The 230686-nt window shown below is 34.2% G+C and carries 213 protein-coding genes, 1 tRNA gene, 2 pseudogenes, 3 riboswitches and 1 other annotated feature (2 of these 220 only partly in view); of the genes and pseudogenes, 49 read left to right on the top strand and 167 right to left on the bottom strand.

All coding sequences use genetic code 11. From position 1 onward, the window contains the following. From NBE98_RS16160 to NBE98_RS16140, 5 genes are all read left to right on the top strand, one after another. Window positions 1-740: the 3' portion of a DUF819 family protein gene (locus tag NBE98_RS16160; protein ID WP_250816048.1), read on the top strand. 421 nt of this gene lie to the left of the window's left edge; 740 of the gene's 1161 nt are visible here — the last part of the coding sequence; its start codon lies off the left edge, out of view; it ends in the stop codon at window positions 738-740. Window positions 741-846: 106 nt separating this feature from the next. Further along, window positions 847-1173, top strand: coding sequence for a DUF3870 domain-containing protein (locus NBE98_RS16155; protein WP_250816047.1), 327 nt, complete (start codon window positions 847-849; stop codon window positions 1171-1173). Between the two features lie 145 nt (window positions 1174-1318). After that, entirely contained in the window at window positions 1319-2407 is a 1089-nt protein-coding gene (locus NBE98_RS16150; RefSeq protein WP_250816046.1) for a dipeptide epimerase, read from the top strand. Window positions 2408-2542: 135 nt separating this feature from the next. Beyond that, window positions 2543-3580, top strand: coding sequence for a DNA polymerase beta superfamily protein (locus tag NBE98_RS16145; RefSeq protein WP_250816045.1), 1038 nt, complete (start codon window positions 2543-2545; stop codon window positions 3578-3580). Window positions 3581-3694: 114 nt separating this feature from the next. Continuing rightward, complete coding sequence (locus NBE98_RS16140; protein WP_250816044.1) at window positions 3695-4015, top strand: nucleoside triphosphate pyrophosphohydrolase family protein; 321 nt, start codon at window positions 3695-3697, stop codon at window positions 4013-4015. A gap of 113 nt (window positions 4016-4128) precedes the next feature. Here NBE98_RS16140 and argH read toward each other — a convergent pair whose 3' ends face one another. Together argH and NBE98_RS16130 are read right to left on the bottom strand one after the other, a co-directional pair. Beyond that, window positions 4129-5448 carry an argininosuccinate lyase gene (gene argH, locus NBE98_RS16135; RefSeq protein ID WP_250816043.1) on the bottom strand — a complete coding sequence of 440 codons (1320 nt, stop codon included), beginning with the start codon at window positions 5446-5448 and terminating at the stop codon, window positions 4129-4131. A 15-nt stretch (window positions 5449-5463) separates the two neighbouring features. Next, window positions 5464-6666, bottom strand: coding sequence for an argininosuccinate synthase (locus NBE98_RS16130; RefSeq protein WP_250816042.1), 1203 nt, complete (start codon window positions 6664-6666; stop codon window positions 5464-5466). Window positions 6667-7074: 408 nt separating this feature from the next. Here NBE98_RS16130 and NBE98_RS16125 point away from each other — a divergent pair, with 408 nt between their 5' ends. The 3 genes from NBE98_RS16125 (at window position 7075) to NBE98_RS16115 (ending at window position 9390) form a co-directional block, all read left to right on the top strand. Then, window positions 7075-7929 carry a transporter substrate-binding domain-containing protein gene (locus NBE98_RS16125; RefSeq protein WP_250816041.1) on the top strand — a complete coding sequence of 285 codons (855 nt, stop codon included), beginning with the start codon at window positions 7075-7077 and terminating at the stop codon, window positions 7927-7929. A gap of 64 nt (window positions 7930-7993) precedes the next feature. After that, window positions 7994-8644, top strand: a complete 651-nt coding sequence (locus tag NBE98_RS16120) for an amino acid ABC transporter permease (RefSeq protein ID WP_250816040.1) — start codon at window positions 7994-7996, stop codon at window positions 8642-8644. Between the two features lie 14 nt (window positions 8645-8658). Further along, window positions 8659-9390 (top strand): amino acid ABC transporter ATP-binding protein, encoded by a 732-nt coding sequence (locus NBE98_RS16115; RefSeq protein ID WP_284703651.1) that lies wholly within the window; start codon window positions 8659-8661, stop codon window positions 9388-9390. Between the two features lie 156 nt (window positions 9391-9546). Here the strand turns inward: NBE98_RS16115 and NBE98_RS16110 are convergent, their stop codons facing one another. Continuing rightward, a complete protein-coding gene (locus NBE98_RS16110) occupies window positions 9547-11508 on the bottom strand; it encodes a GTP-binding protein (RefSeq protein WP_250816039.1) in 1962 nt (653 codons plus the stop codon). A gap of 403 nt (window positions 11509-11911) precedes the next feature. Between NBE98_RS16110 and helD the strand changes: the two genes are divergently transcribed. Next, on the top strand, window positions 11912-14182 hold the full coding sequence (gene helD, locus NBE98_RS16105; protein WP_250816038.1) for an RNA polymerase recycling motor HelD: 2271 nt from the start codon (window positions 11912-11914) through the stop codon (window positions 14180-14182). A 45-nt stretch (window positions 14183-14227) separates the two neighbouring features. Here helD and NBE98_RS16100 read toward each other — a convergent pair whose 3' ends face one another. After that, window positions 14228-15322, bottom strand: a complete 1095-nt coding sequence (locus tag NBE98_RS16100; RefSeq protein ID WP_250816037.1) for a DUF5667 domain-containing protein — start codon at window positions 15320-15322, stop codon at window positions 14228-14230. Between the two features lie 264 nt (window positions 15323-15586). On the opposite strand from NBE98_RS16100, the gene sigI reads away from it, so the two are divergent. The 3 genes from sigI (at window position 15587) to NBE98_RS16085 (ending at window position 17771) form a co-directional block, all read left to right on the top strand. Next, the gene (sigI, locus tag NBE98_RS16095; RefSeq protein ID WP_250816036.1) at window positions 15587-16273 is read left to right on the top strand and encodes an RNA polymerase sigma-I factor; all 687 of its coding nucleotides are present in this window, start codon (window positions 15587-15589) and stop codon (window positions 16271-16273) included. Then, window positions 16263-17210, top strand: coding sequence for an anti-sigma factor domain-containing protein (locus NBE98_RS16090; protein WP_250816035.1), 948 nt, complete (start codon window positions 16263-16265; stop codon window positions 17208-17210). The genes sigI and NBE98_RS16090 overlap by 11 nt, the downstream gene beginning before the upstream one ends. A 93-nt stretch (window positions 17211-17303) precedes the next feature. After that, window positions 17304-17771 carry a hypothetical protein gene (locus tag NBE98_RS16085; protein WP_250816034.1) on the top strand — a complete coding sequence of 156 codons (468 nt, stop codon included), beginning with the start codon at window positions 17304-17306 and terminating at the stop codon, window positions 17769-17771. A gap of 37 nt (window positions 17772-17808) precedes the next feature. Here the strand turns inward: NBE98_RS16085 and NBE98_RS16080 are convergent, their stop codons facing one another. After that, window positions 17809-18075 carry a hypothetical protein gene (locus tag NBE98_RS16080; protein ID WP_250816033.1) on the bottom strand — a complete coding sequence of 89 codons (267 nt, stop codon included), beginning with the start codon at window positions 18073-18075 and terminating at the stop codon, window positions 17809-17811. A gap of 273 nt (window positions 18076-18348) precedes the next feature. On the opposite strand from NBE98_RS16080, the gene NBE98_RS16075 reads away from it, so the two are divergent. Both NBE98_RS16075 and NBE98_RS16070 read left to right on the top strand, forming a co-directional pair. After that, a complete protein-coding gene (locus tag NBE98_RS16075; protein WP_250816032.1) occupies window positions 18349-18564 on the top strand; it encodes a hypothetical protein in 216 nt (71 codons plus the stop codon). A gap of 18 nt (window positions 18565-18582) precedes the next feature. Continuing rightward, entirely contained in the window at window positions 18583-18855 is a 273-nt protein-coding gene (locus NBE98_RS16070; protein ID WP_250816031.1) for a spore coat protein, read from the top strand. A 50-nt stretch (window positions 18856-18905) separates the two neighbouring features. On the opposite strand, the gene NBE98_RS16065 is transcribed toward NBE98_RS16070, so the two are convergent. From NBE98_RS16065 to NBE98_RS16055, 3 genes are all read right to left on the bottom strand, one after another. After that, a complete protein-coding gene (locus tag NBE98_RS16065) occupies window positions 18906-19259 on the bottom strand; it encodes a hypothetical protein (protein WP_250816030.1) in 354 nt (117 codons plus the stop codon). A 106-nt stretch (window positions 19260-19365) separates the two neighbouring features. Then, entirely contained in the window at window positions 19366-20724 is a 1359-nt protein-coding gene (locus NBE98_RS16060) for an APC family permease (RefSeq protein ID WP_250816029.1), read from the bottom strand. 129 nt (window positions 20725-20853) lie between these two features. After that, window positions 20854-21027: riboswitch (Lysine riboswitch) on the bottom strand. Window positions 21028-21206: 179 nt separating this feature from the next. Next, a complete protein-coding gene (locus NBE98_RS16055) occupies window positions 21207-21707 on the bottom strand; it encodes a TspO/MBR family protein (RefSeq protein WP_250816028.1) in 501 nt (166 codons plus the stop codon). 163 nt (window positions 21708-21870) lie between these two features. On the opposite strand from NBE98_RS16055, the gene NBE98_RS16050 reads away from it, so the two are divergent. Next, a complete protein-coding gene (locus NBE98_RS16050) occupies window positions 21871-23565 on the top strand; it encodes a M3 family oligoendopeptidase (protein WP_250816027.1) in 1695 nt (564 codons plus the stop codon). A gap of 21 nt (window positions 23566-23586) precedes the next feature. Here NBE98_RS16050 and NBE98_RS16045 read toward each other — a convergent pair whose 3' ends face one another. Continuing rightward, window positions 23587-24249: a DUF3298 domain-containing protein gene (locus NBE98_RS16045; protein ID WP_250816026.1), complete on the bottom strand. Its 663-nt coding sequence runs from the start codon at window positions 24247-24249 to the stop codon at window positions 23587-23589. A 192-nt stretch (window positions 24250-24441) separates the two neighbouring features. On the opposite strand from NBE98_RS16045, the gene NBE98_RS16040 reads away from it, so the two are divergent. From NBE98_RS16040 to NBE98_RS16030, 3 genes are all read left to right on the top strand, one after another. Next, window positions 24442-25974: a serine/threonine-protein kinase gene (locus NBE98_RS16040; RefSeq protein WP_250816025.1), complete on the top strand. Its 1533-nt coding sequence runs from the start codon at window positions 24442-24444 to the stop codon at window positions 25972-25974. A 140-nt stretch (window positions 25975-26114) separates the two neighbouring features. Continuing rightward, window positions 26115-26618, top strand: a complete 504-nt coding sequence (locus tag NBE98_RS16035) for a hypothetical protein (protein ID WP_250816024.1) — start codon at window positions 26115-26117, stop codon at window positions 26616-26618. Between the two features lie 12 nt (window positions 26619-26630). After that, the gene (locus NBE98_RS16030) at window positions 26631-27917 is read left to right on the top strand and encodes a LiaI-LiaF-like domain-containing protein (protein ID WP_250816023.1); all 1287 of its coding nucleotides are present in this window, start codon (window positions 26631-26633) and stop codon (window positions 27915-27917) included. A 48-nt stretch (window positions 27918-27965) separates the two neighbouring features. On the opposite strand, the gene NBE98_RS16025 is transcribed toward NBE98_RS16030, so the two are convergent. The 22 genes from NBE98_RS16025 to NBE98_RS15920 form a co-directional block, all read right to left on the bottom strand. After that, window positions 27966-28826, bottom strand: coding sequence for a MurR/RpiR family transcriptional regulator (locus NBE98_RS16025; RefSeq protein ID WP_250816022.1), 861 nt, complete (start codon window positions 28824-28826; stop codon window positions 27966-27968). A 3-nt stretch (window positions 28827-28829) separates the two neighbouring features. Then, entirely contained in the window at window positions 28830-29714 is an 885-nt protein-coding gene (locus tag NBE98_RS16020; protein WP_250816021.1) for an ROK family protein, read from the bottom strand. Between the two features lie 18 nt (window positions 29715-29732). Then, window positions 29733-32246, bottom strand: coding sequence for a glycoside hydrolase family 38 N-terminal domain-containing protein (locus NBE98_RS16015; RefSeq protein WP_250816020.1), 2514 nt, complete (start codon window positions 32244-32246; stop codon window positions 29733-29735). Continuing rightward, window positions 32231-33754, bottom strand: a complete 1524-nt coding sequence (locus tag NBE98_RS16010) for a DUF4127 family protein (protein WP_250816019.1) — start codon at window positions 33752-33754, stop codon at window positions 32231-32233. Before NBE98_RS16010 ends, NBE98_RS16015 begins: the two co-directional genes overlap by 16 nt. Window positions 33755-33784: 30 nt before the next feature. Further along, a complete protein-coding gene (locus NBE98_RS16005; RefSeq protein WP_250816018.1) occupies window positions 33785-35353 on the bottom strand; it encodes an FAD-dependent oxidoreductase in 1569 nt (522 codons plus the stop codon). A 65-nt stretch (window positions 35354-35418) separates the two neighbouring features. Next, on the bottom strand, window positions 35419-36093 hold the full coding sequence (locus NBE98_RS16000) for an N-acetylmannosamine-6-phosphate 2-epimerase (protein WP_250817601.1): 675 nt from the start codon (window positions 36091-36093) through the stop codon (window positions 35419-35421). A gap of 31 nt (window positions 36094-36124) precedes the next feature. Further along, window positions 36125-37156: a Gfo/Idh/MocA family protein gene (locus NBE98_RS15995; protein ID WP_250816017.1), complete on the bottom strand. Its 1032-nt coding sequence runs from the start codon at window positions 37154-37156 to the stop codon at window positions 36125-36127. A gap of 31 nt (window positions 37157-37187) precedes the next feature. Then, a complete protein-coding gene (locus NBE98_RS15990; RefSeq protein ID WP_250816016.1) occupies window positions 37188-37658 on the bottom strand; it encodes a GNAT family N-acetyltransferase in 471 nt (156 codons plus the stop codon). A 25-nt stretch (window positions 37659-37683) separates the two neighbouring features. Continuing rightward, a complete protein-coding gene (locus NBE98_RS15985; RefSeq protein WP_250816015.1) occupies window positions 37684-39066 on the bottom strand; it encodes an FAD-dependent oxidoreductase in 1383 nt (460 codons plus the stop codon). 72 nt (window positions 39067-39138) lie between these two features. Next, the gene (locus tag NBE98_RS15980) at window positions 39139-40611 is read right to left on the bottom strand and encodes an extracellular solute-binding protein (RefSeq protein WP_250816014.1); all 1473 of its coding nucleotides are present in this window, start codon (window positions 40609-40611) and stop codon (window positions 39139-39141) included. Between the two features lie 58 nt (window positions 40612-40669). Next, window positions 40670-41572 (bottom strand): carbohydrate ABC transporter permease, encoded by a 903-nt coding sequence (locus NBE98_RS15975; protein WP_250816013.1) that lies wholly within the window; start codon window positions 41570-41572, stop codon window positions 40670-40672. A 12-nt stretch (window positions 41573-41584) separates the two neighbouring features. Beyond that, window positions 41585-42541, bottom strand: a complete 957-nt coding sequence (locus NBE98_RS15970) for an ABC transporter permease (protein WP_250816012.1) — start codon at window positions 42539-42541, stop codon at window positions 41585-41587. Window positions 42542-42726: 185 nt separating this feature from the next. After that, window positions 42727-43584, bottom strand: a complete 858-nt coding sequence (locus NBE98_RS15965; protein WP_250816011.1) for a sugar phosphate isomerase/epimerase family protein — start codon at window positions 43582-43584, stop codon at window positions 42727-42729. Window positions 43585-43598: 14 nt separating this feature from the next. Next, window positions 43599-44423, bottom strand: a complete 825-nt coding sequence (locus NBE98_RS15960; protein ID WP_250816010.1) for a sugar phosphate isomerase/epimerase family protein — start codon at window positions 44421-44423, stop codon at window positions 43599-43601. 21 nt (window positions 44424-44444) lie between these two features. After that, window positions 44445-45503: a Gfo/Idh/MocA family protein gene (locus NBE98_RS15955; protein ID WP_250816009.1), complete on the bottom strand. Its 1059-nt coding sequence runs from the start codon at window positions 45501-45503 to the stop codon at window positions 44445-44447. A 76-nt stretch (window positions 45504-45579) separates the two neighbouring features. Further along, entirely contained in the window at window positions 45580-47139 is a 1560-nt protein-coding gene (locus tag NBE98_RS15950; protein WP_250816008.1) for a family 10 glycosylhydrolase, read from the bottom strand. A gap of 172 nt (window positions 47140-47311) precedes the next feature. Next, window positions 47312-50614, bottom strand: coding sequence for a family 10 glycosylhydrolase (locus tag NBE98_RS15945; RefSeq protein ID WP_250816007.1), 3303 nt, complete (start codon window positions 50612-50614; stop codon window positions 47312-47314). A 168-nt stretch (window positions 50615-50782) separates the two neighbouring features. Continuing rightward, entirely contained in the window at window positions 50783-51664 is an 882-nt protein-coding gene (locus NBE98_RS15940; protein ID WP_250816006.1) for an AraC family transcriptional regulator, read from the bottom strand. An 18-nt stretch (window positions 51665-51682) separates the two neighbouring features. Further along, on the bottom strand, window positions 51683-52777 hold the full coding sequence (locus NBE98_RS15935) for an SGNH/GDSL hydrolase family protein (RefSeq protein ID WP_250816005.1): 1095 nt from the start codon (window positions 52775-52777) through the stop codon (window positions 51683-51685). Between the two features lie 22 nt (window positions 52778-52799). Then, complete coding sequence (gene ymfI, locus NBE98_RS15930; protein ID WP_250816004.1) at window positions 52800-53546, bottom strand: elongation factor P 5-aminopentanone reductase; 747 nt, start codon at window positions 53544-53546, stop codon at window positions 52800-52802. A gap of 130 nt (window positions 53547-53676) precedes the next feature. Next, window positions 53677-54912, bottom strand: a complete 1236-nt coding sequence (locus NBE98_RS15925; RefSeq protein WP_250816003.1) for a DUF438 domain-containing protein — start codon at window positions 54910-54912, stop codon at window positions 53677-53679. Window positions 54913-55085: 173 nt separating this feature from the next. Then, window positions 55086-55898, bottom strand: a complete 813-nt coding sequence (locus NBE98_RS15920) for a hypothetical protein (RefSeq protein ID WP_250816002.1) — start codon at window positions 55896-55898, stop codon at window positions 55086-55088. A 246-nt stretch (window positions 55899-56144) separates the two neighbouring features. Here NBE98_RS15920 and NBE98_RS15915 point away from each other — a divergent pair, with 246 nt between their 5' ends. Then, the gene (locus tag NBE98_RS15915; protein ID WP_250816001.1) at window positions 56145-57029 is read left to right on the top strand and encodes a DUF2156 domain-containing protein; all 885 of its coding nucleotides are present in this window, start codon (window positions 56145-56147) and stop codon (window positions 57027-57029) included. A gap of 38 nt (window positions 57030-57067) precedes the next feature. Here NBE98_RS15915 and trmB read toward each other — a convergent pair whose 3' ends face one another. The 5 genes from trmB to NBE98_RS15890 form a co-directional block, all read right to left on the bottom strand. Continuing rightward, complete coding sequence (trmB, locus tag NBE98_RS15910) at window positions 57068-57703, bottom strand: tRNA (guanosine(46)-N7)-methyltransferase TrmB (RefSeq protein ID WP_250816000.1); 636 nt, start codon at window positions 57701-57703, stop codon at window positions 57068-57070. 38 nt (window positions 57704-57741) lie between these two features. Continuing rightward, window positions 57742-58380: a site-2 protease family protein gene (locus NBE98_RS15905; protein ID WP_250815999.1), complete on the bottom strand. Its 639-nt coding sequence runs from the start codon at window positions 58378-58380 to the stop codon at window positions 57742-57744. 98 nt (window positions 58381-58478) lie between these two features. Next, window positions 58479-59537, bottom strand: a complete 1059-nt coding sequence (locus NBE98_RS15900; protein WP_250815998.1) for a hypothetical protein — start codon at window positions 59535-59537, stop codon at window positions 58479-58481. A gap of 12 nt (window positions 59538-59549) precedes the next feature. Then, a complete protein-coding gene (locus NBE98_RS15895; RefSeq protein WP_250815997.1) occupies window positions 59550-60584 on the bottom strand; it encodes a phosphodiester glycosidase family protein in 1035 nt (344 codons plus the stop codon). A 184-nt stretch (window positions 60585-60768) separates the two neighbouring features. Further along, the gene (locus tag NBE98_RS15890) at window positions 60769-62145 is read right to left on the bottom strand and encodes a PhoH family protein (protein ID WP_250815996.1); all 1377 of its coding nucleotides are present in this window, start codon (window positions 62143-62145) and stop codon (window positions 60769-60771) included. Window positions 62146-62346: 201 nt separating this feature from the next. Between NBE98_RS15890 and perR the strand changes: the two genes are divergently transcribed. After that, on the top strand, window positions 62347-62781 hold the full coding sequence (perR, locus tag NBE98_RS15885; protein WP_250815995.1) for a transcriptional regulator PerR: 435 nt from the start codon (window positions 62347-62349) through the stop codon (window positions 62779-62781). 59 nt (window positions 62782-62840) lie between these two features. Here perR and NBE98_RS15880 read toward each other — a convergent pair whose 3' ends face one another. Both NBE98_RS15880 and NBE98_RS15875 read right to left on the bottom strand, forming a co-directional pair. Continuing rightward, the gene (locus tag NBE98_RS15880) at window positions 62841-64079 is read right to left on the bottom strand and encodes an ABC transporter substrate-binding protein (protein WP_250815994.1); all 1239 of its coding nucleotides are present in this window, start codon (window positions 64077-64079) and stop codon (window positions 62841-62843) included. 47 nt (window positions 64080-64126) lie between these two features. After that, a complete protein-coding gene (locus NBE98_RS15875; RefSeq protein WP_250815993.1) occupies window positions 64127-64555 on the bottom strand; it encodes a ferritin-like domain-containing protein in 429 nt (142 codons plus the stop codon). Window positions 64556-64661: 106 nt separating this feature from the next. On the opposite strand from NBE98_RS15875, the gene NBE98_RS15870 reads away from it, so the two are divergent. Both NBE98_RS15870 and NBE98_RS15865 read left to right on the top strand, forming a co-directional pair. Further along, window positions 64662-65609, top strand: coding sequence for an FG-GAP repeat domain-containing protein (locus NBE98_RS15870; RefSeq protein ID WP_250815992.1), 948 nt, complete (start codon window positions 64662-64664; stop codon window positions 65607-65609). 377 nt (window positions 65610-65986) lie between these two features. Continuing rightward, window positions 65987-66358 carry a bactofilin family protein gene (locus NBE98_RS15865; protein WP_250815991.1) on the top strand — a complete coding sequence of 124 codons (372 nt, stop codon included), beginning with the start codon at window positions 65987-65989 and terminating at the stop codon, window positions 66356-66358. A 47-nt stretch (window positions 66359-66405) separates the two neighbouring features. Here NBE98_RS15865 and NBE98_RS15860 read toward each other — a convergent pair whose 3' ends face one another. The 13 genes from NBE98_RS15860 to NBE98_RS15800 form a co-directional block, all read right to left on the bottom strand. After that, window positions 66406-66648, bottom strand: coding sequence for a hypothetical protein (locus NBE98_RS15860; RefSeq protein WP_250815990.1), 243 nt, complete (start codon window positions 66646-66648; stop codon window positions 66406-66408). A gap of 290 nt (window positions 66649-66938) precedes the next feature. After that, window positions 66939-67289 (bottom strand): hypothetical protein, encoded by a 351-nt coding sequence (locus NBE98_RS15855; protein ID WP_250815989.1) that lies wholly within the window; start codon window positions 67287-67289, stop codon window positions 66939-66941. A 90-nt stretch (window positions 67290-67379) separates the two neighbouring features. After that, window positions 67380-67676 (bottom strand): hypothetical protein, encoded by a 297-nt coding sequence (locus NBE98_RS15850; RefSeq protein ID WP_250815988.1) that lies wholly within the window; start codon window positions 67674-67676, stop codon window positions 67380-67382. A 70-nt stretch (window positions 67677-67746) separates the two neighbouring features. Beyond that, entirely contained in the window at window positions 67747-68091 is a 345-nt protein-coding gene (locus tag NBE98_RS15845) for a hypothetical protein (protein WP_250815987.1), read from the bottom strand. A 112-nt stretch (window positions 68092-68203) separates the two neighbouring features. Next, window positions 68204-68845, bottom strand: coding sequence for a CPBP family intramembrane glutamic endopeptidase (locus NBE98_RS15840; protein WP_250815986.1), 642 nt, complete (start codon window positions 68843-68845; stop codon window positions 68204-68206). 173 nt (window positions 68846-69018) lie between these two features. Then, on the bottom strand, window positions 69019-69609 hold the full coding sequence (gene yihA / locus NBE98_RS15835; RefSeq protein WP_250815985.1) for a ribosome biogenesis GTP-binding protein YihA/YsxC: 591 nt from the start codon (window positions 69607-69609) through the stop codon (window positions 69019-69021). Next, on the bottom strand, window positions 69599-71932 hold the full coding sequence (lon, locus tag NBE98_RS15830; RefSeq protein WP_250815984.1) for an endopeptidase La: 2334 nt from the start codon (window positions 71930-71932) through the stop codon (window positions 69599-69601). Before lon ends, yihA begins: the two co-directional genes overlap by 11 nt. A 146-nt stretch (window positions 71933-72078) precedes the next feature. Next, window positions 72079-73755: an ATP-dependent protease LonB gene (gene lonB, locus NBE98_RS15825; RefSeq protein WP_250815983.1), complete on the bottom strand. Its 1677-nt coding sequence runs from the start codon at window positions 73753-73755 to the stop codon at window positions 72079-72081. Window positions 73756-73920: 165 nt separating this feature from the next. Continuing rightward, window positions 73921-75213 carry an ATP-dependent Clp protease ATP-binding subunit ClpX gene (gene clpX, locus NBE98_RS15820; protein WP_250815982.1) on the bottom strand — a complete coding sequence of 431 codons (1293 nt, stop codon included), beginning with the start codon at window positions 75211-75213 and terminating at the stop codon, window positions 73921-73923. A 17-nt stretch (window positions 75214-75230) separates the two neighbouring features. After that, window positions 75231-75815 (bottom strand): ATP-dependent Clp endopeptidase proteolytic subunit ClpP, encoded by a 585-nt coding sequence (gene clpP / locus NBE98_RS15815; RefSeq protein WP_250815981.1) that lies wholly within the window; start codon window positions 75813-75815, stop codon window positions 75231-75233. A 77-nt stretch (window positions 75816-75892) separates the two neighbouring features. Next, window positions 75893-77185, bottom strand: a complete 1293-nt coding sequence (gene tig / locus NBE98_RS15810; protein ID WP_250815980.1) for a trigger factor — start codon at window positions 77183-77185, stop codon at window positions 75893-75895. A 139-nt stretch (window positions 77186-77324) separates the two neighbouring features. Further along, complete coding sequence (locus tag NBE98_RS15805) at window positions 77325-78107, bottom strand: sugar phosphate isomerase/epimerase family protein (RefSeq protein WP_250815979.1); 783 nt, start codon at window positions 78105-78107, stop codon at window positions 77325-77327. A gap of 33 nt (window positions 78108-78140) precedes the next feature. Then, window positions 78141-78989: a hypothetical protein gene (locus tag NBE98_RS15800; protein WP_250815978.1), complete on the bottom strand. Its 849-nt coding sequence runs from the start codon at window positions 78987-78989 to the stop codon at window positions 78141-78143. A gap of 287 nt (window positions 78990-79276) precedes the next feature. Here NBE98_RS15800 and NBE98_RS15795 point away from each other — a divergent pair, with 287 nt between their 5' ends. Next, complete coding sequence (locus NBE98_RS15795; protein ID WP_250815977.1) at window positions 79277-79939, top strand: hypothetical protein; 663 nt, start codon at window positions 79277-79279, stop codon at window positions 79937-79939. Window positions 79940-79952: 13 nt separating this feature from the next. Here NBE98_RS15795 and NBE98_RS15790 read toward each other — a convergent pair whose 3' ends face one another. The 3 genes from NBE98_RS15790 to NBE98_RS15780 all read right to left on the bottom strand — a co-directional run bounded on the left by NBE98_RS15790 (window position 79953) and on the right by NBE98_RS15780 (window position 83071). Next, window positions 79953-81188 carry a DUF5050 domain-containing protein gene (locus NBE98_RS15790; protein WP_250815976.1) on the bottom strand — a complete coding sequence of 412 codons (1236 nt, stop codon included), beginning with the start codon at window positions 81186-81188 and terminating at the stop codon, window positions 79953-79955. A 13-nt stretch (window positions 81189-81201) separates the two neighbouring features. After that, window positions 81202-81993 (bottom strand): zinc ribbon domain-containing protein, encoded by a 792-nt coding sequence (locus NBE98_RS15785; RefSeq protein WP_250815975.1) that lies wholly within the window; start codon window positions 81991-81993, stop codon window positions 81202-81204. A gap of 118 nt (window positions 81994-82111) precedes the next feature. Continuing rightward, window positions 82112-83071, bottom strand: coding sequence for a phosphodiester glycosidase family protein (locus tag NBE98_RS15780; protein WP_250815974.1), 960 nt, complete (start codon window positions 83069-83071; stop codon window positions 82112-82114). Between the two features lie 212 nt (window positions 83072-83283). On the opposite strand from NBE98_RS15780, the gene lepB reads away from it, so the two are divergent. After that, window positions 83284-83820: a signal peptidase I gene (lepB, locus tag NBE98_RS15775; protein ID WP_250815973.1), complete on the top strand. Its 537-nt coding sequence runs from the start codon at window positions 83284-83286 to the stop codon at window positions 83818-83820. A 28-nt stretch (window positions 83821-83848) separates the two neighbouring features. On the opposite strand, the gene NBE98_RS15770 is transcribed toward lepB, so the two are convergent. Then, on the bottom strand, window positions 83849-85606 hold the full coding sequence (locus NBE98_RS15770) for a MutS-related protein (RefSeq protein WP_250815972.1): 1758 nt from the start codon (window positions 85604-85606) through the stop codon (window positions 83849-83851). Between the two features lie 117 nt (window positions 85607-85723). After that, entirely contained in the window at window positions 85724-87565 is a 1842-nt protein-coding gene (asnB, locus tag NBE98_RS15765) for an asparagine synthase (glutamine-hydrolyzing) (protein ID WP_250815971.1), read from the bottom strand. 199 nt (window positions 87566-87764) lie between these two features. Between asnB and NBE98_RS15760 the strand changes: the two genes are divergently transcribed. Further along, window positions 87765-88895: an HD-GYP domain-containing protein gene (locus NBE98_RS15760; protein ID WP_250815970.1), complete on the top strand. Its 1131-nt coding sequence runs from the start codon at window positions 87765-87767 to the stop codon at window positions 88893-88895. A gap of 61 nt (window positions 88896-88956) precedes the next feature. Here the strand turns inward: NBE98_RS15760 and NBE98_RS15755 are convergent, their stop codons facing one another. From NBE98_RS15755 to tsaD, 4 genes are all read right to left on the bottom strand, one after another. Then, window positions 88957-89556 (bottom strand): manganese catalase family protein, encoded by a 600-nt coding sequence (locus NBE98_RS15755; protein ID WP_250815969.1) that lies wholly within the window; start codon window positions 89554-89556, stop codon window positions 88957-88959. Window positions 89557-89574: 18 nt separating this feature from the next. Further along, window positions 89575-89847 (bottom strand): spore coat protein CotJB, encoded by a 273-nt coding sequence (locus NBE98_RS15750; protein ID WP_250815968.1) that lies wholly within the window; start codon window positions 89845-89847, stop codon window positions 89575-89577. Between the two features lie 16 nt (window positions 89848-89863). Further along, a complete protein-coding gene (locus NBE98_RS15745; RefSeq protein ID WP_250815967.1) occupies window positions 89864-90151 on the bottom strand; it encodes a spore coat associated protein CotJA in 288 nt (95 codons plus the stop codon). Between the two features lie 189 nt (window positions 90152-90340). Further along, the gene (gene tsaD, locus NBE98_RS15740) at window positions 90341-91360 is read right to left on the bottom strand and encodes a tRNA (adenosine(37)-N6)-threonylcarbamoyltransferase complex transferase subunit TsaD (RefSeq protein WP_250815966.1); all 1020 of its coding nucleotides are present in this window, start codon (window positions 91358-91360) and stop codon (window positions 90341-90343) included. 237 nt (window positions 91361-91597) lie between these two features. Here tsaD and NBE98_RS15735 point away from each other — a divergent pair, with 237 nt between their 5' ends. Next, window positions 91598-92221 (top strand): RusA family crossover junction endodeoxyribonuclease, encoded by a 624-nt coding sequence (locus tag NBE98_RS15735; protein WP_250815965.1) that lies wholly within the window; start codon window positions 91598-91600, stop codon window positions 92219-92221. A gap of 14 nt (window positions 92222-92235) precedes the next feature. Here NBE98_RS15735 and NBE98_RS15730 read toward each other — a convergent pair whose 3' ends face one another. The 3 genes from NBE98_RS15730 to NBE98_RS15720 form a co-directional block, all read right to left on the bottom strand. Next, window positions 92236-93222 (bottom strand): NAD(P)/FAD-dependent oxidoreductase, encoded by a 987-nt coding sequence (locus NBE98_RS15730; protein ID WP_250815964.1) that lies wholly within the window; start codon window positions 93220-93222, stop codon window positions 92236-92238. Between the two features lie 111 nt (window positions 93223-93333). After that, complete coding sequence (locus tag NBE98_RS15725) at window positions 93334-93660, bottom strand: DUF4870 domain-containing protein (RefSeq protein WP_250815963.1); 327 nt, start codon at window positions 93658-93660, stop codon at window positions 93334-93336. An 89-nt stretch (window positions 93661-93749) separates the two neighbouring features. Then, on the bottom strand, window positions 93750-94082 hold the full coding sequence (locus NBE98_RS15720; protein ID WP_250815962.1) for a hypothetical protein: 333 nt from the start codon (window positions 94080-94082) through the stop codon (window positions 93750-93752). Between the two features lie 152 nt (window positions 94083-94234). On the opposite strand from NBE98_RS15720, the gene NBE98_RS15715 reads away from it, so the two are divergent. Next, window positions 94235-94309: transfer RNA gene (locus NBE98_RS15715), tRNA-Trp, on the top strand. Window positions 94310-94564: 255 nt separating this feature from the next. Here NBE98_RS15715 and NBE98_RS15710 read toward each other — a convergent pair. From NBE98_RS15710 to NBE98_RS15700, 3 genes are all read right to left on the bottom strand, one after another. Further along, window positions 94565-95161, bottom strand: a complete 597-nt coding sequence (locus NBE98_RS15710) for a hypothetical protein (RefSeq protein ID WP_250815961.1) — start codon at window positions 95159-95161, stop codon at window positions 94565-94567. A gap of 226 nt (window positions 95162-95387) precedes the next feature. Beyond that, a complete protein-coding gene (locus NBE98_RS15705) occupies window positions 95388-95978 on the bottom strand; it encodes a hypothetical protein (RefSeq protein WP_250815960.1) in 591 nt (196 codons plus the stop codon). 35 nt (window positions 95979-96013) lie between these two features. Then, on the bottom strand, window positions 96014-96181 hold the full coding sequence (locus tag NBE98_RS15700) for a hypothetical protein (RefSeq protein ID WP_250815959.1): 168 nt from the start codon (window positions 96179-96181) through the stop codon (window positions 96014-96016). Between the two features lie 219 nt (window positions 96182-96400). On the opposite strand from NBE98_RS15700, the gene NBE98_RS15695 reads away from it, so the two are divergent. After that, window positions 96401-96547, top strand: a complete 147-nt coding sequence (locus tag NBE98_RS15695; RefSeq protein WP_250815958.1) for a hypothetical protein — start codon at window positions 96401-96403, stop codon at window positions 96545-96547. A 52-nt stretch (window positions 96548-96599) separates the two neighbouring features. Here NBE98_RS15695 and NBE98_RS15690 read toward each other — a convergent pair whose 3' ends face one another. The 3 genes from NBE98_RS15690 to NBE98_RS15680 form a co-directional block, all read right to left on the bottom strand. Then, window positions 96600-98906 carry an immune inhibitor A domain-containing protein gene (locus NBE98_RS15690; RefSeq protein ID WP_250815957.1) on the bottom strand — a complete coding sequence of 769 codons (2307 nt, stop codon included), beginning with the start codon at window positions 98904-98906 and terminating at the stop codon, window positions 96600-96602. A 231-nt stretch (window positions 98907-99137) separates the two neighbouring features. Then, a complete protein-coding gene (locus tag NBE98_RS15685) occupies window positions 99138-99758 on the bottom strand; it encodes a CBS domain-containing protein (protein ID WP_250815956.1) in 621 nt (206 codons plus the stop codon). Window positions 99759-99893: 135 nt separating this feature from the next. Beyond that, on the bottom strand, window positions 99894-100829 hold the full coding sequence (locus tag NBE98_RS15680) for a metal ABC transporter substrate-binding protein (protein WP_250815955.1): 936 nt from the start codon (window positions 100827-100829) through the stop codon (window positions 99894-99896). Between the two features lie 183 nt (window positions 100830-101012). On the opposite strand from NBE98_RS15680, the gene tsaE reads away from it, so the two are divergent. The 3 genes from tsaE to rimI are packed head-to-tail and all read left to right on the top strand — an operon-like array spanning window position 101013 to window position 102620. Next, the gene (gene tsaE, locus NBE98_RS15675) at window positions 101013-101471 is read left to right on the top strand and encodes a tRNA (adenosine(37)-N6)-threonylcarbamoyltransferase complex ATPase subunit type 1 TsaE (RefSeq protein WP_250815954.1); all 459 of its coding nucleotides are present in this window, start codon (window positions 101013-101015) and stop codon (window positions 101469-101471) included. After that, complete coding sequence (gene tsaB / locus NBE98_RS15670) at window positions 101468-102181, top strand: tRNA (adenosine(37)-N6)-threonylcarbamoyltransferase complex dimerization subunit type 1 TsaB (protein WP_250815953.1); 714 nt, start codon at window positions 101468-101470, stop codon at window positions 102179-102181. The genes tsaE and tsaB overlap by 4 nt, the downstream gene beginning before the upstream one ends. Then, complete coding sequence (rimI, locus tag NBE98_RS15665; protein WP_250815952.1) at window positions 102174-102620, top strand: ribosomal protein S18-alanine N-acetyltransferase; 447 nt, start codon at window positions 102174-102176, stop codon at window positions 102618-102620. Before tsaB ends, rimI begins: the two co-directional genes overlap by 8 nt. 77 nt (window positions 102621-102697) lie before the next feature. Here the strand turns inward: rimI and NBE98_RS15660 are convergent, their stop codons facing one another. Both NBE98_RS15660 and NBE98_RS15655 read right to left on the bottom strand, forming a co-directional pair. Then, on the bottom strand, window positions 102698-103330 hold the full coding sequence (locus NBE98_RS15660) for an ECF transporter S component (protein ID WP_250815951.1): 633 nt from the start codon (window positions 103328-103330) through the stop codon (window positions 102698-102700). Window positions 103331-103488: 158 nt separating this feature from the next. Beyond that, window positions 103489-103617: riboswitch (FMN riboswitch) on the bottom strand. A 68-nt stretch (window positions 103618-103685) separates the two neighbouring features. Further along, entirely contained in the window at window positions 103686-105857 is a 2172-nt protein-coding gene (locus tag NBE98_RS15655; protein ID WP_250815950.1) for a Tex family protein, read from the bottom strand. A gap of 161 nt (window positions 105858-106018) precedes the next feature. On the opposite strand from NBE98_RS15655, the gene NBE98_RS15650 reads away from it, so the two are divergent. Then, window positions 106019-107365 carry a M28 family metallopeptidase gene (locus NBE98_RS15650; protein ID WP_250815949.1) on the top strand — a complete coding sequence of 449 codons (1347 nt, stop codon included), beginning with the start codon at window positions 106019-106021 and terminating at the stop codon, window positions 107363-107365. Window positions 107366-107471: 106 nt separating this feature from the next. Here the strand turns inward: NBE98_RS15650 and prfB are convergent. The 6 genes from prfB to recD2 form a co-directional block, all read right to left on the bottom strand. Further along, window positions 107472-108594, bottom strand: a protein-coding gene (gene prfB / locus NBE98_RS15645) for a peptide chain release factor 2 (RefSeq protein WP_250815948.1) whose coding sequence is annotated in 2 segments (ribosomal slippage) — window positions 107472-108515 and window positions 108517-108594 — 1122 coding nt in all. Because the reading frame shifts where the segments join, the coding sequence is not laid out codon by codon here. Window positions 108595-108646: 52 nt separating this feature from the next. Further along, the gene (secA, locus tag NBE98_RS15640; RefSeq protein ID WP_250815947.1) at window positions 108647-111151 is read right to left on the bottom strand and encodes a preprotein translocase subunit SecA; all 2505 of its coding nucleotides are present in this window, start codon (window positions 111149-111151) and stop codon (window positions 108647-108649) included. Between the two features lie 222 nt (window positions 111152-111373). Further along, window positions 111374-111910 carry a ribosome hibernation-promoting factor, HPF/YfiA family gene (gene hpf / locus NBE98_RS15635; protein WP_250815946.1) on the bottom strand — a complete coding sequence of 179 codons (537 nt, stop codon included), beginning with the start codon at window positions 111908-111910 and terminating at the stop codon, window positions 111374-111376. Between the two features lie 569 nt (window positions 111911-112479). Continuing rightward, window positions 112480-113127, bottom strand: coding sequence for a ComF family protein (locus NBE98_RS15630; RefSeq protein WP_250815945.1), 648 nt, complete (start codon window positions 113125-113127; stop codon window positions 112480-112482). Beyond that, window positions 113124-114149 carry a hypothetical protein gene (locus NBE98_RS15625; RefSeq protein ID WP_250815944.1) on the bottom strand — a complete coding sequence of 342 codons (1026 nt, stop codon included), beginning with the start codon at window positions 114147-114149 and terminating at the stop codon, window positions 113124-113126. The genes NBE98_RS15630 and NBE98_RS15625 overlap by 4 nt, the downstream gene beginning before the upstream one ends. Before the next feature lie 19 nt (window positions 114150-114168). Continuing rightward, window positions 114169-116427 (bottom strand): SF1B family DNA helicase RecD2, encoded by a 2259-nt coding sequence (gene recD2, locus NBE98_RS15620; RefSeq protein ID WP_250815943.1) that lies wholly within the window; start codon window positions 116425-116427, stop codon window positions 114169-114171. A 192-nt stretch (window positions 116428-116619) separates the two neighbouring features. Between recD2 and nagA the strand changes: the two genes are divergently transcribed. Continuing rightward, window positions 116620-117753 carry an N-acetylglucosamine-6-phosphate deacetylase gene (gene nagA / locus NBE98_RS15615; protein WP_250815942.1) on the top strand — a complete coding sequence of 378 codons (1134 nt, stop codon included), beginning with the start codon at window positions 116620-116622 and terminating at the stop codon, window positions 117751-117753. A gap of 57 nt (window positions 117754-117810) precedes the next feature. Here nagA and NBE98_RS15610 read toward each other — a convergent pair whose 3' ends face one another. From NBE98_RS15610 to NBE98_RS15600, 3 genes are all read right to left on the bottom strand, one after another. Further along, window positions 117811-118077: a hypothetical protein gene (locus tag NBE98_RS15610; protein WP_250815941.1), complete on the bottom strand. Its 267-nt coding sequence runs from the start codon at window positions 118075-118077 to the stop codon at window positions 117811-117813. 170 nt (window positions 118078-118247) lie between these two features. Then, window positions 118248-119423, bottom strand: coding sequence for a methionine adenosyltransferase (gene metK / locus NBE98_RS15605; protein ID WP_250815940.1), 1176 nt, complete (start codon window positions 119421-119423; stop codon window positions 118248-118250). A 117-nt stretch (window positions 119424-119540) separates the two neighbouring features. Beyond that, a riboswitch (SAM riboswitch) is annotated at window positions 119541-119641 on the bottom strand. Between the two features lie 123 nt (window positions 119642-119764). Continuing rightward, window positions 119765-120451, bottom strand: a complete 687-nt coding sequence (locus NBE98_RS15600) for a hypothetical protein (RefSeq protein WP_250815939.1) — start codon at window positions 120449-120451, stop codon at window positions 119765-119767. 183 nt (window positions 120452-120634) lie between these two features. Here NBE98_RS15600 and yyaC point away from each other — a divergent pair, with 183 nt between their 5' ends. Then, window positions 120635-121177 (top strand): spore protease YyaC, encoded by a 543-nt coding sequence (yyaC, locus tag NBE98_RS15595; RefSeq protein ID WP_250815938.1) that lies wholly within the window; start codon window positions 120635-120637, stop codon window positions 121175-121177. Between the two features lie 51 nt (window positions 121178-121228). Here yyaC and NBE98_RS15590 read toward each other — a convergent pair whose 3' ends face one another. The 25 genes from NBE98_RS15590 to NBE98_RS15470 all read right to left on the bottom strand — a co-directional run bounded on the left by NBE98_RS15590 (window position 121229) and on the right by NBE98_RS15470 (window position 144018). Next, window positions 121229-122263, bottom strand: a complete 1035-nt coding sequence (locus NBE98_RS15590; RefSeq protein WP_250815937.1) for a rod shape-determining protein — start codon at window positions 122261-122263, stop codon at window positions 121229-121231. Window positions 122264-122369: 106 nt separating this feature from the next. Then, window positions 122370-122624: a sporulation transcriptional regulator SpoIIID gene (spoIIID, locus tag NBE98_RS15585; protein WP_250815936.1), complete on the bottom strand. Its 255-nt coding sequence runs from the start codon at window positions 122622-122624 to the stop codon at window positions 122370-122372. A gap of 177 nt (window positions 122625-122801) precedes the next feature. Then, entirely contained in the window at window positions 122802-123566 is a 765-nt protein-coding gene (locus NBE98_RS15580; RefSeq protein WP_250815935.1) for a M23 family metallopeptidase, read from the bottom strand. A 153-nt stretch (window positions 123567-123719) separates the two neighbouring features. Beyond that, complete coding sequence (gene spoIID, locus NBE98_RS15575; RefSeq protein ID WP_250815934.1) at window positions 123720-124787, bottom strand: stage II sporulation protein D; 1068 nt, start codon at window positions 124785-124787, stop codon at window positions 123720-123722. Between the two features lie 165 nt (window positions 124788-124952). After that, window positions 124953-126212, bottom strand: coding sequence for a UDP-N-acetylglucosamine 1-carboxyvinyltransferase (gene murA, locus NBE98_RS15570; RefSeq protein WP_250815933.1), 1260 nt, complete (start codon window positions 126210-126212; stop codon window positions 124953-124955). Window positions 126213-126235: 23 nt separating this feature from the next. Next, a complete protein-coding gene (locus NBE98_RS15565) occupies window positions 126236-126925 on the bottom strand; it encodes a YwmB family TATA-box binding protein (RefSeq protein WP_250815932.1) in 690 nt (229 codons plus the stop codon). Between the two features lie 152 nt (window positions 126926-127077). Next, entirely contained in the window at window positions 127078-128238 is a 1161-nt protein-coding gene (wecB, locus tag NBE98_RS15560; RefSeq protein WP_250815931.1) for a non-hydrolyzing UDP-N-acetylglucosamine 2-epimerase, read from the bottom strand. Window positions 128239-128262: 24 nt separating this feature from the next. Further along, window positions 128263-129285 (bottom strand): glycosyltransferase family 4 protein, encoded by a 1023-nt coding sequence (locus NBE98_RS15555; protein WP_250815930.1) that lies wholly within the window; start codon window positions 129283-129285, stop codon window positions 128263-128265. Between the two features lie 35 nt (window positions 129286-129320). Next, on the bottom strand, window positions 129321-129809 hold the full coding sequence (locus tag NBE98_RS15550; RefSeq protein ID WP_250815929.1) for a deoxycytidylate deaminase: 489 nt from the start codon (window positions 129807-129809) through the stop codon (window positions 129321-129323). Window positions 129810-130074: 265 nt separating this feature from the next. After that, entirely contained in the window at window positions 130075-131178 is a 1104-nt protein-coding gene (locus NBE98_RS15545; protein ID WP_250815928.1) for a phosphomevalonate kinase, read from the bottom strand. 56 nt (window positions 131179-131234) lie between these two features. Further along, window positions 131235-132593, bottom strand: coding sequence for a tripartite tricarboxylate transporter permease (locus NBE98_RS15540; protein WP_250815927.1), 1359 nt, complete (start codon window positions 132591-132593; stop codon window positions 131235-131237). Between the two features lies 1 nt (window position 132594). Beyond that, on the bottom strand, window positions 132595-132867 hold the full coding sequence (locus tag NBE98_RS15535) for a hypothetical protein (protein ID WP_250815926.1): 273 nt from the start codon (window positions 132865-132867) through the stop codon (window positions 132595-132597). Between the two features lie 28 nt (window positions 132868-132895). Beyond that, window positions 132896-133873 carry a diphosphomevalonate decarboxylase gene (gene mvaD / locus NBE98_RS15530; RefSeq protein WP_250815925.1) on the bottom strand — a complete coding sequence of 326 codons (978 nt, stop codon included), beginning with the start codon at window positions 133871-133873 and terminating at the stop codon, window positions 132896-132898. After that, window positions 133870-134841 carry a mevalonate kinase gene (gene mvk / locus NBE98_RS15525; RefSeq protein WP_250815924.1) on the bottom strand — a complete coding sequence of 324 codons (972 nt, stop codon included), beginning with the start codon at window positions 134839-134841 and terminating at the stop codon, window positions 133870-133872. Before mvk ends, mvaD begins: the two co-directional genes overlap by 4 nt. 21 nt (window positions 134842-134862) lie before the next feature. Continuing rightward, entirely contained in the window at window positions 134863-135903 is a 1041-nt protein-coding gene (gene fni, locus NBE98_RS15520; protein WP_250815923.1) for a type 2 isopentenyl-diphosphate Delta-isomerase, read from the bottom strand. Window positions 135904-136138: 235 nt separating this feature from the next. After that, window positions 136139-136768 carry a uracil phosphoribosyltransferase gene (gene upp, locus NBE98_RS15515; protein WP_250815922.1) on the bottom strand — a complete coding sequence of 210 codons (630 nt, stop codon included), beginning with the start codon at window positions 136766-136768 and terminating at the stop codon, window positions 136139-136141. 12 nt (window positions 136769-136780) lie between these two features. After that, window positions 136781-137230 (bottom strand): ribose 5-phosphate isomerase B, encoded by a 450-nt coding sequence (rpiB, locus tag NBE98_RS15510; RefSeq protein ID WP_250815921.1) that lies wholly within the window; start codon window positions 137228-137230, stop codon window positions 136781-136783. A gap of 119 nt (window positions 137231-137349) precedes the next feature. After that, window positions 137350-137805: a low molecular weight protein arginine phosphatase gene (locus tag NBE98_RS15505; RefSeq protein ID WP_250815920.1), complete on the bottom strand. Its 456-nt coding sequence runs from the start codon at window positions 137803-137805 to the stop codon at window positions 137350-137352. A 19-nt stretch (window positions 137806-137824) separates the two neighbouring features. Beyond that, window positions 137825-138874 carry an L-threonylcarbamoyladenylate synthase gene (locus tag NBE98_RS15500; RefSeq protein WP_250815919.1) on the bottom strand — a complete coding sequence of 350 codons (1050 nt, stop codon included), beginning with the start codon at window positions 138872-138874 and terminating at the stop codon, window positions 137825-137827. A gap of 72 nt (window positions 138875-138946) precedes the next feature. Beyond that, window positions 138947-139663, bottom strand: coding sequence for a ZIP family metal transporter (locus NBE98_RS15495; RefSeq protein ID WP_250817599.1), 717 nt, complete (start codon window positions 139661-139663; stop codon window positions 138947-138949). 85 nt (window positions 139664-139748) lie between these two features. Beyond that, entirely contained in the window at window positions 139749-140327 is a 579-nt protein-coding gene (locus NBE98_RS15490) for a hypothetical protein (RefSeq protein WP_250815918.1), read from the bottom strand. Window positions 140328-140351: 24 nt separating this feature from the next. After that, window positions 140352-141434 carry a peptide chain release factor 1 gene (gene prfA / locus NBE98_RS15485; protein ID WP_250817597.1) on the bottom strand — a complete coding sequence of 361 codons (1083 nt, stop codon included), beginning with the start codon at window positions 141432-141434 and terminating at the stop codon, window positions 140352-140354. A 72-nt stretch (window positions 141435-141506) separates the two neighbouring features. Then, complete coding sequence (prmC, locus tag NBE98_RS15480) at window positions 141507-142373, bottom strand: peptide chain release factor N(5)-glutamine methyltransferase (protein WP_250815917.1); 867 nt, start codon at window positions 142371-142373, stop codon at window positions 141507-141509. Further along, a complete protein-coding gene (locus NBE98_RS15475) occupies window positions 142348-143313 on the bottom strand; it encodes a DUF1385 domain-containing protein (protein WP_250815916.1) in 966 nt (321 codons plus the stop codon). The genes prmC and NBE98_RS15475 overlap by 26 nt, the downstream gene beginning before the upstream one ends. Before the next feature lie 96 nt (window positions 143314-143409). Then, a complete protein-coding gene (locus NBE98_RS15470) occupies window positions 143410-144018 on the bottom strand; it encodes a thymidine kinase (RefSeq protein ID WP_250815915.1) in 609 nt (202 codons plus the stop codon). Between the two features lie 253 nt (window positions 144019-144271). Between NBE98_RS15470 and rpmE the strand changes: the two genes are divergently transcribed. Then, window positions 144272-144481, top strand: a complete 210-nt coding sequence (rpmE, locus tag NBE98_RS15465) for a 50S ribosomal protein L31 (RefSeq protein ID WP_250815914.1) — start codon at window positions 144272-144274, stop codon at window positions 144479-144481. A 20-nt stretch (window positions 144482-144501) separates the two neighbouring features. Here rpmE and rho read toward each other — a convergent pair whose 3' ends face one another. The 20 genes from rho to NBE98_RS15365 all read right to left on the bottom strand — a co-directional run bounded on the left by rho (window position 144502) and on the right by NBE98_RS15365 (window position 167797). Further along, window positions 144502-145956 carry a transcription termination factor Rho gene (gene rho, locus NBE98_RS15460; RefSeq protein ID WP_250815913.1) on the bottom strand — a complete coding sequence of 485 codons (1455 nt, stop codon included), beginning with the start codon at window positions 145954-145956 and terminating at the stop codon, window positions 144502-144504. A gap of 186 nt (window positions 145957-146142) precedes the next feature. Beyond that, window positions 146143-146487 (bottom strand): hypothetical protein, encoded by a 345-nt coding sequence (locus NBE98_RS15455; protein ID WP_250815912.1) that lies wholly within the window; start codon window positions 146485-146487, stop codon window positions 146143-146145. Window positions 146488-146709: 222 nt separating this feature from the next. Further along, window positions 146710-148320 (bottom strand): CTP synthase, encoded by a 1611-nt coding sequence (pyrG, locus tag NBE98_RS15450; protein ID WP_250815911.1) that lies wholly within the window; start codon window positions 148318-148320, stop codon window positions 146710-146712. Between the two features lie 161 nt (window positions 148321-148481). Further along, window positions 148482-148790, bottom strand: a complete 309-nt coding sequence (locus tag NBE98_RS15445) for a ribose-5-phosphate isomerase (protein WP_250815910.1) — start codon at window positions 148788-148790, stop codon at window positions 148482-148484. Between the two features lie 92 nt (window positions 148791-148882). Further along, window positions 148883-149830: a sigma-54 interaction domain-containing protein gene (locus NBE98_RS15440; RefSeq protein ID WP_250815909.1), complete on the bottom strand. Its 948-nt coding sequence runs from the start codon at window positions 149828-149830 to the stop codon at window positions 148883-148885. 34 nt (window positions 149831-149864) lie between these two features. After that, a complete protein-coding gene (locus tag NBE98_RS15435) occupies window positions 149865-150278 on the bottom strand; it encodes a YwiB family protein (RefSeq protein ID WP_250815908.1) in 414 nt (137 codons plus the stop codon). Window positions 150279-150305: 27 nt separating this feature from the next. Beyond that, window positions 150306-151337: a D-alanine--D-alanine ligase family protein gene (locus NBE98_RS15430; RefSeq protein WP_250815907.1), complete on the bottom strand. Its 1032-nt coding sequence runs from the start codon at window positions 151335-151337 to the stop codon at window positions 150306-150308. Window positions 151338-151443: 106 nt separating this feature from the next. Next, window positions 151444-152814 carry a germination protein YpeB gene (gene ypeB / locus NBE98_RS15425; protein WP_250815906.1) on the bottom strand — a complete coding sequence of 457 codons (1371 nt, stop codon included), beginning with the start codon at window positions 152812-152814 and terminating at the stop codon, window positions 151444-151446. A gap of 134 nt (window positions 152815-152948) precedes the next feature. Further along, window positions 152949-153599 (bottom strand): stage II sporulation protein R, encoded by a 651-nt coding sequence (gene spoIIR, locus NBE98_RS15420; protein ID WP_250815905.1) that lies wholly within the window; start codon window positions 153597-153599, stop codon window positions 152949-152951. A 76-nt stretch (window positions 153600-153675) separates the two neighbouring features. After that, window positions 153676-154860 (bottom strand): Ger(x)C family spore germination protein, encoded by a 1185-nt coding sequence (locus tag NBE98_RS15415; RefSeq protein ID WP_250815904.1) that lies wholly within the window; start codon window positions 154858-154860, stop codon window positions 153676-153678. Further along, window positions 154850-155953, bottom strand: a complete 1104-nt coding sequence (locus NBE98_RS15410) for a GerAB/ArcD/ProY family transporter (RefSeq protein WP_250815903.1) — start codon at window positions 155951-155953, stop codon at window positions 154850-154852. Before NBE98_RS15410 ends, NBE98_RS15415 begins: the two co-directional genes overlap by 11 nt. 15 nt (window positions 155954-155968) lie before the next feature. Continuing rightward, window positions 155969-157429, bottom strand: coding sequence for a spore germination protein (locus NBE98_RS15405; protein ID WP_250815902.1), 1461 nt, complete (start codon window positions 157427-157429; stop codon window positions 155969-155971). Between the two features lie 35 nt (window positions 157430-157464). Next, window positions 157465-157683, bottom strand: a complete 219-nt coding sequence (locus tag NBE98_RS15400) for a CLC_0170 family protein (protein ID WP_349305989.1) — start codon at window positions 157681-157683, stop codon at window positions 157465-157467. Between the two features lie 119 nt (window positions 157684-157802). Continuing rightward, window positions 157803-158645, bottom strand: coding sequence for a 4-(cytidine 5'-diphospho)-2-C-methyl-D-erythritol kinase (ispE, locus tag NBE98_RS15395; RefSeq protein ID WP_250815900.1), 843 nt, complete (start codon window positions 158643-158645; stop codon window positions 157803-157805). A gap of 131 nt (window positions 158646-158776) precedes the next feature. Next, window positions 158777-161392 (bottom strand): cyanophycin synthetase, encoded by a 2616-nt coding sequence (gene cphA, locus NBE98_RS15390; RefSeq protein ID WP_250815899.1) that lies wholly within the window; start codon window positions 161390-161392, stop codon window positions 158777-158779. Window position 161393: 1 nt separating this feature from the next. Continuing rightward, window positions 161394-162203: a cyanophycinase gene (locus NBE98_RS15385; protein ID WP_432432689.1), complete on the bottom strand. Its 810-nt coding sequence runs from the start codon at window positions 162201-162203 to the stop codon at window positions 161394-161396. 177 nt (window positions 162204-162380) lie between these two features. After that, window positions 162381-163556, bottom strand: a complete 1176-nt coding sequence (locus NBE98_RS15380) for an alanyl-tRNA editing protein (RefSeq protein ID WP_250815897.1) — start codon at window positions 163554-163556, stop codon at window positions 162381-162383. Between the two features lie 134 nt (window positions 163557-163690). Next, window positions 163691-164980 (bottom strand): aspartate--tRNA(Asn) ligase, encoded by a 1290-nt coding sequence (aspS, locus tag NBE98_RS15375; RefSeq protein WP_250815896.1) that lies wholly within the window; start codon window positions 164978-164980, stop codon window positions 163691-163693. A 95-nt stretch (window positions 164981-165075) separates the two neighbouring features. Beyond that, window positions 165076-165378 (bottom strand) — a binding site (T-box leader). A 153-nt stretch (window positions 165379-165531) separates the two neighbouring features. Next, the gene (locus tag NBE98_RS15370) at window positions 165532-166020 is read right to left on the bottom strand and encodes a thioredoxin family protein (protein WP_250815895.1); all 489 of its coding nucleotides are present in this window, start codon (window positions 166018-166020) and stop codon (window positions 165532-165534) included. A gap of 10 nt (window positions 166021-166030) precedes the next feature. Continuing rightward, entirely contained in the window at window positions 166031-167797 is a 1767-nt protein-coding gene (locus tag NBE98_RS15365; RefSeq protein ID WP_250815894.1) for a M3 family oligoendopeptidase, read from the bottom strand. A 179-nt stretch (window positions 167798-167976) separates the two neighbouring features. Here NBE98_RS15365 and NBE98_RS15360 point away from each other — a divergent pair, with 179 nt between their 5' ends. After that, window positions 167977-168915, top strand: a complete 939-nt coding sequence (locus NBE98_RS15360; RefSeq protein ID WP_250815893.1) for an AEC family transporter — start codon at window positions 167977-167979, stop codon at window positions 168913-168915. Between the two features lie 96 nt (window positions 168916-169011). Beyond that, entirely contained in the window at window positions 169012-171063 is a 2052-nt protein-coding gene (locus NBE98_RS15355; RefSeq protein ID WP_250815892.1) for a methyl-accepting chemotaxis protein, read from the top strand. Window positions 171064-171108: 45 nt separating this feature from the next. Here NBE98_RS15355 and NBE98_RS15350 read toward each other — a convergent pair whose 3' ends face one another. The 5 genes from NBE98_RS15350 to NBE98_RS15330 form a co-directional block, all read right to left on the bottom strand. Continuing rightward, on the bottom strand, window positions 171109-174246 hold the full coding sequence (locus tag NBE98_RS15350) for an AAA family ATPase (RefSeq protein ID WP_250815891.1): 3138 nt from the start codon (window positions 174244-174246) through the stop codon (window positions 171109-171111). Between the two features lie 15 nt (window positions 174247-174261). Then, complete coding sequence (locus NBE98_RS15345; RefSeq protein WP_250815890.1) at window positions 174262-175458, bottom strand: exonuclease SbcCD subunit D; 1197 nt, start codon at window positions 175456-175458, stop codon at window positions 174262-174264. Between the two features lie 148 nt (window positions 175459-175606). Continuing rightward, a complete protein-coding gene (locus NBE98_RS15340) occupies window positions 175607-176668 on the bottom strand; it encodes an aldose epimerase family protein (protein ID WP_250815889.1) in 1062 nt (353 codons plus the stop codon). A 142-nt stretch (window positions 176669-176810) separates the two neighbouring features. Beyond that, complete coding sequence (locus NBE98_RS15335; protein WP_250815888.1) at window positions 176811-177014, bottom strand: heavy-metal-associated domain-containing protein; 204 nt, start codon at window positions 177012-177014, stop codon at window positions 176811-176813. A 60-nt stretch (window positions 177015-177074) separates the two neighbouring features. Beyond that, entirely contained in the window at window positions 177075-177743 is a 669-nt protein-coding gene (locus NBE98_RS15330) for a hypothetical protein (protein ID WP_250815887.1), read from the bottom strand. Between the two features lie 111 nt (window positions 177744-177854). On the opposite strand from NBE98_RS15330, the gene NBE98_RS15325 reads away from it, so the two are divergent. Then, on the top strand, window positions 177855-178724 hold the full coding sequence (locus tag NBE98_RS15325; RefSeq protein ID WP_250815886.1) for a radical SAM/SPASM domain-containing protein: 870 nt from the start codon (window positions 177855-177857) through the stop codon (window positions 178722-178724). A 21-nt stretch (window positions 178725-178745) separates the two neighbouring features. On the opposite strand, the gene NBE98_RS15320 is transcribed toward NBE98_RS15325, so the two are convergent. The 9 genes from NBE98_RS15320 to yhfZ form a co-directional block, all read right to left on the bottom strand. Then, window positions 178746-179957, bottom strand: coding sequence for a phosphopentomutase (locus NBE98_RS15320; RefSeq protein WP_250815885.1), 1212 nt, complete (start codon window positions 179955-179957; stop codon window positions 178746-178748). 14 nt (window positions 179958-179971) lie between these two features. After that, window positions 179972-181132, bottom strand: coding sequence for a YhfX family PLP-dependent enzyme (locus tag NBE98_RS15315; protein ID WP_250815884.1), 1161 nt, complete (start codon window positions 181130-181132; stop codon window positions 179972-179974). Between the two features lie 14 nt (window positions 181133-181146). Next, on the bottom strand, window positions 181147-182241 hold the full coding sequence (locus tag NBE98_RS15310) for an aminotransferase class V-fold PLP-dependent enzyme (RefSeq protein ID WP_250815883.1): 1095 nt from the start codon (window positions 182239-182241) through the stop codon (window positions 181147-181149). A 47-nt stretch (window positions 182242-182288) separates the two neighbouring features. Beyond that, the gene (locus NBE98_RS15305) at window positions 182289-183164 is read right to left on the bottom strand and encodes a phosphotriesterase family protein (RefSeq protein WP_250815882.1); all 876 of its coding nucleotides are present in this window, start codon (window positions 183162-183164) and stop codon (window positions 182289-182291) included. Window positions 183165-183166: 2 nt separating this feature from the next. Further along, a complete protein-coding gene (locus tag NBE98_RS15300) occupies window positions 183167-184279 on the bottom strand; it encodes an amidase family protein (protein WP_250815881.1) in 1113 nt (370 codons plus the stop codon). Window positions 184280-184342: 63 nt separating this feature from the next. Beyond that, on the bottom strand, window positions 184343-185635 hold the full coding sequence (locus NBE98_RS15295; protein WP_250815880.1) for a YhfT family protein: 1293 nt from the start codon (window positions 185633-185635) through the stop codon (window positions 184343-184345). 11 nt (window positions 185636-185646) lie between these two features. Then, window positions 185647-186009, bottom strand: coding sequence for a DUF2620 domain-containing protein (locus NBE98_RS15290; protein ID WP_250815879.1), 363 nt, complete (start codon window positions 186007-186009; stop codon window positions 185647-185649). A gap of 20 nt (window positions 186010-186029) precedes the next feature. Next, window positions 186030-186389, bottom strand: a complete 360-nt coding sequence (locus tag NBE98_RS15285) for a PRD domain-containing protein (RefSeq protein ID WP_250815878.1) — start codon at window positions 186387-186389, stop codon at window positions 186030-186032. 79 nt (window positions 186390-186468) lie between these two features. Continuing rightward, a complete protein-coding gene (yhfZ, locus tag NBE98_RS15280) occupies window positions 186469-187395 on the bottom strand; it encodes a GntR family transcriptional regulator YhfZ (protein ID WP_250815877.1) in 927 nt (308 codons plus the stop codon). Window positions 187396-187588: 193 nt separating this feature from the next. Here yhfZ and uvsE point away from each other — a divergent pair, with 193 nt between their 5' ends. Both uvsE and NBE98_RS15270 read left to right on the top strand, forming a co-directional pair. Further along, window positions 187589-188548: a UV DNA damage repair endonuclease UvsE gene (uvsE, locus tag NBE98_RS15275; RefSeq protein WP_250815876.1), complete on the top strand. Its 960-nt coding sequence runs from the start codon at window positions 187589-187591 to the stop codon at window positions 188546-188548. 151 nt (window positions 188549-188699) lie between these two features. Continuing rightward, window positions 188700-189101 (top strand): hypothetical protein, encoded by a 402-nt coding sequence (locus NBE98_RS15270; protein WP_250815875.1) that lies wholly within the window; start codon window positions 188700-188702, stop codon window positions 189099-189101. Between the two features lie 31 nt (window positions 189102-189132). On the opposite strand, the gene NBE98_RS15265 is transcribed toward NBE98_RS15270, so the two are convergent. Beyond that, a complete protein-coding gene (locus NBE98_RS15265; protein WP_250815874.1) occupies window positions 189133-189861 on the bottom strand; it encodes a polysaccharide deacetylase family protein in 729 nt (242 codons plus the stop codon). 276 nt (window positions 189862-190137) lie between these two features. On the opposite strand from NBE98_RS15265, the gene NBE98_RS15260 reads away from it, so the two are divergent. The 3 genes from NBE98_RS15260 to NBE98_RS15250 all read left to right on the top strand — a co-directional run bounded on the left by NBE98_RS15260 (window position 190138) and on the right by NBE98_RS15250 (window position 191878). Then, the gene (locus NBE98_RS15260; RefSeq protein WP_250815873.1) at window positions 190138-190785 is read left to right on the top strand and encodes an adenylate kinase; all 648 of its coding nucleotides are present in this window, start codon (window positions 190138-190140) and stop codon (window positions 190783-190785) included. A 115-nt stretch (window positions 190786-190900) separates the two neighbouring features. Further along, window positions 190901-191494 (top strand): rubrerythrin, encoded by a 594-nt coding sequence (rbr, locus tag NBE98_RS15255; RefSeq protein ID WP_250815872.1) that lies wholly within the window; start codon window positions 190901-190903, stop codon window positions 191492-191494. A gap of 90 nt (window positions 191495-191584) precedes the next feature. Next, window positions 191585-191878, top strand: a complete 294-nt coding sequence (locus NBE98_RS15250; protein ID WP_250815871.1) for a DUF7489 domain-containing protein — start codon at window positions 191585-191587, stop codon at window positions 191876-191878. A gap of 37 nt (window positions 191879-191915) precedes the next feature. Here NBE98_RS15250 and pepT read toward each other — a convergent pair whose 3' ends face one another. The 13 genes and pseudogenes from pepT to NBE98_RS15185 form a co-directional block, all read right to left on the bottom strand. After that, window positions 191916-193133, bottom strand: a complete 1218-nt coding sequence (pepT, locus tag NBE98_RS15245) for a peptidase T (RefSeq protein ID WP_250817595.1) — start codon at window positions 193131-193133, stop codon at window positions 191916-191918. Window positions 193134-193150: 17 nt separating this feature from the next. Beyond that, on the bottom strand, window positions 193151-194107 hold the full coding sequence (locus NBE98_RS15240) for a 3'-5' exoribonuclease YhaM family protein (protein WP_250815870.1): 957 nt from the start codon (window positions 194105-194107) through the stop codon (window positions 193151-193153). A 108-nt stretch (window positions 194108-194215) separates the two neighbouring features. Further along, the gene (gene addA, locus NBE98_RS15235) at window positions 194216-198028 is read right to left on the bottom strand and encodes a helicase-exonuclease AddAB subunit AddA (protein ID WP_250815869.1); all 3813 of its coding nucleotides are present in this window, start codon (window positions 198026-198028) and stop codon (window positions 194216-194218) included. Further along, window positions 198006-201470, bottom strand: coding sequence for a helicase-exonuclease AddAB subunit AddB (gene addB / locus NBE98_RS15230; RefSeq protein WP_250815868.1), 3465 nt, complete (start codon window positions 201468-201470; stop codon window positions 198006-198008). Before addB ends, addA begins: the two co-directional genes overlap by 23 nt. Window positions 201471-202089: 619 nt before the next feature. Continuing rightward, entirely contained in the window at window positions 202090-202272 is a 183-nt protein-coding gene (locus tag NBE98_RS15225) for a hypothetical protein (RefSeq protein ID WP_250815867.1), read from the bottom strand. Continuing rightward, window positions 202239-202427, bottom strand: coding sequence for a hypothetical protein (locus tag NBE98_RS15220; RefSeq protein WP_250815866.1), 189 nt, complete (start codon window positions 202425-202427; stop codon window positions 202239-202241). Before NBE98_RS15220 ends, NBE98_RS15225 begins: the two co-directional genes overlap by 34 nt. Before the next feature lie 42 nt (window positions 202428-202469). Further along, the gene (locus NBE98_RS15215; protein ID WP_250815865.1) at window positions 202470-202778 is read right to left on the bottom strand and encodes a hypothetical protein; all 309 of its coding nucleotides are present in this window, start codon (window positions 202776-202778) and stop codon (window positions 202470-202472) included. Window positions 202779-202795: 17 nt separating this feature from the next. Further along, on the bottom strand, window positions 202796-203341 hold the full coding sequence (locus NBE98_RS15210; protein WP_250817594.1) for a polymorphic toxin-type HINT domain-containing protein: 546 nt from the start codon (window positions 203339-203341) through the stop codon (window positions 202796-202798). Next, entirely contained in the window at window positions 203338-203889 is a 552-nt protein-coding gene (locus tag NBE98_RS15205; protein WP_250815864.1) for an RHS repeat-associated core domain-containing protein, read from the bottom strand. The genes NBE98_RS15210 and NBE98_RS15205 overlap by 4 nt, the downstream gene beginning before the upstream one ends. Before the next feature lie 743 nt (window positions 203890-204632). Then, window positions 204633-205247, bottom strand: a complete 615-nt coding sequence (locus NBE98_RS15200) for a hypothetical protein (protein WP_250815863.1) — start codon at window positions 205245-205247, stop codon at window positions 204633-204635. Window positions 205248-205771: 524 nt separating this feature from the next. Continuing rightward, window positions 205772-205945: pseudogene (locus NBE98_RS22610) on the bottom strand (RHS repeat-associated core domain-containing protein); the annotation flags it as partial. Between the two features lie 505 nt (window positions 205946-206450). Then, window positions 206451-207185, bottom strand: coding sequence for a hypothetical protein (locus NBE98_RS15190; RefSeq protein ID WP_250815861.1), 735 nt, complete (start codon window positions 207183-207185; stop codon window positions 206451-206453). Between the two features lie 29 nt (window positions 207186-207214). Further along, window positions 207215-207349: pseudogene (locus NBE98_RS15185) on the bottom strand (tyrosine-type recombinase/integrase); the annotation flags it as partial. Window positions 207350-207568: 219 nt separating this feature from the next. On the opposite strand from NBE98_RS15185, the gene NBE98_RS15180 reads away from it, so the two are divergent. Genes NBE98_RS15180 through NBE98_RS15170 form a run of 3 tightly spaced genes read left to right on the top strand, consistent with a single transcriptional unit; the run spans window position 207569 to window position 210745 of the window. Next, window positions 207569-208756 (top strand): site-specific integrase, encoded by a 1188-nt coding sequence (locus NBE98_RS15180; protein ID WP_250811129.1) that lies wholly within the window; start codon window positions 207569-207571, stop codon window positions 208754-208756. Continuing rightward, entirely contained in the window at window positions 208756-209730 is a 975-nt protein-coding gene (locus NBE98_RS15175) for a tyrosine-type recombinase/integrase (protein WP_250811127.1), read from the top strand. Before NBE98_RS15180 ends, NBE98_RS15175 begins: the two co-directional genes overlap by 1 nt. Beyond that, entirely contained in the window at window positions 209723-210745 is a 1023-nt protein-coding gene (locus NBE98_RS15170) for a site-specific integrase (protein ID WP_250811126.1), read from the top strand. The genes NBE98_RS15175 and NBE98_RS15170 overlap by 8 nt, the downstream gene beginning before the upstream one ends. Before the next feature lie 63 nt (window positions 210746-210808). Here the strand turns inward: NBE98_RS15170 and NBE98_RS15165 are convergent, their stop codons facing one another. The 8 genes from NBE98_RS15165 to NBE98_RS15130 all read right to left on the bottom strand — a co-directional run bounded on the left by NBE98_RS15165 (window position 210809) and on the right by NBE98_RS15130 (window position 220747). Further along, the gene (locus tag NBE98_RS15165; RefSeq protein WP_250815860.1) at window positions 210809-211579 is read right to left on the bottom strand and encodes a tyrosine-type recombinase/integrase; all 771 of its coding nucleotides are present in this window, start codon (window positions 211577-211579) and stop codon (window positions 210809-210811) included. A 431-nt stretch (window positions 211580-212010) separates the two neighbouring features. Next, window positions 212011-212427, bottom strand: a complete 417-nt coding sequence (locus NBE98_RS15160; protein ID WP_250815859.1) for a hypothetical protein — start codon at window positions 212425-212427, stop codon at window positions 212011-212013. Between the two features lie 23 nt (window positions 212428-212450). After that, window positions 212451-215738: an RHS repeat domain-containing protein gene (locus tag NBE98_RS15155; RefSeq protein ID WP_250815858.1), complete on the bottom strand. Its 3288-nt coding sequence runs from the start codon at window positions 215736-215738 to the stop codon at window positions 212451-212453. 245 nt (window positions 215739-215983) lie between these two features. Then, on the bottom strand, window positions 215984-216217 hold the full coding sequence (locus tag NBE98_RS15150) for a hypothetical protein (protein ID WP_250815857.1): 234 nt from the start codon (window positions 216215-216217) through the stop codon (window positions 215984-215986). A 47-nt stretch (window positions 216218-216264) separates the two neighbouring features. Further along, window positions 216265-217830, bottom strand: coding sequence for a DUF3794 and LysM peptidoglycan-binding domain-containing protein (locus NBE98_RS15145; protein WP_250815856.1), 1566 nt, complete (start codon window positions 217828-217830; stop codon window positions 216265-216267). Between the two features lie 458 nt (window positions 217831-218288). Then, entirely contained in the window at window positions 218289-218525 is a 237-nt protein-coding gene (locus NBE98_RS15140; RefSeq protein WP_250815855.1) for a Veg family protein, read from the bottom strand. A gap of 235 nt (window positions 218526-218760) precedes the next feature. Then, window positions 218761-219621, bottom strand: a complete 861-nt coding sequence (gene yabG / locus NBE98_RS15135; RefSeq protein ID WP_250815854.1) for a sporulation peptidase YabG — start codon at window positions 219619-219621, stop codon at window positions 218761-218763. Window positions 219622-219742: 121 nt separating this feature from the next. After that, window positions 219743-220747 (bottom strand): CotS family spore coat protein, encoded by a 1005-nt coding sequence (locus NBE98_RS15130; RefSeq protein ID WP_250815853.1) that lies wholly within the window; start codon window positions 220745-220747, stop codon window positions 219743-219745. 147 nt (window positions 220748-220894) lie between these two features. On the opposite strand from NBE98_RS15130, the gene NBE98_RS15125 reads away from it, so the two are divergent. Next, window positions 220895-222019 carry a glycosyltransferase family 4 protein gene (locus NBE98_RS15125; protein ID WP_250815852.1) on the top strand — a complete coding sequence of 375 codons (1125 nt, stop codon included), beginning with the start codon at window positions 220895-220897 and terminating at the stop codon, window positions 222017-222019. A 55-nt stretch (window positions 222020-222074) separates the two neighbouring features. Here the strand turns inward: NBE98_RS15125 and NBE98_RS15120 are convergent, their stop codons facing one another. The 6 genes from NBE98_RS15120 to NBE98_RS15095 all read right to left on the bottom strand — a co-directional run bounded on the left by NBE98_RS15120 (window position 222075) and on the right by NBE98_RS15095 (window position 228873). Beyond that, window positions 222075-223463: an MATE family efflux transporter gene (locus NBE98_RS15120; protein ID WP_250815851.1), complete on the bottom strand. Its 1389-nt coding sequence runs from the start codon at window positions 223461-223463 to the stop codon at window positions 222075-222077. 131 nt (window positions 223464-223594) lie between these two features. Beyond that, window positions 223595-225382 carry a hypothetical protein gene (locus NBE98_RS15115; RefSeq protein WP_250815850.1) on the bottom strand — a complete coding sequence of 596 codons (1788 nt, stop codon included), beginning with the start codon at window positions 225380-225382 and terminating at the stop codon, window positions 223595-223597. Then, the gene (locus tag NBE98_RS15110; protein WP_250815849.1) at window positions 225375-226805 is read right to left on the bottom strand and encodes a sensor histidine kinase; all 1431 of its coding nucleotides are present in this window, start codon (window positions 226803-226805) and stop codon (window positions 225375-225377) included. The genes NBE98_RS15115 and NBE98_RS15110 overlap by 8 nt, the downstream gene beginning before the upstream one ends. A 2-nt stretch (window positions 226806-226807) precedes the next feature. Continuing rightward, window positions 226808-227458, bottom strand: a complete 651-nt coding sequence (locus tag NBE98_RS15105; RefSeq protein WP_250815848.1) for a response regulator transcription factor — start codon at window positions 227456-227458, stop codon at window positions 226808-226810. Then, window positions 227458-228075 carry a CHAP domain-containing protein gene (locus NBE98_RS15100; protein ID WP_250815847.1) on the bottom strand — a complete coding sequence of 206 codons (618 nt, stop codon included), beginning with the start codon at window positions 228073-228075 and terminating at the stop codon, window positions 227458-227460. Before NBE98_RS15100 ends, NBE98_RS15105 begins: the two co-directional genes overlap by 1 nt. A gap of 18 nt (window positions 228076-228093) precedes the next feature. Then, complete coding sequence (locus NBE98_RS15095; protein WP_250815846.1) at window positions 228094-228873, bottom strand: YdcF family protein; 780 nt, start codon at window positions 228871-228873, stop codon at window positions 228094-228096. A gap of 163 nt (window positions 228874-229036) precedes the next feature. On the opposite strand from NBE98_RS15095, the gene NBE98_RS15090 reads away from it, so the two are divergent. Both NBE98_RS15090 and NBE98_RS15085 read left to right on the top strand, forming a co-directional pair. Beyond that, window positions 229037-230347 carry a putative DNA modification/repair radical SAM protein gene (locus tag NBE98_RS15090; RefSeq protein ID WP_250815845.1) on the top strand — a complete coding sequence of 437 codons (1311 nt, stop codon included), beginning with the start codon at window positions 229037-229039 and terminating at the stop codon, window positions 230345-230347. 2 nt (window positions 230348-230349) lie between these two features. Continuing rightward, a protein-coding gene (locus NBE98_RS15085; protein ID WP_250815844.1) for a TIGR03915 family putative DNA repair protein crosses the window boundary here: on the top strand, window positions 230350-230686 show its 5' portion. It continues 404 nt past the right edge of the window; the window shows 337 of its 741 coding nt (coding positions 1-337); it begins with the start codon at window positions 230350-230352; its stop codon lies beyond the right edge, outside the window.

The following is a 230686-nucleotide window of genomic DNA, read 5'->3' as shown; positions in this document are numbered from 1 at the left end:
ATATGGTAGCTGTTCAAGGAGCACTAAATATACCAGATGCTAAGCTTGGATATACACTTCTTATGGATTCAATAAATTATTCAATATGGGTTATGTTCCTACTTTGGGCAGTTTCCTTCTCTCCTAAGTTCAATAAATGGACAAAGTCCAATACAAAATTAATAGATGAACTCGGTGCACAGCTTTCAAAAGAAGAAGGGAAAACAAGAAAAGAAATTGAATTTGTAGATATAATAGTTTTACTCGGCTTAAGCCTTCTTGTTTCTGCTGTTTCAATGTATTTAGCACCGTTTTTACCTCAATCAACCTTCTTCCAAGGACAAACTTGGTCAATACTTATAGTTACAGCGCTAGGGATTATATTTGCAATGACTCCAGTCGCTAAAATACCTGGATCAACCGCACTATCAAACGTAATGCTTTATACTATAGTAGCTCTTATTGCTTCAAGAGCTAACTTTACAGAACTTACCAAGGCACCAATTTACATAATTGCAGGTTTTGTAATTTTAGGCATACATGCTCTATTATCAGTTCTTGCAGCTAAAATATTTAAACTTGATTTATTCACTTGTGGTGTTGCAAGTCTTGCAAACATTGGTGGTATAGCATCAGCTCCAATACTTGCTGCTGCTTACAGTGAAGCTTTAGTACCAATTGGGGTCTTAATGGCTCTAATGGGCTATATAGTTGGTACTGGCGGAGGACTATTAGTAGGTAAAATATTATCTATTCTCTAGCAGGGCCAATAAGTTAACATTTATCCTGTAGGAAAAATATTGTATAATATTAATAAATATTAGAAAAGTAAAGCAAGTTTATTGTGCAGTATTATAGGAGGTTTTTATGTACAGCAAAGAAACTGTTTATATCGTAGGTAACTCAAAAACCACCACTGAAAATGCTATAACTCACAGATTTCACTCCTTCTATATTGGCTTCGTTGCTGAAGGAACTACAGGAAAAATCATTGATACAAGCTGTTCCTCTACTATTAGAACCACAGAGGAATTTATAAAATGCTTATTTATAGACAAAAGCCTGGCTGAATATGATGATAATTTGGAAAGAGAAATTAAAAGAAGGTATCATGGCTCTTCTCAAAAAGCAATCATAGTTGCTTATAAGGATGCTGTAAAAAAATATATTGAAGTTAAGGAAAAGTATTTTTAACTGCTTTATTCAAAAAGTGCTAACTACCTTGGCAACTAGTCTGAATAAAATCCAGTAAAAACTAAATACATAGGTTTTTACTGGATTTTTTGTATTACTTTAATGTAAAATTATGTATATAAATAATTAAAATGGAGATGGGAAAATGAAAATCACAGACATTAAATTAGGACGTATCTCTGTGCCTCTTAAAAAACCTTTTAAAACAGCATTAAGAACTGTAACCAGTGTCGAAGATGTAATAGTTAAAATTACCACCGACTGTGGTGCTGTAGGTTATGGCGAAGCTCCACCTACAGGGGTTATTACAGGCGATACTACTGGAGCGATAATAGGTGCTATTGGAGATCATATTAGAAAGCATCTTATCGGTATGGATGTAGAAAATTTCGAAGAGATAATGCTTAAATTGGATTCCTCACTTGTTAAAAATACAAGCGCAAAGGCTGCTATAGATATTGCTTTATATGATTTATATGGACAGTTATATAATGCGCCTGTTTATAAGCTCCTTGGCGGCTACAGAAAAGAAATAATTACTGATATAACCATAAGCGTTAATGATCCAGAACAAATGGCTAAAGATTCAATAGAAGCTGTTTCTCTTGGTTATAACACTTTAAAAATCAAGGTTGGAAAAGATGCATCTACAGACCTTGAAAGAATGAAGGCTATAAGAAAGGCTGTAGGCTACGATATTAAACTTAGAATTGATGCAAATCAAGGCTGGAAACCAAAAGAAGCTGTAAATACTTTGAGAAAGATGGAAGACGCAGGGCTTGATATTGAATTTGTTGAACAACCTGTTATAGCTCATGATTTCGAAGGCTTAAAGCTTGTATCTGATAACGTATCTATACCTGTACTTGCAGACGAAAGCGTATTTTCCCCAATGGATGCAATAAAGATTATGCAGATGAGAGCTGCTGATCTAGTTAATATAAAACTAATGAAAACTGGCGGAATTCATAATGCTCTTAAAATTTGCTCTGCCGCTGAGGTTTATGGAGTTGAATGTATGATAGGCTGTATGCTTGAAGCTAAGGTTTCCGTAACTGCTGCTGTACATTTAGCTGCTGCAAAGAGTATCATAACTAAGATCGATTTAGATGGTCCTGTACTTTGCAGCGAAGACCCTGTAGTGGGCGGCGCTGTATTCAATGAATATAAAATAACACTAAACAATGATCCTGGTTTTGGATTTAAAGATATTCACGGTGTAATATACAAGTAGCTAAAAGGTTGCATTCATAGCTTTGAAATAGAGCTATGAATACAACCTTTTATTATTAATTGGATTATATATGATAAAATAGTATATGAACCAATAGATCTTTAAACACATAAAAATTCTTATTGAGGTGCAATGATGAAACCTGAACAAATTTTTAAGAAGTTAAAAAGTAAAGAATATAACTTTTTATATTCTCACAAAAACTTAGGCGATAACATAATTCTTCTAACAGTAGGCGGATCGCATGCTTATGGTACAGCTACGCCAGCAAGCGACCTTGATATAAGAGGCATAGCTGTAAACTCTGCTGACGAAATACTAACGATGGACTATAACGATAAGCCATTTGAAGATAGAACTACAGATACGGTTGTTTATTTCTTAAAGCAAATTACTAATCTTCTTTTAAATTGCAACCCAAACACAATAGAAATTTTAGGAACACAGCCAGAGCAGCTTTTTATTTGCACTGAAGAGGGACATTTATTAAGAGATAACGTGGATTTATTTTTATCTAAAAGAGCTGCAGCTAGCTTTGGTGGTTATGCCATTGCTCAGCTTAGACGGCTTCAAAATGCCTTAGCCAGGGACAGCTATCCTCAAAAGGAAAAAGAGCACCATATACTAAGCAGCATAGAAAAGCAGCTTTTAACTCTTCCTGACAGATTTAAAGAGCTAACCGAAGGTGTTCTTAAGCTTTATTTGGATGCTTCAGAGAAAGAAAACTTTGACGAAGAAATATTTATGGATGTTAACCTAAAACATTACCCTTTAAGAGATTTTAAAAATATCTACTCTGAAATGAACAACGTTATAAGAGACTATGATAAACTTAACCATAGAAACAGCAAGAAGGATGAACTTCACTTAAATAAGCATGCCATGCATCTAATCAGGCTTTTAATCATGGGCACAGAAATACTATCAGGCAAAGGTGTTCATACCTACAGAGAAAAAGAACTGCCTCTTCTTCTAGATATAAGAAATGGCAAGTATAGCTATGAAGAAATTTTCAGCCTTGTGGATGAATTTGATGTTGAATTTAAACATGCTGCTGAAAACACAATTCTTCCAGATGCTCCAAATACCCATAAAGTCAAAGATCTTATAATGGAAATAAATAAAAAAGTTATATCAAAAGTAGCTAAGAAAGACCAGATTACAAAATTATAAAAGCATATACAAATACAGAGTTTATTTCAGATTATGCCCTATTATTTTATTGGCAAAACCTAAGTATTATTATAGAATTATTCCTATAATCAAAGTTTTAGTTTGGAGGTACCTATGAACTTTAAAGAATATACAGAAAATATGAAAAGAACAGCTGGTTCACTAGAATTAAACAATGAAAGCCTCTGTTGGGGAGCTATGGGCATTTCTGGAGAGGCTGGAGAGGTTACTGACTACCTTAAGAAAGTAGTATTTCATCATCACCAGTTAGATAAAGACAAAGTAGCTGAAGAACTAGGAGATGTGCTTTGGTATCTAGCTTGCACTGCTGAGCTTATAGGATATGATTTAGAGAAAATAGCAGAAATGAATATAGAAAAGTTAAAAAAGAGATATCCAGAAGGTTGGGATGTTGAGAGAAGCAAGAATCGCTAACATCCTTGACTCTGGCAGACTTTGTTAGCGAAGAATAGAATAATTAATTTGCTTCTCCTTTTCGAAATAATAGCTGTTTTGAAAATCAAAACAGCTATTACTTCCTATAATTGTTAATCACTGATTTCCTTCTTTATCCCACGCTGAAGAGTATTCTTATAATTTATAAAAGAATACACATCCGCCCTAAATAAAGGACTGAACATGTTCAGTTGATCTAGAGTTAAATCCTCAATTACAGTATTATTTTCCTCACAGTATAAAACTATTGAACCTACTACTCCATGAGCATCTCTAAAAGCTTGGCCCTTACTAACAAGATAATCAGCAACCTCTGTAGCATTTAAAAATCCTTTTTTTACTGCATTCTTCATGTTTTCAGCTTTAATCTTTAAGGTAGAAAGCATTCCAGACATAACCTTTATGCAGCTCATTACAGTATCAAGCGCATCAAAAAACTGTTCCTTATCCTCCTGCATATCCTTATTATAAGCTAAAGGTAAACCCTTCATTGTTGTAAGTAATCCTATGAGAGAGCCATATACCCTTCCAGACTTCCCTCTTATAAGCTCCGCAGCATCAGGATTTTTCTTTTGCGGCATGATGCTGCTGCCTGTAGAAAACTCATCACCTATTGTTATAAAATCGAATTCCTTACTGCTCCATAATATTAGTTCTTCACTTAACCTGCTTAAATGCATCATTATAAGTGAAAAACAGGAGGAGAGTTCTATTAAGTAGTCCCTGTCACTTACCCCATCCAAAAAATTATCTACAGGCTTCTTAAAGCCAAGCTCTTTAGCTGTAAAGTCTCTATCTGTATTATATGTGGTACCTGCAAGTGCACAGCAACCAAGAGGACTTTCATCTAGCAAGTCTACCGCATTAATAATCCTCTTCTTATCCCTTCCAAGCATGCTGTGATAAGCCATAATATGATACTTAAAGGTAACTACCTGTGCCCGCTGAAGATGCGTATAGCCTGGCATAAGCACATTGTTTTCTTCAGCAAGCCTCGATATCACTCCCTGCAGCTCATCTATATAGTCTATTATCTCGATAGCTTTAGACTTTGTATAAAGCTTCATATCCACCGCTACCTGATCATTCCTGCTTCTTGCTGTATGAAGCTTTTTTCCAACATCACCAATTTCTAAAATAAGGTTAGTTTCCACAAAGCTGTGTATATCCTCATAGTCACCATTGATTTCAAGCTTTCCTTGTTCTATCTTTGTCAGAATGATATCTAAGCCAGCAAGAATAAGCTCACTTTCTGCAAAAGTAACAATGTCACACTTTGCAAGCATCTTTACATGTGCCTTGCTGCCAATAATATCTTCCTTATATAACCTTTTATCAAAATTTAGCGAACTGTTAAAGTCCTCCATAAGCTTACTTTCATCTTCTTTAAACCTTCCGCCCCATAGCTTCATCTGTAAAAACCGCCTTTATCTATTTTTCTTATCAACCATTGCCTGAATCTTATACGGAAGAGCAAACAGATTAATAAAGCCTGCAGAATCCTTTTGATTGTATAATTCACTGGTACCAAAGGAGGATATACCTTCATCATATAATGCATAGGCGCTTTCAACTCCTGCAACCATAATATTTCCCTTATAAAGCTTTAACTTAACAGAACCAGTCACATTCTTCTGGGTAATTTCAATAAAGGCATCCATGGCTTCTCTCAACGTTGTAAACCATAAGCCGTTATATATAAGCTCTCCATATTTTTCTGCTAGCAAACGCTTATAGTGTAGGGTTTCCTTTTCAACAGTAGCATATTCAAGTTCTCTGTGTGCTGCATATAATACAGTTCCTGCAGGAGTTTCATATACCCCTCTTGATTTCATTCCAACAAGACGGTTTTCTAAAATATCGATAACTCCTATTCCGTTTTCTCCACCTATTTCATTCAAAGTTTCAATTAATTTAACAGGAGAAATTTTCTGTCCATTTAATTTTACTGGAACACCTTTCTCAAAATATATTTCAACATAGGAAGGCTCATCCTTTGCAAGTTCTGGAGGAGTTACCATCTGGTACATGTTTCTCTTATGTTCATTTGAAAGATGCTCCAAATCTCCCCCCTCATGGCTTAGGTGCCATAAGTTTTTATCTCTTGAGTATATCTTTTCTTTACTTACAGTAAGCTTTATATTTCTAGCCTCGGCATAATCAATGGCTTCCTCCCTTGACTTTATATCCCAAATTCTCCAAGGCGCAATTATCTTAATTTCCGGATCAAAGGAAGCTATACCAACCTCAAATCTTACTTGGTCATTTCCTTTTCCTGTACATCCGTGGCAAATATATTTTGCTCCTTCCATATGAGCTATTTCCACAAGCTTTTTAGCCATTGATGGTCTCGCCAAAGAAGTACCCAGAAGATATTTACCTTCATATAAAACCTCAGCTTTGATAGCCTTAAAAAGATACTCCGTTACAAACTCTTCTTTTAAATCAGCTATATACACCTTAGCTGCCCCTGAGTTTATAGCCTTAGCTTCTATTTCCTTCATATCATCTCCCTGTCCAACATCCATACAAGCAGCAATAACTTCAAAATCATAATTTTCCTTTAACCATGGTACTATGATAGACGTATCTAAACCTCCAGAGTATGCTAAAACAATTTTTTCCTTCATAATAGTAATCTCTCCTTTTAATTATTATTGTGCATATATATACACTATTAAAATATGAATATATATATGTGAATTTATTAACATGATTGAAGCTTGTATGATACCCATACTTTAACATAAGGCTTTTTATTGCATTTTTATACACATAAAATTTCTTCTTATTTAATAAATATTGGTACACCTCACCATAGCCCTTTAATATCAGTGATTTACCTATGCATATTATTTTTTATTACCGAGTATGTTTATTATTATACATTAACACTTATATATATTCAATCCCCTTTTACTTTTTTATTCCACAAAAAACATGAAATTTTCTTAATGTAACCTATTGCACGACCGAAATATTTTATGTATAATTATAATTAATTTATAAATAATTATACAATTGAAAGGGTGTTAAACATGAAAAAAATCTTATTATTAACTCTTACTGCTATAGTTGCTGCTTCTGTAATGACAGGTTGTGACCAAAAGACAACTACTACTGTAAACACTAAGGTCGCAGCAGAGGATGTTATTGCTTCAGTAAAGAAAAATGATACTCTAGCCTCAGCACTTCCCGAAAAAACTAAGACAGCTGGAAAAATATCCTTTGGCGTAGATGATGCCTATCCTCCAATGGAGTACAGAGATGAAAAAAATACCTTGGTTGGTTTTGACATTGATTTTGGTAATGCTATTGCTAAAAAGCTAGGAATAAAATCAGAATGGGTACCTACTGTTTGGGATGGAATTTTACCTTCGCTATCAGCAAAGAAGTTTGATGCTATATTATCATCTTTAAGCATTACTGATAAGAGAAAGCTTGAGATAGGCTTTAGCGAACCATATATTATGGGCGGCCCAATTATAATTACTAAGAAGGATAATACCTCTATTAAAACCTCTGATGATTTAAAAGGAAAGATAGTAGGAGTTCAACTAGGCTCAACCGGTGATAATGCTGTGTCAGTAATAAGCGGCACAAAAGAGATAAAGAAATATGATAAAATACCTCAAGCCCTTCTGGATTTAACCTCCGGAAGAATTGAAGCAGTAGTAGCAGATGACCAAGTTGGAAGATATTATGTTGGACTAGATGCTAGTAAATATTTAGTTGCCGGTAAGTTAAACGATGAGCCTTTTGGAATTGGATTTAGAAAAGAAGATAAAGACTTAACAGATGTAGTGCAAAAGGCAATTGACGACTTAAAAGCTGATGGAACCCTTTCAAAGATATCTTTAAAGTGGTTTAAGACAGATATATATAAGAAATAACTTACATTAATATATCCTTGTATGAAATTATACAAGGATATAGCATAAAAGGGGGATAACAAACTTGGATATGAATTTTGTATTAAATTCAATGCCTTATTTGCTAGAAGGCAGCATCATGACAATCAAACTTACAGTCATAACATTAATATTAGGAACACTGCTCGGAATAATAATGGCACTCTTTAAGATAACAAACAATATATTTATATCTTCATTTTCTACCTTGTACACATGGATATTTAGAGGAACTCCTATGCTGCTGCAGTTATTTTTCTTTTATAACGCTCTCCCGATGATGGGGATTACTCTAACTCCCTTTACAGCCGCAGTGCTCGGTCTAAGTCTAAACTGCGGTGCTTATATGGGAGAAATAATTCGCGGAGGAATTATTTCTGTAGATAAGGGACAGTTCGAAGCTTCAAAGGCACTTGGTTTTACTTATTTTCAGACTATGACAAAGATAATATTACCTCAAACCCTTAGAAATATTATTCCTTCTGTGGGAAATGAATTTATAACCATGCTTAAAGATACTTCTCTTGTGTCTGCAATAGCTATGTCCGAGCTTATGAGAAGCGCAAATCAAATTGCTTCTACAACCTTCAAATATACTGAAATGCTTTTGGCCGCAGCATTCTTATACCTTTTGATGACAACAATTTTTACAAGTGCTTTTTCTTTTCTTGAAAAGAAACTATCAGTTTACGCTTAGGAGGGACGTCAAAAATGCACATGATAGAAGCTATCAATGTAACTAAAAAATTTGATAATCTTGTAGTATTTGAAAATATAAATGTAAATGTAAAAAAAGGTGAGGTTTTAGTTATTATAGGCCCTTCAGGCTCTGGCAAAAGTACCTTCCTAAGATGTTTAAACCACCTTGAGGAAATTAATGCAGGAAGCATAAAAATTGAGGGTGAACTTCTGGATTATAAAAATAAAAAAGGCCTTAGAAATATAATTTTAAAAATGGGTATGGTATTTCAAAACTTTAACTTGTTTCCCCATAAAACTGTTTTAGACAATGTTATGATTGCCCCTTTAACAGTAAAAAATGAAAACAAGGAAGAAGTGCTTGAACGTTCTAAAAAACTCTTAACAAAGGTTGGACTTTCAGACAAAATGGATTATTATCCCTCAAAGCTTTCTGGTGGTCAAAAGCAAAGAGTAGCTATAGCAAGAGCCCTTGCAATGAACCCTGACCTTATGCTGTTTGATGAACCTACTTCTGCTCTTGATCCTGAGCTTGTGGGTGAGGTTTTAAACGTAATGAAGGATCTTGCAAATGAAGGCATGACAATGGTTGTTGTAACTCACGAAATGGGCTTTGCAAAAGAAGTTGCAAATAGAGTTATTTTCATGGACGGAGGAAAAATAGTTGAACAAGACACACCTGAGACTATTTTTACAAACCCAAAAGAAGAAAGAACAAAAGCATTTCTTGAGAAAGTGCTGTGACGTTTTCACCTTTAATAAACAATCAGCAATTAACAAGCTTAGGAAGGAAGCCACATTTAGGGTTTTCTTCCTTCTTCATTGCCACATTTCTATATCCCTTACTTTACCTTCTCCACTTCAGCATAATTGTTAATTATTCATTATTAACTGTTTATTCTACAAAGCGTTCCTCATAGCCAATATAAATTTAGCCCTGTCAAGAGGGTTAACTCCTACTCTTTCTCTTATTGCTCCCATTTCAAGAGGAATTGGCTGGTAGCCTGAGAATCGTGAGCTTATAATTCCTTTTCCACTGGATATAATTCCAAGGCGAACAGGATAATCTAATGATGTTGCTGCTGGCATCTCCCCTTCTACTGTAAAGCTTCCATTTATTATTACAGGACTGTCAAAAGTTGCCCTCATTGCTATTAAGTCTCCCAAAACCTTTCCACCAACTTCTTCAGGAACAGTTATCCTAAACTTAAGAAGAGGCTCTAAAAGGGTTGTTCCAAGACTTTGTAGTCCATCCATTATCCCCATGGCTGTTGCTATATAAAAATCTCCTGGATTGCTATGCATAACATGATCTTCACCCTCAACTAAGGTTACCTTTAAGTCTATTACATTCCAACCATATAATCCCTGCTCAAGAGTGAAAGGGAGCTGTCTTTCTATTTCTCTTTGATACCTGACCTTTATATCCTCGGTCCTCACCCTTGACTCATATATTAAACCTGTCCCTCTAGGCATGGGTTCAATATAAAATCTTACTATAGCCCAGCAAGGTTTCGGCATTGTATAAGCAGCAAAACCATAACCGCTTTTTGAAGGTGTTTCCTTATATATAACCGAAGGCTTTCCAAAGTTTACTTCAAGATTAAATCTGCTTCTTAGTATACTTTCAAGTATTTCAAGCTGAATCATTCCCATTATTTGAATATGAATTTCTTCCTTTTCCTTTATTCTTTGAACGTGTAAAAGTGGATCTTCTTCTTGAAGTTCTTCCAAAGCCTCAACTAGCTTCATGTAGTCATGCTTTTGTCTTGCCTTGATTTGCAACGTTAACAGAGGCACTGCAATATTAGGAACCTTAGGAACTAACTCAGCATTTCCTAAAATATCCCCAATACTTGCTCGGCTTAGTCCTGAAACTTTGGCTATATCACCAGCTTCTGCTCTTCCCGTTTCTACTTCTTTTGTCCCTGAGAACATCTTAACTTGTGTTATCTTTTCTTCTATATTCTTGGTTGCATTATATATTGAATCTCTACTCTTAAGTTCACCGCTGTAAAGTCTTACATAAGCTAGCTTTCCAAAGGCTTTATTGTGCTCGATTTTAAATACAATCCCAGATAAATTGCCTTGTTTATTTTCCTTAGGGGGTGGTAAAAATTCTATTAAAGCTTCCAAAAGTCCCTCTATACCTACTCCCTTTATAGCAGCTCCATATAATACTGGATAAAAATCACAGCTTTTAGTCATACTTTTCAGCTTATCCCATAGACTTTCTATGCTTATGTTTTCGCCTTCCAAATATTTTTCTAGAAGCTCCTCATCTTTCTCTGCCACAGCTTCTATAAGTCCATTCAATACTTGTTCTTCTCTCTTTTTATCCAGTAGATTAATTATTTTAGGTTCGTTTTCACCTTCACCTATAAGAATTTGAACAGCTTCCGCATCTTTCGAAAGGCTTTTATGTATATCTTCAAGAACACTCTTAACATTTGCTCCGATTCTATCCACCTTATTTATAAAAATAATTACTGGAATATCCATAGCTTTAAGTGCTTTAAAATAGACCTCTGTCTGAGGCTGCACCCCTTCTACTGCTGAAATTACAACTACCGCTCCATCTAAAATACTTAGCGCTCTCTCAACCTCAGCGGAAAAATCTATATGACCAGGAGTATCAATTATATTAACCTCTACATCCTTCCAACTAAAATTTGCTGCAGCCGCTTTTACAGAAATTCCTCTCTGCTGCTCAATCTCGAGACTGTCAGTATGAGCTGTTCCTTTATCTACACTTCCTAAAGCTCTAATAACACCGCTTTTATATAAAATCTGCTCTGTTACAGTAGTCTTTCCTGCATCCACATGAGCAAGTATTCCTATATTTCTTATGCTTCTACTCATAATCTTTTTATCCCCCCGTTATAAATCAGAACATTTTTTATCATAACCTGCTTGCATCTATAAATAAACGCTAAAAACCCATCTGTTTCCAGATGGGTTCCCGGTTTAGCGCATTCAAAATTCAATTAAATAAATATAACACTGGTTTTTGCTTTTATATACTTTACATGTTTATCATACATCAAAAACTACAAACAGTCAAGAAATATTTTATAAAATTATGAAAAATAACTTTTACATATAATTCTCTGTCTTTACAGTATTTAAGTAACAAAAATGCTTAATATACAAGCTTTTCTTTTTTCTGCCAATTTATTAGAATTAAATAGCAGGAAAATTTTAAATAGCTAGTGCATATAGCGGCTGATATGTACGGTGCTTAAATGAATGTGAGGTGTAACTAATGTCTGCATTAAATCATCCAGATTATGACACAGAACTTGAAAAGCTAAAGTATACTGTGGAGTATGTTAAAAATTATAACTCCCACATCCTCAATGAAAAAGCTAGAATCGACAGAGAAGTTGATTACGGAATTAAGCACTATAACTCAGACAATGCCGAGCAGTTTAATGATCTAATAATAAATACCGTTCTGCAAGACAACATGAAGCAGAAATTAAAAAGCCTTGAAAGAGCATGCACAAAGCCTTACTTTTCTAGAGTTGACTTCACTGAAACTGGTAGCACAAAACAAAGCCTTTATATCGGCAAGATGTCAATAACAAGAAACGCTGACAACGAGCCAATTGTGATTGACTGGAGAGCTCCAATTGCAAATCTATATTATGAAGGCAGATTAGGTTCAGCTAGTTATATCTGTCCAGAGGGAAATGTAAATGGTGAAATTCATTTAAAAAGGCAATACACTATTGAAAATGCTTCTCTCCAAGAAATATACGATATTGATATAACCACTAACGATGATTTTCTTCAAGCCTGTCTTAACTCCAGTAAGGATAATAGACTTAAGGATATTGTTTCTACAATACAAGAAGAACAGAATAAGGTAATACGAGCCGATATGTGGAAGCCCCTTATAGTTCAAGGTGCCGCAGGTGGTGGAAAAACAACTATAGCACTTCATAGAATCGCTTATCTTCTATATAACTACGAAAAATCCTTTAGTCCTCAAAATTTTATGATTATTGCTCCAAATAGATTCTTTTTAAGCTATATATCAGAGGTTCTGCCTGAACTTGGAGTTGAAAATGTAAAACAAACTACTTTTGAAGATTTTGCTCAAGAAATTATAGGGCATAAATTCAGACTTAGGGAAGCACATGAGAAACTTCCTCAAATAATAAGCAAATCGTCACACAGTAATTTCATCAAAAATACATCAAAATTTAAATCTTCACTCCACTTTAAAGAAGTAGTTGAAAAATACATGCTTCAAGTAGAATTATGCTTTATACCAAATGAGGATTTCAAAGTATCAAACTTCACTATAATAAGTGCCTCTGAATTAAAAAGTCTTTTCCTTGAGGAATACTCTAATCTTCCTATCGTTAAAAGACTAGATGAAATAAAAAAACATTTAACAAATACGCTTAAGAGAAAAAAGATAGATATAATTGAAAGTATAACTTTTGAATGTGATAGAGAGCTTGAAGATATACGTTATGAAATGCATGACTGTCCTGAAAGAAGATCTAAAATCGCAGACATCACAAATAAAAGAGAACTACTAATTGAAAAAATAAAAAACCATTCTAAAACTGTAGTAAGAAATTACATGGCAAATCTGAAACCTCTTAGCAGTTTTGATTATTATCTTAACCTATTGAGCAATAAAGAACTATTCACTGACTTATCAGAAGGCTACACAACTTTAGAAATAATAGATTTTACTAGAATATCAACAATTAATAATTTACAAGAAGGCCTTCTTGAAATCGAAGATTTAGCTCCATTAATGTATATAAAACAATTTGTTTATGGACTAGATGATAAATTACCTGTTAGACATATTATTATAGATGAAGCTCAGGACTTCAGTTTATTTCAATTGTTTATCCTAAAAAAACTTCTTAACAGTTCATCCTTTACGATTTTAGGAGACCTATGCCAAGGCATTCATTGTCATAGGGGTATAGATAGTTGGGAGGAAGTTAAGGATTTTATATTTGATGATTCAGAAACGTCACTTTTAACGCTTGAACAAAGCTACAGAACAACCATTGAAATTATGGAGGCTGCAAATTCCGTCATTAAAAGACTTAATAACTCTAAGCTCCCTACTGCAAAACCAGTGATAAGACATGGCACTCCGGTAACCCTAGAAGTTAAAACTTCCTTTGAAAAAATATCAGAAGAGATAAAGCTTAAGCTAGAGTCAATCCAATATGAGGGTTTCAAATCCATGGCATTAATCTGCAAAACGCTAAATGAATGTGAGCAGTTAAAAATTCTGCTTAAAGGTCTTGACGTTAAAATCAAGCTTATAACAGGGAAAGAAAAAGACTACAGCGGTGGGATCGTAATTGTACCTGCCTATCTTGTCAAAGGTCTTGAATTTGATGTGGTTATTATTGCTAACGCATCTAAGGAAATGTTTTCTACTGAGGAACTTGATGTGAAGCTTCTATATGTAGCTATGACAAGGCCGCTGCATAGGCTTCATATCTACTCCTGCGGCGAGCCCAGCCTTCTTTTGAGTTCAATTAAATAATTTAAAGGGAAGCATATCACATTTATGCTTCCCTTTAAATTAAGACTATTTGTTCTTTCCGTTTGATTGGTTTGATTTACCGTGCTCTTCTGCAGACTTTCCAGGAGCTGATTTATCTTCCTTCTTATTTTCCTTATCCTGTTTCTCATTCTTATCGTCTTCTTTATCTACTTTAACGGATTTTTCTTTACTACTGTTACCGTTACCATTACCGTTGTTTGTTTTAACATAACCTGTAGTTTGAGTTGTTGTGGTATTTTGATCAGCTGAGATTACATTGCTGTCTTTAGTTTCTGCTCCTGCTGCAGTTTCTACTGCACTGTTATTTTGTTCAACTGTAGTAGATGGTTCTTCTGTTTTAGTTTCACCCTTTACCACTGCTTGCTTTGCACTAAAAGCAGCTTGAAGCTCAGTTTTCGCTGTCATATATGCCTGTTGATTTTTAGTTAATTCTTCTTGAGCTTTTTTAATCGCTTCTTCATCTCCAGATTTTTCAAGCTTTTTAACTTCTACTTTTGCCATATTTAAAGCTTTTTTTACTGCATTAAACTCATGTCTTTCCTTAACAAAATTTGCAACAGCTACTTTCTTAGCGCTTTGCTCTTCTACAACCTTATCTACAACATCAGCTGCTTCGTCAGAAATTTTTCCCTGAAGATTGTTTAATACTTCTAGAGACTTATCTTGAACATTTTGAATAGCTTTAGTCAAATCCTCTACGCTTTGCTGAAGCTTTTCATCAGTGTTTTCTTCCTTCACAATCTCAGCATCATTAACTACCTCTTTAAGCTTATCGATTGCTTCAGTAATTTTTTCATTGTACTCTTCAATTGCTTTCTCAGCTAACTCTGTTTTTCCTTCTTCAGTCATTACTTCGCTTTCACCAAGTCTTTCCGTTGCGATATCAGCAATAATCTCAGTTTTCTTTTCTCCGCTTCCTGCTAGCATTACTCTCAATTTGTCAACAGCCTGGTCTATAGTATACAATAAACTATCAGGAGTTATACCTGCTTCGTCCTTAAAGCTTATTGATGTTTCTTCGGACTTTACAGTCTGTGTGTCAGTTCCTGCTGCTAAAGCCCTTGTGCTGAAACTTCCTAGTACTAATACGGATGCAACTAGAATTGCTACTTTTTTCATATTAAACCTCCTCAAAATAAAACCTTACTCATTGTTGAGTATGTATTTTGTTATGCATTTTTGTGTTTTCACCCATATATACGGGGTCCATCTTTTTATTTTAGGGGGTGCTAATTAAATATTCTTAATATTTTTGTTAATCAACTATATTTCCATAAAAAACATAGCCACATACCCCACTAAATCTATTATAATAGACGTAAATATAAAAAGAAAACATACCATTTGTATCGATATGGTTTCTTGTAGAACAGGAGTGATTAAATGGATACTAAAGTGTTGTCTCTCACAAATAGAGATACCTTTATAGAAGAGAATAAGGCTTTCATATACAGTACTGCCTTTAATATATGTAAAAGAAGGCTGTCCTGGGAAAATGACGACGAGCTTTCCCTTTCTCTCATCGCCTTTAATAACGCCTGTGACAGCTATAACAAGGATAAGGGAAACTTCTATAGCTATGCTAAGGTAATAATAAGAAATGCCTTAATTGATTATTTTAGAAAGATGAGCAGAACACCTTATGTAACCTTTGACAGTGAAGAAGATGATATGCAGTATATAGAGTATAAAACTTCCATGGATAATTACGAACTTCAAACTGAAAATAAAAACCGTGCAGAAGAAATTGCTTTATTTTCAAAGGAACTTAAAGAGTACAAGCTTGATTTTAATTCCTTGGTTGATGCATCACCATCTCACAAAGATACTAGAGATTCTTTACTAAATCTTGCTTTTAGTTGTGCAAAGGAAGAAAGTATTTTAAACTATGTAAAGCAAAAAAGACTTTTACCTGTTAAGGAAATAATGCTTTTAACGGGAAGCAATAGAAAGCTTATAGAAAAGTGGAGAAAATACATTTTAATTTTAATTTTAATACTTTCAACCGATGAATATCCATATATAAAATCGTACTTAAATATAAAGGTAGGTGAAAATAATGAAAAGTAGCACCGGAATCGTTATGGAGATTCATAAAAGACAGGCTTCTATAATGACTAACAACGGTCAATTTTTAAAAGTTAAATTAGGTAAACAAATTCCAAGTGTAGGGGAAATATATACTGGCGAAATTTTAGTAAAGACGCCTTATCATAAATATGCCGCAGCTGCAGCTTCTTTAGTGTTTGTTTTGTTATCTGGTACTGTAAGTTATGCCTACTACACACCCACAGCTTCAGTTGTAGTTAACATAAATCCATCTATTGAGCTTAAGGTAAACAGATGGGATAGAATTCTAAAAACTATACCGTTAAACGATGATGGCAAAGTGGTATTAGCTTCTATAGACATAAAAAACAAGTCCCTTACCGAAGGATTAGATTTGATAGTAGACGAGGCAAAAAAAGATAATTTTATAAATGAGGATTATATTCAAAGTGGTAAAACCATAACAGTTTCAGTTGAAAAATCTAAATCTAATAAAAAACCAGATATATCTAGGTTTGAGGAGTATGCTAAGAAAAACAACCTAAAGGTTAATGTAATAAAGTCAAAAGACGCTCAACCTGAGTCCTTAGATAATGAAAATAAAGCTTCAACTCCGGCGTCAGACAAACAGAACAAGAATATTGATAACGAAAATAAACAGCCAAACAATTCTGAGGAAAACAATAAAAATAAAGAAGTTAAAAAACCTGATGCTAATAGTGATGCCCCAAACTCTCCAAAGGATAAAAATAAAGATAATGAGGGCAATGGTAATAAAAATGACAATAACAATTCCAACTCAAGTTCAAGCAATTGGAAAAATCAAGACCTTATTAGCAATCAGCCTAATTCTACTAATGGAAAAAACAGTAATAAAAATGGTGACAAAAGCAAAACGAAGGATGATTCTAAAGACAATCAAAACAATCAAAAGAATGAATCTAAAGGCAAAAATTAAGTACTGCTGTGCTAGCAGTGCTTTTTATTTTCAGAATAATATTTCACTGCAGTGTAAAAATACTTATAGCATACTTAGAAAGGGGCTATAAGAATGAAAATAGAAGGATTTTTCAGCGGCATAAAAAATGCCAATGAGGCAGTTGTAAAACTGAATCAAGCAGGATATAAAGCATACTCCGATTTAAATGAGCATTATATGATAAATAACAATGTGGATACTAATTTTCCCGGCAATGAGAATACTCCAAGTCTTTCAGACTTAGTGCTGCGCTCTGGCGATTCCAGCGAAGTATCTGATAAAGCACCATTAATAGCAGCCAGCCCAATGGTTAGCGGCATGGGCAATTTTGAGGAAGTAATGGATATAAATTATAAGGTTGTAGTAGATGCACCACAAGGAAGCGAAACTCAGATTAATGAAATTCTAAAGTCTATGGGTGGAGAGCTTGAAAGTCCCAACTTGAATATTCCTGACAGAATTAAGGATATAAACTTAAGAAACATAGATACCCGGGATTTAAACCTTGGTAAAGCTAACGATATAGGTATAACCACATAGAGGAAAGGGATTGTTTCAAAACGAGACAATCCCTTTATTATTCTACTTCAGTGTAATCAACATCTATTATATTACTTTCAGATAAATCCATATTATTTATTATTTCAACTTCATCTTTGCTTTTTCTAAATACAGATTTTCTTCCAATAAAATATGCTTTTACCTTTTTATAAACATAGCTTATTCCCCAAATACTTATGCCTATTACAACAATTACAGGAAGTATATTGATAAAAAAAGCTAATGCAGCAAAAATTAAAACAGCTACTAACAAATTAGAAAAACCTCTATTTAATAACTCCATAGTTATTAGCACTCTCCTTTTTGGTTATGTGCTTATTATATCACTCTTTTAGGAATATAGTATTAATTAACCTTTAAAAGGTTGTTAATATTTTGTTACTATTATAAAAAGTTTTCTTATCTTTTCTAATAAAGCTAAAAATCACAATATTATTTGTGCATTTTTCTTTCAATATAAATTATTAGTTTTTCATATAATTACCACCTATACTTTATTTTTATATGCAAATAATAATTTTGTAGGTTAATACCGAATTATCAAGGAGGGAATTTTATGCCTAATACACAAAATCAAAAACCACAATTAGACAGCAACAATCTAAAGGTAATACAAGACCAAATCTCCTATGAAGCTCTTATGACTAAGAAATACAACGAATATGCATCCATGTGCACAGATCAGAACCTGAAAAATCTTTGCAACCAAGCTAGCCAAACTCATAAGCAAAGCTTTGACGGTTTAAAAAATTATTTAGATTCTCACCAATAAAAATTGGAGGTACATGATATGAATAACAAGCTTACTGAAAAAGACCTAATGCATGATTTATTAGCTACTGAAAAACAAGTTATTTCTGCTTACAGTACAGGAATAACTGAAACTTCATGTCCAAATCTTAGAGATACTCTTGTTACCAACTTTAAAAATGCTCAGGATACTCAATATAAAGTATTCGATGCAATGAGACAAAAGGGCTGGTATCCAATAAAGGATGCTCAAGATGCTGATGTGCAAAAAGCTAAAGATGATGCTAACACAATGGCAAATGAGTTAATGTAAATAATAAAACTAGTTATCTAGAACTTTTTTCTAGATAACTAGTTTGTTTTTTACTCTGTTACAGTATGTGCTACTTCAATTCTTTCTCCTCCGCCTGAAATTGTAGCAGTTGTAGTTCCTAGGGCTGTTCTGTTGTCAACAACCCAATTAAAAGTTGCTTGACCATTCTCATCTGCCATTCTCATTTGAGCTACAGATATTTCTCTATCTCCAAGCACATAGGATGTATTTATTGTATAGCTTGTGTTTGGCTTTCCTTGTATCGTTATCGTTCCTGTTTCTCCTCGTCTTAGAACAGTTTTTGAAGCTATTACTCTAAGCTGAGACTCAGCTTTTACTGATTGGTAGCTAATGCCAATAAGCATTAAGCATAGCGCAAAAATAATTATTCTCTTAATCTTCATAGTAATCCTCCTATCGAAAAATTCTATGCTTATCTTTCCCATATTGCTGTTTAATATTACAAAAGCACAAAAGCATGTTAACTATACATTAGCATGCTTTTTGAGATTAAGCTGCAGTCTTACTGCTTTCACTGTTTGTTGTTTTATTTTTATACTTCATATAAGCATATACTGGGATTCCAAGTACAGCTAGAAGCAGTCCATATAACACAGCTTCCAAGCCTGAACCATAAATTGCCCAACCTGAATATATAAGGGCAGATACAGGTATAAAGAAAGTTTTAATTCCAGTTAACAGATTAAATCTCTTTCCCTCTTTTAATATATATTTTAATTCAGCGGCTGCTGTAGTTGCATATACAGGCAGGAAGGAAAGTGTTGCTAAAAGTATTGTAAAGTTAAAGGCTGAAACTAAAGTTTTATTATTAGCATAATTCATGAGCAATAATATATTTACTAACACTGAACCTACAATAAGTGAAATATGCGGTGTCTTAAATCTTGGATGAACTTTTTTAAAGAAGCTTGGAAATACTCCATCCTCTCCTGCTGCAAAAGCAACTCTAGCTGTAGATAATAGCCATCCAATAGTTGTTCCAAGTATGCTTACAACTATTCCCAATGTGATAAATTGAACCATTCCACTTCCATAATACTGAGTTAATATATCTGCTATTGGTGCCTTACTTGCTTCAAGATTTGCTTGTGACAATGCTCCCATTGCAAAAAAGTTAATGGCCATATACATTATTGCTGCTATAGATATACCTATTATAGTACTTCTTGCTACATTCTTCTGAGGGTCTCTTATTTCTCCTGCTGCTATAGAAGAACTTTCCAATCCGACAAAGGACCATAAAGTTAAAGTTGCAGCTGCAGGCATAGTTTCCATTCCTTTGCCTTGAGGGAACATCGGAGTTATATTATTAATATCAAAGTGCAGAGCAGCTGAGATTATAAAGAATAAGAATAACACTATTTCAAAAACTGTTATAGCTGTTTGTATTTTCCCAGCCATTCTAACGCCTATTATATTAACTAGTGTAAATATCCATAAAACTGCTGTGGCAAATATAAATGCTCCAAGATTACTGCTGCCTATTGCTGGAATAAGCTTACCAGCATAGCTTGACACTGCAATAACTACAGCTGCGTTTCCTATCCATGAACCGTTCCAATAAAGCCAAGCATTCATAAAGCCTGAAAACTCGCCAAAGGCTGCTTTAGAATACTCATAAGGCCCCCCTGTTTTAGGTAATCTTCTGCTAAGGCTTGCAAAGCATAAAGCTAGAAGTATAGACCCAAAGGCCGTCATAAGCCAGGCTGACATTGTTGCACCCGGACCTGCCTTTCCTGCCAAAGTTGCAGGCAGCATAAATATTCCAGACCCCATCATGTTCCCTGTTACTAAAGCCGTTGCTATAAAAAGACCTAAGTCCTTTTTTAAATTATTATTTTGTTCCATCTTAAACCCCTCCTATAAAGGCAAATAATTTTTTGAAGGGTAAAAACTAGAATAAGCATATAAAAAAGCCTTGAGCAGTACACTCAAGGCCTAATAACACGCACAAATATAAACATCATGTTAAATCCACTGAATGATAGCTCTCCACAAAATACTTGTGACAGTTCTGCACATATTCTATGCAGAACCAGCTATACAGCATTAAAGCTTTTGCTGTATGCTTCGGCGATTTTTCCTTTCCTGCTGCTTCACTATGCTTTCATCCACAGTAGTACTCATAAAGACCGCGCCTCTATCCTAGTTATTTAATTACACTTCACGAATAGTATTATGCAGGATGAATAGAAGAAAGTCAATAATAAAATCAGACAAACCAAATAAATATAGCTTGAAAGTAGGCTATAATCACATTAAGAGATGGCAATAAAAAAATATAACAATATAACCATATAAGAATTTATATGGTTATATTGTTATTATAATTACATATTATTTAACATCCATAGTGTAAAGTTAAGAACTCCTGCAAAGGATACCCAAAGTATGTACGGAATCATTATAATACCTGCTAGCTTGTCAAATTTAAAAAACTCAAAGGTTGTTAGCAGTATGAAAATTAGGAGAAGCATAAGTTCAAAAAATGCCAGACCTATAAGTCTCCATCTGAAGAATATAATAGTCCACATGAAGTTTAAAAACAGCTGAATACTGTATAAGATTAAAGCTTTTCTAGTATCTGCACCTTCTCTTCCCTTCATCCAAATTCTGTAGGCCGCTATTCCCATTAAAAGATACAAAATGGGCCATACCACAGCAAACACCCATCCTGGTGGAGCAAAGGCAGGCTTTATTAAACTCTCATAGGACTTCGTATCTGTCATACCTATGTAACTGCTTAAAAAACCTATACCTTCTGCTAAGACTATACTTATTATTAGAGCTAAAATATTCTTTTTACCGTTCACCTTAAAAGGATTTAACACATAATTTTCCTCCCTATATTGTTTCTAATCCTAATATAAGATACTTAATCAAAAAATATGCTATATTTATTAAGTAATTAGCACACAATATCTTGTAAATTTATCCTCTAAACCATATAATTGTAATATATCTTCAGATTTTATTATAAAGGATGTGGGCTACATGAAATTTAGCGAGTTCCAATATAAAAGACCAAATATTAAAGAATTGGAAACCTGCTTCGATGAACTTTTAAGAGACTTTAATAATGCTGAAAGCCTTGAGTCTCAAAGCTCAGTTATGGAAAAAATAAATGAGCTTAGAAATGAATTTGAATCAATGTCCCAAATAGTAGGCATTCGTCATACTATCGATACAACAGATAAGTATTACGAGGAAGAGCAAACCTTCTTCGATGAAAATACTCCTATATATCAAGGCTTAGTTTCAAATTATTATAGTTCTTTAGTTAACTCCAAATTCAGAACTGGACTTGAAGACAAATGGGGAAAGCAGCTTTTTAATATTGCTGAACTGACTATTAAAACTTTCTCACCAGAAATAATAGAAGACCTTCAGCTTGAAAACAAGCTTTCCAGCGAATACACAAAACTTATGGCTTCTGCTAAAATAATGTTCGAAGGCGAAGAAAGAAATCTTTCACAACTTGCTCCCTTTCAAATATCAACTGACAGAGATATGAGAGTAAAAGCAAATAAAGCAAAGTACGGCTTCATGATTGAAAATGAGCAAAAGCTAGATGAGATTTATGATGGGCTTGTTAAGGTTAGAGATAAGATTGCTAAAAAGCTTGGATATGAAAATTTTGTAGCTCTTGGATATGACCGTATGTTAAGAGCAGATTACAATTCTGAAATGGTTGCAAACTTCAGAAAGCAAGTTAAAGAGTACATAGTTCCCACAGCTACAGAGCTTAGGGAAAGACAAAGAGTACGTCTAGGACTAGATGAACTCAAATATTACGATGAACGCTTCAGCTTTAAAACTGGAAATGCTAAACCTAAGGGAGATCCAGAATTCATATTAAACTGTGGTAATCAAATGTATAATGAATTATCAGCTGAGACAAAAGAATTTTTCGACTTTATGGTTGAAAACGAGCTTATGGATTTAGTAAGCAAAAGAGGAAAAGCCGGAGGCGGATACTGTACCTTTATAAGCAAATACAAATCTCCGTTTATATTTTCAAATTTCAATGGAACTTCAGGCGATGTAGATGTATTAACTCACGAAGCTGGTCATGCTTTCCAAGTGTTCAGCAGTAGAAATTACGAGATTCCTGAGTATAATTTTCCAACCTATGAAGCCTGTGAAATTCATTCCATGAGTATGGAATTTTTCACTTACCCTTGGATGAATTTATTCTTTAAGAGTGATGTTGATAAGTACAAGTTCTCTCACCTTGCTGAAGCACTTTTATTTATACCTTATGGAGTTACTGTTGATGAATTTCAACACTATGTATATGAAAATCCAGAGGCAACTCCTGCTGAAAGAAAACATGCTTGGAGGGAAATTGAAAAGAAATATCTTCCTCACAGAGACTATGCAGATAATGATTACTTAGAAAGAGGCAGCTGGTGGCATCAACAAGGCCATATATTCGGTTCTCCATTTTATTATATAGATTATACGCTTGCTCAAATCTGCGCCTTCCAATTCTTTAAAAAAGCCAGCGATAATAGGGAAAATGCTTGGAATGATTATTTAACACTTTGCAAGGCAGGGGGAAGCGATTCGTTTGTGGGCTTAGTTAAGCTTGCAAACCTTATATCGCCTTTCGAAGATGGCTGTATAAGTTCTATCATAGGACATATAGAAAATGAGTTAAATAGTATTGATGATGCAAAACTATAATTAAAATAAAACAGCAGACGATTACTCGTCTGCTGTTTCTTCGTTATTTAGGTTTTCATCTCTATCTCTTAGGAGTCTCCCAATTGGTCCCTTGCTATTTATTATATCCTCAATCTCTGAAAAAGGTATCTCAAATTCAGGAAATCCACATTCTGAAGACTTAATCTGTTCATTATCTAAATATATAACTATAGAATCTTCTGTCAGGAAGTAACTTTGATTAAGATCAACTCCATCAAACTCTCCAATTAGATCAGCAGATTGAAAAGTTGCCTGGTTCCTAATTATATCATTCAATATTCCAATTACCTTAGATTTCTTTAACTTCCTGCTGAATAAATCGTTCAAGTAATATACTCTTGCATCCTTTAAGCTTATATTGATGGTCTTTCTTATAGTTATTCCCTTTTCTTCTCCTTTTACATGATGATAAACTTCAATATTAATACTTAGAGTCCCTCTTCTATTAAGCTTGACAGTATAGCCACCTGTAAATTTCTTATTTTCATCTTTTCCATAGCCCTCGCCTTTAAGTATCTTGTGAACTTCTTTTTTGATATATCTATTAATGCCAGACTCAGCACTTTTATGCTTGAGTCCGCTGACCTTGGGATATGTCAGGTTTAGACCAGGACTTTCAACTTTAACATCTGTAATTAATGCAGGCTTTCTTCTATGTCCCACTGCCATCCAACTCCTTTTTCTAATCTGGTTAAGTAAAAATATCAATCTGTTAATATTAAACCTTCCCTTATTATTTATATTATTCATAGGTGGAATAAGATGTAACTTTTTATGATATAATTTTCCTATAGAAAAAAAATATAAATAATACTACACTTTTATAGATAAGGTATTAACTGAAAGGAGAATTTCATGCTAAATCCAGGACATATACTAGATGGAAAATACGAAATAATAAACGTTTTAGGACAAGGCGGAATGAGTACCGTTTATCTATGCAGAAATAATCGTTTAGGTAACTTGTGGGCTGTTAAAGAGGTAAGCAGTGAATTAAAAAAGAAGATGGACTTTCTTGCAGAGCCAAATATACTTAAGAATTTGCAGCATTCTGGCATCTTAAGAATCGTTGATATATTTTATGAAGAAGATAACTTGTATATAGTTGAAGACTATATACAAGGCAAAACTTTAAAAGAATATATAGATTATAATGGTCCATTAACTTCAGATGCAGTTATGCAAATCACCTTAGAGCTTTGCAGTATTTTAGATTATCTTCATAGTCTTAATCCACCAATTATATATCGTGACTTAAAACCATCAAATATAATGATTAAGCCCGATAACAAAGTAGTGCTTATTGACTTTGGTATAGCGCGTACCTACAAAGACGGTCAGGAAGGTGATACTATAATTTTAGGTTCAAGAGGCTACATAGCTCCTGAGCAGTTGGTGAATGTTCAATCAAATGCCCAGACTGATATTTATTCCTTAGGTGCAACTATGTTTTTTATGCTAACAGGAAAATCTATAGACATGCCTACTGAACTAATGTTTGATGAGAATTATCCAGAGTCCGCAGATAAAAAGTTAATTAGAATAATTAAAACAGCCGCTTCCATAGTGCCTACAGACCGTTTTGGAAGCGTAAAAGAAATAATGAAAGAAATAAATGCTGCTATTTCTGACTTGGAATACAAAAAAACAAGCTTTATGATTTTCAGCAATACCGAAGTGAAGCCTCCTAAGTCTTCTAATAATGCTAATAAGAAACCTAGGAAGAAAACTAAATTTATCATAATAACAGTACTTGCTTTAATAATTGGTTTAGTTTTGCTGCTAACCTTTCTTCTAAACAATAAAGAATCCAAAAATAAAGCTTCTAATAATCCTTCTACGCCAAAGGCTATTGAGAAAACAGAACCAAAATCTGAAACAAAACCTGAAGTACAACCGCCAAAAGAAGTTATTGAAAAAGATGCTATAGTTAGAGGAATTTTATACAGTAAAAAACCTATACTACTAAGCACTAGTTCCAATTCTGGCAAAGGTAAAAACAAGGATAAAGACGATAATAAGAAACTGCATGTACAGTTTACTTTAAATCCTGCTGCATCTGTGTCTAATTCAAAGCTTTCTGTAGTTCTTCCACAGGTTCAGGTTATAGAGGATGATGTCATAGCAGTTTTAAATTTAGAAAATTTAGGTGCTGGAGACATTAAGCTAGATCTTAACAAAACTTATCTTATAAATGGCAAAAATGAAGCAGTAAAAAGCTATAACCCAAATTCTACAAATCTCCTAGCCATTCCTCAAGGCACTGGAAAACAAGAGCTTAAACTCTATTTTAAAGACTTTGATTTTGAAGGAAACAGCTGTACTCTGAAAACAGTTTTAACTTCTAGAGAAGATAAGAATATAGATTTGTATATTGATATAAAGTAAATTCATACTTAAGTCCTTCCTTTCATGGAGGACTTTTTATTTTTAGTATTAAGATAAACTTAAGAAATAACTTAACATTTTTTTAATATTTACTATGTAATATTACAGTATAGTAATTAAATCAAATAGGAGGATTTACAATGAAAAACAGAAAATTCAAAGCTATGTTCTTTTCAATCATTCCAGGTGCAGGTCATATGTATCTAAATTTGCCCAAGCAAGGTGTTCAATTGATGGGCTTATTTTTTCTCACACTAGCTATAAGCGGCTGGCTTAATTTAGGAATACTTGGTATTATTTCGCCAATTATTTGGTTCTACAGTTTCTTTGACGCAGGTTACAAGGCTACTTTAGAACAGCCTATTCAAGATGGAGGACTTGAAATTTTTAATAGTTTTTCAAAAAAAGACTATCTTTCAAAAGATTTAAACAAAATATTAGGTTATGGACTTATTATAATCGGTATTATTGCACTTGTAGAAAGAACTGTTTTCCCATTACTTGTTGATTTAAATTTAGGAAATACCTTCAGAAGTTTCTTATATAGTTTTAGAAGCTTTATACGCACCGGCTTAGTATCTGCTATCTTAATAATTGTTGGTTCCAAACTGCTTTCAGGCAGCAAGATTAACACTAAAGAATAGGAGTTGAAAAGTATGCGTCAATGGCGGATGGGTACCCTTACCCTTGGTTTAATATTAATAGCTTTGGGCTGTGGTTTTATTCTTAGCAAATTAGGCATTATAACTTCTATCATTCAAGTACTTAGTTGGTGGCCCTTAGCACTAATATTACTAGGAGTAGAAGTTCTGTTTGGAGGTTTTCTCTTTACTGACGAGCGCTGCAAGTTAAAATTTGATGGTTTCAGTGTTTTATCTATACTGTTAATCCTACTAATATGTGCAGGTTCCTTTACAGCTTCATTTATTCCATGGAACAAGCTTGCCTTTAACTTTCCTCACAGTGATATATTTTACAAAGATACCTCTGTATTCCAGAAGCAATTAAGTATTGATGCCTCTGGAAAAGATGCCCTTATTCTAAGCAACAACATCGGAAGTGTTCAACTTCAAAAATCCTCTGGAAACAAAGTTGAAGTTGAAGCTTCTATAAAAATCTCTCACAACGATTATGAATATGCAAAATCTATCCCCGATACTATCATTAAGGTGAATGAAGGAAAAACACTTAATATTTCTTCTGACATAGGCCAGCTTGAAAGTGATAAAGCTAATCTTCAGAGTATTGAATACAAAGTAAAAGTGCCAGAAAAGTTTAATGTTGAGATAAACAATAAATTTGGTAAAATTGATGTTGAAAATCTTATAGGAAATGCAAAAATTAATAATACCAATGGTGCTGTTAGCGTAAAGTCTGTGGCTGGAGATCTTATTATCGATAATAAGTTCGGAGATATCACTATCTTTGAAATTAATGGAACTGGCAAAATAACAAATAGCAATGGAAAGATTAGCGCTAGCGGGGTTAATCAAGCTTTAACCATTGAAAACAAATTTGGAGATGTTTCTGCAGCAAATATTAAAGGAAACTTAAAAATCACTGATAACAATGGCAAGGTAAAGGCAGAAAATACTGGTGGAACTCTTACAGTTGATAGTAAATTTGGAGGAATTGAAATTATAAATGTTATAGGTTTTGCTGATATTAAAAACGAAAATGGAAGTATCAATTTTGTATCTGATAAAATTAATCAAAATGATGTTAAACTCCAAAGTAAATTTGGAAATATCACCTTAAGTCTTAGCAGAGATCAACAGGGTATCTTTAATTTATTTACACGCCAAGGAAACATAAAGTCTGAGTTTCCTTTAAGCATAAATAAAAATAATACCTCTGAGAGCACAAATTCTATTATTGGAAATACTAACAATAAATTTGATATAAAAAATGAAAATGGAAGTATTGTTATAAATAAGAACTAAAAAATAGGACATCAAGCATTAATAATCACTTGATGTCCTATTTTTTAATTAATACAATTTATCAGAAATAGCCTCTGCTGTTTTTTCCTTATTTAATCTTGATTTTTCAATATTCCTTCTGAAGTACTCAGCATACAGTATATCTACTAGATAGAGTTGAGCCATTTTAGTAGACAAAGCACCACCTTGAAGAGGACCTTCCTTTGCACCAGACAAGAGTACAACATCTGAATATTGAGTTATAGGAGATTTTGCAAACCTTGTTATGCATATTGTCTTTGCGCCAACATTTCTAGCCGTTTTTAAAACCTCTGCAGTATCCTTTGTGCTTCCTGAATAGGAAAAAGCTATAGCAACCTCATCCTCAGACATCAGACTGGCTACCATTGCTTGAGTATGAGAATCATAAGTAAAGTCAACATATGGAACTATTCTCATAAATTTATTTTTAGCTTCGTGAGCAGTTATAGCTGAAGCTCCTGCACCGAAAAATACTATTCTCTTAGCATTTACCATGTAATCTATGGCAACCTCAAGTGCTTCATAATTAATTAAATCAAAAGTTTCATTAATAGCTGCAATATTCGTATTCATCACTTTTTTGCATACATCAATCAAGCTATCTTCATTTGTTATCTCATCAGTAAGCTGGTCATCAACGTCACCTTCTGACTGAATGCTTTGAGCTAAGGTCATTTTAAAACTTTGATAACCAGTAAAGCCAAGCTTTCTGCAAAAGCGCAAAACTGTAGTTTCACCAACTTCACAATGCTCTGCCAAATCAGTTATTGAAGTATACAAAGCTTCTTTAGGGTTTTTTAACACTATATCAGCAACTTTCTTCTCTGATTTAGTAAAAGTATTATAACTCGTATTAATAAGCGGTATAACGTTAACTTTTTCTATCATCCTTTAAGCCTCCATCACCATATGTGCTGCTCCAAGTATTCCTGCATTGTTTCCAAGCTTTGCTCTAACAATCTTCACATCTTTATAGTTAGGCATCAAATACCTAGGAAGATTTTCTCTTATGTGATTAATTATATAAGGCTGTACCATAATGCCTCCTCCAAGAACTATTAGCGAAGGATTAAATATATGCACAAAATTAACGAGGCCCATCATTATTTCAAAAATCCAAGTTTGAAGAATTTTTTCAACCTTTTCATTTCCTTCCTCAAGCAGTTTGAATATTTCCCTTCCATCTACTTCCTCAATACCTAATTCCTCTTTTACATTTCTAATAAGAGCAGAAGTAGCTGCATAAGTTTCATAGCAGCCTTTTCCGCCACAACTACAATCTTTTCCTCCTACATGAGTTATTATGTGTCCAAACTCACCAGCTGAACCAAAAGCACCTCTATATATCTTTCCTTGTTCTATAATTGCGCCACCTATACCTGTTCCATAAGCAAGACATAAAAAGCTTTTTTCATCTGCTGCAGCACCATAGTATGCTTCTCCAATAGCTGCGGCATTAACATCATTTTCTACTACTGCTGGTATGCTATAAGCTTCCTCAATTCTCTTTTTTATCTCCATTCCAGTCCATCCAGGTAGGTTTTCTGAAGCAAAAATTATCTTTCCTTCCTCTGAATCTACCTGCCCTGCACTACTAATTCCTACTCTGTCTATATTTTTATATTCCCCGATAGTTTTCAAAATTCTTTGCATTAGAGCTTCTCCGCCTTCATTTGAAAAAGTAGGCATTTCTCCACTTTCAAGAATTTCTCCTTTCTCATTTATAATTCCAATCTTTACAGCAGTTCCCCCAATATCAAACGCTAATACTCTCATATTTAACCACTCCTAAACCTAATCTTTATCTTCTAAAGCAACCGTTAATACCTGCAGGGGCTTTAGTGTCAAAATATTATCTTCATCCTTTAAGTGTCTCCCTAATAAATCTATTGATTTGCATCTTTTCCAAATGGAACATAATTGAACCTTCTGTTCCTCATGAGTAGTATTATACAACCTTAATACTATACTTCCATTTTTAGTTTTATAAAATGAGGAAACTGCTACTTTCTTATTGTCAAGGAATAAAATATTCTCTAGTCCATCTTTGATTTCATTTCCTTGGATAACCTTAGGATCTATTCTCATAACTCTAGCTTGGAAAGCAATATCGTTCTCAAAGGTTAATCCATATTTAAACACATGCTCTCCTAAGCACTGAGCCTCTGGAGTTTGAAACTTTGGCCCTGCTCCTCCTCCTCTTGTACTAAAATCATCCTGCGATAGCCAGCCCACTGCTCTTAAAAGATTTAAATATAAAGCATCATTTTCATACCCATATGCCCCTATCTCACACTCCTGAATTCCAAGATGCATTACCGAGAAGTCCTCTGGTATAGTAATATAGCTGTCCGTAGGATAAGTATTTACCTTAACTTCTTTCATCATGTCAGCATGATAACTGACGGTATCCAAAGGCTTTCTTTTGACAACATCAAAGCTTACATCAGTATAGTATTCCTTAACTTTTTTTCCTGCCGGAAATATTACTCTAAGCCTATGATCCTTAGCATTATTTATAACCTTAGTCTCAAAATAAACTGATGAGCAATGATTTAATAATCTTACTCTAGTTTCTATAAAACTTTCTGCTTTATCAATGCTTGGGGACTTTCTATCAGCTTGAAGCTCCTTTGGCTGCAGCATACTATAGCTAAGCTTAAGCTCCTGATATATTTTATTTTTCTCCACATAATCAATGGAGATAATTCTAGTTCTAGATAGCAAGTCTTTCATTGGAGGTGAATAAGAATACTCATCTCCACAATCCATAGAACTTATAAATTGATTTATCCCTTTATACTCTTTGCTAGTTCTTTTATTTAAAGCATTTAAGTTTCCATCACTGTCTACCCATAACTTAATAAATTCATTTTCAATAGCATTTTCAACATATGCTTTATTTATTGGTGCATTTCCTTCTTCTATTATGTATTCTTTGTAACCTAAATAATTAAATTCACCTAAAAAAGTAACTTTGAATTCATTTACATTATACCAGTTTGGCTCTAAGTCTACATCTGCTTTAAAAATTTTTTTTCTTTCTCTTGAATGTATTACCATAGGGACATCGGCTCCTGACTTATCTATCAACTTAAACCATTTGATTTCAGGAGGAAGATTTATACTGCAGTCAATCGCTGTTTTGTATTCATACGGATGAGGATTAAATACATAAATCTTATTGTTTTTTACAGCGTCCCACTTAATAACATGTTTAGCCGCAAAGTATTCAATACTCTTAAGCATATCCTTTAATTTTTCATTTCTTGTTTCCATCTCTCTGTGAACCTCATCTATGCTGCATCCGCAGATGCTGTCATGAGGATGGTTCTTTAAAAGAGTCTTCCAAGTATGCTCAAGCGATCTATATTTATATCCTCCATTAATTAAGCTTTTTATAAGTTCCATAGGTTCCGAAATCAAAGTTATTTCATCTTCTAAAGCTTGATTTTGCTTTTTCAGATAAGTTCTTGATGAAAGTACATTGCTCAAAATATAAGCTTTGCTTTCATCCCTTTGTTCACCCAATATTTCTTCTTCAAGCTCTAACGAATCCAAACTCTTCGTATATTCTACCAAGCTGGTTTGCTTGATAACTAAAGATAGGCTCTCTGATAGTTCTTCTAGCCTATCTTTAAGCTTATTATATGGTAGTAAGTGATCTGCTCCATTTAATAAAAGTAATTCTCCATTGTTTGAAAACTTCTCCACATCTTCAACATATTTTTTAAGCCTATCTTCATAATCTTCATAGGTGAGAAAATGATTATAATATCCTGACCACAAAGGAAGAATCAATGTTTTAATTTTCGTTCCATCACTTCCTATAAAATATGCTTCGCTCTTATTAGACTTAGCGCCTCTAAAAATAAGAGACCAATTTATTCCTAAACTATTGAATATTTGCGGAAGCTGTCCTATGTGACCAAAGGTATCCGGAAGATATCCTACAAATTCATCTGTATTATATTCTTTTGAGATATCTATTCCCATCTGAAGATTTCTTATTAAACTCTCTCCACTTACTAAAAATTCATCTGGAAGTACATACCAAGGTCCAATGGCTATTTTTCTTTCTCTTATGTATTTTTCAAGCCTTTCAAAGATTTCATATTCCAACACTTCTTTTAAGTCCTCAAGCACAACTGTTTGCCCATCCAGCATAAAATACTCAAACTGCTTTTCATCAAGTGCCTTTAAAGCTATTTGAATTCCTTCTACTAGCTTCCCTCTAAAAGTTTCAAAGCTTTCATACCATTCTCTGTCCCAATGTGTATGATTTACTACATTTAATCTTTTTTGCATAGCGTTACCTCGAGTCCTACTTCAAACATCCTTCTCCATGGCATGTAAATATCCAATATTTCAATTTTATAGCCATCATAATTTAAGTTTGTATTTATAAAGTCTGTTAAGAGCCTTCGAACTAGATTGGAGATTTCACCTCTTTGCCCATCTATCTCAAACCAGTTGAATCCCATCTTGGCAGCATAGTTTTCTGCAACTTCCTTTCTTACAGAGGCACAGTATCCGGCATCTTCAACAAATCTCAGTGCAAGAAAATCCTTATTTTTTTTGTTGTTGCCATAGATTGAGCTTATCATTCCTTGGGCGATACATGTACCTAAAGTATTTGAAGAGGTATTCCAGCCTGCATATCCTGCAAGTTTAAACAGAAGTTTCTTTTCCTTTAACAGTTTTATAAGCTTTAAGTCTGCACCATTAGCAAAAGCTATGTCTGCAAATACCACAGACTTATTCAAGTTGTTTATAACATAATCGGCAAATTCGATTAATTCTATTATGTTTCTAAAAACATCGTAGCCTATACTATTTTGCTTCTGCATGCTGGCTTCCATCATAGTCTCTCCTGGTGAGTTTACTAGCAGTATCATATCTGCTTCGCTTATTGATGCCGCAATAAGTCCTCCTGCTGCTAGGATTTGATATTTTACACTTTCATATGAGTACCTGTCCTCATATAAAGGTATTATAGAAGGACCTTGAGTTGATGAGTATTTTATATATACAAGAGGAGTTTTTTTCTCCATTTTGTTTATCATTCTAGCAAGCAAAGTGCACCCTACCTCGTCTGCTCCAGGATACATATATACCTTTAAATTGACTTCCTTTTCATCTATATAGCCTCTTACATACTGCTGATCCAAGGCAGTTAAACCATAAGGGGCTGAATCGTCCTGAGGAATACATAAAAAGTCCAGTGTTTCATCTTTAACTAAATCTATGGCTAGTTTATTTACTTCTCTGTTCAATTTTCTCCTGCTGACATAATCGTTAAGAATCCCTTGGGGAAGAATCTTTTTAATTTCATCAAGTTCTGCCTTCTCCTCTTCAGAAGCTATATTAAGCTCAATTTTATGCTGAATATATCCTTGTCTGAATATCTCTTTTCCATAATCCTCATAATAGTCTGGTTCTTCATCTGAAGAGGAGTATCTTGGACATCTCATTATTAAGTTAAATCCGTACATAGGAATATTTTTCTTTATCTTTATTTCTCTTAGCTTTTCTATGCGATTTCTACATTCTTCAAGGCTTAAATAATGTAGTCTTGAAGGTATTATTCCACCGTAAATCAGCGTATCAAGTGATAGTATAGCTCCATCTGCTTGTTCAGCTTCCTCCTCAAGCCACTTCCAAAGAGCCTTTATATCGGCTGGAGTTTTTTTATCGCCCATTATGTTCATAGGAGGTGTAATCAGCCTATAGTTGTCTGTTATTTCTCCAAGAAGTATCGGAAATTTGTAATTGCATGGTCTCTCATCTAGCGGAATATAAATTATATTTTTCATGCTAAGCATCCTCTTCTCCTTATTCTTTTATTAAACTACATAGACTTCGTTTTCCGGCCAATGAAGCTCTATGCCACTTTTTACAAGTTTCTCTTGAAACTCCACAAGCATGCTATCATCGTTTCTTATCTGTGATGGTGTTTTATCTTTGTCCATTGCGTGTGAAGCAAGATATCCTGCCACTTCTCCTATATTCCATTCAACTGGATGCAGTCTGAAGCAGGCATTGGTTAAATGTGTAGTTCCAATATTTTTGCAGCCTGGTATAAGATTTTTTATTCTTACAGGTATCATAGCCCCAAGTGGTATTTCAAACGGCCAGTTATTATCAAATTTAAAGCTGTTAGTTACTGTTGTTATATGAAGATCTATATGATAGCTTCCTACACCTACTGTATCTTTAAATCTAGGCAGGCTATCTCTAAGTGATGCATTTATATCGCCTTCCACCACTGTGTATTCTGCTTTTATTCTTCTTGACTCTCTAATATACGGATACTTAGCTAAGCCATCTTCAGTTCCTACCACGTCTGGTCTAAGCCTTATTCCCTTATATCCTTTTCCTCCATCTGGTCTTGGAGCTTCAGTTTGGAGCCAGTATATAAAGCTTAGTGTAAGCTGTCTTGCCCCTTCTATATGCTTTTCTTCATTTTCGTCCTCAAAAAGATTTCCCAAGAAATAATCATTTTGAGGCCAATTTATTAAAGTAACATCATTTTTGTGAAAATTACCCTTATGGTAGCCTGGATATATAATTCTTCTATAATCCCATAGTGAAAACAGATACTCTCCTTCATCGTCAAACATGCCAAACTTTCTTGCTTTTCCTGTTTCAGAGTCAGGTCCATACCAACTAAGTACTGGATACTTATCAAAAGGCTGTATAAGATTTCTCCAGAATTCATACTGCTCTGGTTTTTCTATTGTGTAGTCTTCTCCTTCTACATAATCTACTGCTGCCACCCAAGTAACAGCCTGCATATCCTTGGGCTCGTATTTATCGTGAGCATTAGGTTCTCCCGTCATCTCCTTGCTTTCAGCACCTATAACATACTCAGCACCAGTAAGGGGAAGCAGTTGTCCAATATCTGTCCCATCTATAAAGTATTTTCCTGTCAATTCTATTAATGCACCAGTGCATATATTTTTTACTGTTACACTCTTTATGGTATCTTCTTCAACTTTTGCGGATACCGCCTTGCAGTTTAATATTATTTCCAAGTTTCCATTGCTTACATAAGGCAGCAGCATTTCTTCTAAAAGATGAAGACTAATTCTTGGCTCATGAGCAATTCTGCTTACAGAAGAATTGCCTGGATCAAACGCATCGCTATTTCTAATTTCATCTACTAAAGGATAATTCCTCCTATAAAAATCTCTTACTTTGTTCCTGTATTCCCTATAGGTTTTTGTGCAGCCAAATTTTTCAATCCATCTATGTTCATCTGGAGGTACAGCTTGAGATGTGAGCTGACCACCTATCCAGTCTGTTTCTTCAGTTAATATGACTCTCTTACCTTCCTTTGCCGCAGAGTATGCAGCCATAACTCCTCCGAGGCTTGCTCCAATAACCACGATATCATAATTCTTTGTTCTCACATTAATACCTCCCTACCTAATTAAAATAAAGGATGGATAAGCCTTTACCCATCCTTTAAACCTTATTATAAATTAATTACCTTAATAAATCTTTCAGTTATCTGCTTTGGCCTAGTTATAGCTCCTCCAACTACTATTGCATGAGCCCCAGCTTCAAGGCATAGCCTAGCCTGTTCAGGCGTATCTATTTTTCCTTCAGCAATTACTGGAATACTAACCTTTGAAACTAATTCCTTCACAAGTTCAATATCTGGTCCTTCCTTAGAAAGAGTATATTCTGTATAGCCTGATAAAGTAGTACTTATCAAATTTACACCTAGCCTATAAGCATTTATTCCTTCTTCGACAGTAGATATATCAGCCATAATTAAAAGTTTAGGAAATTCTTTTCTAATAGCCTTTATTAAATCTTCAAGCTTTTCTCCATTAGGTCTTTTTCTTAAAGTACAATCCAAAGCTACTATTTCCGCACCAGCAGCTTCAATTTCTCTAACTTCCTTTATAGTTGGAGTTATATAAATGCTACTATCCTTATAGTCTCTTTTAACTATGCCTATCACCGGAAGATTTACAGTGGCTTTTATTTCAACTATATCATCATATGTGTTAGCTCTAATGCCGGCTGCCCCACCTTGGAAAGCAGCCAATGCCATGCGGGCCATTAAGTTACTTCCATAAAGAGGTTCATATTCTAATGCCTGACAGGATACTATTAACTTGCCTTTAATTTGTTCAAGTATCTTCTCCAATTTTATCTCCTCTTTCTTTAAATTAATCTTCAAAAGGAAGGTATACTCTTTTTTTATCTTTTGAGGATTTATAGATTCCTTTAACTATTTCCAGTGCTTTTCTTCCTGAATTGCCATCAATATAAACTTCTTTGTTTTCTCTTACAGAATTATAGTAATGCTTTAATTGTGTTATATGACTGCAGCCCCAGTAGTTTGGTCCAACAGATAATCCATCATAACCGTCTTTAATTTCATACTGCTCTTCACCGTCGAGTTGTACCCATGCTAAATCCTGCTTAAGTCCAGCTCTGCCTTTTTCACCAACAACTTCAATCTCTATTGGAGCATCATAGTTGAAACAATTGCAGGCATATAGCTGATACAAACATCCATTTTTAAATTTAACAAAAGCTTCCGCTACATCTTCAACATCTACTATTTTGTGTATTCTGTTGTTAATAGTACCTTCTATCCATTCTACATTTGATCCAACAAGCCATTGTACTCTGTCAATGCTGTGTATAGCCTGATCAATCAGTACACCTCCTCCTTCTTTGTCCCAAGTTCCCTTCCAGTCAGATTGCTTATAATAACTGTCTTCCCTTTTCCAAGATAGGTAGGATCTTGCTGATACAATTTCCCCAAGTTTTCCTTCTTCAATCAGCTTCTTAATATCCATGCATCCTTTAACATATCTTGTTTGGAATATAACCCCGAGCTTAACACCTTCTTCTTCAGATACTTTTATCATCTCGTCAGCATCCTTTAAGGTTATAGCCATTGGTTTTTCTGTAAGAACATTAATCTTGTTTCTCATTGCTTCTATTGCCATAACAGCGTGTAGATTATGCGGTGTTGCAATATGCATAACATCTATATTATTATTAAAACACTGCTTATAATCTGTTATGGCTATACATCCTTCAAGTCCTTTAGCAAAGCTCTTTGCTCTTTCTATGTCTATATCTACTGCATAAACAACCTCAACTCTATCTGAAAGTTCCTTAAAAACTTCCTTATAAAGCTCTGCTATTCTGCCGCAGCCTACAATAGCCACTCTAAGCTTCTTCATTAATCTCACCTCTTCTATACTTTATTTTCATCTACTTTAACATTCCTTTATATATTCCTGGTACTGAGTTTTCAATTATAGTTGCTCCACAAGATATTTCATAAAACTTTTTAGGACCTGCTCCACCTATAATTGCATAGCCATAACCAAACTCTTTTAGCTTTATAAGGCTTCTAAGCAGCAGTGCCTTACCAATACCTTTTCCTCTATACTGTTCATCAACCCCTGTTGGTCCAAAAAAGTCTTTGTAGGTTGCTTCATAACAAGCAAACCCTAGCATCTCATTTCCTTTTGTAGCAATAACGCAGGATACAGGGTGATTAGCAAAAGCTACTTCTGTCTCACTTGACCAAAAATCGCCAAACTTTTCTTTTACCCAATTAACTACTATATGTTTTTCTGGTGCAATAGCATTTCTTATTTCAATTCCTTCTTCTTTAAGCCTATTAATCAATTTATTATCTTCCTGTACCTCATACAGTTTTACTAACATATCAGGCATAATTAATTTCCCCTTTTAATTTATATTAAAATTTTGCTCCTCTTCTCTCCATTTCTTCTTTTACTTCTTCACCTTTAATCTCTGTGAGCCTTACATTCTTCTTTATAGATAATGCTGCTGCAATCCCAGCTGCTTCACCAAGCGCCCTTACTGTTGGCTGAATTCTTAGAGAAGATTGTGCTAAGAATGAAGCAGATATGCACCTTCCTGCAACAATTAAATTATCCACTCCTAAGGGCAGTAAGGCTCTATACGGAATTTCGTAGTATGGTATTGGGTCTTTGTCCTGTGAATCAAAATGTTTATTTATTAGCTTTTTACCATGAATATCTACAGGATAGTTTGACCTTGCTACATAATCGCTAAATTTCCTATTAAGAATGCAATCTTCATCAGTCATATAATAATGTCCCTTTATTCTCCTAGATTCTCTAATTCCAACCTGCTCAGCTACTTGAGAAACATAGGCATTTTCAAAGCCCTTAAAGTATTTTTTGTAGAATTTTAAGTGTCTTAATATTGTTTCCTTGCCATATATTTGAGCATTTGTTAAGTGTTCTGGATTTGTTCCATCAACCTTGTCAAATATCTCTGGGCAGTTAAATGCCAATGCATCCCTCTTTCCTGGAATTCCAAATACTTGCCAGTAGGCTCCATCTTCATAAGTTATATCTCCATTTTCCAAAGCCTGTTTAAATAACGGCGCTAAAGACCAATTTCCTCCCCAAACCATAGCTGTATGGAACATTGGAGGTTCGTATTGATATCCTCCCTTATAATTTTCATCCATAAACCTTATAAATTTCTGAATATCTATTCCTGACATTGTATATCTAAGTGAAATAGGCTGATTCTCGCCTGTTTCAGGATTTCCTTTTTCATATGGTGCACCAGATAGCACAGCAACATCTGCATCCCCAGTACAATCTATAACTCTCTTTGCAAGTATTGCTCCTCTTCCGGCTTTATTGTGCACTATTAATCCTTTAAGTTCATTTTCTTTTTTAATGATATCACTTACAAAAGTGTAATATAGTATTTTAACTCCAGCCTTTACAGCCATCTCCTCTAATACAAACTTAAGCATTAATGGATCAAAATGCCCTGCGTTATTTGTACTGTCGCAAAAGCTATACCCTAATTCTATAGTTCTTTTATTTATCTCATCGCTAATTGATGAACACATAGGATTTTCTTCTATATGTGTATGCATTAAAGGGGTAACTAAACCTTCTGTTGCACTTCCTCCTAAGCTTCCAAACTGTTCAACTAACAAAACCCTTGCTCCACTTCTTGCTGCGGCTATTGCTGCCACAGTTCCTGAAGTTCCTCCTCCAGCAATAAGTACATCTACTTCATCTATAATTTTAGTTTGCCTTTCATTTTCAATTAAAAAGTTAACTGACATGGCGTTCTCCCCTATATCTCTGTATTTTTTAAAAATAAATAGCAGGAACTATAGCCCCTGCTATTTAGTTATTTATTTTTTTGCGGTCTTAAACCAATCGTTAGCATCCTTTATACAATCCGCTCCACCTTGTGACTTCCAGTCTTGCAGGAACTTGTCGTAGCTGTCAACCTTCTCAGTACCAGCAATAACCTTTAAGTAGAAATCAGTTTCAAGTTTGCTAAGCTTAATGCTGTTTTTTGAAATTGAAGGTATTGGTGGCGCGAATGCTAATGCATCTCTAACTCCTACTGGACTACTTTCTTTTTGTATTTGTTCAAAAGTTGCCTGTAAATTTGCATCTTTTCTAACTCTTGCTTGCCAGTAAGTTGGATAATCCTTTTCTTGGCTTCCTGTTAAATACCAGGACGCATTATTTCTTTCATCAAAGAATTTTGGAAGTATCGGATAATATGCTCCATCCTTCTTAGTGTAGTGGACATTCTCTTCACCTATAGCCATGGATTTAAATACATCATCCTTCATTTTTATGTCCATCCACTTCATAGCATCTTCTTTGTGCTTAGATGCCTTAGGAATTGCAATATACCAAGATATACCTGTTGAAAAAGCTGCCCCGGATTTTCCGTCTTTTCCTTTTAACGGAGGGGTTAAAGTAACCTTAGCGTTGGCAAAGTTCTTTTGGAGAGCTGGATAAACTGATGGCGCTGACCACCAAGCCAGTCTCATTGCAGCTGCCTTACCGCTTGTAAATTTCTCAATCACCTTACTTCCATTATTAGTTGGCATTTCAGTATCGATTAAGCCTTCTGCATAGAGCTTGTTCATAAAAGCAAGATATTCTTTAACCGCTGGCTCCTCAACTCTGTTTACTAATGTTCCGCTCTTATCATTCCAGCTTGTTGTTATACCAAAAGCTCCTGATATTTCGGAGATTAAAGATTCACCATTGTGCAAAGTAAGTGGTATCATGTTTTTCTTTTCTTTTATAGTCTTCAATACAGTGTAAAGCTCATCAGTGGTTTTGGGAACCTGAAGCTTTAACTCGTCTAATATGTCCTGTCTGAATGCAAGCTGAGTTCCTACAGTGTCCATAGATGCTTTTTCTGGAACTCCATAGGTCTTTCCATTTATCTTAGCACTATTCCAAGAAGTTTGGCTTATAACTTCCTTAAGCTTGGTTCCGTACTTCTCTACTAAAGTATCAATTGGTTCAAGTGCTCCTTCTGAAGCTAATTTGTAATATTGAGCAGCACTTAGCTTCATAACATCAAACTCTTCTTTATTAGTCATAAGAAGATTTAGCTTTTCATCTGGATTTTCAGCTGGAAGACTCTCATAGTTAACTTTATATCCAGTCTTTTCTTCTAATGTCTTAGCTACAGGGTCTGCATTAAGATCAAATCTGTCGTATTGACCTAAAAATCTTAAAGTAGGCTTTGGTGCATTTGGATTATCCACTGGCTTAGCTTCTTCTTTTTTGCAGCCAATAAGCGATCCGCCAACAAGAACTGCGCTTAGTACAATTGCTAATGTTCTTTTCATATAAAATCCCCCTATAAAATTAATATATTTAAAGGCATTTGCCTTTACAACAAAGTTGTTATTCCTTAACAGAACCTATAAGTACTCCTTTTACGAAATACTTTTGAAGGAATGGATAAACTATAACTATTGGAACAGTTGCAGTTATTATTGAAGCTGCTTGTATAGCCTCAGGAGTAGAATTCATAGTTGCATCGATATTTTTATTGTTAATCTGAAGAAAAACGTCGCTTGCAGCATATAACATTTCCTTTAAGTAAAGCTGCATAGGCTTTAGTGAAGGATTTGTTATATATATCATTGCTGTAAAATAATTGTTCCAATATCCAACTGCGTAGAAGAGTGCTATGGTCGCGAATACAGGCAGTGAGAGCGGGAGAATTATTTTAAACAATATAGTTGTGTTTGAAGCTCCATCCAGCTTTGCAGATTCCTCCAAACTGTCTGGTATACTTTCAAAATAACTTTTTATTATAAGCAGATTATAAACACTTATTAATGATGGCAGTATTAAAATAGGTAATTTATTAACCAATCTCAAATTTGACATTAATATATAAGTAGGTACAAGACCTCCGCTAAAGAGCATTGTGAAAATATAAATCAGTGTGAAAATCTTTCTTCCTCTCAATCTTGGCTTTGATAGAGGATATGCGGCTACTACAGTCATTACAAGGCTTAAAAGAGTTCCAGCTACAGTAATGAAAACAGATACCTTAAAAGAATTTATAAATTGGCTGTTTGCTAATACGTATTTATACGTTCCCAATTGAAACTCTACAGGAATTATGCTTACCTTTCCTGATATTACTGCTGCTTCACTACTGAAGGACTTTGCTATTATATTTAGAAAAGGAAATAGAGTTATTATGCCTATTAGTATAAACAACAAGTAGTTAAATACTGTAAAAATCTTTTCACCTAAACTCATTTTTATCTTTGTAGATTTATTTTTTACCATTTTCCATCCCCCTTACCATATACTTCTATTTAGGAATTTCCTGCACAGATAATTTCCTGACAAGATTAAGGTAAGGGCTACAATCGATTCAAATAACCCAACTGCTGTAGTAAAGCTATAATCTGATTGTCCTAGACCAACTCTGTATACATAAGTTCCAATAACATCTGCTGTCTTATAGACTGTAGGATTATACATTGCAAGAATCTGTTCTGTACCAGCTTCTAATATAGAGCCAAGTCTTAATATAAACATAAGCACTATAGTTGGTGTCATACCCGGAAGTGTTACATAAAGAGCTTGCTTAAATCTATTTGCTCCATCAATTGTAGCAGCTTCATAAAGCTGAGGATCAATACCTGTAATGGCAGCAAGATAAACTATTGTGCTCCAACCTACTTCCTTCCAGCCTGCTGTAGTAACTATCACTGACCTGAAGTAGTTATTATCCATAAAGAACCTTATTGGTTGTCCACCAAAATATTGAATTATATTGTTAATTATTCCTCCATTTACTGAAAGTACATTTATGAATATACCGCTTACAATGACCCAGGATAAAAAGTGTGGTAAGTATATAACTGTTTGCACTGACCTCTTAAATGCCATATTTCTAATTTCATTTAGCAATATTGCTATCAAAATAGGAAATGGAAAGAGGAATACTATTTTATAAATACTGATAAGCAATGTATTCTTAAATACTTCGTAAAAAGCTGGAGAAGTAAACAACTTATGAAAATTTTCAAACCCAACCCATGGACTTGCAGCTATACCATCGTATATATTAAAGTCTTTAAAGGCTATTACTAAGCCATACATCGGAGCATATCTAAATATAGCTAAAAAAACAAGTCCTGGAATCAGCAGCAAATATAAGTCCCAATCTTTTTTGACATCTGTAAAGGCGCTTGTCCTGTTAGACCTTAAGGGAAGCAGACCTTTAGAATTGTTAGGTTCTATCTTCATAATTTTTCCTCTCTTTCTATTAACTTATATCTATACTATATCAGAATCATAAACCGTTTTCAATAGATTTTGGAGATTTTTTTCTTTTTTATTTAAATAATAAAAAATTTATTCCTTTTGCATGAATTTTATGATTCTTTATCTAAATTTAAATGCGTACCTTAACTAAGATACGCATTTTGGGGTTACTTCAAAGCATTCTTTAGGAAGTCCATGGCTTCTTTAATATCTTTTTCAGGGTTTGATCCAACTTCTCTTTCTATAGTAAGGAAACCTGAATAACCAATATCCTGAAGAGCTTTAACATAAGCATTAAAATTAACACTTCCTTGCCCTAAAGGCTTTTCAAGGAAATAGTCCTCAAGTCTCACATCTTCTATTCCACCTTCAGCAAAATAATTATAAATAATCTCAGGATCCGTTTTACTAACCATTATCCCGTCCTTCGCATGGGTGTGGACAATATAATCCTTTAGAATATAAACTCCTTCTACAGGATCGTCATCCGTTACCATAACTAAATTTGCAGGATCATAATTGACCCTTACTCCCTTGACTTCAAGACTGTCTAAGAATCCTTTTAAGGTTAAAGCCTTCTCTGGGCCAGTTTCTATTGCAAAATAAGCTCCTAGACTGTCTCCAAAGCTTCCTAACTGCCTACAGGCCTCTTGCAGTATCTCATATCTTGGATGTTTTTTATCAGAAGGCACTACTCCTATATGGGTAGTTACTACATCTGTCTCCAAATCCTTTGCTAGCTCCATTATTTTCTTTGATTTTTCTATTTTAAAATAATTATCTTCTTTTATTGCAAAACCATGTCCTCCTAAATCTCCACATAGCGCCGAAACTACAAGTCCGTTAGATTTTATGTAATCAAGCAATTCTCTTCTTTGGGCCTTATTTAAGTTATCCGGGTCCATAGGTCCACTTACAGCATAAATCTGTATACCGTCTGCTCCAACCTCTCTTGCCTTCTTTATGCCATCTTTTAAATTAACCCTAAAGGAATCTACCATAACGCCTATGCTGTTTCTTCTCATAGCAATTACCTCGCTTATCTAATAATTGATTTTGTATAGTGAATGCTCTCAACAGTTTCCTTTATAGGTTCTCCTACTCCTTCATATTCTATGGATAAATAACCTTCATATCCATTTTCATATAGAAGGTCTACAATTTCCTTCATAGGAATTTCTCCATTACCAAGCACAGTGCCTTGATACTTGTTTCCATCAATATCGTTATAGCCATACTCTTGCTCTGAAACCTTCTTAAAGTCCTTAAAGTGCACAAAGCTTACATAGTCTTTTAATGCTTTAACAGCCTCAAGAGGGTTTTCATTAACAAGAATAAAATTGCCTACATCTGTATTTGCCCTTAAACTTATAGAATTCACTTCTTCAATCAATTCTTTGACCTGAGCGCTCTTTCCAGCAAACAAGCCATGGTTTTCAAGCACCATAACTATACCTTTTTCTTCAGCATATGGAGCTACTTCCTTAAAACAGTCTAAAATCCACTTTCTTGCAGTTTCATATTCTATACCATCCTTGGCGTTGCCGCTGAATACCCTAAGAAGTTTTGTATTGAGTCTGCAAGCTATGTCAACCCCAAGCTTAACCTTATCAATTTCTATTTTTCTTAAAGTTTCATCCTGTTGAACAAAATCATTGCCTACTGAATATGCTCCAACTTTCATCCCTAGGTTCTCTAATAATGAAATAGCATCCTCAATACGATTTTGTTCATTCCAGAAACAAAATAACAATTCAACATTTTTAATACCATGCTCATAGCAAAGATTTATAAAATCACATACACTCATTTCACCACTGAATAGCTTCTTATGAATACTCCATGCGCTTACACATACTTCCATATTATTATCCTCCTTATGTCCCTAATCAATTACAACTTCATATCCAGTTTCTGAAGATTTATAAATTGCATCTAAAATCTTCATAAGCTCCACTCCATCTTCACCTGGATTTAGACATGAAGTTCCATTAGCTATACAGTCAACAAAGTGTTGAATTTCTTCATTAAAGTTATGCTCAAAGCTGCTTCCTTCTGTACTCATCAGTGGCTTAGAGTTACTTAGATACTCTCCTTTATTTTCAAACAACTCAAGCTCTGGCTCCATTTGTGCTCCAGCTTTATTACCATAAAGTTCAAGATATAGTGAATCCTTTTTAATATTTTGTACCCAGCTTGTTTCAAAGAAAAGTGTAACTCCGTTATCAAACTTAATTAAAGCAGCTGCACAATCCTCAACATCGTTATATTCACTGTAGTCAGCTGAATAGTACTTTCCTATTCCCTTAACATTTGGCTTCATTCCTAATTTATTAAAGGTTGAAGCTGACACTGAAACGGCCTTAGGCTTACCTATTAAATATCTTACCAAGTCTATAACATGCACGCCTAAGTCTATAACTGGACCGCCTCCTGATCTCTTTTTATCAGAGAACCATCCCCCTGGGTTTCCCCATCTTCTTAAGCAGCCTGTTTTGGCATAGTAAACCTCACCAAGCTCTCCACTATCTATAAAGTTTTTTAAAGCTTTTGTATTTTCTCCAAATCTTCTTACAAAACCAACCATTAAAAGCTTACCTGCTTCTTTAGCAGTGTCTACCATCTGCTGTGCCTGTACTGCATTTAAAGCTAGAGGTTTCTCACAAAGCACATGTTTGCCTGCTTTTAAAGCAGCTATACTTGCAGGAGCATGTACATTGTTCCAGGTTGTCACGCTTACAGCATCTATCTCCTCAAGCTTCAGCATTTCATTAAAATCTGTGAAGACCTGTGGGACATCATACTTCTTAGCAAACTCCTTTGCTCTATCCTTATTTATATCACAGCACGCAATTATCTCAACGCATTCAAGTCTTTTATAAGCTGCAGCATGAAGCTTGCTTATACTTCCTGTGCCTATTATTGCTACTCTAATCTTTTTCATTATTACTACCCCCATCTTCTTTAATTACTAAAAAGATAACTTTTTAACTTGTTAACTTGTTTTCTAGTTTCTATTTCTATAATTTTTTATTTTTTATGGCTGCCTCTTGTATCGGCCAATCAGTATAGCAAAGATCGAACAACATTAGTCCATTAGAATTGTTTAAAGCAGCTTGAAACACTTCTCTCTGAACCTCAGCATCAGGTATCTCCGTTAGTGCCATGCCAGCATAAATAGGAAGCTCGCCATTAGTAATTATATTGCCTAAGGTTATATATTTATTAATCTCTTTAGCAGTATCATAATAAGTTCCAATCATTATAAAGTCTAAGAGGTCTATATACCCAGTTTCAGCATACTTCTCTGTATAAAGGCTGTCCTCTGGAAAGGCTAATCTACTATCATATTTAAAACTAGGGCTTGCCCAATTAATTCCGTTTTGATAGAGATATTCATACCATGATCCAACATAAGCTGATAAAAATATGTTTCTATTTTTATCCTTTGAGTATCTGTCAACAAGATCTCTAACCTTTGCTGCAAATTCTTTAATCAGTGAAGATCGGAACATCCACCAGTAGTCGTATAAGCAGCCTTTATTAAGACTTCCATCTGACTCAACCTTATAAACATCTCCTGGCCAGTTCTGAAGCTTCATATTCTTTGAATTTAAAAACGTCTCAAATTTTTCTCTTGTTATCTTGCTAAAATCTGCATACATATTGTCATATCTGCATCTATCTAAGTTAACCCCATCTACATCGTAGTTTTTAAGCACTTCTTCGAATCTCTTCAATTGAAGCTCTTGAACTTCATCATTAGCAGGATTTACAAAGCTTAAAATCTTCTTATCAAAGCAGCTCTTTGAAAGTGGAAGTAAAGCTCCTTTATCTTCAGGTCTTTGAACTATTTCCTCCCACTCAGGATGTTCTTTTAAGAATGCTGACTCATCCAAAATGATATTACCTTCAACAAAAACATTTATGCTTGCAAATACTTTCATGTTAAGCTTATGAGCAATGGCTATAAACTCTTCCAAAAGATCAAACTCTGTACTTACACCTGTTTTTTTAGGATGCTTGATTTCACTTATATATGGAGAATTTGACAGTTCATTCTTTTTATAAGATACGAAGCCTTCAGGACCTTTAATATCTATACCAAAAGCAGTTATACCGGACTTTTTAGCAGTAAGCATCATTTTTTCAATATCTTGGACAGCTTTGAAATCCTTTGCATTTGGAAACTGTTCAACCCATAGTACCACTTCCTTCTCTGGGAAGTCCTTTGTTTTTCTGTAGACAACTATGCTTTCTTTTACTTTTTCAGTATTATCCTCATAGAGTACAACATCTATAAAATTTGTTCCTTCAGCAAGCTTAAGCTCCTGTTTAAAAGAAAATTGTGTATCTAAATTTATTTCTTTATTGTTTACTCTTAAATGATAACTTTTATCGTATTTTATATTTTTTAAACAGCCGCTGATTATTGTACTATTTTCTTGTACAGTATAGATTTTTTCATTGATAAATTCCATTATTAGTGGTTCTTCTGTTATTTTCTCACTCAAAACATTCTTATTAGATTCTTCTTCATTGTTTACTCTTCCATTTATTACATCCTTTAGTTCTTTCACAGCTAACCTCCTTGTAATCCTCTTAATATTATGTCTATTGCATTATTTTTGGAATTACTTTTCTTAATATATATTTTAACAGAAACTTTTCTCCTTTTATTTAACATAAGCTGCCTTTTTATTTGTCATTTTAGGTGGTTTTTAAATTAAAAAAGGGAGTCTTTTAGACTCCCTACACATTACGCTTTCTTTTAATTAGAGTTGATAGACCCAAAATTATAGCTGTGCAACCAAATATTATTAGTAAATTAAAATCAACTTGATGCCCTGTTTGAGGTAAATTATTTGTTTTTTCTACAGTTCCTTCGCCGCTTTGAGGCTTTTGTATATCTTCTGTCTGTTCATTTCCAGTTTGGTTTGGTTTATCTTCTTTGGGCGTTTCAGTTTTTGGATCTTCAGTCTTAGGTTGTTCTTCTTGATTTTCCTCTGTCTTCGAAAGGATTTCTTCTTTATCTACTACTGCATACATAGTGAAGTGGCTGGTTTCTCCAATAACTAATCCACTAACAGCATCATACTTAGAGTTTTCAATAACAATCCATTTATTATTTACTTCATCTAAATAAGCAAGTACTAAATTAGAGGTATTATCCATGTTAGCTAATGGCTTAATAGCTATAGAAATTGGCTTTTTAAATTCAAAAGACTTTTGATTATCTATTTTAAACTCAAAAATATCAGACTTCAAGCCTTTAGGAAATTTTTCTATGCCATCTTTAACTGCCTGAATACTCAATTTCTTTTCTCCATCTATAGCAGACTTTGGAACTATAACTTCAGCTCTGCTGTTGCTGCTATTTCCTATAGATACTACCTTTGTCTCTTCTGTATTTTTTAATGTAACCCCTTCTTGTTCTCTATAAATTTTTATGCTTTTTTCATTAGTCTTTTTTCCATCTACAAATACTTCAAGCTTTATAATATTTTCGCCTTCCACTAGTTCTACTTCACCAGAATAGTTGCAGTTGTTAGTTATTATAGCCTGCTCATTATTAATCTTTACTTCTGCTTTACCAAAGCCTAACACCTCGACAATTCCATTTATAGCAAGCTTGCTGCTTGATGTCTTTACCCCTTCATAATCAAGATAACCTTTAAGTATTGCTGCTCTTACATCATCGCCAATGTTATAATTATTTGCCAAAAGCTGTCTTAAGGTTTTAACACCCGATTTATCCTGAGTTGAGATTACATAACCGCCTTGTGGTATTTTAGTGTCATTTTTAATTTTGCCAGCATCAGCTGTCCACGACCAGTTTATAGCTGTTTTTTGATTTGCCGTTTCAACTACCTTACCCTGACTGTCAACAGCCACCTCAACGCCATATACACCCGTACCTGTTGTATCCTTGCCAAGGCCTTCATTATAAATAACTATAGTATCTTCATTTCTATTTATGTTAATATCAGCAGCCTCTATAAAGTTTGAGCCATCCTTTGGGTTGCTTATTCCCAGCTGAAAATCTTTGATATACTTCTTATCCTTTATAGCAGCTTTCTGTATTGGCCAGTTTGTATAACATAGATCAAACAGCATCAGCCCACTCGAATTAGTTAAAGCTGTCTGAAAAACTTCTCTTTGAACAGCTGGTTCTGGTATATCTGGAAGTGACATCCCAGCGTATATAGGGAGCTCCCCGTTAGTTATAATGTTTCCTAAGGTAATATACTTATTTACTTCTTTAGAAGTTTTATAATAGGTTCCAATCATTATAAAATCCAAATTATCGATATACCCAGTCTTTTGATAATCTTCAGTATATATATCATCCTCTGGAAGAGCTAATCTTTTATCATACTTAAAATCTGGACTTGCCCAGTTTATACCGTTTTGATAAAGACTTTCATACCATGAGCCAACATAAGCTGATAGTGTAAGCTTTTTACCCTTCTTTGCTGAATAATCATTAACTAACCCTCTAACCTTGCTCGAAAAATCCTTTATTACTCCTGAACGGAAGGCCCACCATTCATTGTAATATTTTCCTTTTACAATAGTTCCTTCTGAGTTTATTTTAAATGCATCACCCGGCCAAGCTTCTAAAGTCTTACCTCTTTCTTGTAAGTATTTCTGAAATTTAACTTTACTAATTTCGCTAAAATCAGCATATAGATTGTCGTATCTTCCCCTGTCTAAGTTTATACCATCAACATCATAGTTTTTCAGTATTTCCTCAAAGCGCTTCAATTGAAACTTTTGTACTTCATCATTTGCAGGATTGACAAAAGTTAATAATTTATTAGAATAGCTGCTCTTTGAAATTGGAAGAAGCTGACCTTTATCTTCCGGTCTTTGCACTATTTCTTCCCATTCTGGATGATTTGCTAGCACTGCTGATTCCCCGATTTCTATGTTTCCTTCTGTGAACACGTTTATGCTTGCATAAACCTTCATCCCATATTTGTGAGCAATTCGTACATACTCATCTAATAAATCCAAATCAGGATTTGATCCCTTCTTTTTATCACTTTTCATTTCACTTACATAGGGCGACTTTGACAAATCACTTTTCTTGTATGAAACAAAACCTTCTGGTCCCTTAGCATCAATTCCAAAAGCAGTTACCCCTGCATCTTTTGCTTTTAGAATCATTTTCTCTATGTCATCAACAGTTTGAAAAGATTTTGAGTTAGGGCTTTGCTCTATCCAAAGCACTACTTCCTTATTATTGTTTTCATTTGATTTATTGTAAACTATGATAGATTTCTTTATTTTCTCTAAATCGTTTTCATAAAGGACAATATCTATGTAATTTACCCCTTCTTTGAGCTTAACTTCTAAATTGAAGGTTAAATCATTGTTCATCGCAGTTTCTTGATTATTTATCTTCAATTTATATGCTTGTCCTAATTTTAAATTAGATAATTTTCCTTTTATAGAAGTTGTACCTGAAGTTACTGTATACATCTGCTCATTATCTATTGTCATGTCTATCTCTGGAGCACCAACCTGTGAGGTAAGCTGATCTATAGTAAAAACCTGATCGTTCAATCTTAATTTTACTATGTCTCCCTCCTTAAAGTTTTCAGCTAAAAATTTCTTATAGCCTCTTGTAGCATAGCTATCATCAGAAGCTATAAGAACATATCCACCTTGCAATATTTCAATATTGGCCGACTGATTAAAAGCTGGCTTTGCTCCCAGAGATGGTGCTTTGTTTATAACTTTCCTAACTGTGTTTGTACTGTCAATCTGTACGGCAACCCAATTTGTCTTGGTTATTCCTGTTACCGTTCCATACTTACTGGATAAAAGTGCAATAAAATTATCCTTACCTGTACTCACGTCCACATCAAAATAATTAATTTCTTTTTTAGGACCTTGTACATTAAGGCTGGGATCCAAACTTGCTGCCTCAATCTCAAGCTTTCCTTGCAAGCTACCATTATTTATTGCATGTGTCTTTGCAGGAAAAGCGGCGAGCATTAAGAAACCAGTAAGCGCAATACTAAGAATTTTTTTGATTTTTCTCATGGTTCTCCTCCTCATTAATAAATTTTAGGATTAATATTTTCATAACTTTATAAATTTGAAAATATTATCCATAATTTGAATTATATCAGAATTTTTTCTCCATTTATTTAACACAAACTGCTTTTTATTTAACATTTGGAGGAATTTTAATATCAAAAAAACCTTAGCTTATTTACTAAGGTTTCTGATGGTAGTTGGAGCAGCCCCATATTTATCTTTTATAGCTCTGCTAAAGGAATATAAAGATTTATAATTTAATTTAGCAGCTATATCTGATATAGACATCCCACTATCTTTTAGCAGCTTAAAAGCTCTTTCCAGTCGCTTATTATCATAATAGCTTTTCACACTAATACCCATATGCTTTGAAAACAAATGAGAAATATATGAACTGCTATACCCAAATTCCGATGCTATGTCCTCTACTCTTATACTTTTTTCAAAATTTGTATCTATATAACTTATTATCCTATCAAGCAGTTTTTCTTTAATCTCATATTCCGTGAAACTAAGTTTGTTACTTTCTTTAAAATTTCTGCAAGTTGTTATTAGTATTTCCATTAAGCAATTTTTTACCAAATACTTCGAATACTCGTCACCACTAATAAATTCCTTATAAGCCTTTGTAAAGCTCTCCTGGATACTTGTTTTCTCAATTGCTATTGGATGCTTTAAATTATCCAATACGTTTTTTATACTAGCAAGCAGCTCCTGTTCTTCTTCCTCTGAGTCTGAAAACAAAAAACCTAGATAAAAGAATCTAAATGGTTCTATTGCATCTGCTTCACCTTCATGCATGTCTCCAGGTTTGTTGATGATAATATCACCTTTTTTTACTTCATACTGTTTGTCATTAACATAAAACTTTCCTTTTCCAGAGTAAATATAAGTTATTTCATAAACTATTTGCTTGTGCTTCTTTAAATAGTAGCCACTATCACAAAATAAATCTCCTATTTGATAAAGCATTAGTCCGCCGAACTTAGTTGGAGATAAAAAAAATTGCTTGTCAAGATGATACTTTTTTAAAGTTCTTTTGGATTTTTCCATACTACTTTTCACCCTGTTCTAAATATTTAATATATCCAATAAAGGCCTTTCTAGTCCTTCCGCAATTCTTGAGAAACCCAAATCGGTTGGATGAATTCCATCTACTGTACACTCTTCAAAATCCTGTCCCAGCAACGCCTCTCCATCATAAAAATATATATAAGAGTCTCCCATTGATTTATACTTTTCTACTGTATTTTTCTGAATGGCTTTTCTTTCTGTGCGTGCTTTACTTATTTCTTCATCATATCTGTCCATTGCATATGAAATTCTTGATACTACTAATATAGGTACCTTTGGATGGACTTCCCTATATATTCTAATAAATTCTGGTAAAGTTTTTCCTAATAAATCAGTGCTTATGCAATTAGGCTCATAATCTAAAACCAAGCATGCAGGATTCTCTATAGACGCTATAAGTTTTGCCATCTCTGGTTCCCCTTTTCCATTACCTGAGAAGCCTAAATTTATAACCTCCATGTTCAGCTTCCTGCTTAGTATGTTGGTGTAAGCCATTCCCGGCCTTGAAGCACAGCCTCCTTGAGTAATTGAAGTACCATAAAAAAGAATCTTTTTGTCAGACTTATAGTTGAAGGGAGCCTGAACCTCAGCAGAAGCCTCTATACCGACTTGAATCTGCTCCACTCCTTGATATAGTGGAAAATTAATAATTATATTTTTCCACAGCTTGTCTTTCATTTTGAAAAATGTATATTCATATTCGGTTTTTGTGTGGTCAAATTTTGTTGTACCGCAGTAATAAACCTTTTCATCAGTCCCTGCATATATGTCAAAGCCGCATTGACCTGTTGCCGTCATATGAACCATATTGGCAGCTCCTAAAAGCTTAACCTTGACTGCAACGGAGCTGCTATTAGTTCTAAATCTAATCTGCCCGCCTGCAGTGCAATTTGCTAATATATCAACTTCCTCGGATAATTTATACATCGGCTTTTTAGGCAGTCTTCTGTAGCATTTATCTTGTGAAAACCATAGAAAACCAGATAATTTAAAAGGGCTTTCTGTTGGCATAATCCATTTAAAATTATCAATTAAGTCCTCAATAATCATGTTTTTATCAATTTCTTGTACATTAATCTCTCTGTTACTCATATTTCCTCCACCTATAACAATTTTATATCATTCCACCATCAACAGTTATTATTTGACCTGTTATATATTTTGCGGCATCGCTAGCTAAAAATACCACAAGCTTTCCAACATCTTCGCCTGTTCCAAACCTCATCATTGGTATATCTTGTACAAGAGTTTCTCTTTCAGCTTCTGAAAGCCATGCATTCATTTCTGTATCAATAACTCCGGGAGCTATTGCATTAATTCTTATATTAGATGGGCCTAATTCCTTCGCTAAAGCCTTTGTAAAGCTGTTTACAGCACCCTTGGCTGCTGAGTAAATAACCTCACAAGAGGCTCCTGTACTGCCCCATATAGATGATATGTTTATTATGCTTCCTTTATTGATCTTAAGCATATATTTTAAAGCACAGTGAGAGCAGTTAATTATCCCTTTTATATCTACATCTATAAGTTCATTCCATTCATGTTCGACCATATCTATAAAAAGCCCTACCTTAGATATGCCCGCATTATTAACTAGTATATCTATTTTCCCAAGCTTATTTGCAGTTTCATCAATTATCCTTTTCGCTTCCTCATATACGCTTACATCGCCTTTAACAATTATGCCAAAACCGCCTCTTTCCTTTATCAAATCAAGCGTCTCTTTAGCCCCTTCTTCATTTTTATTAAAATTAATAGCTACTGCCGATCCTGCACCAGAAAGTTCAAGAGCAATAGTTCTTCCTATACCTCTAGAAGCTCCTGTTACTAAAGCTACCTTACCACTTAAATCTATTTTCATCTTTATCCCTCGTATTAATGAATATAATAATTTGATTTTACCATAATTCAGCATCAAATCAAATTTACATTTTTTCATGAAATAAATATGACAGTTCTTCAGTAATATCTGATGATCTGTCATATTATATTTATTCAGAAAGGAGCCTTTTTTCTCCTTGTATCTCCTGAATTGGTTTTATGTTTTGTGTTACCTCTACAGTTCCTAAATAATCTCCATTCTCGTCTCTAACCGCAAAGTATCTTATATAAACATACATGGGTCCCATTTTAATCCAGAAATCCTCCTGTTGCTTTTCTCCCGACTTAAAATCTTCCAGCATTTTTTCTACAATATGAACACTGGCAGGTGGATGGCAATTTTGTACACTCCTTCCTATAACAGCCTTTGTCCTTGCAAATATTCTTTCAGATGATTGTGAAAAATACTTAACTATATCATTCTTATCTATAAAGGTAATATCAAAAGGAAGTGTGTTTAAAACATAAGTAAGCTCCTTAATACTTAGATAACCTGTTGGAAGTTTAACGTATCCTTCAATATCACTAATATTCATAGTCTCCCTTTTTTCCTTTATTAGGCTTGCTCTCTTAGGCTTCCATTTTTCTTGAGGGGATATTAAACAGTATCCTATTTCTTCACTCTCCTCCATTATAGTAATCCACTCATCTTCTGTTAGAGTTTCTAAACACATAGGAAGCAATATGCTCTCTTCTTTAAATATCATTTCCTTTATTCTATTTAGTGTTTCCTCAAGCTTGCTTTTCACGTCAGCCTTATTTCCTTTATAGTTATGAAGTTGCTTCTTAACTTCCTTTATTGCATTTCTAATCTCATCATCAACACCCCACATAACTTTAGGTGGAGCAGTTATCCCATACTTTTCAAGATACGGGAAAATTAGATTTTCCTTTCTTGAATAATGTTTATCAATATCTAAAAGTAAATTTATATTGCTTAAAAGTTTATAAACATTATCTTTGCTATCATCGTTATAAAATCTATCTAGATCTGATTTTATAGATTCATCAATAAGCCTTTCAAGTTCTCTATTTTCGAGTTTTAAAGTATGTATTGGATGCCCTAGCATTTCTTCTGGACCTTTTTCATCATTTTTATGAATTTCCTCTATGCTTCCTTTGAAGACAGCAGCATGTACATCACACAGTCTCTGAACCTCTTCTATCGGCATCCCTTCCATAATAAGTGCCTGTTCCATTTCAGATATCTCAGAAGGTGCAATTCCTTCTATTAACTTTGCGAACCGTTCCCTAACTTGGTCAACACTTTTACCTTCATGAAGTTCCATAATAAGTTCTTTTAAAACGTTTTGTCTGTATTCCCTATTATTTATAATTTCGCTCATAAACACTCCTCATCTTTCTAATTTATCCTTTATAATTGCTAGCTTATAAATATACCTATAAAACTTTGAGACAATATTATTAAAAGTTTTCCTGCTTTTGCTTGTATATATACATTATAATTACATAATTTTAAAAATAAGCCGTAACTATCTGTTACGGCTTACCCAATCATTTATCTACCTGTACCTGTTCCACCTGTTGTTCCACCCATAGTTCCTCCGTTTGTACCCGCTCCTGTACCTGCTCCAGTTCCACCTGTAGTACCTCCAGTAGTAGTTCCTGTTGTACCAGTTGTTCTAGCTTTATCTAAAGCTCTTCGTACAGCTAGTTTCCAATTCCTACCTTCACTTGTATCAAATTCATTTAGTGCCACATCAGCTGTTTGTTGGTCTATTATTCTTCTGGCAAGTTCAGTTCTTTCTCTATCATAGGTTCCTGCTGTACCTGCATTTCCGTAACCAGCCGTTCTACCTGTCATACCTATATTATTCTGAGTTGCGTCATATCCGGTATTCCCTCTAGGCGAGCCTACTAAATCAGAACTCATACCTGCATCTGCTCCACCAGTTGTAATACCGGGCGTATTATAGTATTTTGCTCCCGGGTTTCCTGCTGTATTATCAGTACTTCCCACCATTCCAGTTGTTCTTCCAGGTGCAATATTCCCAGATAAGTCTCTGCCTTGTGCATCAACAGTTCTAAGTGTTACATCTGTTATTCTTCCACCAGAAATAACAACTGTTGCTGTTTGATTCCCATTCGCTCCTTTATCTCCTTGACCTGTATATATTCCATCCCTATACATTCCTTGAGTCGTTCCTATATTATTAGTTCCATATCCTGTTCTAGTTCCTTGTGTAGTACCCTGATTTGTACCTTGGTACATTCCAGTATTTCTGTTTCTGTATCCTGTAGTTCTGTTAGCGCATCCTGAAACAGAGCTAACTACCAAAACACTCATAACAATAGCTGCAACCTTTTTCATATATCTACGCCTCCACTTCGATTAAAAATATATAAATTTAAAACAGTTACATTATTAAATTAACCTAAGCAGAAGCTATTTATACTGAGTTGATTTAGTAAAATACTATATAAGTGCCAAAATATAAGATAATACTATAAAAAAGTAACTAAATAAGTATTTTTAATAAAAAATTAATGTTTTTACGTTTGTAACCTTTTTACCATTAGCGTATAATATTTATGATAGAGCAAAGGAGTAATCGAAATGTTGAATTTTAAACCATTAAATCTTGAGGATAAAATAACTTTTGATAAATATCTAAAACCATATACCTTTTCAACCTGTGAATATTCTTTTACAAATCTATTCATATGGAGAAAAGGTCTAGACGTGCAGTATTGCATAATCAATGATGTGCTTATAATTAAGAAGATGGACTTTCATGGCTATTATCACTTTATGCAGCCTATTGGTTACAGAAAAGAAAATCTTAAAGAAATTATTGAAGTGTTAATGAGTTATCAAAAGGAACATGAAATGAATTATTTGTTTAAGGATGCAGAAACTTCCTTTGTCCATGATGTTAAAGAAATCTTTGGAGATAAATTTATAATTGAAGAAGACAGAGATAATTCTGATTATATTTATGACAGTTCAAAACTTAGTTCACTTTCTGGTAAAAAACTTCACGGCAAAAAAAATCATTATAACAACTTTATTAAAAATAATACTTACCATACTGAACTAATTAATGAACAAAACATAGAAGACTGTCTAAAAGCTGCCTGCGAATGGTGCAAGCAGAATGACTGCAAAGGATATCTAAAATATGAATTAAAAGCAATTCAAGAACTTTTAACCAATAGCAATAAGCTTGATTTTATAGGCATGGCTGTATATGTAAATGATATATTATCAGCTTTTACTATAGGAGAAAAAGTAAATGATGATATGGCTATTATACACATTGAAAAAGCTTCCGCAAACATAAATGGACTTTATGCTTTTGTTAATAAAACCTTTGTAGAGACTTGCTTTAGTGATATTCCTTTTATTAATCGTGAACAAGACTTAGGCAAGGAAGGACTTAGAAAAGCAAAGCTTTCTTATTATCCTGTTAAATTAGAACCAAAATACTCTATATATTAAAAGCCTGAATTTTCTTCAGGCTTTTTTATTATAAAAATTTATTTAAGTTTAGCAATAAGAAACATAGTTTTCATTCCTAAGCCTGTAAATTTACTTTCGTATTCTGTCACAATATTGTGTTGAAAATCACTATTATGAAGATCATAGGTTAAATATTCAACTTCAAATGAACTTTCCTTAAAGTATTCAATAGACTCTTCAAATAAACCTATATCATCTGTTTTGAACCAAATCTCTCCTCCTGGTCTTAAAAATTGTTTGTAATTAGCTAAGAATCCACTATGTGTGAGTCTTCTTTTTTTATGCCTATCCTTTGGCCATGGATTACAAAAGTTTATATAAATCTTACTAATCTCATCCTTGCCAAAAACACCTTCAATCAGTTGAATGTTTAGAGGTACTACCCTAACATTCTCTATTTCTTCTTCTATGATTCCTCTAAGAGTGTATATCAATATCTCATCTTTTAAATCTATAGCAACATAATTTTTATTAGGATTTTGCTTAGATTTTTCACGTATAAATCTTCCTCTTCCACATCCAAGCTCTAGATTTATTTCATTATCATTGCCAAAAACTTCACTCCATCTTCCTGCATAATCTCTAGGATTAGTTATAAAAAAAGAGCTACTTTCCAGTTCTGGTCTTGCCCACCACTTTTTCCTTAGTCTCATTTGTCTGCCTCCTGTTTCTTAGTCAATTGCCTGGGTAATTAAATAAGATCTGCTAGCTTGAACATAAGTCTGCTTACAAAACCTGCTGGTACTCCAATTATTATCCCAGCTAACGGAGTAGCTAAAAACACAATCATTATTATAAACTGATATCTGTAAACCTGCTCTGCAAACTTATAAAAGAACTTTGGGAAAAGATCTCTTAAAATATGAAAGCCATCAAATCCAGGTATTGGAATAAGATTTAATACAAACAAAGCACAATTTATAGTAACCGAATATACCAAAATCATTGAAATTATCCACTGCATAGATGAATAACCTCCATTAGCTACTGTAAATTTTGAAAAAATACCATAAATCAATGCAGATAAAATAGCAACAATTAAGTTTGCTACAGGACCTGCAAGAGTTACTTTTAGGTCATCCTTATAGTACCTTTTAAAAGCACTTGGATTTACTTGAACTGGCTTAGCCCAGCCAAAACCAAATATCAGAATCATTATGAATCCTATTGGATCAATATGGACTAAAGGATTCAATGTAAGTCTTCCTTGAAACCTTGGTGTTTTATCTCCTAATCTATCTGCTGTTATTGCATGCGCATATTCATGGAACGTAAGTCCAACAAGTATCCCTGGAATTAACAGAAGAGTCTTCAATATATCAAATCTCAATTTTATCCCTCCATCTAATAATAACTGAACATTTATTACTATTATATCAAATAATTCTCTAATTGAAAGAAGAAAATAGAGCAGAGAGTATCTCTGCTCTATTTTTCAAAATTTACCTTAACAAGCTTTCCATTAGATATAGCAGCTATACCACCTTTATATATCTGCAAAAACTTGCCAGTATATTTAGTTTCCTTACCCGTATTTATATTTGTAACTATGCCCTTTAGATTATCATTTACATAAATATCACCCTCTAGTGATACATGTATATCTTTTTTATCTACTTGGTTTTTAAGTTCTATAGTTTTCCATTTATCTGTAGCTTCCTTGACCAAACCATAGTAAATTTTACTAACCTTAGTTCCTTCTAGCTGACCTACATATAATTTATTTTCATCATCAGTAGCGATTAGCGCTATTTTGGCAACCCCTTTAATAGTTATAGGTTTATTTATACCAGTAACATATACTTTGCCATAAACTCCATCTTCATAAGCGAGTCTTGCCTCGTGAGTAAAAGTTAGTACATCTCCTGTTGAAACACTGTATAATCTCAGTTTTTCAATCTGTGACATAACATTCATAGAGTATACGCTATTTTTATTTCCTTTATGATCTATCTTAATGTAAATCATATTAGTTAAGGTTGACATTACAATATCCTGTACCTCTGACTGCTTATCTGGAAGATTAATAACATTTGTTTTCCCCTTGCTATCAACACTTATATCCTTTTTCTTATCCTTTTGAACATCATAGTTTGAAAAAGACAGCGTGTCCCCTTTAGACGTAGTTTTTTTCTCAGCAATTATCATTGCATTTATATCAGGAAGCCATTTATAGAATGATACTTTTTCATCCTTTTCAAAGGATACTTGTTTCTTTGTTCCATCAACAGTATTAACTACCTCCAAATTGTCACTATCATAATAAGCAACAAATTTTCCATCGAAAGAAGTACTTACATGGGTTGCTTTACTAGGAATATTTATTTCAATGTTCTTTACAATAGGAGTAGCAGTCGGTGTTTCAATCTTTTTAGTTTTAAAATCTGTTTCAGTCACAAAGTAAAACTTGTCCAAATATAGAAGTACTGATGACTGTAAAACGAGAGATACAATAATCCAAGCACTTATTCTTTTAAATCTTTTCATCCTTATCCCCCTTTATTTCTCTACATAAACAGCCGTTGCAACAGCTCTTTCGCCAAGAGGATCGCTTGGCTCATTTATTACTTCTCCGTTATAGTACATTGTTGAAGAAGAACCCCCATCTAGGTTTGTGGCATTCCATGCACCATGCTTAAGAAGTATTTCTTGAATCTCCTGCAGGCTTGCCCCTAGCTTAAGTCCCTGTCTTCCATCAGCAACCACTAATATTATAGTTCCATCTTGTTTTTGTCCAATAGCCGTTCTAGGATTTGGTCCTGGATCTAAGCCCTTTTGGGGTTTCCCATTAACTATTAATGGAGGTCCAAAAGAAATAGCCTCAGTGACTCCTTCTTTTTTCAAATCATCCAGGCTTTTTTCTCCAACTACCAATAGTCCGTCTTTAGTAATGGCCATGATACTAGTCTTTGTTTTATCACCTAAGTCATTATGAATTACTCTACTATTAGAAATGACTAAGCCAGTTGGATAAGCTCCTGTTCCAGCCCAAAGTTGTCCATCTGCTGATTTGTCAGTAAACCCGCCGCCATTAATTGCTGCTATTGCATCTCTATCCTCAGCCATTTGACTTGTCCTTTGACCTTCTTTTCCAAGTTTCTTTGTAGAAGCAACCTTAATTCTTGTAGGATCTTTAATCTCAAGTACATATGCATCGAATCTTTTACCGCTTACATCATATCTTTCAATAGAATCATCATGCTTTTTAGGTATCTTTATATCACTAGTATGCTGTTGTTCTGAGCTTACGTTTATCCATCCACTTAAATTGCTTGAGTCTCTGTCAAGAATTTTATCTATCCGCTTGTCCGATAAAAATGCTGTAGCAAAATACTGATGAGTTCGTGTTTGCATAATAGCACTTACCATAGATTTCTTTACATTTTCAAAAGGCCCATAATAAAGCATAAAAGGACCAGTTATAGCTGTAAATACAAATTCAAATATAATAAAACCTGTAAAAAACCTCCATGAAAATTTCTTTTTCTTTTGTGGACTAGTTGTTCTCTCATCTAATTTATTTTTAGAAGTCATATTCCACCATCCTCTATTATTGCGATTTTTAAACCATATATAATTCGATAGGATTTTCACATACTTAGACACAATAGATATTCTACTATAAAACCAATATATTTTAAATAGTATTTATAAGTATTTACAGGTAAAACTATGTTTTTTATGCAAAACAGGAGGCACATCAAGTGTGCCTCCTGTCTTATAATCTTCTTGAAGACTCATAAGCTAATGGGGATCTTTCGCACTCATCATACTTTAAAGTAACCTGGCAGCATAATTCACTACCTTTCATCTTCTCGGCTGCATAGCATAGTCCATTCGATCTTGAATCTAAAAACGCATGGTCTATCTGGTCTGGATCACCTATCAAAATAAGTTTTGTTCCTTCACCCACTCTTGTTATAATCGCCTTTACCTGCTTTGGTGAAAGATTTTGAGCTTCATCTATTATAACCCAGTTCTTGACTATAGATCTTCCTCTTAAATAAGCTACAGCTTCGGTTGTAATTATCTTCCTATCAAATAATTCTCTAACTTTGTCATCAAGTTCTTTTTCGTTTTTATATCTTTCTCTTTCATCTGAATCTACTAAGATTTGAAGATTATCAAATATTGGTCTCATAAAAGGAGATATCTTTTCTTGTTCTGTACCTGGAAGATAACCTATTTCTTCATCCATAGTCACATTAGGCCGGCAAACTAAAATTCTCCTATATTGTCCTGTATTTTCCTCCATTACCTTTTGAAGACCGACAGCTAGTGAAAAAAGTGTTTTAGCTGTTCCTGCAGGACCTTTAATTACAACAAGAGGTACTTTATCAGCATCCATACAGAGGGCTTCAATCATAAATTTTTGACCTACATTTCTTGGTGTTATTCCTAGTGGGCTTGAATCTTTAAAAATAAGAGGTACTACAATCTTTCCATCAAATCTTCCTAGCGCTGTTTTTCTTTGATTTTCAGTAGAATGTATAATAAGAAACTGATTAATATACAGCGTTGGAGATAAATATTCATCTAATTCATTAGAATAATATAAGAGATCTTTAACCTCAAGACACTTTTTTTGATAAAACTCGTCCAGTTTTTCTGAAGAAGTATAGACATCAATTCTTCCAGTATACTGACTTTCATATTCTGGAACCATCTTTTCATAAAAGTCTTCAGAGTCTATGTCAACTGTATCTGCCTTAATTCTCTCAAATATATCCTTTGTAACTAGGCATACATCCTCCCCTTGCTCTTTAAGGCCCTTACAAACCTGTATAATCCTATTATCAGGCTTTTGTCTGTTCCAAAGTGGCGGTATTTCGGTATCAAAGTGATTCATTTCAACTCTAAATTTTCCTCCACCAGTAAGTTCAATTCCTTTATTTAATTTTCCCTGCTTTCTCAGCTTATCTATAATTCTTGCTGCATGTCTTGCATTAGAACCTAAATCACTTTTATCCTTTTTAAAGGAATCAAGTTCCTCGAGTACCACCTCTGGAATAACCACGTCATTTTCTCCAAAGGAAAATATGGCGTTTGGTGAATATAGGATAACATTTGTGTCTAAAACATAGGTTCTTCTCAAAATAATGTCCCCCTTTTCCTAGCTTATTAATATTCAGTATTGAGAAAAAACTTTATTATTAATATAATATGACTATAGAACACAAATGTATTATTAAAATTTTACTAGTTAATAAAGTGTTTATTTATTGAATAGGTTTTCTTTGACAATAAATAATTTTTATTATATAATATAATCAATTATATAACAAGGATGGTGCATATGAATAACTTATCTGAAGTTTTTAAAGACAAAAAACTTAAACTTACCCCTCAACGTATAGCAGTGTACAAATATTTAAAATCAACAAACGAACATCCTTCTGCAGAGGTTATATATAAAGCTCTTCAGCCAGATTATCCAACTATGAGTCTTGCTACAGTTTATAAAGCACTTAAAACTCTAGTAGAAGTAGATTTAGTCCAAGAACTAAATGTAGGTGAAGGAAACTTTAGATATGATGGTAAAGTGTGTCCTCACTCTCATATACAGTGTCTTAGCTGCGGAAAGGTAGATGACATTGAAGGATTTTGTTTATCTGATTTGAATGATTCTATCAAAGATCATACTGACTATGAAGTTATGACAAATCAAGTTTACTTCTATGGTTTATGTAAAGAATGTAAAAACAATATTGATAACCTTCATGAAGATTAAATCTAGTAAATATAAAAGGATATGTTAAACCTCAGTTTGGTTTTAACATATCCTTTCTTTTATTTACTGGCTTCATCCACAATTTCATGCCACTCTTTTCCACTATACTTACCACTTAATATAGCATCTATTTTGCTAGATATTACACCTTGATATTTTTGAGGAAGGCTATAAACGTATACTATGTTGTCGTCTCCTGCCCCCATAAGATGCTTCGATATACTTGCTCCCAGACCAGAAAGTTTTTCATCACTTTTTTTGTTGCCTGTAACGTATCCTTTTTTTGTTAATTTCTCTTGAGTATCATCGCTAATAACAAATTTTATAAACTTTCCTGCTGCTTCTTGATTCTTACCATTTGTAGGAACGCAAAGAATGCTATTCATTATTATTGGAACATTTCCTGTCTTATTAGGTGTTATTGTATAGTTTTCTACCAAATTTACTTTTCCATTACTTAAAGTTTCACTGTAGTAAGAAGTACTAATTAATATTGGAATTGTCCCATTTGCAAGTGCATTTATAGTAGAATCATTGCCAAGCTCAAAAATATTTTTATTTAATTGAGTTTCCTTTACTATAGTATTTATATCATCAAATATTCTCTGCATATCCTTAATATTCTTATATGCCTCTTTATTATTATAAGCTGCATCCAACTGTGAAAGCTTTACGGTATTACTAGCAACAATTGCAGATAGCGCAGTATTTATGTCTAAGTCCTCTGGAAGCACCACAGGGATTCTTATGTTACTGCTTGATAGTTTTTTTATTACCACTGCCATTTCTTTGATGTTTGTAGGAGCTGCTATACCAAGCTTGCTTAAGGCCTCACTATTATAAAAAACTTCCATTGTATATGGCATTATACCTATGCCGTAGTACTTTTCTCCTACTCTTCCATAAGATGACACTATTTTATGAAATTTATCTCCTATCTTATTTCTTTCATATTGCTGAGCCATATCTGCAATAAGACCTTTTTGAGCAAGCTCCATCATTGTGTTTCTAGAAGTAAAGATTAAATCTGCCTCAGTGCCCTTGCTTATATCTTCAAATACATTATTTCCTCCACCTAAAACATCATTAACCTTTATTTTAAATTGAGGATTTTCCTTTTTGTATTCTTCCGTTAAATACTTAATTATGTTTAAGGAATTTTTATCTTTAATATCAACATAAATGTTTAGATTTTTATCTTTGCTCTCCTCTGAGTTTTTACTCTTATTCTTGCAGGCTGAAAGGGTTATACAAATAAATAAGCTTATCATTACTGCTAAAATTTTTTTAGTTTTCACTTCTCACCCTCCCTTCAATAAACATATAATATTCTAATAGTTTAGGTTTACAACGTTTCTATAATTTTATCCAGCCTTGATATCCGTTCACTATCTTCCTTAATTATCTTTTCTATATCTGGTTTTAAGCTTTCACTGAACTCTGAAAGATATTCCTTGCTATATTTTGCAGCCATAAACTCACCCTTGCGAATTTCTTTAAGTATAGACTTAGGATTATTCTTAAAAATTAATCTTGCAGCTGTCATAACTTCAGTCATTTTCCCTTGTAAACCTATTTCACTGCTTACTTCTATGTCTCTAGAGGACATTATATTTTCAAGTCTGCTTTTATGTCTTATGTGTTCTTGTCTAAATTTTTCTATTTCTCTCTTATACTGCCCCTTGGGAAGCTTGCTTATATATTTTTCATATAAATTTATCCCCATATTCTCTCCTCTTAGCATTTTTGTTAAAAACATCTCATCATTATTCATAAATAATTATCCTCCCTTATAAAATATTTATAAAATCTCTAATTTTATTTTGTGTAAATTAATTAAATATATAATTCCTTCATATAATTAAATGGAGGTGATTTATATGAAATTTAGGGTAATATTTCTAAAGAAAAAACATATTTACTATTCTGTTTTAGTTACCATTATTTTAATCCTTTCACTTATTCTTCTACTGACAAGAAAATCCTCACCGACCTTTAACACTTTGGTGGATAATAACAAACTTCTCCAAAGCGACTTAACTGGGGATGGAAAAAAGGATATCCTTTATATTAAAACAGAAAAGGACAAGTACTACATGGAAGTAAACACAGGAGAAAAAAGCTTGCTTTTGGAGCCGGACAAAAAACTGCCCACAGTTGGTATATATGATGTTAGCAATCCATTGAAAGTTACATTAATGGACATCACAAGGGACAAAACGCCTGAAATTTTCGTACAAGCATCACAAAAGGAAACTCCATTACAGCATGTATTCATGTGGAGTGAAGGAAAGTTTAAAGATATATTTTGTGCTTCAAACAGCATTATTGGTTTCTCTGACTGCACAAACAATAAAACTCCTAGATTTATGACTGGAAAGCTAACTTCAAACAAAATCGAGCTCTCGACTTTCATGTATATGCATGATGTAAGTAAGCTTGAGAATGTTGTATTCAACTATAAGGATAATTACATGGGTAAAGACAGCATTTTTTCCTTTATCAAATACATAGAAGCTCTTCCTGGAAGTGAACCAAATAAACCGGCTAATATCTTTTATCCTGGTTTAAGCGGACAAGATATTTCTGTCATTGGAAAAATTGCAGGAGAAAATAATACCTATGCATTCCAAAACTGTATATTCAGAGATAGCAAATCCGATAAAAATGGTGATACCTCAGAAATTACATGGACTTTAAACTTTAAAGGAATATCTAATTTAAATAAAGATAAAATTAAGAATTATTCTTTAAATGTTTTACTAAAGCCTAATGGGAAAGCAGAGGAAAATAATTATTTTAAAATTTATTCTATAACCCTAGATTAATAAAAATTTTAAAAACAAAAGGGACCGTGGTTAGCGGTCCCAAGGGGGATGGGGGGTTCTAGCATTAAATGAAAGTGTGATGCTTTCATTATATGCTTTGGAGATTTTATCTCCAATTTACATTATTAATATTGACCAATTGAAGATATTTTATTCATATAAAAACACATTTTTCTAATTTTTTATCATATTTTTTATAAATATTATTAATTATCATAAATCCAGCTTTATTCAAATATTTTTTGTGCAGATGGGCAAAACCTTTACGGCTACTTTAATATTCATACGCCACAGTTTAACCTTCAAGTTATGGAATATAAGTAAGTTTCAAGTAATATAATAGCTTTGAAAATACTTGCTAAAAATGGGGGGTACATATGTTTAATGAAAAAGAAAAAAATCTGAACAAGATTGAAACATTAATAGGAGAGAAATGTTTAATTAATGGCTCGCTCTCAGGTGAAGGCTTGATAAAAATAGATGGCACTGTTGATGGTGATATACTTTGGCAAGATGAGATTGTATTGGGTAAAAACTCTTCATGCAGAAGTAATATAAGTTGCAAAAGTGCTTTTATAAATGGAAAAGTAGAGGGTAATGTTATTTGTGACAATTCGTTAACCATAGAATCAAGTGGGAGAATTTCAGGTGACATTACAGTTAAAAACCTAATAATAAAAGAGGGAGGCTCCTTCGATGGTAAATGTACCATGATTACAACTAAAAATGCCTCCGAAGTACTTGAGTAAAAATAAGGAGAACCTTTTTCAGGTTCTCCTTTTCGGTTTATATTACACTATCTTTTGCATGGGTTGCAGCAGGAAAGATAGAATAGAGCTATGATGAATAATATGCTGTTATCTACTGTTCCAAAGTATCCCAGATTTCCAACTCCGTCAGCATTGTTTGCACCGTATAAGCCGTGTCTGTTGAACTGAAGGATTATAAGGATAAGAATTACTAGAGTTGGGAAACTGCAGCAGCAATTGCTGAGACCTTTTTCATCATAACAATACCCGTGTCTGTGCTTTCTACTCATATGAAACCCCCCTTTCTTGGGCAATGGTTTAGCGTAATCTATTCTTAAACTTTTGTTTTTTAAACGATGAAAGTTTATTGAAACAGCTTAATTCTCTTGTATCTTGGGATATATGGATTTGCTGTTTCTTTTGGGCTTTGTATTTCATTCGTTTATACTACATAATATTCTGTTGTAAAATTTTTTGTGCTATTAGGCTCCTCAGTTTTTTATAAATTTTATTTTAAGTATACATCTAATTTTTAGTTTATGAATATAATCTATGCGCAAAATATTGAGTATAGTATTGCCTATTTTTTCATAATCCTGCTTATATTATATATTTGGATTATCGAGTCAATAAGCTGAGACTTTTCAGCATCAACTAGTGGTTTCATTGCGTTTAAAAGCTCCATTCTTTTATCATAATTACCTTGAGTCATATTAGACTCTCCACCTTTTGAAGCTGAACCACCTCCACCCATTCCTTGAAGCATAGAAGAGATTTGATTCATATCTATATTATTGAGCATACCTGACAGTTGGCTAGGATCCATGTTTAATAAATTCCCCACCTGTCCCATATCAAAATTATTTAAATTATTATTTCCTTGATTATTGTCCTCTTTATTCCTGTTATGTTTTCTATTATGCTTTCCCATAAATTCACCTCCCCTGAATTCCTTTCCTTAATTAAGCAGTTATTTTTATGTTATGATAAGGAGGGCTATAATCAGCCCTCCAATTAAAGTCTATTTTCTGCAAGGATTGCAGCAGGAAAGGAAATACAGTGCAATTATGAACAGAATGCTGTTGTCGATTAAATTGTGGCCTCCAAAGAAGTTACCTGGAGCTACTGGAGCAGAATTTCCACATTCATCAACAGCTTGAGCTACTGGAGCAGAAAATCCCCAATTTCCTTTTTTATTAAACTGAAGTATTATCAGTATTAATATTATTAAAGTTGGGAAATCACAGCAGCAGTTTCCTAATCCTAAGAATGTACCTTTGTTCTCGCAATAATTTTCTTTACAACACTTTTTACTCATAAATTTATATCCTCCTTTTCATTAAGGGCTTCCTCTCAGCCCAGGCTATTTATTTTCCAGCCTTCGTTAACTAACAAGTTGCTGCATCTTCTGCATCTGTATCAACATTTATAATGTTTGTGTTTGCTCCTCCTCCGTCGTTAAATAGGAAAAATATAGCGAATATGATTAATATGAACCATCCATTATCACCAAAGAAGTTATTATTTCTACCTCTCTTATGATGATGTTTCTTATGGCTACCACATCCGCCGCCACATCCGCCAAATCCGAAGTCATTCCCAGTAAAGCCAAGGAAGATTATTATTAATACCACCCATATGATGATATTGTTATTGCCTCTTCCCCATCCACCAACTGGGCCTATAGGATTGGTGTATGTGGTTACTGCGAGTTCTCTTGATGCACTGTTCACCCTACCACTCCTCCTTTCCAGAAGATTTTCTGTCTTTTGTTTTCTAATATATACTATTCCGAGAAAGACTTTTTGACACAAAAAAATAAGCTGAACTTTATAAATTTAAAGTTCAGCTTATTTTTTGTAAGAGCATTATTACAGCAGTAACAGAATTGAATACTAGATGATTAAAAACTGCATACCAATAACCCTTTTTATCTATGAAATAGCAATTAATAATTCCTATAAGCATTATTACAGGAAAAGATCTTAAATTGAAATGTATTAAAGAAAACATAATGCTAGATATAAAAGCCGCCATATATATTCCTATTCTAGGTCTTAATATTTTTTCAAACAACAACCATCTAAAGGTAAATTCTTCAACTATTGGCGCAAACAAAACCATCATAGGAAACATATATAATAATTGATTTAGTGAACCCTTAGAAAGCTCTCTAACAATTTCCTGTTCATTAAGGTTGATATTATACGCTTGAAGCACCATAACAATGATAATGTTTGCAACAATTGTTGATGAATAAGTTAATGCTCCATAAGCAATTCCATTTAAAAACTTAAAATTTTTTATATTAAAATTATATCTAATATAATCTTTACTGGAATTAAAGTAATTTTCGTATCCATCAGTAATTATTCCATTATCTTCTGATTTAATAAATCTTATATTCATAAGCACTAATATAAATGGTAAAAAGTTTTGAGAAAACATTGCTAGGGTTAAGTATAAGATACCTACCCCAAAAAGCAAGAGCTTATTCACTCGTCTTTTAATACAACATCTAATAAAGAATATTAAGGGTGGTATATATAAAAATATATAAATTAAAAAATTTTGCAAATATCTAACCATCTTATCCCTCTTCAACAATTAAAATAAAGCATTTCCAATCCGTGAAAGTTAATGGATTAGAAATGCTCCTATTACTCTTGCTCCAACTCCTTGAAAAGTTCATCTAAGAGTTCTTCTCTTCCTTCCTTGTTTAACGAAGAGAAAAACATGACCTTTTCGTCTTTAGAGAGTTCTAAAGTTTCCCTAATAAGCTTTTCACTTTTCGGAATTTCACTCTTTTTAAGCTTATCCTTCTTCGTGGCTACTATCAAGGTATTATGACCATAATGCTTAATCCATTTATACATTAATATGTCATCTTCGGAAGGTTTATGACGGCTATCTACTAAAAGCACAACTTTCCTAAGCTGAGGTCTGTTTAAAAGATAACTTTCAATTATCTTTCCCCAACTTTGCTTTTCAACCTTTGAAACTTTTGCATAACCATAGCCAGGTAAATCTACCAAGTGAAATATATTATTAATAAGGAAAAAATTTATAAGCCTTGTCTTACCTGGTGTAGAACTAACCTTAGCAAGACCCCTTCTATTTGTAAGACTGTTAATTATAGAAGATTTACCAACATTAGATCTACCAACAAAAGCTATTTCAACTCTATTTTCCTCTGGATACTGATTAGGCGTTACAGCAGAGGTAATAAATTCTGATTGTTTAATTTCCATTATAATCCTCACTTGCTAGTGCATTTTGAAGCACATCATCTATTTTATCAGCTAACACAAAAGTTAACTTGCTCTTAATGCTCTTAGGAATCTTCAGCATATCTTTTTCATTGTCCTTAGGAATAATAACTGTATCAATACCTGCTCTATAGGCCGCAAGGCATTTTTCTTTCAAACCACCTATAGGAAGCACCCTTCCCGTTAGTGTTATTTCACCTGTCATAGCAACATTATGTTTAACCTTTTTAGAACTTAAGGCTGATACTAATCCAGTAATTATGGTTACTCCAGCAGATGGCCCATCTTTAGGAACTGCACCTTCTGGAACATGAATATGCACATCCTTATCCTTGCGGAACTCTGGGTTTATTCCATACTTCTCAGCATTGGCCCTAACATAACTATAACCTGCCCTTGCAGATTCTTTCATAACATCACCTAATTGTCCAGTAAGCTCAAGTTTTCCATCTCCCTGCATAACTGTAACCTCTACAGGCAAAGTATCTCCACCATATCCAGTCCAAGCCATTCCCATAACTACACCGATTTTATCTTCTTTGTCTATTTTATCATAAGTAAATATAGCAGGTCCCAAATACTTCTTAACATGGCTTGCTGTTATATGCGCATTTTCTTTATCTTTTTCCAGCATCTCTGCAATAGTTTTCCTTAAAACTGCCCCTAACTTTCTTTCAAGACTTCTTACTCCAGATTCTCTAGTATAGTTTTCTATTACATTATAAATTGCGCTGTCAGCAAAAGTTATTTTATTCTCTTCAATATTGTGTTCCTTAAGCTGCTTTGGAATCAAGTGGTCTTTTGCAATATGGAACTTTTCTTCATAAGTGTACCCAGATACCTCTATCACTTCCATTCTATCAAGAAGTGGTCTAGGAATAGTTTCCAAGCTATTTGCAGTAGTTATAAATAATACCTGTGATAAATCAAAATCAAGTTCAAGGTAGTGATCTCTAAAGGTACTATTTTGTTCAGCATCTAAAACTTCAAGCAATGCGTCAGCTGGGTCTCCCCTAAAATCATTACTCATCTTATCTATTTCGTCTAAAAGAAATAAAGGATTTTTAGACTTAGCTTGCTTCATTCCATATATAACTCTTCCGGGTATTGCACCAACATAAGTCTTTCTATGACCTCTTATTTCAGCCTCGTCCCTTACACCGCCTAAAGACATCCTTACAAAATTCCTATTTAATGCATTTGCAATGGAACGTGCAATAGACGTCTTACCTACTCCTGGAGGTCCTACAAGGCAAATTATAGGGCCCTTCAAGGAGTTGCTCATCTTTCTAACTGCTAAATACTCAATTATTCTATCCTTAACATCTTCTAAGCCATAGTGTTCTCTTTCAAACACTTCTCTAGCTCTTTTAATGTCTAAATTATCCTCAGTTAAGTTATTCCAAGGGAGCTCTATTATCCAATCAAGGTAAGTTCGAATAACGCCTCCTTCAGATGAGTAAGAACCACTATTTTTTAGCCTGTCAAGCTCATATAAAGCCTTTTCTTTAACTGGCTTAGGAAGTTTAGCCTTATTTATCTTATTCTTATATCTTGTAATTTCCTTCTTGTCCTCATCTTCTTCGCCTAACTCTTCTTGAATAGCTTTAAGCTGCTCTCTTAAATAATATTCTTTTTGAACTTTATCAATTTTACTTTTAACTTTAACGCCAATTTTTCTTTCAATTTTTAGAATATCTATTTCATTTCTTAAAACTACTGTAAGCTTTTCTAGTCTATCCTTAGCATCATGAGCTTCTAATAATTCCTGCTTTGTTTCACCTTTAAGCATCAGAAAAGAACTTATGACATCTGCCAATCTTCCTGGGCTTTCCAGATCATCTGTTGATATTAAAAGTTCGTTAGGCATATTTCCTGAAAGCGAAATATATTCATCGAAGGCTTTCTTCACCGCACGCATCAAGGCTTCACATTTATTATCTTCCGCACACTCAGCCTCTTCAAGAATATTGATTTCCGCTTTAAAGAACGGCTCCTGTTGTGTAACATTTGCCAACTCTGCTCTATTTATTCCTTCAACTAACACTCGTACAGTGTTTCCAGGAAGCTTCAATATTTGCTTAATGGTACAAACAGTACCTATAGTATATATGTCATCCTCACTAGGTTCCTCAACCTTAGCGTCCTTTTGAGCAACTAAAAAAATTTCCTGACTATTTAGCATTGCATCTTCCAATGCTAAAATAGATTTTTCTCTGCCAACATCAAAATGCATGACCATATAAGGAAATATCGTGATACCTCTTAAGGGAATCAGAGGAAGAATCTTCAGCTGTTTTTCCATTTTTCTCCCCTCATTTCATATAATATTTTACAGCCAAGTGCTTAATATGCAGAAAACACTTGGCTAGACTTATATATTATAACCATAAAATAGCTGATTTTCAATTATTATAATTAATTTTGACCAGCTTCTATATTAACTTTTTATTAATTGAGGGATTTAGCTGAAAGGATTGTATTACTTCCGTCTATAGTTACTGTAGAATTTACACTTTCCTCTTTCAGCAAAGCTATATCTAGCACTTCTTTGATATGGTTGACAGCAATAACCTTGGCACCTTCTATAGCAGCAAAACTATCCTGCCAATTTTCTTTAGGTATTATTATTTTCTTTGCTCCAGCTTTTATTGCTGCAGCAATTTTGGCATTAACTCCCCCTATAGGCTTAACGTTTCCATACAAAGAGATTTCCCCTGTCATAGCCACTTCATTATCTATTACAATTCCAAAAATGGCACTGTATATTGCCGTTGTTATGCTTATTCCTGCTGAAGGCCCATCTACTGGAGAACCTCCTGGGAAATTGACGTGAATATCATACTTATCACAACCTATATTGAATACTTTATCCAAAACAGTTATGACATTCTCAACGGAACACCTAGCCATACTTTTCCTAACTATTTTCCTGTTAAAGCTGCTTATTTCCTCTTCCTCAACAATACCAGTTATCTTTAATTGTCCTTTTCGGAATTTACTCTTTTTCGCACTAGCTTCAATTTCCATCACAGCCCCCATATTTGCTCCATATACTGCAAGACCATTAACAAAGCCTATCTGAGGCTTATCATTAACCTTATTATCAGGTCTAGGAGTGTACTGTCCGTTTTCTATAACCCACTCCACGTCATCAACAGTTATTTCTTCTCTATCATCATTTATCGCTATACCACAAGCTAGTTGGATTAGATTTATCGCATCTCTTCCATTAGTAGCGTATCTTCCAACAAGTACCCTAGCTTTTTCCTGAATCTTCAAGCCTATTTTATCAACAGAATTTTGAGCTATTCTTTCTATTTCTTCAGGAAGAAGCGCTCTAAAAAATATCTCAACGCATCTTGATCTTATTGCTGGAATAATCTCTTCCGGGCTTCTTGTAGTTGCACCAATAAGTCTAAAATCTGCCGGGAGTCCATTATCAAAAATGTCTTTTATGTAAGTAGGCATATTGGAATCTTCCGAGTTATAATATGCACTGTCTAGAAATACTTTTCTATCTTCTAGCACCTTTAAAAGTTTATTCATCTCTATTGGATGAAGTTCGCCTATTTCATCAATAAACAATATTCCTCCATGTGCCTTTGTTACAGCTCCTGGCTTTGGTTGAGGAACACCTGCTATTCCTAAAGGTCCTGCACCTTGATATATTGGGTCGTGAACTGATCCAATCAATGGATCTGCTATTCCCCTGTCATCAAATCTAACTGTTGTAGCATCTATCTCAACAAATTTTGCATTAAGTTTAAAAGGAGAATATGCCCTTTTTTTAGCATCCTCAAGTACTAATCTTGCAGCAGCTGTTTTTCCAACCCCTGGGGGACCATATATTATGACATGCTGAGGATTTGGCCCGCATAAAGCTGCCTGCAGCGCCTTAATACCCTTCTCCTGACCAATTATCTCATCAAAGGTTGCTGGTCTGCTCCTTTCAGTTAGTGGTTCTGTTAAGCTTATGCTTCTCATATTTTTTAACTTATCCATTTCTTTTTTGTTTTCCTTATCAATTACCACCTTGCTTGACTGCTGACCCTTTAAAGCGTTGAAAAAATATAACCCCATTACTACAGTAGCAAATAGCTGAATAAAGATTAAAAAATTAGTCATAATCTCACCTAGTCTAACAAAACAAAGATCTTGTAAAACTAGTAACCTCCCTTCCATGTCAATTATTATTAGAAAATTGTACTTCTGTATTATGCTCATATTCAAGGTAATGTATTCCACTATTTGCTAAATATAAGTTAAAAAAATAGAGCAGATTTCTCTGCTCTATGCTGATTCTATTCCTTTTTTACTTCTACCTTTTCTAGATACTTTTATAGGATTTCTTTTCTCGCCTTCAGCCATTATTAATTCAGGCTTCTTGCTTGTAATAGCCTCTTCGTTAACAACTACTTTAGCAATTTCTTCTCTAGTAGGTATCTCGAACATTATATCTCTCATTATATCTTCAATGATAGCTCTTAAGCCTCTTGCTCCTGTATTTCTCTTGATAGCTTCATCAGCAATATGATTCAAAGCTTCTATAGAAAATTCCAATTCCACATTATCCATTTCAAGAAGCTTTTTATACTGCTTAACAAGAGCATTCTTAGGCTCAGTCAAAATACTAATAAGAGCATTTCTGTCCAATGCCTCCAAGGTTACAACTATAGGGAGTCTGCCTACAAACTCAGGAATAAGTCCAAACTTCAGCAAATCTCCAGGCATAATATCCTTTAAAAGCTTACCGATATCTTTTTCCTTTTTAGATTGAACTTCTGCGCCAAAGCCCATTGCACTTTGTTTAGTTCTTCTCTCTATAATTTTTTCAACACCATCAAAAGCTCCACCACAAATAAATAAAATATTTGTTGTATTTATCTGTATAAACTCTTGATGCGGATGTTTTCTTCCGCCTTGAGGAGGTACAGAAGCAACTGTTCCTTCTAATATTTTTAAAAGCGCCTGCTGAACCCCTTCACCAGAAACATCTCTAGTTATAGAAGGATTTTCAGATTTTCTTGCTATTTTATCTATTTCATCTATATATATAATACCTTTTTCAGCTCTTTCGATATCATAATCTGAGTTTTGAATAAGCTTTAAAAGTATGTTTTCTACGTCTTCACCAACATAACCTGCTTCAGTTAAAGTAGTAGCATCTGCAATAGCAAAAGGAACATTTAAAAGTTTTGCCAAGGTCTGAGCAAGCAAGGTTTTTCCTGAACCTGTCGGACCAAGAAGCAGTATATTACTCTTTTGTAGTTCAATATCTTCAAAATCAGCATTTGAGTTAATTCTCTTGTAATGATTATAAACTGCCACTGATAATGCTTTTTTAGCCTCATCTTGACCTACAACATATTGGTCCAGATAGTTCTTTATTTCCATTGGCTTTGGCAATGCACCAGTATCTACCTGAATATTCTCATCAAACTCGTCAGTTATAATTTCAGAGCAAAGTTCGATGCACTCATCGCATATATAAACTCCAGGTCCAGCTATAAGCCTTCTTACCTGATCCTGATTTTTGCCGCAAAAAGAACATTTTAACTGTTTCTTATCATCATTTTTTGCCATCTTTTCACCTCGCTAGGTTATTTCTTTTTTGTTATAACCTCGTCAATTAAGCCATATTTTAATGCTTCCTCTGAAGACATAAAGTTATCTCTTTCAGTATCTTTTTCAACCTGTTCTAGTGGCTTTCCTGTTCTTTCTGACAGTATTTTATTTAGATTCTTTTTTATCTTAAGTATTCTTTCTGCATGTATTCCTATGTCAGTAGCCTGACCTTGATATCCACCTAGAGGCTGGTGAATCATTATTTCTGCATTTGGCAGAGCAAATCTCTTTCCTTTAGCTCCTGCTGCGAGCAAGAAAGCTCCCATAGAAGCTGCCATCCCTACACATATAGTAGAAACATCTGGCTTAATATACTGCATAGTATCATATATTGCCATACCAGCAGTTATAGAACCTCCCGGGCTATTTATGTAAAGATAAATATCTTTATCTGGATCTTCGCCTTCAAGGAACAAAAGCTGAGAAACTATTAAACTAGCAGTAACATCGTTTACCTCTTCACTAAGCATTATTATTCTATCTTTCAAAAGTCTAGAATAGATATCGTAAGACCTTTCACCTCTGTTAGTTTGTTCAACAACTACAGGTACCAAACTCATAAAATCTCCTCCTATACATTTAACTATCTATAAAATTAATTGCCAGAATTAATCTGGCAACTAACTACCCATTTATACTATGCAACAGTTTTACTGTTATCTACTAATAATTTAACAACTTTTTCATTTACTACATCTAGCTTTATATAATCTTTCTGAGCGTCTAAAAGAAGCTTAGCAGTTTTTTCTAAATCTTTTTCTCCGTACTGCTTTGCAAGTTCAGTTGCCTTAGCTTGTAGTTCTTCTTCAGTAGCTTCAACACTTTCAGCCTTAGCCACAGCTTCAAGCACTAATTCTGTCTTAACTCTCTTTTCAGCACTTTCCTTCATGAATTCCTTAACTTGTTCTTCTGAACTGTTTGTATACTCATAATAAGTTTTAAGGTCTAAACCTTGGTATTTTAATCTCATTTCAAGATCCTTAACCATGTTGTCTATCTCTTTGCTTATCATAACTTGTGGTATTTCAACTTTAGCGTTTTCGCATACAGCATCAATAACAGCTTCCTCATATTCTCTTTTAGCTCTTGAATCATTAGTTTCTTGAAGCTTCTTTCTTACATCTGCTTTTAATTCATCTAAAGTGTCAAACTCTGAAACTTCCTTTGCAAATTCATCATCTAAAGCAGGAAGTTCTTTAACCTTTATTTCTTTAACAGCAACTTCAAATACTGCTGGCTTCCCGTTAAGCTCTTCTCTTCCATACTGTTCTGGGAAAGTAACATTTATATTTTTATTTTCTCCAACAGCTGCTCCAACTAGTTGATCTTCAAAAGTGTCGATGAAAGTTCCTGAACCTATTTCTAATGAGAAGTCTTTTCCTTCTCCACCTTCAAAAGCTATTCCATCAGCATAGCCCTTAAAGTCTATAACTGCTATATTTCCCTTTTCAACTGTTCCTTCAATTTTAGTTTCAACTCTTGCATTCTTTTCCTGCATTTGTTTTAATTGAGCCTCAACTTCTTCATCAGTTACAGCGTACTCAACCTTCTTAACATCTACACCTTTGTATTCTCCAAGTTCAACTTCTGGATAAACAGCTACTTCAGCAGTGTATATGAATTCTTTTCCTTCTTCAATTTGAACAATGTCTATTGAAGGATAATCTACTGGTCTTATATTATTTTCCTTTATAGCTATAGGATATGTATCATCACAGCAGAAATTTATAGCATCTTCAAAGAATACTCCTTCTCCATAATACTTCTTTATTATGTTTATTGGAGCCTTACCTTTTCTAAAACCAGGTATGTTAAACTTCTTTGCATTCTTTGCATATGCTTTTTTTAATGATTCGTTAAACTTTTCAGCTTCTACAGTTATTTCAAGTTTAACAACATTCTGTTGTATTTTTTCCACTTTAGCGTTCATTATACTTTTCCTCCTAAATAGTGCATATTAACCACAACATTATATCATATTCTTTTGTTGAGTTACAAATATTATTGAATAATTTCTCGTATTAATAATTATATACCAATTAGGTCAAAGTTTACAAGAAATATTTCTGTTATAGGAACTGAGAAACAAGCCTTCCAGCTTCACTTAACTCTTTATAGTTGGTATAATTTTCTCTATACACTTCTATTATAGCCATTCCATCATATTCCATACTCTTGAGTTTAGAAGCAATTTTACCATAATCTACCACACCTTTACCAGGAAGCATGCATACATGTTTATCATCTCTGTCGTTAACATGAAAATTTATTATGTTTTTGCCCATTGCATCTATATATTTTTCAGGTTCTGTAATAGCCTTATAGGCCTGCTTTATATCAAGTGTGTAATATACTGGGTACTTGCAGCCTTCATTTAGAAGATTAATATAGTTTATATTGCTTGACATGCACCAGGATACGTTCTCCTGAGCAAGCTTAATTCCTTCTTCTAAACTTATATACGAAAGTTCATCATAAACGTCAGTAATAAACTTTTTATCTAAATTATTAAAATTTTCAAGTCTCATGCCGTGAAAAGTATAGCACTTAGCTCCTAAAAGCCTTGTTGCCTTGCAGAGTTTTTTGAAATAGATTAGCATATCTTCTCTTCTTCGTTTGTATTTATCAAAAATAAATGGTTCGTACTGAGAAGAACAGCAATGTATAGAGTACACCTTGAAGCTATATTTATTTGTTTCTTCTAAAAGCTTCTTGATAAACTCTTCCTCATATTCACTTGGAGTATTTAAAAATATTTCCCCGGAATTAAACCCAAGCTCTGACATAAGTTTTATTGTGTCCTCTGTATCCATATCAGGGTAAAAACTTGCAGATGACAATCCTACTTTCATAAATTCTTCCTTTCTAGAAGTTTAAACTATTTACTAACTAATCTTGGCATCGTCGTCAATCACTTTTACATACTTTACTGTTCCATTATCTAAAATAACTTCTATTCCCTTTTCAGTTAAATTTCCTAGTTTTATACCTTCACCATTAAGTTCTGTTTTAGGAGTATGTTTATCTTTATTTTTTGTATTGACATGCCAAAAATATTTTGTTGTGACAGAACTTCTTGCTTGAGGAAGTTGTGATAGGTAAGCAATATTTTCGTCATCTATAAATTTTGGTGAAGCGCACCAAACATAATTATTTTGTTTTAATCTTGCAAGTGTGCTCTCTTTACTTATAACACCTTTACTCCCACCATTAGAGTAAGTATACTTTTGATTAGTTATATCTTGAACATTTCCATTTATATCAACTAAAAGCATATTTTGAGCTGCTGAATCCATTATAACCATGGCGTTTCCCGAAGGATTGATACTAAAGTTTATTTGAGAATCTAAAGGCAATATATATTTGAACTTATTTCCTGAATTTGTAGGTATATAAACTGCTTTAATTTTTTTTCCATCGCTCAAGGTTATCTCGTAGCTTTTCTCCTCCTCTTCATGTTTTTCAGGTGGAGGTGCTTCGGGCTTAGTCTCAGTTGCAGGCTTATTTTCCACTACGCTCGCTGTAGTTTCATTTTTCTTATCTTTTTGAAAAATAGAGAATAACTTTATATTCTTATAGGAATTAGCCTTATTAGCTAATGTATCTCTCATGTTCATGGTTGCTACTAGGGTTGCTGCTGCAGCCAATGATAAAACAACACTAAAAATAATAATTTTTTTCCGTCTTTTCTTATGTCTTTCGTATTCTTTACTGAAAATACTGGGTCTTGCCATTATAAACCCTCCTTTTTTGAAATATCAATTCTTTAATATCTATTATACCCTTTACTAATCTATTTTAAAGAAAAGTTCCCTACATTTTCAACCCTTTAAGAAAAAATTAATAAAATTTATGAATAATGTAACTTATATCACAGAATTATATTAATATATAAGCTATAATAACCTAAGATTTTTATAATAAGGGAAGCTAAAGTCCTTAATAGATTCTAACGAACAATTTTCAATCGTGAATCGGAATTCATAACTGCTTTGCGCTTCCTGGTAAAAGGAGGAATATCATGAGTGCATTTCTAGGTCCTATACACCATTGGCTTTTCAACAAAATTAGAGTTCATGAAGAGCTTGAAGGAAAAATCCTGGAATCTTATAAATCAAAATATGGCAGTGAAATTGATCAAATAATTGAAGCCGCCGAGAGCCGATATGGAGAACCTTTAGGGAGAAGACCCCTAGAAGATCAAATAGATTTATCTAATATTCATCAATGGCTAAACAGTATAATAGGAAAAACCGAAACTAGACTTGCTTACATATTAGGCGAAGTTTTTAGAAAGCATAGTGAAGAAGCTTTTGAAATAGCTTTTGATGAATATAAGAAACAAGGTGCTGAGTGCGGACTTGATGCAAAAAAGAAGGGTATAACTAATTCTGCCCCTGAAATATACAAAGCTTTAAACGACTATATGCTTGAAGGCATGCCATGCGACAGAGTAAATTTTGTAATTGAAACCAGCGATGAATTTTTAAAATGGAAAACTACAGAATGTCTTCACAGAGGCTATTGGAGAGAAGCAGGTGCTGATATAGAAACTTTATATAAGCTTCGTTTTGCATGGGTAGAAGCCTTTGTAGGCAACTCAAATCCAGAATTTAAATACACTCATAGTAATGGTGATAATATCGATTCATTATTTATACATGAAATTAAAAAAAGCTCCTAGTATGGAGCTTTTTTCAATCCATTAGTTGAGGTTTAAAAATATCCGATTCAACTTTTTGTGCTTTTTTAAAATCTAGTGTTGTTCTGCTTAACATTGAATTTTTCTCATCTATATAGTAAATCCACTTATCCATAATGCCTAAGAAAAAACCATCTAGAGATAATTCTATCTTCTTCTTCCCACGTAAGTCAATTTTATAAATTTTTTTACTTTCACCATTTGAATACGGCTGGTAATATATCTGATTATCCCTAACATATATATACATCACTATGTCTTCCGTAATAAGCTCTTTTTCAGTTCCATCTTTCCTCATCCTGTATAGGGGTCCATTATTATAAATGAAATATTGATTAATATCTCTTGTATTCTTTTTATTTTTTAAAAGATTGCTATTAATCTGACTGTAGTAGATATAGTTATCATTTATATAAAGTATTGGACCGTCTATTTCACAAATTACTTTATCACTGCTGCCATCAAGTTTCATACTGCGCAAAATTCCAGATTCTGCACTACTTATATAATAAATTAAATCTCCATTAATATAGTAGTTTAATACATCACTTTTTAAAATTTTTCTTGAACTTCCATCTAATTTCATTCTGCTAAGATTGTCCATCATTGATGAATCCCTAAAATATATATATTTTTTACTATATTTAAAATCCAAAGGTGCAGTTTTTGCATCATCTACCTTTGTTAATTCTGTACCATCAGTTTTCATTTTGTAAACACTGTAACTTCCATCATTTAACCTTACGAAATATATCCAGTCATTTATTATTTTCATATTTCCGCCTACTTCATCGCTGAATTTTACAGGCACAGAATTATCTTCAGAAAATTTATAAAAACCTCCTGAAAGATTGTTGGATTGAATATTAAATTTGCTATAAGTAAAATACGTCCACTTGCCATCATGAGCAAAAGTATTCAAATTAAATATATTTGTATCATCATTTTTCTCAAGATTGCTTTTTACAATATAGCTTAAAATTATTAAAAACACCAGGACAATACTGCAAACAATAAGTACTTTTATACCGTTTGTACTCTTCCTGCTTTTCATTTTAAAGCAGCTATGTTCTAACTTTTCAGAGTTATTATCAGCCTCGGCTGCTTCATTGAAAATTGTTTTCGGGTTACCAATTTCTATAATTTTATTCTCATCAAGCTTTTGTCCACAAGTTCTGCAAAATAAATTCTCTTTATTCACAATACTGCTGCATTTTTCACACTTTAACATGTTAGCTTCCACCTCATCTCAAAAATAAGTATACATAAGCATAAACTGTAGAATAAACCATAGCAACGCTCACCGTAACTAAAGGAATGCTCTTATTTTTTATACTTAAAGTCATGTCTTGTACACCTCCGTAATAAGTTAAAAGCGTGACTATATGCCCTAAAAACATTAATACACTTGCAAATGTTTTGCTCACAAAACCTGATACTAAAAATAATGCTAAAGTAAAGCTATATACCATAAAAGTCTGCATTAATGCTTTCCAAAGCTTAATCAAATCTATTTCCATCTTTAAAATAAGTCTGGCATAAATATAAATTGTTGCAAATGAAACCACACTGATAACTGACAAACCTAAAAATGAAAATAAAAAACCAATAGTAAATGAAGCTGGCAAATTTAAAATATGTTTAAAATCTGCAGAAATTAAGTTAACAGGAAAAATTATATGTATTAAATCATTTGGAATAGATATGGTGAATTTTGTAATTAAGCTTAAAAATAAAGGTATAGAGATAAAAATAGCAAAGGTTAATATATATATTTTTTTGCTGCCAATACTCTCCAGGGTTCTCGAAAAAGCACTATCATCATAAGCTACTAATTCAGAAATATTACTTTCAGCCTCAATTATACTTTCTGATATGTCCTCTATATTTTTATCATCTTCTTGAATTCCTTCATCGTTGTTTGCTGTTTCCCAATCATTCTTCTTTACTGCTGGCTCACCTATATACGCTCCACAGCCACTACAAAATCTATCCGAGTCATCCACAGCAGTATTACATTTACGACAAATATACATAACTTCTCCCTTCTATGTAAAAGATTTATCATTTTAATATTTATTTAACTATATATTCTACGCGTGTATAAAATTTCCTTTATAAAAAAAGAGCTGACTTTAGTCAACTCAAAATTTTCTATTTTACTATGAATGCAGAAGGCAGAAGTCTTTCTCCAGCTGGAGTACTAGGCTTATTAACAAGCTGTCCACCATAAAACATAGTTGAGGATGAACCTCCATCTAGATTTGCTGCATTAAAAGCTCCATGCTCTAGCATGAGATCCTGCACCTCTTTCAATGTTGCTCCTATGCTGTCAATCCTTCTACCATCAATAACAAGCATAAGTACAGTGCCATCTTTTCTTTGCCCGATTGCCGTTCTTGGTTGGAGTCCTCCACCACCATTGCCACCTTTTATTGTAGGTTCTCCATTGACAATTAGAAATGGACCAAAATTCACTGCATCACGTATTTTCTTTTCTATAGCTTCTTTAGGTGTATAGTTTCCTAACACCAGCACCGAATCTTCATTAAAGCCTATCAATGGTAATCTCTGATTCTCTTTACCATAAAGCACCTTTCCGCCTTCAATTAAAATACCTGTAGGAGTTCCCCCTGAACCATGACCATTGTCATCAGCAAAACCTCCAGCATTAATTCCTCCTGCCGCATTATAATCTTTAACAATATCAGAAAGCTTAGTACCTGCCTTGCCTAATCTATCTGAAGAAGCCACTACTACTCTTTTAGGATTAGAAATTACAATCATATATGCCTTATACTTACCATTGCTTAAATTCTTAAGTTCAATTTTATCTTCTACTTCTGCAGTTACTTGTTTGTGATCACCATCATCTTTTCCTGAGGTTGAATTAAACGCAGCTATAGCAGATTCATCAGTGTACTTATTTTCGTCATGCACCCTGTTTTTTTCCATAATTTCATTGATTGTTTTCTCATTTAGAAAAGCAGTTGCAATATACTGATGACTAAAAGTTGTCATAGCTGTAGTAACAAGCATATCCCTAATATTTTTAAAGGGTCCATAATAAACCATAGGAATGCTAAAAGCGCACCCTATAAATATATTAACCAATATAAAAATTCCAATTTTCTTTAATATAGCTAATACACGCTTAATATAAATTCCTCCTTCTAGCTCATAAATCCACTATCTATATATTCATTTAAATCATATCATTTATTGAGCAAGCTATCCATATGAATTATTTAAATTAAAATAACAAAATTTGACAAACTATAAATATAATATTAAACTAATAATATACCATGTAGGGAGGCCTAAATATGAACACTAAAAAATCACAAGTCAGAGATTATGCTATCTCTATTATAGCAGCTGTTGTTATAGCAATTACCTTTAGAACTTACGTATTTGCGCGTGCAGATGTGGATGGTTTATCAATGTATTCTACTTTAAACAATAAAGACGTATTATTTGTTGAAAAAATAAGTAATTTAACTCATAGTTTTAAAAGAGGCCAGATAATCATTTTTGATTCTAAAAATTATAATAGTGATATTTATGTTAAACGAATTATAGGACTTCCTGGCGATGAAATTGAAATTAAGAATGGAAAAATATATTTGAATGCTGCAGAGCTAAAGGAAGATTATTTAGATTCTAATACTTTTACAAGTCTCGGTCCGTTTCTTCAAAAGAACGGTAAATATACTGTTGAAAATGGTCATGTGTTTGTTCTTGGAGACAATAGAAACGATAGTATAGACAGCAGAATGCTTGGCCCAATAAATATCAAAGATATTAAAGGTCATGCCATTGTAAGGGTTTATCCTTTTAATAAAATTAGAACCTTTAAATAAAAACGGAGCAGCTAATCTGCTCCGTTTTTTAAACAAGTTTTTCCACTCTTTCATAGGTTTTATCAATAATTTCTTTCGGATAACCAAGGTATTTTAAAAGCTTTATAGCGTTTCGTGTTGGAGACACTCCTTTTCTTATCAGATAATCAAATTTCAAGCCTTCATCATCTACATCCTCTGTGAAGTAATAGCACTCATATGCCTCATCCACTATTTCAGTAAGCTCTAAATCATGTGTGGCAACTATAGGAAGAGAATTATGATTAATTAAATAATCCAATATTTCAGCTGAAGCACTAATTCTTTCAACTGGGTTTGTACCTCTGAATATCTCGTCAATAATGCACAGCGATGGCACCTTTTCCTCACAGCTTTTTATTATTCTAAGCACAGCTTCCGCCTCACCTAGGTAGTAGCTTTTTCCTACAAGCAAATCATCACTTGGACTTATAGAAGATAAAAGCTTAAAGTAGCTTGCACTATAACTATCTGCAAGGCAGGTGCAAATAGTTTGGGCAAACAACGCGTTAACACCTATAGTTCTTAAAAAAGTTGACTTTCCTGACATATTTGAGCCTGTAAGTACAATACCTCCCTCTTCTATTGAAATAGAATTAGGAATAGGATCGTCTATAAGAGGGTGAAACAATTCTTTAGCTGCTATAAATCTTCCTTCCTTGCTAAGCTGTGGTTCAATGTAGTGGTCAAGTCCAGACCTATAAGACGCAACAGCTATAAGTGCATCTAATTCCCCCAAAGAAGTATATACTCTCTGCAGTTCTTCTCTGTGTTTTACTAATTCTTCAAGCACAGCATAAAACTTTCTTTCCTTAATTAAAAATAGTATATTGAAATAATCTGTTACCAAGTCTATTCCTTCAACTGCTCCAATAAGAGCAGCGTTTTTTGAAGCTTTTATACCCTTTGTATCCTTATTAAATACATTCGTAAAGCCTTCCAAGTCAGTATTATCTAAGTTGCTAAGCTTTTTAGCAGTATTTACTGCAGCACTCAAATAGGTCATAGAATCAATGTGCTGATTTATTCTGCTTCTAAACTTGCTATGTATAACCATATTAGCCATAAAGACAAACACTATGTAAACCACAAGCTGAAGCCCATAAAAAGGAATTAAAACTAGCAAGATGGCTGGAAGCAAGGCCATGATGTTAAACAATATAGTTATATTGCTTTTAGGTGGAAGCTTACCCCATAAAAAATCTGAAATAGTGTTTTTAGATTGTCTTCCAAGCCAATAAAGTTCTATTTGTATCTTTTCTCTCAGGTTTTTATTATCTTCAAACAGTTTGATAATTTTGTTTCTATTTTCTAACGCATCATCATTAAACTTAGGACTTCTTAAAATATGATAAAGCGCTTGTTCCCCTGCAGTTGAAAGAGTTCTATCAAGCTTTTCAAATACTTTATCCATTGTAAGATCTTCCCAAGTTTGGTTGTCTATAAAAAACTCCTCAGGCTTTTCAGCTCTCAGAAATTCATGAAGTTTTCTAATATCTTTAAAGTTTCTTTTTCTTTCTATTTTCTTTCCCCAGGAACTTTTTATTACATATAAAGCTCTATATGCAAGCATCCTCCGTCTGAAGAAAAGTATAAGAGCCCCAAATGGTATAAGCAACGCAAAGCCAATATAAAATACAGTTCCTCTTTGCTGCGCCAAAATAAATGATAAATAAGCTGAAAATCCTGCTAAAATTATAAATGCCCACATCAGCATTTTCATTGAACTGGCTTTGTTTGCTAAAGACAAATTTTCGTTATTCTCCATAAAGAAGTTTCTCCTCATCCTAAGTATTTTATGGCTTATATTTCCACATTAATATAACTATAACTTACTGTTAAATATTTTGCAATTGAAAAAGCGGCCATAAAGACCGCTAGAAATTTATTGTATTCTAATCTTATAGCTTTCAAGCCAAAGATTAACTTGAATAAGATATGCTAAAAGCTGAGGACCAGTCATGAGTTGACCGTACCAAGGTTTTACAAAGGCTCTTCCGTCTGTACTAATAATCTCATTAACTTTGCCCGCATCTATAAGATTTAGTATAGGTGAATTGTTATCAGAAAGTATTTCCTTCATCCACCTTTGAACAGCTTTCAAGTATTCGGGATTGTGTGTTTTGGGATAAGGACTCTTTCGTCTATAGAGCACTTCCTCTGGAAGAATTCCCTTTAAGGCTCTTCTCAAAAGACCCTTTTCTATATTATCTATATACTTAATACTCCACGGCACATTAAAAGCATATTCAACAATTCTATAATCAGCAAAAGGCACCCTAACCTCAAGACTATTGGACATACTCATCCTGTCTTTTCTATTTAAGAGAGTTACCATAAACCATTTAATATTGAGATAAAACAATTCTCTCATTCTATGCTCTCTATCTGATTCTCCTGGCAATCTTGGTACCTTTCTTAAGGAATCTTGGTATCTTTGCTTAGTATATTCCTCTAAAGGAAGGTTTTTAAGTTCTGGAGACAATATTGATTTTCTTTCATTAACATATCTAGACCAAGGGAAAGTTTGCGCATTTATATCCTCTTCCCTTCTATACCAAGGATATCCACCAAAAATTTCATCTGCGCACTCACCTGAAAGCGCAACAACATTATCCTTTCTTACTTCTTTACAAAATAAATAAAGCGATGAATCAATATCTGCCATACCAGGCAAGTCGTTTGCTAGTACGGCCTCCTTAAGAGCTTGTGCCAAGGCCGTATTATTTACTAATATATTATGATGGTCACTACCAATAAATTTCGACATTACTCTTACAAAAGCTTCATCAGAGTTTGGTTGAAAATCATTAGCCTGAAAATATTTATCATTGTCAATATAATCTATAGAATAGGTATTTAGTTTTCCCATGTTGTTATTTTTGAAATATCTGGCAGCAACTGCAGAAATAGCACTGGAATCAAGTCCTCCTGACAAAAAAGTACAAACAGGAACATCGGCTCCTAGCTGTCTTTCAATAGCGTCTAATAGAAGGTTTCTAGTATGCTCAACTGTCTGCTCAATGTTTTCCTCATGTGGTTTGCTCTCAAGCTTCCAATATTCCCATAGGTTTACTCCATAAGTATCAAAAATCATACAGTGAGCTGGTGGTATTTCTTGAATATCTTTAAATACACCACTCCCTGGCGAACGTCCCGGACCTAGTGCAAAAATTTCAAGAAGCCCATTTTTATCTACAACTGGCTCAACCTCAGGGTGAGCCAACAGAGTTTTTATTTCTGATCCAAAAATTATTGACTTCCCTTTTTGAACATAAAATAATGGTTTCACTCCAAGAGGATCTCTTGCTAAAAATAGTCTGCTCTTTTCTTCTTCCCATACACCAAAGGCATAAATACCATTAATATGCTTTACACATTCAGCTCCCCAGGCAATATAGGAAACTAAAAGAACTTCAGTATCAGAGTAAGAATTGAATCTAAAACCTAAGTCTTTAAGTTCGTTTCTTAATTCTTCTGTATTATAAAGTTCTCCATTGTAGACAAGGGTATATTTATTTTTCCCTAGAGTTCTTGTCATAGGCTGTGCTCCTCCTACGGGGTCTACAACAACCAATCTCCTGTGCCCTAAGAGTGCATTGTTAGATAAATATATTCCCTCTGAATCTGGCCCTCTTTTCTTAAGTGTAGCCACCATGTTAACCATAATTTCTCTCTCTTGTGTAAGACTTCTCTCAAAGCTAACCCATCCTGCAATACCGCACATAGTCTCATCTCCCAAATTTCAAAATTCATATAATCCACTAACAATATATGAGAACCACTATCAATTGTGCGTGTTTTTTATGCTTAACGCAAACTTAATATAGAAGACAGTTAAAACAAATTATGATTTTTTAAAGGAATATAGAAACAAATGTAGAAATCAATACAAATAGTATGTTTTTATAACTGGGGGCATAAAAATGAGACTTGTACCAATTGAGTGTGTTAAAGAAGGCAGCTACCTAGCAAAAACAATATATGATGATGAGGGTAGAGTATTATTAAGAGAAGGGGTTAAGCTCAATGAAGCTCTAATAAGACGGATTAAATTTATTAAAATTTATTCTATATATATCCATGATGAATATAGTGATAATATCATTGAAGACATCATCAAACCAGAGCTTAGACAAAAGGCTGTTAAAACAATAAAAGATACTTTTGTAAGCTTTGAAAAATATAATTTATATACTTCAAAAAATAAAATAAATGCAAAAGATACAGATTTTATTAAGGAAAAGCAAAAATACTTCCAATCTATAGGAAATATAGCTGACACTATATTAGATGAGCTTCTTTCTCAAAAAAATGTATTAATAAATATAGTTGACATAAAAAGTATGGATAGTTATACCTATCAACATAGCGTAAATGTAGCAATTCTTTCCTTAATTTTAGGACTTCAGCTTCAACTTAGTAAATTTGAGCTTTACTCATTGTGCTTAGGAGCTTTGGTACATGACATAGGAAAGGTATTTATCCCGGCAGAAGTAATAAAAAAAGTCGATAAACTCTCTTATAAAGAATATTTAGTTGTTATGGAGCATTCTCAAAAGGGATATGAATATCTAAAGGGCAGCCAGGATATAACTGCGCCTGCCAGAATTATAGCTCTACAGCACCATGAGAGATCTGATGGAACAGGTTATCCTGAAGGACGAAAAAGCATAGATATAAACAAGCTTGCTAAAATAGTTGGATTAGCAGACGTATATGATGCACTTACTTCTGACAGACCACATCGAAGAGCTCTAAGTCCAAATGAAGCCTTTGAATACATAATGGCAAGTGGAGGCACCTTATTTGACTATGATATTGTTCTTGCTTTTTCAAAGGCTGTAGTCCCCTATCCTGAAGGGACCCTGGTAAGACTCACCAATGGTGATATTGCTGTAATCGAGAATAATCATCCTAATTTCCCTCTAAGACCTGAAATCAAAATAGTAAAAAGCAGTGATATATCTATAAAAAATAAGCAAATTGACTTGATGGAAGAACTTGGACTAGTTATTGAAGGAGTTCAATATGATGTTCCCGAATTTGCTAAATAACTTTTTAAATGAGAAAATAGCTTGTGAATCATTAATCACAAGCTATTTTCTCATACATTTTTTATTTCATAAAATCAGGCTTTGGCATTACAAACAGGTGTGGTTCTTGTAGAAAATCCTGAACTATTCTTAATGCTTCTCCAAATCTTTGATAATGCACAACTTCTCTTTCCCTTAAAAACTTTAAAGGCTCAATTACGTCTGGATCATCTGCCATGTTTAATAGCCACTCATAGGTTGCTCTGGCCTTTTGCTCTGCAGCTAAATCCTCAGTAAGATCCACAATTGGATTACCTTTTACTTGAATATAGGCTGCATTAAAAGGTATTCCTGTAGGGTTTGAAGGATATACTCCTCTATCATGATCAACATAGTAAGCATCTAAACCAGCTTTTTTTATTTCTTCAAGGCTTGCTCCTCTGACTAGTTGATTAACTATAGATCCAACAATTTCAAGGTGAGCAAGTTCTTCTGTTCCAATATCATTTAAAGTCGCAATAGCTTGAGGGGTAACCATAGAAAATCTTTGACTTAAATATCTAATGGAAGCTGCTAATTCTCCATCTGGTCCACCATATTGAGTAATTATAAGCTTTGCCATTGCAGGATTTGGGTTTTTTATTTTAACAGGATATTCTAATATCTTGTCGTAAGTCCACATACATTACTTCTCCTTTCCTTAGAGCTTATAGTTAGCTTCATATTCCCATGGCCATGGCTCTTGTATCCACTCCCATGGATATGTGCTAAGTGAATCGTCCTGATCCATCATATCAAAGCATTTGTCATACTCTTCCTTAAGCATTCTCAGTTGTTTTGCATAAGAGTTGCGTTTTGCCAAAGCTTCGCGATCTGTAGGATGAGTATTAAGATATAACTGGAGATCTTCCAGCATAAAATGGGCTGCAGCTATTTGTCTTTTTAATTCCATTTTGCTCATGCTATCTCTCATAATCGTATCCCCTCCTCTAATCGCAATCATGTGGCATGTTGGCTTTGTGCTTCTTTACCATTGCCTCATAAACTGCTTGGGGCTCATAAGGCGGTTCGAATGGACTATAAAGCTCTGGAAAGGCAGTTCCTCTTTTTAAAGCCTCAATAGGTCTGAAAAGTTCACACATCTTCTGATATGGAACATATGCAGCTGCTAGTCTTACATTCTTAATTACTGTCTCCTGCGGTATGCAGTTCATCTTAGGCATGCAATTTGCATTTGCATCGTACATTTCGTTTTCGGGCTTTTGAATATAAGCCATTTGGATATTTTCCTCCTTAAAAGTTGCTTACACAATATCAATATATGAATGGGTCATAAATCTGTTACAAAGTGAAAAAAAAAAGAGGAAAGCTCTTGCCTTCCTCTTTTCTGTATTCTGCTATCTTAACTGTTTTAAAACTATCACCGATAGCTTCTATTTTTCTAATAAATCTATCCCAAGATGCTATTATCTTTGACCTAATTTTAAATTCGGTACTGCATTTAAATTAAGCTCAGCAGTTCTTCCATTAATATATTCGAAATACGCCGCACTACCGATCATAGCAGCATTATCTGTGCATAAAATTGGAGAAGGGAATAGTACTTTAATAGCATTTTTTTCGCCTTCACTTATAAGTGCCTGCCTTAATGTTGAGTTAGAAGCCACTCCGCCTGCGATTGCTATTTTATCAACCTTCTTTAATCTGCAGGTTTTTATTACATTATCTACAAGTACATCTACTAAAGCCTTTTGGAAGGAAGCAGCAACATCTGCTTTGTTTATTTCCTGCCCTGTCATTTCCATCTTGTTTAAATAATTTAGTACTGCAGACTTAAGTCCACTAAAGGAAAAATCTAAAGTATCATCATGGAAATTTGCTCGTGGAAATTTAATAGCTTCAGGATTTCCTTCCTTAGAAAGCTTATCAATCTTAGGACCACCAGGATAGCCAAGACCTATAGCTCTAGCAACCTTATCGTAAGCTTCACCCGCTGCATCATCTCTAGTTTGCCCGATAACCTCAAACTCTCCAAAATCTTTCATATGAACAATAAATGTATGCCCTCCTGATACAACTAGACAGACAAATGGAGGCTTTAAATCCTTATGCTCAATAAAATTAGCACAAATATGTCCTTCTATATGATTAACTCCAATAAGAGGCTTTCCTATAGCATAAGCTAATGATTTTGCATACTGCATTCCAACAAGCAAAGCACCTACAAGACCTGGCCCATAAGTCACACCAACCGCATCAATTTCGTCAAAAGTTACGTTTGCTTTTTCTATTGCCTCCTGAACTACAGCACTAATTACTTCAATGTGTTTTCTTGAAGCAACCTCAGGCACAACTCCCCCAAATTTTGTATGAATATCAATTTGTGACGCTATTATATTAGAAAGAACTTCTCTTCCATTGACTACTACAGCTGCAGATGTTTCATCACAGCTTGTTTCTATTGAAAGTATCTTTATATCTTTCATTTCTTTTACCTCAACTCTCATGAATATTAACTAGACTTTATTATACACAAAAACCTGTGTTATAATCAAATAGATAAGAAGATATCTTCTTATCTTCTTAAATTTTTAACTTTTTAACTTTTTATATTTTTATATTTTTATATTCTTTTATTCTTATGTTCTTATATTCTTATATTTTTGTATAAATAATTATATAGTTTCTTCTTATCTAGTGCATGTATTAAAAAGGAGATAGTTATGACTCACAACTATGCAAAGGTTATTGTAAAAGGTTCTCCAATTTCGAAATCAAACTTTAAGCTCTTTAATGTCCAAGGGCGAGCAATACTTCCATATAATTCTGGAAAGTATCACGATAGATATGCTCTTTATGAAGAGGAAATAGCATATGAGGCAAGATCTCAAAACCCTAGTACTGTATTGTCTGAAGCTCTTATTGCAGTACTTAAGGTTTACTACAAAAGCAGCAAGAGACATCCTGATACTAATAATATAACAAAAAGTATTTTTGACGGAATCGAAAAAAGTGGTCTAATAGTTAACGATGCGCAAATCAGACGGCTAATCATAGAGGAATTTTATGATTCAGAAAACCCTAGGTTTGAACTTGAGCTTTTTGGCGAGAGTTCCTATTCAATGGAGTACAAAATAATTTCAAAGGAAGTTAATGATAATCCCATTGAATATGCTCCCCCCAGCAACAAAAAAAAACCAATTATAAAAAATATCAGTAAAGCATCTAAAAAAAATAATGATTTTCTTTGTGAAATTTGCGGTAAGGGAATATCTAAGGAAAGCTCTGTTTCTGCAAATGGGGGCAAAATGATTATATGTAAAACCTGTTTTAAAAAATTGTTTTAAAAATAGCAGAGAAACTATTGCTTCTCTGCTATTTCCTCTTTAATATATAAAGCTGCACTTTGCCCTGCCTTTATGCCTTCGCCAGTAACATCTTCTCTATAGTCATGGATATAAAGTACATCTCCACAAGCAAAAATCCCCTCTATATTGGTCTGCATATTATCATCAACTATAGCGCCGCCATCTGCACTAGAAAGCAGTACACCTGCCTTTACTGAAATTTCATTTTCAGGGAGAAAATTAGCTGAAATAAGTATAGTATCACAACTTATATTTTCCTCTGTATTTGTAATTGGTATATTGTTTTCATCACTTTTTGCAACAACAACCCCTTGAACTCTTTCTTTTCCCTTAATATCTATAACTGTATATCCTAGTTTCAAAGGTATGTTAAATATATCTAAGCACTGCTCAATATTTTTTTCCGTTCCAACAGCATGTTTTAGCGGCTCTACTACAGCTTTAACTATAGCTCCTTCCAAGGTTAGTCTTTTAGCCATTACTAACCCTAAATCTCCTGACCCAATAATCAATACCTGTTTTCCTGGCAAATAACCTTCCAAATTCACAAACTTCTGAGCAGAAGCAGCAGTAAATATTCCAGCAGTTCTACTTCCTAGAATATTAATAGCTCCTCTAGGCATCTCTCTAGATCCCATAGCTAGAATAATTGCCTTTGCTTTATATTCCTTTATCCCTTCTTCAGTGACTGTAGTAATAATTTTATCTTTATTAACATCTATAACTAAGCAATTTAATTTAAACTCTATATTATGTTCCTTTATCTTATCAACATATATTTGTATAACTTCAGGTCCTGTTAAGGCTTCATCAATTAAAGGATATGAAAAATCAGCATCAATATAGTTGCTTAATGAACCTCCAAGCTGTTCCTCTCTCTCCAATAGTAAAATACTATTTACACCTTCTTCTTTTGCTTTAATAGCAGCAGAAAGTCCTGCAATTCCTCCACCTATAATAACTAAATCGTAATTGATCATATAAATGCTTCATCCTTTCTGTACAAGCATCTAAGTTTATCTTTGTGCTACTATTTTACCACATCAATTAAAAAAGAGCCAAAATTTCTTGGCTCTTTTAAACAATTAATTTTACATACCTCTAGCCCATTTACCTGATACAGGATAGGAGTAGTCATTTCCATTAAGAACATTAACTATAGCAATTATAGGCATAACCACAGCTAATATTCCTATTACAATAAAACCTAAAAGTCCTATCAGCACAAAAGTTAAGATACCTGAAACTATTCCCCCAATAACCAATAGTATTTGAAACATAAGTGCTTCTTTCGCTTGTGTTTTAATATACTCATCACTAGCTACAAGCATAATAACAAGCGGAATCAAAATTGGCGCAGCAAGAAAAACCCCGCCATGACATAGAGCAGCTAAAAGCTTTTGCTCTGTAGTTAACATAATACATACCCCCATACAAATTATTTCTTTATAATAGCATATTCAATTATAGGTTATATTCTCATACTTTATGTCTAGTTATATAATAATTATTTCTTTTTTCTGTTAGCAAACTCATTAATCCCAATTTTAAATAATAAAAAGGATACAAAAAAAGGTATGAAATTATACATTATAGGAAATATCAGCTCTTCTATTTTATTTGTACTCCTATATGATTTGATTAAAAAAATTGCACTAAATACTAATCCCAAAACTCCTACCACTATTAAAATTACTGGGTACTTTCTTAGCCCTCTAACTGGAGCAGGTATCTTTTCAGGACCTGCAAAACATCCTGGGTTTGCTGCGTTATTCTTAAGTTCATCTATATCTTTCATTTGTTTTTCTAATTCATTTTCTTCTCTATTGGAATCGCTCATCCTTGATCTCCTCTCACTTATCGTATTTTTATTGTATCATAACTTAGATCAGTTAGACATATCACTTTATTAAAATTTTGTATGCATCATAAATTTTTTTCAAAAAAAGAGTTGCTTTTTTCTAAATGGTATTATATAATAATTCTTGTCTTAGGGGTATAGCTCAGTTGGCAGAGTAGCGGTCTCCAAAACCGTTGGCCTAGGTTCGAGTCCTAGTACCCCTGCCAAAGCAAAGCTTGTGAATCAAAATTCACAAGCTTTTTTATTTTTTGTAAAGTATTTATTGGCTATATTCGTTAACTAAATATGATAAATTTTCCTCATTTTGCTTCTATGTTTTCTATAAGAATATTTGTTACAACAACTGAATTTTCGGTAAAAAGATACTAACTGTTGTACTGCATGAAATAACACTAATTAAAACAAAAACAGCTAGTTGATAAATTTGTATCAACTAGCTGTTTTTATATATTATTATTTAATTATTTTTTTAACTCTTTTTTCCCAGTAATTTCTGACTTAGTATCATCTGCTTTGTCAGCAATTGTGAAAGTCTTTTCAGCTTCTTCGTTTAAGAAGTATACATTTCCATCAATTTTTTGATTTACTAGCTTAAAGTTCTTTCCTGCTATATAAAGGTCTCCTTTGAAAGTTCCGTGCTCAAGGCTACCAAAATTGCTGTTGAAAGTAAGCTTTGGTGCTGCTAAATTAAACTTTCCTGTTACTTTTTTGTTTTCATCTTGAGTATATAAACCAATTTTACGTTGGAATGTTTCTTCACCAGTCTTAGCATCCTTCTTACCATTTTTGAAGTCACCATCTACTACTAGCTCTTTATCAAAAGTTAAATCCTTTAATGTTGCTATAATCCATTTTCCATCTTTGCTTATAGCTTTTTCAAATGCAGCGTTTGTATCTACTATTGAAGCTGTTGTAACAGCATCAGCTTTCTTAGTATCTGTTGCAGCTGGTTTTTGCGCAGCAGGCGTAGCAGCTGGTTCTGCCTTCTTACCACAGCCTACGAATGCAGTTGTTGCTAATGCTACTGTTAATGATAATACTAATGCTTTTGTTCTCATTGTTGAGTCCCCCTAATAAGTTTTTTATTTCTTATGTACAAGCTAATTATAACATATTGATAAAAAACTAACAAGATTTATTTCGTATTTTGTTAAAAATATATTTTTCTCGTCTTTTATTGGAAAATTCATAATTCTATCTTTTGCATCTGTAAAATAAGTCCTAAGTTTTATCAATAAAAAAGCTAGTAGATTAATTTATCTACCAGCTTTTTATCGATGCTGCTTATTTCTTTAATTGTTTAACACCACTTATAGTTGATGCAGGGTTACCTTCCTTATCGGCAATTGTAAAGGTCTTTTCAGCTTCTTCATTTAAGAAATACAGATTTCCTTTTATTTGTTGGTTTACTAACTTAAAGTTCTTTCCTGCTACATAAACATCACCTACGAAAGTTCCATGTTCAAGACTTCCGTATATGCTGTTGAAAGTGATCTTAGGAGCTGTTAATGTAAATCTAGCAGTTACGTTTTTCTTGTCATCCTGGGTATATAGACCTATCTTACGCTGATATAATTCTTCCCCTGTCTTTTGATCCTTCTTTCCACTTTTAAAATCACCATCTACAACCAATTCCTTGTCAAAGGTTAAATCCTTTAAGGTTGCAATTATCCATGTTCCATTTTTGCTTATAGCCTTTTCAAAAGCTGCGTTGTCGTTTACTACTGAAGCTGTAGTTTTTACATCTGTGCTTTGGTTTGATGGCTTTTGTACTGAAGGTGCCGGAGGCTGTTGTGTCTGCTGCTTTCCACAACCTATAATACCTGTTGATGTTAGTGCCAATGCCAATGATAATGCTAATGCTTTTGTTTTCATAGTTGACTCCCCTTAATCTTTTATATAATTTTTTATTATTCCTGGTCTTTAGAATCATTTCCTTCCACACCGCAGGTACTTTCAAATTTATTATTCGACCAAGACATTTCATCTATACTATCTGCTTGCTTAATATTAAAAGCACTTGTACCCTTAATTTTCCCATTTTCTATATTTTTATTCTCATTTCTTCTTCTGTTCATTAAATGCCCTCCTTACTTGCCTTTTATATTGTGATATACGTAAATTTAGTCTTACCTTTATATAATAAAAATATTTATATAACTATGTTATATAAGTTATACAGAAAGTAGATAATAAAATATAAACTAAAAGTGCAACAGACATCTAACCGCAAGGTAATACAACTGCTAGGATTGAATTCTTCTTTCCTAATTTTATTAATGAAAGGAGCCTAATTTATGCAAATTAAAGGAAAAACAGGAGAAAAAGTTAAGATTTCAGGTGTATATAGGAACAACTACGGAAAGCAGATTACACTTATTAAAAACGATATTTTCCCAGCTTGCCCTCAAGAAGGTAAAGATATAGAATGGCAGCTGCAGTAAAGAAAAAGTACCTGCCAGGTAAACCTGACAGGTACTAATTTATTACTAGTTATTATTTTTTAATTGTTATTGAAGCTGAGCTATTGTCTTGAGCTTGATTTGTTATTTGGATTTTTAGCCCGAGCTTAGGTAATTTTACTCCTAATGATGGTAACTCTGGGTTGGTGTAATCTTTTCTATCGTCAAAGCTTGGCTCTGAGTATCTATTTGTGTCTATAACTGTTCTAGCAGCTGGAGCATAGTAAATATCTACACTTGAATCTTTATCTTTACTGAAAGCTGCATCATGCATATGATATCTTCCACTGCTAGCTATTACAGGTTTCTTTGAAGCATCATCAAAATACCAGTATTGATTCTTCTGATCTGCATCAACTACGCTTAAATATCCTTCACCAGGGTGAACTCCGCCCCAGTTGTCAGTAAAGTAATTGTCGACATACCAAACTACCATACCTGGATCATAAGCGAAAGCTTGTCCCAATGTACCCACGTGTGCAAGGCCTGTATCAACACCGTGATGATTTCTCCATTCTACTAAATAATAATGTGGTGCATAAACAGTTCCTGTGTTCTTTTCAAAACCGTTTAATGCAAACTTATCAGTACCTTCAGCATCATCTGATAAAATAGTTGTGTCGCCAGCAAGTACTTGGATATCATCAACGTACCAGCCCGCACCAAAGCTATATGCATCTGTTTCATACTCTAACTTTACTTCTATCTTCTTACCAGCAAAATTACTTAAATCAAATGATGCATCTACCCAGCCATTCGATGCTCCAGTTATTCCATGAGGAACTATTACATCTCTTTGAGGATCTCCCTCACTTGTAGTTAAATTATTTTGCAGGTATGTCCAATCAGTTGTTCCTACTTCTCTAACCTGAACTGAAGCATAGTCCCAACCTTCTTCTATATCATACCAAGTCTTAAACTTAAGAGTTGCTGAAGTCTTTCCAGTTAGATCAACATTTGTAGTCATGTTAGTAAGGATTGGAGCTCCATCGTGACCTTTTCCACCCCAATAAGCATTCTTTCCGCTAGTTGGAGTAGTTATCACATGCGCTTTATCAGGAAGACTAACTTTTACTGCCTGACCTTCCTCATCAGCCTGTCTTAAAGTTACTTTAGCTCCTGCGCTAGTTAACTTATTAAAATCTATATTAATTTGCTTTTGCCAGTTTCCACCGTAAAGTGCCTGAAATATTTCTTTTGCATATGGACTAAATCCTGTTGGCTCAGTACCAGGAACCTTTCCACTCCAGCTGCCAGAAGACATTATTGACCACATGGCTATAGGTTCACTTGTAGTTGATGTATAGTTTGTATCGTATTCGTCTGGCAATCCTAAGTTATGTCCGAATTCATGGGCAAATACCCCTGCTGCTCCGTCTTCTGGCTCTATTGTGTAGTCATATGCATAGTAGTTAGTCCCAGGTATTTTATATAGTCCACCTAAATTCCATCTGTGTGACCATATAGCATCACTTCCAAGGCTACCACCGCCAGCTTCCTGCCCAACGCCAGCATGTAGAACCATTAGGTAGTCTATGATTCCATCTGGCTCATTATAATTTCCATCACCATCTGAATCATATATATCTTCCTTATCAAAATCTGCAAAGTTTATATTGGAATCCTTTGCTGCTAATTGAAGGGCATGAGCAACAGCATTTCTTGGCTTAACATCGTTTGAGCCACCTTGTTCTGCTCCGTAATAAGCAGCTGTCTGAGGTAGTGTATACCATCCGGCAACTTTACCTTCAACTATTAAACTGCCACCTGACTGCTCTAGATAGTATTGTTTCATAGAAATAAGCTTTTCACCATTTGGGCCTTCATAGCCATTATCGCCATATATCATATCTTCAAAATGCTTATGGCTATAATCTTTATAATACATATCAGACTCGCCTGGTTGAATGCTGTTATGTTTATAATCCTGGTAATCTACTAATAATGTTAAAACATTTACCTTCTTAGGGTTGGTATCTGTAGTCCTTTTCTCAAACTTATATTTTTCAACCCTTTGATTTTGCTTAGCCTTTAAATCTCTCTCAAATTTGGATATTGGAAGCTTTTTATTTGCTTTAGCTGCCTCCTGCATAAACTTTAAGTAAACCTTTTGAGCTTCTTCATAAGTAGCATTTTTAGCAATCTTGCCTTCCTTCTTAAGCATTTCAATAACTTTTTCTTCGTTTGCAATAGATAAATCAGTAGGTCCGCCTACATCTTGTCCAATTGAAACAGTTTGTTCAGGAACAACTGGATTAACTGTTTTTGCTGCTGAAGTTGCCCCAACACCTGCAAGCAAAAATGCTGATGTCATTACTGATAAAAATTTTTTTGATAACATATTTTACCCCCTTCTTACTTATGTAATTTATTTGGTAAATTACAGTATGCTTGTACAACTAATTTACCTTTTATTTACAAATCCAATTTTATCATACTGCTCTCTTAATTACAATAATTGGAAAATATAATTTATTGACATAGTTTTTTTCACTTCTATCATTTTTTAAATCAAATTTAATAAAAGCAAAAACTCCTCATACAGCAATTCTGTATGAGGAGTTTCAATAATCTATTGAATTTTAAATCCAGAGTCTTTGACTTTTCCAAGTATCTCCTGGAAGTTTTCTGTTCTAACTCTTATAACTATTTCTTTTACATCAGTAACGCTCTTTGGATCTACCACAACAAAGCTTATAATATCTCCGCCATTTTCAGTAATAATCCTTGAAAGTTTTGATACTTGCCCTGGAATGTCGTAAGCTATAACAGCTAAGCGCCTTCCCTTATTAAGTCCAAAAAGCTCTGTAAATTCGTGGAATATAGCATGATGAGTAACTATACCCTTAAAAGAATTGTATTCATCAACCACAGCTACAAAAGCAATATTCTTAATTTCAAGGAAATGAGCCGCCTTTTCGATCTGCTCCAGAGGATGAATTGTTGGAACGTCTGTCCTCATTACATTCTCAACCTTAAAATCTGATAACAAGCAAGCTTTATCTACGCTTTTCTCATAATAGAAGGCGTAAATTCTATCCTTTGAAATAGAGCCATAGAACTTATCCCCTTCTGCCACCGGAATAGATAAAAAATTATTTTCTTCAATTAATTCAAGAGCTTTTTTTATGGTCTCACCTGGTGCAATTGTAATTAACTTTTCCATCGGAAGCATTAAATTCTTAACAAACATAGTTACTACACTCCCCCTAACTCTCTTTTATGCCTATTATACATAAAATTGAGATAAAATTCAAACAATTTATTAATTTTATATGAAATGTTCTATCATATCTATTTATATGCTTCTGGATTATATTAAATACATTTATTGCGTTACTGGAACTACCCCTTCCAAGCTTCTTAAATTATTAGCTAAAATATCAATATACTTGACATCATCTTTATATACTATTATATTTGAAGTTTTAAAATTATACTTTTTAATCAATGCTTCATTCGATTTCAATTCTCCATCAGACTCATATAAAAACACTACATTTTTTTCTTCTTTAACCTTTTCCTCAACTTTTAAGTTTGCCTCAATTTCCTTAGATGTAAGATTTATGCCATAATTATAAATCTTTAAAGTTTTAAATCCGTAATAGCTGGTAAAGTAATCTAACTCATCACCATCTACTACAAAAGTATAACCCTTTAATTTATCTGCTGTTTCCTTAAGCTTCTTCTGAACTTCCTCAACCTTTTTGATTGATGTTGAAAAATTTTTCTCATAAATATCTCTGTCCTTTGTATCCTTGTCCTGAATTGCATTTTTAATATTCAGCATAGCTATTTTATAATTATCTATATTCATATAAAAATACGGATTATCTTTTAGAGAAATTTCCTTATACTTAATTTCCTTGCCTAATAGAGCAAATTTTATCCCACGGGATATACTTACTGTGCCTACTTTACTTTTAGTAAGTTTGCCTACAAAATCTTCTGACCAAGGCTCAATTCCTGATCCCCAGTAGAAAAATAAGTCTTTTTTGCTTATACTGTTTAGACTGTCTTCTGTATAGTTAAAACTCCAAAGCTTATCCCTTGAAGTAAACATGTAATCTATGGAATGCCTGTCTCCAATAATATCTTTAACCATATTATAGAGGAGCTTATTCGTAGTAACAATGTTTAGGGAAAGTTCTTTTTCTATAGTTTCCTGAGCCGCAGGCTTCTCTTCAATATTTTTTTCTTTATTACCACAAGCAGTTAGCATAAATGCAAAAAACATTAAACATAAATATATATATTTTTTCATGAGGTCTAATCTCCCCTGTATATGTATTTTCATGTATTATTTTACATAAGTTATACGTATTATGCAAATTAAAAGTTACCATACTGTCAATAATATTATAAGAATTGCTTTTTTTATTTATGTGTTTTAATATTATATAAGACTGTATTAGCTCGAAAAGCAGTATTTTGGGAGTGAATTTTTATGGAATTTATTGTAGATAAAGTAGAACAAACAATAGAACTAGGCAGGCAGGTTGGTTCTCTCGCAAAACCTGGAGATATAATTTGCCTTATAGGCGATTTAGGCACAGGTAAAACACATATAACAAAAGGAATAGCAAAAGGACTTGAGATTGAAGATTACATAACTAGTCCTACCTTTACTATAGTTAATGAATATGATGGCAGACTTAAACTTTACCATTTTGATGTATACAGAGTTAATGATCCTGACGAGATAGCCGCAATAGGATTTGATGAATATATATTTTCAGAAGCAGTCAGCATAGTGGAATGGGCGAATTATATTGATGAATTAATTCCAAGAGAGAATATAACAATACATATCGAAAAGTTGCCTGAATGTGGTGAAGGCTATAGAAAAATTACTATAGAAGCCTATGGCGAAAGATATGATTATTTAAAGGAGATTAAGTTATGATAGTTCTAAGTATAGATTCAGCTACAGAGTCAGCAAGCTGCGCAGTGTTGGATAATGAAAAACTTCTAGGGGAGATAAGCTTAAATAACAAGAAGCAGCACTCCATTGTGCTTATGCCTCTAGTGGATAACCTTCTAAAAAATCTTCAGCTTAACATAAAAGATATAGATGGATACGTTGTTTCTAAAGGTCCCGGTTCATTTACAGGGCTTAGAATTGGAATGTCTATGATCAAAGGATTGAGCCAGGGAAGCGGCAAGCCTTTTGTTTCTATTTCTTCATTGGACGCTTTAGCCCACAATATGGCATATACTGATGGAATAATCTGCCCTATCCTTGATGCTTTAAGAGACAATGTTTACACAGCTTTCTACTCTTTTAAAAATGGAATCCTAGTTAAGAATAGTGACTATATGATTCTGCATATAGATGAACTAATAGAAATGCTTAATAAGGAGGGTACGTCTGCAACTTTCATAGGCGATGCTGTAGACAAGTTTAGAGTTAAACTATCTGAATGCTTAAGTTCAGTTTTATTTGCTCCAAAACATCTTAATTTAGTTCGTGCCTCTTCTCTTGGAGAATTAGGAATGAAACTTTTAGAGCAAGGCATGCATGATGATCTCTATACCTCTGCTCCTATCTATTTAAGAAAACCTCAAGCTGAAAGAGAGTATGATGAGAAGATGAGGATAGTCAGCAATGAATAAGATAGAAATAGTCCCTTTTAATGAAACCCATGTAAATCAAGTGCTTTATATAAGCACCTTAAGCTTTAAAACTCCTTGGACAAGAGAATCTATTGAAAAAGAACTTGAAAATGAACTTGCTCGATATGTAATTGCAATTAAGGATGGATTGGTAATAGGTTTTGGAGGTGTGTGGAATATCCTTGGTGAGGGGCACATAACCAATATTGCCGTTCATCCTGAATACAGAGGCCTAGGTGCTGGAGATATGATTGTGGAAGCTTTAATAGAGCTTTGTAAATTAGAAAGCATAGCTTCCATGACCTTAGAAGTAAGAAAATCTAATACAGTTGCTCAAAACCTCTATAAGAAACATGGCTTTATAGAAGCAGGTATTAGGAAAGGTTACTATGCGGATACAAAAGAAGACGCAGTTATAATGTGGAAACACAAAGTATAATTCAATAATACTCACTTAAAAGATAAACCTTCTTAAATTCTTATAAACATAAGAATTTAAGAAGGTTTCATTTTTCATTATATTTGATTTAACTTTTCTTTCTTAGTATCTACTAACGCTTCTCTATGGAATATAGGAGATACTTTCTTATATGCAGGAGCAGTTATTGCAGCTATTACCACTCCCTTTATGGCATTAAATGGTATTACCGCCCACAAAACATATGCCCATAAGCTAGTTATCCTAGCATTAGCCTTCGCAGCCATTGCAACAATTCCTTTAATATCCATATGATAAAGAGTAGCATAAAATGGTATTAATACAAAGTAATTAACTATTGATGCTACAATAACCATAGCTAGTATCCCAATAACCATTCCTTGTATAGCTGTTTTCTTAGATTTATTTCTCTTATATATTGCTCCAGCTGTGAACACATAAGCTGAACCCACTATAAAGTTCGCAAGTTCTCCTACCCACATTGTACTTGAACCTTTTATAAATCCGTGTAGTAAGTTCTTCAAAAATTCAATCACAACTCCTGATACTGGACCAAGTGCAAAGGCTCCAAGTAATGCAGGCACATCGCTAATATCGATTTTCAAAAAGTCCGGAAACAACGGCAGTCTTAATTCAAAGAACATTAAAATAAACGCCATAGCTCCTAGTAGTGAGATTTTTACGAGCTTGTTTAGATTTTGGTTTTTCATAATAGATACCCCTCCATTTGATTATAGCTTGTGCTGAATCTTAAAATTAATTCAGCAATGGAAATGATATCTTTCAGGGTAATTTAGGTACAGCATGAAGTATAATTACAAGATAAAAAGCCCCGACAAAAAATTGTCAGGGCAAACAGACTATACCTAGTCATCTTCTTCCATCCAGACTTTACTGTCGGTTTCGGAGTTACACCGAATCTGCTAAAATTTAGCTCGCGGACTTTACCGCCGGTCGGGAATCCTAATTTCTTAGTCACCCTGCCCTGAAGATTATCATTGTTAAATTTTTTACATCTTTATTATATAACTTTTTAAAAACCTTGACAAGTATTTTTTAAAAATATTATTGTGCTACCACTTCTTTTTTCATGCTTAAAGATATTCTTTTTCTCTTCTCATCCACTTCTAATACTCTAACTTGAACTATGTCTCCAACCTTAACAACATCAAGTGGATGCTTTACAAACCTGTCAGCAAGCTGGCTCTTGTGTACAAGACCATCCTGATGAACTCCAATGTCTACAAAGGCTCCAAAGTCAGCTACATTTCTTACTGTTCCCATTAAATACATGCCAGGCTTAAGCTGAGACAGTTCCATAATTCCTGTTTTAAATATAGGAGTTGGCAGCTCTTCTCTTGGGTCTCTCCCTGGTTTTTTAATTTCTTTTATGATATCTCTAAGAGTAGGTACTCCAATACCTAGCTTAGCAGCTAAATTATCAATGCCTTCCACATTGACTCTGCCATCTATATCTTGAAGTTTTCCTATCTTTAAATCCTCCTTAGTATAACCAAGGATATTTAAAAGTTCTTTAGCCGCATTATAAGATTCTGGATGTACTGCAGTATTATCCAGGGGTTCATTGCTTTCCATAACTCTCAAAAAGCCTGCACACTGAACAAAAGCTTTTTCTCCAAGTCTCTTAACCTTTAAAAGGTCTTTTCTGCTTTTAAACTTTCCATTTTCTTCTCTATAGGCAACAATATTTGAAGCTATTGTCGCATTAATACCTGATATATAAGATAAGAGTGACGGTGTTGCCACATTTAAATCTACTCCAACGCTGTTAACACAGTCCTCTACAACTCCGCTTAGAGATTCATCCATTTTCTTTGGTGCGACATCATGCTGATACTGTCCAACACCAATAGATTTAGGATCGATTTTTACGAGCTCGGCAAGTGGGTCTTGCAGTCTTCTTGCAATAGATATAGCTCCTCTTATAGAAACGTTTATATCAGGATACTCTTTTGATGCAAGCTCTGAGGCAGAATAAACCGATGCTCCAGCTTCACTTACAACCACATAGTAAAGCTCCTTGCCCCTCTCTTCTTTAACTTCCTTAATAAGTCTTGCTAAAACTTCTTCCGATTCTCTGCAGGCAGTTCCATTACCGAGAGATACAACTTCAACATCATACTTGTAAACTAGTTCCTTAAGCCTCTTTATAGAACCTTCTACATCATTTTGAGGTGCTGTTGCATAAACAGTTGCCTGTTCTAGAAACTTTCCGGTATCATCAAGCACAGCAATTTTACAGCCTGTTCTAAATCCAGGATCATAACCTAAAACTACTTTTCCTTTTACAGGTGGCTGCATTAAAAGTGCCTTAAGATTTGCCTTAAATATTTCTATAGCTCCATGCTCACCTTTTTCAGTTAAATCTGCTCTAATTTCTCTTTCAATTGAAGGATATATAAGCCTCTTAACCGCATCCTTAATTGCTTCTGCAATATAATAATCAGTCTGCTTGTTTTCCTTCAAGCATTTTATATTTAAATATTGTATTATTTTCTCATTATCTACAGTAACCTTTACAGATAAAATCTTTTCCTTTTCTCCTCTGTTAATGGCTAGTATTCTATGTGGAGGTATAGCTTTTACTGCCTCGCTGTAGTTATAGTACATTTCATAAGGGGTAGGCTCCTCAGAGCTTCCGGTTGTTTCAATCAAACCTTCTCTATGTACCAAACTTCTTATCCACTTTCTATAATCAGCTACATCTGAAATCATTTCGCTTATTATATCCATAGCTCCTTGAAGAGCCTCTTCCTCGTCCTTAACACCCTTTTCTTCGTTTATAAAATCCTTTGCGTATTCTTTTATATAGGATTGAAATTCTCCATAAAATATTGTTTCAGCTAAAGGCTTAAGTCCCTTTTCCTCTGCAATAGTTGCTCTCGTTCTTTTTTTAGGCTTGAAGGGTCTATATATATCCTCAACCTCTGTTAAAGTTTCTGCCTTATCAATAGAAAACTTAATTTCCTCGTTGAGTTTTCCTTGTTCTTCAATTAGCCTTATAACATCAGCTTTCCTCTCATCTAGATTTCTTAAATATATAAGCCTTTCAGAAAGCTTTCTTAAAGTTATATCATCTAATCCTCCAGTAGCTTCTTTTCTATATCTTGCAATAAATGGAACTGTGTTGCCTCCATCTAAAAGTTCTATAACGCTGTCTACTTGATTAGCTCTAATGACAAACTCCTGCGCTAATCTCTCTGACATACTTCCCATATAACACCCAACCTTTCTTCTTTAGATTATGCCCCTTATTTATTTTACAAAATTATGTAACAAATTAAAAGACCTATACTATAATTCAGAGTATTAAAAAGTTATATAAGGTTTCAAAAACTCATATTATTTAAAGATATCAATATTATAGGAGTATATTTTTGAGAAAACAATTTACCTCTTTTTTACTTATTATTACCCTTTTATTATTTACCAATAGTTTAAATATAAGTACTAAGCTTTACGACTTTAACCACACAGAAGTAAAAAATACAATAGCATACTTAAGCTCTAATAACTTTAAGGGAAGGCTCTCTGGAACAGAAGGAAATTTGGAGGTTACTGCGTTTATTAGAAATCAATTTAAAAACCTCGGACTTGAACCCTTTAACGGAAATTACTATGATCAGTTTGAAACAAACTATCCCCATAGACTACAGGATAACCCCTTCCTGAGGATTATTGATAAGAATGGGGCGATACTTAAGGAATATCAGTATGGAAAAGATTATAAAGAAGAAATGCTTAACTTTAAAAACAATTATGTCGTATTTAATAACAAAGATGCGCTTTACCAAGCTGAAACCGCTCTTCAGGTAAGCAAAGGAAAGGATAGTTTTGTATTCTTTGTACCAGAAAACAATAAACTTACCTTTAGAAGTTCCTTCATGGGTAACGAAGACAAGCTTCACAGTATGTACGTAATGCTTACAAAGGAAACTCTTGCAGATATTAATAAGCATATAGGTCAGAATAAGAAAATAGTTTGTTTTATCCCTTTTGATGTTAGAAAAACAACATTAAATAATGTTGTTGGGGTTATAAAAGGCAAAGATTCCAAAGCACCTCCAATAGTAATATCTGGTCATTTCGATCATCTTGGAGCTGATCTTTCAGGTATGGTTTATGGCGGCGCATTAGACAATGCTTCTGGTATTTCTTTTGTATTGGAATTCACTAAGTACATAAAATCCTTAGGACCACCTGATAGGGACATTATAATAGCCGCGTTTAATGCTGAAGAGTTTGGCTGTCTGGGCTCTAATCATTTTGTTGAAAAAAATTTAGACAGACTCAAGGATGCTAGGGCTTACAACTTTGACATGATAGGCAGCAATTCAGTGCCACTTAGTATAATGGGTGCTAAAGCAGACAGTGATAAAACTGATTTTGTTCGTTCAATAACCTCTACCTTTAATAAATCTAAAGTAAACTATAATTACTTGTTTGAAGATGCCAGCGACCATGAAGCTTTTAGAAAGCATAATATCGATGCAGTAACCTTCTGTGACAGTGATATGTCTAAAATTCATACACCTGAGGATAAAGTTGAGTATATTAGCACAGATGCTATTGATAGAGCTTTTAATATTGTCTCAAAGGAAATAGTTAAAGAAGGCTTTGGAAGCGACCCTATGTTAATACATTATAGAAAAATATTTATGTATTCCCTTATTGCAGGATTGATACTGTCAATACTTTACAGCATTCAAGTTAGAAATCATTAGTAATAAAACAGCAGCCTAGTCTTTTGCTAAGCTGCTGTTTATCACATTTGCTATTAATTCTATGAATATAAGCAAGGCATCAAAACTTTAGTTTTATAGCGTCTAGTTAAATATCAAGCTTTCCATTACTGCTTTGTTTTAAATATTCATTTATAAACAAGTCTATATCTCCATCCATTACAGCTTGAATGTTGCCTGCTTCAGCACCTGTCCTATGATCTTTAACCATTGTGTAAGGCTGAAAAACGTATGAACGTATTTGGCTTCCCCAACCTATATCTCTAAGTTCACCAGTTAAATCTTCAATTTTTTCCTTATGAGCTTGTTCCTTAAGCTGTATAAGTTTTGCCTTAAGCATTTTCATAGCCGACTCTCGGTTATTGTGTTGACTTCTCTCATTCTGGCATTGTACTACTATTCCTGTTGGGAGGTGAGTTATTCTTATAGCAGATTCAGTTTTATTAACATGCTGTCCTCCAGCCCCACCTGAGCGATAAGTATCTATCCTTAAGTCATCTGATCTAATATCGATATCTTGATCTTCGGTAAGCTCTGGAAGTATTTCAACAGAGGCAAAGGAAGTCTGCCTTTTTCCATTTGCATTAAAAGGAGAAATTCTTACAAGCCTATGTATACCTTTTTCTGCCTTTAAGTAACCATATGCAAACTCACCAATTACTCTTATAGTAACACCCTTAATCCCTGCTTCATCCCCAGGTTCATAATCTAGAGTTTCTAATTTATACCCCTTGTCAGAACTCCATCTTGTGTACATCCTAAGCAGCATTTCAGCCCAATCCTGCGCATCTGTACCTCCAGCACCTGCGTGAAGGGTAACTATTGCATTATCTCTATCGTACCCTCCTGAAAGCATAGTTTCAACTCTAAGTTTTTCTATATCATAGCTTATGGCTTCTATTTCAACAACAATTTCTTGTTTTGAATTTTCATCTTCCTCTTCAGAAGAAAGCTCTATTAAAATTTCTATATCCTCTAAACCTGTTTCGAGCCTATTAAACCTGTCATACCTATCCTTTAAGCACTTAGCTTCTTGGGTAATACTTTGCGCCTTCTTTAAATCATTCCAAAATTCAGGCTCTTGCATCTTATTATCAAGTTCTTCAATCTTTTTCTTAAGGACTCCTATGTCAAAGAGACCCCCTAATTTCATCTAATATACTTTTTAAGTTTCCTAAAGAGCTTATTGCTTCTTCGTATTGCATTAACATTTTGCAGTCCTCCTATAAATAAATTTTAGCAGGCACAAGTGCCTGCTATCATTTAAGCTAATCTGCCGCAGCAGTTCTTATACTTTTTACCTGAGCCACATGGGCATGAATCATTTCTTCCAACTTTTTTGTCATTTGTTACTGGCTTCTTTGGAAGGGATTCATCTACATTTGTTGAAGTTTCCACAGCAACCTTTTCTCTTTCAGGCGCCTTTTCAATTTGAACATGGAACAAATACTTAATAGTATCAACTTTAATGTTATAAATCATCTCATCAAACATTTCGCTTCCTTCAAATTGATAAGCCTGAACAGGATCCTGCTGCTTGTATGCCCTAAGACCAATACCCTGCTTTAGGTGATCCATATTGTCTATATGATCCATCCACTTAGTATCTACAACTCTTAGAAGAATTACTCTTTCTATTTCTCTCATCTGTTCTGATGTAAAGTCTTCTTCCTTTGCATTGTATATATGCATTGCAACGGCTAGCATAGCTTCTTTAATTTGATGATTTGACATCTCCTTAAGATCGCCCATATTTATTGCATCTTTAGGAAGATAAATTTCTTCCATATAAGCAACAAGCTTCTCTAAATCATTTTCAAACTCTTCCTCCACACCTGATAAATGAGAATCAACAGCAGTATGAATAACTTGTTGAATCATTTCTTGAACTTGTTCTTTTAAATTTTCACCTTCAAGAACTTGTGAACGCTGCTTATAGATTATTTCTCTTTGAGTATTCATAACATCATCATAACCTAGCAGTGTCTTTCTTATATCAAAGTTATTTCCTTCTACTTTCTTTTGAGCGTTTTCTATAGCAGAAGAAACCATTTTGCTTTCTATAGCTTCATCCTCTTGAAGTCCAAGTCTTTCAACTATTCCCTGAAGTCTTTCGGAACCGAAAATTCTCATTAAATCGTCCTCAAGAGATACATAGAAACGTGACTCTCCTGGGTCTCCCTGACGACCAGAACGTCCTCTTAACTGATTATCTATACGTCTTGATTCATGTCTTTCTGTACCAATTATCTTTAAACCGCCAAGGTCTGTTACTCCTTCTCCAAGCTTAATGTCAGTACCACGGCCAGCCATATTTGTAGCTATAGTTACCATCCCGGCTTCACCAGCGTGTGATACTATTTCTGCTTCCAAATCATGATACTTGGCATTTAGCACCTGATGAGGAACACCCTTCTTCTTAAGCAGAGCAGAAACAAGCTCTGACTTTTCAATACTTACTGTACCAACAAGTACAGGCTGACCTTTTTTATGAGTTTCAGCAATTTCTTCAACTACAGCATTGAACTTGCCTCTCTCAGTCTTATAAACCAAATCTGGGTGATCCATTCTTATCATTGGTCTGTTAGTTGGAATAACAACAACATCAAGACCGTATATTTCTCTAAATTCTAATTCCTCAGTTAGAGCTGTACCAGTCATACCTGATAACTTAGTGTACATTCTGAAGTAATTTTGGAAGGTTATTGTTGCAAGAGTCTTTGATTCCTTCTGTACTCTTACCCCTTCCTTAGCTTCTATTGCCTGGTGAAGACCATCGCTGTATCTTCTACCCTCCATAAGTCTTCCTGTAAATTCATCGACAATGATAATTTCTCCTTCTTTTACGATGTAGTCTTTGTCGAGCTTCATATGATAATTCGCCTTAAGCGCTTGAACAACATGGTGCTGGATTTCCATATGGGCAGCATCTGTATAGTTCTCAAGTCCAAAGAACTTCTCTGCCTTTTCAACACCGTTATCAGTAAGCATAACAGCGCCAGCCTTCTCATCAACTGTAAAATCCTTTTCCTTAAGAAGAGTTTTCACAAACATATCAGCAATTCTATATAACTCAGTTGACTTATCTCCTTCCCCTGAGATTATAAGAGGGGTTCTTGCTTCGTCTATAAGTATTGAGTCAACTTCGTCTACTACTGCAAAATTAAGCTCTCTTTGGACCTTTTCTTCCTTATAGATAACCATATTATCTCTCAAATAGTCAAATCCAAACTCATTGTTTGTTCCATAAGTTATATCTGAATTATAGGCTTCTCTTCTCTGATCATTATTTAAGTCGTGAAGAATTACGCCAATACTTAAGCCGAGGAATTCATAAACCTTTCCCATCCACTCTCTATCTCTGTTAGCAAGATAATCGTTGACAGTAACAACGTGTACACCTTTACCTGATAAAGCATTTAAGTATGTTGGTAAAGTAGCAACTAAAGTCTTACCTTCACCAGTTCTCATTTCCGCAATTCTACCTTGATGAAGTACAATCCCACCTATTAGCTGAACTCTGTAATGCTTCATTCCAAGAACTCTCCAAGCAGCCTCTCTACAAACTGCAAAAGCTTCTGGAAGGATATCCTCTAAAGTTTCTCCCTTAGCAATTCTATCCTTAAATTCCTGAGTTCTTCCCCTAAGTTCATCATCACTAAGACTCTGCATTTTAGAATCAAGTGCTTCTATCTTATCAACTATTGGAAGTATCTTCTTAACTTGTCTTTCACTATAACTTCCAAACACCTTATCAAGTATTCCCATGTTTTTTCATCCTCACTATCCTATTTAAATTAAAATAAAGCCGTAAAACTACTGAAAAAATAAATTTTTATTATTTTCAATATACTTATACTTTATTGATTATATCACCTAATGAAATTGCATTCAACTTTTATGAATTTAATTATACAATATTAACATTTTTTTTACTAGTTTTTTACAACATTTAAGGGCATAAGCTTTTAAGCCCATGCCCTTATATTTTTAAAATTCAGGTTCAATCAAACCATAATTACCGTCTTTTCTCTTATATACTACATTTACGTCTCCACTTTTATCATTAGAGTATACAAAGAAATCATGTCCTAAAAGATCCATTTGAAGTACAGCCTCTTCTGCAGACATTGGTTTTACTGCAAACCTCTTTGTTTTAACTATTTGTGGTTCTCTTTCTTCGTCATCAGCAAATTGATATGCTGGTATGCTGTTATATTTTAGTGGAACATTAACGTGGTAGTTTCTCTCAAGTCTTTGTTTATGTTTAACCATCTGTCTTTCAAGCTTATCACTTACTATATCTATTGCTGCATACATATCAGTATTTGCTTCCTCACTTCTAAGTAAAACACTATGGAATCTTATAGTTACTTCTATTATTTGCCTTGCCTTTTGAACACTTAATGTAACAAAGGCTTCTTGTTCATTTTCAAAGAATTTATCCAATCTTGAAAGCTTTTTTTCTACTGCATTTCTTAAACCCTCTGTAACCTCAATATTTTTTCCTAATATATTACACTTCATACAACACAGCCCCTCTCTACCTATATTAGGTATTAATATACTGGTTTTATAGCTTACTTTAGTAAACTACAATTTATGCTTTTCTTTGGTTTAATTTATTAATTTAATTTTATAACTATTTTGGACAAATAACAACAGCAAAATTTCAAATTCACAAAATATTAAACAAATTTTCATAATTATTATTTAACATCTTTTATTTGAAGAGACGTCTTTAAGGAGCTTTACTTTTTTTATATTCCCTATAATTATATGTACTTTTGAAATTTATATCCCTGACAGCTATTAACAGAAGCTTTTTCAAAAAATTTAAAAAGCTTAAGTTAAAATTAATTCAACTTAAGCTTTTTAAAAATTAAGTTAGCTGACCTGGTCTTTGACCCCACACTCGCCTGCTGGAGCTTTTGCTACCCGGACTTAACCTCTCACTACTAACCCTCTCGCTTTTCACGGCAGGACTTAAATCTAAGCCGCACCATGCTCATTAAAACTTTGTTTAACTTACGTGGATCGTTTTGCCTGCGACTGGCATCGACTTTCAACCACAGACCTAACTTAATATATTTTTATTATAGCTTACTTTTTGCAACAGTCAAGACTGTAACTTTATCAGCTCCGCATTTTAATAATTCCATGCAGCAGCAAAATGCCGTAGCACCAGTAGTTACAACATCATCAACAAGTAAAATTTTCTTATTTTTTATTAAATCTTTATCTATCGATTTAAAACATTTGCTTACATTTTCCCATCTGTTTGATGCATCTAATCCAATTTGATCTTTTGTACTTTTTATTTTTTTTATAAGTTTCTTTGCTGGCTTATGCACTGCATTTGCTAAAGAAACAGCCAAGAACTTCCCTTGATTAAATCCCCGTTTAGTTAAAGCACTTCTGGTCATAGGCACATAAGTTATTAAGTCATAATCTATAACATTATTTTTTAAAAGCCTAATTAAAAGCTCTACCATAGCTTCACCGCTTGCAAAGTCACTCTTATACTTTAGTCTTCGTACAAGTTCCAAAATTGCACCAGAGTAATAAGTCGCGCTGTAACACTCGATTTCTTTACACTCATGTTTTATGCTAAAACTTTTATTATAAAATTCTATTTTTTTATAGCAGTCTTTGCAGATTAATTCTTCAAAAAAATTATCGGCACTACATAAAACACAGTCTTCTTTTTCACTGTAAACTACGCTCAATAAGCTTTCTTTCAAAAACTTAATAATCCCATTTCCCATGCTTCTTTATTGAAGTATCTGATTATATTTCTTGCTTTATCCATATCATAGCTTTCGGTGTTAGCCAAAAATATAACCTCTGAAGCTCTAAGCTTATCACTTCTTCCTGCCTTTCCGCAAAAATAAATTAAACTTTTGTAATCAAAAGCTAAATCATCTGCTTTATAAACTACAACATCTGTATCTTCAAGACTAACAAATCTGTCCTTGTAATCATTTGTTACTAGAATTGTCCTTTTAATTTTAGCAAAGTTATAAAGTACTTTATCATCACTCTCACCATTAACATAATACATAATACTTCTGCTTAAGCTGCTTCTAAAATTGCAAAGATATGAAAAGACATTTTGTACTGCTTCGCTGCTTGGAACATAAATGACGACCTTTCTATCATTCTCTACAGAGAAGTTTAAATAATCATAAACCATATAAGGAATTTCTCTTCTTAAATCAAGCCTAGTTAGTACATAACGCGGCTCACCTAAAGGTCTTCTATTTTCCCTTATCGGAAGAACTATATCTCTTTGATTTTTAAAGACACTTTCTACTGCAAATGCTATCATTTTTCCTTTATCATTAGTACATTTTGTTAATAAGTCCATTATTTCAAAGTTATTATATCTCGGAAAGCTGCTAATATCATCGTAAATAACCAAATCATAGGTTTCCTTAATTCTAACTGCATTCCTATAATTGCTTACAGTAAGAGTTGAGTTTACAGGAGCTACACCATTTCTAACATAGCTATACTCTCTAAAAGAAGAGTGTTTCTTTATCAGGCTTAAAATTTCAATATTATTATCTACTTCCTCTGTGATATATAAAGTCTTCTTGCCAGTTTCAGCAAAATGAATTATTATCTTTAAAAACATCGATGGTAAACTATATGGGGCTGCAATAACATTTAATGCTTTCTCTTTGCCATAGCTCCAACTCACAATGCTTTCACTTACTTTATCTTTATAACTTACAAAGCTTGATGTTTTGTATGTTATCATATCCTCATTCCCCAATTCACTAAATTTCTTTGTTGGTGTTTAACTCATCATTATTAAAAGCATCATTATTTATTATATCCGATATTCTCCATCTTAGTGCTGAATATCTTTCAAAGCTTCTGTTATTGCTTATCATAAACTGAACTGCCTTTATAGAACCAACAATTACTACCATTTGCTTAGCTCTAGTAATACCTGTATATAAAAGGTTCTTATTCATTAAAAGAGGTGGTCCCATGAAAGCTGGCATAATAACTACAGGGAACTCGCTTCCCTGGCTTTTATGAATTGTAACAGCGTAAGCTAGGTCCAGCTCATCTAAAAAGTTATTTTCATATATAACTCTTCTTTCTTCGTCAAACACTACAATTACAACACCATTTTCCTCATCTACTCTCTCAATATAACCCACGTCTCCATTGAATACACCTACACCTTCATCTTCACCTTCTCCAAATACTCTAGTCCACTTAATGGTATAGTTGTTCTTAATCTGCATAACCTTGTCGCCTACTCTAAAAGTAATCTCTTTATACTCTTTTTCAGCCTTTTCTGGGTGCCTTGGATTCAAAACATCCTGAAGCTTTTTATTTAGATTGAAAACGCCAAGATTCCCCTTTCTCATAGGTGAAAGAACTTGAATATGCTGCGCTTTATTCCATTTAGAATTAAATTTCGGGAGCCTTTTATCTATAAGGTCAACAACAGTATTCAGTATTTCATTAGTATCCTCACTTCTTATAAAGTAAAAATCCTTATTCTTTTCATTCAAAAGGGGCATTTCGCTATTATTTATCTTGTGCGCATTTACTATTATCATGCTTTCTTTAGACTGTCTAAATATATGTTTAAGCCTGACAACCTTAACACATTTACTTTCGATAATATCCCTAAGTACATTTCCTGGGCCGACAGATGGAAGCTGATCTACATCTCCAACTATAATGATTCTAGTTCCCATAGAAATTGCTTTAAGGAGGCTGTTCATAAGCATAATATCAATCATAGACGCTTCATCTACAATTACGACATCACATTCTAATGGTGAGGATTCATCCTTTATAAACTCTTCTTCTGATTCATCCTCGCTAAAGCCGAGTTCTAAAAGCCTATGTATGGTTTTAGCTTCTCTGCCAGTAGCTTCACTCATTCTCTTAGCAGCTCTTCCAGTAGGTGCGGCCATAAAAACTCGCATTCCAGCCTTTTCAAAAATACCGGTTATACAATTTATTATAGTAGTTTTTCCTGTTCCAGGACCGCCTGTTATTACCTCAATTCCATTTTCCACTGCTCCCACAATAGCTTCTATTTGAGATTCTGCAAATTGAATATTGTTCTCTCTTTCAAACTGCTTCACCTCAAAGCTTACATCTGTATTTATAGGCTGATATTCACTATAAGCTAAAGTAATTATTTTTTTTGTAACACTAAGCTCGCAATAATAAAAAGGCATTGTAAGCACGCACTTTTGTTTATCAATTACATCTACCTTAAGCTTTCCTTCTAGCGCGTTACTATAGATAACTCTTTCCATATCCTCGTTAGCTACTCCAAGAATACTTCTTCCTTCCTTAAGCAACTGTTCCATTGGCATATAAGTATTACCTAATGCACAAAACTCATTAATAATATAATTTATGCCACTACTAATTCTAAAGTGAGAGTTAGGTTCTACACCCAGACTTCTAGCTATCTTATCCGCAGTTTTAAACCCAATTCCTGATATTTGTTCAGTTAAAACATATGGATTTTCTTTAACAACCTCTATAGAAATTTCCCCAAATTTTTTATATATTTTAACGCATTGATTTGGAGTAACCCCGTAAGTCTGCAGAAAAATCATTATATTTTTCACTTCTTTTTGAGTGGAATAAGAATCTCTTATAACATCAATTTTTTTCTCCCCTATTCCTTCTATTTCCTGTAGTCTATTTATATCATTATCCAAAATTTCTAACGTCTTATTACCAAACTTCTCTACAATCTTTCTTGCTGTAACCGGTCCTATACCTGAAATTACACCTGAAGCTAGATACTTTTCAATACCTTCTATTGTATTTGGCACTATTTCTTGACAACTCTCAACCTTAAATTGTTTGCCAAACTGAGGGTGAACGACCCATTGTCCTAAAAGTTTTAAATTTTGCCCTTCACTTAAGAAAGGTATGACTCCTACAATTGTAGTTCTTTCATTATTACCAGCTATATGTGCTATAGCGTATCCGTTTTCTTCGTTTTGAAATACTATATCTTCAACTACGCCCTGTATCTCTGGCATATAATCTCTCCTATACTTTAGTTATAAATGTAATTATAACAATAGAATACTCCTTTGCAAGTAAATTCTCAAGTTTTATAAACATATAAGCCTTGGTATTTGCTGTATTCTCTATTTAAATATGACATAAACTATGTTATATTGTTAATTATAAACAGATTGTAATTTATGATATATACGGAGGTAAGCTTTATGATTATAAAGAATTGTAAGATTATTTTTCTCGATAAAATTGAGAATGGTTCTGTCTTAATTAGAAATGGTAAGATAGAAAAAATAAATCCAGAAGAAAATAATGACGAGGAAGTAATAGATGCACAAGGAAGTTACCTATCCCCCGGTTTTATCGATGTTCACATACATGGTGCTGGCGGCTTCGATACAATGGATGGCACTGTAGAGGCAATAAACGCAATTTCCAAAATAATAGCTGGCTACGGAACAACCTCATTTCTTCCAACAACAATGACTTGTGCCCTAGATGATATAAAAAAATCAGTAGAAGCTGCTGCAATATGCATGAGGGAAGGAACTGATGGCGCTAACGTATTGGGCGTTCACCTTGAAGGACCATATATAAGTCCTAATATGATAGGTGCACAGAATCCTAATTATGTAGAAACACCTGCTATTGATACTTTTAAATATATTGTTGGTCATAATATATCAGCTATTAAAAGCATAACACTTGCTCCTGAAGTTGAAGGTGCTAAAGAACTGATCCAATATGTTACTGGTCTTGGAATAGTGGCTTCAATGGGACACACTAAAGCATCCTATAAAGAAGCTATTGACGGAATAAAATGGGGAATTGGCCACTCAACCCATCTATACAATGCTATGACTCCACTTAATCACAGAGAACCAGGGGTTGTAGGAGCTATTTTTGATACAGACATAACAACTGAAACTATATCGGATGGAATTCACATAAGTTATCCTTCTTTAAGAATTGCCTATAAACAGAAAGGCTTTGATAAAGTTCTTCTTGTTACAGACGCAATGATGGCTTGTGGAATGCCTGAAGGCAAATACTCACTAGGTGGTCAAGACGTTTTTGTTAAAGATGGAGCTGCAAGACTAAAAGAAGGAAACCTTGCAGGATCAATACTAACATTAGACAAAGCTATAAGAAATATTTACAAGAATAATAGCTATGCTCTTTATGACATTGTAAAGATGGCTACTTATAACGGTGCAAAGCACTGTGGTGTATCTGATAAAAAGGGTCTTATTAAGGAAGGCTACGATGCTGATTTAGTATTGTTCGATGAAGATATAAATATACAAAAAGTTATTATATCAGGAAAATTCTCAAAAGTGTAAGCTATATTTAAAACAACTAGTTATCCAGAAAAGATATATCTAGATAACTAGTTGTTTTTATTTACGTTGAAGATATGAACTTAATCCTTTTTCAAATATATATGAAATAGTCGGCACTCCTATCAATACTATTAAAATGGCTGTTCCTGCGCCGGGATTACCACTGTAGGCTCTAGACATTGTGTTTACAAAATTTATAAAAGTATATACCGACAGCAAAGCTGTTCCAATTATTATTGCTGCTGATATCATCAGTAATCTCGAAAAACAAATTCTTATAAAATGGAAGACTTTTATCATTTTTTTGCTATATGAATAAAACATATCATCACCTCTTTTAGTTCGTATAAGCTATAAATATTGCTATTATAATTTTCAACAGATATATAGTAAAATATTCATTTTTTAAGCTTATCTGTAATAACGCCCTCAATTAAACAGTTATTCCTATAAAGAATATAAGACTGCTGATTCTATCAGCAGTCTTATACCTATTATAAATACTTCTTAATTTCTTCTACCTTGTCAAGTCTTTCCCATGGAAGATCAATATCAGTTCTTCCAAAATGGCCATAGGCAGCTGTTTGTTTGTAGATTGGCTTTCTTAAATCCAAGTCTCTTATTATAGCAGCTGGTCTTAAGTCAAACACCTTGTTAATTATATCTATGATCTTTTCATCTGAAACTTTATTAGTTCCAAAAGTTATAACTTCAATTGATACTGGTTTTGCAACTCCTATAGCATAAGCAAGCTCAATTTCAAGCTTATCGGCTACACCCGCTGCAACTAAATTTTTAGCAACCCATCTTGCAGCATAAGCAGCTGATCTGTCTACCTTTGTTGGATCTTTTCCGGAGAAAGCTCCACCTCCATGTCTTCCATATCCACCATAAGTATCAACAATTATTTTTCTACCAGTAAGACCTGAGTCTCCTTGTGGACCACCAATAACAAATCTTCCTGTTGGATTTATATAGTATCTGGTCTTATCATCAAGAAGATTAGATGGAACTATCTTTCTAATTACGTTCTCAATTAAGTCTCTCTCTATTTCCTCACGAGTAACGTCTGGATTGTGTTGAGTCGAAATAACTATTGTATCTATTCTAACTGGCTTATCATCTTCGTATTCTACTGTAACCTGAGTCTTTCCATCAGGTCTTAAATAAGAAAGTGTTCCATTTTTTCTAACTTCGGAAAGTCTTCTTGCAAGTCTGTGAGCCATTGCTATCGGAAGAGGCATAAATTCTTGAGTTTCATTTGTAGCAAACCCAAACATCATACCCTGGTCTCCTGCACCTATAGCCTCAATCTTGTCCATTTCGCCTTTCTTAGATTCTAGAGCTTCGTCAACTCCCATAGCTATGTCAGATGACTGCTCATCTATTGATGTAAGAACAGAACATGTATCACTGTCAAAACCATATTTTGCTCTAGTATAACCAATATCTTCGATAGTTTTTCTAACTACTTTAGGAATATCAACGTAGCAGTTTGTTGATATTTCCCCCATAACTAAAACCATACCAGTAGTTACAGCTGTTTCACACGCTACTCTGGCATTAGGATCTTGAGCAAGTATTGCATCTAGCACTGAGTCTGAAATCTGATCACAAATTTTATCTGGATGTCCTTCTGTAACTGATTCAGAAGTAAATAATCTTCTCATTCCAAAATCTCCCTTCTGTATGTATAAATTATTATTAACAAATTAATAAGCCTATACCTAAGCTGTCTTTTGCAAAATAAAACCTCTTCTACAAGAAGAGGCACGTATATAACGTATCACTTATCTTGCAAGCTTTATGCTGCGGAATTGGCACCTTAGTTATCTAACCGGTTGCCGGGCTTCACAGGGCCAAATCCCTCCACCTCTCTTGATAAGAGCAATTATTCTTATTAAATTCGAAAATATAATACCATAGCACAAAAAAACTGTCAATAAAATTTCTCTTTATATCTTCAATTTTCTACACAAAACTATAATTTGATAATACTTTCTAAAAATTATTACTTATTAAGTTTTATGCTTATGTCCTTTATTTTCTCAAATTCCTTATCGGATAGTCTATCTCTTAAAAGATTAACTGCATTCTTTGCATTGACATCGTTTATAAATTGAAGATATGTATTTATTTTTTCTTGATCTAAAGGTGACAATTTCTTAGATAGCGTACGTATTCGCTCCTTATCCTCAGCTGTAAGCTGGTATTGAGTCATAACCTTGAATACTGATACATCTTCATTATTTTTATTTTCGCTGTTGGACTTAGTTTCACTTTTACTCTTTGGTGCTTTAGCTATACTATTTAAATCTATAGGTGTTTGATCGTTTGCAGATTGTCGTATTTCTCTTTCTTCAAGGTATATTTTTTCAAGCTTGCTTTCCTTAGCTTTATCACTAACTTTCATAACAGTTAAAGGATAAAGCTTTCCTTCAGACTTCTTAACATTATTTTTATTTGTATTATTATTCACTGCAATTTCAGAGTTTTGCTTAACATCTTCATATATGACCTTGGGCTTTTTATTATTTTCTAATATTAATGCAATTTTACTATTTTTAGCACTATTTATAACTTGTCTTGCTTTTACTCTACCTATTTCAACCAAATCATATCCGCTTACATAAATCATAACAGAAACATAAATCAATGTGAAAACAATAATTATTATAGAACCTATTTTTTTACGCATGGAAATCCCTCCTATTAGGGTATTATTCCATTATTTATAAATTTTATTCAGTTTTTCTTATATTCCATGTACTTTCCACATATATATTATTAATAAGTTTATAACTGACGAATTAAACATAATAAGGAACTGAACAATTAATAATTGTTCAGAGCATAATAAGCAGGACAGGGAGGTTATTTCTTGAGCAAGATAAAAACACACTTTACAAATCCTTTAGCCTATTACGAAATTGCAAACTTTATAAAAGACTATATGGATGAGAATACAATTATAGTGTGCATTGGTACAGATAGATGTATTGGAGATTGCTTAGGTCCATTAGTTGGAACATTTTTAAAACAAAGTTTTTTCCCGTTTCCCGTGTTTGGAACAATATCAGAACCAATCCATGCCTTAAATATAGATAAAAGACTTAACGAGATTAAAAACGCTTATCCTAATGGAAATATCATCGGTATAGATGCTTGTCTAGGCGACAGTGACAGCATAGGTGAAATTCAAGCTAGAGATTATCCTATTCATCCCGGAAAGGGAGTTGGTAAATCCTTGCCTGATGTCGGCAAAGCTTCTCTTATTGGAATTGTAGACTCCAGCGAAAGCAGTGAATTATTTACCAATAGAAACATACGACTCGATTTAATTATGAAACTATCAAAAGTTATAACAGATGCAGTTATGCATGCTTATTACTTGTATAAGAGAGACAGCGAAAAAGTGCTTTAAAAAAGCTTAGGCTCTGCAGTACTGCAGAGCCTAAGCTTTTATCAGATTCAACTATCTGTCTATTAAAGCGACATCATAACCGTTACTTCTAAGGTCTATTTTGTCTATATAGTCAAGAACTAAGCCAGTTCCTAAGGCCACACAAGACACAGGATCCTCTGCCACTCTTACTGGCACTTTAGTAACTTCGGCTATTAGCTTGTCTAAGCCATTTAAAAGAGCGCCCCCACCAGTCATGATAATACCTTTATCAGCGATATCCGCTGCAAGTTCAGGTGGAGTTCTTTCCAATACTGAATGGGTACATTCAGCAATAGCATTTACAGTATCCTTTAAAGCTTCTCTCATTTCCTCTGAGGATACAATTATATTTTTGGGAAGACCTGATATTAGGTCTCTTCCTCTTATTTCCATAGTAACTTCTTTATCTCTCTTAAATGCTGAACCAATATTTATTTTTAAATCCTCGGAAGTTCTTTCACCAATCATTAATTTATGCTTTTTTCTAATGTATCTTATTATTGCTTCGTCAAACTTGTCTCCCGCCATCTTAATAGATGATCTCACAACTATTCCACCTAAAGAAATTACTGCAATATCAGTTGTACCTCCGCCTATATCTATTACCATGTTCCCACTTGCTTCGGTTATGTCAAGATTTGCACCTATGGCTGCAGCCAGCGGTTCTTCAATTAAAAAAACTTTTTTTGCTCCTGCATTAACAGCTGCGTCTCTAACAGCTCTTTTCTCAACTTCTGTTGCTTGACATGGTATACATATCATTACTCTAGGAGTTGAAATTCTTCTTTTACCACATGCTTTTCTGATAAAATGTTTAAGCATTGTCTCTGTAATATCATAATCTGATATAACCCCATCCCTAAGCGGTCTTATAGCCACTATATTTCCCGGGGTTCTTCCTATCATCTGTCTAGCTTCTTCACCAACAGCCCTAACCCTATTATTGCTCTTATCAATGGCAACTACAGAAGGTTCTTTGAGTATAACACCCTTGCCCTTAATATACACAAGTACTGTGGCTGTACCTAAGTCAATCCCCATATCCGTTCCTAAGCTAAAAAACATCCCTACATACACTCCTGCTCTTTTGTAATACTTTAAAACAAGCTGCAAATTTACTTGAAATTTCCACTATTTTAAGCTTTATAATCTAATTATAATAGGAATATTTTTATCCTTCAATAGCCTTGTACTTCATTTTAGTAGCTTTTCCACCTCTAATGTGTCTTTCTGCCTTATTTACATCCAAAATGCTCTTAGCTTCATCTGCTACTTGAGGATTTATTTTCGGTAACCTCTCTGTCATATCCTTGTGTATAGTGCTTTTACTTACTCCAAATACTTTGGCTGTTTTTCTAATTGTAGCTTTTGAATTAATAATGTAGTTTGCGACTTCAAGAACTCTTTCTTCAATGTAGTCTTTCAAAGTGCTACCTCCTTAACCCTTCTATATTTATAAATATGCATTTGTACTATGTTAAATTACTTTCATTAGCCATTTTCCGCTAATTATTTCGGAAAACGGCTAAATAAAAGTATTTAAAATTTATGGCTATTTGCAGAATATTGTTTTCTGCAATTTACAAGTATATTAGCCTGCCAATTATTTTGCTAATGTATATTTTACATATTTAGCTGGATCAACTTTGTTATTGTCATTGTTTACATCTTTGCCTTTTATTACTTCAAAGTGCAAATGGCTGCCATACTTTTCATATCCTGTTCTAAGAGTTGTATTACCAACCTTACCTATCTGTGTGTTTTTCTTTACTGACTGACCCTTTGAAACCTTGATTTCTTTATCCAAGTTAGCATATACTGTTGTAAGACCATTTTCGTGATATATAGCAACATAACTGCCATACTCGCCTTCGCCAACTTCTAATACTTTTCCATCAGCTGCTGCAACTACAGATTTACCAAGTTCAGCTTTAATATCCATTCCGAAGTTTGGTCTCCAAGAATCTGTTGAATCTGAGTAAACTGGATCTTCAGAGTAAGCTCTCGCAAGAGTCCCTTCAACAGGATTTATAAATTTGAAATCAACGCTTTTTGATACTGCTGCTGTACCAGTCTTTGGGACTGTTATTCCAGTATTGGCGTTAGCGCTTGTGTTAGGTTTAGGTGTTTCCTTAACCTGTAAAGCGTTTGGGTAGTCATTAGTTGGCTCCTCAGTTATTAATCCTGTGCCTGTAGTCTTTGAATCGTTAACTGCTGTTTCATTAACTACTGGTGGGTTCTTTGGTTTTGCTGTTCTTGATGTAACAGCTGCCACTGTAGCTACTACGCACAAGCATACAAATAGGATTACGTAGAAGCCTTCCTTTCTAAAAAAGTTTGACGTTTTGCTGAAAAATTTTTTGTTCATACAAACACCTCCTTTCTGTATTCTGTCCAGAGCTTGGCACTTAATACATTTTTTATATAATTTTATTTCTACATTTTTCCTTAACTTTTGACACATTATTTATTGATTACTATAAAAAACAAAGATATCCTTCAAATGGATATCTCTAAATTATCATTTTATATTTTCAATATTTTCTATTTTTACTCCCTGGTAATAATGAATGAGAATTCTATCATAGCTATTGCCTTCCTTAGCCATGATACTTGCCCCCCATTGACTCATGCCGACTCCATGACCGCTTCCTTTTGCTACTACCTGAATATTCTTAGAGCCATATACTATATCAAAGTTTGAGGACCGTAAGCCCAAAAGTTCTCTAAACTGCCTGCCTGTTATAGAAATACTTCCTACCTTCATATTTTTAACACTTCCCCCACCAGATGTCCTGTCAGTTATATTTACCTGACTTTTTAGTTTTTTGGGTGAAACATTTGCCTTTGGATACTTGTTATTAATAATACTACTCAGCTTATCATAGGTATATGTAGTTGTAGTTTGGAAATCCTTAACGTTCTTATCTCCCTCACTCTCAACACTTCTTAAATACGGCTTATCATAAGCAAAAACATCAACAGCATTCTCAGTTTTGCCGCTACTCATAGCAAAATAATAAGGATCCAACACTAGCTTACCTTCATAAGTTAAAACTTTCCCAGCGGTATCTTTAACAGCATCTGTTATTTTACTCCAATATATATCCGCTTCACTCTTATTCCAATCATTATATCTTTTTTCTTTATCCATGTAAGCTTGACAGTGAACAGTGTCACATATATCTGCGCCCTTACCTATAGAACATTTATTACCTCCAAATTCCGTCATATGTCCAAGTACATAAGTTCTTGCTGCAACAGCCTGAGCCTTCAAGGCCTCTACACCAAAGTTAGCAGGCATCTCTGCAGCCACCACTCCTCTTACATATTCCTCCAAAGGTATCTCAGCTATTTTATCCTGTTGAGACATGTAAATTTTCACTTTTATCTCACCGCTAGTCTTCTTTAATACTGCGTCATCACTGTTCTGTCTAAATTTTTGTGTGACACCATTATTATTATTTAAATAGCTTTCTTTATTACCTATTCCAACTATGAAAATAGACATAGCTATTACAAAGATAATGAAGATAATAAAAACTGCTGCTAACTTTTTAAACTGAAATTTCACATAAACTCTCTGCATAGTATTCCCCCTCTTTAGTTAAGAGTTTTGCGCATATTACAGTTTATTAGCGAATACTCCTTTATATTACCTTTAAAAGAATTAAAAGTTAGGATACGTTTTAATATTTTATGCCTTATAAAATTTTAAGAGCTGGCACACTATGTACCAGCTCACTAAAAAGCGTTAAGCCTCTATTCTTTTTATATCTGCTCCCAAGCCTTTAAACTTATTCTCTATATCAACATATCCTCTATCTATATGATATATATCGCTAATTACAGTTTCCCCTTCTGATGCTAGACCAGCTAGAATGAGCGCAGCACCAGCTCTTAAGTCTGTAGCCTTAACTTCTGAGCCTGTAAGCATATCTACACCTTCGACAACAGCACTGCGTCCATCAATCTTAATGTTTGCTCCCATCCTCTTCAATTCCTGTGCATGCATAAATCTATTCTCAAATATAGTTTCAGTAATAACACTTGTGCCCTTCACTGTGCATAGCAAACTCATCATTTGAGCCTGCATATCCGTTGGAAATCCCGGATATGGCATTGTTTTAATATCCACAGGCTTTAAAATCTTTGTACCGTCTACAATTATGCTGTCTTCTCCAAGTTCCAAAGAAACTCCCATCTCAGTAAGCTTAGCTATAATTGGCTTCAAATGTTCCTCATTAACCCCTACCACTTCAACTTTACTTCTAGTTATTGCTCCTGCAACCATAAAGGTACCTGCTTCAATTCTATCGCATATAGGTTTGTGTACAGTGCCCCTTAGGCTTTTTACCCCTGTAATTTTAATTGTATCTGTTCCAGCTCCTTCAATAATAGCTCCCATATTATTTAAAAACTTAGCTAAATCTTCAATTTCTGGTTCTTCTGCTGAGTTCTCAATAATTGTTTCACCATCAGCAAAAACCGCAGCCATCATAATATTTTCAGTAGCCCCTACTGAAGGAAAATCCAAATAAACTTTATTTCCTATAAGCCTATTTGCAACAGCTTCTACATAACCATGTCCTATACTTACCTCTGCACCTAAAGCTGTTAACCCTTTCAAGTGCAAATCTATTGGTCGTGTTCCAATGTTGCAGCCTCCTGGAAGAGAAATTTTAAATCTTCCAAACCTTGCAATCATGGGGCCCATGATCAAAAAAGACGCTCTCATTTTTCTAACTAATTCACTGGATGGTTCTCCATAACTAATATTGCTGGTATCAATCAATATTCTGCTGTTTTCCTTATCAATTACAGTTTCAGCTGATACACTTTTCAATACATCACTAATAACAAAAACATCCTCAAGCATTGGAGCATTTTCGATAACACATCTGCCTCCACTTAAAATGCTTCCTGCAATAATTGGAAGCACTGAGTTTTTTGCTGCACTTATTTTTATCTTGCCGCTAAGTTTACTTCCACCTTTTACCACTATCTTTTCCATTCATATCCCCCATTTCTTGATCACTAATATGTTGTAATAATTACAGGTGATCCAATTATAACGTAATCACCAGATGAATAACTGCATACAGCATAATTAAAATCCATCCATTTTCCGTTGTTCTTCATAACTGGATATTTTTTAGTATAAGCTACTGTGCTGTATCCATTGTCTATTTTTACAGTGTCGATATTTGAGACATTCTTTTGTTTTAAAAATTCAGCTATATCTTTATTTACTTTTGTTTTATCATCTTTATATATCTCAGCTTTTAAGTAATCAAAATACTTGATATCCTTATCAGCCTTTCCTAGTGCAATACCTACTTTATTTTTAAGTTCTGAAAGCTTATTTTCATTACTATACTGTACCACATTTAAAGTCACAACATTATGATTATCATAACTTGTGCTTTCTATGTAACCTTTTGTTTCATTATTAGTGAATTCAATTGAATAAACATTGTTATCTTTAAGTATATTTATATCAGAATTGCTAATATTAAGTTTTTCTAGTATGCTTAGGCAATATTCTTCTGGATCTTCTTTTGTTTCAGTACTTGCCTTCACACCAAACTCTTTAACCTTTCCCCCTGAAATATTTACTATATCATTAAAAAAATCTACATCTTTTGACCCTATTAGGTAGCTATTATTGAAATACCCAAATCCAATAACTATAAATATAAATAATATAATTGCTTTTGTTTTCATATTCTTATCCCCCTGCATAAATTGACTTCCTCTAGATTATGGACAAGAATTTTCAGTTTTATTCGATAAGTATATTATTAATATATAGTTTTCTTAAAAAAGTGTGAAAAAAAAGAAGGCCAAAGCCTTCTTGTTTCATAATACGAACACCGTTATTCTTTACTAGGTTTAAATTCCTGAACCCTTCCATTGTTATAACCAAAGCTATATAGTATAGCATCAACAATTCGCTCAGAAGCTTTACCATCTCCATAAGGGTTTACAGCCTTGCTCATAGACTCATATTCTGATAAATTCTTTATAAGCCTATTAGCATTTTGAATAATTTCAAACATATTTGTTCCAACAAGCTTAACAGTTCCAGAGTGTACAGCTTCTGGTCTTTCTGTTACATCTCTTAAAACAAGTACAGGTTTTCCAAGATGAGGGGCTTCTTCTTGAAGTCCACCTGAATCTGTCATAACCATAAAACACTTATTCATAAGATTGTGTGTTTCTTTAGTATCTAACGGTGGAAGAAGATGCACCCTTTGCACACCATCTAAGTAACTATATACTACATCCTTAACCACAGGATTTAAATGAACTAGATAAACTACTTCGACATCTTCATTTTCTGTAACAATTGTCTTTAAAGCCTTACAAATATTTTCAATTCCTTCTCCCCAGTTTTCTCTTCTATGAGCAGTTACTAGTATAATCTTCTTATTTTTGTAATCAATATTATTCAAAATTTTATTGTTGAATACATAATTACTTTCAACAGTAAAATCCATTGCATCTATAACCGTATTTCCTGTAACGAAAATATCATCTTCTTTTATGCCTTCTCTCAAAAGATTGCTCTTTGAACTTTCAGTTGGAGAAAAATGAAGATCAGCCACTGCCCCTGTAAGTTTTCTATTCATCTCCTCAGGGAATGGAAAGTATTTATCAAAGGTTCTAAGCCCAGCTTCTACATGCCCTACTTTTATTTGCTTGTAAAAAGCAGCAAGAGAACCTGCGAAGGTTGTAGTTGTATCGCCATGAACAAGTATTATATCTGGCTTCTCTATCTCAAAGATTTCTTCTAAGCCTTCTAAAACCCTGGTTGTAATTCCAGTTAAGCTTTGCTTTGTCTGCATAATATTCAAATCAAAATCAGGTTTAATATTAAAAAGTTCTAGAACCTGATCTAGCATCTGCCTATGCTGAGCAGTTACACACACCAAAGAGTTAATTTCCTCTCTCTTTTCTAATTCCTTTACTAGAGGAGCCATTTTTACAGCCTCAGGCCTAGTACCAAATATGGTTATAACCTTTATCTTTTGCATTACTATCCATCTCCTAATATGTTATTACTTATGTTTAAAGAAGCCTGCTTTCCAAGCGATAAACACTATTATAATTATTACTGATGACATTAAAAAATAAGAATTTACTGTGCTTATCTGCATGGCGATTATAGCAATTCCGCCAAGTATGGCACTAATAAAATACATTACTATAACTGCCTGTCTTTGAGTAAGTCCTAGGTCCAGCAGTCTATGATGAAGATGCCCTCTATCTCCCTGAGATATTGGTTTACCGTTCACCTTTCTTCTAATCATTGCAAACAGAGTATCATAAATTGGTAACCCAATTGCTAGGATAGGCACGGATATAGCAAAAGCTGCTGCCGACTTAATTGCACCTTCAATTGATATGGAAGCTAATAAAAAGCCTAATAATTGTGCACCTGTATCTCCCATAAAAATAGAAGCAGGATTAAAGTTATAGGGTAAAAATCCAAGTATAGCACCGCTTAGAATAGCTGTAAGTAATGCGGCTTCAATTCTTGAATTCAATACAGCTACCACAAATATAGTTATTGTAGAAATAAGTGCTACTCCCGCTGCTAATCCATCCAGCCCATCTATCAAATTTATTGCATTAGTAATTCCAACCACCCAAAGAAGAGTCAAAGGAATCCCAAACCAACTTATATCTACCATGCCGTCTACCCCTCCAAAAGGGTTAGTAAGAATATCAATTTTAACTCCATTTATAATTAAAATAATTGCAGCTGCAATTTGAAATATCAGTTTGGTTTTGGGTTTTAACTCCTTAATATCATCTAATATTCCACCAATTACGATTATTGTAGCACCTATAATTATTCCCAATTCTGAGTTTTTAACCATACCTTCCTTTAAAAAGATCGTTATTATAAAGGAAATATATATAGCCAAACCACCTAAACGTGGTATGGGTTTTTTATGTATTCTTCTTTCGTCCCTCGGAACATCTATAGCTTTAATCTTTACTGCAAGCTTTTTAACAAGCGGTGTTGCAGCTGCAGATAAAATCATAGATATCAAAACAAGCATATAATTATTCATAGCTTACCTTCCTATGTTTTTACTCTTGACCCCCCTTAGTACCCACCATTTCCGTACAAGGAATCATCATCATCTATCCATTGCTGAACTTGTATAATTCTGTAATAATCCTTTGTATCTCTTATAATAACCGATTCTATACCAGAATTTATAATAAGCCTTTTACACATAATGCAAGAGTTTGCGTCTTCAACAAATTCACCTGTTCGAGCATATTTACCTACAAGATATAGAGTCGCTCCTATCATATCCCTTCTCGAAGCGCTTATTATAGCATTTGCTTCAGAATGAACAGACCTGCATAATTCGTATTGAGTTCCTCTTGGAACATTCAGTTGTTCTCTTCTGCAAACTCCAATATCCGTACAATTTTTCCTCCCTCTTGGAGCACCTGTATAACCAGTTGAAATTATTTCATCATTCTTTACTATTATCGACCCATAGTTTCTTCTAAGGCATGTACCTCGCTCAAGAACTGTTTCTGCTATATCAAGATAATAGTTATGCTTATCTCTTCTTTCCATTCTTCATCCCCTCGTCAAATATATCTTCTATCATTATAAATGAAAATATATATAATTCAAAGTGTTTATTGTAATTAGCTTACTAATAGTGTCAATCGTAATTAAATCCTTCCTTTATCCTTAGACTGATTAAAGTTAAAGGAGAACCTTTTTATGGTTCTCCTTTAATAAATTCTTTCTAAATTATACTTATATTAAATAAATTCCATAGGAGTTTTTTATTATCACTTTAACAAATTTCAAAAGTTTTATTAAACAGTGGCTGCTATTTCATTACTATAATACCTTCTTCTGATACACACAAATCTAATGGGCTAATGTCTGCATCTTCCCATGCCTCATACAATTCTTGCTTTTTAGATGCATCTTTTATAAAAGCTACTCCACAATCTCCACCGCCTGCCCCTGAAGACTTGGCGCTTCCAAAATTTTCAGCTATCGAACAGAGATTTTTTAATTTTTCTGTTTCAATTAAAATGCCGGACTCTTCACCAAGTTTTTGAAGTACTTTTCTATTTTGAGATAAAGCTTTAATAGCTTCTATGCTTTCATTGCTTTTAAAGCTTTGGATTAATTGTTCTACTGCAATTAAGCTTGCTCTTAGAAAATCATTGTAAAGTGTAAGATTGTCTTCACGAAATTTATAAGCTTTTTGAATCATATGGCCTGTTGCTTCTGCATCTCTTGTCCAACCAACAGCCAATTGAAGAGAAACAGGTGGGGTTAATGTAACAATTGATAGGTTTGGCCAAGGCCTCTCGAGCATCTCTATTAGTTTTGTTCCTTTTTCAAGCTCATTTAATATCCATTTCGCACTAAAAGAACAATACTCAAGCCAACCGCCATAAACAGCGGCTGCAATATCTGCTCCAGATCCACTTCCCTGCGTTTTTACATGAGCAATAGCTGAAAGCTTAAAAATTTTATCACGATCAAGTTCTGATACGCAATCATGTAGAGATAACATAGCAGAAACAACTGATACCACAACTGCTGCACTTGAGCCAAGTCCATATTTCTTGCCCGTTAAAGGGTCATCAAGCTCACTTATAATTTCCAAATTAGAAGGTTGAAGCTTAATTGATTTTTCCTGTAAATATTGAGTGGCGACAGCTATAGAGTTTTGCACGAAGCTTAATCTTCCATTGGGTTCGCTGAATTTGACCTCTTCATTAACTATCCACCATTTAACATTTTCTACACTTAACTGTGGAAGTGAAAGTATATTTTGATTGCAGGATTTAATATAAGCTGTTACATAGCGATTTACTGCAATAACCACAGCCTTTTGATTTGGTTCTAGCACAGCATATTCACCAGCAACCATAAGCTTTCCTGGCACCTTTATTTTATACTCTGAATACATCATAGTCTTATATCCTCTCATAAAAATGAACAATCTAATATCATTTAGTTATTAAACTTTTATTGGCCAGCTAAGCTTTTAACAAGCCATGGAGCTGAATATAAGATCATGAATAAAACCCCATAATTAACCCCCATTCTATGCAACACACCAGAAACTATTCCAATTAGAAGAACACCTGCGATATTAATCCATCCAGCATCCATAAACCCAATCAGCAAAACTAAACTAAAAAACAGACCTAACAGCGCTTCATGAGGTATTCGCTTAAATACAAAGGTGCAGATTTGATTTGAATATTTTACTGTAACAAAATAAGTAATCGCTGAAGCAATGGTTGCTCCAATAATCGTCGCCCAAATAAAGTTCGAATCAGATAGTATATGATGCATATTATGCTGTAGTGTAAATACCGGCGGAGCATTAAACAACGGATTTGCAGGACCTAAAGACATTGGAGACAGTGGTATTCCCAATGCTATAAGAGGTATTAATGTGCCTGAAAAATAGGTTGCCTGAGCTAAAGCTTCCATTGATGAAACAGCAATCGAAGCCTTCTTCACCGGATCCTTTTCATGACTCGCAAACAGCTCACCTAAAAAGGTTGTCAGTCCAACAGGACTTAATATAAAAGTTACTGAGCCAATAAAAGAGGCCACTGCACTATAGCCAATCTCTTTCTTAGTCAAAATTTTAAAAGGATTGGGAAATTTTTTTATTCCTTCTGCCTTTCTTAAATAAATGTTTTTTTTGTTAAAACGTTCCATTTTATCTCTTTTTTCCTTATTTAGCAACTCAAATAGAATCAAAATAACAGGACCAATTGTGATTGCTAAAAAGAATGAAGTAAATACATTAGTTCCTTTTGGTACTATTCCAATGCCCCAATAAAGGTAACGAAGCCCTTGTATCAGCAAAGCAAAAGGTATTATTGCTGCAAGTGATACCCATTTGTTTTTTGACATCAATGCTAGCAAAATAGCTCCGATGAAAAATACAGGGTCTCCATACTGCCTAATAACATTAGCAAAGGGTACTAAGGCTTGAGCTAAAAATAGACTCACAGGTACTGAAACTAGTGTACCAATAATAGCTCCTGAAGCGATTTTTCTAATACTAGTATCTGTTAACCCATTCTTTTTTAAAACCATAGCATGTTCAACCATTGGAGTAGACATTACACCTGCAGGAATACCTGCTATAGAAACAGGCACTGCATCTATCATTTTGCAGGATACAATGGCTGAAATAAAGAAGGATAAAACTACAACAGGCTGCACACCTGATATGACTAGTACTAAGGTTATAGGTGCTATGGTTGCCGTTTCGTCGGCGCCTGGAGCTGCACCAATTATTGTATACATGATTGCAGCAATAACAGCTGCTAAAATCATCTGTAAAACTAAAGCAATACTCATATTAATTCTCCTTATTAATTTCTACAAATGTCCTTTTCGGCTTTACTAGAATGCTGCAAATCACAAATCCAACAATAGCACCAGTTAGCCCGAATAATAATGGTTTAGGCGGTTTATTCGGGGCAGCAAAATATCCTCCAAGAGTCGTTATACTGCACACAATAAGTGATATTAATAAATCCTTGATATTAACAAGGTCTTCCCACACTTCGATATTATTATTTAAAACCTCGCCTTTGGGCAAAGTTTCTATCGATTTATTCAAATTATTCATATACTCGACTCCTTTACTCAACTTGTTCTTATATATAAGTTAACCCTGAACCAGGATGGCAAATGGTAATGTTTTGTACATGAGGCAATGTTATAATAGTTTCATATACTTTAAGTTCATCCTGAGGCATGCAAAGCACCTTCACATTCGGTCCTGCATCTATAGTAACAAATGCAGAAATACCTTGTGACCTTAGCTCCTGTACCTCCTGGAATACTTCAAATGTACCACTTTGCCAATACAAAATAGGAGGTTCCGCTCCAAGCATAGTTGCATGCATTTTAAGAGCATTTGCCTCTACTACTTTTCCTAGGCTCTCAAAATTTCTAACTCTTATTGCCTCTTTTGCCTTTTCCAAGTCTTTATCTACAGTTTGAAGCCAGCCGTTATAAAAAGGGGAAGTTTCAACTGTACGTTTCATACCATCCCTGCTGGGTACTGCCTTTTGACTAGAAGCTACCATAACCGATAAAATGCTTAAATTCCAATCATGTTCAGGTAAAATTTGAAATGCAACTGAATCCTTACCATCTTCTCTTTCACCCTTCTTCCACTCTACATAACCACCATAAATAGATCGGCATGCTGACCCAGAGCCTTGACGTGCCAGTATTGATAATTCTTTTTCATTTAGTTTCAAATCAAGTGCCTTTGTAGAAGCTGCTGCTAATGCAGCAAAGGCGGAAGCAGAAGAAGCAAAGCCAGCTGCGGTAGGCACTACATTTTCGGAAGAAACAACAGCATGAAAGTTTACACTAGCCAAATTTCTTACATTATCAAGAAATCTTGAAACCTTATTTGAATCAGATTTGTTTGCTTGTTTATTATTAAACCAAAAAATATCCTTATCAAGCTCTTTTCGAAATTCTACGGTTGTTATGGTATAAAATTTATCAAGTGTAATTGACAAACTACTGTTCATTGGCAAAAATAATTTCTCATCACGCTTCCCCCAATACTTGATAAGCGCAATATTTGTATTTGCCTTGGCTGTGGCTTTCATCATCTAGCCCCTCCTATAGTGTAAAGTATTTTCTCTTCCGTAGAAAAATACCAGCACTTAACTGCTCCCGCCCTTTTCAAGTCCTTTGCGATTACCTTAGCATGTTCTAAATTCTCAGCAAGTGCCATTACACACCCTCCAAGGCCCCCCCCAGTCAATTTAGCTCCTAAGGCAGAGGAATCTTTTGCGCTTTCTATCAATTTATCAAGCCCTTTATCACTAACACCAATGTATGTCAGCTCTTTTTGATTACGATCCATTAACTCTCCAAGTAAATACATATCTCCTTTTGAAAGGGCCTCTCTAGCCTTATTAGAAATTTTCTCTATTTCATCTAAGGACTTATACACTTTTTTCGGCTCTATATTATACTTCTTTCTCACATTTTCAACAGCTTTACGCGTATTACCTATCCGTCCAGTATCTGCCACAACAATAAATAAAGGCCCTCCTGCTATAATAGAAACTGCTTTATTACCTTTCTTAAACCATATGGCGCATTCACTGGATTCAGCTACCATATCAATTCCACTTGGATTTCCATGGGCATGCTTTTCAGCAATATTTACAAGCGAAAATAACTGTTTTTTTGAAAGTTCCTGACCATAGAAAGAAAATAATCCTCTTACGATAGCAATAGCTATTGCAGCGCTAGACCCCAATCCTCGACCAATAGGTATTAACGAATCAATTTTAATGCGAAGTCCATAAAAAGGCATCTTTAGATAATCTATTGTTGCTTTGATGCAAGCTGAAATTCCTTGCATTTTTTCTGGGATATTATCAATAGAGCCAGTGTAGAATTCAGATTCAAGTATAATTGGCCCCTCAAATTCTTCAACTATAGATCTTACCTTTAAAGGAAAGGGAATAGCGATAGCTGGCTTTCCATAAACAACTGCATGCTCTCCAAATAGAATCAATTTGCTATGTGCATAGCCAACAGATGCTTTAGTAGAGACTGTATTCATATAGCTTCATCCTTTCTAAGTTCAACAATTAAAAAGTTCCTTAAGTTCTCCTTTAATCCTGTATGGTACAGTTCTTAATTCATTAATGTTTTTCTTACCTAAAAGGAGCATTATAACCTTTGCTTTGAAAATAATATTTTCAAGATATTTCTTAGCACCATCATATCCGCCATCTAAAAGCTCTCTTAAAATCCCTCCGCTAATCCCTATAATTTCTGCTCCTACGCACAAAGCCTTTACAATTTCTTCAGCCTGTCTCATTCCTCCACTGCATATAATATTTATATCATTGCTTACAGACTTACACTCCAGTAGACTAAGAGCAGTTGGTATTCCCCATTCGAATAATTCACTGAACTCAAACTCCTCATTTCTTGCACTCTCAATTTTTATAAAATTAGTGCCTCCGCTTCCGCCTATGTCAATATACTTAACTCCTGCATTCAATAACCTTCTTGTCACATCCTTTGAAATACCAAAACCTATCTCCTTTACTATGATAGGCTTATCTATCTTCTTTACAATATTTTCAATATTGTTTAAAATCCCTTTGAAATTCCTATCTCCTTCGGACATAGTTATTTCCTGAGCAGGATTTAAATGAATCTGAACAGCATCCGCCTGTATCATATCCATTGCTCTACGTACATCTTCCACTCCTGCGAAGGCATTTATATTTGAAATAACAATCCCATCTTTTAATATTTCTCTTACAACTTTAAAGGAAGGTTCATACTCTTTGTCATTCACAGCAATTGCCTGAGATCCAACAGCCATTGGTATATTAAACTCTTTTGCTAATGTTGCAAGGCTGCTATTTATATCTATAGCGCCTTTGAATCCACCTGTCATTGCATTTATCATTATAGGAAAATCTACAGTTTTACCTATAAATCTGTATTTTGTATTTATCTCATTAAAGTCTATCTCTGGAAGAGAGTTATGCTCTAAGTATATGTATTTAAAAAAATTGTCACCTTCAAAATCTCTTTCTAAAAAATGCTTAACATGCTGTTCTTTTCTTAGACTTCTCTCTTGACCTCTTGATTTCTTATCTTCCAACTATGCTTCCACTCCTATTATTTAAAATTATTTCTTCTTATTTGAAGTTTGTGCCATTTTACATACAAATATGCTATCACAATGATACAAATTTGTAAATGATAAATGTTATCACTAAATAATATATAATCCATTCAATTTATGCTGCAGTAATTAACTGGTCTCTCCTTTAAAGCTTGGAAATACACATAATAAACAAGGGTGCCAATATAATCGGCACCCTTGTTTGCTATTATTATTTAGTTCCAAACAGTCTGTCTCCTGCATCACCAAGACCTGGAACAATATATCCCTTCTCGTTTAACTTTTCATCTATAGCTGCTACATATATATCAACGTCTGGATGAGCATCCATAACGGTCTTAATTCCTTCTGGAGCTGATATAAGGCACATAAGTCTGATGTGCTTTGCGCCTCTTTCCTTTAGAGCAGAGATTGCGTCAACAGCTGAACCGCCAGTTGCAAGCATTGGATCTGTTACTATAACATCTCTCTCTCCTATATCTTGTGGGAGCTTGCAGAAGTATTCTACTGGCTTAAGTGTTTCTTCATCTCTATACAGGCCTATATGTCCTACTTTAGCAGCTGGTATAAGTCTTAACATGCCATCAACCATTCCAAGACCTGCTCTAAGTATTGGAACTATTGCAATCTTCTTTCCAGCAAGCATCTTGCATTTTGTAGTACAAATAGGAGTTTGAATTTCTACCTCCTCCAATTGAAGATCACGAGTAACCTCATAAGCCATAAGCATTGCAACTTCTTCAACAAGCTCTCTAAAATCTTTTGAACCAGTGTTTTTATCTCTTATAAACGCTAACTTATGCAGTATTAATGGATGTGCTATTTGTGTAACTTTACTCATTTTTGTTTCCCCCTACTTATTATATTTCTTTTCAATTTGTGATATTTTATCTATTCTTTTTTGATGCCTATCACCTTCAAACTTGGCACCTAAAAAGCTGTCAACTATGTCTAATGCAATACCTACACCTACAATTCGAGCACCTAAAGCCAATATATTAGCATCATTATGCTCTCTGCAAGCATGCGCACTAAAAGTATCGCTGCAAAGCGCTGCTCTGACTCCTGGAACCTTATTTGCTGCAATGCTAATACCTATTCCAGTACCACATACTAAGATTCCAAAATCAAATCTTCTACTCACAACTTCTTCTGCAACCTTTTCAGCAAAGTCTGGATAGTCACAGGACGCCTCTGCATATGTTCCAAAATCCTCAAATTCAATTCCTTTTGCTTGAAGATGTTTTAAAACTTCCTTTTTGAGACTTAGACCAGCATGGTCGCTTCCTACTGCAATTTTCATATACTTATGCCCTCCATTCCTATTAAGCGCAAAAAGTTATAAATGCTCATGCGCCTAATATACTTAAATATTGTGTGATAATTTAAAATTTTTTATTACAAAAAAGGAGACAAAAGCACCTATATGGTACCTTTATCCCCTTTCAATTTAGCAATTAAAAGTAATATACTGTTTTTTAATTCATTAAAAGTTTTATAATAAACGGCACTATCGCCGCCAAAAGGGTCTGCAATATCGCCCTTAATGCCGACATATTCGTTAAGAGAAAAAATCTTATTATTAATTTTAGGAAAGCTAGACAACAATATATCCTTCATGTAAGAAGTCATGGTCAAAATTAAATCTGAATTATCTAACATCTCTTTAGTAATCTGAACTGCTTCTCTAGTTGATATATCAACATTATAATTTTCTTTAACAAGTATAGCTGAATGTTTGGAGGTTTTGCTTCCTTTTACAGCAGCAAGCCCTGCTGAAGAGGACGTTATATTATCTAAAGTACAAAGCTTATTAAATATAGCTTCAGCCATACAGCTTCTGCAAGTGTTACCTGTACAAACGAACAATACCTTCATGTTTTAACCTCCATCTAATCTAAATATCTATTATGTCATAGCCAGCTGACTTTTTCAATCTATTCATAACAGCTGTTCCAAGCCCTGATTCTTCAAAGGCTTCTGCAAGTATTAAATCTACTCCAGCATCATCAAATTTTCTTAATGCTTCAAACAGATTTTTGCCTACGCTACTAATATCTGCTCTGCTTCCAATAGATATTATCATGCCATGTAAATACTTATTCTTTGTTTCTTCGGTAGCAAGTATTCCTACCTTCTTTTTTTCATCTATACTATTTTGCACTATTTCACTAATTTTTTCAATAGTTTTTTGCAATTCTCCTCGAACTATTTTCATTGGGGCTTTTGGAGCATAGTGTCTGTACTTCATTCCTGGTGCCTTAGGTTTAAAATCCCCCTCAATTTTTTTCATAACTGCAGGGTCTATATATATTGAAGAGTCGATTTCTCTAAGCATATCTAGTGTTATTCCTCCTGGTCTTAAAACACAGGGAGGAGTCGAAGTGCAATCAACAATTGTTGATTCAAGACCAACCTCACAGACACCTCCACCTAGTATAAAATCCACTCTTCCACTTAAATCCTCAACACATCTCGAAGCTTCAGTTGGACTTGGTCTTCCTGAAACATTTGCTGAAGGTGCAGCAATAGGCACACCTGCTGAAGCAATTAGCTCTTTTGCAATGACATTTGAAGGCATTCTTATACCTACAGTTGAAAGCCCTGCTGTTGTTGTTTCTGGTACTACCCCGGACTTTTCTATAAGTAGCGTAAGTGGACCAGGCCAGAATTTCTTCATTAGCTTTTGTGCAATTTCAGGAATTTCTTTAACTAAAAACTCTATATTAAAATCTGCCACATGAACAATCAATGGATTATCCTGTGGTCTACCCTTTGCAATAAATATCTTCTTTACTGCTTCCTCATCTAATGCATTTGCTCCTAGACCATATACAGTTTCTGTTGGAAATGCCACAAGGCCGCCTTCTCTTATAACTTTTCCTGCTTCTTCAATTGTATTTTTATCCAAGTTGTTTTCTTCAACCATAACTACTTTTGTATTCATCTTAAGTTCTCCCCTTGTATTAAATAAACAATAATTCTTTTATTGCAGTTATATATTTTTAATATGTACTACTTATATCAATTTGACCATTACAAGTCCAACCATTATCCCTGCAACTGCACCTATGCTGCTAGTTACTCCGTCCCAAAGCTTTGAGGACTCAGGCAGCATCTCACCGCAAACAACATACATCATTATGCCTGAAGCAAATGCAAGGCAAGCCCCAAGAATATTATGTGATACGCTTCCTATAAATGCTCCTATCCAAGAGCCAATGGCAGTTGGAAAAGCTGTTAAGAAAGCATATAAAAGTATTTTTGAAACCTTAACATTCGATGCCATAAGCGGAGCAGAAACTGCAATCCCCTCTGGTATGTCATGAATTGCTATTATAAGGCTCATTTTAAGTCCAAGGCTTTGACCTGCTACAAAACCTGCCCCCATTATTATACCTTCAGGAAGGTTATGAAGCATTAGCCCTAAAGCTGCCATGAAAGCCACCTTTAAATGCTTATTCTTTCCAAAATTACTGTTGCTTAGATTAAGCTTAGCATCAATTAAAACGATTGTTATAATGCCAAGTAAGCAGCATATCAATGTCCCAATAAAACTCCAGCTCTCCATAGCCTCCGGAATTAAATCAAAAACTACTATAGAAAGCATGAGTCCACCTGCAAAACCTATAGTAGTACCAAGCAGCCTGTTCGAAGGTTTTTTAATAGTAACGCCCATGGAAGCTCCTATCATAGTTCCAATTAGGGATACAGTACTTCCCAGCAGCACAATCATTAGTATGTTAGATTTATCCACGCTATCACCCCATTTTCATAAATTAACTCTATATATTGTATTTATGGAAATAGGTGTGAAGAACTTAAAATCTCCTATACTCTTTTATTTTTTCCACAGTTTCCTCAGTATAATAAGCTTTTACACAATTTCTATAGATCATATCAAGCAGTCTGTACTTGTGATAATATCCTTTTTTAACAACTAGGTAAAAATAATTACTTTCTGGATTGAGTTTTTTAATTTTATAATAGTGATGCGAAACGTATTGATATTTTTTTAAAAATTCCTCATTAACTTCATCAATTTTCTTATTTCTAAACCTTGAAGTCATAAGTATTATTATACTCATATCTGGTCCATATCCTTCGGCATGCACTAGAGCTACTTTATCGCAAATTATATTAAACCCTTCTCCAAATCTTTTTAATTTAAGCTTTATCTTATAGTCATCAGAACTGTAGCTTATATAATTGCTGCTTATAGTAGCTAAAATCGCTGTTAAAATTAGAAGCTCTATTATTCCTAAATATATCATAAAAAATAAATTATACCTTCTAGTGAGAAACACAACTAAAGGCATAGTAAAAAAAATAAAGCCAAGAAAGAACAAAAACCTTTTATGAGATTTTTCTTGCTTTCTTATGGCTTTATTTATATCCATAGTTCACCTCTATAAAACTATAAATTAGTCGTTATTATTGCCCATAGCTTCCATCTTTTTAGCTTGATCTTCTGTTATAAGAGCATCAAGCATTTCCTCAATATCTCCATCTAAGAAGGAGTCTAACTTATAAAGTGTAAGACCTATTCTATGGTCAGTTACTCTACCTTGAGGATAATTATAGGTTCTGATTCTTTCACTTCTGTCTCCAGTTCCAACCTGACTCTTTCTATCTTCAGCTATTCCTGCACTTCTTTCAGCCTGAGCTATTTCATAAAGTCTTGAAGCAAGAACTTTCATTGCTTTTTCCTTGTTTTTAAGCTGTGACTTTTCATCCTGACAGGAAACAACTATGCCTGATGGCATATGTGTAATTCTTACAGCAGAGTCTGTTGTATTAACTGACTGTCCACCGTGTCCTGAAGAACGGAAAACATCTATTCTTAAATCATTTGGATTTATGTTAACTTCAACCTCATCAACTTCTGGAAGTACTGCAACAGTAGCAGTTGATGTATGAATTCTTCCGCTAGCCTCGGTGTCTGGAACTCTTTGCACTCTGTGAACTCCACTTTCATACTTAAGCTTGCTGTAAGCAGACTGTCCACGAACCATAAATACAACTTCCTTGACCCCACCAATGTCAGTTTCGTTTAAACTCATAAGCTCAACTTTCCATCTGTGTCTCTCTGCATATCTTGTGTACATTCTAAACAGGTTTGATGCAAATAAAGCTGCTTCATCTCCACCTGCTCCACCTCTTATTTCAATAAATACGTTTTTATCGTCATTAGGATCCTTTGGCAGAAGAAGTATTCTTAACTCTTGTCTATAATCTTCTTCCTTCTGAGTTAATTCCTTGATTTCATCTTGAACCATTTCACGTAATTCTGAATCTAATTCTTCGTTAAGCATTTCCTTGTTAGCTTCAATATCTTCAACAGTCTTCTTATATTCTCTATACTTATTAACCATTACTTCTAAATCTGCATGTTCCTTGCAAAGCTTTTGCCATTCCTTTTGATCAGCCATTACTGAAGGATCGCTTATTTTTCTTGAAAGTTCCTCATATTTGTTTTCAATGAAGTTTAATCTATCTAACATTATATAATCACTCCAAATTCTATTTTCACAATTTACTATTATAACACATACGACATAATTTGCGAAGAATTTTTTTCAATAGATTGAGTTATAGTTCGCTCTTCCAATAACAACTCTGTCGTGTCCTGCTAAATCTTTTACCACTCTTACATTAGTATATCCACTCTCAAGAAGAATCTTACTAACCTCTTCACCTTGGTCGTATCCTATCTCGTAAGCTAAAACTCCACTAGATTTTAAAACCTTCAAGCTCTGTTCCGTTATTTTTCTATAGAAATCAAGTCCGTCCTCACCGCCCCAGAGAGCAATATATGGTTCGTAGTCTTTAACATCATCCATAAGCGTTGGAATTACATCAGTTCTTATATAAGGCGGATTTGAAACTATCATATCAAACTGAAGTTTTTCTTCTAAGGCAAAGGTTAAAAGATCACTATGGATAAATTTCACGTTACTCTTAAGGTCTAATCTTTCAATATTTTTCAAAGTCACCTTTTCAGCTATCTCAGAAATATCACAGCAATAAATCTTTGCAAAATCCATAACCTTAGCAATAGATAAACCAATGGCCCCACTTCCGCAGCAAACATCGCATATATCAGTAAAATTATTCACCTTAATTTCATTAATAACTTCTTCCACCAAAATTTCAGTGTCAGGTCGTGGAATCAGTACCCCTTCCGTAACATAAAAATCCAAGCCCATAAATTCTGCTTTTTCTATTATATACTTTATAGGCATTTTAGCCTTTCTTCTCTTTACAAGTTCAAAGTATTTTTCTGCCTTTTCCTCATCAACTTCAAGCTCCCTATTCATAATTATTGACATTCTATCTAAATTCAAAACCTTGCCTAAGATAATCTGACAGTCTAGCATATAACTTTCAATATTTTGCTCTTTTAAGCTTTCGTAACCTTTAGCTAGCAGTTGTTGTACCTTCAATATTATCAACCTCAATTTTCCCTTCCACTTTTGTCTCTTCTATGCCTTCCGCTGCCTTTAGCGCTGCAATGGCAACCTCTAATTGGCTTAAATCCGGTTCTTTTGTTGTGAGTTTTTGAAGCATAAGCCCAGGATAAGCTAATACAGCCGCAAGTTTGCTCTTTCCCTTGCCCATCCAGCGTATTATTTCATAAGTCACTCCAGAAACCACAGGAAGTAAAATAATTCTATACATTATTCTCTCCCATAAGGAGTTCCAACCTGTTAAAGAAAATAAAATTATACTCACTATCATAACTAAAAACAAGAAGTTAGTTCCGCATCTTGGATGAAGTCTTCCAAACCTTTTAGCATTTTCTGGAGTAAGCTCTACATTATTCTCGTAGCAAAATATAGTTTTATGTTCTGCTCCGTGATATTCATAAACTCTCTTAATATCTTCAAGCTTACCTATTAGGTAAATGTATAAAAGAAATAAACTAACTCTAATTATACCCTCAATTATATTAAGCAATACAGCATTCATCTCAAAAGCTTTCTTAAAAAAGTTGGCAGCAAAAGTTGGAAGCAAAAAGAACAATAAAACAGAAAATCCTAAAGATAAAACTAACGAAATTCCTGCTAATATATCATTGCTCTTTTCTTTAAACTTGTTTTCAAACCATTTGTCAAACTTGGATGCCTCTCCTTCCTCTTCAAAGAAGGAGGCTGAATAATTTAAAGTCTTAATACCAACTATGAGGGAATCTATAAGAGACACAAACCCTCTTATAACAGGTAACCCCAAAGCCTTGTACTTCTTTGTAATAGGAATTACATTGGATTTATCTATAACTATTTCACCATCGGATTTCCTGACAGCAGTAGCAACTCCACTGCTTCCCCTCATCATTACACCTTCAATAACAGCCTGCCCGCCAACACTAGTCTTTTTACTCATATTTGCCCCCCTTGCCTTATTAACGCATGAAGACTAATAATCTTCATTTATCTTGTATTTCTTAATAGTATATAAAATCGCCAACTTCTATACTATCTAATTATAATTGCGATCTCTTTCATATTCCTTTTTATATTTTAAAAAACATTTTGGACATAGGGCATGATATTCTATATTATCTTCCTTATCTATTGCAACCTGCTTACCCTCAAAGACAAATTTGCCGTTAACCATTCTTCCATTCATCATAGCCTTGTTGCCACACTCACAAATGTTCTTAAGTTCCTCTATGCTGTGAGCTAAAAGAAGAAGTCTTGAACTTCCTTCAAAACCATTTCCCTGAAAATCTGTCCTAAGACCATAGCATATAGCAGGTATATCCATTAAAACAGCAATTTCAAAAAACTGGTCTATATGTTTTTTCTTAAAGAATTGCACCTCATCAACCAAAATACAATCCACTTTTCCATTACGCTCTATCCAGTTCTCAACTTCATCATATACATTTTGTTCCTCAGCTATCAGCAAGTCCACTTCTTTAGTGACCCCAAGTCTTGAAACAACTTTATTTCCACCCTTTGTATCTGTCTTAGGTTTTATAATAATAACTTTCATTCCTCTTTCTTCATAGTTATGTGCAACCTGCAGTAGGTTTGTTGATTTTCCACAGTTCATCGCACCATATCTGAAATATAGCTTGCTCATGTCCCTTCTCCTTTGCAAATGAAATACATGAGTCTATTTTAACAGACCTTGAGTGTTTATTAAAGATAATAATTTAATCTTATCACTCCTAAATGCATTCTACTGAAATTACAAACATATAAAAATATAACAAGTTAAATTGCTGCGTTTCCGAGTAAAATCACTCGTCTTTTATTGACGATACCTATTATTTATGTTATAATCTACTGGTTAAGAATATGGAAATATTCAATAAGCTAAAGAGGTGAAAAAAATGAGAGAAGGCATACATCCAAATTACAACCATGATGCTGTTGTTAAGTGTGCATGTGGAAATACTTTTACAACTGGTTCAGTTAAACAGGAACTTAAAGTTGAAATATGCTCAAAGTGCCACCCATTCTATACTGGAAAACAAAAAATCATGGATGTTGGCGGAAGAGTTGAAAAGTTCAGAAAGAAATTCAACCTTACAGAAGAATAAAAAAATTAATGGGAAAGATATTATCTTTCCCATTTTTCTTTTCCATTGTCTTTACTTAAAATATCAAGCTTTATAAACATTTCCATGAATTCATCATTGCTCTTAGTTTTAGACATTAGAGCTATAAGCTTTTCAGTTACAGTCTCAGTAGCGTTGCCGCTGTACATAACCTTTCTTATATTGAAAGCAACCTCCTGCTCTTTTTGAGTAAGCAGCAAATCTTCTCTTCTTGTTCCGGATTTGTAGATATCGATAGCTGGGAATATTCTTCTTTCCTGAAGCTTTCTATCTAGATGAACTTCCATGTTTCCTGTTCCCTTAAACTCCTCAAATACCATGTCATCCATTCTACTGCCTGTGTCTACAAGCGCTGTAGCAAGAATAGTTAAACTTCCACCCTCTTCAATATTTCTAGCTGCACCAAAAAACTTTTTAGGATTTATTAAAGCACCCGGATCAAGTCCTCCTGAAAGAGTTCTACCTGTTGGTGTTATTGTAAGGTTATAAGCTCTTGAAAGCCTTGTCAAGCTGTCTAGAAGTATAACAACGTCCTGCCCCTGCTCCACCATTCTCTTGGCTCTTTCAAGTACCATTTCGGCTACCTTTGCGTGATGATCTGGCTCCTCGTCAAAAGTTGAGTAAATAACCTCTCCTTTTATTGAACGCTGCATATCTGTAACTTCTTCTGGTCTTTCATCTATTAATAAAACTATTAATTTAACTTCTGGATGATTTCTTGCTATACTGTTGGCAACTTTTTTAAGAAGTGTTGTTTTACCTGCTTTTGGAGGTGCCACAATGATTCCTCTTTGTCCTTTTCCTATAGGTGAGATTATATCCATAAGTCTTGAGGATAGATCTAGGGAAGTAGTTTCAAGCTTAAGTCTTTCTTCTGGATATATTGGAGTTAGAGTTTCGAAACGCTTTCTTCCAACTGCTCTTTCTGGGTTTTCTCCATTCACGCTCTGAACGTACAAGAGCGCCTTAAACTTTTCGCCTTCCTTTGGAGTTCTAACCTTTCCTTCAACCATATCCCCAGTTCTTAAATTGAATCTTCTTATTTGGGATGGAGATATATAAATATCATTTGGTCCTGAAAGATAATTGTCCCCTCTTAAAAATCCGAAGTTATTTTCTATAACTTCTAGGACACCTCTTGCAGTATCCGATTCGTCAATTAGCTCTCTAAGCCTTTCTCTCTTTTGTTCATAAGTTATTGTTTCTGCTTCAGGCTCAGCTTTAACCTCAACAGCTTCAGCAATCGGTTTAGTTTCAATAACTGGTTCTTCTACCTTTTTGGGTGTTATCTTTTCTCTTAAAATCACACCATCTTTTTCAATAGACACTGGCGAAAGCTTTTTTATTTCATCAATAAGCTCTGCTTTTTTAAATTTAGATATGTTTTTAACACCCAACTCCTTAGCCATTTCTCTAAGTTCAGTCAGGGTCATACTTTCATAGTCATTGTTAAGCAAACAACGCACCTCCATAATATTAAGCTATATATATCAAACTTTGGGAATTCAATTTAGAATAAATAAAGAATTTAATTGAAGAGTGATACTTTATTAATTATATACCATTTTATTTTTTTAATCCATATATTTCATAAATTAAAAATGCATGTTTCAAAACGAACAAAAAGAGTGAATAGAATTCACTCATATCATCGCTGCTAGATTCTTATTAACGTCCCTAAAACTTTTTATTCTTTGATGAACCTTTACTTGATTACCCATAAAAAACAGCGGCATGCCGAGATTCTCACAACCTCCTATAACCATGTCTCTTTTAAGCAAATCATTTACATTGTAACTGTAGCTATGGTTTTCACCGCATAGGGGACACCTTAATTTAAAGCTAAGTTCTTTATTTCTATTAGAATACATCTCTATGCTGGGAAAATCCTTTGTAACTTTATCCATCTCAAATAACGATAAATCTTTTATTTCATATTGACCAAATGTATTCTTTAATGCAAAACTAACTTCTGTATTAAGCAGCATTTCTCTCCCCCCTTCGGAATTACCAAACCAGATATTACATACATAATTATTTTTCTATACTTAGTAATTCTATGAGTTTTAATAAAATCCTGCAAAAACTATGACATTTTTTGTCCGATAACAATAATTTAATTCGACACAACATCCATATTAAGTAAAAATAAATAAAGAAGCAAGTCATATCCATAATATAAATACAACTCGCTTCTTTATTATTCTTTATTATTCTTTATTATTAATAGCTGCTTTTATAAACTCTCTAAATAATGCATGCGGCCTGTTTGGTCTTGATTTCAATTCAGGATGAAATTGAACTCCAACAAACCACGGATGATCCTTAACTTCAACTATTTCAACTAATCGTCCATCCGGGCTTGTTCCGGCAATTATAAAGCCAGCTTCCGTTAGCTGTCTTCGATATTCATTGTTATATTCGTATCTATGCCTGTGTCTTTCATAAATAAGTTCTTCGCCATATGCTGCTGCCGAGAAAGTACCCTTTGAAAGCTTGCAAGGATATAAACCAAGCCTCATAGTTCCTCCCATTTCATCTATATCCTTCTGTTCTGGCATAAGATCTATAACTGGGTAATTAGTTTCTGGATCTATTTCAAAGCTATGTGCATCCTTATAGCCTGCCACATTTCTAGCAAACTCAATAACAGCGCACTGCATTCCAAGACAGATTCCAAGGAAAGGCACCTTATTTTCACGAGCATATCTTATAGCTTCAATCTTTCCCTCTACTCCTCTATCTCCAAAACCTCCAGGAACCAAAATTCCATCTACATTAGATAAAAAAGCTTCCACATTGGTTTCGTTAATCTCCACAGAGTTAATCCATTTAATATTAACCGACGCATCACTGTGAAGCCCACCGTGATTTAGTGCTTCTACAACAGAAATATAAGCATCATGTAGTTCTACATATTTTCCGACTAATGCAATATTCACAGTCCTAGATAAATTCTTCAATTTGTTAACCATAGCTGTCCACTCACTATTATCAATAGAGCTGCAGTTTAAGTGAAGCTTTTTGCAAACCAAAACATCTAAACCCTCCTCATGAAGCATAAGTGGCACTTCATAAAGATTCTCCGCATCAAGATTTTGTATAACTGATTTTCCTTCAAGGTTGCAGAACAAACCTATTTTTCCTTTTAAATCCTCAGATAATGGTTTTTCAGAACGGCATACTATAATGTCAGGCTGAATGCCAATACTCCTTAGCTCCTTAACTGAGTGCTGGGTTGGTTTAGTTTTTAGTTCCCCAGCCTTCCCTAAGTATGGTACAAGAGTCACATGTATAAAACATACGTTTTCCTCTCCCACTTCATACTTTATTTGCCTAATAGCTTCTAAAAATGGCTGTGATTCGATATCCCCAACTGTTCCACCTATTTCAGTAATAACCACATCAACATCTCTTTCCTTAGAAACTCTGTAAACTCTGGTCTTTATTTCATTTGTTATATGAGGTATAACTTGAACGGTTCCTCCAAGATACTCCCCTTTTCTTTCCTTTGATATTACAGACCAATAAATCTTTCCAGTAGTTACATTGCTGTTTTTGCTCAAGTTTTCATCGATAAACCTTTCATAGTGACCTAAGTCTAAGTCCGTTTCAGCACCATCATCTGTTACGAACACCTCGCCATGCTGGTAAGGACTCATAGTTCCTGGGTCAACGTTCAAATATGGGTCAAACTTTTGAATAGAAACTTTTAATCCTCTGTTTTTTAGTAGTCTTCCTAATGATGCTGCTGTAATGCCCTTTCCTAGTGAAGAAACAACTCCGCCTGTTACAAATATGTATTTAGTATTCTTGCTCATATTTTTTCTCCTTACGTATTGACAAAATACAAAAACCCTATTAAAATAGAAATTACCCTCTAAATAAAATGGGCTTATTGTTTGTAAAAATACTTAAATATAATAGCATAAGTTTTAAAATTATGCTATAGCTTTATTATTTTTTGTTATTTTCTTATTTTTCATTCTATTACTTTTTCAATTATTCCTTCGGCCTCAAAATACATGTCCCTGAATTCCTTATTTATAAAAAACTTTTCTTCAGCTTTCTTCATGTTATAACTAATAGATTTTTTACTGTCTATAGAAAAGTCTCTGTTAAGCACATCCATATCTGTACATCTATATTTTTTTAAAAGCAAAAATAATAAATATTTACTTTCTCTATCTTTTAAAATTTTAAACAATTCCTCATGGCTTATTCCCTTTATACTGCATATTACATCTAATATTGTTGCATATTTATCTTCTTTTTTAAAAAACTTGTCCATAATGCACCTCTTATAACTATACTTATTATGATTATGGACACTTACATACAACTTAAATCAGTTTTAAAAAATAAAATGAGGGTTTTTAATCCTCATTTTATTTTTAGTCTCTTCATTTTGCTCTGCAAAGTTTGTCTTGGAATTTTAAGAAGTTCTGCAGCCCTAGTAACGTTATTTACGCTTATACATAATGCTTCTAAAATATACTCCTTTTCTGCATCTTTAAGCTTGTCTTTTAAAGATTTCTGCTTAATAGATTTCTTAAATCCTGCTTCAGATAAATCTTTTAGCTTTATAACTCCTTCATGCTTTAAATTAAAAATTCCTTCTATTACATGTTCTAACTCTCTTATATTTCCATCCCAATCATATAATATAAGTTTTTCCAGGGCTTTATCTTCAATCCCTTTTATTTGTACTCCAAAGCTTTTATTAAATTTATCAATAAAACACTCTACTAAAGCAGGGATGTCTTCTTTTCGCTCTCTAAGAGGAGGTAAGTCTATTCTTACTACATTTAATCTATAGTATAAATCGTTTCTTATCTTTCCTTCCTTAACAATTATTTCAGGCTTCTCATTGAAAGAAGTTATAATTCTTGTATTTACCTGACTCGAATCAACGCTTCCAACTCTTCTTATTATTTTTTCCTGTAGGGTTCTAAGTATTTTACCTTGAAGCTCAAGGGGCATTGAATTCAACTCATCTAAATAGAGTGTTCCCAGGTCTGCAAGCTCAAATAGGCCTTTTCTATCATCTGCACCTGTGAAACTTCCTTTTGTTGTTCCAAAAAGTATAGCCTCTAAAAGGCTACTTGGGATCGCAGCACAATTTTGAGCAATAAAAGGCTGCTTGTTTCTATTAGAATTATTATGTATTGCTTGTACAAATAATTCTTTGCCCGTTCCTGTTTCTCCATATATAAGAATAGGAGAAGAGGTTTTAGATGCCTTAACCGCCTTCTCCTTACAGCTTTCTATCTTTTTGCTATTTCCAATTATATCTTCAAAGGTATATTTCGCAGTTCCACAAATTCTCATACCACTATCCTAGTAAATTAATTATATTACTAATTTATGCTTTAATATTTACCTTAAGTACAGTATTTTGAGGTTCTTGTCCTGATATCGCCAAGTTATACTTTATCTCTACTTCTCCACCATCGTCATCTAAATCGACTTTCAAATCTTTAGTTTCAAGCTTTAACTCAAGCATCCCATAAGGTGTATCATACATACTGATTTCATTAGAGTTTTTCCTAAATTTCATCTCAGCATTTGTAGTTCCCACCCTTGTTAGAAGGAAATCATTAGGAGATATTTTTAGCGTAGTCTTAGTTCCTTCCATTCCAGAAAGTTTTGTTTCATCATATACAGCAAAATAACAATTTTCTTCTCTATAGTATTCTCCCGGAGTAACAACTTCAATAGCACTGTCATCGGTGCCAGCTTGCTTGCTGACTACAGTGATAATTGCCTTTTTCTTCATAATCCTCACTCCAAACTTTCATCTATTTTATCCATTGTTTCTATCAATAGCAAGTCCTATGAGTTCATCGATTAAATTTGAATAAGCTTTTCCAGATGCTTGCCACATTTTTGGGTACATGCTTATCTTTGTAAAACCAGGAATAGTGTTTACTTCATTCAAATAAACTTCTTGAGTATCTTTATCAACCAAAAAATCCACTCTAGCCATACCAGCACAATCTAATGCTCTATAAACCTTAACAGCTTCATCTTTTATAGCTTCCAGCTTCTCATTGCTCAAAGCAGCTGGTATCAAAAGCTTCGATGCCTCATTTTGATATTTAGCTTCGTAATCATAGAATTCCTTAGCTGGTATTATTTCACCAGGTACTGCAGCCTTAGGATAGTCATTTCCAAGCACTGCAACTTCTACTTCCCTTGCATTTATTCCTCTTTCCACCAAAATCTTCCTGTCATATTTTAGTGCTTCTGTAAGTCCAGCTATAAGTTCTTGAGTACTGTGAGCTTTAGTAATACCAACAGATGAGCCGCTGTTAGAAGGCTTAATAAACATTGGATAAGGTAGCTTCTTTTCGATTTTATCTATTATTTGTTTGTAATCTTCTTTATATTCATAGGCATTTACTACCACATACTCCGCTTGCTTTACGCCAAATCTTTCTAGCAAATATTTTGTATAAATCTTGTCCATACACACAGCAGAAGACATAACTCCAGGACCAACACATGGAAGATTTAATAGCTTGCACAAGCCTTGAATTGTTCCATCCTCTCCATAAAGCCCATGAAGCACTGGGAAAACTGCATCAACTTCTTTATTAAACAAAAACTTTTGCCCTTCAGGTGTTTTATAAAATTCGTCTATTTCCCATTCTCCACTTTCTATCTTGTCAATTGCTCCAGTATATTCAAACCATTTCCCGTCTTTAGTTATACCAATTGGGTAAACATCATATTTAGCTACGTCGATATTTCTAAGTACAGATGCTGCTGAAACTCTAGAAACCTCATGCTCTGTAGACTGACCTCCAAATAGCACTGCAACCTTTTTCTTCATAGTAACTCGCTCCTTAAATTAATTCGTTTCATTCATTATTATATCACTTAATTTAATAATTGTGCATAAGCAATAAATGAAAAAATCCCCTGTTAGGGGATTTTCATTACATTGTCATTTCGCCGTTTGGAGTGTTTATTATTTGAAGTATTCTCTGCTCAAAGCCTGTTTGTGCATTTATGTACACCATATATTTATCTTCTTTATATTCTCCTGCAAATTCATAGCACAAAACTTCCTTATTACTTTCGGTTGGAATTAATGTTAGCCTAACTGATTTTACATTTAGTCTCTTGCTTATTTTTGTTTGTGCATCAGCCTGAGAAATCTTTGCAGGCTCTATTTTTCTATTTTCATCATGAGCTACCAGAAACTTTTCCGATTCTACTCCGGTTATGCTTCCATCATCTAAAGCAATTTTTAGCTTTATTTGATCCGGATAAATTACAACATTATTTTGTTTAAATACATAATTTATAACAGCTGTATTATCATACCTTAAACTATAGGTAGAAATCATATTTTTATAACCTAGATTTTCAAGATACTTTATACCTGTTTCTATTGCTTTATCCATTTCCATAGTTGAGGTATTAACTAACCTATTATCTAATAGATATACTATTTTTCCACCATTCTTGCTTACTTCACAGATAACTACACTTTCATGAGCTTCCCTTCCTTTTAATGTAACATTAAATCTATAAGAAGGAACTCGTGTTTTGCCATCATTAGGAAGATTATCAACTTTAGCAATTCTATCTTTGCCCACAGCTTTGTTCACCGTTTCAAGTGCTTCGTTTAAAGATACTTCCTTCTGTCCTAATATTTTAGGCTTTATATCTAATACATTATCTGAAAAAGGTCCATCGTATATAAGTGATGGATATTGAGCAACCTGCTTTTGTATTGAAGCAAATTGGGTAGCAATGGATTCTTCATTTCCTTTAGCAAATACACCACTAGCCTTCTGTCTTATTTCACCCCATCTAACTCTTCCCTCATTTATTTCAGATAAAGCTCCATTTAAATCATTTTGAAGTGCAAAGGCATTTGTTTTCAGTCTGTCTATTGTGTTATACTCATCTTCAGTTAAATCCCTGCCTTCGGTTGAGGCTCTCACGAGACTATAGCAAAAATCTCCAACTTGTGTGATAAATTTACTTGTATTATCAATGTTCTGCTGTGGTATTGGTAGAGAGTGCAGTTTATCGTTAGCTGTAGCGCTGTGTCTGAAAATTTCTTGGAAAGTGACTATTTTCTGCTCTCGTGTACCAGTAACAGCTGCTTTTCCTAGATTTAGCCTAATGTTATCGATTGAAGTTATGAGTTCATACATACTCTTGCTGTACTCTCCCTGAAGATAATTTCTATAATCATTTCTTTCCAAGGTCATCAAAACGGCAAATGTGGTTGAGAAAACCACTATCAGGGTAACAGCTATTGTATATATTATTCTTTTTCTACTCATTTTCATGCGCAATATCCCTCCAGCAATGGGAAACCTAAACTGGTATTTTCCCACAATTTTCTTTACATAGTATTTGTAGTTATATTTTTTATTATTCACTTTAAAAATTTAAAAACTCGGCATACTCCTGCCGAGTTTAATTATTTATTAAGCAGTTTATCAATTAATTCTACAACTTTAAACTTAACCACTATTTTACTGTCATCTTCTATTTTATCCTTAGTATTATCAAGAGCTTTATATTCTTCTTCAGAAAGAACTTTTTTCATAGACTTTTCTGTTTCCGTATAAGATACCTCTCCCTTGCTTATATCAATGAAGCATAGCGGAGGGAACATAACGCACCACCAGTTTTGACCAGCTGCGCTGCCAATTAATATTCTGTAAGCCTCATAATCACCTTGAGGAAGCGTTATGTTTCCATAGGTCTTAACAGGAAAAGTTTGCTTGGATAATTCAGTTTCTACAACATAGTTGTAACCATTTTTTTTAACAACTTCTTGAGCTATTTTTCTAATAGCCTCGTCATTAGATTTTAGTATTGTTCTGGACTCCTCAATTGACTTTGAATTTTTAAGCTTTGGAGATATATACTCTAACACCTTATCTCTAATTTTAAGCTTTAAAGCCTGATCCTGAGCGCTATCACTGTTTGCTATAACATGAAATCTTATTAATTTATTTGAAATAGAAGTTTGCACAGATTCATTTTTACCTTTTATTGAATAACCATTTGTAAACAGCATAGTTATAATGCCTAAACAGATAAATCCACAAATTACTTTTTTCATAGTTTTTCCCCCAATAAATAATATCTGTCTAGTATTATTACCATATTTTTACACATTATTCATTTATATAAAAACTTTATCTAATAACCCCAATTCTTCTAATCTTAGTATCTACAGTTACATTAATATCAGAATTTTTATAGGCTTCTTCCCAATTATCTTTTACCTGTTTCCAAATACTAGGCTTTCTCTGCTCTAAATATTCTCTAAGACCAATTGGGTCAACTGCAAACTCATTCTGAAGCATTCTTGCTATTACATTGCATTCTTCTGATATAGATTTGCTAAAATCTGTTTCTAACGACTTTAATATTTCTTTAGAAAATACATCTTTATCCTTATAATAACTTCTAAGCTGGCCTTCAAGCCTGATATTCATATCAAACTTAAGCTTATTTTTATCTCCACTTACCTTAACTTCCCTGCTTATATCTTCTATATTTATATCTACAGGATGACCTTCCTTATATATTACTCTCTTTCCTCCCCGAATTTTACCCCTCATAATTTCAAGATTAGCAACTTCTATCGGGGTTAGATAGCCTTTTAAAGAATAATTTTTAACTACAGCTAAGCCTGATAATGTTATTTCATTTTTTTCTTTCTCAATGCTTATTTTAGGTATTATAGCATTACCATTTTGAGCTAATAAAATAATCATCTCGTTTAACGTTACAGGAAGTATGGTTGCATTTCTCTTGCTGCTCTCCATAAGTCCGCTTAAATAATACTCAATGTTTTTTTCCATAGGAGCTTTAAACTTTACATAGTCTTCTGCTTTTCCCTGCGCAACTACTACATTCATCATTTTATTTAAATTTGGGTGCCTTTCAAAGTAATCTAATATCTCCTTAAAAGTATCAGGATCCTCAAGCACACTACTGCTCAAGACGATAAGTTTTGTTTGCCCTAAATGTATGCTTCTACTGCTTCTGCTTGTAGCTTCTAATATCCCATCTTCCATTGAAGCAGCATTTACATTTATAAACTGATCCTTTGCAGTACCAGCTTTCCCAGGTCCTAATTCACTTATATCTGGAAAGCCATATATTATATTAAGCTTTTTTTGCTGCACTCTTCCTTGGAAGGGTTCATTAGGCATAATCTTTTGAGCATCCTTTTGTTTTTCTTTTCCTGCTTCACTGCCCAGATCAATTCCAATAACTGATACAAATATTTTTCTATCGATTTCTATCTTATCCCAACAGCCACTAAGAAGTAGGCAGCAGAGTGCTAATGAAAGTATCTTTTTAAGCCTCATTCTTCTTTCTCCCCCTTCCTTTATAACGATTCGTAAATATCAATACCAAAGGGAGTACAAAAAAGCTGAAGATTGATAAAATAGGAATAAGCTTCCCTGATGCATCATAGACTTCAGCAATATTTTGAGGATACATCGCTATAATATAAATAACAGGTGACATTATAAGTGAGGAAAGCTTTATATCATGTAGATGAAAAGCTTCTTTTACTATATCTCCCGAAAAATAATACATATTTACGAAGGTGGTAAAATAGAACAACACCCAAAGGGACATAACTAAACCTTCCCATCGTTCTATAAAAGCTCCTGGAATCACTATAGCTCTAATAAGTGTTATTGTTGGCCACAAAAGTTCCTTTGTATGATCCTTACCAAAAAACATCAAGCAGAGAATAGTTACTACTGCATAAAATAGGGTTATAAAAATAATGCTTTTAGAAAATGTTTTTTTTAAGCCTTCTCTTTCTTTCATAAATGGCAGTACTAAATATGCTATCTCGAATCCCCCAAAAGCATAGGTAGCAGTAGCAAGAGATTTTATGTACTGTTTTGGACTTGATTGTAAAAGCGGAAGTACATTATTGATAGTTCCTCCCCTTGTTGCAAATATTAATATAAAAATCATTGGTATAAACATTGCAAAAAATGCGATTTCATTAAATTTCACTAAAGCTGATACTTCACCTCTAACTAGATATAAACCTGTAAAAATCATTACTACCAGTATAAATTCTGTTGGGGTTTGTTCTAAAAGATACATTTTCAAAACTTCAGCAAAAACTCTCATGCCTGAGGCAACTGAGAAAATTAAGTATGCACTAATTATAAAAGCAAATACCTTTCCTATAAACTTTCCCAGATTATCTTCAAGCATTACATAAAAAGTTGAATAATTATTTTTTGTCACAACTCTATATATTAAAGCTAATAAAAAATAACATATAATCCCTGCAAGTATAGTGACAAACCAGCCGTCTGTTCCAACTTCATTAGCCATTCTGCTTGGGTAGGAGAAAACTCCCACGCCAATAACAGAAACAACTATGGTGGCAAACAAACCATACTTGCCTACAAATCCTCTATTATTCATAAGCTGCTCTCTCCTCTATTCCTGTCTTATCTTATCCTCTGGTTCCATGAACTCAGGTCTATTCTTAAAGTGCTTCAAAGGCATTCTTACAAACATATCTTTAAAATCCTTCTTATGCGGATGAACTAATGGAGATAAATATGGTATTCCAAAGCTTTTAAGCTTGACGAGATGAATAAGTATAATAATTAGCCCTAAAGCTATTCCATAAAGTCCTATAATAGAAGCAGCGATTATCAGAAAAAATCTCGAAATTCTTAATGCTGAGCTTACTTCATAATTTGGTGTTATAAAGCTTGCTATTGCTGTAATTGAAACTATTATAATCATAATTGGGCTGACAATACCTGCACTAACTGCTGCCTGGCCTATGATTAAACCGCCTACTATACCAATAGTGGAACCAACAGCTTTGGGCAATCTTACAACAGCCTCAATCAAAAATGCCAAGGCTACCTCCATAATGAAGGTTTCAACAAAAGCAGGAAATGGCACACCCTCTCTTGAAGCTGCGATAGAATACGCAAGTTTTGTTGGTATTATGGATGTATGAAAGGAAGTTACAGCCACATAAACTGCTGGCATAATAAGACCTATAAATATACCAACAAACCTGATTAGCCTAAGCATTGATGCATTAATCCATCTTTGATAATAGTCGTCAGGAGTTTGAAAAAGAGCTGGAAAAGTAGCAGGGACTATTATTGCAAAAGGCGAATTATCAACAAGTACAGCTACTCTTCCTTCATATAATGCAGCAGAAACCACGTCAGGCCTTTCTGTGCTCTGCATCTGAGGAAATGGCGACCAGCTGTCGTCTTCAATAAGCTGCTCTACATATCCGCTGTCTAATACTGCATCAATATTTATATTTTCAATTCTGCTCTTTAAATTATCCAGCACATCTTTATTTACAATGTCATCTATGTACATTATTGCACAATCTGTTTTAGATCTCACTCCAAGCGATTTAGGTTCAATCTTAAGTCTTGTATCTCGAATCCTTCTTCTTATCAAGGCAGTATTAAATCGTATTGTTTCAGTAAACCCATCTCTTCCGCCTCTAATAACAGTTTCTCCTGAAGGCTCAGCTACACCTCTTGCAGGCCAAAAACGTGTTGCAACAACAAACACTGCTGGTATGCCTTCAATAAGGAGCATTGTATCTCCTGAAAGCATAGCATTCACAGCTTCACTAAGCTTTAATACTTCTCTCATATCAGAAACAGTTAGTATCTTGTCTTTGATCTGCATTACATTATCTACTTGCTGATTTTCAAGCATTAAAGACTCCAAAACATAATTATTTATCAATATCTTGTCAGCCATACCATCTATGTAAATTACTGCAGCATTCCAGTTTGCAATATTAAATTGCCTGTATACAATATCTGAAGTATCCTTAAATAGCTCCTTTAAATATGAAATATTTTCATCCACCTTAGGAGTTATTAAGTCTCTTATTATTTCTTTCAAAACCTTCACTTCCTTTATCCATTGTAGATTTCAAACTAAGTCAGCATTCTCAAAAAAAATAATCCTACACCTAAAATGATTGAACCTATCCCAAGAATTCTTGCCTTTTTAGCAGTATCCCCCATATTGCTTTTTTTGAAATATGAAACGTCAATAAATCCAACTATTATGCCTTGAACTACCATTAATATTAAAAAATATTTTGTAAACAAGCCAATGATGAGCATTGAAATCATTCCTTTCAGCAGTGTCATCTCAATCAAAGATATTTTTCGCTGTAAACCTATAAAATATGCACTTTAGAATTACCCAAAAAATAAAGACATACTATACTCAGCAAATGCTGTGAATAGTATGCCTGAATTATCTTGCATTAAATTGTTCTTGTTATAAAGGTTTCATTATATCTTGTCTTGAATTTTTCAAAGCAGTGCTGAGCCTTAACCATATCATCAAAAAAGCTAAATATTGTTGGCCCACTACCGCTCATCATGGTCCCAAGAGCTCCCATCCTTATCATTTCATTTTTAATATCCTTAAGTATACCATGTTTTCTAAGTGTCACATTTTCCAATATGTTTTTCATATTATTGCAAACATATTTTAAATCATTGTTTTCTACAGCTTGTATTAGTCTTTCAGTATCAGGATGCTTGTAAATTTTAGAAATATCAAGTCCTTGATATACTTCCTTAGTTGATACTCCAAAAGATGGCTTAACAACTATCATAATATGATTGCTAAAACTCTTCAGCTGAGTTATTTTTTCCCCTATGCCCTCACAAAGTGCAGTTCCTCCTAAAATACAGTAAGGAACATCAGCACCAATTTTCAAGCCTAATTCCATCAATTCTTCGTTATCTATATTTATTTCAAATATACTTCTCATTCCCTTAAGCACAGCAGCCGCATCAGTGCTTCCCCCTGCAAGTCCTGCTGCTACAGGTATATTCTTCCTTATACTTATATCTACACCACCCTGAATGTCATACTTATCCATAAAAAGCTTAGCAGCTTTATAGGCCAGGTTTCTTTCATCCGTAGGTATGTATGGTTTGTTTGAACTTATATTTATACCGCTTTTAGCTTTATTAATATTTATTAAATCATATAAATCAATATTCTGCATTATCATTCTAAGCAGGTGATATCCATCTTCTCTTTTACCTACCACATCAAGGGAAATATTGATTTTAGCATAAGCCTTAAGAAGCATGCTATCTCTCCACCTTCCTAACAAAGTCATTACTTTATAAAATTACTCATATACGCATAAAATATACTTTTTTAGTATATTACATAAAAAAAAATAAAGCTAGAGTTAATTTTCTAGCTTTATTTTATAAACTACCCTACTGTTGCCTCAAGCTGTATTTCTTCTTCATTCTTGATTCTAGTTTTAACCAATTTAACTAATGGTTCAAATTTTTCAAAAAAGATTATTATAACATCACCAGGTTTAGAATTGTCTATAGCTTTTTCTAAGGCTTCAAGTTCATTTAAGATTATTTCATAATTGGTGTTGCCTGACTCTTTAACACCCATTTCAAGAATTCCTGCAACCTCTCCTGGTTTCCTGCCTCTCTTTTCTTCGTCTTCCTTTATATAAATATAGTTAAAGTAATTTCCTGCGATATTAGCAACATTAAGTATATTGCTATCTAGTCTATCCCCAGGAACTCCTATTACTCCTATAAGTCTTTTATGTCTTATAGATTTGGCACCTTCAAGTACTGCCTTGTAGCCTTCAATGTTGTGACCATAGTCAAGTATTACTGTAGCCCCATTTACGCTGTACATATTAAATCTACCTGGGTTTTGTTCTTCATTGCTCTTAAAAGTAGTTAAGCCCTTTCTTATAGTTGCATAGTCCACTCCAATCCCAACAAGCGCAGCACAAGCAGCCATTGAATTTTCAATATTATATTTCAGCTTCCCCTTTATAGTTATACCAATATTGTTTATCTTTCCAAGCGGTACCGCATTTCCATCCTTTTCTACATATATGTACCCATTTTCAGGGTATATTCCATAACCGCCTTTATTGATATTTTCTCTAAGCAAATCATTTTCCTTATCCTTTGAGAAGAAAATTATATTGCTCTTCATTCTTCCCACTATGGTTTTGCTCATGTGATCATCAGCATTTATCACAACATATCCTTCATCCTTAACTGCTTCACCCACCAAAGCCTTTACGCTTGCCAAGTCCTCAATAGTGTTAATTCCATCTAACCCTAAGTGATCCTCAGTTATATTGGTTATAACTGCCACATCAGCTAAATCATAGGCAAGACCTTTCTTAATAATACCGCCCCTTGCAGTTTCAAGTACTGCAGCATCGATTTCTTTGTTCATCAAAAGAGTCATAGCACTTAGATAACCCGTTGTATCACCTTTATGAACACATTTATTTCCAATGTATATGCCACCAGTAGTTGTCATTCCTACATTATATCCTTTTAAAGATAGTGTATGAGCTATAAGTCTTGTTGTAGTAGTCTTGCCATTTGTACCAGTAACAGAAATAATAGGCATACGGATTTGTTCCTTACACAGCATATCAACAATTGCACTAGCTACATTCCTGCTCTTGCCGCTATAAGGATAATGATGCATTCTTATTCCCGGTGCTGCATTTACTTCAATTATGGCGCCTTCCTTTGTAAGTGGAATACTTATATCATTACAGCATATATCTATTCCACATATATTAAGTCCTATAGACTTAGCTACCCGTTTGCAGATTTCAATATTTTCTTCACAAATAATATCAGTGCAATCAATTGCTGTTCCACCAGTAGACAGATTAGCATTTTCTTTTAAAACTAATTTAACACCTTCTGGCAGTATAGAATCCAAGCTGTATCCGCTTTTAGAGATATATGCTATCAAAGCTTCATCCATCTTTATTTTAGTTAAAGGCTTTTCGTGTCCTCTGCCTCTTCTTTCATCCTTGTTTAGTACCTCAATAAGCTGCCTTACTGTTCTTATACCATTACCAACAACATAGGGTGGTATTCTCTCAGCCACAGCTATAATCTCTCCATCTACAACACAAGCTCTAAAATCCCTACCAGTTATAAATTGTTCTATCATTATATCCTGATACTCTTTAGTTAGAATACTGTAAGCTTCCATAGCCTGCTTTTCATTTTGGATATTTACAAAAACTCCCTTACCCTGATTTCCGTAGGTAGGCTTTACCACTATTGGGTAACCTATTTTCTCTGCTTTCAAGAGCATATCTATGGAGTTTTGAACTTTATATCCTGAGGCCACAGGTAAACATTGTGCTGAAAGCACTTCTTTCGTCAAAAGCTTATCACAAGCAATATCTATAGCTGTTCCACTTGTCTCGCTGCATATTGTAGCTTCAATTATCTTTGCATGCTTGCCGTAGCCAAGCTGAAACATACTTCTTTCACCAAGTTTAAGTACCGGGATACCTCTCTTTTTCGCCTCAGCGCATATTGCCAAAGTACTAGGTCCAAGCTGTTCGCTTAGCAGGGTTTCCTCTAAGGAACTTAGTCTTGGACTTAAATCAAATTCTAATCCTTTAGTAAGAGTGTTTATTATATCTATTGCAAGCTTAGCAGCTTCTATGGCTGTATTCTTATATTCATATTGATATATTATATAGTATAAATCACCCAGAATTTCCCTAGCCTTGCCATAAGCTATTTCAATTCCAATCCTGTTTTGCAGTGCTATTATCATATGTTCGCATATATGGGCTAAATAAGTTCCTTCTTGAAGTCTTTTAAAGAAACCTTGATCTTCATCTATGCCGCATCTATGAGTCTTAAGCTCAGGCAGAAGTTCCAACAGCCTTTCGTTGAAGCCTTCTATTTTATTGCTTGGAGTTTCACAATAACCTTCAAGATCTAGGTCCATTCTTATGCATTTTTTATGAGAGTAAATATTTCTCCCCTCAAAAATGCTAACGTCTACTATCTTCATTTTATTTTTGTTTTTCCTCCTTAATTGGCTGCCTTGTGTTTAATTCAAATTTATCGCCTTTTTTAAGCACATGCATTTTTATATCAAACATGGATAAAATTTCATCAGGGTTCTGCTCTGAAACATTTGTATAGCTGATAGAGCTTCCATCTATAACATAGACTGCTCCTGAGCCTGTTACTTGGAATTCTCCTTTATTGTTAACCATTATTGCTGTATCTTCATCTATGCCTATTCCTAAGCTTTCAGGATTTTCGGCCACAGCAACTAAAAGTCTTCCTATTCTTCCCCTTTGCGCAAAGTGCTGATCTATTATTACATTTTTTATTAAACCAAGTCCTGGTGCCATTTTGAGAGTACATTTTTTAGGTGATTCTTCATCATCACCTGTTATTACCATAGTATCACTTACAACTGAAGCACCTGCTGAGGTGCCAACATAAACACAGCCGTTTTGATTACTTTCATGAAGTGCTTTGAACAAAGGGCTTCCTCCTAAAAGGCTGGTTATTTTAAGCTGATCTCCTCCAGTAAAAAATATAAGTGAAGCTTTTTGTACCATTTCTACATTGTGATTTTCAAAAGCATCTTTTCTATCCTCAACATTTAAAATACTTATGTTTCTCACGCCAAGCTTCTCAAATATCATTTTATATTCAGCCCCAACCTCTTTAGGCAAATCTGTAGCAACAGTAGCAATGACTAGTTCTTCACGTTCCTTATCAATCTTGCTGCATACTTCTTTGAGTATTTCCTTTTCCCCTTTCTTATCTTCTGCTCCTCCAATTATTATGAGGTTACCTTTTAGCATTTCTTCCAAGTAATATCACATCCTTAACCACATGTATCTATTATTCTTTCCAAATATATGGTAAACTATTCTCGTTTTTAAATTTTATTGACTTCTTTATTTTGCAATCATTTATAAAAAAATATTCAAAAAATAAAAAATATCCCAAGCTCCATTTTTGCTTGAGATATTTCCTCATTATAAGTTTTTATATTGAGAATTTATGAATTCTTCGAATTCTTTTAAAGAGCTTTCATCTGTAAACGAAGCCTGAGCCTGCTTGTCGCCGCCTCCGCCCCTGCCATTATACTTTGAAAGATATTCTTTGAACACCTTGCCGCAATGTATGTCATAACCTCCATTATGAGCAAACCAAAGTTTTTTGTCTTTAAGTGATGATAGCACTACAATATACTCTCCAAAGCCAAGCAGTACTCTTCCCAAACTCTGTACTTCCTCAAAAGATCTGCCCTCAAAACTCCTAGAAATGAGCTTAGAATGAACATTACTCAAAATATCTTTCGCTTCATACTGATGCAGCTTCTCTTTGAGTTCTTTGATTTCCTTTTGCCCGCTTCTTAATTCATCATTATTAAAGCTAATTCTGTCTTGCAAACTTTCAAAGTCAACAGCTAATAATCTTGATATACTTACAATTATATCCTGCTTTAGCTGATAATCTTCAAAAGCTCTCTGCCCACATTTAAAATAGACTCTAATAATCCCTTTATACTTCTCAATTTTTATAATTTTTATCAGTCCCAACTGCCCAGTACTTGTCAAATGTGTCCCACAGCAAGGAGAATAATCTATTTTGTCAATTTCAACAATTCTTATATCCTCATCAACCTTTGGAAATTTTCTTAAAGGAAGGTTAGCCAGTTCTTCCTTATCAACTATATATGTTTTTATTTCCTTATTGCTGTAGATTAACTCGTTAACTTCTTTTTCAACTGCTTTAACGATTTTATCAGGCATATCAGCCATTGATATATCTATTGAAACATAATCTTCTCCAAGGTGAAAACTTGAGGTTTCTCCCTTATATCTATCATAAAAAACAGCAGACAATAAGTGCTGTCCTGTATGCTGCTGCATTAAGTAAAATCGTCTTTCGAAATCCAAGCTGCACTTTACATTTGGTTTCTCAGGCCTCCTATTTACAACATGATAAATATCATTACCTTCCTCAAACACATGCGATACCTCAATATCGTCAATATACCCGGTATCAGCAGGCTGGCCTCCACCTTCTGGATAAAAGGCAGTCCTATCTAAAAGCACAAGAACCTTCCCATCCCTTTCAACAATATCTAAAACCTGTGCCTCCCATTCTTTCAAATAGGGTTTATCATAGTAAAGTTTTTCCGTCATACTTGTATCTCCTCTTATGCTATAGTTTTGGGCCATAAAACCATATAAAAAGTTAACAATTTAACTTTTTATATGGCTGTACTAGCATTACTATCAATCGGTTTGTTTTATTTATCTACCATTATACCCCAATACTAAGGTCTAATTCTATCCCTGTCTCTAGGAAATAAAGTTACTTCTCTAATATTTTTATAACCTAAGAGCTGGCCTGTTAGTCTTTCGAGTCCTATTGCAAGACCACCATGAGGAGGCATTCCAAATTTGAATACTTCAAGATAATCCTTAAAACTTTCAACATTCAAACCTCTGTCAGCTATGCTTTCCCTTAACTGCTCGTAGTTATGAATTCTTTGACCTCCTGTTGTTATTTCAAGACCTCTAAATAAAAGGTCAAAGCTGTGAGTTAATATTTCCTCCGAAGGCATGGCATACATCGGCCTTTTTCTTCTTGGATAGTGAGTTAGAAATAAAAACTCGCTTCCTAGATTATTTTTTGCATACTCGCATATTTGCTTTTCCCCTTCTGGGTCCAAGTCTCCCTCTAGGTCTGTTCTGTCATATTCTTCTTTCAAAACTTCAATAGCTTCTGAAAGTCTCATAGAAGGAATTGCTGCATTTAGAACTGGCATTGAAACCTGAAGAAGCTTAAGTTCTTCACAGCATCTAATTTCAACTGTTTCAAGCATGTGTTTAAGTAGTCTTTCCTCTACAGCCATTATATCCTTCTCATCCTCAATAAACCCCATTTCAAAATCCAAGCTTATATATTCATTCAAATGTCTTACTGTGTTATGCTCTTCAGCCCTATATACATGTCCGATTTCAAAAACCCTTTCATAGCCTGCCCCAACAAGCATTTGTTTATAAAACTGAGGACTCTGAGCAAGATAAGCCTTGTTGTCAAAATACTTAATTTCAAAAAGTTCAGTGCCTCCTTCAGTACCTTCAGCTACAATCTTAGGAGTAAATACTTGAGTAAATCCCTCTGAGGATAAAAACTCCTGAAAAGCTTGAGCAAGAGTTGACTGAACTTTAAATATTGCATTAGTCTTTGGATGTCTCAAAGCTAAAACTCTATTGTTTAAAATCGTATCAATATTAGCTTCAAGTTCTTCCTTATTTATTTCTATGGGCAAATCTTCCTCAACAGCAGATATTACTTTAAAGCTGTGAGTCCAAATCTCAACCTCTTCTCTGCTTCCATCCTTTTTCTGAACCTCTCCAACAAGTTCAATAACACTCTCAAGCTTTAAACCTTTGATGTCTATAGTTTTCGTATTTATGACACACTGTACCAGACCACTTCTATCTCTAACTAATATAAAAGCTAGCTTTCCTAGCTTTCTAATCCTATGCACCCATCCATTAATGCTAACTGTCTCACCATTCAAATTTCTTAGTTCTTTTATTAGTATTCTGTTCAATTTAAATCGCCTCCATTTTATTATATCTACTTATTTACTCCCAACTTTTATCTCCCCTGGCCAAGGTCAAATAAAAAATCCCTAAGCAATTATTGCTCAGGGACGAAAAAACTCCGCGGTACCACCCTAGTTAACCTATAACATACTAAGCAAATAAAAACAAAAAACTCTCACTCCATGTAGGAGTGAGAGTATAATCCCACGGTACCATCCTGCTTAACCACTATAGGTTCGCTCATTCCTTTTAACGGTAGAAATCCGTCCTGCCCTAATCATAATTATAACTTTCAGACAAGCAATTCAAGGATGTCTTTCAGCAGATTTCCTTTATCAGGCTTTCACTACCCCTGATTCGCTTTAAAAATCCATCAGCTTACTTTTCCTATCTTCATCACATTGATTTATATATTTTTGAATATTCTATCACTTAATATATTATATGTCAATATACTTATTTTAAAACCTTTTACAACAATCTCAGATAAACACCTGTAAATGGCTTTATTCTATAAAAAATCCCCCCAATGTTATACCAGGGAGGATTTGCATGTTTATCTAATTATATCTAATAATTCTTGTTCAATTAAGTCATTGTATTTTCCTTGTCTATATTCCTGTACTAGCTCCTTTTGCTCTTCAGAAGGCACCCTAGCCATTTTCTCAGAAATAATTTTTGGCACCTCTATGTATGCACCCTTAGGTTCCATATCTTCTGTAAAAGTCATTACTGTTGGAATTCTTGAAGTTCCAGTATACTCTTCCAGAAGCTCTTTGTTTCCTTTCATACCATAGTAATAAATCTTCAGGTTTTCATTTATATCCTGCATCCTCTTAACAAAAGGAAGAGTTACAATACAATCTGGACAATAACCCTCTGAAAATACAACTATATTAACTTTTTTATCTATAGCCTTCACGGCATCTACAGTCTCTTTTGAAAGCTGTGTTTTTTCATAGGCTAAAATCAGTTTTTCTCTCTCATCCTCTTTATTCTTACCTAAATATCCTTGAAAATCTAATGCATCAGATAAATTAATCATTATTAACCTCCTATAAATTAATAAACTTTTCAATATCTTCTTTTATTATATTTAAAGAACTTCTCCAGAATTCAACAGAATGAATATCAATTCCCATCATAGCTGTAACCTCTGCAATTTTTTTCTTGCCTGTTACGGATAGAAGCTTATCATAATCTGCTACAAAAGCTTCACCTCTCTTTAAGTATTCAGCATATAAACCCTTTGAAAACAATAATCCAAAGGCATAAGGGAAGTTGTAGAAGTTTTGCCCTGCATAATAATAGTGCGGTTTGCATACCCACATATATGGATGAAGATATTCTGGGTCTAGGCCTTCTCCATAAGCTTCCTTCTGTGCATTAAGCATTATCTCCTTAAGCTCATTTACAGAAAGTGATGCTTTTTCCCTTCTTCTGAATAATTCAGATTCAAAAAGAAATCTGCTGTATATATCAACTATAACCTGTGCCGAATCTGATATATCTCCTTCTAAAATTGTATATGCCTCTTCGTTAGATGCATTCTTCAATGCTGCTCTTTTAACAATTGTCTCGCAGAAAATTGAAGCAGTTTCAGCTATTGGCATGGTATATCTGCTATTTAAATAGCTTTCTTCCATAAGACAACTTCCGTGATAACCGTGGCCAAGCTCATGTGCAAGTGTTGCTACATCTGAAAAGCTTCCTGTAAAGTTACTTAGTATTCTGCTTTCGCCTATTGGATGAATATTTGAGCAAAATGCACCACCGCGTTTTCCCTCTCTTGGCTCAGCATCTATCCATCTATTTTCAAAAGCATTATCTGCAAAATCTGCAAGCTTATCACTGAAGGTTCTGAAATTCTTAACTATAAAGTTTCTCGCTTCTTCATAGCTGAATCTCATATCTCCCTCACCTGTTGGTGCAAACAAATCGTAGAAAGGAAGCCCCTTTTCATATCCTAAAATTTCAGCCTTCTTTAAATAGAACTTGTGAAACTCTTGAAGACTTTCTCTCATAGCTGTAAGCATAGCCTCCAGCGTTTCCATGTCTAATCTTGAATTAATCAAGGTTTGCTCAAGTGGAGATTCGTAGCCCCTAAGCTTGCTTAGAGTTATAACCTCTCCTTTTATTCCATTTAAACATGCTGCTGATGATTCTTCTATTTTCTTATATGCCTTAAGCTCAGCTTCATAGGCTGTCTTTCTTTCCCTTTTACTATTTGAATAGGCCATATTTCTAACTACAGGCAGTGGAAGTTGTTTATCTTCGTCATTTACTTTTATATCCACAAGCAAAGTTGAAGTCAACATATTCTGAAGCTTGTTCCATGCATTTGAACCCGTATTAATCATTTTTGCTATAATTACTTCTTCCTTCTCGCTTAAAAGATATTTGTTTTCAGCTTTAAGCTCCTTCAAATAAAACTCATGATTCTTTAAGGTATCTGATTTATCTATTAGCTCTTCGAAATTTTCCAAGGCCCCAAGCCATTTTTGAAAATTAACTTCCACCTCGGTAAGCTCAGTAGATTTGTTATCAAGCTCCTCTGAAACGGCAGTTGCTTTTTCATTCTTGGCCTCCACACTTAGTGTAAGCTCAGCAAAATCTCCCAGCCTTATGTACAAGCTATAAAACGCTATCTTGAGCTTTATATACTCTTCAATTTTTCCTGCTGCCTCAGCTGTATCTTTTAAATTTTTTGCTGCCCATGTTCTAAAGCTTTCTATATACTCATCAAACTTTTTCATGTCAGCTTTAAACTCGATGCTATCAAAGGATGTATAAAGCTCATCCAAGCTCCATCTTTGATTCATTTCTTATGCCCCCTTTGTAGTCACATAACAATTATTAATTGTTATGTATTTAATTGTATATGATTTAATTATTATTATACCTCAAATAAAATATAAATTCTTCCTTTTTCTATGCAGCAATGCAATTTTTATGTAATAATAAAAATGCGACATCATTTATATTAAAGGGGTGGGAACTTATGATTTTATTAAATTCTGCGCAAAGCATATTGAGTATTGTATTTATGATTGGCATAGGATACATACTTTCTCGTAAAGGATGGTTTAATGAGGATACCTCCAAATTATTTTCAAAATTAGTTATAAATATATCTCTTCCTGCAATGATGATTACAAATATCATCGGGACCTTTACTAAGGAAAATCTGTCTCAAGCAGGAATCGGTCTTTTAATTCCTTTTATCTCGGTGGTGCTTTCATATATACTTGGAGTTTGCGTATCTAAACTTATAAAAGTATCTCCCAAAAGAAGAGGAACCTTTCAGTGCATGTTCTTTCTTTCTAATACAATTTTTATAGGTCTTCCGGTGAATCTCGCCTTGTTCGGTGAAGCAAGCATGCCCTTTGTGCTATATTATTACTTTTCAAACACTACTATATTTTGGACTTTAGGTATATACATAATTCAAAAAGATGGTGGCTTTAAGAGTAAAAACATGGTTTCTCTTAGTAATTTAAAGAAGATATTTACACCACCTCTTATGGGTTTTATATTTGCCATAATATGCGTATTGCTTGATATAAAGCTTCCAAGATTTGTACTGGACAGCTGTAAATACATAGGAAACTTAACTACACCTCTATCTATGTTTTTTATCGGGATAGTTATTAAAACAATCAACTTTAAGAATTTTAAATTTGACAAAGATATGTTTTGGGTTATGGTAGGGAGATTTATTGTGTGTCCCCTTATAACCTACTTAACATCTAATGCGCTTAATGCTCCAACTCTAATGAAGAATGTATTTATAATTCAGGCAGCTCTTCCAGTTATGGCAAATACAGCTATAGTAACAAAGGAATATAATGCTGATTATGAATACGCTGCTGTAATGATAGCCTTAACAACTATAGCTAGTCTTGCATTTATTCCTATTTATAGATTTTTGTTAGGGTAATTAGGGAATTTTCGACATTTATTGTTTATATACCTTTAGAATAATTAAATTTCTGCGATAATTTAAATAGAATTATATTCTAGGAGGAATTATACTATGAAATTTAAGACCATTAAAAGAAAACTTACTGTTACATTTATAATCATTATATTACTTCCTATGCTTACTTCCTCATTAGTTTCAAACTCTATACTATCAGAGACACTGAAAGATGCCTATAATAATTCAATCAAAAGGTCTGTAGATGGTGTTAACAGTGTAATAAATGAGACCTACAACGGCTATGAGGTGTTTATTTCTCAAATGGTAGAAAATAGCATATCAAAAGTTGCCACGAGTCCTGATAAAGTTAATGAAGTAAAAAAAGAATTGGCTGGAATTACTAAAAGTAATCCTAAAATTCTAAACGCCTACATAGCTACTGAAAACAAAGCAATGTATATATATCCAGAAACAGAGCTTCCTAAAGATTATGATCCTACAGTAAAGTCTTGGTATAAGACAACTCTGGAAAATAATAATGCCGTAGTTTGGCAGGATGCCTACAAGGATATAGCTACTGGTAAAATGGTTGTTACTGCAACAAAGACAATTTTTGATGATGCTGGAAAGCCAATAGGAGTTGCTGGAATAGATGTAGATATTACTCATATTGCTAATCTGTTTAAAAACACAAAAATTGAAAATACCGGTGAAATATTGCTACTTGATAGAACCGGTATAGCAATTTCTGCTAATACCAAGGAATTTATAGGAAAAAATCTTAATCCTGAAAGAGTAAATGTAAATGCGGATACAAAAGATCAAAAGTTTGATAATGCCTTTAAGGATGCTTCCGAAGTAACTTGGATGAAGGCTGTTATGGCAGGAAAATCAGAGCTTTCAAAAGCAAAACTTGATGGCAAGTCTAGGTTTGTCTATTACTTAACCAATGAAAAGTCTGGCTGGAAGCTTATCGGTGTTCTTGATACAAAAGAAGTTTATCAAAAAATCCTTCTAGTTGTATCTATATTGGTTGGATTGCTTATTGTGTTTATAATAGGCTCCTTGGTGATTGGCCTTAAAGTTTCCAAAACTCTCACAAACCCAATAAATCATTTAAAAGAAGCCATGGAAAAAGGCGAGTCTGGTGATTTAACTGTGGTAACCCATATATCAACTGGTGATGAACTGGGGGATCTAGGAAGAAGATTTACAAATATGATAGGCAGCGTAAAAGATTTGGTACTTTCAGTTAAAAGCTCTGCAGCTCAGGTGCTTGAATTTTCACAGAACCTAACTAATCGCGCAGACGAAGTTGCTTTATCTTCTGATGAAATTGCAAGAGTAATTGATGAAATATCTAGTGGTACTCAGGAACAAGCTATGGCAACAGAAAAAGCTTCATTTATAGCAACTGAATTCAATCAAAATCTTTCTGAAATAAAGCAGTTTAATGAAACCATAATAACTGAAAGCAGCGATATGGAATCAAACAATGAAACGGCCATGCTTTCAGTAAGTGATTTAAAAAATAAAAACTCCTTAACTATATCCGGTGTTTCACAAATTTCCCAAAACATTGAAGAGCTTGTGAAGGAGACAGAAAATATTGGAGTTATATTAAATACTATTTTAGGTATTTCCTCACAAACTAATCTTTTAGCACTAAATGCGGCAATAGAAGCAGCAAGAGCAGGAGAATCTGGAAGAGGCTTTGCAGTTGTTGCAGAAGAAGTGAGAAAACTCGCAGAACAGTCTGCAACATCAGCCGAAAACATTAAGACTATTATAACAAGAGTAATAGATACAACTAAATCAGCAGCTTCAAGCATGACTTCCATAAAAGAAAATGTAAATGAACAAAGCACTGCTGTAAAAATAACAGAAGAAAGCTTTGACAAGCTTAATAATTCAATTCAATCAATAATGAGCACTATAGGCTCCATGAGTTCAAATATTGAAGCTATGTTAAGCAAGAGCAGTAGTCTTACAGAAAACATCTATAGTATTTCAGCCGTGGCAGAGCAGTCCGCTGCTGCTTCGCAAGAAGTTAATGCAAGCGCTGCAAATCAGCTTAACGATATACAAACTGTTAAGGCTCAGTCAAAGGAACTTTATGAGCTTGCTCAGAACTTAGATAATCTTATAGAGAAATTTAAAGTTTAAATTAATAAAAATAAGGGCGTCAAAAATGACTCCCTTATTTTTTATCTATATAACAAACCTTGCCTTGCTTCCTTCCTTTGCTGGAGTTATTTCAAGCCTAGCATCTATTCTTTCCTTGAGTTCAGGCACGTGAGATATAATTCCAACAAGCCTTCCACACTTTTGAAGATCTATTAAGGATTGAATTGCATGATCTAAGGATTCAGGATCAAGAGTACCAAAGCCTTCATCCACAAACATTGTATCTAGGCTTATCCCTCCTGCATAAGCTTGAACAACATCTGCAAGTCCAAGAGCTAAAGCAAGTGAAGCCTTAAAGCTTTCACCGCCTGAAAGAGTTTTAACGTGACGAGCTCTTCCAGTATAATTATCAAAAACTTCAAGTTCAAGCCCTTCTTGTTTTTGTCCCTTGCCCTTTTCTTCCTTTCTCCTTAGTAGGAATCTTCCAGCTGCCATTTTGTTAAGTCTTAGATTCGATGCTGATATTATCTCATCAAAATAAGCAGCTAGCACATAACGTTCAAAGGTTATTCTTTCTTCATTTAAGCCATTAGCAGCCCTTGAAATGTCGCTAATTGTGCTGTGCTTACCTTCATCTCCACTTATTTCATTATTAATTCTATTTATTTCTTTAATTGTGTCTTTATTGTTTTTAATTCTTGAAAATAAAATCTTATTTGTATCTAAAAGCTTGTTTTCTGTTTGTTTAACATCTTCTAAAGCTTTTGAAAGTTCTTCAACATTTATAAAGTCTAAGCTTTTAGTAGACTCACTAAGCTTATCCAGAGCATCCTTTACAGATTGAAGCTTTTTAAAGTAATCATTAATTTCAATGTCTATAGCTTCTATTTCCTTTTCAGATATTTTAAACCTACTGTATTCCTCATAATCTTTAAACAAGCTTTCTATAATTTTATCTTGAAGCTTAGTATTCCAAATCTTAACCTCTTCTTCAGCTTGCTTCAGACTATCATATTTTGCTTCCTTGTCCGCTTTTCTAGAGGAATAATAGTTCTTTGCTTCATTAAACTTTAGCTGCGCTATATTAAAGCTTTTCTCTAACATATTTAACTGTTCATCAAGCTTCTTAATTTTAATATCAAGTTTTGAACTAGTACGGATCTCCTCAGGAATTTCGGCTTCAATAACCTTAAGCTGTTCTTCTTCAGACGTAGTCCTAGCATAAAACTTAGTATATTCTTCATCGAGGGCTGGCAGCTCTGCTTCCATTGCTTCAATACTTTTTTGAAGCTTGGCTATATATTGTTCTAAAGTGTACTTTTTACTGATTGCTTCATCAAGTTTTTTTACCTTACCTAACGCTTCATCGGCCTCATTCTTAAGCTTTGGTCCTCTTTCATTTATATAACTTAGAATATCTTCGTCTATTTTCGATACTACTTCTTCACCTAATATAACCTTTAGAGTATTTTTAGTCTGGACTAATTCATTAAAGCTTGCTTGTGCTTTCGTTTTTAGCTCCGCAAGAATTAAAAGTCTTCTGTTTCTTTCTTCAGTAAGCTGGTCATAACCCAACTTAGCTTCCTTAACACTTTCTTCTGTAGGGGCATCCTCTAAAATTACAGCAGGTTTTGGATGGTGTGTGGCTCCGCATACTGGGCACTCACCTCCATCCTGAAGGGTTTTAGCCAGTATGCCAGCCTGTTCCTTTAAAAACCTAGTCTCTAGAGTTTCATACTCAGCTTTGCATTTTGCATATTGCTTTTCAAATTCTAAATAGCTTTGACCGCAAAGAGCGTGTTCCTTTACATTACTTTGATTCTGTCTTACCTTGCCTCTAAGTTCCTTTAATCTTTCTATTAGAAAATTGTTGTCATCAATAACCTTAGATAATTTTAATTTTTCATTTTCACAAACTGCTATATAATTATAGTTTTCGTTAGCTTTTAGAAGCTTTGTTTTGTCCATTACAAGCTCATTCTTAAACTGCTCCAAGTAATTTTTTTTATTAAGCAGTTCTTTTTTTAATTCTTCTATACCTAATAGCTTCGCTTCATAAACTGTAACCTTATCCATTTTTTCCTTTAAGCTGGAAATTGCTTGAACCAAGGCCTTTCTTTCGCCTTCTCTGCCTTCTTCAATTCTTAGCTTTTCTTCACACTCCCTACTTTCCTCCTCAGCCTTAATTAAAGCTACTTCAGCCTCCTTATACTGATTTTCTTTAATTTGTCTGCTATTCTTTCTGTCTACTAAAGCATTTTCAACAAGAATAACCTGAGCTGCTTTTCTTGATTTTTCAAGTTCTGTCTTTTTATCTATGTATTTCTGCTCTCTTGAGCACATAGAAATATAAAGCTCCTGCTGTTCTTCTTTATCTCTGAGCTTCTTATTGTTTTCTTTTGCTTCAACTATCCTTATCTGAAGCTTTTCCTGAGCAGTTTTAACTTCCTGTATATCCTTGCTTATAGCCTTGCTTTCCTTTTCATCCAACGTTATAAGTTCTTTTGTTTTATCCAAGATTTCAGCAATATTTAGATCCTGGGCATTTAAAAGTGTTAATAAGTTTTCATCCTCTCCTGGCTGAATATGCTTAACATGCGCAGTTCGTTTTGTTTCGCCTTCCTTTATCTTCTTATAGAAGTCCTTTTGAAGATTATCCAGCTTTTGCTGAATAGCTTGAAAAGCTTCTGTGCCAAATATTTTTCTAAAAATAACTTCTCTTTCCTTACTCTCTGCTTCTAGAAGTTTCCTAAACTCTCCCTGTGGAAGCATTACAATCTGTCTGAACTGATTTTTATTTATCCCTAAAAGTTCATTTATTTTATTATCAACATTCTTTATTTGTGCTATAAGCTTTCCCTCAGGCAATTCTAGCTCCGCATCACTTTCACGAACAGTAAAGCCTTCGCCCTTAAGTTTCTTTGCCTCTTGCTTTGGGTTTCTCTTTATTCTATAGCGTTCTCCTCTAAGCTCAAACTCCATTTCAACATAAGTAAATACCTCAGGAGCTGCAAAATGGCTTCTTAAGCTGTCATTATCTCTACTGCTTCCAGAGGCTTCTCCAAAAAGCACATAGCTTATTGCATCAAAAATCGTGGTCTTTCCTGCTCCAGTAGGCCCTGTAATCAAGAATATATTTTTATCTTTTAAGTTTGAAAAATCTATTGTTTCTTCACCCGGATAAGGACCAAAGGCACTCATTGTTAACTTTATAGGTTTCATTATAAACTTCCTTCCCTATCTGAAATTCTTTTCAACATCTTCAATAACATTTTTTAGCAAACCAAGTTTTTCCTCAGTTAAATCTTTTCCTGATATAGAGTTGTAAAACTCTTCAAAAAGCTCAAGCTTAGATTTATCCTTATATCCTATTGAAGCTGAAGTTTTAACATTCTCTCTAACTGCCTTATCCTCTCTGTGAAGTCCCATAATATTTGGATAAACAGCCCTAAGCTTTGAAATTGGATCTATTAGCTCCTCTTCGTCTGTAAGAATTGCATATATGTAATCCTCCACATTTTCTTTTGAATAAACCTCCTTGGAAATAAGCTCTGCAAGAGGTCCTTTTATAAGTCTCATATCCCTTCTTGGTGTAAGTTCCCTATGGTTTACAGACATTTCACCTGCTTTATCTATTTCAACTATAGTAACGCCCTTCCTATGCTTGGTCTCAGAAAAAGAATACTTTAGAAGTGATCCCGAATACCTTATTCTATCACTTCCCACTTTCTGAGGTCCATGAAGATGCCCAAGAGCTGTATAAGAAAAACCCTCAAAATGTTTCCCACTTATTAAGTCCGTTCCACCTATGCTTAAAGGCCTTTCTGAATCAGATATGTCAAGTCCCGCCCTTGTACCTTCTTGATCAATTTCAACTTCAGCTTCCTTCATAAAGGTAACATATCCATGAGCAACAAGTATGCTTCTTTCAGCGTCGCTCCTGGAGGCATTAATTTTTTCAACTATTTTTTTCATAGCATCATCATGGCAAACTATTTCATCATCTTCATATATATGTCTTACTGATTTTGGGTCTTCATAAGGAACTAAATAAAAACACACTTGTCCGTATTCATCTTCAAGTACAACTTTTTTAGTATCCTTATCAAATACTCCTGCTATATGTAGTCCATTACTGGTAAATATCCTGCTTCCAAAGGACAACCTTTCAGCACTGTCATGATTCCCAGCTATAGCTAATATTGGTGTATTATATTCTAAAAGAATTTTGCTAAAAATCTCATCCAAAAGCTCAATTGCCTCAACCGGGGGAATGCTTCTATCATATAAATCCCCTGCAATAACTAGAGCATTTGGCCTTTCTTCTTTAATTATATTTAAAAGCTGTTCCAAAATATATCTTTGGTCTTCTATCATGCTGAATTCATTAACTATTTTTCCAATATGCCAATCACCAGTATGAATTATTTTCATAAGTTACTCCTCCATCTTATAAAATCTCATCAGATTATACGTTCGCTATCTATATAATAAATCCTTCTTAGCAAAATTGGAAGTACAATAATATTTCCAATTAAAAAAGTGGATTGCCCTATTTTTCTAGCAACCCACTTTAAAGCTGTTATTTAATTAGTGAAAACTTATATATAGTTTTATGTTTATACTCTTCAAAAGCTTTAAGCACTACTGATGAAAAGCCTTCATGATTCATTGAGTCAGGCAGATATTGAGTCTCAAGGCATAAACCTGCTCTTTGCTCATATGCCACTTTGCCTTTGCCTATTTGAGTACTATTTAAGAAATTGCCTGTATAGAACTGAATTCCTGGCTTTGTAGTATACACTTCAAGAACTCTTCCACTTGTTTCATCTATAACTTCTGCAGCCTTTTCTGGCTTTCCTCCGCTAACATTTAAAACCCAGTTATGGTCATAACCTTTTCCTAAAACTATTTGTTCATAGCTGCTGTTTATATCTTCTCCAACAGTTTTTAAGGTTCTGAAATCCATAGGGGTTCCTTCTACGCTTCTAATTTCTCCAGTTGGAATTGCTTCTTCATCAACTGGTGTAAACCTGTCAGCGTTAATCATGACCTTATGATTTAGTATTTTTCCTGAAGCATGGCCTGACAAATTAAAGTAGGAGTGATTGGTCAAATTCACTACAGTATCTTTGTCACTTTGAGCAAAATAATCTATGATAATCTCATTGTTCTCTGTAAAGGTATATGTAACTTTAACCTTTAGATTTCCCGGATAGTTCTCCTCTCCATCCTGACTGACATAGGACAATACTAAAAATTCTTCATTTCCATCAATTATAGTCTCGGCTTCCCACACAACCTTGTCAAATCCTTGAAGTCCACCGTGCAGATGATTACTACTGTCATTTGCATTAAGCTTATATTTAGCTCCATTTAGCTCAAATCTTGCTTTTCCAATTCTATTTGCAAATCTTCCTATAATTGCTCCAAAGTAAGGACCTTGCATATAATAATCTTCCAAGTTTTCAAAGCCTAAAACGATATCAGCAAGTTTGCCATTTTTATCAGGAACCTTTAACGAAAGAATTGTCCCTCCAAGATTAGTTATTTCTGCTAATGCTCCTGTTGAATTTTCAAGTGTAAATATATCAATATTTTTACCGTCTTTTTGTTTTCCTGAAAATCTCTTAGTTATGCTCATAAATTATCTCTCCTTGTATTTAATATATATTTATATTTTACTTAATTAGATTAGGCATGTCCATTGTGCAAACTTAATAAAAATACCCCTTTATTTTAAATAGTAATTAATAATTAAAGGAGTATTTTTTACTCTGTAGATATTATTGAATTTCATACCCAGTATTTTCAATGCATTGTCTAATTGATTGCTCACTAGCTGGTTCATTATACTGTACTTCAACAGTTCCTCTAGCTAAATCTACTGCAACTTCTTGAACTCCTTGGAGCCTATCTAAAGCATTTAACACCTTCGTTTTGCTTTGTGCGTTTGCAAGCCCTGACACATTATAATGCACATTTTTCATACATAATAACCCCACTTTCAACTTTGATTCACATTATTAGTATGAAAAAATAATTGATTTTTATCCCTCTCTAAACCCACTGAAGGTCAACAAAAGCTGTGAAGATAGATAAAACAACCAAATTAGAAATCCAAAAATAAACTTGTTAGTTACATTATATAAAGCAACATTTAAATCACAAAAGAAAAACATCGTCATTCCAATACTAATTAAATCTTTTTTTGTTTTTATTGCTGTATACAAACTGCAGAGTAAAATGCCTCCATAAATTACACCTTCCATTAATAAAAATTTATTAATATAAGGTGTACTAATTTCATTAGCTAATACTAGAAGGAAGCTAGAACTCCCAATGGCCAATGTCATCAGCTTATATGGACTTATATTCGATATTAAGTTATGCCTAATTATATAAATGGCTTGCACTACACAAAAGAATAAAATGCCATAGGCATTATTGTTTAATATAACAAGATAATAGTCTGCAGCAATTGTAAAAAGTCGAGCAAGCTGAACTAGTAGCCTATCTGTTGAATTATACCCTTCACAACCTATAAGAAGGCTTATAAAAAAGCAGAGTACAATAGTACTAAACTTTAAGTATAAAGAATACGAATTGCCTAGGCTTCTAGTTAAAGCATCCATGGTTAAGAACATCACTCCCATAACTGCTATCAATACTTCTGCATATGTAATAAAAGCTTTCTTAATTTCTAACACATTCCACATCTAAATCACCCTATTTAATATATTTAACTCTGTTGTAATAGTATTCCTTTCACTTTTTAAATATACTCTGATATAATTTAATAGACTGAATCTAATGAAATGAGGACACAAATGAAGAGATTTAAAAAACTTTATATAGAGATAACTAATATTTGCAATTTAAGGTGCGAGTTTTGTCCAGTGACAAGACGAAGTGGGGAGTTCATGGGTATAGAACTCTTTAACAATATTTTAGAGCAGGTAAGGAACTATACGGACCATATTTACCTGCATGTTAAAGGTGAGCCGTTTTTACACCCAGAGCTGGATAAGTTTATAGATTCTGCTGAAAACTATGGATTAAAGGTGAATATAACTACAAATGGAACATTAATAAATAAAGTAAGAAACAAATTAATAAATAAGAAAGCTATAAGACAAATTAATTTTTCTCTCCACAGCTTTGATGCAAATGATTTAAGCTTTTCCCTAGAGGAGTATTTAAAGAATATTTTAGATTTTACTCTTGAAGCTGTAAGTAAAACTAATATAATAATTTCTTATAGACTTTGGAATTTAGAACAGGATATTAAAAGCATAGAAAAAAACAGACACATACTAAATCTTATTGAAAAAACACTGGAGCTAGACTTTAAAATTGAAGAAAAGCTCTTAGATAACAGAGGTATTAAGCTTGCTAAAAATATATATTTAAATGCAGCTGAGCGCTTTGAGTGGCCTGATAATAAATTAGAAGAAAGTAATACCTGTGGCTTCTGCTACGGCTTAAGAGACCAGATTGCAATACTTGTTGACGGCACAGTTGTTCCCTGTTGTCTTGATGGTGAAGGTATTATAAATTTAGGAAATATAAAGCATACAAACTTTTCAAACATAATTGAAGGTGACCGAGCTAAAGCTATTTTCGAGGGATTTTCTAATCGTAAGGTTGTTGAAGAGCTTTGCAAAAAATGTGATTATCGAAGAAGATTTAATTTATAAAAAAATCCTAGAGGAAAGCCTCTAGGATTTAATAATTTTATTTAAAAATGATTTTCCATTCTCAATTCCAGTACTATTGAAATACTCCATAGCAGTAGCTCCAACATCTGACAAGCTATCTCTATGGCCCATAAACCCACTTTTGACCTTAGGTCCATAAGTCAGTATAGGAACATTTTCTCTTGTGTGATGGCTGTGGCCTATTGTAGGGTCATTTCCATGATCAGCCATTACGATTAATATATCATCTTCCTGAAGTCTGTTCATAATTTCACCGATGTATTTATCAGCAACTCTTAGCTTTTCTGCATATCGTTCAACATTTTCAGCGTGTCCAGCCAAATCAGTTTCCTGAACATTTGTACATATAAAACCTGACTGAAGCTTATCCATTTCTTCAATTGTCAGCTTCATGACTTCCTCAGTATCTACACAAGGAATGCTCTTGCCGTAGTTGTTTTCAACTATATCGGCTACCTTGCCAAGCAATACCACAGGAATGTCTTTCTTACCAAGGATAGTTGGCACCTGAACCTCTGGATTTATTCCATACCCTAAGTGTATTACCTGGTAGCCTTCATTGTATACCCCAGACTTAGGCGCATTTATTCCTATAAATTTATCTTCCTTCTCTTCTACTGCAGCTAATATATCTTCAACAGTAACATTTATTCCTCCAAAAGGAATTACTCTTGATACTTCAACTTCTTCTCTTACAACTTTTCCAATTTTTAAAACTTCACTATAAGGTATTAAATCAAGAGTTGAAGTTAAGTTATATATCTGTCCGAAATCTGCTTCTATATTATCAGCCACAGTTACACAGCCGTTTACAAGCAAAAATTTAAGCTTGTCGCCTTTGTACTCTACATGATATCCAGCTGCTTTTAGAGCCTCATATACCTTGTCTATAGATTTAGAAAATGGTTCCTTTATTGGTTTTTTAGGCTTCGTTCCCATAATTTCCTGGTGACCATAAAAAGTATCTGCCCCATAATGCATCAAGCTTGAGGTGCCGTAAGAAGCTTCAGGATTTTTTTTCATGAGTTCTGTTTCTCTTCCTAAGGCGTTCATAATACCAAGCTTTTCTAAGTTAGGCAGCTTTAAATCCGGAAGCTTATCTAAAATATGTCCAAAGGTGTTAGAACCTACATCCTCTGGTCGTACTATAGCAGCATCCTGCATATATCCAACTCCAAAGCTATCTAAAACTATAACTATAAATCTATTCAAACTAATCACCTTCCTTACTCTAAAAACATCCCCTGACTGTCATAAATACCTACTATTTGTGGTCTTCCACTTTGAATTCCCCTAACTACCGCCACTTTGCTTCTAGTAACAAAGATTTGAGTTCTAAAAGCCATAACAACAGTGTCACTTACCTCTGCTTTATCGCTTAAGGTGAAGTGATAGTCTATACTCTCAACTTCTGGTGCTTCAACTTTGTATTTCAAAGCATCCACTAAGGTTTTGCCTACTAAAGCATTTTCCATATGAGATCTTCTATAGTGTCCTCCACCATAGCAAAAGCTCTTATTATCTAAATTATGAGAAATCTCGCTTACATAAACTATTGCTGGAATTTCAGGCTGCTCTGATGCAGCATGTATAGGAGTTGTTCCTAAAAGTCCATGTCCAGGTTCCCCATGGGTTCCGCCAAGGTTTGATATATTTTTTACATTACATGCACAACTAGCAGATGGCATGTTTACTTGTTCAATCTCTATATTTAAATTTTCCTCTAGAACTTTTTTAGCCTTCTGAAGTGTATATGCATTATTTGTTTCTTTTATATAGCCTTCACTTTCGTTATACAAGAAACATGGAAAGGAAGTTATTCCTGAAAGTATTAAATTCGGAAGCTTTATTAGCTCTTTTGCTTTTTTAAGCAGTTCTTCTATATAAAATCCACCATATTGAGCCGGATAAAGCATATCTCCCTTATCTATAACTCTTATCATAATCTTTTGCGTAACTCCTAGTTTTACAGCTGCCTCGGAAACCTCCTGTGCTTTTTCTATGGAATATACCGTAATATACTGAGGCTTTGCTTTAAGTACAGCTTCTATCTTATTTTTAGGTATTTGAACTAAATGGCCTACATGCCCAAGCGCAATTGAATTAGAAGCTAAAATTTCTGCTTCTCTAAAGTCTACAGCTACAGCTCCCTCATAGCCAAGTTTCATTAATTCAGAAGACACATAGGGGTTTCTTCCAAATTGTTTAGTCATAAAATAAAGCTTTATTGCATGTTTATCTGCTTCTTTTTTTATCTCTTTTGCATTATTAATGATTACATCTAAATCAAGTATATAAGTATCAGGTTCTACTAAGCCTTCAGAATGCAGCTTGAAGGCTGCATCTATTAACTTAAGATTTCGTTTTAAGGTTGCCTCTAAAAACAATGATGCCGCCTCCTTTACACAGTTCTCTCTAAAGCTTGCTTTAAAATCCTTATTACAGTATCTGCTCCTGAACGCATAGGATTTATTCTAATCATTCTTGCTTCCAAGCTTTTATCGGCCGCTCTAAAGGTTCCCGACACTCTATAAAACATTGGTACAAACTCATATTTTGATTCAGCACCTACTGGATTTGGAGCAGCGCCTAGCTGCTCAGCCTCTTCAATAACCTTTGCTGCTACAGGCTCTTCAAGTTCAACAAGCAATACCTTTGATTGAGCGTTTGCTAGAAAAGCATTTTTAACACCCTTTACTTCTCCATGGTTCAACCGTTTAACAAGTTCATTATTAACTTCAGCTTGAATCGCTAAAGAAACTGGAGCATAAACAAGTCCTCTTAAGGCTTCTAATGCTTCATGTCCTTGAACTTGCCCTCCGCCTGAGTAATTGCTTTTAATTATTTTATCTATATATTTTTTCTTTCCAACCACACAACCAATTCCTTCTGGACCTAAAAGCTTAAACATTGAAAAAGCTGTAAGGTCAGCACCACACTGTACTCCAATATTTCTAACCTTCATAGCCGCATAATTGTCATCAGTTATTATTGGAACCTCTCCTAAAAATTCTCTTATAGTATTTATTACATCAAGCATATTATAGCTATCTTCAATTCTTTGCCTTGTATATTGAACTATAACTCCATCTATTGAATTCTCTTGTATAGTTCTAATTATTTCTTCTTTGCTGTTGAAGTCTGCTCTAACTATCTTTAACCCCATGCTTTCTATTGTAACTTCTGTAGTAGGGTATATTGGAGCATCATGAACAAGAATAGTACTTCCAGCCTTAAGCATACTGTACATTCCCCATCTTATGGCTGCAGTTCCTGCCCCCCTAACTAACACAGCAGCTTCCTGCTCAAAAAAATCTGCTAATACGTGCTCAACCTTTAATGTAGTTGAAGGTTTATTCAATCCTTTAACTACTCCTAAATCTCCTAAGGAAAGTATTTCCGAGCCTTTGAAATATTTTGTTATTGAATCTATCAATTTAAACTGTAATTTTTTTGCTTCCTCTAAAGTTATTGATTCCAAGGGATATGTTTTCATGTTTCTACATCCTTTCCTAACCATTACCACCCTAATAAAGTTGGCTCTTATTTAAAAATATCTTTTGCATTATTTATAAGCATATTTTCAATATCTCTTTCAGCTATCCCATTTTCTTTAATGAAAGGGATAAACTTATCTAGAAGATAGCTATAACCTAAGCCGCCTCTTACTTTTAAATGAGTTTTTCTAGTTATATCCATTGACATAACCACTCTGTTTGATAAGCCTCTATTGCAAATCTCTCTTAGCATTTGTAGTCTTCTTTCCTCTGGCATATAATTGACTTTTCCTATAGTATCAAAAGCAACATAAACACCTTTGTCTATCAATTTTAATATATAGTCAATATCGCCGCTTAAATCGACGTGTCCTATAATAACCTTATTTAGGTTTGCTCCATTGCTTTTTAATATATCAATTTGCTCCAAGCCAAGAGTTCCAAGCGTAGTATGAGTTGAAAGAGGCTTACCTGTTTCCTCCTGAGCCTTAGCTCCTGATATTAAAAGTTTTCTTTCAATTGGAGTAATCATATCCTTGCTCGTTCCTATCTCTCCAATCACCTCTGCTTTAACCCCTGTGCTTTCTAGTCCTTCCACAATTTCCTTCACCATAACCATTTTCAGCTCTTCCTCTGAAAAATTATAAACCTCTTCCGGAAGGAAAGGCTCTTTGTAGTAACCTGTAGAAAATATTATATTAATGCCCGATTGTTCCTGAACCTTAAGAGCATACTCTATATTTCTTCCCATGCCTCTGTTAGTAACATCTAAAATATTAGCTACGCCTTTTTTCTTAAGTTGCTTAAACTCTTCTATGGTGTCTTCCAAGGTATCTAGTCTGCAGTCCAAATCTTTCTTAATCCCAGACAAATCTATAGTTACATGCTCATGCATATAGGTTATTCCATCAAATAATTTCATGCTTACACTCCTTTTACTGAAAAAATTATGTCACTTTCCTTCCTTTTATAAGAGTCTCTAAAATATCTGTAATATAAATCTGGAAGCTTATATAAATTACTGAGCTTTTTAGCTAAAGAAATTGCTCCAATTCCTTCTCTTATTCCTTCCCTAGCGGTTACAACTATCCCTGAAGATATATCCGATGAAGGTATAGTTATTGCAGTGGCGTTTACCATATTGGCAATTTTAGCCATATACTTACCCGAGCTTTGCTGACTCTCTGCAGCTAGTTTTCCAAAGCCTCCAAAGACTGAATCCCCAAAGCCTAATAAGTCTACTGGGCCTTCGTAGGTTATAAGTATTTCATACTTTTTAAATAATTCTTGCGTTCTATTTATAGCTTCTTCTCTAGAGTTGAAATTAGGAAACTCTTCTTCAACTATTTCTACTCCAAAATCAATTAATCTATTATAAACTAAATTTAATTTCTCTCTCATATCACTGCCATCTGGCAGTTTTATATTTTCCTTTGTGCATATAGCAACCTTTAAAGCTTCATAATTATTGTCCTGCATTAACCCTGACATTTTCACTACTGCCGCTTCTGCTAAGTCTAAGGAATGACTTATCACTCCTATGCCAGGCACAAAACTAATCCCATCTGTTGAAATTCTGTTACTCAAACCTTTAAGTCCTAATCCCTTAGCCATGATAGAGTATAAGTTCAAGCTTAGGGCTGGTGCTAAAACAGAGCCTCCTCCATCAGTACCTATTCCAATATCATTGATTCCATAAAGCACATTTACTGCACTGCAGCTTGAGGATCCAGTCATATTCCTTCCTGTTATAGGATTTATAATGTTAATATCTATAGCTCTTCCGCCATCAGACATACCATCTATTGTATGCCATAAATATCTTTTACTTTCTGTTAGCTTTTTTATATGACTTCTTTCAATTTGTTCTGTATTTTTTACACCCAAGGTATATACTTTGTTATTTTCTTTAAGAAGTTCTCTTGCCTCTATAAGCATATCTTTGTTAACTCTAGCTACTGTCTTATCTTTAAACTCCATAGCCTTAATACTTGACTTTGACAATCTTAAAAACTCTTCTAACAGTTCATCCTTCATATCAGCATTCTCCTAAACTTATTAGGCTTGATTGTAAAATGGAGGCTCTTAAGCCTCCATTTATTATTTTGCTGCAGGTGGTAAATATAATCCCACTACATATAAAACATTTATTAATATACCAACAACTACAGCACCAACTGGTCCTACAGCCATACTAACTATAGGCTTCTTTGCAGTTTGATTTAACACATAAAGTCCTGCTACTATAAATAATCCAAGTCCTGGAGCCATAGCATTTGCAGCCATCATACCTCCAACTAAAAGAGCTACTTCAAGAAGCTTTGACATAGCTGTTCTTATGTTGTCTCCGCACTTTCTAACTCCTGGGAATTTATCTAGCATTTTAGCAAGAACATCTAAAAGCATTACTTCAGCACTAATTACTACTGCACCAAGTAAGAATGCAAGTATTGGGCTCTTAACAAGAAGTCCTACAACAAATACGAAGGTCATTCCAGCAGGTCCATAAACACCTGTTGCTATAGCTGTTGTAGCTACAAGAGGAATAAAGCCTATACCTCTTGCAAAAGCTGTCATAGCTGCTTCTACATTGCTTCCTTTTGCTAATAGATTTAAAGATATCGGGTCTCCTGCTATAATTCCATAACTTGTTGCTGCTGCAATTAATCCACCTATAGCAGCTAAGTATGGAAGATTTCTCTTGATTTTTTTAACTCTTTCGCTGAATATTGCAGTTAAATCTACTGTAACAGCATTTGGATCAGCTTTTTCAGTCATTGCATATACAAGCATAATAATCATACCAGCTAGTAGTGCCATTCCCTCTGGGTTCAAAGCTACCTTAGCAGTTCCCATTTGGAAGGTTCCATAGTATTGAACAATCTGTCTAACTATAAATGATACAACAAAAGTTATTCCACCCTTTAAAATTCCATACTGGTAAGCTACAACTAATGCTGGGAAAGCTGCGAAAGCTGCAACTATTGGAGTACCAACTTGTCCTAAGTTTCCTAGGAAGTTCACTGGTAATAGTTTAAACGCATCTACTATAAACTGTAGTCCTGCAACTATACCCACTCCATAAACTGCACCAATAACACCTGATACAGCCATTCCTTTTTTTCCGCTTGGTGACCATGTACCAATGATGTCAGTACCAAGAAGTATACTATGAATTAGTATAATACTTGCAGCAATTGAAACTGGAATACCAAAGCCAATAACTAATCCGAAGCCTAGGGCAAAGCTTGTAGCTGCTAAGGCTTTTTTGTCCATTCTACCTTCAAGGTATTCTGGGACAATAGGTCTAAGTCCATCGTTGAAAACTGCAACGCCCTTGTTTGCAAGAATTGATGCTAAAGCACCAATTAATGCTACAATTAAAAATTTCATTATGATTCCCCCTATTGGTTTAATATTTTATTCATGATAACAGATATAACCTGTTCAGCATGCTGTGGTGTGAAGCCAAAGGCCTTCTTGCCAGCTTCAATTTCCTTAATGATATCTGAGTCACTTTTTACGTTTCCTGGCATTGAAACTGTTGCACAAAGATTCATACCTAGTAGTGCTATGGCCATTGCAAGAGCTCCTCCGCCCCCTGTATTGCAAGCACCAAAATAATAATCTGCTTGATTTGTCTTTATTGCCATAGCAGCTTCGATGTCAGACTTGATTGTTATGGTAACTTTATCCCCTCCTATTTTTTTAATAGTATCTGCTACCTTTTGCTTGTCTATTTGTCCACCAACAACTATTCTAAGCATTTTATAAGCCTCCCTTTAATTTATTTATTTTCTTGTAATAACGTGCATAAATGCATCATTATAAAGGTTTCTTCATTTTCTGGTATTTCTATATTAGCAGTCTTTATTATATCCTGAAAAATTAATTTTGATTTACTAAAGTTCTCATCATTTTTTATTTCTTCATAAACTTCTGAATCTATTCCATCTATTGCCTTGTCTTGCTTTATTCTCTCCATTGCAACGCAAAGATGTGTTATAAACATTGCTCCATTTTCTTCTGTCAGCACAAGCTCCCAATTATCCTTAAACATATTTATTACTTGTTTTAAAGCCTCAAAGGTTTCCTCTGATATCTGTCCTGCATCCTTTAATATTTGCAATCTTACATCTAGTTCCATGTTATCCTCCTGAGTTTAGAATGTACATTTTTTTGTACTTTAATTGTAAAAAAATATTATTTTTTATTTTTCAAAGTTTCTAGTAGTTTGGTATCAACTCACCAGCTACTACTTTTCTTTGATATTCTACTACCTTCTTGCAGTTAATAAATTGTTCCAGCAAGTTTTTAATACCATAATTATGTTTGTTAATAACTAGTACCGCTTCTGTATCATCACCTGAAAAATTATTAAATTCAAGCGGATAGTATTTAATGTTATGCTTTCTTTCCACTATTTCATCAATGTTCCAAACGGCAGCATCAATTTCACCTGTGATAAGCTTTTGAACAACTTGATTATATGGCAAATCAATTATCTTCACTTGTCTTCCCCTGCATTGTTCTAAGGTTAAAAGGTAATGATCTATAGAACTTCTATCTACTCCCAATTTCATTCCATCCTCTATAGTCCTGCTGGAAGTATTGCTAAAAACTATAACGTGCTCATTAACATAGCTATATTTCCCAAATTCTAGAGCAATATCTATATCCATACCTTCTTTGATGCTGTGATGTGCAGCGAGCTTTGAAACCACCGCAAAATCATAACGGCCTTTTAACAGAGCACTAATTCTATTTTCTGCTCCTCGCATGTAGGCAAGGCTAAATGGAAAATTTCTGTTGTCAGCTTCTTTATATAGCCCAGTGGCCAAACCTTCATACAGCTTGGAATAAGGAAGAGGCATAGCTCCCATTATAGTACTAAAATTTGTAAACTCCCATAGTATTTCATAGTTAATGCTGCTTATAAAAGTACCTAGATGTCCTCTCGGTTCAACCTGCACAGCTTTACTTTCTTCTAAAAGCTTAAGAGCAGCTTGAACGGTCCCCCTGGCAGTCTCATACTTAGCAGAATACTCAGCTATAGTGCTTATTCTGTCTCCAACTGTCATAGTTATAAGTTCTCTGGCAAGCTTTATTGTAACTAATCCATACTTTTGCATTAGTTTTGATTTTATATCCATGTTCACACCTTAATGTACAATATTTTGTATTCTGATATTATAATATCATTTTTGTAAACGGTAATCAATAGCTAAAATAAATTTATTTTAATATATGTATATGATGTATTAATAAACATGTAGTACAAATAATAAAAAATATCAGCTTAAAACTTCAAGCTAACCTTCTATATTTATGAAAGGAGGATCTATAATGCGCGTTAGGCTCGGCTATGTTGCAATTGCTCTCAATCTTCCAAAGGTTACTTCTTCTAGCTCAGTAACCTATACTAATTATATGAAATTAAGCAGCGATGAACAAAAATTAAACAAGCTAAAACAAGTAACACTCACAAATTTAGATGACTTATATAAAATACTTCAATATAATGTTGAACGTCAGATTCATTTTTACAGAATAACTTCAGCTCTGGTTCCTCTAGCTACTCACCCCAATGTGTCAAGCTGGAACTTCAGAAAAATTTTTAAGGTTGACTTTGAAAGACTTGGAAGATTAATAACGGAAAATAATATGAGAGTCGACACTCATCCTGACGAGTTTAATGTAATAAACAGTATCAGAGAGGAGGTTGTCGTAAATTCAGAGAGAAACTTATGGAATCATGTGCACCTATTTGAGGATTTGAATTACCCTAATGGTAAAATGGTACTTCATATAGGCAGTGCTCAAGGCGGCAAAGAAGAAGCTATAAAGCGTTTTGTGAATAATTTCAAAAGTTTTCCTAAAGAAATAACCTCGAGACTAATGCTTGAAAATGATGATAAAACCTTCACTTCTTCCCAGGTCTTATCAATTTGCAAACAACTTGACACTCCAATAGTTTTTGATGTACACCATCATATGTGCAACAACGCTGGTGAAACTGTAGAAAGTCTAATATCAGATATATTTGCTACTTGGAATAATCAACCGCTTCCTGCCAAATTTCATTTTTCCACTCCTCGGGAAACTGAAAATGACAGGAAACATGCTGATTATATAAATGCAGAGGATTTTATAGATTTTATTGAACTTTGTAAGCCATTAGATAAGGATTTTGATGTTATGCTAGAAGCAAAAAAGAAGGATCAGGCACTATTTCAACTTATAGAGGACATAAAACATATACGACCATCATGGAAATGGATAGATAATACAACAATAGAAGTGTAATTATAGTATTTAAGTTCTAGTTTAGTTCAAAATAATAACGTACATTTGGAGTGTTAGATTTAGATAAATAATTTAATTTTACGAACAGTTTGCAAATGGAAATACTCATAAGAGATTTTCTTTGGTAACTATTAAAAGGAGGAATAACATTATGAGCAAGAAAGCTAATGATCATGATAAGAACAACTTCAACAAAAACTGTAATGTAGAAGATCAAAATGCTAAGAGAATTGATCAACTAGTTAACCTGGTAGAAAAGCACACTAGAACTGAAAGGCATCTTGAACAGCACACGGATATAGCATCTCCAGAGGCAGTAATTCACTCCTTGGAAATTCAAAAGGAAAGAGAAGATGAAATAAATAATCTTAAAAATATAATTTCTAATGGTAAACATGTTAATGTTGATGAAGTAGAAAATCTAATGAGAAACTATGAATATACCTCTAACTATTTAGATAATAATGCTGATCGTATAGACGATAAAACTTTTAAAAATACAGTAGAAAAGCAAGAAAACAGATCTGATCATTTTAATAATTTGTACAAATAGGTTGCTTTATAAAAGTCTTAGAGCTTACGCTCTAAGACTTTTTAAATCTAAAATAATATTCTGGAGTATCTTCAGTAATAGTTTTGAATTCGTAGCCAAGATTCTTATAATAATCAATTATCATAGGAAGCGCCTTAGCGGTTGCCTTATTTGTCTGATCGCAGTGAAGGAGTAAATATACCTTTGAATTAGAGCCGCCAACCACCTTGTGTGCTTCTTTAACAAGTCTCTCTGTAGAAATATTGTAATTCAATCCGTCAGAAAGGCTTGCATTCCAGTCAAAAACTTTGTATCCCCTCTCGTGCAGTTTCTCTAACAAACTAGAATTCAAGTATGGTTTGCTTCCACCAGGAAACCTTATTGGTTTTGGTTCAAAACCAATAACTTTTTTAACAGCTTCGCCTGCGTCTTCCATTTCTTTTACAAAATTATCATGACTTGAGTATATCTCCTTGTACTTATGTGAATATGTATGAAGCCCTAGCGAATGTCCATCTTCATGTATTCTTTTTAGAATATCCTCTCTTCCCTCAATTTTGTTACCGACAACAAAAAAGGTTGCTTTAACCTCTTTTTCTTTTAAGATATCCAGCACTCTGTTAGTTATTATATAACTAGGACCGTCATCAAAGGTTAGATATACCACTTTTTCTTCTTCCTGGTCAGAGTCTGCCCTAGCAACATTCCAAGCTACAAAACAAGCTGAAGCCATAATAAAAGTAAAAATACCAAATACAATAAGCCTAGTATTTCTTTTCATAATTCTCCTCCTTTTATTCGGAACTTCCTAAGCAATAATTTTAGCATTCCCTTAATTTATGGATTTTAAAGCTTTATTTAAATACTAACAGGTATAAGCTAACTGTATTCCAGTGATGTAACTTTTTAACTTGTAATATTATGGAGTCGTTTCAATTCATCAGATTCTGTTTAATCCATGCAACTTTTACTATGAAATTTAATAAAATAATATATAACATATTTTATTTAGTATAACACATATGTAAATTTACGAATATTTTCTGGGGGTGTTGTCATGAACTTAATCCTACTAGGTCCACCTGGAGCTGGAAAAGGAACACAAGCAAAATTTATATGTAAAAAATATGATATACCTCACATTTCCACTGGAGAAATGTTTAGAAAAAATATTGCTGAAAAAACTTACCTTGGAATGCTAGTTAAAGAATATACGGATAAAGGTAACTTGGTTCCAGATCATATCACTATAAAAATAGTTGACGAACGTATAAGAGAAACTGACTGCAAAAAAGGCTTTCTGCTTGATGGCTTTCCAAGAACAATTACACAAGCTGAGGCCCTGGATACCTTACTAAAAAAATACAACTTAGTTATAAACAGAGTATTATTTATTGCTGTGTCAAACGAAGTTGTTATAGAAAGAAATGTGGGAAGACGAGTTTGTTCCTCCTGCGGCGCAAGCTTTCACATTAGATTTAATCCTTCTAGGCTCTTAAATAAATGTGATTACTGCCTTGGGGAATTAACTCAGCGAGAAGATGATACTATTTCGGCTTTAAACAATCGACTAGCTGTCTACAAACTTCAAACAAAACCACTTATTGCTTATTATAGGAGTAATAAGCTTCTTTCAAAGATTGATGGAGCCTGTTCAGCAGAAATAGTATTTCAAAATATAGAAACCGCTTTAGGTCATTACTAACATACAGCAGGGGCAGCCCCTGCTGCTTTAACTTTTTGTGATTAGTACATAATAAATCTATTTTAGAGAAAAATAAGCCTGTATGATTAAGAACAAGATACGGAGGTTATACATTATGAAAAGCTTACAAGGAACAAAAACAGCTGAAAATCTGGCTAAGGCCTTTGCTGGAGAATCTCAGGCAAGAAATCGATACACTTTTTACGCAAAAGTTGCAGAGCAGGAAGGACACATGTATATTTCAAACATTTTCTATGAAACTGCAAATGAGGAAAGAGCTCATGCCAAGGTATTTTTTGATTATTTAATCCAAGGCCTTGGAAAAAGCTTCATAAAGGTAGATGCTGATTACCCCATAGGTTATGGAAACACTGAACAAAATCTTCAATACGCTGCAGAAGGTGAAAAGGAAGAATGGGGAAAGCTATATCCAGAGTTTGCAGAAGTAGCTAAGCAGGAGGGTTTCCCAGAGATTGAGTTCTCATTAAAAAAGATTATTCAAGTTGAAACTACACATGAAAAGAGATATCTTGATTTAATGGATGCTCTTAAGAATGGCACACTGTACAAGAAGGATACCAATCAATATTGGAAATGCATAAACTGCGGCTTTATTTATGAAGGCCTTGAGGCCCCTAAAGCATGCCCAGCATGCAAATATGCTCAAGGTTGGTTTCAAATAGCTTATAATTTTAAACCAGAGGCTTAACAAATTAAATTTAATAAGCTAGTACACATAAGCATAACAACTCACAGCTGAATATAATATAATAGAAAATGTTATGAGGTGTTGTTGCTTATGGAACTTCTTTGGATTTTTGTTTTAATGACAGCTATTATAACCCTAACTTTTACAATCTACTCAGCTCAAAAATATAGGCTTGAAAGCACTTGGTCGGGTCTAGTCCAAGGAAAAAAAGCTAAAGATTACTATTACAAAGGTCAGCATAAAAAATGTTTTATACTTCAAATACTTAAAGATACCGGAAACAGGCTTACACTTGAAGTGGATGAAACCACTTATAAAACAGTTGAAGTTGGCGACCGAATGATTAAGGAAAAAGGTCACATTCACCCTAGAAAAACTATTTAGCAATGAAAAAGGACTGCGTTATGCAGTCCTTTTTAGTTTACATGCTTGCGTATAAATCAACAAGCTTTAAAATTACTTCAACAGCCTTTTCCATTGAAGAAACTGGTACATATTCATATTTTCCGTGGAAGTTTAAGCCTCCAGCAAATATATTCGGTGTTGGAAGTCCCATAAAGGAAAGTCTTGCTCCGTCAGTTCCACCTCTTATTGGTCTAACTAAAGGCTTAACTCCTGCAAGCTCCATTGCCTTTACTGCATTGTCTACAACATGCATAACTGGCTCAATCATTTCTCTCATGTTCTTGTACTGATCTTTAATTTCTATTGAAACTCTACCAGGATACTTCTTGTTAAGTTCTTCAGCAAGTTCTTGCATATGCTGCTTTCTCTTTTCAAAGCTATCCTTGTCAAAATCTCTTATAATATAGCTTAAAACTGTTTTCTCAACATCACCGCTTATGGAGTTTAAGTGGTAAAAACCTTCATAGCCTTCTGTTGTTTGTGGTGTTTCATTTTCTGGAAGAGAAGCTATGTATTCATTTGCTATAAGCACAGAATTAATCATCTTATTCTTTGCATAGCCTGGGTGAACATTTCTTCCATGTACAGTAACCTTTGCACCTGCTGCGTTAAAGTTTTCGTATTCTAGTTCTCCGACTGCTCCACCATCCATTGTATAAGCAAGGTCAGCTCCAAACTTTTCAACATCAAAATGATTTGGTCCTCTTCCTATTTCCTCATCTGGGGTAAAGCCTATTTTTATTGTTCCATGAGGAACTTCTGGATGCTTTATTAAATACTCAACTGCAGTGATTATTTCTGCTATACCAGCTTTATCATCAGCACCTAAAAGTGTAGTTCCGTCTGTAGTTATCAGCGTTTCTCCTATGTATTCCTTAAGCTCTGTCATTTCAGATGGTGAAAGTGTAACTTCATCATTAAGCTTTATGTCTCCGCCATCATAATTTTCCACGAACTTAGGCTTAATATTGCTACCAGACATATCTGGACTTGTATCCATATGTGCTATAAAGCCTATTGTTGGAACCTTTTTTTCTATATTTGATGGAAGTGTAGCCATGACATATCCATTCTTATCAACTGAAACATCAGAAAGTCCTAGCTCTTCCAGTTCTTTTCCCAGTTCCTTTGCCAGTATAAGCTGACCAGGTGTGCTTGGTACTGTTTCTGAAGCATCGTCAGCCTTTGTATCAAATTTAACATACTTAATAAATCTTTCAACTACATTGCTCATCATTAATTCCTCCTATGCTATTGTTCTAATGTCGGTTTATATATTCTTCTATTTTCAAGGGAATACACCTTCTCAGAAAAGCTGCCCTTTTCCGTTTCATCTGCAACCCTTTTCATATCATACATCCTAGCGTCTATTATGTCAAGGTGATGCAGTAGTTCGGCCTCTGCAAACATTGGTTTTACCGGACTTCCATACTCAGGTTCATAGTGGTGAGAAAGTATCATATGCTGAAGCAGCATAACTATTTCTTTGTCAGCTCCAACCTTCTCAGCTACCAATTCCAACCTCTTTATTCCCTGGGTAATATGTCCTAAGAGCTGCCCTTCTATAGTATATTCACTTACGATGCCTAGTTCGCTGGCATCCATTTCCTCAAGCTTTGACATATCATGAAGCATTATTCCAGCATAAAGCAAGTCTTTATTTATAAAAGTATAAAGTTCACTTAGTTTTTCTCCTGCTCTAAGCATAGATAAGATATGATATAAAAGCCCTGATTTAACAGCATGATGATTCTTCTTTGCAGCCGGATAGTGCATAAGCTTATCATGGTTTTCCTTAAATAAAATACTAGCAATATTTTTAATATCTTTATTCTTCATATTATCTATGTACTTAAATATTTCAGCATACATAAAATCAGGCTCTAAGGGTGCTACCTGAACAAAATCATCTATATTAACATCATCTGAAGGAACAGTTTCCCTTAGCTTTTCAATTTTAAGCTGAAGGCTGTTCATCCAGGTGCTTACTGAACCTCGAACCTTTATAAGCATGTTATCTTCGTATCTGCTCTCGTCTCCCTCTGCAAGCTCCCATAGCTTTGCATTTATTTCTCCAGTATTATCGCCAAGGGTAAAATCTAAATATTTTTTACTGTTTGAGGAAGTCTTAAGGTCCACAGACTTTATTAAAAAAAAGCCGTCTATCCTTTCGCCTGACTGAAATTCATTAATTTTCTTAAACTCCATGAATATCTCCTTTCTTTTATTTATTTTAATAACTTAATTATAATAAAAATTAAAGTAAAAAACAAATTTGACGTAAAGCCTAAAGTTAAACTCCACGTCAAAGCTGTTTTAGTATTTTATTGTTCGTCCATTGCCAAACAGATATAAATACTTTTCCTTAACTTCCTCACCAGTAATCCTTCTCAGTGCTTCAGCATAATAATAAATCTGCTTCTCATACCTCTGTTTTATTTCTTCCATATTTTCTTCCGTAGCATAATCTGTCTTGTAGTCTAAAAGCACTATTCCGTCTTTTTCTCTAAAATAGCAGTCAATTACGCCTTGAAGGAGTGTTATTTCTTTTTCATAAAGATCCTTTGGTAAATCCTCGTGAACATCGGTGCTCTTAAGCTTCATGTAAAATGGTATTTCTCTTCTTAAATCTCTATCAAAATCCTTAACACTTAGCATTCTGCTGCCAAGTGGAGAGTTGAAAAATCCTACAATACTCTTTATATTAACAGACATAGCCTGTTCTTCAGTAAGCTGTTCCTTTTTAACCATATTTCTTACTTGATCAGCTATGGCATTATAGTCAGAAACCATTCTTAAATCCAAGTGCTGCATAACAAAGTGAACAATGGTTCCTCGCTCTGCTCCTGACAAGCCTTTCTTCTCTTCTAGGAATTTAGGTTTTTTTAAAAGCTTTGGAGTGAACATGTTTGACGCCTGTGAATCATCCATTCCTCCTGCATTTGCAAGTCTCTTTAGTTCTGTAACAGAAAACTTGGCAGGTATTCTTGACGCTTCCATATACTTGTACTTCCAACTTAACCTTCTATGAATTTCTTCCTTGTATTCACTTGTTGGCTTATCATCAATTAGTTCTTCAAGATTCTCGCAAGTTACCCTTTCTGCTTCTGCATTTTCAACAGAATGTTCATCTTTCTGCTCAATAATATCAAACTTATTCCATGCTTTTACTACCCAGTGGGATTTATCATCCGTCAAAATTCCTTTTTCAAACTCTTGAGCACCTGCTAAATCTCTTATTAACTTACCATCTACATGCTTGGCAACCGCTGGTCCTATCCAGTCAAGATAAGAGTTACCTTTTAGCATGCTGTACTCAGGCACCTTGTCACTGTCCTTCTCAGTTCTATCCCACCAGGATGCACAAGTTTTTTCAAGCTTCTTTACAGAACCTGTTATAATAAGCTTTTCCTTTGCTCTTGTAAAGGCTACATAAAGAATTCTCATTTCTTCTGACATAGTTTCAAGATTTATCTTCCCCTTTAAGGCAAGCTTAACAATGGTTGGATAGGTGATTCTTCTTTCAGGGTCTACAAAGTCAGGGCCAATACCAAGCTCCTGATGGAATAAAATATTTCTCTTAAGATCCATTCGATTAAAGTTCTTTCCACTGCCTGCCAGTATAACAACAGGAAATTCAAGCCCCTTACTCTTATGAATACTCATTATCCTAACTACATTTTCATTTTCTCCAAGAATCTTTGCACTTCCCATATCCCCACTGCTAGTTCTAAGTCTGTTTATGAAATTAACGAAATTGAATAAACCTCTATAGCTGGTCTGCTCAAACTGCCTTGCTCTTTCAAAAAGTATTCTAAGGTTTGCCTGTCTTTGAACCCCTCCAGGCATAGCCCCTGTATATCCATAGTAGCCAGTTTCAGTATAAAGATACCATATAAGCTCATCTATAGGCATATGGAGTGCTTTGTTCCTCCATTTCTCCAGAACTCTTATAAAATCCTCAACCTTTTTCTTTAATACTTCATCCTTACTTTCTGTATTTTCAGCATACATTTTTATAGCCTGATAAAAGGGCAGCTTCTTATCCATAAGTCTTATATCAATAAGTTCTTCTGGAGTGAAAGCAAATACCGGAGAGCGAAGCACTGCAATTAAAGGAATATCCTGCAGAGGATTATCTATTATTTGAAGCAGAGACATCATAGTTCTTATTTCTATAGTATCAAAATAACCGCTGCCAGTATCCGCATAAACTGGTATACCTTGAATACCCAACTCCTCTACAAATACTGGGGCATAGTCCTTTGTTGCACGAAGAAGTATTACAATATCTTTAAATTGAACCGGCCTATAGCTGTCTATTGTCTTATCAAAAACCTTAAAGCTCTTTCCTTCTGCTTCCACCATTAATTCTTTTATTCTTCTTGCCACAACTCTTGCTTCAAGCTGAATATTATCTAAATCCTCTTCCTCAATATCCTCTTCAGTTCCTGCCTTATCTCCTGACTCCTCGTTATCTTCAAAAGCCTCCATTTCGGTGCTTTCTACCTTTTCGATAAGGTGAAGCTCTACAGGTCCCCCGACAATTGCCTCACTATCCTCTAAGGACTTATAGTCGGCACCTAAATTTAAAGCCTCCTCATCAGTATATTCAAGTTCACCAACAGTTTTAGACATAACTGTTTTAAATATATAGTTTACACCGTCAATTACTTCTTCACGGCTTCTAAAGTTTTTATAAAGAGTTATAACTCTATTTTCTGACACTTCTTCTCTTGAATAGTTCTCATACTTTTCAAGAAATAGCCCAGGATCTGCTTGCCTAAACCTATAAATACTTTGCTTGATATCACCTACCATAAAAACATTATGGTTGTCAGCTAGCTTTCTAGACACCATGTTTATAATAACTTCTTGAACATTATTGCTGTCTTGATACTCATCCACAAGTACTTCATCAAAGTATTTTCTAAATTGCAGCGCTACCTCGGATGGAACTATTTCTCCGTTTTCATCCACAGAGGTTAAAATGTTTAAAGTTAAGTGCTCCAAATCGCTGAAGTCCAGCAATCCTCTTTCTCTCTTCTTTTTCTTGTACTCTTCATCAAATCTAAGCACTAGCTCTGCCAAACATTTCATAAGAGGATATATTTGACTAAGCTTAGGACCTATCTCTTCTGGCTTAAATTTAAAGGTGTCCTTCTTAATATTGTTTACAGCAGGCTTTATTTTCATAGTTCTAAATTCCTTAAACTTCTCTGAAAGCTCCTTGTCATATTCAGCTTTTCTAGGAAGTGTTTTTTGCTTGATAAAGTCACTATCCATAAAAGCATTATAAATTTTTTCCCAGCTTCCATCACATTGGCTGTATAAATAGTTTACATAATCAAGATCAGCTTGAAGGGTTTCACCATACGGTTCCAAGCCTTTTGAGTCCTTAATCATATCCATGCCTTTGTATATCAAGCCCCTAGCACCCAAAAGATCTACTTTAATACTTTCTATTATTATTTTTCCCCACTTGGATTTTCCAAAATCAAAGTCTTCTGCAGCATTAAAATCTTCTGAAGCTTCTATAAGCCATCTCTTCGGCCAAGGTCCGCTTATTACAAATTCATATAGGTTTAAAACAAGCTCCTGAAGCTTTAAATCATCTCTTCCTCCCCCATAACTTTCAACAAGCCTTAAGAAGTCTGAATCCGAATTATTTTCATTTTCTGCGTAGCACTCTTCAAAAAGCTCCTGAAGAGTTTCATTTTTAAGCAATGTTTCTTCAGTACTATCAGCTATTCTAAAGTTTGGGTCCAAATCTATTCTGTGAAAGTTGTTTTTTATAACATTAAGACAAAAGGAATGCATAGTAGTTATACTTGCCTTGTTTAAAAGAGTAAGCTGTCTTTGCAGAGTTTTAGAGTTTGGATTTTTATCAAGTGCCTTAGCAATTGCATCTCCAATTCTCTCTCTCATTTCCGCAGCTGCTGCATTTGTAAAGGTAACTACCAAAAGCTTATCAATGTCCACAGGGCTTTCTTCATTTGTAATTATCCGAATAATTCTCTCAACAAGTACTGCAGTCTTACCTGAACCTGCTGCTGCTGCAACTAAAAGATTGCAGTGCCTTGTTATAATTGCCTGCTGCTGCTCCTTAGTCCACCTTGCTTCTGCCATTAGCTTCTACCTCCTTTCTCATCAAGTCCCATACCTCATCATTTTTCTTATCATTTAAATATTTATATTTGTTATCAGCAATACTTGTGTCAAACTGGCAGATTGCTGCGAAATTACAGTAAGAGCAAGGTGTGTTACTTTTCTTCTTATAGGGTTTAATGCTGATATTTCCCTTAAGCATATCCTCGCAAAGATCTACTACTATTTTTCTTACATACTTTCTTAATAGCTCAAACTGCTCAAGAGTTGCCCCTGAGGTTTTTTCTCCAATTTCAGTACCTTTTACAATCTGAGCAGGAATTACAGCAGAATAGCCGTTTTCAAGCTCATTATCCATCTCTTTAATTATTTTTATATCCTTTAGAAGAAGTCCTCTCATTTTAAGGTCTCTAAGAATCTTATCTTCTATATCCTTTTGAGTAAGCTCTCCTTGGCTGGATACCATAGGATCATCCACTCTAAAGTAAAGAACTGCTCCTGGAAAGGCACCTTTTTCTATATATTTTTCCTTATTAGACAATATAGCATCAAGATAAACCAAAAGCTGAAGCTGAAGTCCGTAGTAAACATCCGAAAGCTTAAAGCCCTTGTTTCCCGATTTATAATCAACAATTCTTATATAAGTACCATCTTCCAGCTCCAATTCATCTACCCTGTCAATTCTTCCTATAAGATCTATCTTGTCTCCTGAAGGCAGCTGAATAGTTATAGGAGGATATTCTCCTTTTTTGCCAAACTCTGCTTCATGGGCTACATTTGAAACACTGCTTCTAGATATTTGCTTTGCAATGATGTCAACTGATCTTGTAAGTATTCTCTTAAGCCTGTCACCCATATATTTGTATCTAGGAGAACTATTTAAGATAAATCCTGTTCTCTGTTTTATTTTTTCATCTACTATCATGGATATAGATTCTTTTGCATAACTTTCCTCCAAGTCCTTCCAGCTTCCTTTTTCCTTTTCAAGGTTATCCGAAAACTGGTCTAAAACCTCGTGAATGAAAGTTCCTAGGTCAGGCATACTGAATTCATATACCTTTCTGTCTGCAGCCTTAAGTCCATACTGAACATAGTAGGAAAATGGGCATGAGGCATATCTTTCAAGTCTCGAAACGCTGAATTGCAGAGGTGCACCATAAAGCTCCTTTATTTTTGCAGAACTTACCGCACTTACTTGATTGCTATAGGATAAACCTGCGAAAGCTCTTCTGCAGCGTTCCTTCCAGTCTTCTTTATTCATATACCATCTATAAGCATCCCACCAGACCGCATTTGCACTCTTTCCTTCTGCTTCTGCTCTTAGTGCTGCTATGAGTTCATTAAAGGAAGAGGTTTCTCCAACAATCTGTTGCAAATTTACCTCATCACTGTCATCTTTAATAATATCGCTGCCTTCAACAAGCTCAGGAAAAATCTTCTTTATTCTTGAAATAATTATTGATGGCCTCATACTCTTGCCTTCAAAGTTGGCAATTGGGTAGCTTAGCCTTAAATACTTTCCTGCAAAGCTTAAGCTTCTATATACTAAAAATTGTTCCTCAAAAGCTTGAGACTTAGTATCTGCTGCAATTTCAAGTCCAAGAGTCTTTAAGCTTTCTCTATCACTATCGCTTAAAATACCTTCATCATCAGAGGTTTTAGGAAATATTCCATCGTTCACTCCAATAATAAACAGTGCAGAAATCTCGTGGCTCTTAACACGCTCAATATCGCCCACAAGCACCTGATCTAAAGCTGGTGGAATAACACCAATATCGTATTCATTTATTCCTGTGGTAAGGATTTTTACAAATTCCTCAAGCTTAACCTGCTCTTCACCAAGAATTTCAACTAATTGGTCTAGAAGTTCAAGCACTACGTTCCAAACTTGACTGTATTCGTTAGCCATGTCAAGCTGTTTTTGCACTTTAAAATCCTCAACCCACTGTTCAACTTTTGCTCCAGCCCCAATCTCCTCTAAGAATTCATATATGGCTGTGCATATCTCTTTAACTGTCTTTTTGCCCTTTAACTTATCTTGAAGGGTAAATAGGGGCTGTGTTATTCTACCCTTTATATCATTTATCTTACTTAGTTTTTCTTCTTCCTTTTCCTCGGATTCGAAATTATAATCTATGCCATAGTTCCACTGCTCTTCAGTCCACTTTTTACCACGTATTCCGTTTGCAAGCACATAGTTTTCAATAACGTCCACTTCTTCTCTTTCAAGATTAACAAGACCAGTCTTTAAATATCTAAATACCGCTTCGTAGGACCAGTTCTTTGTAAAAATCTCAATAACTGAATTTAAAAGAATAATAAGCGGATTGCTGTTTATATCTCTTCTTCTATCTATAAAGTAAGGGATATCATACTCAGAAAAGATAGCCTGAACAAGCTTCTCGTAACTTTGCAAGTCCCTAGTAACAACTGCAATATTGTTAAATCTAAAGCCTTTATCCCTGCAAAGTGCTATTATATCCCTTGCAGCACTTTGAATTTCACTGTACATGTTAAGCCCTTTAAAGACATGTATATCCTTTGTTTCTCCCTTAAAAATTTCATATGGAAAATGATAATAATATTTTTCAAGGTGGCTTAACTCACTGCTTTCATTAAATCTATATAATCCTTCGTTTCCTAAGCATACAGGCTTTTCATACTTTATGTTATTGTTTTCCAGCAGCTCCAAAAGCCTTCTCTCAGTATTCTTAATTGGAGCAAAAACATCCGTATTATCCGCCGCTCCTCCATTTGTTAGGCAGTCTGTGGTTAAGGTAATATTAACTCTTTCAGCTTTCTTAAGCAGCTTTTCAATAACCTTGTATTGTATAGGTGTAAAGGTAGAAAACTCGTCAATCCAAATTTCAGCGCCATCAAACAAGCTGCACTTGTCAAGCTTCTCTGCAAGCATAGATAGCTGGTCTTCAGCATCTATATACTTTTCGTGCAGATGGGCTTCAAACTTTTCAAATATCAGATTTATATCTTTAAGCTTACCTTTAAGCATTTCATTTTCATTAAGCCTTTCTGCAGTTTCACTAAGCAAAGCAGGATTTACATTATATCTTTTAAGCTCAGTAATAACCTCAGACATTATATTAATAAAGCCTGCCTGCTTCCCTGCTCTTGCAAACACCTTTAAATCATTTTTAACTTCCTCAATTATTCTATATATGAGCATATTTCTTCCTGCAGAATTCATATGAAGTCTCGTAATCCCGCCAACCTCATTTGCAACCACATACGCCATTCTTGTAAAACTCAAAACCTCTGCTCTATGTATACCTTTTTCTCCAACAACCTCAACAAGATTTCTGTTAGCCTGAAAGTCAAACTGCTCCGGCACAAGATAAACAAGCTTTTTATCCGGATCTCCATTTTCAAACTCCTGCTTTATATTTTCTAAGCAATAAGTGCTCTTTCCGCTTCCAGAGCGGCCAAAAATAAATTTTAGGCTCATAGCTTTCACCACCTTTTTGTATTTCGCTTATAAAAATTACCTTCTCTGATTTTACTATCAAAGAAGGTAATTTGAATTTAAATAGACTATTTATATTATAATTATAACACATTATTGATTTTATAAAACAGAGGTTAAAATTTAAGATACGGCTGTAAAATATGTTGTTTTTATTCAATTTCAACAGCCGCATATGCCATTCATATGTTTAACCATATAGCCAGTCAACCATTTAACCATATAACCATTTATAGTTATATCAGTCCTCTTGCGAGTAAAAGCTTGTGCAAGTCTGCGATATTAAAAATAACTTTTGTATCTTAATTAATTTTAAATAATTCTACTACGCCCAAGCCTATGAAAACACTGGATTTCTCAACATCAAACCTTGCCCAAAATGTGTCCACAATCTGACCTAGGAAAAAAATCATCCATCAACTTCACCAAGTGATGGATGCTTTCCTTTATTTAGTTTTCAGCTGGCTCTCAATGCAGAATTTAGATTATGCGGCTTAATTTTTTCATGAAAGTGTTACCGTTTATTACTTGTCTGTTATGAAATTATTTTCGAAGCTAGATTTACAAACTTTTGCATTGAAAATGTTGACCCATTACAGCATTAGAAATCTTCGAAAGCTGACCACTCAACATCTTCCTCATTTAACTCTCTCTTGTATAATTGCTCGTAATCATTTATTAATTCCATGAAATATTTTAAGGTGTCTTCTAATGCTTCATCTGGTGAGTTCCCAAAACCAGCAGTTCCATCTAATGAACCATCCTCATGATTTTTAATTTGCAATTAGGAACTCCAATATACCCACCTTTCGATTTCTCCCAAATTCTTACTTTGAATTTTTCATATGGCACTTTATTTAATGCCCAAATTTGAAATTCACCAACAAGCCTATTTATTTCTGTAACACCTTGAATCTTAATTTCTTTCCAAGTACTCAAAAGTATTCCTCCTTGTCGGTTGCATCGGACAACTCCATCCAGCTATCTTAGCAGCTTTTCAACTCTATCTACACTTTCTTCAATAGCTGAATGAAGCTGCTCTAAAGTCTTACATGAGTATGTGAACAACGGAGAACCCCAATCATAATTTTCAATGGCTACTATCCTAAATGACCCATCTAATGAGAACTCTGGATACCATCCAATGTCTATGATATACCTTTCATCATAATCTACCTGAATTAAATCTTCCTTCAACGAATATAACTGATTCTCAATTGGTATATTTAATTCAATATCAAAATCATTATAAGTTACCTTTCCACACCCAAAATTAATATTCTGCATCATATTTACCTCTCCCACAATTACTTTATCAAACTTAAATATTCAGCTCGTGTAATAGGATGTCCGTGAATAGTTCCAGCACTCATTTCAACTCTCATGTACTGCGTTTCAACTCCACCACTTGCACCTATAATCTTGTCAAATTTCATTACCCTCCATGTCTTACCATTCGTTACTTTAGTACCCTGTTGCCAAGCTGTTCGCTCAAATGATTCAATATTTATTCCCTTTATATACTTTGCTGGACCATTTTTAGTTGACTTAACAATTGCTGACCAACTTAGATTCTTTTGTGGAAAATGTTTAAATCCATGGTTAGTCCATTTTATCGTAGCTGAACAGTCATTATGAACTAAAACATTCTGCTTTGATACAAAGTAAGTATGCCAATCCTCAACCTCAAAGTTGTATACCTTTATTACTTCGTCCAAGTCCTCTACAGTTACCTGCTCAACATCAGCTATCTTACCTGAGTATAGTAATACCTTATCTGCTGGTCTTAAATCTTCTGCTCCTACCCAGCCTTCACCAACTACCCAGAAAGGATGCTCTGATGTTGTCTTTATCTCTCACCGTCTATATACACATGTATTAACTTATCAGTCTCGTTAATAAATACATTTGTAACCTTGTTTAATCCCTTTTCACCAGTCTCAGGATTTTCAGAATATACTTCATCGCCAACCTCAATCTCTTTTATTGGCTTATACCCATCCTTTGTTAGAATAGGTGTATCTCCTGTGAAGCATACAGCCTGCATAATAGCTTTAGCTTTTCTAGAAGAAACTACTGCTTTGACACCTTTTGCAACGAATTTTCCTGCACTAGCAAAGGCTACGCCTGTAAGTGCACCTGTTGCAGCTGCTTTTCCTAATCCGCTCCAACTAAATCCTTCATTTCTATGCTGGAACAGATACACAGCAGAATCAAATAGTGCTCCACCTATAGCCGCTCCAACCCACCATGCTATATCCCCATCTGGGTCTTCCATGTTTACTGGGTCATTGTTGCAGTATGCAAACATGTTATGAGATAGCAGTTCTCCTACTTCTCCTACTATTGTATCAGCATTTATGAAGCGACCCCACTCTGGGTTATAATACCTTGAATTCAAATAGTACAACTCATTCTCGGTATCATACCTATACCTGAGCAGCAAAATCTCGGTATCTATCCAATTTTCTCAAACCTGAAATCCATTGGTATCACTTGTCTAGCAGGACTGGCTACAGTATACCATTGTTTCAAATCATGAACTTAGAACTGTCCGTTTCAAAAGCTTTTGCCAAATCACCTTAGTTTCTACAATGATTTAGAAAGCTTGTAGAAACACATGGTTTCATTGTTTTTCATTTTTTGTCCTTTAGGACATATATAGGGCATAGCTTGGGCTATTTCAGGGCATATACTTTGTTAATTTCACTTGATTTGGGCAGATAGGACATACTTTTTTGCAAAATGCAAACTATTCAATAGTGATAGTATACCATATTTTGAGAGATACTTGCATCAACCTTTGCCCACTTCGCCCAAACCTATGAGAATATTGGATTTGTCAGTTCAAATCCCGCCCAAAATGTGTCCAAAGTCTGTCCTAACAAAAAAAGAAAGCATCTATCAACTTCATCAATTGATGGATGCTTTCCTTTATTCATTTTCAGTTGGCTCTCACTACAGAATTATAATTATGCAGTTCTTGAAACTCTAACAACCTTATATTTTCTTTTTGAATCTTCTCCATATAAGTTTCTTATAGACAGTTTTATCATTTTTTCAGTGAGTTTTGGATATTTTCAATTTGTAAAAGAAAATATGTTCACAATTTGTTACTGAATGAGTTTGAGATTTAGGTTGTTTCTATAAATCATCAACAGTATAGTATACAAACACATCTCGCTCTTGGTCATGATTCCAATAGCAATAGTGTCTTTTTAAGAAAACAATCCCTATCTCCTCTCTTAAAATGGATGGAATAACATCCGTCGTCGGAAAGTAATCGCCAAGTTCTAGCGGTTGATTAAATAGATTAAGGTTGCCCACTAGCCATATCAATCTTTTCTCATCTAGTTCCTTTTCCGACACAACGAACATACTGTCACAATAATAATCATCAATTAAATCATAAGGTAACAAAGGCAAATTTTTCAAACTTTCAAAATAAAAATCTTCTCTATAAATTGACTTTTTACACCCATGTTTCATTAAACTTTTTTCTTTAAATAATTTTTGTACTTTTGTAAGTGATTTAGATCTCTTTCCAACATAGAAACACAAGTAAATTTCCTTACTTTTTAAAAGTTGCAAAAGAAATTCTTCTATACTCCATTTTTCAATGACATATCTATTTATTTTTTCAATATTTTCTAGAGTTTCATCTACAATATTATAACTTCCATCTTCATTTATACTGATCCATCGAAAAAGTTCGTTTTTTAGGCTTGCTGGTTGATGTTTCTCAAATGATGCTGTCATCTTCTAGGCACCTCCATCTATCTATTATTTTTAGGATCCCAACTACTTGGATAATAGTAATGACCTTTTCTTCCATCCTTAAAATATACATTAAAATGTGGCATATCAAAAGGATCTTCCTTGTGTCCCCAAACATCATGAAATACTTCATGTCCCTTTTCTCCAAACCAGCCCTGTCTTATTTGTTCCGTCCCTTGGTATGGGTGTCGAGATCCTACATTTCGTTTTACATCTATTATTGGTGTAGATTTTCCATGCTTCCCGATACCTGCATCCCTGAAAGCTGCCTTCTTTGCTGATTTTTGTGACGGAAAGGTTTTACTAAAACTTTTTGATACCTTATTTAATCCTCTACTAGCAGCAGGTATTATTATTGCTTGAGCAATATCTGGATCCTTAGCTGCAACTATTATCATGGTTGTTATCGCGAAAGATACCTTTATTACAGTTTCTTTTATAGTTTCTACAACGCTATTAACTAGCTTCTTACCTGCATCCAAGATACTATTCCAAGTTGGCCAACATCCACTTGGATCTTCCATATTTACAGGATTATTCTTACAATATGCAAACATATTATGACCCAATAACTCTCCTGTCTCACCAACTAGTCCATCAGCATTGATAAACCTTCCCCACTCAGGGTTATAGTACCTACTCTGTAAGTAGTACAATCCAGTCTCGGTATCATACCTATACCTGAACATCAAAGTCTCGGTATCTATCCAAATTTCTCAAACCCTAAATCCATTGGTATCACTGCTCTAGAAGGACTGGCTACAGTATACCATTGTTTCAAATCATGAACTTAGAACTGTCCGTTTCAAAAGCTTTTGCCAAATCAGCTTAGTTTCTATAATGATTTAGAAAGCTTGTAGAAACACATGGTTTCATTGGTTTTCATTTTTTTGTCCTTTAGGACATATATAGGGCATAGTTTGGGCTAATTCAGGGCATATACTTTGTTGGTATCACTCAGTTTGGGCTGATAGGACATATCTTTTCCCAAAATACAATCTATTCATTAGTGATAGTATACCATATTCTGAGAGATACTTGCATCAACCTTTGCCCACTTCGCCCAAACCTATGAGAATACTGGATTTTTCAGTTCAAATTCCGCCCAAAATGTGTCCAAAGTCTGCCCTAGCAAAAAAAGAAAGCATCCATCAACTTCACCAAGCGATGGATGCCAATCTGCAATCATAGACCAACCAATGTTTCTACTTCTCGTTTGTAGCCGTATTTCTTGAGGAATTCAATTATTGCTATCTGAAACATGTCCTTCTGAGAGATGTTCTTTTCAGTGCTGTATTCTCGAATCAGAAGGTCTAGCCCTGTCACCATGTGCACAGACTTCGTCACACATAGCCCTCCTATGACGTATCTAGGCATAGCCATGTCATCATTGGAATATGAGTTCAAAAGCTCCAGCAGTTTCTCTTTCTTTGAATCCAATAGTTCTAGAATGTCCAAATGTCTAGCGTCACTTGTTCCCTCAAATTCAGTGTCTATGTCTTCATTTTCACCAATTGATATACTACTATCTCTTTCATAGTTCCTGATTTCAGCATTCCAGGCATAGCCCCTAGACTTCATGTATGAAGCCATTGTCTTGTGGCTTTCGTATCCGAGCTTCTTAGCAATATCTCTAGCCTCAAGCTTCTTTGAAAACATGGAGATGATTCGTGCTGGCTTGCTACTTACTCCATCCTCAAACTTCCTCAGTACTCTTTCAGTCTTCATCTGTTTTTGATACTCTTCCAGAAGTTGATAGGTTCTCATCTCTTCATTCCATGTGTATTGATGTCTTTGCATGTATGCTTGAAGCCCTTTGTAGTCTTTGTATCCTAGCATCTTTGCTACTTCATGCCTATCGTTGCCAGCCTCACAAAGCTTCAATATTTTTTCTATCTTCAATTCAACCTCATTATTCATCTATATTTTCCCCTTTCTTCTGTTTCATACTATAGCGCATTTACAGCCTGTCCTAGGTCCACAATATTGGTATGTGTATAGATACTTGTAGTTTTGATTGATGAATGTCCTAGAAGCTTTTGTATCCTCAAAATATCTACACCGTTCTTCAATAGATTGCTTGCGAATGAATGTCTTTTATGGAGAGCTCTACATAAGAGGCATTATGTAGAGTCACACATTATGTGGAGTAAACTACATGTTTCCTGAATTTATCTTATTTTTATCATAAAACACTCACCATAATATGGCAATACTTATCTTATCTATAAAAAGAAAGGATGAGTATTATTTTGGATAACTTACAATCTATCAGCAATGCAATTAACTCGGTTGTAAAAATAATGGCAGAACGCGAATATGCCATTTCCACCATCAAAAATCATCGAGGTGTACTTAACAGCCTCCTAAAGTTCATGAAGGAAAAAAACATCACAAAATTAACAGAAGAGGTTGGAATGGATTATATTAAGTGTAAAACTGGCACTAAACTCCAGGGATTCTGGGGGTCTTCCGACCGTAAAACAGGTAGGGTGATGAAACCTGTTCAAAATCTTCTAATCTTTATGGAAACTGGCGAACTATCCTTCTTTATTCGATCACATATACAACCATTTATTTGTCCACCTGGCTTTGAGAAAGAATATAAGCAGTTTCAACAAGAATATCAAGAACGTAATTATGCAGATGCAACTATAGTATGTAACAATAACATAATACATAAACTTCTCACTTTCCTTGATGAAAAAGGTATATCTAATTCAGGCAAGATCACATCAGTTCTTATTTCTAAGTTTTTAGCTAACTATGAAGAATCAAAACCAAAGTATGTAGCCACTGTTGTATATGTGTTGCGTAACTATTTATCTTTCCTGAAGGAAGCAGGATTTATAAAAATAGATATTGCCTCATCTTTACCGCATATAAGAATCCTACGGAATGCCTTTATTCCTTACTCATGGAAAACAGAAGATGTAAAAAAACTATTGTCCATTATTGATAGGGGAGACCCGAAGGGTAAGCGTGACTTTGCAATACTGCTTCTCATTGTTCGTCTTGGTTTAAGAGTTAGTGACATCCGCAGGATGCAGCTTTCCAATTTGAATTGGAGTCGTAAGACAATCAGTATTATAATGCAAAAAACCTGTAAAGCAATAGAGTTGCCGATTCTAGATGATATAGGTTGGGCGCTCATTGATTATCTTAAGAATGGCCGCCCTAGAACAGCGAGTAACAGGATATTTGTCAGACATAGAGCTCCTTTTGATGCCTTCGGCGAAAACGAGTGTTTTCAAAGAGAACTGCGCCGCTACATGGAGGCAGCGGGGATTAATATTCCATCTGGTGTCATTTGTGGTATGCATTCACTAAGAAGCACCTTAGCCAAAAATATGCTTGAAGCGAAAGCTCCTTTGTCAGTAATTTCAGAAACACTGGGCCATCAGAGTATAAACACAACCAGTATCTACATTAAGATAGATATTGAAGGGCTGAGAAAATGTGCCTTAGATCCGGAGGAGGTGTTCCAGTAATGAAAGAAAAATACCAATGGCAAAGCGATATCTCCGATATGCTTATATCTTATCTTAAGGAGAAACGAATGACAGGATTTCGATTTAACCAACAGGAACACTATTTGAAAAGATTCGATGAATACTACTCCAGAAATGGTTACTCAGGCTCACGCCTGACAAAACCCATGCTGAATGAATTTATTTATTCAGCTGTAGAACGTCCATCTAGCTACTACTTGAAAGAACGGCTCATGCACGATTTTGCCTTGTTCCTTACGAAGAATGGATTTCATGAAGTTTATGTGCCTGAAATCAAGTCAGCACCACAGAATCAAGGCACTCACGTACCGTATATATTTACTGAAGAAGAAATGGCACAAATCTTCCATACAATTGACTCTTGGAAGGATTCATTTTATACCAATAGGAGTATTATTGACCCTGTATTCTTTCGACTTCTTTATGGAACTGGCATGAGAATTTCTGAAGCATTAAACCTCCTCATAAGTGATTTCAGTCCTACCGAAGGTATTTTGACTATATATCACGCTAAAAATAATAAAGACCGTATAATCCCTCTTTCTCCCAGCCTAACGGAACGCATCATTGAGCTTAAGGAGAAAATCCATAGATATTCTAATGATAGTGCTTATCTATTTACTACAAAGAACAATAAAAGAATTGATCAGAGCACAATGTACCGTCGCTTTCGCGACTATCTGCAGAATGCAGGTATATCACACACAGATGCAGGACCTAGAGTACATGATTTGAGACATAATTTTGCTGTAAAGTGCCTCAAAGGCTGGGTTCTTTCAGGTGAGGAATTGACCAATCTCCTTCCATATCTTGCAGCATATATGGGGCATTCAGATTTTAGAGGTACACAATATTATCTTAGGCTAACTGCTGATCTGTATCCTAATATCATTAATCGAGTTGAAGCAGACTTTGGTTACGTTATACCGCTAGGTGGTGAGTTTGATGAATAATGCTGATTTTCCAAGATATCTTTCATACTTTTTATCAAAATACCTTCCTGGACAGAAAAATGCGAGTGTACATACTATATCATCGTATCGCGATACTTTTAAACTCTTCTTGGTATTCTGCACAACAAAAAGGTCGATGAGACCTGAGACAATAAGCATGAATCAACTGACAAAGGAACTTGTTGTGGAATATCTTCAATGGCTTGAAGAAAAAAGAGAATGTTCAATTTCAACACGTAACCATAGACTAGCTGTACTACATTCATTTTTTCAATATGTACAAAAGGAAGTTCCTGAAAACTTATTTGAAATACAAAAAATCCTTTCTATTCCAAACAAGAAAAGTCAGAAAGGGTTAGTCCAGTACCTAACGGGTACTGAAATAAGAATTCTGCTACAGCAGCCTGACTCATCTACTTACGAAGGATTTCGGGATATGGTGCTTCTATCAGTTTTGTACGATACTGGTGCAAGAGTTCAAGAACTCACAGAAATTAGGATTAAAGATATACGGCTTTCTGATCCCTCAGTAATTACCTTGCACGGTAAGGGCAATAAGATTCGTCAGGTTCCTTTAATGGGCGGGACATCAGAACTACTTGAAAAATACCTTAAAATAAAAAAGTATCATTTTGGGCTTGCAAAGACAGATAATTACCTTTTCACAAATCAAAAGAACCAGAAGCTATCTAGATGGGGAGTTTCCTATATTTTAAATAAGTATGTGGAGATGGCAAGGGAAAAATCTTTATTTAAAGTTAATTTTCATATAACTCCTCACGTGCTCCGTCATGCAAAAGCCATGCACTTGCTTCAATCAGGAGTAAATCTCATATATATACGTGATTTTCTTGGGCATGCAGATTGCTCTACAACAGAGATATACGCGAGAGCGGACAGTGAAATGAAAAGAAAGGCTATTGAAAATGCATATGTTGATTTAGTCCCCGATGAAATTCCAAGATGGGAGGAAGATGGAGATCTAATGAAGTGGTTGAATGGCTTATGCGAATAGAATAGCTTTTAAGTATTATGGTGAGTGATTTTAGTGTAATCACCTTAAAATACATGAAAAACACTATGTACTCCCCATAATATTTGACTCTACATAATGCCTGAAGGTATGTGGCTTCATCTTGATTCCTAGTTCCAATTCCTTTGTGTATTTCTCTAGCAGTGTGTTGATAGCGTCCCTTTTCAATGCCCCTCTTTGTCCAAGAATGAGGTGTTCTGTATCACTGAATTGGCTCCCAACACGCTCCGCTAGATATTCCTTGATAGATTCAACTACTTCTGGCTTTAGAGGTACTTCTCTTATCTTTCCACCTTTCCCATAGACCTTCAGATGACTGGTGAGAAAGTCTATGTTCCTCACTCTGATATCGCAAAGCTCACTTACTCTTACACCAGTGTACAGCAACAGGAAGAGTATCATTCTATCCCTCTTACCCACCTTGTCCTCATTGTGCATGTAGAATAGCATCTTCTCAACCTGCTTCTCAGAGAATACTTCTACTTGCTTCTCTGAACCAAAAGCAATCTTCATTCTATCCTTTCTCAGGTCTACTACAATTTCATTGGTATATTTGTTTTTCATCAGAAAACTATTGAATGATTGTATGCTGTTGATTTTCTTGTTGATAGTAGCTGTCTCATACTGGCTTTCAATGAGGTAGTTTCTGAAGCTTGTGACATAGAATCTTTTCAGCTCTCCTTGAAATTTCACTCCCATGTTTTGAATGTAGGATACAAAGCCAGCAATGTCTCCGACATAGCTTTCAATAGTCTTTGGACTCTTTCCGTCCTCCTTTAGGTATCTTTTGAATTTCTCCACGAAATCTGTTGCCATCTCTTTACTCCTTTCACTTGTTTTTAGGCAAAAGAAAAGAGCTAACGCTCTGGACGTTAGCCCTTAATGTTACTATGGTTATAATATATATTTGATTTTTGTTTTGAAACGGCTGTAGATGTGCTCCTCTCACTGCAGAATTATTATTATGCATTAGGTCAAATAGTTCCTATACATTATATCCACTAGTCCTTACGGTCCAACTAGTGTTCTACAGTTTTTTGCAGCAGGAATTTCAATAAAATGCAGCTAGCCTATTTACTTCAAGTGAAAATATCCTTTTTCTGCCTATTGCACCAAATACAAAGTTATTAGTATATTTTCTAGCCATAAATCATCATTATCATTGAATCATGCAATGAAATACCCATTTTAGTACCATCAAATTCTTAGAATAGCTACACATGAATATTTGCATATATTATATGAATTTAATCGTAATACCCTTTTCTAAAAACTATTATTGATTCAATAGGTTCTTTGGGTTCCTCTAATGCATATGGTGCAAAGACTCCTACTCCAAACTTATAGGATGTAAAACCTGCATCATTAAAATCAAGCGAATCATCTATACTCTCAAAAAACCTTCTAACCTTCTCATAAGATTGTTCAGTCATTGTAAAATTATCAAATACTACATTTGCGGGTTCAAATAATTCTATAGCCTCACATAGATTTTCATTGTCATAGTATACATGACAAAATTCAAATGCATCAGTAGTATTTTGGCTAAAAGGTGTCTTCTTAAATTCTGTAAATTGATGATTAAATTTTTCTCTAACGACCTCCCTTTTCATATTAAAATCAATTTCTTGCACACCTACATATGGTCTTATTTTACAAAACATATATATTCCTCCCTCTAAATATATTAATCTTTAAACAATGTTATAGTATAGTCCACCATTTGTTTTATTCCTTCATCATACTTATTCCCAAACAGCCCCCTAACATTATCTATATCCATCTGTTGAGCTTGCTTAAACATCCCTTGTGATATCAAATCTGCTTGGTTAGCTCTATAAAGCTGAGCCTCCTTTGAATTACCCCAACTTGCAGTTAACCTATGGTCCGCCTTACTCATATTTATAGCTGGTCCCTTTCCTTTACTAAATGGACTAACTGATTGTGCTGGCATGTGATGATTTTCACCACCATTTTTAGATACTTTACTATATGCTCCACCTTTTTTAGTGCTAATCTTAGATAAACTCCTAGTAGCTACAGTTGTAATTGTTGGAATTCCTACAGCCTCTAAAACTGGTGCAGTGTCTGGGTTCACTGATAATTTAGCCCAAGTTAATACTCCAGCATGAATAGTTGCAACTGTAGCTAAAGTTTTATTTACTATTGTATCCCATGCATTTTGCAAAAAATTTTTTATTGACCAATAACCGCTAGGGTCATACATATTTATTGGGTTATTCTTGCAATATGCAAATACATTATGGGATAGTAATTCTCCTACTTTTCCTCCTAATGCATCAGCATTAAGGAATCTACCCCAATCAGGATTATAATATCTTGAATTCAGATAGTACAACCCAGTCTCGGTATCATACCTATATCCTCTGTATCTGTATGGGTTCTTTTTACCTACGGTATCTTTAAGAGAGCCATCGATAGATATGAGCTTACCCCAAGAATCGTAAGTGTAGCTTACTACCTGAGCTCCGCTCTTATCAAGAAGCCCAATTATATCGCCCTGAGCATTTCTTGTATAGTAGTAGTCTGCTCCATTTAAGTTCATGGATATTAAGTTGTCGCTACTGTCATAGCTATAGTATATCCTATCTGTGCCGTTTTCTTCAAAGCTTACCTTATCTCCTACAAGATGATATTTAGTAGTTAATCCGTCTACAGTCATCTCTGTTCTTGTTCCGGCATCATTATACTTATAGCTTATTACATGATTTTTCCATGACATGGATTTTAGCTGTCTTCCTTCTTCCCATTCAAAGCTCCAGCCGTCATAAGTTAGCGGATTGCCTATAGCATCATAAGTTATTGGCTTTCCATCATAGCTTGCTAGCTTATCCTTCCATACCGAATCATAAGCGTAGTTTATAGTTTTTCTTACAGCTCCAGCTCCATATGGTATTTCAAGCTTTGAAGTTATATTACCACCATCGTCATAGCTGTATATTATTGTTTTGTTTAAAACTTGATTGTCTTCTTGTATAAGTTCATTCAGCTCATTGTAGTAATATAATATCTGCCTGCCAGCATCAGTTATGGTTTTTATATTACCATTCTTGTCATAGCTGTAACTTATACTTTTTCCATTATTATTTATAGCCTCTATTTTGTTTGTTGTACTTCCATTTATTCCTGCCATATAGCTAAAGCTTGTAGTATATGGAGTATCTGTGCTTATAGTTTTATTTTTCAGCCTTGCTATACTGTCGTATTGATAAGAAAGCTGCTTGTTATTATTCAGTATTACTTTAGAAGGTTTATTATCCTTATCATATTCATACTGAGTAACTATTGAGTTATCATCATATACATCAAAGCTCCAAAGTGAATAGCCCCAGCTTGTAGCTCTCTGAGTTCCGTACATTCTAACGTATCTTCCGCTGGAGGATAGATTATTTATTTCATCAATTCCTCCATCGCTGCTATTTGTTGAGTAAACAGTTGTCCAGTTTGAAGCATCGTTAGATACTTGAATTTGGTAGCTCTTTCCGTAGGCTGTTTCCCAATTTAGAACCACTCTTCTTATATTTTTTATTTCGCCTAAGTCTACATAAATCCATTGAGGATCAGAAGATTGGCTGGACCATCGTGTTCCGTTATTGTTGTCAACGGCATTGCTTGGCGCAGTGCTTGCATTTTCTGAAGAAGATGCAGTAGCTGGTTTGTTTAGTGAGATATTAGTATAGTTAAAATCCCCAAACCTTTCGGTTATTTTGCTAAGATTATTATTCAAATCATAACTAAAATCTGTGCTGTTATTACTTGAATCTTTAATTCTTGTAAGCCTATCGGCTAAATCATAGCTGTATTTATAGGCTGCATTATTGACTATGTCTTCATGATAACCTAGGTTTCCGCTTGCATCGTAAGCATACTTATATCTTACTATGCCATTAAACTTCTTTGCTGTAACTCTATCCTGGCTGTCATAGTCGCTGCTTACCTTTTGCCCATTACCGTAGGTAGATTCTAAAAGCTTTCCTGTTCTTGCTTCATAGCTGTTTGTTATTAAACTTTGGCTGCCTACCGATACGCTAGTATTACTACCTAGTGAATCATAACCAAAATTATAACTAAACCCATTATGAGTTATGCCTTTTATTCTGTCATTTTCATAGGAATAACTGTTAGTTATAGACTTACCTTGAACATCCTTGGATACGCTAGTCAACCTGTCCACATTATCATAACCGTAGGTGATAAGTTTCCCGTTGGCATCGGCAAAACTGTCAAGCGTACCCTTAGCTTCGTTATAATTATAGCTTACAGTGTTTCCAGAGCTGTCTGTAAGACTTTTAATGTAATTACCACTTGACGTATACTCTGCAGTAGACTGAATATACTCCATTCCTTCTCCAACCTTTGAGGTTTTAGGGTTTCCAAAGCTGTCGTACTCAAAGGAATATACTACGTTTTGAGCTGAAGTAGCTTTTGTTGCATTATGCTTGCTGTCATAAGCATAAGTAAAAGAGCTTCCTTGAGGATCTGTGCTTTTAACTAAATCATTAGCAGTACTGTATTCTAAGTTTGAAGTTTGCTTTGACAAGTCCGCAGTAGATTTTAAGTTACCTTTATCATCATACTGATAACTTGCACCAAATTCCTCTTTATAGAGCTGCGCTCCATCAAAATAAGCTTTGTTTACATTTGTATAATAGGTATAATAAAATTCAATGTGCGTATAATCATTTTGTGTTATTATTCTATCGGATAGGTACTGCCAATCTGTAGAGCCTCTATTAAAGTCAAATCCATGCCATTCATAGGCGTCTAAATTTGGGAGCTTAAAGCCAATTATAATACCTAGCCTTCCAAGATCCGCATCTGGTATAGATTCACCCTTTGCCCATCCTCCAACTACAAATATATCTCCTTTTTTACCGGGGGTGTTTACAACCTGAAATACATTTTTTCTTGTATAAGCATTTCCATTAATCTTAAAGCTTCTATTGCCTAACACATTAGGAACAGGAAGCGCTTCTCCATTAACAGCCTTGTCGCTAGCTCCAATGTTTTCATTGCCCTGCCAGAAGGTTGGAATGTCTCCGCCATATATAAAGCTGTTATTTTCAATTAGGTTATATCTGCTGGCAACTTGTCCTTCTTCTAGCTGGAAAGCATCAAAATAAGCTGTGCCTGTGCTTTCTAAAATAGAAGCTCCAACCCATATGTCTCCTGAAGAAGCATTTTGAGGAATAGTGAAGGTTAATTCATACCTTTTTCAATACTTATCCCTCCCTGCTCAAAGTCAATTCCGCCACTATTGCTTGTGCTTGTAACCTTAAGAGACTGGTTTCCTGAATACTTGTCTTCTGCAGCATAGCTTTGCGTTCCAGAAGCTCCGCTCCAGGAGGCTGGTATCCAGCTGCTGTTTTTCTCTGCATTGTGTTCTTTCATGTAATTTATGGTTGTCTTTTGAAGCTTTGATTCAAGATACAAAATAAAAATCCCTTGGTGATTATTCTCATTTCACCAAGGGATTTTGCTTAAATTAATGCTCTGCCAGGAATAATAAGCTTTTCTCCAGCTCTGACACTATCCACGCTTTCAAGCTCATTAATCTTAACTAATGTATCTACAGTTGTATAATACTTCTTAGCTATCTTCCAAAGAGAATCATCATTCTGTACTACATATATAGTAATACTAGCCTTCTTAGCTGGCTTTTCACCTTCCTTAGGAAGCACGTTAACCAAGAATTCCTTATTAGTCATATAGTTAACTCTTGCATAAACGCTTACTATAGCCTTAATGCCTATAGTATTAGCTTCTATTGCAGCTTCTACATTTTCAAGAGCAGCTCTTGCAACACACTGCATGTCAATCTTAGTATCTGGAATCTCAACTGCAGTTGTGAATGGAATTTCATCCCTAACAACATGAGCGCACTTGTCATCTTCGTTAGTCTTGTATAAAACTTCAACATTTAAAAGACCTTCGATAAGAACTTTGCCTTCAACAAGCTTCTTGTCGGTTACGCAAACCTTAGCCATTGGCATAACAATTGAAGCTGGCTTTGGAGCATTTTCATCAAGCTCTATGTTGCTCTTAACTATAGCTTCATTTTCAGCTTGACCATGCATAACGTTAAGCTGATAATTCTTCTTTTCCATATCCATCATCATAGATGGTGAATAGGCATCTTCTATAGTGTCCATCTTTTCCTTGCTCATAATCTTAGTATTGCTTCTAATTAAAGCTTCCACATCGATTATTCTATTTTCGCCAAGGTCGTCTTCCTTAATATCATAAATCATGTCGTCTACTCTGAAATCAGTGTAGCTGTCCATGTAGGAGTTAACCCCTTCAACCTCTAATTCCTTATTTACTAAAACGTCATCTTCTACATAGCAAAGCTCAGTTGTGTCTTTGCCTCTGTAAAGCACATGAACCTTAGCAAAAGCAGATACTTGAACCTTTCCGTCAAATACCTTTGTTTCTTTCTTATGAACATCCACATCACACTTTAATACATTAGCAATCTGTGGCTTATCCATAGGAATTTGCATATGAGACTTAGCTATCATCTCACCATCACAGGTTCCAGCTATTTTGTCCACTGAGGCAGCATTCTTTAATACCTGAACATCAGCAACTCCTCTTAAATCTCTAACTATTTCAAAGTTATAGTTTTTGTAAACTGCTGATTTCAGTTTAATAATACCCTCTACAGCTATTTTTCTCTCATTTATAATTACTGGTTCCATATGCTCTATGTAGCATTCAGCCTCACAAGGCATATTGCGGTTTGCTCCGCTTAAATCTATAGTATTTGAGAACTTAGCTGTATATACTACGTTGTGAACGCCGCTTCTATTTTCGTCTTCCTTGGCTAAATATAGCACATTGAACTGAATCTGGCCTTCTAAATAGATTTTGTCCTGCATAACTTCTCTAGTTGTGATGCTTGGCTTAGCATCAAGAGTTAAAATTTGATACACATCTGGATGAGTATCTGGTATAACATATTCGCCTTTAACCACTGTGTCAGCAGTACTTTCGCCTAAAAGCTGCTCACACTCAATATTTTCCCTAACCAGATCTATAGCCATAAGATTATCCCTCCCATCTAAATACCTACTATTAATTTATATAAGTACTATGAAAGAAATATGACAAATAAGTTTTGAAAAAATTAAATAATTTACCATACAAAATATCTTTTCATAAATAAATGGATATATCAAACAGCATTTCAATATGATATATATTTTATTAAAAATAATATATATCATTCGTTCTTTATATTTCGACATATTTTTATTTTTCCTGTATTTCCATGTATAATCATGTTGACAACTTGTCTATTTTCCCTTAATATAATACTTGGTTATTGACCATATAACCTCTCATAAATTCTCAATACCCTTTTATACCATAGTTGAAAGATGGCACCCACCATCTTTCTTTTTTTATTTTTAATGATTTTATTTCTAGAAACTTTATCTTAGTACATGATTTTTTCATTTAAATCGCGCAAAAGCGGTACTAATAAATTTAGTACCGCTTATTATCCTGCAAAAACTATTTGAACTGTCTTTGTTAAAACATCTGAGTAGCTGTATGTCACTGTCCTTTGGGTGTCTTGATCTAGCCTAATGACGAAGATATTAGGATAGGTTTTCTCGATAATACCTTTGTTTACAAGTACCTTCCTTCTCCCCCCATTAGCCTTTAAGGTTACTTTTTCTCCAACATGGTTTTCAATGTCTCTTCTAATTGTAGCGAGCACATTTCTTCTTTCCACATTAAACACCCTCTTTCTACATTATAATTATACCCTATTGGGTACTGATTGTCAAACAAACTAATTATTTTATCAGTTAATAAAGTGTTTTGTCAATATTAATTTTTTGTAAACAAAGCAATAACTCCAAGCCATACTTATGACTTGAAGTTATTTAAAGTCAGAAATATATCACATAAGTACAATAATAGTGTTTCCCTAATTTTCATATATATGCAGAATTTTTTGATAACATTTATGCATATGGTGATTTTGGAAAACCTTCTCTGTACTTTCCTCTAGTCTGGAGCCCACCTATACCTTTTGTCCCAGTAATAGTATTTTCTAATGCCTCCTGAATAGACACCACTCTTTCAATATTTGTATAGGCTATTTTTTCACAAACAAATACAGGATCAAGGCAGTGTATAAGCACTCTACTTGGCGAACTTGCAAAATTAGCACCAGCATCTAAAATGGCTTCGTAGTGGCTTTGGCAAGCACCAGCAAAAATCACCAAATCATCATAATTAGGTTCATAGTTTCTAAGTTCACTTACTGTGTCTACAAAAAATTTTGAATTCCTGTAATTATTTATATCTGTATAATCCTTGGCTCCCTTGGTTATTGCATCATGTCCAGTTATAACAACTATATCAGGCTTTATCTGCTTTACAAGGTTTGGAACCTCAATAGGTTGATCTTTTTCCGCAATTACTTTTCCTACAGCATCTAGTTCTAGCTTCTTATAAACCTTAAGACAAACCTCAAGATATTCTGCATCACCATCAACATGGAGAATCTTTCCTGGCCTTCCAAAGGTAAGCTCCTTGTTGACGGTTATCTTAGGGCTTCGATAAGACTTGCTAACATCAATTCTGCCTATTAATATGTTCTTTATAGAAGTATTAACTTTTCTATTTAATATTTTTTCCTTTTCACCAAGAGAGTTTTCAACAACTTCTTCCAAATCCTCCATAGGCGCATCTGCTATAACTCTTAAATTAATTCCTTTAAGTGTGTATACTATGCCGTTATCAGTTTCTTTTATATCTATTATTTTAAAAGTAATGTCTTTACCATAGGATTTTCTAACTACAGTATTGCCTATATTCATAACCCTCACTCCAACTCAAAGCTTGATAATATATACTATGAGTTGCCCTCTTTATGTGTGCAGATGCTGAAAAAAATAACAGCCATGCAAAGTAACTACATGGCTGCTTCATGGATAACTTCTATTCCTTCTGCTCATACACCTTTTTAAACTCTTCTATAAAATTATTGTAGTTTTGCTGCTCTTCTATCAATTCTTCTATTTTATTATTAAAAGTCGTTTGAGCCCAATTTACTTCATTATAGTAATATCTATTTGCTAATCTCCAATATCTTTGCGGGAACATCAGGAATGCAAATAACACTCTATATTCGTCTTGTCTTATAGGGTTTACTTCATTGTATGCATCTATTATAAGCGTAGCATATTCAATGTTCCAATCCATTCTCTTCAAAACTTTAATCATAAACAGCGAAAGATCATAAGCTCTTATTTCTTTCTTGCAGTAATCAAAATCTATAACATGTACATCATTATTGTTATCTACAATTATATTATGATAAGTATAATCATGATGACAAAAGCCTTTTTCTTCGTCAGTTATTCTGCAAAGCTCCATATAGTTTGAGCTTTCAAGAATCTTCATAGCCTTCTTACCTTGTTCTTTAAACACTTCAATTGATTTAATATAATTTAAATCAAAGCTTGTTTTGTTTCCTTTTTTTCTAGCCATATCTCTCATTTTTTCAAAAGACTTTATTCTCTTTTCCATAAGGTGAGGCCATCTTCCCAAGTCACTCTTAAGTTTGCTGTTTTCTGGTGGATCATAGCCCTTTGATGCAATATGCAATAGTGCAAGGTTTTTAGCTGCAAGTATCAAATCCTCCTTGCTATAAAAGTCACATTCCCTTCCTTCAATCCACTCAGAAAGCGTATAAATATCTTCATTTACCAAGGCATAAGGATTGCCGTCTATATTCAAACAGTATCTATCCACTCTTGGAAAACCGTTTTGTATAAGATGCTCTTTAGCCCCATAAACAAACAAGAGCTTCTGAGTACCATAGTTTATCTTTTTCAGGCACTTCATTCCTTTGTTGGTTTTTAAGAGGTACACTCCCTTATTCGGCTTTATGCTTTCAATTTCAATATTGAACTGCCTTTCAAGTTCAAATTCCCTCATCATAATGCTCACCGCCCTCCTTCTCCATTTTGTAATGATAAAACAAATTACAGTCTCTATATAATTTATATGTGCATAGTACTTCAATTATTAACACTTTTTGCTAAGTCTTAATATAATAGAATATAAGCACTTTGAAAGGAAACTCATATGAAAATAGGACTGGACGGAAGAGCAGCTAAATGGTACAGAGGTACAGGAATAGGTACCTATACCTATCAGCTTATTTCATCACTAAACAATCTGGACAAAGTGAATGAATATATGCTTTTTATGCCTGAGAGCTCAAATTGCGATATTTCTTTTAGCAGAAATTTTCAAATAAAAAATATTACAGAAGGCAATAAGAGTAACTTTTGGGATGAAGTAAATATTCCTAATATACTAATGGATAAGGATATTGAAATATATCATGTTCCTCAAAATGGAGTTGGTCTCCCTAAGGATAAAACTTGTCCTTTCGTTATAACACTACACGATGTTATTCCTTATAAAATGCCTGAAACAGTTGGAGAAAATTATTTAAGGATCTTCAATGAGGAAATGCCTCATATAGTTTCTAAGTGTGATGGTATAATTACAGTTTCAGAATTTTCTAAGCAAGATATAGCAAAAGCCTTTAATTTTCCAAAGGAAAAAATTTTCGTAACTCATCTTGCAGCAGAAAGCATTTATCGTCCTTTAGATAAAAAGGAGTGTTCTAATTTAATAAAAAGCCATTACGGCATAGATGGAGATTATATACTTTATGTAGGCGGCTTTAGTCCAAGAAAAAATATAATCGGGCTTATTGAAGCCTTCAGCAAGCTTATAACCAAATATAATAAGGATATTAAGCTTGTCATAGCAGGAAAACAAGGGAAATCATACCCTATATATAAAAAGAAAGCAGAGGACTTAGGAGTTGAAGACAGCGTACTATTTCCAGGCTTTATAGCAGTTGAGCATTTGCCTCACTTATACAATGCCTCAAAGTTTCTTGTCTATCCTTCATTTTATGAAGGCTTTGGATTGCCTCCTGTTGAGGCTATGGCGTGTGGTACGCCAGTTATAACCTCTAATGTAACCTCAATACCAGAGGTACTTGGAGATTCCGCAATATTCATGAATCCAAATGACGTAGATGGCCTTTGCAGGTCTATGTACGATGTTCTTAGCAGTGAAGAATTATCGGAAAGCTTAATAATGAAAGGGCTCGTTAGAAGCTCCGAGCTTAGCTGGGATAACACAGCAAAAGAAACACTCATTGCCTACAGCAAAATAATAAATAATTAACAATAAAAACGAGAGGTTGTGCGATGCACAACCTCTCGTTTTTATTATCAATTATTTATGCTGGTTCTTCCTTGAATACCAATTCTCTATCATAAATATTCTTAGTCTTATAAATTATAAAGCTCAATATAAATCTAACTATCAAATCCACACCCATGATAATCCAAATAGCTACTATAGTAGAGTGGAACTTGTAAGCAAACAGGAGGGTAAGCGGCACTCTAATTCCCCAGAGCCCAGCTGCTGCGACAAACATAGGCACTCTTGTAAAGCCTGCACCTCTTAATGCTCCGTTTAATACTCCTGATATATTTTGAGGAACTTGAACTAAACCCATTATTATAAGATATTTTGCTCCAAGATTAATAACCTCTGTATTCTCTGTAAGCATAGCCATAACAACCTTAGGCAAAAATATAAGTATGGAAGCACAAAAAGCAGTTACCCAAAGTGTCCCCTTTAAGGTTTCTTTTAAATATGCTTTTCCAAGTTTACTGTTTTTTGATCCAAGAGCCTGACCTATAAAGGTAGTGGCCGCTATTCCAAAGCCGGCAGCTGGCACATAGGAAATCGCTTCTGCCTGAAGCCCCATCTGATGAGCAGCAGCTTGGGTATCTCCAAAGGTTAAAATTGCTTTAGTAAGTATAATTGCAGCAACCTGCCAAAAGATTGACTCCAATGAAGTAGGAAAACCTACTTTGTAAACCTCCCTAATTTGTTTCATATTTATTTTAAAGAAGTTTTTATTCACATGTGTATTAAGTACTCCGCCTTTGCTGAATAATACATAAAGTCCAATAAGCGCTCCTATGAACTGAGCAGTTGCTGTTGCAATGGCTGCTCCCTTTATCCCTAAACTAGGCATTCCCAAGTTGCCAAATATCAACAAATAACTTATAACTATATTAATTAAATTCATTGTTAGTGCTATGAGCATTGGTGTCTTGGCATTGCCCATACCCTGAAGTGATGCAGCAACAACCAGCATAATAACCATAAATGGTAGACCCCAGGAAATTGTTTTTAAAAATAAAACACCGTTTTCTAAAAGCTCTGGACCTGGATTAAAAATGCTTAATATTGCTGATGCATTCCAATATATAATCTGTTGAAAAATTATTACTAATAAAATCGAAGACAGAAGTGTTTGCTGTATAACTCCTTTTAGTTTCTTATAGTTTCCGGAGCCATAAGCTTGTGCTACAAAAACAGAAGCCCCAGTAGTTATACCTTTAAAAAGGGCCCATACTATTTGAGTAATTCTTGAACTTATAGATATTGCGTTTACCGGCGTAGGATCAGAAGAACTTATTCTTCCTATGAGAGCCATGGATACTAAACCGGCTGTAAGCTGAAGAACACCTTCTATGGTAATTGGCAGAATCATAGAGTATATCTTTTTTCGTATTTCCTGCAAGGAATATTGCTTTTCGGTTTCCCCCATATTTAATCTCCTAATCTTTTAAATTTTTGCTATTTTATTATAACCTAAAGATAAGCAATTTGCTATAGGCTGTAAATTAATAACGCTCAGTATATGATAATGTGACTTCTATCATATACTGAGCGTTATTACTAAAACAGCTTGCTTAATTTGTCTTTACTTAAGCTTGTTGCTTTCCAGTAGCTTTGATTTTTCCTGTCTAGTATTAGCTTATAAAGCACCTCTTCTTCCTTTACCTTTAGATATACCTTGCAGTAGTTAGCACTGTCTATATTATCTGCAAGGTGTGGCTCACTAAGTTGCCAGAATTGTATCTGACCTATTTGTATCTCTTTATCCTTTAGTTCACCGTTAAACAGCTTGCCCTGCTGTGCCTGCTTTATAATTTCCTCAACCTTTGCTTTAACTTCTGCCTGCTGCTTTGAGTAGGGAAATGTGCTCATTCCGGTTACATACCACTTGTTGTCCTTTTTAATAAGTTCAACTGCATTGTTTATGCTTTCACTAGAACCTGATGAGCTTCGAGCCGTTATATTTACCACTACCGATGCACTATCTTTCTTTATATTAAGACTTTTAACAGTTAATGCAATATTATAATCTGAAGCTTTTCCCAAAAGCATAAGATCTTCATTAAAAACATTCATCACATCTGTGAAGGCCCACTGTTCTGGGTTACTGCTGTCAACTATATACTTCTTAACTTGTTCAATATCTTTTTTACCTGTCAATTCATATTTATAGATTACATCTACAGCAGCTCTTAAGGTTCTAAATAAATTCTTTCTTTCTTCATAACCATCCTCTGCTTCAGAACGCTCTATTTTGTAATTTTGAAGGTCTACTCTTTCTATTTGTTCCCCTCCAATATAGCCTATCTTCCCTTCTGAAAGTACTATTATCTTACTTCCATATACCTGCAGTTTTTTTATTTCCTCACCTTTTTCATTTAGTATGTGAAGATAAAAATTATTTTCCTCTGAATTATCATTAGGTGTAATATAAACAATCCAGCCATTATTCATAAACTTTGCATCATTTATATATTCCTTTGAAATTTCTTTTACGCTGCTTGGATTATTAATATCTAAATAATATTCAAGTCCAAAATTATCTTTTCCAACTTGAAGAAAAGATTTTTTATAACTGCCCCTATATCTTCCACTTGTTTTAGTTCTAATAGCCGTCCTATCATCCTTATCTACTATAGTTGTATAATAATTCTCTTCAATTCTCTCAGTGGCATAAAAGTATTGATTATCTAGAACTCCTTTATAATATAGGTTCTCTTTCGTCTCGTAGGAATGTACATATTTTTTCGAATCCACATAATAAATTCCTGTATTTATCAGGTCTTGTCCCTCAGTGTAGAGCTTCTTACCATCAGGCGACCAGCCGAAGCTTGTTATGCCTCCACCATCTCCTACAAAACTTTGTATCAGCTTATTATCTTCATCATTATAAACAGTAAGTGTATTGCCTCCTAAAAAAGCAACCATATTACCTTCTTTATTCCATTTAACACTAGAAATGAAAGGTACATTACTGACAACATATCTGGTATCTGCTGTAGTTATGTGTACCTTTATTATATCTACTCTGCTTAAAGCCTCTCCTTTTATTAAATACCCAGATGACTCAACTTTTGCAGCAGTAGGTTTCATATAAAATACGTATTCCTTGTCTTTAGCTAATGTTAAAGGAATTTGTGTTATATTCTCTTTAATATTTAATGTACTAATGCTATAAAACGGATTTATTCCTTCAGTATTTATTTGCTTATCAATTTTTTCAATATCTTTGGCTTCTGTTGTTTCTTTAACTACATACACTTCATTTTCCTTTGGAACTTTAGTACAGCCAAATAAAAATATAAGTGCAAGCACTGATATTACTGCTAAAAGTTTTTTTCTACACATCACTTTCCTCTCCCTTCATATATTCCGGTAAAACTATGCTCACTCTTGTACCCTTTTCCAGTTCACTTTCTATAACCAATTCTCCTCCATGGCTTTCAACAATTTGCTTACAAAAGGCCAACCCTAAACCTGCCCCACCATCTTTCCTTGCTCTGGACTTATCTACTCTGTAAAAAGCTTCAGTAAGCTTTGATATTTCACCTTCTGCAATACCTTTCCCTTCATCCTGCACATAAATTCTGCATTTGCTGTCTATCTTTTCACAGCCAACAATTATTTTTCCACCTGTATAAGATGCCTTAATTGCATTATCCACTAGATTAAGCAATCCACCCTTAATCATATCTCTGTCCATATTAATTTGAAGGCTTTCCCCCTTCACAAGAAGTTTTGCACTTTTATCTCTGGCTTTTATATGCATTAAATCTACTATCTCATTTAATAAAGATATTGTATTAACATTTTCAAGATTTAAGCTGCTTTTTCTTAGCAGTATCATATCCATGAGAGAATTAACTAATTTTAGCATCCTTACTCCCTCGGAATGAACATAACCTAACCCTTTTGAATAGGTAGTTTCATCATACTTAATTTTTTGAAGAAGCTCTGAATAACCAATAATTGAAGTAAGAGGTGTTCTTAATTCATGAGTTAAGTTATCAATAAACCTCTGTTTCCTTTCTCCTTCACTTTGCAGCTCCACAATTTTATTCTCAACTTCTTCTGCCATCTTATTAAATTGAATACCGAGCTTTGAAATTTCATCCTTGCCTTTTATTTCAGCTCTCTCGCTAAAATTTCCTGAAGCTATTTTTTCAGCGGTACTGCTTAGATTTATTATAGGCCTCATAAGAATTCTGCTTAAGCCTTCTACAATAGCTGCAATTATAATTAAACCAATAATTCCAGTTATAAAGAACAGTTTGTATTGTTCATTTTTTTGAAGCTCAACCTGGCTTATATCCTTTATATAAGATAAAACAAGTTCGCCTGAATCCCCTTTAATAAAGTCATTTATAAACAAATAGCTTATGCCATCCTGTTTTCTAACAACATAATTTTTCCCATCCTTCATAAGCTTATCAAGATCATCTCTTTTAAAGCTCCAGTTTATATTTTTACTTGCATCTAAGCGCTTTAGTTCCTTATTATAAAGCTCTACTATTATATTATCGCTTCCATACATATCCACAATTCTTTTACTATAGTCCTGAATATCCAGCTTATCCTCACTAAGCTTTTGATTGGCTATTAAATAAACTGCTGCAATGTCCTTCATATTTCTTTCTTCCTGAAGTGCCCTTTTTATTTCACTGTTTGTCAAATTTGAATGCGTGTTTTCTGTAACTGCTAGGCTTGTAGCTGTGAGAGTTATTATATAAATAACCATGCATAGCAAATATATTTTCAACTTAAACTTCATAATCATTTCTCCAGTCTGTAGCCAAGCTTATAAACTGTTGCTATTTTGTCGGTTTTTAATTTTGTTCTAAGCCTTTGGATGTGCATATCCACAGTTCTTGTATTGCCTTCATACTCGAAGTCCCATACAAGCTCCAAAAGCTTTTCTCTTGATAGTGCAATTCCCTTATTATCTACAAGTATATTCAGCAATTCGAATTCCTTTGGAGTAAATTCAAGCTCTACTCCACCTTTAAAAACTTTTCTTTGCTCAACGCAAATCTCTATATCATCAAAGCCTTTTCTTTTTTCCTCCTTCGCAGCTCTTCTTAATAAGGCTTTTACCCTTGCAATAAGCTCCATCGCTTCAAAGGGCTTTGTCATATAGTCATCTGCGCCGAGATTAAGCCCCATAACCTTATCCTTTAAACTGCTTTTTGCAGTAAGCATAATTACAGGAATATCTCTCTCAATTATATAAGGCAGCAGCTTATAGCCATCGATTTTGGGCAGCATTATATCTAGCACAATTAAATCGGAACTTGCTTCCTTTATAAGTCTAAGACCTTCTTCTCCATCTTCAGCTTCTATAATGTCACAGCCCGCAAGCTGCAAATTCAGTTTTATAAGTTCTCTAATTGGCTCCTCATCTTCGATTACCAAAACTCTTTCCACTACGCCCCACCCTTTCTAAGCCAGCCTGCTGGACTTCTGTCTTTTCCGCCGCCTACTGTGTACTTTCCATCCTTCAGCACAAGCTTTAACCTATCTCTTGTTTTTCCATAAATATTTTGCTGTATAATCTCAATATCCTTATCAGTAACTTCAGTTATAATGGTAACATGACCATAGTACGTGTCAGTAAACACTATCAAGTCATCCGCTTGTGGTTTTTCATTGTCTCCATTTCTATACTGAAGAAGATTTCTCTTTCTATTTAACTCTCCTTGTTTCACTGAATCATCAAAAAATTCCTTAGCATGCCCTAACCCATCTGGCATCTTATGACCCTTAGCATCAAAGTAAAATCTCTTCACAAACTCCACACACTGCCACTTAAGGCCATAATAATAACCATCTTTGCTGTAATTTTTTCCGTAATCTTTAACATAATCTTTACCATTATTATAGATCTTTACACCTTTATAGCAATCTAGTTCTTCACCAATCTCTCCGCTCACAGCCTCTTTACTGACAACTTCATTACACTTACTCTCAAAATTCTCTATCCAAAATAAAATACCGCAAGCAAAAAACAAAATAAAAGCCATTCCCAATACCCATTTTCTCATAAGCTCAGAAGCTCCTTTTTATAAAAAATCAAAAATAAGAGACTTTATTACTGCCATATATTCTCTTATGTAGTAAGCAGGAATAAGCAAGGGATGAATAGGTGCAGGTTGACCATAAACCTCAAACCCATTGCTCCTCCCCAATAGTTTTGCCCTAAACATATGAAAATTTGTAGTTATAATCTTAATTTTCAAGTTTTCTCTGTTATCAATTTTTCTTAGAAGCTCTCTAGTAAACTTTAAATTTTCTTTAGTGCTTGTAGACTTGTCTTCCTTTATAAGCAGTTTTTCATCCACCCCACGCTCAACCAAATATCTTTTCATCGCCTCAGCTTCTGTTATGTTCTCACCCGGTCCCATTCCACCAGATAAAACAACTTTTGTGTTTGGATTTTCTTTGATAAATTCAAAGCTTTCATCAAGTCTTTGCCTTAAAGTAAGTGACGGCGTTTCACCCCAAAGCCCCGCACCTAAAACTACCAGGTAATCCACCTTAGCAGTATCTTTTTTACCTCCATGGTATACGATAAGGCATTCAATAACAATAAAGGAAGTTAGCAGCAATATAAACATAAATTTTATAAGCTTAATTACAAAGCTTGGTTTATGTATTAGATATTTCTCATCAATGAAAATAATAATAATTCCTATAGTAATAAGCAGCACTCCTATAGCTGCGAAAAACTTAGAAAAGGTCACACCATAAGCCATAATACTGAAGCAATAGATTATGCTGTAAACTCCGAAAATAATAAACATAATTCCTAGTATTTTTCTTATGGGAAACTTTTTTAACATATAAATCACCTCCGTCTTTAATTCTCTTTAAGTCTAACATATTGTTTCGTCCATGTAATATTTAACTTGTAAAAAAGTTGTAAAAATACAAATATTCTGGCCTCTTTACACGCGAACGTTTGTTTGATATACTGTAATTGATACACTTTGAGGAGGAATTGATATGGACATTCAGGAAAAGTTAAAGATATTATCTGGTGCTGCAAAATATGATGTATCCTGCTCCTCCAGCGGAAGCAGCAGAAAAAACAAGCCCTTTGGTATAGGCAATGCTAGTGAAAGTGGAATATGCCACAGCTTTGCTGCTGACGGCAGATGCATATCTCTTCTTAAGATACTTCTTACTAATTACTGTGTTTACGACTGCGCCTACTGCGTTAACAGAAGTTCAAACGATGTTCCTAGAGCTGCTTTCACTCCGGAGGAAATTGCTGACCTAACAATAAACTTTTATAAGAGAAATTACATAGAAGGGCTTTTTCTAAGCTCTGCAGTTATTAAAAATGCAAATCACACTATGGAACTTTTATTAAAAACAGTGTCCATACTTAGAAATAAATATAACTTTAATGGCTACATACATATAAAAGCTATCCCTGGAGCAGATAATTCTTTAATAAAGCAAGCCGGAGAACTAGTAGACAGAATGAGTGTAAATGTGGAGCTTCCTTCAAATGAAGGTTTAAGGCTTCTTGCACCTCAAAAGAATACAGCCTCTATACTCAAACCTATGTCTTTTATAGGACATGGAATAATAGCTAATAAGGAAGAAAAAAAGCTCTTTAAATCTGCGCCGTCATTTGTGCCAGCTGGTCAAAGCACTCAACTTATAATTGGTGCTACAAGAGACACTGATCTAAAAATCATGAGTTTGTCAGAAAACTTATATAACAACTACAATCTTAAAAGGGTTTATTATTCGGCATATGTACCAGTAAATCACAGTTCTAAGCTACCTTCTATTGTCAATCCGCCTCTTATACGGGAGCATAGACTCTATCAGGCTGATTGGCTTTTAAGGTTTTACGGATTTTCAGCCAATGAGCTTTTAAGTGATAGCAAGCCTAACCTAGATATAAATTTTGACCCAAAGACCGATTGGGCCCTTAGTCATATAGAACAATTTCCAGTAGAAATCAATCTTGCTCCGCAGAAGATGCTTTTAAGAGTTCCAGGCATTGGAGTTCGTTCTGTAAAAAGAATTATTGCTGCAAGAAAAGTTCATGCTCTTACTTTTGAAGATTTGAAGAAGTTGGGTATTGTACTGAAAAGAGCTCAATACTTCATTACCTGCAGGGGAAAATATTTGGGAGATGTATCTTTTAAGGAGGACTTTATAAGATACAAACTCACTCCTAAAAAAGATTTCAATATAATTGATAATCCGGCCTTTGAACAACTTACACTTTTTTCTGGACTTCCCGCTTTGTATAAACCTGATGATTCATTTTCAAGTATAACAGGAGAGCTTTAATTATGATTTGCTATATTTTTGATGGAAGCTTTGAAGGTCTTTTAACGTCAATTTATGAAGCATACTACAGCAAAAAAAAACCTGAAGAAATAATACCTCAGTGGCAGTTTCAGGCAACCCTTTTAACTGAACCAATACATATTCAAACTGATATAGTAAAAAGCAAAAGGGTATATGAGGCTATAAAAACCAAAATTTCTAAAGATGCCTTAAAAATTATTTACCATGTATATCTTTCTGAGCTTGAAGGCTGCTGTACTTTAATCTACAATTATATAAAGCTTGGCTTTAAACTCGGCAGCGAAATAGACTTACACCTACATAGAGACTGTGTATTAG

The sequence above is a fragment of the Clostridium swellfunianum genome (assembly GCF_023656515.1).
In the GTDB taxonomy this organism is placed as follows: Bacteria; Bacillota; Clostridia; order Clostridiales; family Clostridiaceae; genus Clostridium_AT; species Clostridium_AT swellfunianum.
The sequence above is the reverse complement of the archived record's forward strand: the minus strand, read 5'-3'. Positions and strand labels throughout refer to the sequence as shown.

Excerpts from the sequence above, each read along its gene's own strand:
- murA (WP_250815933.1), bottom strand. The coding sequence starts at position 126,212 with ATGGAAAAGATAGTGGTAAAAGGTGGAAGTAAACTTAGCGGCAAGATA.
- NBE98_RS15690 (WP_250815957.1), bottom strand. The coding sequence starts at position 98,906 with ATGTTATCAAAAAAATTTTTATCAGTAATGACATCAGCATTTTTGCTT.
- NBE98_RS15100 (WP_250815847.1), bottom strand. The coding sequence starts at position 228,075 with ATGAGAAAATGGGTATTGGGAATGGCTTTTATTTTGTTTTTTGCTTGC.
- tsaE (WP_250815954.1), top strand. The coding sequence starts at position 101,013 with ATGGAATTTATTGTAGATAAAGTAGAACAAACAATAGAACTAGGCAGG.
- addB (WP_250815868.1), bottom strand. The coding sequence starts at position 201,470 with ATGAGCCTAAAATTTATTTTTGGCCGCTCTGGAAGCGGAAAGAGCACT.
- NBE98_RS15805 (WP_250815979.1), bottom strand. The coding sequence starts at position 78,107 with ATGAAAGTAGGATTGTCATCTGCAAGTTTTTACCCTGATATGGATACA.
- NBE98_RS15960 (WP_250816010.1), bottom strand. The coding sequence starts at position 44,423 with ATGGAAGTATGTGTAAGCGCATGGAGTATTCATAAGAAGCTATTCAGT.
- pepT (WP_250817595.1), bottom strand. The coding sequence starts at position 193,133 with ATGAGCAATGTAGTTGAAAGATTTATTAAGTATGTTAAATTTGATACA.
- yabG (WP_250815854.1), bottom strand. The coding sequence starts at position 219,621 with ATGAATATAGGCAATACTGTAGTTAGAAAATCCTATGGTAAAGACATT.
- NBE98_RS15925 (WP_250816003.1), bottom strand. The coding sequence starts at position 54,912 with ATGAGCGAAATTATAAATAATAGGGAATACAGACAAAACGTTTTAAAA.
- spoIID (WP_250815934.1), bottom strand. The coding sequence starts at position 124,787 with ATGCAGAGAGTTTATGTGAAATTTCAGTTTAAAAAGTTAGCAGCAGTT.
- NBE98_RS15340 (WP_250815889.1), bottom strand. The coding sequence starts at position 176,668 with ATGAGCATAACTAAGAGATTTTCAGGAAAACAAAAAGACGGTAAAAAT.
- hpf (WP_250815946.1), bottom strand. The coding sequence starts at position 111,910 with ATGAAGTGTAATATATTAGGAAAAAATATTGAGGTTACAGAGGGTTTA.
- NBE98_RS15330 (WP_250815887.1), bottom strand. The coding sequence starts at position 177,743 with ATGTGGAATGTGTTAGAAATTAAGAAAGCTTTTATTACATATGCAGAA.
- NBE98_RS16100 (WP_250816037.1), bottom strand. The coding sequence starts at position 15,322 with ATGAAAAAAGTAGCAATTCTAGTTGCATCCGTATTAGTACTAGGAAGT.
- sigI (WP_250816036.1), top strand. The coding sequence starts at position 15,587 with ATGGATACTAAAGTGTTGTCTCTCACAAATAGAGATACCTTTATAGAA.
- NBE98_RS15750 (WP_250815968.1), bottom strand. The coding sequence starts at position 89,847 with ATGAGAGATAGCATGAGCAAAATGGAATTAAAAAGACAAATAGCTGCA.
- mvk (WP_250815924.1), bottom strand. The coding sequence starts at position 134,841 with ATGAATACAGTCTCTACTAAAGCATCTGTTGGCTATGCACATAGCAAA.
- NBE98_RS15440 (WP_250815909.1), bottom strand. The coding sequence starts at position 149,830 with ATGAGAATTTGTGGAACTGCGAAATATACCTTTGAAGATATAATTGGA.
- NBE98_RS15965 (WP_250816011.1), bottom strand. The coding sequence starts at position 43,584 with ATGAGAAGAAACAGCATAGGCGTTATGGTAGATTCCTTTAGGGTTAAT.
- NBE98_RS15265 (WP_250815874.1), bottom strand. The coding sequence starts at position 189,861 with ATGAAAAGAAATACTAGGCTTATTGTATTTGGTATTTTTACTTTTATT.
- NBE98_RS15850 (WP_250815988.1), bottom strand. The coding sequence starts at position 67,676 with ATGAGTAAAAAGTGTTGTAAAGAAAATTATTGCGAGAACAAAGGTACA.
- NBE98_RS15760 (WP_250815970.1), top strand. The coding sequence starts at position 87,765 with ATGAGACTTGTACCAATTGAGTGTGTTAAAGAAGGCAGCTACCTAGCA.
- perR (WP_250815995.1), top strand. The coding sequence starts at position 62,347 with ATGAATAACTTATCTGAAGTTTTTAAAGACAAAAAACTTAAACTTACC.
- NBE98_RS15310 (WP_250815883.1), bottom strand. The coding sequence starts at position 182,241 with ATGAAAACATATCCCTTGGAATCAATAACTTTAGAGGAAGCAAAAAAA.
- NBE98_RS15940 (WP_250816006.1), bottom strand. The coding sequence starts at position 51,664 with ATGGAAAAATCCAAAAGAACTTTAAAAAAGTATCATCTTGACAAGCAA.
- NBE98_RS16030 (WP_250816023.1), top strand. The coding sequence starts at position 26,631 with ATGCGTCAATGGCGGATGGGTACCCTTACCCTTGGTTTAATATTAATA.
- NBE98_RS15500 (WP_250815919.1), bottom strand. The coding sequence starts at position 138,874 with ATGAATACAAAAGTAGTTATGGTTGAAGAAAACAACTTGGATAAAAAT.
- NBE98_RS15445 (WP_250815910.1), bottom strand. The coding sequence starts at position 148,790 with ATGGACAAGTTTTTTAAAAAAGAAGATAAATATGCAACAATATTAGAT.
- NBE98_RS15745 (WP_250815967.1), bottom strand. The coding sequence starts at position 90,151 with ATGGCTTATATTCAAAAGCCCGAAAACGAAATGTACGATGCAAATGCA.
- NBE98_RS15610 (WP_250815941.1), bottom strand. The coding sequence starts at position 118,077 with ATGTTTTATTCATATAGCAAAAAAATGATAAAAGTCTTCCATTTTATA.
- upp (WP_250815922.1), bottom strand. The coding sequence starts at position 136,768 with ATGAGTAAAGTTACACAAATAGCACATCCATTAATACTGCATAAGTTA.
- NBE98_RS15655 (WP_250815950.1), bottom strand. The coding sequence starts at position 105,857 with ATGGGAAGTATGTCAGAGAGATTAGCGCAGGAGTTTGTCATTAGAGCT.
- cphA (WP_250815899.1), bottom strand. The coding sequence starts at position 161,392 with ATGAAGATAGTAGACGTTAGCATTTTTGAGGGGAGAAATATTTACTCT.
- tsaD (WP_250815966.1), bottom strand. The coding sequence starts at position 91,360 with ATGAAAGATATAAAGATACTTTCAATAGAAACAAGCTGTGATGAAACA.
- uvsE (WP_250815876.1), top strand. The coding sequence starts at position 187,589 with ATGCGCGTTAGGCTCGGCTATGTTGCAATTGCTCTCAATCTTCCAAAG.
- NBE98_RS15300 (WP_250815881.1), bottom strand. The coding sequence starts at position 184,279 with ATGAAGGATGAACTGTTAGAAGAGTTTTTAAGATTGTCAAAGTCAAGT.
- NBE98_RS15325 (WP_250815886.1), top strand. The coding sequence starts at position 177,855 with ATGAAGAGATTTAAAAAACTTTATATAGAGATAACTAATATTTGCAAT.
- NBE98_RS16050 (WP_250816027.1), top strand. The coding sequence starts at position 21,871 with ATGAAATTTAGCGAGTTCCAATATAAAAGACCAAATATTAAAGAATTG.
- rpiB (WP_250815921.1), bottom strand. The coding sequence starts at position 137,230 with ATGAAAATTGCAGTAGGAAGCGACCATGCTGGTCTAAGTCTCAAAAAG.
- NBE98_RS15400 (WP_349305989.1), bottom strand. The coding sequence starts at position 157,683 with ATGACACTGCTGAAAGGAATGATTTCAATGCTCATCATTGGCTTGTTT.
- NBE98_RS15540 (WP_250815927.1), bottom strand. The coding sequence starts at position 132,593 with ATGAGTATTGCTTTAGTTTTACAGATGATTTTAGCAGCTGTTATTGCT.
- NBE98_RS15360 (WP_250815893.1), top strand. The coding sequence starts at position 167,977 with ATGATTTTATTAAATTCTGCGCAAAGCATATTGAGTATTGTATTTATG.
- NBE98_RS15790 (WP_250815976.1), bottom strand. The coding sequence starts at position 81,188 with ATGTTAAAGTGTGAAAAATGCAGCAGTATTGTGAATAAAGAGAATTTA.
- yihA (WP_250815985.1), bottom strand. The coding sequence starts at position 69,609 with ATGGAAATTAAACAATCAGAATTTATTACCTCTGCTGTAACGCCTAAT.
- helD (WP_250816038.1), top strand. The coding sequence starts at position 11,912 with ATGTCTGCATTAAATCATCCAGATTATGACACAGAACTTGAAAAGCTA.
- NBE98_RS15120 (WP_250815851.1), bottom strand. The coding sequence starts at position 223,463 with ATGGGGGAAACCGAAAAGCAATATTCCTTGCAGGAAATACGAAAAAAG.
- NBE98_RS15335 (WP_250815888.1), bottom strand. The coding sequence starts at position 177,014 with ATGAAAAATGTGCATTATAATGTGTCAGGGCTTGCAAACGCACAAAGC.
- NBE98_RS15240 (WP_250815870.1), bottom strand. The coding sequence starts at position 194,107 with ATGGAGTTTAAGAAAATTAATGAATTTCAGTCAGGCGAAAGGATAGAC.
- NBE98_RS15475 (WP_250815916.1), bottom strand. The coding sequence starts at position 143,313 with ATGAGTAAAAAGACTAGTGTTGGCGGGCAGGCTGTTATTGAAGGTGTA.
- NBE98_RS16010 (WP_250816019.1), bottom strand. The coding sequence starts at position 33,754 with ATGAAAAATATAATTTATATTCCGCTAGATGAGAGACCATGCAATTAC.
- NBE98_RS15590 (WP_250815937.1), bottom strand. The coding sequence starts at position 122,263 with ATGTTTTTTAGCTTAGGAACGGATATGGGGATTGACTTAGGTACAGCC.
- NBE98_RS15305 (WP_250815882.1), bottom strand. The coding sequence starts at position 183,164 with ATGAAATTATTTGATGGAATAACCTATATGCATGAGCATGTAACTATA.
- NBE98_RS15755 (WP_250815969.1), bottom strand. The coding sequence starts at position 89,556 with ATGTGGACTTACGACAAGATATTAGAATATCCTGTTAAAATAAAAAAC.
- NBE98_RS16140 (WP_250816044.1), top strand. The coding sequence starts at position 3,695 with ATGAACTTTAAAGAATATACAGAAAATATGAAAAGAACAGCTGGTTCA.
- NBE98_RS15795 (WP_250815977.1), top strand. The coding sequence starts at position 79,277 with ATGAGTGCATTTCTAGGTCCTATACACCATTGGCTTTTCAACAAAATT.
- NBE98_RS15565 (WP_250815932.1), bottom strand. The coding sequence starts at position 126,925 with ATGAAAACAAAAGCAATTATATTATTTATATTTATAGTTATTGGATTT.
- NBE98_RS15660 (WP_250815951.1), bottom strand. The coding sequence starts at position 103,330 with ATGAAAAACCAAAATCTAAACAAGCTCGTAAAAATCTCACTACTAGGA.
- pyrG (WP_250815911.1), bottom strand. The coding sequence starts at position 148,320 with ATGAGCAAGAATACTAAATACATATTTGTAACAGGCGGAGTTGTTTCT.
- NBE98_RS16115 (WP_284703651.1), top strand. The coding sequence starts at position 8,659 with ATGCACATGATAGAAGCTATCAATGTAACTAAAAAATTTGATAATCTT.
- NBE98_RS15175 (WP_250811127.1), top strand. The coding sequence starts at position 208,756 with ATGAAAGAAAAATACCAATGGCAAAGCGATATCTCCGATATGCTTATA.
- NBE98_RS16080 (WP_250816033.1), bottom strand. The coding sequence starts at position 18,075 with ATGGAGTTATTAAATAGAGGTTTTTCTAATTTGTTAGTAGCTGTTTTA.
- NBE98_RS16065 (WP_250816030.1), bottom strand. The coding sequence starts at position 19,259 with ATGAAGATTAAGAGAATAATTATTTTTGCGCTATGCTTAATGCTTATT.
- NBE98_RS15435 (WP_250815908.1), bottom strand. The coding sequence starts at position 150,278 with ATGAAGAAAAAGGCAATTATCACTGTAGTCAGCAAGCAAGCTGGCACC.
- NBE98_RS15990 (WP_250816016.1), bottom strand. The coding sequence starts at position 37,658 with ATGCCTGATATGTTAGTAAAACTGTATGAGGTACAGGAAGATAATAAA.
- NBE98_RS16090 (WP_250816035.1), top strand. The coding sequence starts at position 16,263 with ATGAAAAGTAGCACCGGAATCGTTATGGAGATTCATAAAAGACAGGCT.
- NBE98_RS15455 (WP_250815912.1), bottom strand. The coding sequence starts at position 146,487 with ATGCTGCTTAATACAGAAGTTAGTTTTGCATTAAAGAATACATTTGGT.
- spoIIR (WP_250815905.1), bottom strand. The coding sequence starts at position 153,599 with ATGAAAAAAGTAATTTGTGGATTTATCTGTTTAGGCATTATAACTATG.
- NBE98_RS15380 (WP_250815897.1), bottom strand. The coding sequence starts at position 163,556 with ATGACGGAAAAACTTTACTATGATAAACCCTATTTGAAAGAATGGGAG.
- NBE98_RS15685 (WP_250815956.1), bottom strand. The coding sequence starts at position 99,758 with ATGTTTGTTAAGAATTTAATGCTTCCGATGGAAAAGTTAATTACAATT.
- NBE98_RS15095 (WP_250815846.1), bottom strand. The coding sequence starts at position 228,873 with ATGTTAAAAAAGTTTCCCATAAGAAAAATACTAGGAATTATGTTTATT.
- NBE98_RS15110 (WP_250815849.1), bottom strand. The coding sequence starts at position 226,805 with ATGAAGTTTAAGTTGAAAATATATTTGCTATGCATGGTTATTTATATA.
- NBE98_RS15385 (WP_432432689.1), bottom strand. The coding sequence starts at position 162,203 with ATGCTAAAAGGTAACCTCATAATAATTGGAGGAGCAGAAGATAAGAAA.
- NBE98_RS15370 (WP_250815895.1), bottom strand. The coding sequence starts at position 166,020 with ATGATTAATTTATCTGATGCATTAGATTTTCAAGGATATTTAGGTAAG.
- NBE98_RS15915 (WP_250816001.1), top strand. The coding sequence starts at position 56,145 with ATGTTGAATTTTAAACCATTAAATCTTGAGGATAAAATAACTTTTGAT.
- NBE98_RS15920 (WP_250816002.1), bottom strand. The coding sequence starts at position 55,898 with ATGAAAAAGGTTGCAGCTATTGTTATGAGTGTTTTGGTAGTTAGCTCT.
- clpP (WP_250815981.1), bottom strand. The coding sequence starts at position 75,815 with ATGAGTTTGGTACCTGTAGTTGTTGAACAAACTAACAGAGGTGAAAGG.
- NBE98_RS15580 (WP_250815935.1), bottom strand. The coding sequence starts at position 123,566 with ATGAACAAAAAATTTTTCAGCAAAACGTCAAACTTTTTTAGAAAGGAA.
- NBE98_RS15865 (WP_250815991.1), top strand. The coding sequence starts at position 65,987 with ATGTTTAATGAAAAAGAAAAAAATCTGAACAAGATTGAAACATTAATA.
- NBE98_RS15145 (WP_250815856.1), bottom strand. The coding sequence starts at position 217,830 with ATGGCTATAGATCTGGTTAGGGAAAATATTGAGTGTGAGCAGCTTTTA.
- NBE98_RS15955 (WP_250816009.1), bottom strand. The coding sequence starts at position 45,503 with ATGAAAAAGATTAGAGTAGCAATAATAGGCACAGGAAGTATAAGCAAG.
- NBE98_RS15545 (WP_250815928.1), bottom strand. The coding sequence starts at position 131,178 with ATGATGTATTCAGAGTATAAAATAAAGGTGCCAGGAAAGCTTATGGTT.
- secA (WP_250815947.1), bottom strand. The coding sequence starts at position 111,151 with ATGGGAATACTTGATAAGGTGTTTGGAAGTTATAGTGAAAGACAAGTT.
- NBE98_RS15115 (WP_250815850.1), bottom strand. The coding sequence starts at position 225,382 with ATGTGTAGAAAAAAACTTTTAGCAGTAATATCAGTGCTTGCACTTATA.
- NBE98_RS15720 (WP_250815962.1), bottom strand. The coding sequence starts at position 94,082 with ATGAGCGATTCCAATAGAGAAGAAAATGAATTAGAAAAACAAATGAAA.
- NBE98_RS15980 (WP_250816014.1), bottom strand. The coding sequence starts at position 40,611 with ATGAAAAGAACATTAGCAATTGTACTAAGCGCAGTTCTTGTTGGCGGA.
- trmB (WP_250816000.1), bottom strand. The coding sequence starts at position 57,703 with ATGAGACTAAGGAAAAAGTGGTGGGCAAGACCAGAACTGGAAAGTAGC.
- NBE98_RS15130 (WP_250815853.1), bottom strand. The coding sequence starts at position 220,747 with ATGATGAGGGAATTTGAACTTGAAAGGCAGTTCAATATTGAAATTGAA.
- NBE98_RS15710 (WP_250815961.1), bottom strand. The coding sequence starts at position 95,161 with ATGAGAACAAAAGCATTAGTATTATCATTAACAGTAGCATTAGCAACA.
- NBE98_RS15985 (WP_250816015.1), bottom strand. The coding sequence starts at position 39,066 with ATGTCAGTTAACTTTTTAATTGAAAATGAAAGGCAAACTAAAATTATA.
- NBE98_RS15855 (WP_250815989.1), bottom strand. The coding sequence starts at position 67,289 with ATGGGAAAGCATAATAGAAAACATAACAGGAATAAAGAGGACAATAAT.
- NBE98_RS15945 (WP_250816007.1), bottom strand. The coding sequence starts at position 50,614 with ATGAGAAAAATCAAAAAAATTCTTAGTATTGCGCTTACTGGTTTCTTA.
- NBE98_RS15875 (WP_250815993.1), bottom strand. The coding sequence starts at position 64,555 with ATGAATAATGATGAGATGTTTTTAACAAAAATGCTAAGAGGAGAGAAT.
- metK (WP_250815940.1), bottom strand. The coding sequence starts at position 119,423 with ATGAGAAGATTATTTACTTCTGAATCAGTTACAGAAGGACATCCAGAT.
- NBE98_RS15250 (WP_250815871.1), top strand. The coding sequence starts at position 191,585 with ATGGAACTTCTTTGGATTTTTGTTTTAATGACAGCTATTATAACCCTA.
- ymfI (WP_250816004.1), bottom strand. The coding sequence starts at position 53,546 with ATGAAAATAGATTTAAGTGGTAAGGTAGCTTTAGTAACAGGAGCTTCT.
- clpX (WP_250815982.1), bottom strand. The coding sequence starts at position 75,213 with ATGGCAAAAAATGATGATAAGAAACAGTTAAAATGTTCTTTTTGCGGC.
- NBE98_RS15285 (WP_250815878.1), bottom strand. The coding sequence starts at position 186,389 with ATGGAACTAGATGTAAGATTGCAAATATTAAAGGATGCAGGACAGATA.
- wecB (WP_250815931.1), bottom strand. The coding sequence starts at position 128,238 with ATGCAAAAGATAAAGGTTATAACCATATTTGGTACTAGGCCTGAGGCT.
- NBE98_RS15695 (WP_250815958.1), top strand. The coding sequence starts at position 96,401 with ATGCAAATTAAAGGAAAAACAGGAGAAAAAGTTAAGATTTCAGGTGTA.
- NBE98_RS15550 (WP_250815929.1), bottom strand. The coding sequence starts at position 129,809 with ATGGAAAGAAGAGATAAGCATAACTATTATCTTGATATAGCAGAAACA.
- NBE98_RS16035 (WP_250816024.1), top strand. The coding sequence starts at position 26,115 with ATGAAAAACAGAAAATTCAAAGCTATGTTCTTTTCAATCATTCCAGGT.
- NBE98_RS15725 (WP_250815963.1), bottom strand. The coding sequence starts at position 93,660 with ATGTTAACTACAGAGCAAAAGCTTTTAGCTGCTCTATGTCATGGCGGG.
- NBE98_RS16145 (WP_250816045.1), top strand. The coding sequence starts at position 2,543 with ATGAAACCTGAACAAATTTTTAAGAAGTTAAAAAGTAAAGAATATAAC.
- NBE98_RS16110 (WP_250816039.1), bottom strand. The coding sequence starts at position 11,508 with ATGAGTAGAAGCATAAGAAATATAGGAATACTTGCTCATGTGGATGCA.
- tig (WP_250815980.1), bottom strand. The coding sequence starts at position 77,185 with ATGAACGCTAAAGTGGAAAAAATACAACAGAATGTTGTTAAACTTGAA.
- NBE98_RS16155 (WP_250816047.1), top strand. The coding sequence starts at position 847 with ATGTACAGCAAAGAAACTGTTTATATCGTAGGTAACTCAAAAACCACC.
- NBE98_RS15190 (WP_250815861.1), bottom strand. The coding sequence starts at position 207,185 with ATGAATAATGAGGTTGAATTGAAGATAGAAAAAATATTGAAGCTTTGT.
- argH (WP_250816043.1), bottom strand. The coding sequence starts at position 5,448 with ATGAAGCTATGGGGCGGAAGGTTTAAAGAAGATGAAAGTAAGCTTATG.
- recD2 (WP_250815943.1), bottom strand. The coding sequence starts at position 116,427 with ATGCCAGAGATACAGGGCGTAGTTGAAGATATAGTATTTCAAAACGAA.
- ispE (WP_250815900.1), bottom strand. The coding sequence starts at position 158,645 with ATGCTTCTTAAGGCTTATGCTAAAATCAATATTTCCCTTGATGTGGTA.
- NBE98_RS15770 (WP_250815972.1), bottom strand. The coding sequence starts at position 85,606 with ATGGAGAATAACGAAAATTTGTCTTTAGCAAACAAAGCCAGTTCAATG.
- NBE98_RS15200 (WP_250815863.1), bottom strand. The coding sequence starts at position 205,247 with ATGACAGCATCATTTGAGAAACATCAACCAGCAAGCCTAAAAAACGAA.
- NBE98_RS16020 (WP_250816021.1), bottom strand. The coding sequence starts at position 29,714 with ATGAGAGTATTAGCGTTTGATATTGGGGGAACTGCTGTAAAGATTGGA.
- NBE98_RS15785 (WP_250815975.1), bottom strand. The coding sequence starts at position 81,993 with ATGTATATTTGTCGTAAATGTAATACTGCTGTGGATGACTCGGATAGA.
- lon (WP_250815984.1), bottom strand. The coding sequence starts at position 71,932 with ATGGAAAAACAGCTGAAGATTCTTCCTCTGATTCCCTTAAGAGGTATC.
- NBE98_RS15290 (WP_250815879.1), bottom strand. The coding sequence starts at position 186,009 with ATGCTTAGAATAGTTGTTGGTGGACAAATAGACAAGCAAAAGGTAGCA.
- NBE98_RS15975 (WP_250816013.1), bottom strand. The coding sequence starts at position 41,572 with ATGGTAAAAAATAAATCTACAAAGATAAAAATGAGTTTAGGTGAAAAG.
- rbr (WP_250815872.1), top strand. The coding sequence starts at position 190,901 with ATGAAAAGCTTACAAGGAACAAAAACAGCTGAAAATCTGGCTAAGGCC.
- NBE98_RS15295 (WP_250815880.1), bottom strand. The coding sequence starts at position 185,635 with ATGAAATTTTTAATTGTAGCATTAATTGGTGCTTTAGCATCAATTCTT.
- NBE98_RS16015 (WP_250816020.1), bottom strand. The coding sequence starts at position 32,246 with ATGCAAAAAAGATTAAATGTAGTAAATCATACACATTGGGACAGAGAA.
- NBE98_RS15555 (WP_250815930.1), bottom strand. The coding sequence starts at position 129,285 with ATGAATAATTATATGCTTGTTTTGATATCTATGATTTTATCTGCAGCT.
- ypeB (WP_250815906.1), bottom strand. The coding sequence starts at position 152,814 with ATGAAAATGAGTAGAAAAAGAATAATATATACAATAGCTGTTACCCTG.
- NBE98_RS15900 (WP_250815998.1), bottom strand. The coding sequence starts at position 59,537 with ATGAAAAGATTTAAAAGAATAAGTGCTTGGATTATTGTATCTCTCGTT.
- NBE98_RS15705 (WP_250815960.1), bottom strand. The coding sequence starts at position 95,978 with ATGAAAACAAAAGCATTAGCATTATCATTGGCATTGGCACTAACATCA.
- yhfZ (WP_250815877.1), bottom strand. The coding sequence starts at position 187,395 with ATGGATATAAAATCAAAACTAATGCAAAAGTATGGATTAGTTACAATA.
- NBE98_RS15125 (WP_250815852.1), top strand. The coding sequence starts at position 220,895 with ATGAAAATAGGACTGGACGGAAGAGCAGCTAAATGGTACAGAGGTACA.
- NBE98_RS15895 (WP_250815997.1), bottom strand. The coding sequence starts at position 60,584 with ATGACTTCTAAAAATAAATTAGATGAGAGAACAACTAGTCCACAAAAG.
- NBE98_RS15415 (WP_250815904.1), bottom strand. The coding sequence starts at position 154,860 with ATGAGGCTTAAAAAGATACTTTCATTAGCACTCTGCTGCCTACTTCTT.
- addA (WP_250815869.1), bottom strand. The coding sequence starts at position 198,028 with ATGGCAGAAGCAAGGTGGACTAAGGAGCAGCAGCAGGCAATTATAACA.
- NBE98_RS15430 (WP_250815907.1), bottom strand. The coding sequence starts at position 151,337 with ATGAAGAAAAAGGTTGCAGTGCTATTTGGAGGTCAGTCTACAGAGCAT.
- tsaB (WP_250815953.1), top strand. The coding sequence starts at position 101,468 with ATGATAGTTCTAAGTATAGATTCAGCTACAGAGTCAGCAAGCTGCGCA.
- NBE98_RS15490 (WP_250815918.1), bottom strand. The coding sequence starts at position 140,327 with ATGGATATAAATAAAGCCATAAGAAAGCAAGAAAAATCTCATAAAAGG.
- NBE98_RS15470 (WP_250815915.1), bottom strand. The coding sequence starts at position 144,018 with ATGAGCAAGCTATATTTCAGATATGGTGCGATGAACTGTGGAAAATCA.
- NBE98_RS16085 (WP_250816034.1), top strand. The coding sequence starts at position 17,304 with ATGAAAATAGAAGGATTTTTCAGCGGCATAAAAAATGCCAATGAGGCA.
- NBE98_RS15860 (WP_250815990.1), bottom strand. The coding sequence starts at position 66,648 with ATGAGTAGAAAGCACAGACACGGGTATTGTTATGATGAAAAAGGTCTC.
- NBE98_RS15160 (WP_250815859.1), bottom strand. The coding sequence starts at position 212,427 with ATGTTTTGTAAAATAAGACCATATGTAGGTGTGCAAGAAATTGATTTT.
- NBE98_RS16040 (WP_250816025.1), top strand. The coding sequence starts at position 24,442 with ATGCTAAATCCAGGACATATACTAGATGGAAAATACGAAATAATAAAC.
- asnB (WP_250815971.1), bottom strand. The coding sequence starts at position 87,565 with ATGTGCGGTATTGCAGGATGGGTTAGCTTTGAGAGAAGTCTTACACAA.
- NBE98_RS15700 (WP_250815959.1), bottom strand. The coding sequence starts at position 96,181 with ATGAACAGAAGAAGAAATGAGAATAAAAATATAGAAAATGGGAAAATT.
- NBE98_RS15935 (WP_250816005.1), bottom strand. The coding sequence starts at position 52,777 with ATGAGTAACAGAGAGATTAATGTACAAGAAATTGATAAAAACATGATT.
- NBE98_RS16150 (WP_250816046.1), top strand. The coding sequence starts at position 1,319 with ATGAAAATCACAGACATTAAATTAGGACGTATCTCTGTGCCTCTTAAA.
- NBE98_RS15600 (WP_250815939.1), bottom strand. The coding sequence starts at position 120,451 with ATGCGTAAAAAAATAGGTTCTATAATAATTATTGTTTTCACATTGATT.
- lonB (WP_250815983.1), bottom strand. The coding sequence starts at position 73,755 with ATGACTAATTTTTTAATCTTTATTCAGCTATTTGCTACTGTAGTAATG.
- NBE98_RS15350 (WP_250815891.1), bottom strand. The coding sequence starts at position 174,246 with ATGAAACCTATAAAGTTAACAATGAGTGCCTTTGGTCCTTATCCGGGT.
- NBE98_RS15260 (WP_250815873.1), top strand. The coding sequence starts at position 190,138 with ATGAACTTAATCCTACTAGGTCCACCTGGAGCTGGAAAAGGAACACAA.
- NBE98_RS16060 (WP_250816029.1), bottom strand. The coding sequence starts at position 20,724 with ATGGAACAAAATAATAATTTAAAAAAGGACTTAGGTCTTTTTATAGCA.
- NBE98_RS15735 (WP_250815965.1), top strand. The coding sequence starts at position 91,598 with ATGACTCACAACTATGCAAAGGTTATTGTAAAAGGTTCTCCAATTTCG.
- NBE98_RS15730 (WP_250815964.1), bottom strand. The coding sequence starts at position 93,222 with ATGATCAATTACGATTTAGTTATTATAGGTGGAGGAATTGCAGGACTT.
- NBE98_RS15345 (WP_250815890.1), bottom strand. The coding sequence starts at position 175,458 with ATGAAAATAATTCATACTGGTGATTGGCATATTGGAAAAATAGTTAAT.
- lepB (WP_250815973.1), top strand. The coding sequence starts at position 83,284 with ATGAACACTAAAAAATCACAAGTCAGAGATTATGCTATCTCTATTATA.
- NBE98_RS15800 (WP_250815978.1), bottom strand. The coding sequence starts at position 78,989 with ATGGCAAGACCCAGTATTTTCAGTAAAGAATACGAAAGACATAAGAAA.
- NBE98_RS16075 (WP_250816032.1), top strand. The coding sequence starts at position 18,349 with ATGCCTAATACACAAAATCAAAAACCACAATTAGACAGCAACAATCTA.
- NBE98_RS15970 (WP_250816012.1), bottom strand. The coding sequence starts at position 42,541 with ATGAAGATAGAACCTAACAATTCTAAAGGTCTGCTTCCCTTAAGGTCT.
- NBE98_RS15680 (WP_250815955.1), bottom strand. The coding sequence starts at position 100,829 with ATGAAAAAATATATATATTTATGTTTAATGTTTTTTGCATTTATGCTA.
- NBE98_RS15410 (WP_250815903.1), bottom strand. The coding sequence starts at position 155,953 with ATGAATAATAGAGGATTTGTAGGCAAGTATGGTTTGTTTGCCACCATA.
- rimI (WP_250815952.1), top strand. The coding sequence starts at position 102,174 with ATGAATAAGATAGAAATAGTCCCTTTTAATGAAACCCATGTAAATCAA.
- NBE98_RS16130 (WP_250816042.1), bottom strand. The coding sequence starts at position 6,666 with ATGAAGGAAAAAATTGTTTTAGCATACTCTGGAGGTTTAGATACGTCT.
- NBE98_RS15270 (WP_250815875.1), top strand. The coding sequence starts at position 188,700 with ATGAGCAAGAAAGCTAATGATCATGATAAGAACAACTTCAACAAAAAC.
- nagA (WP_250815942.1), top strand. The coding sequence starts at position 116,620 with ATGATTATAAAGAATTGTAAGATTATTTTTCTCGATAAAATTGAGAAT.
- NBE98_RS15170 (WP_250811126.1), top strand. The coding sequence starts at position 209,723 with ATGAATAATGCTGATTTTCCAAGATATCTTTCATACTTTTTATCAAAA.
- NBE98_RS16025 (WP_250816022.1), bottom strand. The coding sequence starts at position 28,826 with ATGATAGAAAAAGTTAACGTTATACCGCTTATTAATACGAGTTATAAT.
- NBE98_RS16070 (WP_250816031.1), top strand. The coding sequence starts at position 18,583 with ATGAATAACAAGCTTACTGAAAAAGACCTAATGCATGATTTATTAGCT.
- NBE98_RS15355 (WP_250815892.1), top strand. The coding sequence starts at position 169,012 with ATGAAATTTAAGACCATTAAAAGAAAACTTACTGTTACATTTATAATC.
- NBE98_RS15995 (WP_250816017.1), bottom strand. The coding sequence starts at position 37,156 with ATGAAGAAGCTTAGAGTGGCTATTGTAGGCTGCGGCAGAATAGCAGAG.
- NBE98_RS15495 (WP_250817599.1), bottom strand. The coding sequence starts at position 139,663 with ATGATTGTGCTGCTGGGAAGTACTGTATCCCTAATTGGAACTATGATA.
- NBE98_RS15215 (WP_250815865.1), bottom strand. The coding sequence starts at position 202,778 with ATGATGCAGAATATTAATTTTGGGTGTGGAAAGGTAACTTATAATGAT.
- mvaD (WP_250815925.1), bottom strand. The coding sequence starts at position 133,873 with ATGATGAAAGCCACAGCCAAGGCAAATACAAATATTGCGCTTATCAAG.
- NBE98_RS15505 (WP_250815920.1), bottom strand. The coding sequence starts at position 137,805 with ATGAAGGTATTGTTCGTTTGTACAGGTAACACTTGCAGAAGCTGTATG.
- NBE98_RS15165 (WP_250815860.1), bottom strand. The coding sequence starts at position 211,579 with ATGGCAACAGATTTCGTGGAGAAATTCAAAAGATACCTAAAGGAGGAC.
- NBE98_RS15535 (WP_250815926.1), bottom strand. The coding sequence starts at position 132,867 with ATGAATAATTTGAATAAATCGATAGAAACTTTGCCCAAAGGCGAGGTT.
- NBE98_RS15625 (WP_250815944.1), bottom strand. The coding sequence starts at position 114,149 with ATGATAACATACAAAACATCAAGCTTTGTAAGTTATAAAGATAAAGTA.
- rpmE (WP_250815914.1), top strand. The coding sequence starts at position 144,272 with ATGAGAGAAGGCATACATCCAAATTACAACCATGATGCTGTTGTTAAG.
- NBE98_RS15180 (WP_250811129.1), top strand. The coding sequence starts at position 207,569 with ATGGCAGAACGCGAATATGCCATTTCCACCATCAAAAATCATCGAGGT.
- NBE98_RS15365 (WP_250815894.1), bottom strand. The coding sequence starts at position 167,797 with ATGAATCAAAGATGGAGCTTGGATGAGCTTTATACATCCTTTGATAGC.
- NBE98_RS15870 (WP_250815992.1), top strand. The coding sequence starts at position 64,662 with ATGAAATTTAGGGTAATATTTCTAAAGAAAAAACATATTTACTATTCT.
- NBE98_RS15090 (WP_250815845.1), top strand. The coding sequence starts at position 229,037 with ATGGACATTCAGGAAAAGTTAAAGATATTATCTGGTGCTGCAAAATAT.
- NBE98_RS16125 (WP_250816041.1), top strand. The coding sequence starts at position 7,075 with ATGAAAAAAATCTTATTATTAACTCTTACTGCTATAGTTGCTGCTTCT.